The organism is Nonomuraea sp. NPDC050556, from assembly GCF_044457355.1.
Classification (GTDB): domain Bacteria; phylum Actinomycetota; class Actinomycetes; order Streptosporangiales; family Streptosporangiaceae; genus Nonomuraea.
Genome location: NZ_JBITGU010000001.1, coordinates 1,855,892 through 2,082,984, shown reverse-complemented (window position 1 = coordinate 2,082,984; position 227,093 = coordinate 1,855,892). Strand labels below are relative to the sequence as shown.

Here is a 227,093-nt window from a genome sequence, read left to right as displayed (position 1 = left end):
CGCGACTGGTTCACCGCCGACCCGCCGCCGGCCGAGGAGGTGCGCAAGCTGCGCAAGCACGTGCGGGCGGAGATCGCCCGCACGGTCGGCGACGTCGTCAGGTACGGCGAGGCCAACAGGGCGGTGGCGACCTCCAAGACCTTCAGGCAGCTCGCCAGGATCGCGGGGGCGGCGCCGTCCAGCGAGGGTCCCTACGTTCCCCGCTCGCTGACCAGGGAGCGGGTCGCCGAGTGGGCGGTCAGGCTGACCACGATGGGCTCGGCCGAGCGCGCGGAACTGTCCGGGGTGTCGCCGGGCCGGGCTGCGCAGCTCGCGGCCGGGGCGATCGTGGCGGACGCGACGATGGACCTGTTCGAGGTGGACCGGCTCGATCTGTGCCCGTGGGCGCTGCGCGAAGGGGTCATACTGCGGCGGCTCGACCTGCTGCCCAGCCGGTTCGACCAGCTCTAGTTCGCGACGAACGGCGCGCCGGCGACGAACTCCAGCCGCTTCTCCAGGCAGACCATGACGCCCGCCTCGCGGCGGTTGGTGAAGCGCACGTCGTCGGCCAGCGCCCGCATGATCTGCAGGCCCCTGCCGTACTCCATCGAGGAGGTGGGCGCGGCGACCTTGTGCGGGTCGAAGCCGCCGCCGGTGTCCACGACCTTGATCACGCACAGGCCGTCGTGCACGCCCGCGCTCACGGTGTACTCGTCGCTCGGGTCGGCGTGCTTGATCACGTTCGAGCACGCCTCGGAGAGAAGCAGTTCGACGTCGTCGCGGACGGCGGGCACCACGCCCAGCGCGGCCAGCGTGGCGTCGAGCAGTTGCCTGATGAGAGGGACGCTCGCCGCGTCCCTGGGAAGTCGCAACGCGATCGTGGCGTCCACGGGGCGTCTCCTTTCGTCGGCAGTTTGCTCCTGCCCGGAAACGCCCGCCCCAATCGCCCCTTTAGCGCTCCAGCAGGTCGAGGGCGACCTCCATCGCCGCCTCCCGGCGCTCATCTTCGGTGTGTTCGGTGTCGTTCTGGGACAACCACACCCCGGCGTGCATCGTGAACAGCGCCATCGAGCGCCGGATGCGCGTCGTCAGCGGGTCGCCGGGCTCGGCCAGCTCGTCCACCAGCGCGAACATCACCTCGCGCATCCTCAGCACGGTCGGGTGGTGGCGCATCGAGGTCTGGTTGCGCTCCATGAAGCGCATGAAGTCCTTCTGGTCGCCGCGCAGGAGCAGCTCGCCGTACCGCCTGATCAGCTCCGCCCGCGTCTCCGGCGTCTTGGGCTGCTCCTTCAACCAGGTCAGCAGGGCCTCGTTCTCGCTCAGGCGGCGCTCGGCCAGGCTGAGGACGATGTCGTCCTTGGTCTTGAAGTGGTAGTAGAGCGCGGCCTTGGTCACGCCGAGCCGCTCCGCGATCTCCCGCAGGGACGTGGCCTCGTACCCCTGCTCGATGAACAGCTCGAGGGCGACGTCCTGGATCTTGGTCCGGGTGTCTTCGCGCAAAGTGGAGTCCAATTCGACTTGACGGTCGGCAAGTAAGAATCTAGCTTAGCTTAAGCTTGCCGGTCGGCAAGTAAGTACGAGCGCAACTTGGGGGTGTGTCGCGTGGCTGAGAAGGTCGCGAGGCGGCGGGAGGTCATGGTCGTCCTGCCCGGCCTGATGCTGGCGATGATGCTGGCGATGCTGGACAACATGATCGTCGGTACGGCGATGCCGCGCATCGTCGGCGAGCTCGGCGGCCTGAGCCATTTCACCTGGGTGACCGTGGCATACGTGCTGGGCACGACCGTCTCGACCCCGATCTGGGGCAAGATCGGCGACCTGTTCGGGCGCAAGACCATCTTCCTGGTCTCCATCGTCATCTTCATGATCGGCTCGGCGCTGTGCGGCATGGCGGGCTCCGACCTGCTCGGCGGCGTCGACGGCGGCATGGGTGAACTCATCGCCTTCCGCGCGTTGCAGGGTCTGGGCGCCGGTGGCCTCATGGTCAACGTCATGGCCATCATCGGTGACCTCGTGCCTCCGCGCGAGCGCGGGCAGTACCAGGGCATGATGGCGGGCGTCATGTCGCTCGCCATGATCGCCGGTCCGCTCGTCGGCGGCTTCATCACCGACCACCTCAACTGGCGCTGGGCGTTCTACGTGAACCTGCCCGTCGGCGCGATCGCGCTGGCCCTGCTGGTGGTCAAGCTGCACCTGCCGAAGGTGGAGAACAAGAAGGTCCGCATCGACTGGCTGGGCGCGATCCTGCTGTCGGTCGGCATCACCGCGCTCGTGCTCATCACGACGTGGGGCGGCAACCAGTACGCGTGGGGGTCCTGGCAGATCCTCTCGCTGGTCGCCGTGGCGGTGGTCTCGCTGGGGATCTTCATTCCGGTCGAGATGCGGGTGGCTGAGCCGATCATGCCGCTGCAGCTGTTCAAGAACCGCAACTTCGCGCTGATCTCGGGGATCGGGTTCCTGCTCGGGTTCGCGATGTTCGGTGCGATCAACTTCCTGCCGCTGTTCCAGCAGACCGTCCAGGGGGCTACGGCTACCAACTCGGGGCTGCTGTTGCTGCCGATGATGGGCGCGGCGATGGTGATCTCGCTCTTCGTGGGGCAGGCGATCACGAAGACCGGCAAGTACAAGATCTACCCGGTTCTGGGTGGGGTCGGGATGGCTGTCGGCATGTGGTTGCTGTCCACCATGGGGGTGGGCACGGCCAGCTGGGTGACCGGCGTGTACATCGCGGTGCTCGGCGTCGGGATGGGCTTCCTGATGCAGACGACGATGCTCATCGCGCAGAACAGCGTGGAGCAGAAGGACCTGGGCGTCTCGAGTAGCGCGACCACGTTCTTCCGGTCGATCGGCGGTTCGTTCGGTGTGTCGTTGTTTGGCGCGATCTTCAACAACCGCTTCCAGGAGGGGCTGACCGGTCAGTTCGGCGCTGAGGCGGCTGAGAAGATCGCCAAGGGTGGCGGGCGGATGGACCCGGCGACGATGACCCAGATGGACCCGGCCATGCGCCACGGCCTGCTGGAGTCGTTGTCCTCGGCCATTTCGGGCGTCTTCTGGTGGGCGATCCTCTTCGCGGTGCTGGTCCCGGTCCTGGCGGCCTTCATCAAGGAGATCCCGTTGCGCGGCGGCAACGAGCCCGCCGCCGAAAAGGTCGCCGTCCTCGACTAACCCACCCCTCTCTGCCCCACCCCTCGCCTCCCACCCCCTGCCCCGCCTCTTGTCCCCGCCCCTGGCGACACGCCTGGCCCTCAACGGGCCAGGCCCCCACCCCAACCCGGCCCTCAACTCCGCACCCCTAACCTCCCACACCCGGCCCCACACCCGGCCCCACGCCCGGCCCACGCCCGGCCCACGCCCGGCCCCGCGCCGGGTCCTCAACCCCTCGTCCGCACGCCAGGCCCCTACACAAAGGGATCGCAGCGCGCGAGGGGTGGGTGGGGAGAAAACCAGAGGCGGGCAGGTACGGCGAGGCTGCACAATCGGCGCATGCACCTCCACACCATCAGACGCCCGCGAGTCGACGACGCGGCCGACATCCACGCGCTCATCTCCGCCAACGACATCGCCGTCATCGGCGCGCCGGACTCCACCCTCGACGACATCGCCGACGAACTCGTCGAACCCGGCTTCGACCGCGACAAAGACGGCTGGCTGGCCCACGACGCCGACGGCAGGCTCGACGGCTGGGCCTGGGCCGTACGCAAGGGAGACAGCGACCACGTAGACGTGGAAGTCGTCATCCGCCCCGGCGTCACCGGACTCACCGACGAGCTCTGGAAGCTGGTCGTGGACCGTGCCAAGGAGCTCACCCGCGAGGCCGGTCACGACGGGAGCACGCTCGACATCGGCATCTACCGCCAGGACGTCGGCAAGGCAGCCGTGGTCTCCGCGCGAGGGTTCGAGCCTGCGACGAGCTTCCACCGGATGCGGATCGACCACGAGGGCCCGGTGGACCCGCCGGCGCCGCTGCCCGGGGTGACGCTGAGGACCGGTGACAACGACGAGGTCCGGAAGCACGCCCACCAGATGCACCAGCAGGGTTTCGCCGACCACTTCGGCTTCGTGAAGGCCGAGTACGACGACTGGTTCAACCGGCGGGACTCGGCGAGCACCAACGACTGGTCGCAGGTGACCGTGGCGTACGTCGACGGGTCTCCGGCCGGGATGCTGCAAGGCAGCAACATGTTCGTGCCCGACGAGGACTGCGGCTACGTCGCCACGCTGGCCGTCATTCCGGCGTTTCGTGGTCGGGGGCTGGGCAGGTTCTTGCTGCGAACGGCTTTCGCCGCGGACGCCTCGCGTGGCAGGAAGGGCACGATCCTCCACGTCGACTCCAACAACACGACCCCGGCGTTGGGTCTGTACACGTCAGCAGGCATGCGCCAGGTCCTCGCCATCGACGTCTGGAGAGCCACCCTCTAACCCCAACCCCCAACCCCCAACCCCCAACCCCCAACCCCCAACCCCCAACCCCCAACCCCCAACCCCCAACCCCCAACCCCCAACCCCCAACCCCCAACCCCTGAGGGCGTGACCAGCGTGAGGTCGCGAACCCCCGGAGGGTGTGACCCGCGTCAGGACGCGAACCCGTGAGGGCGTAAAACCCCTGAGGGCGTAAAACCCCGCGGGCCCCTGAGGTCGCGAGCCCTCCATGGAGCGTCGCATTGCCTGTGGGCGCCAGACCCTCGGCGGTGCGAGTGGGTTGTCCGGATGGTGGGGTCGGCCGGGACCAGGGGTCGGGATGGTGAAGGGTGTGGAGGCCTCGGGCTGAGGCCAGGCGGTTGAGATGAGGTCAGGTAGTTGAGGTGAGGCCAGGCGGTTGAGGTGCGGTCGGGTGGTTGCCAGGCGGCCCGCTGGCAGTCAGCTACCCAGGCGACCCGGCGGCAGTCAAGCGGCTACCCAGGTGGCCCGCTGGCGGTGGCCGTTGCCCAGGCAGTGGGCCCGCGCCACTCGCCCAGGCAGTACGCCGTAGCGTCCGCGTACCCCAACCCAGCCCCCTCCCCACACAACCTGTCGTACTCAGCGTCGCCCAGCCCCTCACGGGCGGCGCGTTCACAAGCCGCATGCTCCGCCCCGTAAAACGGCGACCCGAACAACGGCAGCCCGAACGTCCGCCAGATCCCCTGCGCCGCCCCCAGCAGCCGCGCCGCCTGCGCCAGATCCCCCCGCCCAGCGGCGATCCAAGCCAGGAGCTCCAAACACAGCACCCCACCCGTCACGTCGTCGAACAGCCGCTTGATCCGCAAAGCCACCCGAGCCTGCGACCAAGCCACATCCAAGCTCCCAGACGCCCACTCCAGCACCCCGAGCACATAACACGCATAAGACCGCGCCCAGAGCTCGCCGGCCTCGTCACACACCCCCAGGCACTCCTCCAGCACCATGCGCGCCCGAGGCAGGTCCCCGGTGAGGATCAGCGCCATCCCCAACTGCGGCAACCCCAGCAGCAGCCCGGGATTCAGCTCCCCGTTGGCCCGGTGATAGGCCGTCGAATCGGAGAACTGGGTGATCGCCGTCTCGATGTCCCCGGAGAAGAACGCCGCCGCCCCCGCCACCTGCAGCGCGTAGGCCCCCGCGGACTCGTCGAGCTGCTCCTCGGCCGCCGTACGGCACACGGACGCCATCGCCACCGCATGCGGCAGGTCCCCCTGCATCGCCGCGATCCACCCGCACACCCACAACGCCTTGGTCCGCGCCGACCCGGGAGTGGGTACGGCCTCCAGCGCCCGGTCGAGGTAGTGCCGCCCCTCGCGCATGTGCCCGCAGGCCGCCCAGAAGTACCACAACGTCGCCGCCAGCGTCAGCCCCGCAGCCTGCTCGCCCTCGGTGTCGAGGCTGTAGTCGAGCGCCGCCCTGAGGTTGGCCAGGTCGCGGGTGAGCCTGCCGTGCCACTCCGGCTGCGCCCTGCCCGACCAGGCGTCCTCGCCCCGCCGTGCCCGCCGCAGGTAGAAGTCGCGGTGCCGCCGCCTGATGCCCTGCTCCTCGCCCAGCGCGAGCAGCCACTCCATGCCGAACTCGGCGATCGTGCCGAGCATGCGGAACCGTTCGCCCTCGGAGATGAGCAGCGAACGCGACACCAGCCTGGACAGCAGCACGTCGATCTCGCCCGCGGCGAGGTGCTCGTCTGCGCAGACGTACTCGGCGGCCGCCTGGTCGAAACCTCCGGCGAACACCGACAGCCGCGCCCACAGCAGCCGCTCGGAAGGGTCGCACAGCTCGTGGCTCCAGCCGATGGCCGTGCGCAGGGTCCTGTGCCTGGGCAGCCCCGTGCGCGCGTGCCCGCGCAGCAGCTGGAACCGGTCGTCGAGCGCGCTCAGCAGCCGCTCTGGCGACATGGTGGCGAGCTGGATGGCGGCCAGTTCGAGGGCCAGCGGGATGCCGTCGAGCCGGTGGCAGATCTGCGCGATCGCGGGCGCGGACGCCTCGCTCGCCTTGAGTCCGGGCGCCCGGTCAAGCAGGAGCGCCGTGGCGTCCGAGCTGCCCGCCGCCGGGCCGGGCAGGGGGAGCGGCGGCACCTGGTAGACCCGCTCGCCCGGCGTGTCGAGCGCCTGCCTGCCGGTCGCCAGGATGCGCAGCCTGGGGCAGGCGGACAGCAGCACCTCGGCCAGCATCGCGCACTGGTCGGTCAGGTGCTCGCAGGAGTCGAGCACGAGCAGCGCCCGCCGTTCGCCCAGCGCCTGGGTCAGCGCGTCGAGCTGCGGCCTGGCGCTCTGGTCGTGCAGGTCGAGCGCGGCGGCCACGTGGCCGGGCAGCAGCACGGGGTCGCGCAGCGCCGACAGGTCGGCCAGCGCGCTGTGCCCGCCGCGCAGCTCCGCCACCCGCAGCGCCAGCCTGGTCTTGCCGACCCCGCCCACCCCGGTGAGGGTGACCAGCCTGGACTCGTCGAGCAGCCGCCGCACGTCGGCGACCTCTCTGTCGCGCCCTATGAAAGTTGTCATGTCGTATGCCTGAACGATCGGAGGGGATCCGTAGCCGAATCCTAACGCTCAGTCGTGACGACCGTCAGAGATCCGATGCGCAGCCAGGTGCTCCAGGACGGACTGGTTGGCCTCCCACCCGTCGGGGAACTTGACCGGCACGCCGAGCTGCACCGGCTCGGCCGACGGGTGCGCGTCGAGGAGCTCGGCGATGCCCGCCCTGGCGACCACCACGCACGCGTGCCTGTGCCGGGAGGTCAGCACGCACAGCCGCCCGGACTCCAGGTGGAACGCGGTCGCGTCGCGCCGCCCCGACAGGGGGTGCAGCACGATCGTCACGTCGTACTCGCGGCCCTGCAGCCGGTTGGCGGTGTCGACGGTGACCCCTTCTGGCAGGCCCGCCTGCTTGATCGCGGCCACCTGGTCGCGGTGCGCCGCCCCGACCGCGATGCGCTCGGCGGTGACCGGCTGCTCGCCCTGCTCGGAGCGGGCCGTGCCGCCCCGCCGTACGAGCTGGGTGGCCAGGTCGGCGACAGCCTGTACGGCTTGCGCGTCGGTGCGCACGGTGTGCTTGCTCGGTAGTTCGAGCAGCCCCCACCCCGACCTGGCCGCCTCGTCGAGCACGAGGTCGAGCGGCCCTTCACCACCGGGACCGAGGACCAGGGAACGCTGATCGGAGGTGGTGCCCGAGGTGAAGCCGGTGAACGGGTAGAAGGCGCGCGAGACTACGGGCGCGGCCGAGGCGGGCAGCCGCCAGGAGACGGGCAGCCGGTGCACGGGCAGGTCGGGGTTGTGCCGCAGCAGCACGGAGACCGCGCTCTGCAGCGGGTCCCACGACAGCCCCGACCAGCGGTCGCCGTCCACGACGGAGAACGGGTCGAGCTGGCCGGGATCGCCCACGAACAGCGCCCGCTCGAACAGCCCGGCGATCCGCAGCAGCTTGTCCGAACGCATCTGGTAGGCCTCGTCCACGATCGCCCACGGCCACACCCGGTCGGCGATCCACGCCCATTTGTCCGACGTGGCGATCACGATGGCCGGATCGCCCAGATCCTGCACCCTCGTGCCGACCGTGACGCTGGGCAGCTCCAGCAGGCGCAGCGGCGGCACGTACCCGCCCGCTGACAGCCGCCCGACGGTCAGGTCGGGGTGCCTGTCGGCCAGCCGTACCACCAGGTCGTCGACCTGCTCGTTGGTCTGCGCCACGATCATCAGCGGCTCGCCGGTCGCCGCCAGGTGGGCGGCGGCCCGCACGACCAGCGTGGACTTGCCCGCGCCCGGCGGCGAGTCGACCACGACGCCGCGGTTGCGCGGCAGGTCGGCCAGCACGTTCTGGATGACCTCTTCCGGCGTCACGACCACTCCTCCACGGCGTCCTCGTCACGCGGCACGTATTCCTCCGGCGGCCCGCCGTGCGTCCACGGGGTGGCCTCGCGCTCGGGCAGCGCGGGCGCGCCCTGGAAGTCGTCGGTGAGCGAGGTGTAGCAGACCCGCTCGCCCACCTCGGGCACCGCGCCCTCGACCGGGGTCTTCCCGCGCCCCATGCCCTTGGTGATCTTCAAGGTGATCAGCCCGTCTTCTGCCGAGACCAGCTCAGCGCCCTGACCGCGCCGCTGCGGCGTGCCGAGCGACGTGCCCGGCGCCAGCCGTACCGGATCGTCGGACTTGACCACCACCAGCGGGCGCAGCTTGCGCGAGCGGCCCTCGCCCTCGGCGTGCTCGGGGTCGGTCTCCACGACGGTCCCGGCGAAGGCTTCGCCGGTCAGCCGGTATTCGGCCATGACGAGCGGGTCGTCGTAGGCGCGCTGCACGTCGTAGGAGGCCTGCGCGCGCTCCATGCGGGTCAGCCTGGACGCCGCGCCCACCGCGCCGTCGCGCCGGGGCTGCGGCGGCCCGTCCTCGGTCATCGCGCTGTAGGAGGCCCGGTCGTGCTCCCACCGCCGCTCCACGCTCGCCCCTGCGGGCAGGGCGCGCAGCAGGTCGGCCGCGCGCCACATCAGCTCCCAGGTCGGTTCGAGCTGGGTACGGAGCACCGCGGCGAGCCGCTCAGGGTCGCCGCGGTCGATCGCGGGCGCCAGCACGTCGGCGTCGAACCCCGGATCGGTGACCGGCCCGGCGGGCGGCCACACCGACGGGTCCTCGGCCTCCGGAGTGGGCCCGCTGGTGATCCAGCCGACCAGCGCGGCCAGGTTGGCGTCCTCCAGGCTCGACTGCCCGCTCGCCCAGTGCGCGGCGAGCTCGGCCGTCGCCGCGAGCATCAGCGAGGAGCCCGGATAGGCGGCCTTGTCGGCGAAGTAGGTGAGCCACCGCCCCAGCACCGGCACCGACGGATCGACCGGGTAGGGGCCGTCGGCGCGCCGGAACCTGGTCGAACGGCCGAGCAGTTGGGTGAAGGCCACCCCCGTGCGGTTGGGCACCAGCAGCTGCGGCGCGTCGAGCGCCCGCTCGTAGGGGTCGGCGTTCTTGCGCTCGACCGTCTCGGTGTCGCCGATGAAGCTCTGGACGTAGGGGAGCAGCACGCCCGCCAGCTCGGCGGTGAAGGCGAAACGCAGGTCGCGGTTGCGCGGCTGCGCCACGACCAGCAGGTGCGGGTGGTCGCGGTCGTCGCCCAGCATCGCGGCCAGCGGCGCAGCCGCCTCGCCTGACAGCTTGAGCGGGATGAACACCATCGGCCGCTCGGCCACGTGGCAGTGCCTGACCGTCGTGACGGGCTGGGCGATCCCCTCCTGTACGGCACGCAACCGGGCGAGGGAGGTCAGCACGCTCATGCCAGGCACTCCGCCCGCAAGCGGGCCGCGTCGCGCAGCAGGCGGGCGATCTCCTCCTGGCCGGGCGCGGGATCGGCCGCCCCGTCGGCCAGCGCGAGCGCCTCGGCGACCGAGGCCACCCCGCCCAGCTCGTCACGCACCTGCCGCCCGAGCTGGTCGCAGGCGCCCTGCCCGCGCGCCTCGTCGCGGCAGAAGAAGCACAGGTCGCACGTCGACAGGCAGTCGGGCGCGTAACGCGCCTCCACCTGCCCGAGCGCCTCGGCGAGCTCGCCCGGCGGCCTGGTCGGCGCGCCGTCCTCACCCGGCACCAGGTCGAACGACAGCCCTTCCGGCAGCGCGGCCAGCAGCCTGTCCAGTGACGTCATCCTGGTGAGCTGCCGTTTCAGCACCGCGAGCTGGCGACGCACGTCGACCAGCGTCGCCACCGGCCGGTTCGCGAAGTTCTCCGGGCACACCAGCACCACGTCGTGCGCCACCGTGAGCGGGTCGTGCCCCAGCTCCTCCAGCAGCGTGCGCAGCGCCAGCACGTACACCGCCGCCTGCCGGGCGGCGGCCGCCACCGCCGTGGGGTCGGCCTGACCGTCGATGACCGCGAACGACTTGATCTCCACGATGTGGAACCGCCCGTCGAGCCGCAGCGCCACCACGTCAGGCTCCAGGTAGGCGGTGTGCCCCGCGATGCGCAGGCTCAGCAGCGGATGGTCGTAGAGCGCGTCCCCACCCCCGCGCGCAGCCAGGTCGAAGAGCTCCCGCGTGCGCGAGTGCCGCAGATGCGCCCCGGTGTCGGCCACATCCTCCCGCTCGACCCCGTCGGCCGCCACGTCGAGCAGCCGCAGCAGCTCGGCGTAGCCGTCCGCCTTGACCAGCGCCTCGAACAGGTTGCCGCGCGTGATCGCGAACGGCGACTGCCCGAACGGCGCGGGAAACCCCAGGTGGCGGGCGGCGGCCTCCTTGTCCACTCCGGCCCCGTCCATGAGCGCCCGCCGAGCGCAGCCGGGATTGGCGGCCAGCGCGGCGATGGCCCTGGCATCGTGCGGTTTCTGCGGTGTCGTGCCACGCAACCGATCGAGCGCTTTCACAGTCGCACAGCGTAGCGGCGACCACCCTCTTTTTTGAGTACGGCCTACTCATGTGAGTGCGTCCGGTGGAACGCAGAGTCGGAGCATGAGAGCTTTCCTGGTCGCGGCGCTGCTCGCCGCAGGGCTGAGCGCCACCGCCGTACCCGCCCACGCGCAACGGGCCGACTGCGCCTTCGCCGACGATCCCGTACGCACGGAACCCTGGTTCAAGAAGCACAAACCCGAGCTCACCGAGGGCCAGCGCAAGGCCGCGATCACCCTCATGGAGGCCTTCGCGTCCAACGCCATCCGCTGCCTGGTCAACGCCGAGCGGGCCAGGGCGGGCTTCGCGCCCCTGGAGGACAGCTTCCGGCTCTACAAGGCCGCAGACGAGCACGTGCAGGCGGCCAGGCGGATCAAGTGGTGGATCGACCGCCCGGAGGACCCGAAGAACAAGCAGTGGCACATCAACCCGGTCACCCACTCCGACGTCGGCGTCCGCGTCAGGTCCGCGGGCTACTGCCCGTCCGGAACGTGGCAGGTCAAGGAGAACGTCTACTCGGGCTGGGACGGCACCGCCACGCCGCGCGCAGCCGTCCGCTGGTGGATGAACAGCCCCGAGCACAAGGCCGCCATCCTCGACCCGGACATGAAGCAGACCGGCATCTCGGTCAGGTACGGCAAGGCCCGCCCCGGACTGCTCACCGACGTGGCCATGCTCACGACAGAGGTGTTCGGCTCCTGCCGTTGAGGTTGGGCGCCAGGCTGGCGTTCGCCTGCGCGCACAGCCGGCCCTCCTCGTCGGTGACCGTGGCGTGCGCGAGGATGCGCGACCTGCCGCGATGGGTGACCGTACCGGCGACGGTGTAGCGGCGCCCGGCCTGCACGGGCCGCAGGTAGTCGACGTTGAGGTTGGTCGTCAGGTGCAGCGTGGGCTCCTCGGCTGCGCTGCCGCAGGTCATCCCGCACGCGTCGTCGAGCGCGGTGGCGATGTAGCCGCCGTGCACGACGCCGGAGCGGTTGGTGAGCGCCTCGCCGGGCTCCCAGTCCAGCTCCACCCGGCCGGGCTCGACCGCGGTGATGCGCAGCCCGAGGTGGGCCAGGTGCGGGGAGGGCGACACGGCGATGGTTCGCAGGAAGTCTGCGCCTGTCATGCTCACCGCGTCAGCGTACTGGAACATTGTTCTTGCCAAGCTCGGCCGGGATGGCTTATACGTATAAGCATGATGCAGCAGCGTGTTGAAGAGCTCCTCGGCAGGATGACGCTCGAGGAGAAGGCCGGACTGATGTTCCAGACCATGGTCATGGTCGGCGATCCGGTGGACATGATCGACGAGCGGTCGATGAACCACTTCAACGTGCTGGGCAGCGCGAGCCCCCGGGAGATGGCCGAGTGGCACAACCGGCTGCAGGAGCGGGCGGCCGCCACGCGGCTCGGCATCCCCGTCACCCTGTCGACCGACCCGCGCAACTCCTTCTCCAACAATCCGGGCGCCGCCATCATGGCCGGGTCGTTCTCCCAGTGGCCGGAGTCCACCGGGCTGGCCGCGATCGGCGACGAGGCGCTCGTCGAGGCGTTCGCCGACGTCGCGCGGCAGGAGTACCTCGCCGTCGGCATCAGGGTGGCCCTGCACCCGCAGATCGACCTGGCCACCGAGCCGCGCTGGGCGCGCGTCAACGCCACCTTCGGCGAGGACGCGGAGCTGACCTCGCGCCTGGTGAAGGCCTACATCAGGGGGTTCCAGGGCGGGGAGCTCGGCAAGGACAGCGTCGCCTGCATGACCAAGCACTTCCCCGGCGGCGGGCCGCAGAAGGACGGCGAGGACCCGCACTTCGCCTACGGGCGCGAGCAGGTCTACCCGGGCGACAACTTCGACTACCACCTGCGGCCGTTCGAGGCCGCCTTCGAGGCCGGTACGTCGCAGATCATGCCTTATTACGGCATGCCGGTCGGGACGCAGTACGAGGAGGTCGGGTTCGGGTTCAACAAGGGCGTCATCACCGGGTTGCTGCGCGAGAGGTACGGCTTCGACGGCATCGTCTGCACCGACTGGGGGCTGCTCACCGACGCCGAGATCATGGGCCAGCCGATGCCCGCCCGCGCCTGGGGCGTGGAGCACCTGACGCCCGTCGAGCGGGCGCTGAAGGCGCTGGAGGCGGGGGTGGACCAGTTCGGCGGCGAGGCGTGCCCGTCGCTGATCGTGGAGCTGGTGCGCAGCGGCCGGGTGGCCGAGTCGCGCATCGACGAGTCCGTACGGCGGTTGCTGCGCGAGAAGTTCACGCTCGGGCTCTTCGACGACCCGTTCGTGGACCCCGCGCGGGCCGAGGAGGTCGTCGGGCGGGCCGCGTTCGTGCGGGCGGGGCTGGAGGCGCAGCGGGCGTCGGTGACGCTGCTCAAGAACGGGCCGCTGCCGCTGGTGGAGGGGCTCAGCCTTTACGTGGAGGGCGTGGACCCCGCGGTGGCTGGTGCGTACGGGAAGGTCGTGGGGACGCCGGAGGAGGCGGACTTCTCGATCGTCCGGCTGTCGGCCCCTTATGAGCCCCGCGAGGGGGGTTTCGAGGCGTTCTTCCACTCGGGCAGCCTGGCGTTCCCCGATGAGGAGATCGCCAGGCTCACCCGGCTGCCGTCCGCGATCCTCGACGTGTACCTGGAGCGCCCCGCGGTGTTCCCGGAGCTCGCCGAGCACGCCGTCGCGGTCCTGGCCAACTACGGCGCCTCCGACACGGCGTTTCTCGACGTCGTCTTCGGCCGCGCCGAGCCCAGGGGGCGGCTGCCCTTCGAGCTGCCCCGCTCGATGGCGGCCGTGGAAGCCTCGCGCTCCGACGTGCCGCGCGACTCGGAGAACCCGCTCTACCCCTTCGGCCACGGGCTGAGTTACTGAGGGACCGCCAGGACCCAGGTGTGGTCGGCGGTCAGGAACCGGTCGAAGGAGAGCCCGGCCTGCGCCAGCTCGTCCTCCAGCACGTCGTCGGTCATCCGGCGCGACCGGAACGACTGCGTCCACACCCGGCCCTCGTGCTCGTAGCGCATGGTGGCCGCGAAGAGCCCGGGTGAGACCTCCTCGACCGCCGCCATCGTGATCCCGGCCCGCCCGCTGAGCCCCGGCGCCCAGGCGTCGTGGGCCTCGGCGGGCTGCCACTGGATGAGCACGCTCCCGTCCGCCTTGACGTGCCGGGCGCAGGCCTGAAGGAAGTCCTGACGCAGCGTGTCGTCCGGCGTGTTGACCAGGTAGGAGGCGAGCAGGACAGCGTCGAACCGCCGTCCGAGGGACAGCTCCTGCACCGACGCGCACACCGTCTCCGCGCCGCTCACGTGCGCGAGCATCGCGGCGGACTCGTCCACCGCGACCACCTCGAACCCCAGCTCGACGAGGGGATGGGTGACCCGCCCCGTCCCGGATCCGAGCTCCAGGATCGAACCGGCCACCGGCACGACCTCGCTGATGATCTCCGGTTCCCGATCGGGCCCCAGGACGGCGTAGTACTCCACCGGCGACCCGTCCGGCGCGATGTCGCCGGGACCCGTTCCGCTGCTGCCTGTGATCGTCATGGCTTGACGCTAACCCCTGCGTGGCAGGGGCGCGCGGGGGATCATGGGGCGGTGAGACATCTCGTCGCGGCGGCGGTCGGCCTGGTCGCCCTGCCGCTGCTCTACTACCTCACCGACCTCGGCGCCAGGCAGTTGCGCGTGGCCTACAGCACGTTCGGGTCCAGCGTGGCCGGGCTGGCATGCCTGGCCGCCGTCGCCGCCGTCGCGGCAGCCCTGGTGGCCTGGCCGGGGTTGTCGCCGCTGGCGGCTCTGGTCTGCGGGCTTCCGCTGGCCATCGCGGGCGTGCTGTTCCCGGCGGAGCTGGAGTCCGTGCTGCGCTTCGCCGTACGGCTGCCGCCCATCGAGCAGGAGACGCTGGCCGGTGAGCCCCCGGGCACGCTGGCCGGCGTGACGGGGCTCTACGTGCTGGTCGGCGGCGTCCTGGTGCTGTCGGCCCTGTTCCCGCACCGATGGCTATCCTTGCGTGGTGAGCGGACGGGATCCTGATCGGCGCAGGGCGTTGCTGGACGCGGCCGACCGCGTGATCCTGCGCGAGGGCCCCGAGGTGTCGATGGCGGTGATCGCCGCCGAGGCGGGCATCACCAAGCCCATCCTCTACCGCCACTTCGGCGACAAGAGCGGCCTCTACCAGGCGCTGGCCGACCGACACGTGCGCACGGTGATCGCGCAGCTCCGGCCGCAGTTCGCCGGGGTGCGGGGCGACCTGCGCGGGCGCGCCGCCATGACGATCGCGGTCTACCTCGACCTGATCACCGCCAACCGCAACCTGTACCGGTTCCTGTTCCACCGGGCCAGCGGCGAGGACACCAGGACCCGCTCCCACATGACGGCCCTGGTGCGCGGCCTGGGCGAGGAGCTGGGCGCGGTGCTGGCCGCGGAGGGCGTGGTGGCGGAGCCGGTGCGCGCCCAGGTGCTCGGGCACGCCTTCGTCGGCATGGTGCAGGCCACCGGCGACTGGTGGCTGGAGCACCCGGAGGTGGACCGGGCCGAGGTCGTGGAGGGGCTGGTCGACGTGATCGTGGCGGCGTTCGCCATGACACCTGTCATGCGGCACCGGTGACTGCGGCATCTACGCCCGTACCCGCGCCGGACGACACACTCGTGGCATGACGAACACGCGGCAGCAGCTGGTTTACACCGTCCTCTTCACGGCGGTCTTCGGGGTGGTCTTCTCCCAGACGATGGGGGCGGCGGGGGTCGCGATCGGCGTGTGCATCGGCGTCGCCGTGGGCAGCGCTATGGGGAAGCGGAAGAAGGAGCGCTGAGCAGCTCCAGGAGGTCCCACTCCGTCTCGCAGACGCGGCGGCCGATGGCGGCCAGTTCCACGGACCTGGCGCCGCCGCGCAGGTGGCGCAGGGTCTGCATGACGCAGATGATCCCCCACTTGAGCACGCCGAACGTCTCCCACCAGCGCAGCGCCCCCCGGTCCACCGGGTGGCCGCTCGCCTTCTCGTAGGCCTCGACGAGGTCGTCGTACCCGCCGAACCCGCCCACCGGGGGAGCGGCGCCGAACCGCCACGCCTTGACGCACAGCCAGCCCAGGTCCTCGATCGGGTCGCCCAGGTGGGTGAGCTCCCAGTCGAGCACCGCCCTGATGCCCTCAGGCCCGACGATGAGGTTGCCGTTGCGGAAGTCGCCGTGCACCACGGTGGTCCTGGCGCTGTCCGGCCTGGTGGCTTCGAGCCGCCTGAAGGCCAGCTCGAAGACGGGGTGCGGCTGCTCGGTGAGGTCGAGCACGTCGCGCCACTGGAGCAGCGGGTCCTCCCTGACGCCGTCGACGGACTCCAGCGGCATGCGGTGGACGGCGGCCAGCGCCTCCCCGCACTGCCCGGCCAGCAGCGGCCTGGCCTGGGCGTAGGCGTCGTCGCGCAGGATCCTGCGCGGGATCGTCTCCCCGCCGACTCGCTCCATGAGGATGTACGGCTGAGCCGACGCGACGATGCGCGGCACCGGTACCCCCGCCTCGGCGGCGGCCCGCATGAGCCGGGCCTCGGCCGCCAGCGAGCCCCCGGCGTCGAGGTTCGCACCCGGGGTGTCGAGGCGCAGGATCAGCTCGTGCTTGACCCCTTCGACGGCGACGTCCAGCGCCCACGTCTCCCGCGACGCCCCGCCGGGCAGCTTCGCCGAGAAGGTCACCTCGGCTCCAGGGCCGAAAGCGGCAAAGATCGCCTCGCCGAGTGCGGACCCGGCCGCGTCCAAGGGTCCGCTCACCCTGCGAAGTCCCAGGTGCCGCCCGACGCGTAGGCGCCGAGCACGCGGCGGCCCACGGAGTCGATGTGCACCTCGTCCGGCCCGTCGTAGATGCGCCCCGTCCTGGCGTGCCGGTACATCCGCTCCAGCGGCGTGTCCGGCGTCAGCCCGGCCGCGCCGTACACCTGGATGGCCCGGTCGATCACGTTGTGCAGCATGCGCGCCCCCACGACCTTGATCGCGCCGATCTCCACCCGCGCGTCCGACCCCGCGTCGACCGCGTGCGCCGCCTGCAGGGTCAGCAGGCGGGCCGCCTGGATCTCGGCGTAGGAGTCGAAGACGTGCTGCCGCATGAGCTGCTTCTTGGCGAGCGGCTCGCCGAAGGCGGTGCGGGTGTGCAGGCGGGCGCACATCAGGTCGAAGGCGCGCTGCGCCTGGCCGAGCCAGCGCATGCAGTGGAAGATCCGGCCGGGCCCGAGGCGTTTCTGGGCGATGACGAAACCCTGGCCGCGCGGGCCGAGCAGGTTGGATGCGGGCACCCGCACGTCCTCGTAACGCACCTCGCAGTGCGCGCCGGACAGGCCGAGCACCGGGGTCTCGCGGACGATCCGGTACCCGGGGGTGTCCGTGGGCACGAGGATCATGGAGAAGGCCAGGTGCGGAGGGGTGCTGGAGTCCTCCGTCCGGCACATCACGGTGGTGTAGGCGGCGTGGGAGGCACCGGTGGTGAACCACTTGTGGCCGTTGATGACCCATTCGTCGCCGTCGAGGACGGCCGCGGTGCGCAGCTGGGTGGGGTCGCTGCTGGACACCGTGGGCTCGGTCATGGCGAAGCTGGGCCAGATGTCGCCGCGCACCAGCGGCTCCAGGTACCGCTCGCGCTGCTCCTGGCTGGCGTGCTCGTGCAGCATGAGCGAGTCCTGCAGGGTGAACGTGCCGAGGGCGAGCTGGCCGTACTCGCTGCGACCCTGCACCTCGTTCACGTAGACGTAGTCGAGGAAGCCGAGCCCGCCGCCGCCCAGCTCGCGCGGGTGGCCGAGCGCCCACAGGCCTTCCTTCTTCGCCTGCTCCTGCAGCTCGCGCAGCGCTTCCGGCCGTTCGTGGAGCATCGGCTCCAGGGGTTCGACGCGCTCGGTGAGGAAGGCGTGGACGGCGTCGCGGACGGGCCGGACGCTGTCGGGGACGGCGAAGGTCATGACAGGATCTCAACCGAAAATCGTTGCCGGGTCAACGGGTAAGGGGTTCCTTATGACGCTTCACGACGTGCCGTCCGCCGCCGAACTGGTCACGGCGGTCAGGGACTTTCTGGAGTCGGACGTCATGCCCGCGGTCGAGGGCAGGGTCCGCTTCCACACCCGCGTGGCGGTCAACGTGCTCGGCATGGTCGCCAGGGAGATCGAGCTCGGCCCCGCTCAGGAGGCGGCGCACGCGGAACGGCTGGCCGAGCTGGGCGTGACCGACGACGCCGAGCTGGCGGCCGCGATCAGGGACGGCCTGGACGACTCGCGGCTGATGGAGCTGCTGCGCGCCTCGGTGCGGGCCAAGCTCGACGTGGCCCACCCCGGATACGAATGAAAGGGGGTACGGCGAGAGCCGTACCCCCTTATGGCTGGCTAGTGAACGGCCAGCTCCTTGACCTTCGGGTCGCCCTCGTCGGCGAAGTACTCGTCGCGCCTGGTGGCGTCGACGCCGTCGGCCACCTTCAGCGCCTTGAACAGGAAGGTGCCGAGCACGGCCACCACCAGGTTGACCGCGATCGCCAGGATGCCCGCGTAGATGGTCATCTTGGTGTCGAAGCCCAGGTTCTTCAGCGCGAACGCCGAGCCGCCGAAGTGCAGCTTGCCGGTGGCCGGGTTCGGGATCAGGTAGAGCATCCACAGGCCCGAGCCCAGACCGGCCACCCAGCCCGCGATGAGGCCGTTCTTGTGGAACCACCGGGTGTACAGGCCCAGCGCCACCGCCGGGAGCGTCTGCAGGATGATGACGCCGCCGATGAGCTGCAGGTCGATGGAGAACTGCGGGTCGAGCAGCAGGATGCAGAGCACGGCGCCGACCTTGACCACCAGCGAGGTCAGCTTGGAGACCGTGGCCTCCTGCTTGTCGGTGGCGTTCTTGTTGATGTACTCCTTGTAGACGTTGCGCGTGAACAGGTTCGCCGCGGCGATCGACATGATCGCGGCGGGCACCAGCGCGCCGATCCCGATGGCGGCGAACGCCACCCCGGCGAACCAGTCGGGGAAGAGCTGGTCGAACAGGTTCGGGATGATCGTGTTGCCGATCGGCTTGCCGTTCGCACCCATCGTGGGCTTGGTGCCGGCGGCGATGGCCATGTAGCCGAGCAGCGCGATCAGGCCCAGGACCAGGCTGTAGGCGGGCAGCGCCGACATATTGCGCTTGATCACGTTGCGGTTCTTCGAGGCCAGCACGCCGGTCAGGGAGTGCGGGTAGAGGAACAGCGCCAGCGCAGAGCCGAAGGCCAGCGAGATGTACTGGAGCTGGTTGTTCGGGTTGAGCAGCACGCCGCCCGCGCCCGCCTTGGTGAACTTCTCCTGCGCGGCGTCGAAGATGTGGCCCCAGCCGCCGAGCTTGATCGGGATGTAGATCACCGCGACGAGGATCACGATGTAGATCAGCGCGTCCTTGACGAACGCGATCAGCGCCGGAGCGCGCAGGCCCGACTGGTAGGTGTAGGCCGCCAGGATGGCGAACGCCACGATGATCGGCCAGTGCCCGGTCACGCCCATCGACTGCAGGACGGCCTCGATGCCGACGAGCTGCAGTGCGATGTACGGCATCGTGGCGATCAGCCCGGTGATGGCGATGAGCAGCGCCAGCGTCGGCGAGCCGAAGCGGGCGCGGACGAAGTCGGCAGGGGTGACGAACCCGTGCACGTGGGAGATCGACCACATCCTGGTCAGGATGAGGAAGACCATCGGGTAGATGACCACGGTGTACGGCACGGCGTAGAAGCCCATGGCGCCCTGCGCGAAGACCAGGGCGGGCACGGCCACGAAGGTGTAGGCGGTGTACAGGTCGCCGCCGACCAGGAACCAGGTGATCCAGGAGCCGAAGTTGCGTCCGCCCAGACCCCACTCGTTGAGGGACTCGATGTTGTCGGGGCGACGCCACCTGGCGGCGACAAAGCCCATGCCGCTCACGATCGCGAACAGCAGCACGAAGACGATCAGCTCAGTGCTCATTTGGTCATCCTGTAAACGATCGTCGTGCAGGCCACACCGACGAGGATGAAGGCGAGCTGGAGCCAGTAGAACAGCGGGAACCCGAACAGCCGCGGCCCGTCGGCGTTGAACAGGAACGTGCACAGGGGCAGGACGATCGGAACGATCAGCAGCCAGTTCCAGGGGCTGCGATCGCTCCTCTTTTCGCCGGCGGTCATTGACCCTCCGAAAGATGGAAAGGGGCCGGTCGGCGACCGGCCCCTCGGTGTGTCACCAGTGGAGGGAGACTATTGTTCTAGGGGTTTTAATCCATAGACCTATGGGATTACGGTTTGGCCTAAATGCAGACCAATGTCTCATTATGTGGAACCCGACAGGTCGAGGTCCTTGATCCTGGGGTCGCCCTCGTCGGCCGTGTACTGGTCGGGCTGGGTGCCGTCGACCCCGTCAGGAGCCTTGAGCGCCCTGGCGATCCACGTGCCGAGCACGGCGACCACGAGGTTGGCGAGCAGCGCGAGGAACCCCGCGTAGATCGTCATCTTGGTGTCGAAACCCAGCTTGGAGAGCTGGAAGGCCGAGCCGCCGAAGTGGGCGTGCTTGGTGGCCACGTTCTCAACGTTGTAGAGCAGGACCAGGCCCGCGCCCATGCCCGCGACCCACCCGGCGATGAGCCCGCCCCGGTGGAACCAGCGGGTGTAGAGCCCGATGGCCACCGACGGCAGCGTCTGCAGGATGATGACGCCGCCGATGAGCTGCAGGTCGATGGAGAACTGCGGGTCGATGACCAGGATGAAGAGCACCGCGCCGACCTTGACGACCAGCGAGGTGATCTTGCTGACGCTCGCCTCCTGGGCGTCGGTCGCGTTCGGCCTGAAGTACTCGCGGTAGATGTTCCTGGTGAACAGGTTCGCCGCCGCGATCGACATGATCGCCGCCGGCACCAGCGCGCCGATGCCGACCGCGGCGAACGCCACGCCCGCGAACCAGTCGGGGAACATCGCGTCGAACAGGTTCGGCACGACCGTGTTGTTGTCGGTGCCGATCGGCTTGACCCCGGCGGCGATCGCCATGTACCCGAGCAGCGCGATCAGGCCGAGCAGCAGGCTGTAGGCGGGCAGCGCCGACATGTTCCGCTTGATCACGTTGCGGTTCTTGGAGGCCAGGACGCCGGTGATGCTGTGCGGGTAGAGGAACAGCGCCAGCGCCGAGCCGAAGGCCAGCGTGATGTACTGCAGCTGGTTGTTGGCGTTCAGCGTGATGCCGTCGGCCGGGTTGGGGCTGGCCGCGAACTTCTTTTCGGCCGCCCCGAAGATCGCCTCCCACCCGCCCAGCTTGGCCGGGATGTAGATGATCGCGACGACGATCACCACGTAGATGAGGATGTCCTTGACGAACGCGATCAGCGCCGGAGCCCGCAGCCCCGACTGGTAGGTGTAGGCCGCCAGGATCACGAAGGCGATGATGAGCGGCAGGTCGCTGAGGAACCCGCTGCCCGCGATGCCCATCGTCTTCAGCACGGCCTCGATGCCGACGAGCTGCAGCGCGATGTACGGCATGGTCGCCACGATCCCGGTGATCGCCACCAGCAGCGCCAGCGTCGGCGAGCCGAACCGCACCCGGACGAAGTCGGCCGGGGTGACCAGGCTGTGCACGTGCGAGACCGACCAGAGCCTGATCAGCACGAGGAAGACCATCGGATAGATGATCACGGTGTACGGCACGGCGAAGAAGCCCATGGCCCCGGCGCCGAACAGGAGGGCGGGCACCGCGACGAAGGTGTAGGCGGTGTAGAGGTCGCCGCCCACCAGGAACCAGGTGACCCACGAGCCGAAGTTGCGCCCGCCGAGCCCCCACTCGTTCAGCGAGGCGAGGTTCTCCGGACGGCGCCAGCGGGCGGCGACGAAGCCCATGCCGCTGACCACGAGGAACAGTACGGTGAAGACCGTGATCTCGACGATGTGCTCGCTCATCGCGTCATCCTGTACACGATGGTCGTGCAGACCACGCCCAGCAGGATGAAGGCGAGCTGGAGCCAGTAGAACAGCGGGAAGCCGAACAGGCGGGGCTCGACGGCGTTGAACAGGAACGGCAGCAGGGGGATGACGATCGGCAGGAGCAGCAGCCAGTTCCACGGGCTGCGGTCGCTCCTGGCGGGTGGCTTGTCGACGGGCACCACGGCCTCCTTCGCGTGATTGCCCGCACTGTAATGACGCCAGAGTTTCGGTCAGGTCACCGATCGCCGAACGGTCTGGTTATCTCGTTGAACGGTGTCAGACCGTCCGGTCAGCCGCGGTTTTCGGCTCGTGCCGCACGTCCTCAGGGCGGTCCAGTTCGCGCAGCCAGCAGGCGAACTCGATGAGCACCCCGTCGGGGTCCTTGAAGTAGATGGAGCGCACGAACACCCCGTCGTGCACCTCGGGCGCCACGCCGAACTCGCTGTCGTCGTGGTTGAGCAGCACGCCGACGTCGACGCCCTTGGCGACGAGCTTCTCGCGGTACTCCTCGATCTTCTCCGGCGGCACGTCGAAGGCCAGGTGGTTCATCGACCCCACGGCCGACAGCAGCTCGCCGCGGTCGGGCAGGTTCTTCGGCGCGGACACCCCGGGCACGCCCTCGGGCGCGTCGGGGAACCAGAAGAAGGCCAGCGCGTTGCCGCCGCCGCAGTCGAAGAAGAAGTGCTGTCCCCAGCCCAGGGGCAGCTCGATGGTCTTGATCAGCGGCATGCCCAGCACGCCGGAGTAGAAGTCGACCGTGCGCCGCATGTCGGAGCAGACCAGCGCGACGTGGTTGACCCCGCGGAGCTCGAACTCGCTGTTCATGACGGTCTCCTGGGCAGGACGATGGCCGACGGATGTTCCCCAGTGTGGAACACCTCGACGTCGGCGGGAACCATGTCCGAGGCCAGTAGAGAACCGGTCCCGAAATTTCGGGCGATGGTGGGGTAGGCGCCGCCCGCCAGCTGCACCCTGATCCGGTGCCCCCGCCTGAACCGGTGCCCGACCGGCCACAGCTCCACCTCGACCTTGCGCACCCCGTCGCCATCCGAAGGCGTGACCCGGCGAACGCCCTCGGCGAGGTTCATCGACCTCCCGTCCGGATGCACGTCGCACAGCCGTACCACCAGATCGATGTACGGCGTGCTGGACCTGACGAACACCTCCGCCCGCACAGGACCGATCACCTCGGTGTCCTCGCGGAGCGTGGCCGAGCTGTAGACCAGCACGTCGCGCCGCGCCTCCAGCCTGCGCTGGTCGCGCGGCAGCGAGTTGGCCAGCAGCACGGGCCCGCCCAGCACCGGTGTCGGGTGAGCCGGGTGGTAGCGGTAGGTGTCCGGCGCGCCCTCGCCCGGCCGCTCGGTGCCGAGCCCGAGCCCGTCCTGCAGGAACCAGCGCTGCTCGCCCGTCCCGGGCACGGGCCAGTCGGGGTAGTCGCGCCACTCGTCTGCGCCGGTCACGAACAGGCGTACCGGCTCGGCGCGCAGCCCCGACGGATCGCCCATGAGGTGGGCGCGGAACCAGGCCAGGGCGTCCGCGGTGGAGTAGCGCCCGTGCCGCACGTCGACGTGGTACCACGGCCCGATCGTGAGCTGCGGCCTGCGCCCGGCGGCGCGCAGCGCCAGATAGTCCTTGACCTGCCACGGCAGGAACACGTCGTACCAGCCGCCGACCATGCTGACCGGCGCCTCGACCTCACCGACGACCGCCGAGTGGTCCCTCCTGTTCCAGTACGGCGCGGCCGGGTCGGCGTGGTGGTTCAGCAGGTCGCGGAAGAACGGCAGCGGCCGCCCGGCGGAGACCACGTCGAGCTCGCCCAGCGGGCGCGAGGTCAGCACGGCGCGCCTGGTGTGCCGGGGCGCGGTGAACACCGCCGCCGCGCCGAACCTGCCGGTCATCGCCGCCGTGAGCGTGGTCCAGCTCAGGCTCGACTCCAGCGCGAACGCCCCGCCCACGTAGGCGGCGTCGCGGAACTGGGAGGCACTGATCTGCACCGCCATCGCCTTGAGGTCGGGGCCCGCGTAGGGGGCGATCGCCCACTGGGTGTAGCCGAGGTAGGAGGGGCCGTGCATGGCGAAGGCTCCGCCGTACCAGGACTGGTCCTTCAGCCAGGTGACGGTGGCCAGGCCGTCGTCGTGCTCGTCGCCGAGCGGGTCGAGCAGGCCGCCGGAGCCGAAGCCGCCCCGGCAGCTCTGGATCACCACCTGGAAGCCCTGGCGGGCGAAGGAACGGCCGAACGCGAAGCCGAACGCCCCTCGCCTGCCGTACGGGGACCTGATGAGGACGACGGGGGGACGCGTGGCGCCCACGGGGTACCACCGGTCGGCGAGCAGGGTCACGCCGTCCGGCATGGGGACCGGCAGATCACGTTGGACGCGCACGCGGTAGGCCACTACCAATGAGTAACATGGGCGGTTGCCGGGGCGGAAGTCAGCCGAGCGTGACGGCTATGTCCGTCACCGGGACGCGGAACGTTCCAATGAGGGAAGCCTGGCCGGTCAGGACGTCGACCGAGTAGAACCGGCCGTTCAGTGCGGCGTAGGCGGTGTTGGCGACGGTGACGCCGCCGCGGACCTTGCTGGAGATGTCGAAACCGGCCACCGGGCCCGCGTCGATGCCCAGCTTGCCGGTGGGGGCCAGGGTGCCCGCGTTGGCGGGGGACTGGACGGAGACCTGGTCGGCGGTGGTGTCGACGTCGAACAGGGTGGTCGCCGTCGCCGGGCTCAGGTCGTTGTTGGTGTAGGCGGCGCCGGTGACGCCGAGCGCGGTCAGCCCGGTCGTGGCCGGGGGGACGGGCGGGTTGGTGAGCGTGCCGTCGGTGGCCGTCGTGCCCGCGGCGGGCGCGCCCATGGCGTCGTCCAGGTTGTGGCGCAGGTTCTGGCCGGTGTCGCTGATGACGCGCAGCCGGTTGGCCGCCGGGTTGAAGTCGACGCCGAAGCTCGTGCCCTGGAGGGCGACGGTGAGCTGGGAGACCTTGGTGGCCTTGGCCCGGCCGCTCAGGGTGTAGACGCCGCCCTTGTCGCCCACGGCGTACAGCGAGCGGTCCTGGACGCGGAAGTCGATGCCGACGACCTTGGTGTCGCCCTTGAGCCCGGTGATCCTGCCGATCCTGGCGGTGGAGCCTGGGGAGGCGGCGGAGAAGGTGACCAGGGTGTTGTCGGCGGTGAGGCCGACGACGCGGGGGCCGTCGTCCCTGTGGGCGCTCGCTGGGGTGGCGACCAGGCTCGTGGCGACCAGGCCTGTGGCGCAGGCGGCCAGGAAGCCGACGGCGAGGGTCTTTCGCATGATTACTCCTCGGGTGAGTGCTGCATCCCCCCTACTTCGTGGGCTCCGCTGGAACGGATTGGTTATGGCAAACTATCCGGTCATGGGACGAATCACCTCGTACATCGCCCTGGGGGACAGTTTTACCGAGGGACTCGAAGACCCCGCGGCCGTGGGCTTCCGCGGCTGGGCCGACCGCCTCGCCGAGCACATCGAGGCTGACCAGCCGGGACTGCGGTACGCCAACCTCGCGGTCCGCGGCAAGCTCATCGCCGAGATCGTGGCCGAGCAGGTGCCGGTGGCGGCCGCTGCGGGGGCCGACCTGGTGTCGCTGTGCGCCGGGGGCAACGACATCCTGCGGCCCAGCGCCGGGCCGGAGATCGTGGCCGGGAAGCTGGAGGAGGGGGTGGCGGCGCTGGCGGAGAGTGGGGCCCGGGTGATGTTGTTCACCGGGTTCGACCTGCGCAGGGTGCCGGTCATGCGGCTCGCGCACAGCAAGATCGAGGTCTACAACCTGCTGATCCACGACATCGCGCGGCGGCACTCGTGCGTGCTGGTGGACCTGTGGCCGATGCGGGTGCTGCGGGACCGGCGCGCGTGGGATGAGGACCGGCTGCACCTGAACTCCGACGGGCACCGGCGGGTGGCGCTGGCGGCGGCGGAGACCCTGGGGGTGCCGGTCGCCGAGGACTGGCGCTCGCCGTACCCGCCCATGCGGCCACAGCCGTGGACGGACGCGCGGCGCGAGGACCTGCGGTGGGCGCGCACGTATTTGCGGCCGTGGATCGCGCGGCGGATCAACGGCACGTCGTCGGGGGATGGCGTGGTGGCCAAGCGCCCCGACCTCAGCCCGCTGGACGGCTCAAAAACCAGCCCTTAAGGGACACCCCTCTGAAGGGTCACCCCCTCAAGGGAGGGTCACCCTTCGGAGGGGTGGCTCCCAGGGTGGTCAGGCCCTGGGAGCCACTTGGGTGTCAGGGTTTGTCGGGGCGTTCCGAGATGCGGATGGCGTTGACGATCGTGTCGCCCTTACGCTCGGCGAACCGTACGTTGAGCTGCCCGTCGGTGACCTTCACCGTGTACTGCCGGGAAACCGCCGTGTAAAGCCCCGCCTCCAACGCCAGGTCCAGCGCAGGAATGGCGAGCTGACCCTCGACGAGCACGTCGAAGACCCTGCGCCCCATCTGCGTCTTCCTGGTCTCGGCGAACCCGAGCTCCACCGTGTACGTCCCGTTCGGCACCGCGTCGAACCGGTACTCCAGCATGTTCTCCCGAGCCGTCCTGAACAGCGCCGGATCCGGCGTGCCCGTGATCGGCTTGGTGGCGGTGTGCGTGTTCGTGGACGTCGCCACGTACCCGTACCCACCCGCCGTGTACTTCTTGTCCGTCGTCCAAGCGTCGCCGTCGGTGTCGACCAGCGTCTTGGTGGCGCCCACGTCGATGGCGACCTGGTGCCTGGGCACCACGACGCTGACCTTCACCTCCAGCACCGGCTGCCGCCCGCTGTTCGACTTGATGACGAGCTTGCCGTTCTGCACGCTGCCCGGCTGCAGCCCCGCGCTGGACACGGTGACCTTCAGCGTCGCCTTGGCGCCCTTGGCCAGCTCGCCGCTGGTCGGGGCGACCGTGATCCAGGCGGAGTCCGGCGTCGCGGTGTAGGTGGCGGTCGAGCCGAGGTTCGTCAGCTCCACCGTCCGCGACCTGCTGGCCCCCGCGGGCATGACCACGACCAACTCGCCCACCGACGCGCTCACCGCGCCGGTGATCAGCGCGGTGTCGATCCTGGTCACCGAGCCGGGCGCGATGGTCACGTCCTTGCTGAAGGTGCCGTAGTGCTCCTTCGACACCGTCACCGTGTAGTCGCCTGCCAGCACCTGCCCGTAGAACGTGCCGTCCTCGGCGGTGGTGAGGGTGGCCGCGTCGCCCACCTTCACGCTCGCCCCGGCCAGCGGCTTGCCGTCGTTGGCGTCGGTGACCGTACCGGTCACCAGGCCGTGGCGGCTGGCCGTGATGGTCAGGCTCTGGCCGTTGGAGATGGCCGCCTCGTTGGCCGAGTACTGCAGGGCGTCGGTGCCGTTGGCGTTCTCGACGCCGATCGTGGCGCTGGAGCCCTGGTCGCGCTCGCTCTCGATGTCCTTGTAGCGGTAGCCGATCGAGCCGTCCTCGCCCAGCAGCGCGGAGAAGGAGACCCGCTGCGTGGCGTCGGAGTAGAAGGTGACGTTGCGCCACTCCACCACGTACTGGCGGTGCGGAGAGGTGCCGGTCACGGCGGTGTAGACGCCGGAGTCGGCGTCCACCTTGAGGTCGTCCCAGTAGGGGTAGACCGCATTGTTGGGCGTGCCCGAGGTGGGCAGGGTGCCGTTGCTGCCGGTGACGACCCGCTCGGTGGCGAAGGTCACGAACCCGTTGGTGCTGATCCACGCCTTGTTCTGGCCCGTGCCGTAGAACGGGATCTGGAACGGCAGCGTGACCTGCAGGGCCTCGTCGTCGCCGGTCAGCGCCAGCTTCTCGGTGCCTGCTGCGTACGGCTCTGCCCCGCTCTTGCAGGTGTAGCCGAAGTTGTCGCCGCGCAGCGGCAGCTCCACGTCCTTGGTCAGGTCGCCGGACACCGTGATCGGCACGGTGGTGCCGGACGAGCAGCGCGAGCGCGGGGTGACCTTGAGCTGGTAGTCGCCGTTGGGCAGGGTCAGCTGGTAGCGGCCGGAGGCGTCGGTGACCGCGCTGACCTGCGTGCCCACCGCCTCGACCGTGGCGCCAGGCTCCGGGGTTCCCGCTGTGGTGACCGTACCGGAGACCACGCCGGAGGGGAGCTTGGTCATGGTGACGTCGGCGGTCGCGCTCTGGTCGGCCACGACCGTCGCGGTGGCCGTGCCCTGCTCGTAGCCGAACTTGGCCGCGGTGACCTGGTAGTCGCCGGGCAGCAGGCGGGGCAGGGTGTAGGTGCCGTCCTGGGCCGTGGTCACGCTGCGGCTGAGCGGGCCGGTGACCGCGATCCTGGCGCCGCCCACCGGCGCTCCGCCAGCGGTGACCGTACCCCTGAGCTCGCCGAGGCCCTCGCGCGGCGAGGCCGTGACGGCGGCGAAGGCGTCGAGCCTGCCCTCGCCCCACACGTTGTTGTCAGTCGCCGTGCCGCCGCAACTGGTGTCGTTGACGTCGATCGCGGTGGTGTCGAGCAGCGGCCTGGTGGCGTCGATGTTGCCCTGCAGGCGCGGCGAGGCCGACCAGATGAGCGCCACGGTCGCCGCCACGTGCGGGGTGGCCATCGAGGTGCCGGTGTAGCTGTCGTAGCCGCCGCCGGGCACGCTGGAGCGAACGTTCACAGCCGGGGCCGCGATGTTCGGCTTGATCTCGCCGCCCTCGCCCGCGCCCTTGCTGGAGCGGTTGTACAGGACGTTGTTGACGTCGAAGCCGCCCACGCTGTAGCTCATCGTGTACTGGCCGGGGGAGCTGCTGGTGTTGCAGGCCGGGCCCTCGTTGCCGTTGGCGAAGACCGGGAAGATGCCCGCCGCGATCCACGCCGTGACCGTCGGCTTGTACCAGTCGTCGTATCCGGCGCCGCCCCAGGAGTTGCTCACGATGTCGGGGGCGAGGTCGGGGCGCGGGTTGGCGCCGTTCAGGTCGGTGGGCGCCACCACCCACTGGCCCGCGGCCAGCAGCGAGGCGTCGGTGCAGGTGTTGACCTCGCAGCCCTTGGCGGCGATCCACTTGGCGCCGGGGGCGACGCCGATGCCGTTGGCGCCCACCATCGTGCCCATGGTGTGGGTGCCGTGCCCGTTGTTGTCACACGGCACCGGACTCGGGCAGACGTGGGCGGGGTCGAACCAGTTGTAGTTGTGGTCCACGCTGCCGTCGGCGTTCTTGCCGCGGTAGGCGGCCGCCAGCTCGGGGTGGTCGAATTGGGCGCCGGTGTCGATGTGCGCGACGACGATGCCCTCGCCGCGGGTGCCGAGCTCGCTCCACACGCGCGGCGCGCCGACCCGGTCGATGTTCCACTCGACCGCGTTGACCTGCGCCTCGACCTTGCCCTTGACCGGGTCGGGCACCTTGACGGTGCGGACCGGGTCGATGGCCTCGACCTCCGGCAACTGGGCGATCTCGGCGGCCAGCTTGGCGTCCGCCGTCACCTTGACGGCGTTGACCAGCCAGAACGGGGTGAACTCGGCGTTCTGCGAGGTGAGCAGCTTGCGGAGGTTGGCCTGCGAGGTGGCGGCGAACTCGGTCTTGGCCTTGTAGACCTGCCTGGACTTCTCCGTCTTCGTCGTGGCGCTGCGCGCGGCGGCGAGGCTGGCCTGGCCCTTCAGCTTGACCCAGAAGGTGGCTTTGTCCTGGGTGTCGAGGCTGGACTGCACGGCCTTGTCAATCTTGCCGGGTTCGGGGGCCGCCAGGGCGACCCCCGAGGGGGCTAAGAGGCTTAAGACGGCAACGAGACAGATGAGGGGGGTGATCTTTACTGACATGAGTCGAACTGTGAATCGACAAAGGTAAGTTGGCAAGAGTCAATCGGGAAATCAGTCGTAGTGCTGGAAGTGCGGCCACATCTGCCGCCACGACCCCTTGAGCCCGGTGCAGACGAAGATGGGCAGGTCCTGGAACTCGTTGTCGACGTCGAGCCCGTTGTCGGTCCTCGCCATCTCGGTGCAGGAGGTGAAAAATCTCTCCAGTCCGGCCTTGGGAAGTTTGACAGCGACGGCGCTCGTGGCGGTCTCGGGCGGCGGGCCGTACTCGAAGAGCTGGTTCTGGCCGCTGTAGACGCCGGGCAGCCCGGCCAGGTCGAGCGCGCCGGCCTCGCCGTAACTGCCGGTGAGCACGATCGAGCCCTGCGGAGCCTTCTTCAGCACGGCCGAGACGCGCTCGGCGAAGCTCGGCCAGCCGATCGACTCGCGCACCACCTCGTTCATCTGCGGGATCGGCGTCGCGGCCACGGCCTGGACCGGGAGCAGGGGGAGCGCGACCAGCGCGCCGATCACCCCGTTGATCCCCAGCGCCACGGCGGCCGTGCGCGGCTGCCACGACTCGGCCACGCTCACGCACCCCGCCGCGAACAACATCGCCAGCAGCCCGGCCGTGTAGTCGAAGCGCCCGCCGCTGATCAGCGTGAGCGCCGCGGCCACCGGATAGGCGACGGCCAGCGCCCGCACCCGCCGGTCACGCCACATCCGCAGGAACCCGAACCACGCGATCACCGCCACCACCGGCCCGAACAACACCAGCTGCATCGGGACGAACAGGATGCGGAACTCGCCGCCCTTGTTCTCGCTGAGCGCCGCCGCCATCTTCAGCTGCGGCCAGTCGTGGGTGACCTGATAGACCAGGTTGGGTACGGCGAGCGCCACCGCGAGCGCCGCTCCCGCCCACAGCCACGGGCTGCGCAGCACCGCCCGCGGCCCGGCCGCGAGCAGCCCCGCAGCCAGCCCGATGACCAGCAGCGCGATCAGGTGCTTGTTGTAGGTGGCCAGCCCGATCACCGCGCCGGCCGCCAGCCACCACCGGCCGTCGCCGCGCAGCAGCGCGCGCAGGACGAACAGGATCGCCGCCGCCCACAACGGCAGGTCGGCGCTGAGCGTCAGCAGCACGTGCCCGGCGATCAGCGTGAACACGCCCGTGGCCGTCCCGGCAGCGGCCAGGATCTGCGCGTACCTGCCGCCGCCCAGCTCCCTGCAGATCATCGTGACCAGCACCGTGAACGCCGCCGCCATCAGCGCGGCGGGCACCCGGATCGCGGTCAGCGTGTCGCCGAACAGCGCGATCGCGGCCCTGGCCACCATGGGGGTGAGCGGGGGCTGGTCGACGTACCCCCAGGCGGGATGGTCGGCCAGCAGCCGGAAGTACAGCTCGTCGCGGTGGTAGCCGTACATGGGGCTGACCACCAGCAGGACGAGCACGAGCACGACGACGATCACGGAGAGGGGACGCCAGGCCATGATCAGGAAAGCTACGGGCTTTGTCCCGACCGTGCTAGTCTGAGCGCCATGCGAATCCGCTTGCAGCTTCAGTGGTGGCGCCGCTTCTAGGCGGCGCGTTATTCGCATTCCTCAGACGGAAGGCCGCCCCGGAAGGCGGCCATTCCTGTTTCCGCCCCGGGGTCATCAGGTGACAAGGGGCAGCATCAGTGGAGACGAGCGGATATACCACCGCCGGGGGCGTTGGCGTCGAGCGAGAAGTGCGCGAGGTGCCGGAGGCGGCGCTCGAGGAGATCGTGACCGCGCTCGGTGAACGGCGCGGCGGCGCGTTCTCGTCGGGCATGGACTACCCGGGCCGCTACAGCCGATGGGCGTTCGGCTACGTCGACCCCTGCATCGAACTGGTCGCCAGGGGGCGCAAGATCTCGGCGACCGCGCTCAACGACCGCGGCCGCGTCGTGCTGCCCGCCATCGCCTCCTGCCTGCTGGCGGCGGGCAAGCCGGTCTCCGAGCCGACCGACACCTTCGTCGAGGTGTACGTCGCGGCGTCGGAGGAGCTCGTCCCCGAGGAGATGCGCAGCCGCCGTCCCACGGTGTTCACCGCGATCCGCGAGGTCATCGCCGCGTTCAAGGGCGACGACCCGAACCTGGGGCTGTACGGGTCGTTCGGCTACGACCTGGCCTTCCAGTTCGAGCCGATCCGGCAGGAGCTCGTGCGCCCGGACGACCAGCGCGACCTGGTGCTGCACCTGCCCGACCGGCTCGTGGTGATCGACCGGCAGCGTGAGACGAGCGTGGAGATCCGCTACGAGTTCACCGTGGACGGCGCTTCGACCCGCGGTCTGCCGCGCGTCGGCTCGTCGACCCCGCAGGTCATACCTGGAAATATCCCCGCAAATCCCGAAAAGGGGACCTACGCGACCGTCGTCGCGGCCGCCAAGGAGAAGTTCAAGCGCGGCGACCTGTTCGAGGTCGTCCCCGGCCAGGTCTTCCACGCCGCCTGCACCGACCCGTCCGGGTTCTACCGCAGCCTGCGCCTGACCAACCCGGCGCCCTACGAGTTCATCATCAGCCTCGGCGACGGCGAGCACCTCGTCGGCGCCTCGCCCGAGATGTACGTCAGGGTCACCGGCGACCGCGTCGAGACCTGCCCTATCTCCGGCACCATCGCCCGCGGCAACAACCCCGTCGAGGACGCCGAGGCCATCCGCACGCTGCTCTCCTCCACCAAGGAGGAGTCCGAGCTGACCATGTGCACCGACGTCGACCGCAACGACAAGTCGCGCGTCTGCGTCCCCGGCTCGGTCAAGGTCATCGGCCGCCGCCAGATCGAGCTCTACTCGCGCCTGATCCACACCGTCGACCACATCGAGGGACGGCTGCTCCCCGGGTTCGACGCGCTCGACGCCTTCCTCACCCACATGTGGGCCGTCACCGTCACGGGCGCGCCCAAGACGTGGGCGATGCAGTTCATCGAGGACCACGAGGCGACCACCCGTCGCTGGTACGGCGGAGCCATCGGGTTCATCGGCTTCGACGGGTCCATGAACACCGGGCTCACCCTGCGTACGGCGCAGATCAAGGACGGCGTGGCCACGGTGCGGGCCGGGGCGACGCTGCTGTACGACTCCGACCCGGTCTCCGAGGAGCTGGAGACCGAGCTCAAGGCCAGCGCCCTGCTGGGCGCGCTGGCCGCGGTCAACACGCCTTCCGCCGTGGCGGCTCCCGCCGAGAAGGAGCAGCCGGGGCTCGGCATGACCGTGCTGCTCGTCGACCACGAGGACTCCTTCGTCAACACCCTCGCCGACTACTTCCGCCAGCAGGGCGCCACCGTCACGACGCTCAGGCACGGTTTTCCGTACACGATGATCGACTCCATCGCGCCGGATCTGGTCGTGCTGTCGCCGGGGCCGGGCTGGCCGTCCGACTTCGGGATGGCGGCGCTCATCGACGAGATCTACGCGCGGAACCTGCCGGTGTTCGGGGTGTGCCTTGGGCTGCAGGCGCTGGTCGAGCACGGGGGTGGCACCCTGGAGCTGGGACACCCCGAGCACGGCAAGCGCGGGCAGGTGGCGCAGCGGCTCGACAGCGCGCTGCTGGAGGGGCTGCCCGCCGAGTTCACCGCGGCGCGCTACCACTCGGTGCACGCCAAGGAGGCGGGGGTCGTCGGGTTCACTCCGGTGGCCTTCACGCCGGACGGGAACGTCATGGCGATCGAGGACGTCGCCAACCGGCGCTACGCCGTGCAGTTTCACCCCGAGTCGATCCTGACGGCCGAGGGCGACGCCGGCGCGAAGATCATCGCCAACGTGCTGAGGCTGACCCGACCAGCCTAAAGGTGCCAAAGGGCGGGCATCGCGGGGAGCGAGCGCTTAGAGTCGGCGCATGCTCCCCGTAGACCTTCCCGATGCGCTGCGTGACGCCCTGCTCGCGCCTCTCGTCGACCACCACTGCCACGGGGTGCGCCGAGACGACCTGTCCAGGGCCCAGTTCGAGCTGGCCATCACCGAGGGCACCGCGCCGGCGCCGCCCGGCACCACGCACTTCGACACCCCGATCGGCGCCGCCATCCGCCGGTGGTGCGCGCCGGTCCTCGACCTCGAACCGCACGTCGCGCCCGCCGTCTACCTGGCGCGGCGCGAGGAGCTCGGGGCGGGGGAGGTGAACAGGCGGTTGCTGGAGGCGGCGGGCGTCGTGGCGTTCCTCGTCGACACCGGCTTGGAGGAGCCTTCGCTGCTGACTGCCGCCGAGATGGGGCGGCACGGCGGGGCGGCGGCCGACGAGATCGTCCGCATCGAGCAGATCGAGCAGGACGTGGCCGAGCTGGCCTCGGTCGCCGTCGACTACATGGACAGCCTGGGGGAGGAGCTCTCCTCGCGGGCGTCCCGCGCGGTGGGCCTCAAGTCGATCATCGCGTACCGGTGCGGGCTGGACTTCGACCCTGCCAGACCGAGCCGGGGTTCAGTGATCGCAGCCGCCAACCGCCGCCTGTCGGACCCCAAGGGGCGTCTTACGGACTCGATCCTGCTGCGCCACCTGCTGTGGACGGCGGTGGACGTGGCCCGGGAGCGGGGGCTGCCGGTGCAGTTCCACTGCGGGTACGGTGACCCGGACCTGGACCTGCACCGCGCCGATCCCACCCAGATGACGTCGTTCATCCGCGCGCTGCAGCCCATGGGCGTGCCGGTGATCCTCCTGCATTGCTACCCGTTCCACCGCCAGGCCGCGTATCTGGCGAACGTCTTCCCCCACGTCTACGTGGACGTGGGCCTGGCCATGACTTATACAGCAGCCGGATCCGCAACGGTGATGAGCGAACTTCTGGAACTGGTCCCATTCCACAAACAGATGTTCAGCTCAGACTGCTACGCCGTAGCGGAGACCTGCCACCTGGGCGCCTTGTATTACCGCCGAGGCCTGGCGAAGGCGTTGATGGACCGTGTGACCGAGGGCGAGTGGAGCGTGACCGACGCCGCCCGCATCGCCCACATGGTCGGCTCCGGCAACGCCCGCCGCGTCTACCGCCTCTAACCCCACCCGCCCGCCCACCGACCCGCCCTTGGTCCTGCTGGGGCTGGCGACCTCCGGCAGTTTCCGTCCGTGCGGATGAGGTTCGCCATGCCGCTACGGCCCGACGAGGAAGAGGCCCGCGGCGACGGACGCCGTCGCCCGGCAACTCGCCCTCGTGGCCGCTCAGTACGCTTGCGGTGATCTTCCGAGCGGCGAGGGGTGGGATTTGTGATGTTGCCCGGGGACAGTCACGTGCACAGCGAGTGGTCCTGGGATGCGCCGCTGGGCTCCATGGAGCGCACCTGCGAGAAGGCGGTGGAACTCGGCCTGCCTGCGATCGCCTTCACGGAGCATGTCGATCACACCGTGTGGACGGTCGATCCTGATGCGCTGCAACCGGATGAGCATCTGGCGACCTTGTGCTCGCCGGATGGCGAGCTGACGCCGCCGCGGTTCGACGTGGCCGGTTACCTGGAGGCGGTCGAGAAGTGCCGGGAGCGCTTCCCGGAGTTGCGGATTCTCAGCGGTATGGAGCTGGGGGAGCCGCACTGGCACGCCGAGGAGATCGCGAAGCTGCTCCGGGCCGGGTCGTTCGATCGGCTGATCGGGTCGCTGCACTGCCTTCCGATCGGGGGTGGCGGGTTCGCCGAGCCTCCGGAGCAGTTCGCGCGGCGGCCCGCGGCGGAGGTCATGCGTGACTACCTGGCGGAGATTCCCCGGCTGGTGGAGCGGAGCGGGGTGTTCACCGTACTCGCGCACATCGACTATCCGATCCGGTACTGGCCGACCGACCAGGCCGGGCCGTTCGATCTGCTGGAGTTCGAGGAGGAGTTCCGGCACGCGCTCCAGGTGACGGCGGAGTCCGGCAGGGCTCTGGAGATCAACACGCGCCTGCCGCTGCACTCGACCATCCTGCGCTGGTGGCGGGAGGAGGGCGGGCAGGCGGTGACGTTCGGGAGCGACGCGCACACGCCGTCGGCCGTGGCCCGAGGGTTCAAGGAGGCGGCGCACATGGCGGAGGCGTACGGCTTCCGCCCGGGCAAGGACATGCTGGGCATCTGGGGGCGGGCGGACTGACGTCAGCGGAGCTGGTACAGCCGCCTCGCCCGGGCGAAGGCGAGCACGCTGACGACGGCGGTCGCCGCCAGCAGGACGATCCCCCAGGTCATCCCGCCTGGGTAGCCGGACGACGCGACCTTCTGGGTGAGGTCGCCGTCGAACATCCCGAACAGCAGGCTGATCAGGCAGAACACGCCGAGGACGACGGCCGCGGCCAGGCTGATGCGGGGCCGTACATCACGGGCGGCCAGCCAGGCCAGGCCGAGCTGCACCGCCGCGACCGGCAGCGGCACGGTGAACCTGGTGTCGAAGCCCCACGCCACACCCCACGTGGCAACGCCCGAGACGACGGCGAGCAGGCCGCCGATCACGTCGAACACGAACAGCACCAGCATCGCGACGAGGAGACGCCGTCCGGAGTCCATGGCCCACATGGTAGTCACACCAACATCGTCGAAAGGATGCTTCAACCCCGAAACGCCAAGCGCTGAAGGCCAGTGCGCTACTCCGAAGACAAGTGCCGATAAATCGGTGCATAATCGCCGCACGATGAGTGCGATCGAGATTCGTGGCCTCTTCAAGTCGTTCGGTCCCGTCCGGGCCGTCGACGACGTGTCGTTCACCGTGGAAGCCGGCACCATCACCGGCTACCTGGGCCCCAACGGCGCAGGCAAGACCACCACCCTGCGCTGCCTGCTCGGCCTCGTGCGGGCCGATCACGGCACCGCGCTGGTCAACGGCAAACGCTACGCCGACCTCGTCCACCCCCTGTCCGAAGTGGGCGCCGTCCTGGAAGCCACCAACTTCCACCCGGGACGCACCGCGCTCAACCACCTCAAGGTCCTCTGCACCGCCGCAGGACTCCCGCCGGAGCGCGCCGCCGAGGCGCTGGAGCAGGTCGGCCTCAACGACGTCATGGACAAGCGGGTCCTCGGCTTCTCCCTCGGCATGCGCCAGCGCCTCGCCCTGGCCACCGCACTGATCGGCCACCCCAAGGTCTTCATCCTCGACGAACCCGCCAACGGCCTCGACCCCGCCGGCATCCAGTGGCTGCGCGGCTTCCTGCGCCACCTCGCCCACGAGATGGGCGCGGCCGTACTGGTCTCCAGCCACGTCTTGTCCGAGGTCGAGCAGACCGTCGACAACGTAGTGATCATCGCCAGGGGCCGCATGATCCGCCAGGGCAGCCTGCGCGAGCTGACCGACGGCGACGGCGACGCTCCCATACGGGTCCGTACGGCGACGCCGGACGTGCTCGCCCCCGCCCTGGAAGCCGCGGGAGGCGTCCTGCTGCCCACCCAGGACGGCCTGCTGCGCGTCAGCGGCCTGCCGGCCGAGCGGATCGGCGAGATCGTCCTGGAGGAGCGCGTCGTGCTCACCGAGCTCGTCCAGGAGCGCTCCGACCTGCAACGCGTCTTCCTGGAGCTCACGGGGGAGGGGTCGTGATGCGGCTCGTGCGCGCGGAACTGCAGAAGCTGTTCACCACCCGCCTGTGGTGGGTCATGATGCTGTCCATGCTCGCCTACGCGGGCCTGTCGCTGGGCGTCTTCATCGCCTTCGCGGGGCAGGCCGGCCAGGGCGGCGGCCCGGCGCTGCCCAGCCGCGACAGCCTCGACTTCCAGCGCGTCATCTGGGGCTCGGGGCTGAGCGGCGCGATCTTCCCGATGATCCTCGGCATCGTCATGATGACCTCGGAGTACCGCTACCAGACGATCACCACGACGTTCCTCACCACGCCCAGGCGCGAGCGGGTGGTCGCGGCCAAGCTCGGCGCAGGGGTGCTGGTCGGGCTGCTGTTCGGGATCGCGGTCATGCTGCTCACGGCGCTCGCGGTGATCCCGGCGGTGCAGCTGTCCGGCGGCTCGTTCGCCTTCACCGACCCCTACGTGCTGCGCGCCACCGGCGCCGTCCCCGCCGCGCTGGCTCTCTACACGCTGTTCGGCATCGGGCTCGGCGCGCTCATCCGCAACCAGATCGGCGCGATCCTGGCCGCCGTCGGCTGGGTGTTCATCGTGGAGGCGCTGCTCACCGCGATCCCGCCGCTGCAGCCGGTCGGCAAGTGGACGCCGGGCGGCGCGGCCAACTCCCTGCTGGCCACGATCGACGTCGGGTTCGGCGCGTCGCGGCTGCTGCCCGCGTGGGCGGGGGCGCTGGTGCTGGCCGGGTACGCGCTGGTGTTCGCCGCCGTCGCGTCAATGACGACGATCAGGCGCGACGTCACCTGAGCGGCCGTCGTCCATGCAGGCGCCCAGCTTCTCGCCGACGGCCTGCATGCTGTCGGCGAGCGCGGCGACCTGCTCGGGCGTGAGGTGGTCGAAGAGGATCTCGCGCAGCGCCCTGGCGTGGTCGGGGGCGATCGCGTCGACCACCTCGCGGCCCGCCTCGGTGATCTCGGCGAAGGTGACCCGGCCGTCGCACTCGTCGGGGCGCAGCCGTACATAACCTCGGTCGACGAGCTTGCTCATGCGGTGGCTCAGCCTGCTGATGGAGACGTTGGACGCCGAGGCCAGCTCGCTGAGCCTCCGTGGCGCCTGGCACAGCGCGTTCAGCAGGCCGTACTCGATGTGGACCAGTCCGTGCGCCTTGAAGGTGCGCTCGAGCCGAGGAATGCCGACCAGCATGAGTGCCAGCAGGCCCTGCCACGCGCGCTGTTCCTCGCAGTCGAGCAAGCGGACCTCCGCCGTCAGAAGCGTCCCACCGCGACGATGACCGTCATCGCCAGCAGTACCAGATTAACCGTCATGGGCTCTTTGCGCCTGCGGTGCACCGCGGCGGCGAGCACCATGGTCACGGCCAGGCCCGCGGCGGCCAGCGGGGTGAGCACCGGCGCGATGCCGGTGGCCCAGGGGAGCACGAGGCCGATCGCGGCGAGCAGCTCGACCACGCCGATGGCGCGCATCTGCCCCTGGCTGAAGTCCTCGACGTACGGCAGGCGCGGCTGCAGCCGGTCCTTGGGCATCGTGGACTTGGCGACGCCCGCGGCAAGGAAGAGGAGGGCGAGCAGGATCTGCAGGACCCAGAGGACGACGTTCATTGCTTGACCCTTCAAGTTGTTGTGGGCCGGAGCGTACCCGCAAAAAGTTGAAGCATCAAGTGATGGCAAGCCAGGTCGCATACGGCTCCGCTACCTGGTTTGCTTGACCCCATCACATCGCCTAGTCGGGGGTCAGCCATGCGCGCAGTCGAACCGGAAGTCTTCCTTGTCGCCCGTCCCGAGCTCGACTACGACGAGCTCGCCGCCTATCTGGGCGAGGTCGGCGGCGAGAGCTGGCTGGAGCGGCTCGATCGCGGCGACCTGGACGCCCAGAACCTCGCCGAGTTCGCCGGACGCCTGTGCTACCGCTCCTTCGAACCCGGGCTCAACCCCAACGTCACCCGCATCCGCGAGGACCAGACCGACTACCTGCGCAACATCCTGTCCAGCGCGCACGGATCCGTCCTGGAGCACCTCAACTTCAGCTTCGTCCTGCACAACGTGAGCCGCGTGCTCACCCACGAGCTGGTACGGCACCGCCCGGGCGTGGCCATCTCCCAGGAGTCGCTGCGCTTCGTACGGCTGGCCGAACTGCCGTTCTGGTTCCCCGACTGGGCGCAGGAGGACGCCGAGCTGATGAAGCGGGCCACCGCCGTGCTGACCCAGCTGGAGGAGTTCCAGGGCTGGATGGCCGGCCACTTCGGGCTGGACGAGGACGGCGTGCCGTTCGCCGAGAAGAAGCACCGCACGTCCTTCATGCGGCGCTTCGCCCCCGAGGGCGTGGCCACCGGCCTGGTGTGGACCGCCAACGTCCGCACCCTCAGGCACACCATCGAGGCGCGCACGGCCGTCGGCGCGGAGGAGGAGATCAGGATGCTCTTCCAGCGCATCGGCGAGCTCATGCGCGCCGAGGCCCCGGCGCTGTTCGGCGACTACGAGGTCGTCGACGGCGCGTGGGTGCCCGGGTGGAGGAAGGTCTGACCATGGACTTTCGCGGTGAGGTCACGGTCGAGTTGGTCAAGCACAGCGCCTCAGACACGGACGTGCTGTGGGCGGCGCGCGTGTCGACGGCGGGCGAGCAGTCGCTGGAGGAGGTCGGCAAGGACCCGGGCCGCTCCCAGGGGCTGATCAACTACCTGATGCGCGACCGGCACGGCAGCCCGTTCGAGCACAACTCAATGACCTTCTTCGTCAGCGCCCCCATCTTCGTCTTCCGCGAATTCCACCGCCATAGAGCCGGATGGTCTTATAACGAGGAAAGCGGGCGATATAGGGAGCTTCAGCCGGTTTTCTACGTTCCGGCCGAGGATCGGAAGCTGGTGCAGGAGGGCAAGCCAGGGCGCTACGTCTTCGTGGACGGGAGTCCCGAGCAGCACAAGCTGGTCGGCGAGGCGATGACGGAGTCCTACCGACAGTCCTACGGCGCCTACCAGGCGATGCTGGAGGCGGGGATCGCGCGTGAGGTGGCGCGGGCCGTACTCCCCGTGGGGTTGTTCTCCTCGATGTACGCCACCTGCAACGCCAGGGCGCTCATGCACTTCCTGTCCCTGCGGACCAAGAACGAGGAGGCCAAGGTGCCCTCGTTCCCGCAGCGGGAGATCGAGATGGTCGCCGAGCGCATGGAGGCGGCCTGGGCGGAGCTCATGCCGCTCACCCACGCGGCGTTCGTCGCCAATGGACGGGTGGCGCCCTGAGACGTACAGTTCGTTAAGTACGTACTTAACGAACTGGGCATCGTATGGATGACAGAGAGCGCGAGTTCGTCGACCGCATGGGCCTGCTCATGGAGCGGCTCGGCGGTCCGCGGACGATGGGACGGTTGTACGGCTGGCTGATGATCTGCGACCCGCCGCACCAGTCGATCACCGGCCTGGCGGCCGCGCTGGAGGTCAGCAAGGCCTCCATCAGCACGACCGCCAGGCTGCTCCAGCAGGCCGAGATGATCGAGCGGGTCCCGTCGGGCAACCGCGAGCACCGCTACCGGATCACCCCGGGCGGCTGGGCGCAGGTGCTGCGCGCCCAGACCTCCGGCGTACGGCTGGGCCTGGAAACGATCGAGCTCGGGCTGTCGGCCGTCGGGGAGGACCGGGCGGAGCAGCGGGCCAGGCTCGAAGAAACCCACGCGTTCTTCGCCTTCGTCGCCTCCGACGCGGAAGCGCTCATCCAGCGATGGGAGGACTACCGCAGGAGCGGCTCATGAAGATCGTCGTGACCGGTCTCACCGACGACGTCTCCTGGACGTTGTTCGGCACCCTCTACCTGCGCGCCTGGGAGAGCCGCTCCGAGCGGTCCATCCTGCGCGACCACTACGCCGCCGAGGCGGTCGAGAAGCTCGACTACGACTTCGCCGCGGTGCACAGGAGGGTCCGGCCGTCCAGCAACCAGTACCTGGTGGCGCTGCGTGCCACCCGGTTCGACGAGTGGGCGCGCGCCTTCCTCGAGGGCCATCCCGCCGCGACCGTGCTGCACCTGGGGTGCGGGCTCGACAGCCGGGCGCTGCGGCTGGAGCCGCCGCCCGGAGTGCGGTGGTACGACGTGGACATGCCCGAGGTCATCGCGCTGCGCGCCCAGCTCTACCCGGCTTCTGGCGACTACCACCTCATCGGTACGTCGGTGACGGATCAGGACTGGCTCGATCAGATCCCCGCAGACCGTCCCGTGCTCGTGGTCGCCGAGGGGCTGCTGCCGTACCTGCCGGAAGCAGAGGTCATGGCGCTGCTGCGGCGGCTGACCGAGCGCTTCCCGTCCGGAGAGATGATCTTCGACGTCTCCGCCCCCTGGCTGGCCCGGCTGATCAAGGTGTTCCGGTGGGGCGTGCGGGACGGGCGCGTGTTCGAACAGTGGAACCCGCGGCTGACCTGCGTGGACCAGGTGTCGTTCGGCGCCGGGTACGCCAAGCTGCCCGCCGGGTTCTACCGGCGGCTCTACCAGCTCGGCGACGCGATCCCCGTCTGGCGGAACATGTTCAGGATCTACCGCCTGCGCTGGTAGGTCAGGCGAGCGCGGGCAGGACGTAGACCTCGGCGCCCGGGGGGAGGGCGCAGTCGAGGCCGCCGATGCCGCGCGCGTTCTCCCCGCAGACGAACATGCTGATGTGCCGCCGGATCCGGCCGTAGTCGTCGCGCAACCGCCCCTCCAGCGACGGGTGCGTACGCCGGAGCGTGTCGAGCGCCGAGCCCAGGGTGGGCGGGGTGTCCTGGTCCGCGCCGACGGCGAAGACCTTGACCTCCGTCTGCCCGCTCACCCAGTGGCGCAAGGTGCTCGGCAGGACGAACACGACCATCGTGACGGACTTCGCCATGGGTCAGCTGTCCATCGTGGCCGCGCGCACGGTCAGCACGTCCGGGAGGTGCCGCGCCACCTCCACCCACGTCTCGCCGTCGTCCTGCGAGCCGTACACAGAACCGTCTCTCGTGCCGAAGAACAGGCCCGCCTCCGAGGCGGTCATCGCGTCGCGCAGGACGCTGCCGTGGACGGGCGGCTCGGGCAGGCCGTCGCCGAGCGGCTGCCACGTCGCCCCGGCGTCGGTGCTGCGGAAGACGCGGTAGCGGTGCTCGACCGGAGTGCGGTCTATGTCGGCGTTGAGCGGCAGCACGTAGATCGTGTTCGGCTGGCGGGGGTGCACGACGATCGCGAAGCCGAAGTCGGACGGCAGCGAGGAGCCGATGTCGGTCCAGGTGCCGCCGAAGTCGTCGCTCCGGTAGACGCCGAAGTGGTGCTGCAGGAACAGGCGGGACGGCGCGGACGGGTGCAGGCCCACCTTGTGCACACACTGCCCGAACTCGGGGTATTGCTGCCCCTCCGGCATGAACGGCACACGGATGCCCTGGTTGGCGGCCTGCCAGGTGGCGCCGCCGTCGGTGGTGCGGTAGAAGCCGCCGCTGGAGACGGCCACGCCCATGATCTTGGGGTCGGTGGGGTGCGGCAGGATCGTGTGCAGGCACAGCCCGCCGCCGCCCGGCTGCCACTGCGCCCGGTGCGGATGCTCCCAGAGCCCTTCGACCAGCGCGTAGGTGACGCCGCCGTCTTCTGAGCGGAACAGCGCGCCGGGCTCGACGCCGGCCCAGACCACGCCGGGCTCGGAGGGCGAGGGCGTCAGCTGCCAGACCCGCTCCAGGGTGGCGCCGGTGCCCTCGGGGAAGGCGATGGGCGCTTTGTCGGCTTCCTGCCAGGATGCGCCGAGGTCGTCGGAGTACATGACCGAGGGGCCGAAGTGCCCGTACTCGATCCCGGCGAGGAGGCGGGGCGTGGCGCCGCGGGTGTCGATGGCGACCGAGGGGACGCCGACGGTGGAGAACTGGATCGGCTCGACCGTGAAGGGGCCGCCTCCGCTCGAGCGGGCGAGGAACAGGCCCTTGCGGGTGCCGATCGCGAGCAACGCGTCACTCATGTCTAGCTCCCTTCCTTGCGGGTCATGGTGTCACGCCGTACCGACAATCTCTGGGGAGTGCTGGATTTGGGCTGGACGTTGTCCCACTACCTGTCAGGTAATCGTGAGCCTTCCCTTTTGTCGGTAACGTGCCGGTTATGGGAGCGCTAGCCGTACAAGAAGAGACCTTCGGTGACCTGCTGCGATCGTGGCGGCAACGGCGCCGGGTCAGCCAGCTCGACCTGGCGATCGAGGCCGACGTGTCATCCCGTCATATCAGTTTTCTGGAGACGGGGCGGGCGCGGCCGAGCCGGGAGATGGTCATGAAACTGGCCGAGGAGCTGGAGATCCCGTTGCGGCATCAGAACCGGCTGCTGGTGGCCGCTGGGTTCGCGCCGGTGTTCCGCGAGCGTGAGGTGCGGGCGCCGGAGATGGAGGTGGTACGGCAGGCGCTCGACAAGATCCTCGCCGGGCATGAGCCGTATCCGGCACTGGTCGTCGACCGGACGTGGAACCTGGTGGCGGCGAACTCGGCTGCGGCGATGTTCATGGAGGGGGTTCCGGCCGAGCTGCTGAAGGAGCCTGTCAACGTGATGCGGCTGTCGTTGCATCCGCAGGCCATGGGTGGGCGGCTGGTGAACCTGGCTGAGGTGCGGGCGCATCTGCTGCACCGGTTGCGGCGGCAGGCGGAGATGTCGGGGGACGGGGAGCTCACGGAGTTGCACGATGAGCTGGCGTCCTATGTGTACGAGGGCGTGGAGCTGAACGTCGCGCACGTGCCTGGGCCCGCGGACATCTTGCTGCCTTTGCGGATCCGGGCCGGGGATCGGGTGCTGTCGATGTTCACGACGATCGCCACGTTCGGGACGCCGGTGGATGTGACGGTGTCGGAGCTCGCCATCGAGACCTTCTGGCCCAACGACGACGAAACCGCCGCGGCCTTTCACTAGCGGTCCTGGTCCCCCTGTGGCTTCTTGGGGCGCCGCGCGGTGAGAAGGGTGTTGGGGTCGTTCGATCCTCGACACCCTTCGTCGACTTGGTGCTTACCCGTCTAGAGCTTGCACTGGGCGGAGGCCGGACGTGGCTTGAAGGTCGGCCTGGTGTACTCGATGCACGCGTCCCGCCTGTGGTTGACGTCGTAGACCAGCACCATGATGTGGCGGACGCCGCCGACGATCGAGCTGGCGTTCAGGCTGATGTCCGACTGCTGGAACCAGTTGGAGGTGTACTGGTTGCAGTCGTCACGGCCGCCCGAGGTGATCCGTGAGCCGTCCGCCTTCAGCGCCACGAACGACACGCTGGCGCATTCGCCGTTCTTGAGATACATGTACCAGTCCACCAGGACGGAGCGGTTGTACCAGGTGAACGCCCCCTGGGCGCCGGAGTGCCATTCGTCCGCGCCGTCGCTGATGGTGACCCGGAAGTGGGTGGTCGGATAGTCGGCCGCCTGGCTGGGCGTCGCGGCGCCGGTCAGGGCCATGGTGAGGGCGCCCAGCACCGCGGCCGTGCGGGAACGAAGGTTCATCGCGGATCCTCTCGCGTGGTGAAGGTCGGGGAGAGGATCGTGCGCCACGGTTGCGCGGCGGTTGCGAGGTGGGCGGTGCCACCGCCCACCTCGCCGGGCGAGCCGTCCGATGACCCCGCCGTCCTGATCGATGCCCGATGCGGGTATGACGGGCCGCTCACCGCTGGCGAGTGGTTTGCAGGGCTCCGCAGACGCCGTAGGTCCTGATGCCGCGAGCCTGTGTGGACGGTCACTGCCAGAGGTGGCCGGCCTCAGCGGGACCAAGGGCGAGGAGTGTTGAGGGGGTCAGCGTTCTATGTCGCGGTGGATGCGGGACAGCGGGACTCCGCTGATCTGCAGGCGGCGGACCGTCTCGTTGACCATCGACGGAGGCCCGCACACGTAGACCTCGTGTTCGGCCCACGAGTGGAACCGTTCCACCACCTCCGGCAGATATCCTCGCATCCCGTCATACGACGGTTGCTCGGATACCACCGGCAGCACGCGCAACCACGGGAACGACGACTCCATCCTGATCAGGTCGGGTAAGTCGTACAGTTCGGCCGCGGTTCGTGCGCCGTACAAGAGGTGGATGTTCGGGCGCCTGCCCGAGTCGATGATGTGCTGCACGATCGCCTTCAGGGGCGCCAGCCCGGTTCCTCCGGCGACGCACAGCACGTCCCTGCTGCTGCGGTCCTCCGGCACCATCGTCCCCACCGGTGGTCCCAGCATGATCGTGTCGCCTATGCGGGTGTGGCGGAGGAGAGTCGTGGAGACCCAACCCCCGGGGACCCCGCGGACGTGCAGGCGGAGGGTGTTGTCCGGGCGCGGGGCGTTGGCGATCGAGAAGGTGCGCCACACCCGAGGCCACCGCGCGGTCTGCACGTTGATGTACTGGCCTGCGGTGTACGGCAGGCGCTGGGTTGGTTTGAGGGTGATGACGGCGATGTCCTCGGTGCGCCGCTCATGGTCGATGATCTCCGCCAGCCACCACGCGGGCGAGACCCCCGCGTCGGACTCGGCCGCCTCGATCATGAGGTTGGCGGCAGCGGTGTAGGCGGCCACCCACGCCGCCTCGATCTCGTTGTTCCAGATGTCGTGCGCGAAACGTTTGATGGTGGCCAGCAGGGCGTTCCCCACCGCGGTGTAGTGCTCGGCGACGACGCCGTACTTGCGGTGGTCCCGGCCCAGCTGGCCCAGATAGGAGGCCAGGCTGTCCGGGCTGTCCAGGCTCCAGACGATGCGGGTCAGCGCGCTGAACAAGCGGTCGCGCTGCACGTCCATGGATGGCGGGAACATCCCCCTCAGATGCGGACTCTCGGCGAACAGCCTGCCGTAGAAGTACGCGGCGGCCTTGTCGGCCACCGGTTCCACGACGGAGAAGCTCTCCTTGACCAGGCGCGGATTCAACGACATATACCTTTAACCCCACCTATTGACCGGAATGTAATTCCGGTCGTGTCGCTCCACCTCCCTGACGGCTCCGGGTGATGAACGGTCGGCGGGCCCCGGCACATCCGATCGCTCGAAATTGAGTGTTACACCACCACTCGGGTGTCACAACCGTTTCACCCCAATACGGTGCGAACCACAACTATCCGTAACGGTAACGTTATTTTCCGCATTCGGCGGGAGGCAATTACGGACAGTAAAAGTGAATATGAATCGCATTTGGATTAGCGGCGAAACTGGCGCTGTTATGGCCGGGTCACAGTGGGCCTGGAGTGGCGCGATGGGCGAGCGGGCCTCGTGTGGCCCATGCTCCGCCGTACCTCTCAAAACGTGCCAAACGGGGCAGAGGGGGGTGGTGGGAAATCAGTGAAGTGACAACACTGATACGCCGGATGGGCGGCATAACCGAAAAGCTCTGCGCCATGATGGGGGTGGCTGCCGCCAGCGAGTCGCATTCCCCTGGAGACCGCATGTCCCGACCCTTGATCGGCATCACCGCCTACTTCGAAGCCGCCCGATGGGGCGCCTGGGTGCGGGAGGCCGTGCTGTCACCCCCGTCATACGCCAAGGCGGTGGAACGGGCGGGCGGCGCCCCCGTGGTGCTGCCGCCGCTGTCCCTGCACGGCGTCGACGACTACGTGCGCGGGCTCGGCGGCCTGGTGCTGGCCGGTGGCGTGGAGCTCGACCCGGCCACCTACGGCGGCGACCCGGACGACCGCGTGGAGGAGCCCCAGCCCTACCGCGACCGCTTCGAACTGGCCCTGGCCCGCGCGGCCGTTCAGGCCGACGTGCCGATCCTGGCCGTCGACCGCGGCATGCACGTGCTCAACGTCGCCCAGGGCGGCACGCTGATCCCGTGGCTGCCCGAGGTCGTCGACCACGACAGGCACCACGAGGCCGGCCGTCCGCACAAGATCCAGGTGAGCGTGTCCAGCAAGCTCGGCAAGGCCGTCGGCGACACCCTCGAGGTCACCTGCCCGCACCACCAGTCGGTCAAGCGCCTGGGCAGCGGGCTGCTGGCGGTCGCCTGGGCCGACGACCAGATCGTCGAGGGCATCGAGCTGCAGGGCCACCGGTTCGGCGTCGGCGTGCAGTGGCACCCCGAGCGCGGCGACGACCTCACGTTGGTTGAGGCGCTCGTCGAGGCCGCACGATAGATTCCGGATCATGCCGTTGCACCCGCAGGCCGAGGCCTACGTCGCCCAGTATCCGTCGGATCTGGGCGTCGACCCGGCCACCCTCGACCTCGCCGCCATCCAGGAGATGCGCGCCCAGGACGGCTTCGCCACCCAGCGCGGGCCGCTGACCCGCCTGCCGTTCGTCCGTGACGAGAGCGCGGACGGCGTGCCGATCCGCATCTACCGCGCCGACCGCGGCGACGACCCCCTGCCCGTCCTGGTCTACTTCCACGGCGGCGGCTTCGTCTTCGGCAGCGTCAGGCGCAACGACGCCTTCGGCCGCGACCTGGCCCTGCGCACCGGCGCCGTCGTGGTGTCGGCCGAGTACCGGCTCGCTCCCGAGCACGCCTTCCCAGCGGCGGCCGAGGACGCCTGGTCGGTGGTGCGCGACGTGTTCGCCAGGCCCGCCTTCTACCAGAGCAACGGCCGCGTGGCCGTCATGGGCGACAGCGCGGGCGGCAACCTGGCCGCCGTGGCCGCCTGGCAGGCCCGCGACGCCGGGCTCACGCTGGCCCACCAGGTGCTGCTCTACCCGGTGCTCGACGCGGCCATGGACACGCCCAGCTACAGGACGTACGCCAAGGGCTTCGGGCTGGACGCCGCCGAGATGGCCTGGTTCCTGCGTCAGTACGGCGGCGACCCGCTCGACCCGCGCCTGTCGCCGCTGCGGCTGGCCTCCTGCTCGGGGCTGGCGCCCGCGACCGTGGTGACGGCCGAGTGCGACGTCCTGTGCGACGAGGGCGAGCGGTACGGCTCCCGCCTGGCGGCTGCGGGTGTGCCGGTGGTCACCCGCAGGTTCGGCGGTGCCGTACACGGGTTCGCCGGGCTGCCCGGCCTCTTCGACCAGGCCGCCGAGGCGCGCGAGCTGGTCGCGGCCAGGCTGCGGGAGGCGTGGTGAAGCACTACGAGAAGCTCAGGACCGACTGGGCGGCCGACGGCGTGCTGCGCGTCACCATCAGCGAGCCGCGCAGGCTGAACGCCGTCGACATGACGGGGCACCGGGAGCTCTCGGAGATCTGGCGGGACGTGGACGCCGACGACGACGTGCGCGCGGTGGTGATCAGGGGTGAGGGCGAGGCGTTCTCGGCGGGCGGCGACCTGTCGATGATCGAGGAGATGATGCGCGACCACGCCACCAGGCTGCGCGTCTTCACCGAGGCCCGCGACATCGTCTACAACGTGCTCAACTGCTCCAAACCCATCGTCTCGGCGATCCAGGGGCCCGCGGTCGGGGCCGGGCTGGCCGTGGCGCTCCTGGCTGACATTTCCGTCGCCGGTCGTACGGCCCGCATCATCGACGGTCACACGCGCCTGGGAGTGGCGGCGGGCGATCACGCGGCGATCGTGTGGCCGCTGCTGTGCGGGCTGGCCAAGGCGAAGTACCACCTGCTGCTGTGCGAGCCGGTCTCCGGCGAGGAGGCCGAGCGCATGGGCCTGGTGAGCCTCTGCGTGGACGACGACCAGGTGCACAATAAAGCCCTAGAAATCGCCATAAAGCTGGCGGCGGGGTCGCAGGAGGCGATCCGGCTCACCAAGTACTCGCTGAACAACTGGCTGCGGATGGCGGGCCCGACGTTCGACGCCTCCCTGGCCATGGAGTTCCTCAGCTTCAGCGGCCCCGACGTCCAGGAAGGCGTGCGGGCGCTCCGCGAGAAGCGCCCGCCGTCGTTCTAGCCCGGTTGAATGCTCCAGGCGCAGCCGTGCGGGGCCAGGGAGTTCAGGAACGCGGCCGGATCAACGGCCTGCGCGGGCGTCAGCACACCGGCTGGAGAGGCTCCGGCGGCCAGGTGGAGCGCACCCGCGACGGCGATCACGGCGGTCGTGCCATAGGTGTCCTGCCCTTCGGCGATGCCCCTGGCTGCGCGCCCGTCCCGCGCGACGGCGTCGATCAGGACGGTCCAGCGCTGGGCGGCGCGCGTCTCGTCGTCCGGGCCCTCGGGCAGCGTGTCGACGACCTCGGCGGGGATCGGCGTGGCGAACACCGCGGCCAGCTCCGCCTCCGCGACGCCGTACACGCTGGCGACCCGCACGTGCCGGGGGGCGAAGACGACCTCCTGCAGCGGGAATCTGATCACCTCGGTAGGCGTGGACCGGCCCGGCAGGGTCAGGGGCGCGGCAGCGGTCATGGGACCGTCGTGCCAGCGGCCGCCGTCGTATCCCAGCCCGCCCCCCTCGACCGTGCCCTGCACGGAGGCCAGGGTGCGAAGGGAGCCGCGCGACATCGCGAAGCCGGCGAACCGGTGCAGCGCGGTGAGGCTCTCCAGCGGTCCGAGCCGCTCGGCCAGGAGCGCGGCCAGCAGGTCGCCAGGCACGCCGCTGTCGGTCATCGCGGGCACGACGCTCACTCCCACGCGTTCCGCTCGCGCGCCGAAGGTCTGGTGAACCTCGTGCAGGTAGGCCTGCTCACCGGACGTGTCGACGTAGTGGCATCCGGCCGCGAGCGCGGCCGCGATGACCTTGCCGCCCGACGGCGTGAACGGTCCAGCGCAGTTGACGACGACCTGCGCGCCGTGGAAAGCGGCGACCAGGGCCCGGTGGTCGTCGACGTCGGCCACCACGGTTTCCGCCCCGGCCGCGGCGTGCTTGAGCCGCTCACTGTCCCGCCCCGCCAGCACTGGCTCGACTCCTCGACGCACCAGCTCGGCCAGCATCAACCTGCCTTGGAAGCCATTGGCTCCGTACACCACGATTCTCATGAGTTCACGGTAAAAGGCGGCAATGAACGGGCCAATGATTCAGAAACGCGCTTTCATACGTGAAACTGACTCCATGGACGTGCTCAGCGACGTGATCGCCGCCATGCGGATCGGGCGCCCCCACTCCTCGCTCACCCACCGGGAGGGGCCCTGGCGTCAGGAATTCCCCGAGACGCAGGCCAGCGGGTTCCACATCGTGCTGTCCGGTACCTGCCAGGTCATCCCGGCGGGGCAGGAGCCGATCACCATGAGCGTCGGCGACGTGGCCTTCCTGCCCCGCGGTCTCGCGCACGAGATCGCCGCGGACGGTGTGCTGCTGTGCGGCGCCTACCAGCTGGACCGCAGCAGGTCGCATCCGCTGCTGGAGGAGTTGCCCGAGGTCATCCGGCTGCCCGCCCGCCTGGGGCAGCACCCGTCGCTGCGGGCGACCGTCGACCTGCTGGCAGCCGAACTCCACGAGGCGCTGCCCGGAAGCAGCAGCACCGTCCCCGCCCTGCTCGACGTCCTCCTGCTGCTCATCCTGCGTACCTGGCTGGACGACCACGCCCGCCACCGTCCCGCCACCGGATGGGCGGCCGCGCTGGCCGACCCGGCCCTCGCCCGCGCGCTGAGCGCCATGCACGGAGATCCGGCCAGGGCCTGGACGATCCACGACCTGGCCGCCGAGGCGAACCTGTCCAAGGCGACCCTCGCCCGCCGCTTCACCGCCCTCGTCGGCCGCCCGCCGCTGGCCTACCTGACCTGGTGGCGGCTGACGGTCGCGACCAGGGTGCTGCGCGACTCGGACGCCCCGCTGAGCACGGTGGCCGGGCAGGTCGGCTACAGCTCCGAGTACGCGTTCGCCAATGCCTTCAAACGCCAGCACGGCATCGCCCCCGGCCGCTACCGCAAGGCGTCGAACGTGTCCTGGGACTCCAGGACCGCGTAACCATGCTCCTCGGCCCAGGCGGTGAGGGACGTGATCGGGCCGATCAGGCCTTCCCCCAGCGGCGTCAGCGCGTAGAGCCGCGGCTCGCGCACGATGAGGCCGTGCCGTTCCAGCCTGCGCAGCGTCTGGGTCAGGACCTTGCGTGAGATCCCACCGATGAGGTCGACCAGCTCGCCATGGCGTCTCGGGCCCCGGCTGAGCGCGTAGACGACGACCACGGCCCATTTGTCGGCGATGACCTCCACGGCAAGGCGTGCCGGGCAGTCGGCGAGCAGGACGTCGCCAGGCTTCGAGAAGTCGCTCACGGCTCCCAAGGTACCCGGCGGTACCTCGGCGCTTCCTAGCCTCATTTCCGGGAGGTTGTCTACCGCGAGGAGAGAGCAATGCGCGTCATCGTCCAGAAGGATTTCGGCGGGCCGGCCGTACTCGAGCTGACCGACGGGCCCGTGCCGAGCCCACTGCCGTCCGAGGTGCTGGTCAGGGTGCGCGCCACCGGCGTCCACTCCTTCGAGTCCGCCGTGCGGTCGGGGGCGTTCCCCCTGCTCGGCGACCCCCCGTTCACCCTCGGCTGGGACTTCTCCGGTGTGGTGGAGCACGTCGTGCCCGGGGTGACGCGGTTCAAGGAGGGGGACGAGGTGTACGGCATGCCGTTCTTTCCCCGGCAGGCAGCCGCCTACGCCGAGTACCTCGTGGCGCCGTCGCGGCAGATCGCGCTCAAACCGCGGTCGCTGTCGCATCTGCAGGCTGCGGCCATGCCGCTGGCGGCGCTGACCGCGTGGCAGGGGCTCGTGGACGGCGCGGGAGTCACGGCGGGGCAGCGGGTGCTCGTGCACGCCGCGGGCGGAGGGGTCGGGCACTTCGCCGTCCAGATCGCCAAGGCGCTGGGTGCCCATGTGGTGGCCACGTGCGGGACGGACAAGCAGGAGTTCGTCAGAGGGCTCGGGGCCGACGAGGTCATCGACTACTCGAAGACCGACTTCGCGCGGAGCGTCCGGGAGATCGACGTGGTCTTCGAGGCCGTCGGCGGCGACTACGCCGACCGGTCGCTGCGCACGCTGCGCGACGGCGGGCTGCTGGTCACCATCGTGGAGCGGGCGGACGCGGCCCTCGCCGCGCGCGCCGAGGCCGCCGGACGTCGCTTCATGGGCGTCACGGTGGAGCCCGATCACGTGGCCCTCGAGCGCCTCGCCGAGCTGGCCGACTCCGGCCTGCTGCGTCCGCACGTCGAGCACGTCTTCCCCTTGGAGAAGGCCGCCGAAGCCCAGGCACTGGCCTCGCTCGGCCACACCAAGGGCCGCATCGTCCTGTCCCTCTGAGCTCAGAAGCTCCTGGGCAGGCCGAGTACCTGCGTGGCCAGGTAGTTGAGCAGCAGCTCCTCGGTCACCGGCGCCACCCGGCCGATGCGGGCGTCGGCCAGCAGCCTGGCCACCGGGTACTCCAGCGAGTACGCCATCCCGCCATGCGTCTGGAACGCCGCGTCGGCCGCCTCCCACGCCGCCTGGGAGGCGGTCAGCTTGGCGATGTTGGCCTCCGTGCCGCACGGCAACTGCCGGTCGAACGACCACGCCGCCTTGAACAACATCAGCCTGGCCAGCTCGATCTTGGCCTTGACCTGTGCCAGCGGGAACGCGATGGCCTGGTTGGCGCCGATCGCCCGGCCGAACACCTCGCGTTCCTTGGCGTAGTCGACCGCCACCTTCAGCGCCACCTCGGCCCCGCCCAGCGCGCTGGCCGCCAGCAGGATGCGCTCGGGGTTGAGGATGTCCCACAACACGACCGCGCCCTGGTCGACCTCGCCGACGACGCTCGTGGCCGGAAGGCGCAGGTCGTCGATGAAGACCATGTTCGACGGCGTGGTGTTGGCGCCCATCTTCGGGATCGGGCGGAACGACAGCGCCCCGGACGCGATCGCCTCGGGCACGTTGACCAGGAACACGGTCATGCCGTTGGTGCGCGGTTTGGCCTCGGCCGCCGGGATCGTCCTGGTGACCAGCAACATCCAGGTGGCGCGCTGCACGCCGGTGATCCAGATCTTCTGCCCGTTGACCACGTAGTCGGAGCCGTCCTTGCGCGCGCTCGTGGTGATGGCCAGCGAGTTCGACCCGGCGTCCGGCTCGGTCAGCGCGAAACACGTCTCCGCCTCGCCCGTGGCCAGCTTCGGCAGCAGCTCCGCCTTCTGCTCCGCCGTACCATGCCTGGCCAGGGTCAAGGCGCCGAACCCGGGGGTCAGGACGTAGGTGAAGGCCGACCCTCCCGCCGCGCCGGAGGCCGACAGCGTCAGCGTCGCCACGGCCAGCTCCAGCAACCCCTGACCGCCGCCCCCGTACTCCTCGGGTACGGCAAGGCCGAGCCAGCCGCCCTTGGCCAGCTCCGCCCAGACCTCCTCCGGCCAGCGTTTGTCGGCCTCGCAACGCTGCCAGTAGTCCATGTCGTAGCGGGCACAGATGTCGCCGACGCCGTTCTGCACGGCCAGGGCGCTCTCAGGAAGGGTGAAGTCCACCCGCCAGACACTAACTTCTGGGCCGCCGCGCGTGGAAGACGAAGGCGGGGGGAGGGTTGCGCCACACCGTCCTCCCGGGCACGACCTCCTCGAACCGCGACGCCAGCAGCTCCCTGAACCGCCGCGCGGGCGGCAGCGGGATCGCGTGGATGTAGGAGAACGTGGTGAACGCCCCCACCGGGCTCAGCACCGACGTCACCGCGTCCATCAGCCGCAACTGCAGCTCCCGCGGGAAGGCCGCCCACGGCAACCCGCTCACCACCGCGTCAGCGTGGCTCAACCCCCGCTCGGCCAGCAGCTCGGGCAACCTGGCCGCGTCGTCGCACACCACATCAGCACTGGGAAACCGGTCGGACAGCAACGTGGCCAGCCGTTCGTTCAACTCCACGGCCAGGTGGTGACCGCGCCCGCCCAGCCTGCGCTGGATCTCGGCCGTGAACGGGCCGGTCCCCGGGCCCAGCTCCACGATCACCGGGTCGCCGCGCTCGGGCACCGGCGCGCACACCACCTCGGCCAGCCGTTGCGAGCTGGGGGCAAGCGCGCCGATCGTGGCGGGAGAGCGCACGAACTGGCCGAAGAACAAGGCTGAGTCACTCGTCATGGCACGAGCGTATGGCGATCATGAAGTGCTCCATCTCCGCCTCAGGGACGGAGTTGCGGCCACTAGGAGGAGGCGCCTTCCTCCTTGCGGAGGATCGATCCCCGCGGCGGTCTGGATACCTTTGACCCATGCGATGGCGTGGTCAGGCTGTGGACGTCCTGCTGGTGGTGGCTGCCATCGGCCTGGACGTCATGACCACGTGGCACACCTGGGGCACCGTCTCGGCGCCGGTCGTGGTCTGCGCCGGGTTCTCCGTGCTGGCCGGGACGCCCATGGGGTTCGTACGGCAGTGGCCGGTGCCCGTGGCGGTCTACCTGGCCGGGCTGCTCGTCGTGACCGACCAGCTCAGCGCCTTCACCGCCAACACCGTGCAGATCCTGCTCATGGTCGCGCTCGGCGTGGTCGCCTACAAGGCCCGCCCGCTGGCCGTACTCGGCGCGGCGGCACTCGGCGCGGTGGCCACCGGGTTCAACCTGGCCGATCCGGGGATCGCGTTCACCTCCAACGGGTGGTGGTACTCCGTCGGCGCCGCCGTACTGCCCGTCCTCGTCGGCGGCTACCTGCGCGGCCCTGCGGGACGCATCACCGAGCGGGACATCACCCCCGACGTGCTGCTGGCCGGGGGCGGCGTCGCCCTGACCGTCCTGGACACCTGGACGGACTGGCACAACTCGGGCCTGCCGGTGTGGGTCATCGGGTCGCTGGTCGTCACCGCCGGCCTCGCGCTCGGCGTCGCCAGGCGCTTCCCCGGGCTGGTGTTCGTGCTGCAGGCGGCGTTCATGCTGCTGGCCAACCAGTACTTCGAGGACGCCACCTCCACCTGCGTGATGCTGATGCTCATCGCCACCGGCGTGTTCGCCCTGCGCGTCGCGTCCTGGCTCTGGACGGTCGCCGTCTACTTCGTCGCCGTCCTCGTCGTCGCGATCGGCATCGTCGGGCCGGGCACCGAGGTGCAGCCGATGCGCGTCGTCGTGCTCATGACGCTCGTCGTCGCCCCCGTCGCCATCGGCCGCTACCTCCAGGCGCGGCAGGCGGCAGGCGAGGCTGAACGGCTGCGCGTACGCGAGTCGCAGCGCCTCGCCCTCGCCCAGGTGCGCGCCGACCAGCTCGCCGAGCGCGAACGCATCGCCCGCGAGGTGCACGACATCGTCGCCCACCACGTCGGCGCCATGGTCCTGCGCGCCTCCGCCGCGCGCTACGCCGAACCCGACGGGCCGTCGGCGCAGGCGCTCACCGACATCCGCGACACCGGCCACCAGGCGCTGGAGGACCTGCGTGGCCTGCTCGACCTGCTCCGCGACCCCGACAAGCGGCCCGACCTGCTCGCCGACCCGGCCGACGTGGTGCGCGAGTCCGCCGAACGCATGAGCGCGGCGGGGCTGCTCGTCGAGCTCGACGTCGACCCCCAGGTGGACCAGGCCCCGCTCGTGGCCCGCGCGTCCGCCACCAGGATCATCCAGGAAGGTCTCACCAACGTGCTCAAACACGCGGGCCCCGGCACCCAGGTGCGGGTCAGCCTCACCACCGCCCCCGACGGGCTGGCCGTCGAGGTGCGCAACGGGCGTCCGCCCACGGCGTGGCGCAGCCTGCCGTCCTCAGGGCAGGGGCTGCGCGGGATGCGCGAACGCACCCGCGCCCTCGGCGGCACCCTCACCTGCGGGCCGTCGGAGGACGGCGGGTGGCTGCTCAGCGTCCTGCTGCCCATCAGGGGGACGGCGTGATCCGCGTCGTGGTGGCCGACGACCAGGCCCTGGTGCGGGCTGGGGTCCGCATGCTGCTGCAGGCCAGCGGGGACATGGAGGTCGTGGGGGAGGCCGAGGACGGGGCCGAGGCGGTACGGCTGGCCGAGCTGCACGTGCCGGACGTCATCCTCATGGACCTGCGGATGCCGCGGGTGGACGGGGTGGAGGCGATCCGGCGGGTGCTGTCGTCGCGGCCGGGGGCGCGGATCGTGGTGCTGACGACCTTTGCCGAGGACGCGGACGTGTATGCGGCGTTGCGGGCTGGGGCGATCGGGTTCCTGGTGAAGGACGACGAGCCTGAGCGGATGGTGGAGGCGGTACGGCGGGCGGCTGCGGGGGAGCAGCTGCTGGCGCCATCCGTGTTGCGGCGGGTGGTGGAGCGTGCGCTGGACGCCCAGGCTCATGCGGACCTGCCTACTCCGGCGGGGTTGACGGAGCGGGAGCTGGACGTGCTGGCGTTGCTGGGGACGGGGTTGTCGAACGCGGAGATCGCCGACGAGCTGCACATCGGGGTGACGACGGTGAAGACGCACGTGGCGGGGGTGATGGACAAGCTGGGTCTGCGCAACCGCATCCAGGCGGCGGTGGTGGCCCACCGGGTGGGCTTGGTGGACGCCGCCTTCAAAACCGTCCGCAGAGACTAACCCCCAACCCCCAACCCCCAACCCCCAACCCCCAACCCCCAACCCCCAACCCCCAACCCCCAACCCCCAACCCCGCTTCCCCTCATCCGCCGTCGTCGCCCGCCTGCCCACCCTCCGCCCGCCCACCCTCCCGCCCCCGGTCCTGCTGTGGCGGGCGACCTCTGGCAGTGCCCGTCCGTGCGTGGCGAGGCGGCGGCGCCGAGCGCTTCGCCCTGACAGGAAGGGGGTCAGTCCGCCGATCGGTGCGTCTTCGGGGTGGTATGTGCGGCGGATGGCGGGTGATCGGTGGGGCGCTGGTCGTGAGGATCGGGGGCATGAATCCTGAACTCGAAGCGTTCATCCCGTTCTTCCCCAAGGCCGACCTCTCCGACCCGGTCGTCGCGCGTAAGAACCTCGCCGCGCTCGCCGCCGCGATTCCTCCCCCCGACACCACCGGCCTCCAGATCGAAGATCGTATGGTGGCCCCCAACGTGCCGGTGCGGCTTTGTCGGCCGCGGCAGGCGCAGGGGGCCATTGTCTGGCTGCACGGTGGCGGTTACGTCATGGGTGATCTGGACACCGAGCATCCCTGGGCCACCCGCCTCGCCGATGCCGCCGGGGCGCTGGTCGTCTCCGTGGGTTACCGGCTGGCGCCTGAGGAGCGGTTTCCGGCCGCGCTCGACGACGGCTACGCCGCCCTCGCCTGGACGGCGGAGCACGCGGCCGAGCTCGGCGTCGACCCCGCGCGGATCGCGGTCGGCGGCCACGGCGCCGGAGCGGGGCTCGCCGCCGCCGTCGCGCTCAAGGCGCGCGACGAGCACGGCCCGCGGATCCGGTTCCAGCTGCTCAACCAGCCCGGCCTCGACGACCGGCAGGACACCTGGTCGGCGCGCGCCTTCACGGAAACGCCGTTCATGACCCGCGACAAGGTCACCGACCTGTGGCGGCACTACCTGGGCGACACCCCGGCCGAGCCGTACGCGGCCCCCATGAGGGCGGACGACCTGTCCGGCCTGCCGCCCGCCTACATCGCCACCGCCGAGTTCGACCCGAACCGCGACGAGGCCCTCGCCTACGGCCTGCGCCTCCTGCAGGCCGGCGTGCCGGTCGAGCTGCACCAGTGGGCGGGCACCTTCCACGGGTCGCAGGCGATCCTGTCCGCCGGGGTGTCGCAGCGGCAGAACGCCGAAGCCGCAGCCGCCCTGCGCCGCGCCCTGGCCCTGTGATGGAGGCGCTTCGCCCCTACCGCTGGAGCCTGGCCGCCGTCGTCCTCCTCCAGGTCGTCGGCGGGGTCGCGGGCCTGGCGCCGCTGCTGGCGGTCGTGGAGCTGGGCCGTACGCTGCTGTCTCCAGGACCGGTCGACCACGGCCACGTCTGGGCGGTCGTGCTCGCGGGTGCGGGCGGGCTGGCCGTACGGCTCGTCTTCACCGCCACCTCTTCGGGCATCGGGCACATCGTCGACGACCGGGTGCAGCTCGCCTTCCGCAGGCAGCTCGCCGAGCAGCTGGGGAAGGTGCCGATCGGCTGGTTCTCCCGGCGCAGGACCGGCGAGCTGGCGAGCGTGCTGGGCCAGGACGTGAGCGCGGTGCACCCGCTCATCGCGCACACGCCGGGCGAGTTCGTGTCCGCCGTCGTGGTGCCGGTGGTGTCGCTGGTCTACCTGTTCTCCGTCGACTGGCGGCTCACGCTGATCACGGCGATTCCGGTGGTGCTGGGCCTGGCGCTCGTCCCGCTCATGATGACCCCGGCCAGGCAGCAGAACCAGGTGGAGCTGGACGCGTCCATGGGGCGGATCTCGAGCTCGGTGGTCGAGTTCGTGCAGGGGATCGCGGTGGTCAAGGCGTTCGGCGGGGGCGAGCGGGCGCACGCCAGGTTCCTGACCGCAGCCGACGAGTTCGTCGACTTCTTCCGCCGATGGGTGCTCGGCGTCGCGGGCATCGCCGCCGCGCTCGGGCTGGTGTTGTCGCCGCCGTTCGTGCTGCTGGCCGTACTCGCCGGAGGGACCGCGCTGATCACGTCCGGGTCGCTGGCCCCGGCGGACCTGCTGCCGTTCCTGCTGCTCGGGCTGGCGCTGACCGCCCCGATGGAGGTGCTCGGCCACGGCCTGGACGACCTGCAGGCGGCCGGGCGCGCGGTCGGGCGGATCAGGGAGCTGCTGCGGGTGCGGCCGCTGCCCGAGCCCGAGCGGCCGGTCGCGCCGCAGGGGCACCGGGTGGAGCTGCGCGGCGTGCGCTTCGGGTACGAGGACGACCACGAGGTGCTGCGCGGGATCGACCTCGTCCTCGTGCCCGGTACGGTCACCGCCGTCGTGGGGCCGTCGGGCAGCGGGAAGTCCACCCTCGCGCAACTGCTGCCGCGCTTCTTCGACCCGACCGGAGGCTCCGTCCTGCTCGGCGGCGTCGACCTGCGCGAGCTCGGCAGCCGCGAGCTCTACCGCACGGTGTCCTTCGTCTTCCAGGACGTTCGCCTGCTGCGTACATCGATCGCGGACAACATCGCGCTGGCCGTACCCCACGCCGACCTCGACGACGTGATCCGCGCCGCCCGGCTGGCCAACATCCACGAGCGCATCCTCGAACTGCCGCGCGGCTACGACTCAGTCATCGGGGAGGACGCCGGGCTGTCGGGCGGCGAGGCGCAGCGCATCTCGCTGGCCCGCGCGCTGCTCGCCGACGCGCCCATCCTCGTGCTCGACGAGGCGACGGCGTTCGCCGACCCGCACACCGAACAAGCGGTGCGCCGGGCGCTCGCCACGCTGCCCGGCGATCGCACCCTGCTGGTCATCGCCCACCGCCTGGAGACGGTCGCCGAAGCCGACACCGTCGTGGTCCTGGACGACGGGACGATCGCCGAGCGCGGCAAGCCTGCCGACCTTCTCGCACAGAACGGGCAGTTCGCCGCGTTCTGGCGATCGCACTTCGGAGAGGACCCCCGATGATCCGGATGCTGCTCCACGTTCTGGGGCCCGAGTACGGCAGGCCGATGCGGCGCACCGTGGCCCTGATGACGATCACCGCCGTGGCCGAGGGGCTGTCCTACGCGCTGCTGGTCCCCGTCCTGCGCGCTCTTTTCGGGAACGCGCCGTCCGACGCCTGGCCCTGGCTGGCCGGATTCGGCGCAGCCGTCGCGGTCTACGCCGCTCTGCGCTATGCCAGCGATCTGACCGGGTTCCGGGTCGGGGCGGCGCTGCTCAAGGGGGTGTATCACCGGTTCGGTGACCATCTGGCCCGGTTGCCGCTCGGCTGGTTCACCGCCGGGCGCGTCGGCGAGGTGTCCGTCCTGGCCAGCCGTGGCGTCCTGATGGCGATGAGCGTGTCGGCGCACTTCCTGGCGCCCTTCATCTCCGCCAGCGTGACGCCCGTGACGATCGTGGCCGTGATGCTCGCCTACAACTGGCAGCTCGGGCTGGCCGCCCTGGTCGCCGCGCCGGTCGTGGCCTGGATCCAGGTCTGGACGGCGCGCTCGATGGCCGCCACCGACGCCGACCGCACGCTGCGCGGCGACGAGGCGGCCGGGAGGGTGATCGAGTACCTGCAGGCCCAGCCGGTGTTGCGGGTCGGCGGGCGTACGGCGGAGCGGTTCCGGCTGCTCGACGACTCGCTGGCCGAGCTCCAGCGTGCCTCCCGGCGGTCCCTGGTGACCGCTCTGCCAGGGATGCTGGGGTTGACGCTGACCGTGCAGGCGATGTTCACCGGGTTGCTCGTGCTGGGGTCGTACCTGGCGCTCGGCGGGGACGTCGGCGCGGCCGAGGTGCTGGCGATCCTGGTGCTGGCCGCGCGGTGCGCCGATCCGCTGCTGTCGCTGTCGGAGGTGGGCGGGAAGCTGCGGGCGGCGCGCTTCGAGCTGGGGCGGCTCGACGCGGTGCTGCGGACGCCGCCGCTGCCCGAGGCCGTCTCTCCGGTGGCGCCGGTCGGGCGTGACCTGTCGTTCGAGGGCGTCTCGTTCCGCCACGGGGACCGTACGGTGCTGGACGGGGTGTCGCTGGCGGTGCCCTCGGGGCAGCGGCTGGCGGTCGTGGGGCCGTCGGGGGCGGGCAAGAGCACGTTGCTGCAGCTGGTGGCGCGGTTCTACGACGCCTCCGCCGGGGTGGTGCGGGTGGGGGGCGTGGACGTGCGTTCCGTGCGCACGGAGGTGCTGATGGACCACCTCGCCATCGTCTTCCAGGACGTTTACCTCTTCGACGGGACGATCGAGGACAACGTACGGCTCGGCCGTCCCGATGCGACCTCGGCCGAGGTGCGGGCGGCGGCTGCGGCGGCGCGGCTGGACGAGGTGGTCGAACGCCTGCCCGGCGGGTGGGTCACGCCGGTCGGGGAGGGCGGCACGTTGCTCTCTGGCGGGGAGCGGCAGCGCGTGTCCATCGCGCGGGCGTTGCTGAAGGACGCGCCGATCGTGTTGCTGGACGAGGTGACGTCGGCGCTGGACCCGATCAACGAGGCGGCGGTGCAGGAGGGGGTGGACCGGTTGATGGCGGGGCGGACGGTGGTGATCGTCGCCCACCGCCTGCGCACCGTGCAGCGGGCCGACCGCGTGGTCTTCCTGGACGGCGGCCGGGTGGTGGAGGAGGGGACGCACGACGCCCTCGTGAACAGCGGCGGCCGCTACGCCGACTACTGGACCACCACCATGACCCCGGCCACCACCGACTGACCCACCCCAGCCTCACGCCGTGCGAGGCAGCTCTCCTGAGCTTTCCCAACCTGATGAAGGCGGCAGTGGAGCATGCTCCACGCCCTCACCGCTGGTCGCTGGCTTCCGTCGCACGATGGGCAGATCTCGATCTGTCCTTCGGGCAGCCTGGTGGTTGTCGTGCTCGGACTCCAGGCCGATGGCGACGTCATGGCTCGAGGGAAAGGGGCGCTTCTGGGGTCGGTCGGCGATCGTGCAGGTTGTCACAGGTCGGCGCGGGAGCGGGCTGGCATGAGAAGGGGCCTGTCTTGATCAGCAACTGTCACCGCAGGACCCGCACGGACGGAACTGCCAGAGGTCGCTCGCCACAGCGGGAGCAGGGGCGGCGGGGGTGTGGGGTGGTCCGCCGGGAGGGGGATCGGGGGTCGTTCGGGAGGTGGACGACCGGGAAGGGCGGGCGCGGAGACGATGTGATCCTCATCAAACGAGGAAGGACACATCGAATGAACGTCATGGCCGAGGCCGCGCCTGTTCGTTCCGGCCGGGTGGCTGCCGGGCTGGTCTACACCCTGCGGATCCTGGTCACCGCGCACGCCGTGGCCATCATCGTCGCCGCCTCCTTCGCCGGACAGGCGCTGGTCTACGACGACAACTTCACCATCGTCCCCGACGGCGCCCGGGCCGAGACCCACGTCATGATCGGCCTGGTGGCCCACGTGATCGGCCTGCTCCAGCTCCTCGCCGCCATCCTCCTCTGGCGGCCAGGACGCGGCGCGGGGTGGCCCGCCCTGGCCAGCCTCGGGCTGCTGCTGCTCGGGATCGCCCAGCACTTCCTGCTCATGATCGGGCTCGGCGCGCACGTCCCGAACGGCGTCGCCCTCTTCGGGCTTACCGTGATCATGCTGGTGTGGGTGTGGTCGCCGCGGGCGGCCATGCGCAGATAATCTGGGCCCGTGTACGTCAAGATCTGCGGTCTCAGCGAGGAACAGCACGTCGAAGCGGCAGTCGAAGGGGGCGCCGACGCCATCGGGTTCGTCATGACGGCCAGCCCGCGCTGGGTCTCGCCCGCGCGGGCCGCCGAGCTGGCCGCCCTGGTGCCGCCGCACGTGCTGACGGTCGGCGTCTTCAAGGGCGAGACCCCTGAGGAGGTACGGCAGGCGACGCTGGAGTCGGGGATGCGCGGCATCCAGCTGCACGGCGCCTACCCGGCCGAGGCGTTCGCGGCGCTCAGGGACCTGGTGGGGACGCTGGTGCGCGCCGGGGGGTCGGACGTCGACCTGCGTGCCGGGGCGCTGGGGGAGGACCTGCTCATCATCGACGCGCCGCGGCCCGGGTCGGGGGAGGCGTGGGACTGGTCGGCGGTGCGGGGCCGGGCCAGTGGGTCCTGGTTGCTGGCGGGGGGGTTGACACCGGGCAACGTGCGCGACGCGATCGCGGCGGCTCGGCCGTGGGGGGTGGATGTGTCCAGCGGGGTGGAGACGGCTCCGGGCAAGAAGGACTCGGCGCTCATCCAGGCCTTTCTCAGGAACGCCAAGGCCTGACCTCCGACCCACCACTTCAGGGGCTTTCGCCATCTTGGGGTGCACGACTCTTTGGGGTGAACGTCCCTTTAGGGGGCCGCCCCTTAGGGGCACCTCCCTATGGGGGCCTACACCCTCCTTTGGGGATTTGCCCCCATCGAGGGGCATGGAGGGCGCGGGTGTGAGGGGGTGCGGGCCGTACAGGCAGAGGGTTGCCTGCCGTGCAAGCGGCCCGGGGTGGAAGGACGGTGCGAGCCGTACGGGAGGTTGAACAGAACCGGGCAGTAGGGTCAAGGCGTGAGCGAAACTTCCGCCGAGGACCGGATCTGGACGGTTCCGAACCTGCTGAGCTTCCTGCGCCTCCTAGGCGTTCCTGTGTTCCTCTGGCTGGTTCTGGGCCCCAAGGCCGATGGATGGGCGATCGCTCTGCTGTTCGTCGCGGGCTTCACCGACTGGCTCGACGGCAAGATCGCCCGCGCCTGGAACCAGACCTCCAAGCTCGGCCGCATCATCGACCCCGCCGCCGACAAGCTGTACGTCGCCGCCACCATCGTCGGCCTCCTGCTGCGCGACGTCATCCCCTGGTGGCTCGTGGCGATCATCGCCGCACGCGAACTCTTCGTCGTGAGTTTCTTCCCCGTCCTCCGCAAATACGGCTATAAGGCATTGCCCGTGCATTTCCTGGGCAAGGCGGCCATGGCCAACCTCATGTACGCCTTCCCGCTGCTGTTCCTCGCCTCCCACCCCGGCGCCTGGTACACCGATATCTCGCTCATCGTCGGCTGGGCGTTCGCCATCTGGGGAACGGGGCTGTACTGGTGGGCAGGGTTGCTGTATGTGGTACAGGTGCGCCAGCTCGTCACCGCGGCCAAGAAGGGGTGATCCGTTGAAGGCGGTCGTCATGGCGGGCGGGGAGGGTACTCGGCTGCGTCCGATGACCGCCAACCAGCCCAAACCCCTCCTGCCCGTGGTCAACCGCCCCATCATGGAACACGTCCTGAGGCTGCTGAAGAAGCACGGCCTCACCGAGACCGTGGTCACCGTGCAGTTCCTGGCGGCCCTGGTGCGCAACTACTTCGGCGACGGCGACGAGCTCGGCATGCGCCTGCACTACGCCACCGAGGACCTTCCCCTGGGTACGGCCGGCAGCGTCAAGAACGCCGCGGACAAACTGCGCGACGACCGCTTCCTGGTCATCTCCGGCGACGCCCTCACCGACATCGACTTATCGGCGATGATCCGCTTCCACCGGGAGAACTCCGCCCTCGTCACCGTCGGGCTGAAACGCGTCCCCAACCCGCTCGAGTTCGGCATCGTCATCGTCGACGACGAGGGACGCATCCAGCGCTTCCTGGAGAAACCCACCTGGGGCCAGGTCTTCTCCGACACCGTCAACACCGGCATCTACGTCATGGAGCCCGAGGTCCTCGACGAGGTCCCGGCGGGCGAGGCGGTCGACTGGTCGGCCGACGTCTTCCCCCGCCTCCTGGAGCGCGGCGCCCCCCTCTACGGCTACGTCGCCGACGGCTACTGGGAGGACGTCGGCACCCACGAGAGCTACCTCAAGGCCCAGGCCGACGCCCTGTCCGGCCGCGTCCAGGTGGACATCGGCGGCTTCGAGCTCTCCCCGGGCGTCTGGGTCGCCGAGACCGCCACCGTCGACCCCGACGCGGTGCTCAAGGGCCCCCTGCTCATCGGCGACTACGCCAAGGTCGAGGCGGGCGCCGAATTGCGCGAGTTCACCGTGCTCGGCGCCAACGCCGTCGTCCGCGAGGGCGCTTTCCTGCACCGCGCCGTCGTCCACGACAACGTCTACCTCGGACCAGGCACGCACCTGCGCGGCTGCGTCATCGGCAAGAGCACCGACGTGATGACCGGCGCCCGCATCGAGGAGAACGCCGTCATCGGCGACGAGTGCATCATCGAGTCCGAGGCCTACGTCTCCAGCGGCGTCAAGATCTACCCCTTCAAGACCATCGAGGCCGGGGCGGTCGTCAACACCAGCGTCATCTGGGAGTCGCGCGGCCAGCGCAGCCTGTTCGGCCCGCGCGGGGTCAGCGGCCTGGTCAACGTCGAGATCACGCCAGAGCTGTGCGTACGGCTGGCCAGCGCGTACGCCACCACCCTGAAGAAGGGCGCCTCCGTCGTCACCTCGCGCGACTCCTCGCGCGCCGCCAGCGCGCTCAAGCGAGCCGTGATCAGCGCCCTGACGGCCAGCGCCATCAACGTCATCGACCTGGAGGCCACGCCGCTGCCCGTGGCCCGCTTCCACACCTCGCGCAAACCCGCCTCGGGCGGCATCTCCCTGCGCACGGCCGCGGGCGACCCGCAGAGCGTCGACATCGTCTTCATGGGCGAGCAGGGCGCCGAGCTGGCCCCCGCCGCCCGGCGCAAGCTTGAGCGCGTCTTCTCCCGCCAGGAGTTCCGCCGCGCCTTCCCCGGCGAGATTGCCGAGCTCAGCTACCCGGCCAGAGCCGTTGAGGACTACGCCAACGAGCTGCTGCGCCGCGTCGACGTGAGCGGGGCGGGCGAGCTCAAGGTCGTCGTCGACTGCGCGGGAGGCACTTCCTCGCTGGTCCTGCCGATCCTGCTGGGCCGGGTCGGCGTGGAGGTGCTGACCGTCAACGCCCGTGTGGACGAGGCCTCGCCCACCGAGACCTTCGCCGAGCGCAGGCGCGACCTGCAGCGCCTGTCCGAGCTCGTCAGCACCTCCAGGGCGCACTTCGGAGTGCGGTTCGACCCGGTCGGCGAGCGGCTCGCCCTGGTGGACGAGATGGGCCAGCTGATCAGCGAGGAACGCGCCCTGCTCGTCGTCCTCGACCTCGTCGCGGCTGAACGGCGGGGCGGACGGGTGGCGCTGCCCGTCACCACCACCCGGGTCGCCGAGCAGGTGTGCCGCTTCCACGGTGTGCAGGTGCAGTGGACCTCCACCGCGCTCGACGCCCTCACCTCCGCCGCGACCGGCCGCGACATGATCTTCGCTGCGGACGGCAGGGGCGGCTTCATCGTGCCGGAGTTCGCCTCCACGATCGACGGGCTGGCCGCGTTCATGCGCCTGCTCGGGCTGGTGTCACGCACCCGGCTGTCGCTGAGCCAGATCGACGCGAGGATCCCCGAGGCCAAACTGCTGAAGCGGGCCGTACCCACTCCTTGGGCGGCCAAGGGCGCGGTCATGCGGTCGGTCATCGAGGCGGCCGAGGGGTCGCGGGTGGAGACGACCGACGGGGTACGGGTGATCACGGACGAGGGCTGGGTGCTGATCATACCGGCGGCGTCCGAGCCCGTGACCGATCTGTGGGCCGAGGGGCAGGACGTCGACGCCGCCCAGACGTTGCTGGAAAGGTGGGCCCGCGTCGTGGAGCAAGCGGCTGGAACGCCGTGACAGAACACCGGTAGGATCAACAAGCGCGGCGGCGTAGACCCGGGGTGCGGGCAGCGGTAACTTTGTCACCGTCCGAACACTGTCGTCCAGCGCCCCGCCTTGACCTTCGCTGCTCATCCGCGTATGTTGCGACATTCGCAACTTGAGAAGCACAAGAAGCGAGACGCCGTTGCCGCGTCCTCGCGGTAGGAGGCCGAGCCGATCGATGCCGAGCGTCTACTGCACGCAGTGCGGGCATGCCAATCCCGAGGATGCCCGTTTCTGTTCCCGTTGCGGGTCACCACTGACCAGGGGCGAGGTCGCGGGGGACACCACCTCGACGATCTCCGTCGCGGGAATCGAGGCGTACGAAGCGGAGACGGGTGAGACGCTGCTCGCCGAGCGGGCGGCCGTCGAGAACCTGCCCCCTGGCACGGCTCTGCTCATCGTCATGCGCGGTCCCAACGCGGGCAGCAGGTTCCTGCTCGACAAGGACCTGACGACCACGGGCCGCCACCCGGAGAGCGACATCTTCCTCGACGACATCACCGTCTCGCGGCGGCACGTCGAGTTCTACCGGCACCCGGGCGGCCTGTTCTCCGTACGCGACGTGGGCAGCCTCAACGGCACCTACGTCAACAGGGAGCGCATCGAAGAGGTCCCGCTGCACGCGGGCGACGAGGTCCAGATCGGGAAGTTCCGCCTCGTCTTCCTCATGCGGGGCGCTTGACCGGTATGGGTGCTCAGGTAGCACGCTCGCACATGAGCATCGGGGAGGTGCTCGCCCTGCTCCAGGGCGAGTTCCCCGACGTCACCATCTCCAAGATCCGCTTCTTGGAGGGCGAGGGCCTCATCGAGCCGGAGCGCAGCCCCTCCGGCTACCGCAAGTTCACCCACATGCACGTGGAGCAACTGCGCTTCATCCTCACCGAGCAACGCGACCACTACCTGCCGCTCCGGGTCATCAAGGACAAGATGACCGAGGCGCTGGGGCGGCCGCGCGCCCTCCAGGAGCCCCATGAGGTACGGCTGAGCCGTGCCGAGCTGCTGGAGGCGGCGGGGCTGGAGGAGGAGACGCTCAGCGAGCTCGAGGACTACGGCCTGCTGCCGTCGGGGGCCCGGCGCTATGACGCCGAGGCGCTGGCGGTGGCGCGCAGCGTGGGGGCGCTTGCCAAGTTCGGGCTGCACGCCCGGCATCTGCGCGCGGTCAAGGCGGCGGCGGAGCGGGAGTGCGGGCTGGTGGAGCAGACGGTGGCGCCGATCCTCAAGCGCCGGGCCCCTGGGGCGATCGGGGAGGCGGACGAGGTCGCCAGGGAGCTGTCGGGGCTGCTGCTGGAGCTGCATGCTTCTCTCGTGCGTACGGGCGTCAGAAACGTCCTGGGCGGCTGACCACCCACCCTCAGGCGTCCTTGGGGCGTTGACCACCGCTCGCAGGCGCGCCTGACGATTGCCCTGGTGGCGTGGTGCCGCCCTATGTGGTCACCTGGCCTCCCAACGCGGGCAAGGACCGCTCGGTGCGCTGACCGCATGAGGACGTGTGCCTGTGGCCCGCAGAAGGCGGTGGGGCGCATCCGTCGGCATCCCACACGCGGGCGCGGCCCGTGGATACGGCGGGCGGCCAAGGGGTTCGTGCCCGTGAGAGGGCGGCGGCCAAGGGTGTGAGCGGGAGGTCCACGGGGCTGGGCGGGAGCTGGCGAAGCGGGGGTTCCGGGCGGATGACCGTCCGGCGGGACATTCCAGGCCCCCCGGGTGTTACGTTGAATTGCGTAAGACCGGTCACCAGCGAATTCGGAGCAGCCCGTGTTGCAGATGGAGGTTGTGGGCGTTCGGGTGGAAATGCCCACAAATCAGCCGATCGTCTTGCTCAAGGAGGCGCAGGGGGAGCGGTTTCTTCCCATCTGGATTGGCATGACCGAAGCGACCGCCATCGCGCTCGCCCAAGCGGAGGAGCCGCCCCCGAGGCCGCTCACCCACGATCTTTTCCGCGACGTCCTCAGCGCCCTCGGCGTAGGACTCAGAGCCGTCAACATCGTGGCTCTGCGTGACGGCATCTTCTTCGCCGATCTCGTCTTCTCCAACGGCGTGGAGGTGTCCGCAAGGCCCTCCGATTCCATCGCTCTGGCTCTCCGCACCGGCGCGCGGATCTACGCCAGCGAGGAGGTCGTCCAGGAGGCCGGGGTCATCATCCCCGATGACCAGGAAGACGAGGTGGAGAAGTTCAGGGAGTTCCTTGACAACATCACGCCAGAGGACTTCGGGCGGGCGGGGTAAGGGTCTGGATAGGGGTTCCCCGGACGGGGTATCTATTTCGGAGCATTTACGCTTCACGACGCGCCGGGCGGGATCGTTGACTGCGGATGGTCACGGTCCTACGGTGCAAGTGAAACTCGTGGTCGCGCTTTTACGAACCCCCAGATCAGGCCACGGGATGAGAGAAAGCCGGAGGTCCGCGTGGCGGTCAGCAGCGGCGAGGGAAAGACGGCCGGCCAGGAAGACCCGGTACGGCGCGAGAGTGCGCGCCAGCGTGCCGGTGAGCAGGGCCTGCTCTTCGACCAGCAGCCTTCGACTCTTCCAGGCGACATCGGCTATCGCGGCCCGACGGCCTGTGCGGCGGCGGGCATCACCTACAGGCAGCTCGACTACTGGGCGCGCACCGGCCTGGTGGAGCCCACGATAAGAGCAGCGCAAGGCTCAGGTTCGCAGCGGCTCTACAGCTTCCGCGACATCCTGGTGCTCAAGGTCGTCAAGCGGCTCCTCGATACCGGGGTGTCGCTGCAACAGATACGCGCGGCCGTACAACATCTGCGTGATCGCGGGGTGGCCGACCTCGCGCAGATCACGCTCATGAGCGACGGTGTCAGCGTCTACGAGTGCACCTCGGCCGACGAGGTCATCGACCTGCTGCAGGGCGGGCAGGGCGTGTTCGGGATCGCGCTGGGCAGGGTCTGGCGCGAGGTCGAGGGATCGCTCGCGGAGCTGCCGGGGGAACCGGTGGCGGTCGAGGACGAGGTCCCGGCCGACCACCCCGCTGACGAGCTGGCCCAGCGCCGCCGCGCGCGCCGGATCGGCTAGGCTTAGTACGCTGACGACCCCGTGCGGGAGAGTCTCCGGTCCAGGCCGGAGCGCCGAAGGAGCAACCCTCCCCGGAATCTCTCAGGCAACCGGTACCGCTCGGACGAGGCAACTCTGGAAAGCAGGCGCACCAGCCAGGCGCGCCTCACCGAAGGTGCAAGCCCCCGCGTGCGGGGGTGAAGCTCTCAGGTCCAGATGACAGAGGGGGAGACCTTGGCATACGCCTACGCCTCGGCGTCGGTCTCCACAGCCTCAGGAGGCTTCCCTTATGAGCGACCTGTCATCCCCGTCTTTCGCGACGCGTCATATCGGCCCTTCCGATGACGAGCAGCAGCGCATGCTGGAGGCGGTGGGTTTCGAGTCCGTCGCCGATCTGGTGGCCGTGGCCGTCCCGGAGGCGATCAGAGCCAAGGACCAGCTGAAGCTGCCGCCGGCGGCCAGCGAGGTCGAGGCGATCGCCGAGCTGCGCGCCCTGGCCGACCGCAACAAGGTCATGACCTCGATGATCGGCCTGGGCTACTACGACACGATCACCCCCGCGGTGATCAGGCGCAACCTGCTGGAGAACCCGGGCTGGTACACCGCCTACACGCCCTACCAGCCGGAGATCTCGCAGGGCCGCCTCGAGGCGCTGCTCAACTTCCAGACCGTGATCTCCGACCTGACGGGTCTCGACGTCGCCGGGGCCTCCCTGCTGGACGAGAGTACGGCCGCGGCCGAGGCGATGACGCTGGCGCGCCGCTCCTCCAAGGTGAAGTCCGACGTCTTCGTCGTCGACAACGACGCGCTGCCGCAGACCAAGGCCGTGCTGGCCACCCGGGCCAAGCCGCTGGGCATCTCGCTGGTCTTCGCCGACCTGGCCAAGGACCTGCCCGAGTGTTTCGGTGTGCTGGTGCAGTACCCCGGCGCCTCCGGCCGCGTCTTCGACTTCTCGCCGCTGGCCGCCCGCGCCCACGAGGCGGGCGCCGTGGTCGTGGCGGCCGCCGACCTCCTGGCGCTGACCGTCATCGCCTCGCCGGGTTCGCTCGGCGCCGACATCGCGATCGGCACCTCGCAGCGGTTCGGCGTGCCGTTCGGGTTCGGCGGCCCGCACGCCGCCTTCATGGCGGTCAAGGAGGGCCTGCAGCGGCAGATGCCCGGCCGCCTGGTCGGCGTGTCCGTCGACGCCGACGGCGACCCGGCCTACCGGCTGGCCCTGCAGACGCGCGAGCAGCACATCCGCCGCGAGAAGGCCACGAGCAACATCTGCACCGCGCAGGTGCTGCTGGCCGTCATCGCCGGCATGTACGCCGTCTACCACGGGCCCGAGGGGCTGCGCCGCATCGCCCAGCGCACCCACGCACGCGCGGCCGTCCTGGCCCTCGGCCTGTCCTCCAGCGGCATCCCGGTCACCGAGCACTTCTTCGACACGGTGACCGCCTCCGTGCCAGGCAAGGCCGCCCAGGTCGTCGCCGAGGCAGCGGCGCTCGGGATCAACCTGTGGCAGGTCGACGACGACCGGGTCACCGTCGCCTGCGACGAGAAGACGACCACGGGCGACGTGGCGCGCGTTCTCGGCGCGTTCGGCTCGGCGCTGGGGCGCGAGGTCGTCGGCCGCGACGAGCTCGACACGTTCGTGACCCGCGAGGACGTGACGGCGCTGCCGTCCGGGCTGGAGCGCGAGACCGACTACCTGACCCACCCCGTCTTCCACACCCACCGCTCCGAGACCTCCATGCTGCGCTACCTGCGCAGGCTGCAGGACAAGGACATCGCGCTCGACCGCTCGATGATCCCGCTCGGCTCGTGCACGATGAAGCTCAACGCGACCACGGAGATGGAGCCCATCACCTGGCCCGAGTTCGCCGCGATCCACCCCTTCGCGCCGATCGAGCAGGCCGCCGGATACGTGGAGCTCGTCGAGACGCTGGAGGGCTGGCTGGCCGAGGTGACCGGCTACGACGCGGTCTCCATCCAGCCGAACGCCGGCTCGCAGGGCGAGTTCGCCGGGCTGCTGGCCATCGCCGCCTACCACGAGGCCAACGGCCACGCCGAGCGCACCGTCTGCCTGATCCCGTCCTCGGCGCACGGCACCAACGCCGCCAGCGCCGTCATGGCCGGGATGCGCGTGGTCGTGGTGGCCTGCGACGACGACGGCAACGTCGACCTCGCCGACCTCGACGCCAAGATCGACAAGCACCGCGACTCGCTGGCCGCGATCATGGTGACCTACCCGTCGACGCACGGCGTCTACGAGGAGACCATCACCGAGATCTGCGCCAAGGTGCACGAGGCGGGCGGCCAGGTCTACGTCGACGGCGCCAACCTCAACGCCCTGGTCGGGCTCGCGAAGCCGGGCGAGTTCGGTGCCGACGTGTCGCACCTCAACCTGCACAAGACGTTCTGCATCCCGCACGGCGGCGGCGGTCCCGGCGTCGGCCCGGTGGCCGTCCGCGCGCACCTGGCGGAGTTCCTGCCCGGCCACCCGCTGCACAACGGCTCTCCGGTGGGTCCCGTCTCGGCAGCGCCGTACGGCTCGGCCGGGATCCTCCCGATCTCCTGGGCGTACGTCAGGATGATGGGCGGCGACGGGCTCAAGGCGGCCACCGAGCAGGCGATCCTGTCGGCCAACTACCTGGCGCGCAGGCTCGCCCCGCACTACCCGGTGCTCTACACCGGGCGCGGCGGGCTGGTGGCGCACGAGTGCATCGTCGACCTGCGCCAGATCACCAAGGAGACCGGCGTGACCGTGGACGACGTGGCCAAGCGCCTCATCGACTACGGCTTCCACGCGCCGACCATGTCCTTCCCCGTCGCGGGGACGCTCATGATCGAGCCGACCGAGAGCGAGGACCTCGCCGAGCTCGACCGCTTCGTCGAGGCCATGGTGGCCATCCGCGCGGAGATCACCAAGGTCGGCGACGGGTCCTACGACAAGGTGGACAACCCGCTGCGCAACGCCCCGCACACGGCCGAGTCGCTGGTGGCCGACGAGTGGACGCACCCCTACTCGCGCACCGAGGCCGCCTACCCGGTGCACGGGCTGCGCGACGGCAAGTACTTCTCGCCGGTGCGCCGCATCGACCAGGCGTACGGCGACCGCAACCTGGTGTGCTCCTGCCCGCCGCTGGAGGCCTACGAGGACTGACCGCTCGATGCGGTTACCGGCATGTTGGGAGACGTGATCGCCCCGAGTCGTTAGGCTCGGGGCGATCGCCTTTGAAGGAGCCTTCTTGTCGCCCTCAGACCTCGACACCTCCCCGCTCGACACCGCCAGGCGCCTGGCGGAGAGTGGCGACCTCGGCGCAGCGGCCGCGATCCTGGCCGAGCTGGCCGCCGATCCGGACGCCCCTGACCGGGCGCAGGCGGCCGTGGGGCTGGCGGTGGTGCTGGAGGAGAGCGGCGACGTCGACGGCGCCCGCGCCGCGGCGCGCACCGCGCTGGCCACCGGGCACCCGGAGTTCGCAGCCCAGGCGGCGTGCCACCTGGCGCAGGGGTTCGAGCGCGAGGACAAGGACGAGCAGGCGCGCGGCGCTTGGCAGGCCGTCATCGGGCTCGGCACCGACGCCTACCAGCCGCTGGCGCACCTGGCGCTGGCGCGGCTGGCGCTGCGCGTGGACGAGCTGGAGGAGGCGGCGCAGGAGCTGCGCGCGGTCATCGACACGGGCGATCCGGCGCTGGCGCCTGAGGCGGCGCAGCAGCTCGCGGAGCTGCTGCTGGAGCTCGGGCACCCGGGGGAGGCGGCCGACGCTCTGGTCGTGGCGCTGGAGGTCGCTGAGGGGGTTTCTGCCGCGCGTCTGCGGGTGCAGCTGGGGATCGCGCATCTGGAGCTGGCGTGCGCGGAGTTCGCCGGGGCGGTGGAGGAGGGGCAGGACGCTGAGACGGTGGCGCTGGCCATCGAGCTGCTGGCCCGTACGCTGCCGTTGAGGGGGCGGCCCGAGGACGCCGAGCACGTGTGGGCGTACGGGCTCGACCACGCGGACGAGACCCTCGCGGCCCACGTCCGCAATCGCTACGCCCGCGAGACCTGACCCCTGGCGGGCCACCGTACAGCAGGCACTGTCGGCTGTGGCTCAGGTCCTTTTGAGGCTGCCCCGCGAGGCGGGTCTCGACGTGAGTGGCGGCCCTCGACCCCCAGGCGCGACGGCCGCGCCGCGCTCTTGTCGCCCTGCCGATTCGGCGTCGCCCGAATCGTTGATCTTCAGGCTGGGCTTGGAGAGTGTGGCGGGCGTGAAACTACGCGATCTTGCGAGGTATGCGGTTTCGGCTACTGCGCTCATGGCCAGTGCCCCGATCGCCCTGGCGGTTACCGCCGCGCCCGCGCATGCCGACAACCCGTGCGCCGTGGCCGGCACGGCCTCCTACTACTACCACCCCATCCCCAACTCCGATCGGGTCACCGTCTACGCCCAGGCGCACATCGACAGGAACCCCTGCGGCCGCGACTACCGGGCCTACATCGTCTGTGACAACGGGAGGGGCACCAATTGGCGGTACGGCCCGGAGGGCAGGGTCTCCGGCGACCATCCGAACGCCTGGAGCACCACCCAGGACTGCCCCGACGGCTACTGGGGGCGGCAGAAGGGCTACCAGGTGTACGCCGCCGGCCAGTGGGTCACCTTCCCCCAATAACCGAACGAGGATGGGCATGAAGCTTCGTACGATCACCGGCGGTCTCGTGGCCGCCGTCGCACTCGCCGCGGGCTCGTCAGCCGGGATGGTGATGACCACGACCGCCGCGCGTGCCGACAACCCCTGCGCGGTGTCCGGTACGGCCTCCTACTACTGGCATGGAGACCCGAGCAACCCCTTCAACCGCCAGCGCTACGCGCAGGCCCACATGGACAGGAACCCGTGCCGCCTGCCGTTCCGCGCCTACATCGTGTGCGACGGGGGAGGGGGGACGAACTGGAGGTACGGCGGGGAGGAGAACGGCTCGGGCGACTACCGCGCCTGGAGCACCACCAGCGACTGCGACTACTTCTTCGACGGGCGGCAGAAGGGCTACCAGGTCTTCGTGAACGGCCAGTGGGTCACCTTCCCCCGCTGACGTAAGCAGGACGCCTCGGCACCATACACATCATCATTTGAAGAATTATGCAATTTGCAACATGATGAGGTGCAGAGGTGTAGGCCGGGACGCGGGGAGTGCGAGTGAGTAAGGCGTTGACGCGGCTGCCGCAGTTGTTGCCGCGCACGTCGGACTGGGCGCCCGCGTCCCGCCGCGACCTGCTGGCCGGGGTGACTGTGGCCATCGTGGCGCTGCCCCTGGCGCTTGCCTTCGGGGCGAGTTCCGGCTTGGGCGCCCAGGCCGGGCTGGTCACCGCGGTCGTGGCCGGGGTGCTGGCCGCGGTGTTCGGCGGCAGCAACCTGCAGGTGTCCGGGCCGACCGGGGCGATGACCGTGGTCCTGGTGCCGATCATGCACCAGTACGGCGTGCGCGGCGTGCTGATGGTCGGGCTGCTCGCCGGGTTCGTGCTCATCGTGCTGGCCGTGGCCAGGGTCGGGCGGTTCGCCACGTTCATGCCCACCCCGGTCATCGAGGGGTTCACCGCGGGCATCGCCGTGGTGATCGCCCTGCAGCAGTTTCCCGCGGCGCTCGGCGTCACCGGCGCCGGCGGCGAGCGGGTGTGGCAGGTCGCCCTGAACGCGCTGGCCGCCTACGCGCGGGATCCCGACCCCGTGCCGGTGCTGATGGCGCTGGGTGTGGCGGCGCTGATGCTGGCCGGCGCCCGGTGGCGGCCCGGCGTGCCGTTCTCGCTGATCGGTGTGGTCGTGGCGACGGCGGTCGCCGAGCTTGCCGCCCTGGACACCGCGCGCATCGGGACGCTGCCGTCCACCCTGCCCGCCCCCTCGCTGGGCTTCCTGGAGGTCGGGGCGCTGGCGGGGCTGCTGCCGTCGGCTCTGGCGGTGGCGGCGCTGGCCGCGCTGGAGAGCCTGCTGTGCGCCTCGGTCGCCGACGCGATGAGCGTGAGCGAGAAGCACGACCCCGACCGGGAGCTGTTCGGGCAGGGCGTGGCCAACCTCGTGGTGCCGCTGTTCGGCGGCGTGCCCGCCACCGCCGCGATCGCCAGGACCGCGGTCAACGTGCGCTCCGGCGCCCGCTCCCGGCTGGCGGCCCTCACCCACGCCGTGGTGCTCGCCGGGATCGTGCTGGCCGCCTCCGGGCTGGTCGGGCGGATCCCGCTGGCTGCCCTGGCCGGGGTGCTGCTGGCCACCACGGTCCGCATGGTCGAGGTCGGCTCGCTGCTCGCGATCGCCCGCTCCACCCGCTCCGACGCGCTGGTGATGGCGCTGACGTTCGCCGTCACGGTCGCCCTGGACCTGGTCACCGCTGTCGCGGTCGGCATCGGCGTGGCCGTCGTGCTGGCGCTGCGTACGGTGGCCCGCACGGTCCGCCTCGAACAGGTCCCGCTGGAGACCGACGACCACAGCCAGGAGGAGCGGCTGCTGCTGGCCGAGCACATCGTGGCCTTCCGCTTCGACGGGCCGCTGTTCTTCGCCGCGGCGCACCGGTTCCTGCTGGAGCTGTCCGAGGTCGCCGACGTGCGCGTGGTGATCCTGCGCATGTCGCGGGTCACCACCATCGACGCCACCGGCGCGCAGGTGCTCGGGGACGCCATCACCAGGCTGGAGCGGCGCGGCATCACCGTGCTGCTGTCGGGCATCAAGCCCACGCACGACCAGGTGCTGGGCGCTCTGGGCGTCGCCGAGCACCTGCGCCGCGACGGCCTGATCTTCCCCGACACCCCCGCCGCCATCGCCCACGCCCGCGGCCTGCTCACCGTGAGCTGAGACCCGGCGGCGCGGTCACAGCCGTCGACGGGCCGGGATGACGAAGCGCCGGTAGACCAGCTCCCGGAGCACGTCGTCGCCGCCCTCGAGGATCGAGACGAAACGCATGTCGCGGAGCAGCCGCCCGATCGGCGACCGGTCGGTGTAGCCGAGGCCACCGAACATCTCCGACCCGATCGTGGCGATCCGCCAGCCCAGCCTCCCGCAGCACACCTTCGCGGTGACCGCAGAGCGCAGCGCGCCGCGGCTCAGCAGCTCGGCCGCCCCGTCGGGATCCGCCGCCAGCGCGTCGAACTCGGCGCCCGCTGCCAGGCACTGGTTGCGCATCACCTCGATGTCCATCTCCATCTGGCCGAGCTTCGCCGCGAAGACGGCGTTGGCCAGCAGGCTCTCGCCGTACACCCGCTTGTCCCTGGCGTAGGCCAGGGACAGGTCGCGGATGCGGCGCGCGATCCCCACGCCGCAGGCCGCGATCAGGGTCCTGGTCGTGTTGAGCCCCACCTCCAGCAGGACGAGGCCCGGCCCCCTGAGCGCGTTGGCCTCCGGCACCCGGCATCCTTCGAAGGTGACCTGGTAGGTGCCCGCGGCCGGCATCCCGAGGGTCTGCCAGCGCCGCACGATCCGTACTCCGGGCGTGCCCCTGGGGACGACGATCGCCAGATGTTCGAGGGGGTTGTCCGCCGAGACGGCGATGACCACGAGGAACTCGGCGAAACCGGCGTTGGTCGCGAACGACTTCTCCCCGTCGATCACGAGCCCGCCCGTCCCGCGCGCCGCGGTGGTGGTCATGGACGTCAGGTCGCTGCCGGCCGCGAGTTCGCTGCCGAGCGTCGCGGAGAAGCCGCCGGACGCCCCGACCTTGCGCAGCGTCCGATCCTTGAGCTCGTCGCTTCCGTACAGCGAGACCAGGGTGCTGCCCAGGATCGAGACGAAGAGGGTGAAGGCCGATCCCGCGTCGGCGTAGGCCAGCTCGGAGACGGCGTCGACGCTGTCGCGCAGCCCGACGCCGAGCCCGCCGTACTCCTCGGGCAGCCACCAGTTGGCGAGCCCGCGTTCGTGGAAGGCCAGCTGGGACCTCGTCGGCGGCTCAGCGGCCTCGTGTTCCGTCATCAGTTCGTGCGCGGCGTACTCGCGCACACCGCGCAGGAGCCGCTCCGCGTTCACCCCCATCGCACGCCCAGCGCTTCAGCCGCGACGGTCCCCGAGGGGCAGGGTCCGTTGAGCCGCCACGGACCGGCCACCGGGTGGATGAAGTCATCGGAGTGGCCGCGCTCCGTGAACAGGCGCTCGAAGACCCTGAAGCAGACGGCGCCGCCGGGGTGACCGGCGTCGGTCACCATCGGGCCGAGCCGCCCGAGGATCTCCATCACTCCTCCCGGCGGGCGGATGCGAAGGCGTCGGAGGGCATGGTCTCGTTCCCTTCCGCCCAGGCGCGGGAGATGTCGGTTCCCATGGCCGTGAGCCCCGAGAGGACCTCCTGCTGCCAGGGGGCGGGCTCGATCTCGCCCTCCCCGCCTGGGGTGCAGTTCGCCCAGGTCTGCCAGCCCTTGGCGACGAGCTGCTCGCCGCCGGGGGTGTGCCGGTGGATGGTGAACGTCCCGTACATGTGGTGCATGCGCACCCACGGGACCCTCATGCGGATCGTGATCCGGTCGTTGGCCCACATCTCCCCGAGGTACTTGAGGCTGATCTCGTCGGTGACCATGAGCGCCCGTCCGGTCATCAGCCCGCGCATGTACACGGGGAAGGTCTCGAAGGCCCATTGCTCCCTGCAGTGCCCGATCCAGTTCAGGAGCTCGGCGTAGTAGACGATGCCGACCGCGCTGGTCTCGCCGAACATCACCGCGTGATGCCACTCGTAACAGGGCAGGTCGCGGGGCTTCAGCGGGCGGCCGTAGCCGGCGGTCTCCAGCCCTTCCACGGTGAGCAGCACGCGCCCGCCCGGCTCGGCGGCCGTGTAGACGTTCCCGGCGAAGTCGCGGCGCAGCACCGCTCCGGACGGGCAGCGGGCGGCCACCTCGCCGTCCGAGCCGGGGTCGTACAGCCGGATCCGGCTGATCCGTACCGGCGCCTTGAGCTCGATGACGTCGGGCAGGACGCTCAGCCGGAACAGGGCGTCGAGCAGGAAGGCAGGCACCCGCGTGCGGCCGTCGGCGGGTATCGGACGCCACCGCGCCTGGGCGGCCTCCCTTCCCCAGGCGATGTCGAAGACGTTCCTGAAGGCTCCGGTCAGCTGGATGTCCGCGCCGGGCCGGCAGTACGGGTCGTCCACCGTGTAGGGCATCGAGCCTGTTCCAGCGGCGAACGCGGGCGGCGGCCCGGGATCGCCGAGCTTCACGACCATCCGCGCGTGCCTCCGGTCGTGGCGCACCACCTCGCCCGTCCGCTCGTTGACGACGTCGGACAGGAACTCGACCGCCACCTCGGAAGCGGCGACGGACTCCGCCCTGATCCGGTACTTCCCGTGGCCGATCCAGACGAACTCCTCGAAGGAGACGTCACACACCTCCTTCACGCGGGCATCCGGGCTCACACGCAGCGCGGCCTCAGCCGCGAGCGCGACCATGACGGCGCCGGGCAGCGCGGGCCGCCCGTCCACCAGGTGCTCGGCCAGGTAGCGGTCACGGGAGGGGTCCAGGACCAGCCGCCACTGCCCGTCCGGCTCCGGCTCCCCGAGGGGGCCGGGTCCGTCCGACCGGCTCCCGGCCTGGGCCGAGGTGACGAACACCGGTGCCGGTTCCGCTGTACGGCCCGCCGCCAGGTCGGCGAGGAAGAGCGCCACGCCTTCGGAGTCCGAGACCCCGCCGGCGAAGCCCTGCGCGGTCAGCATCTCCCTGATCTGGTCGCCGGACGCCGAACCGCTCTCCTCCCACAACCCCCAGCCGAGGGTGAGCTCGCGGTGGCCGGACAGGCGGCTCTCGTGCCGGGCCGCCGCCGCGAGGAACTCGTTGGCGGCCGTGTAGTCGGTCTCGCCGGGCAGCCCCAGAGCCGAGACGGCGGAGCCGAAGTTGATCCAGATCCTGGGCCGGCGGCCGGCGAAGGCCGCGCGCAGGTTGCGGTACGCCTTGACCTTCGTGTCCAGGCAGGTGCGGAAGCCCGCCAGGGTCTTGCCGGCCGCCGTCGCGGTCTCCTGGAAGCGCGCCGCGTGGATGAGCAGGTCCACCGGACGGCCGACCGCGTCGACCGCGGCGTTGACCGCGGACCTGTCTGTGACGTCGCAGGCCAGGTATTCGACGTGTGCGCAGTGTTCACGCAAGTCGTCGAGGTCGCGGATGAGCTGTCTCGCCTGCCAGTGCCGTTCGAAGGCCCTGGCCAGATCGGCCGGGCGTCCACTGGTACGGCGGGCCAGGAGGAAGTCCCTGCGCGCCGCGTCGTGGTCGGCGTCGGGAGCGCCCAGGATCTCCGGCGGCACGTCGGCCGGGTTGGTCCTGCCCAGCACCCAGATCGAAGGCCTGACCTGCCGGGCGAGGGCGCGCAGCACGGTGTTCGTGATCCCTCGGCCGCCGCCGACCGCCACGATCACCGGATTCTCGCCCAGTTCGACGGACTCCGCAGCGGGCAGCGGCATGGGGCAGAGCTCCTCGGTGTAGCGCGCGCCCTGCCGAAAGTAGACGACCGGCGGCCGGTCCACGACCGTTCCAAGCTGCTCCAGCCCCTCGATCGGGCCGGCGTCGGTCACCAGCGCGAAGACGTCCCCGCCCGGCTGCTCGAGCGCCAGGCTCCGGAAGAAGCCGGTGAACAGCGCCGACTCGGGATGGGGCAGGCACGCCTCCTGAGGGTCGAGGACCAGGGCGACCGCGCTCTCCAGCCTGCCGTCCATGCGCTGCACGCACTGCAGGGCGAGCTCGAGCAGGCGGCTGTGCTCGGGCGCCTCCTCGGGCCAGAGCGCGCCCGCCGTCCGGGTCACGACGCGCAGGTGCGTGCGGTCGCCGCCGATCAGGTCCAGGCCGTCCGGCCCGGTCAGCAGCAGCGCCCCTGCCGCGCGCGACGCCGCGGCCAGCTCCTGTGCCAGGCTCGCCGACCCGGCGAGGACCACGCAGCCTCGCGGCAGCGCCACCGGCCCGGTGCCCGCTGGGGGCTCGGTGCGCCGCAGCGCCGTCGCCCAGCGCTGGACCCCGTCCGTCACGGCCCCGCCGTTCAGCGTCGCGCGCAACAGGTCGACGACGCCTTGGGCGCCGTAGTAGTCGTGACCGGCGGTGGCGGGCGCCGGGTCCTCTGGCAGTTCCGTGTACGGCCAGCCGCGCCCCTCCGCGAAGGATCTGCGGGTCAGGGCCAGAAGGAAGGCGCCCTCGGCCAGGCCCTCGCGGCCGGTGCACCAGGAGGCCTCCTGCTCGGCGTTCGCGTTGAGGGCCAGCACGAGGGCCAGGTCCAGGCGCCGGTCCGCGAGGTAGCGCCGGGCGGTGCGCAGGGCCATCCCCGCCGAGTCCGCGCCCTTGTCGATGGTCAGCGCCGTGCCGTGCAGGTCCCAGCGGTTGGTGATCCAGTTCACCGCGAGGCTGGGGGCGGTGCCGACGAAGCTGACGTCGGTGACCTTCTGCCGGGCCCTGACCCGGTCCAGGTAGTCCGACAGGGCGCGCCGGTCACCGCCCTCGGGGAAGAGGGCCTCCAGTTCCGCCGCGGCCGACCGGACGATCGTGTCGTGGAGCGCCCTCGGCACGCCGGACTGCGCGCCGATCACCCCGGTCGTGTCGCGCAGGTCGGCCCACAGCTCTCCGTGCCTGGCGACGAGGCGCCCGGTCACGTCAAGGGCGAGCTGCTGGCCCCGGTCCAGCACGTCGGTGACGGTCGGGGAGATCCGCGACACCTGGATCGGCGGCCCCTGGTAGTGCTCGCCGAAGCGGGCGGGCGGCGGGCCGTCGCCGGTGCGCAGCCACCGCGCCACGGCTTCCTCGTCACCCTCGCCAGGCACTCTGGCGCTCCAGCCCACGAGGACCATCGGATCGTCGTCGGCGGCCGGTGGCTCAGCGTCGTCCGTGAGAACGTCGTGGACGACGACGTGCCCGTTGACCCCGCCGAGGCCGAGGCTGGAGACGCCCGCCGTACGCGGCCCCTGGCCGGACGGCCACGGCACGTCACGCGGCGGAAGGACCAGCCGGGTCTCGGCGAGAGCGGGCGCCGGGACGGCGAACCGGCGCGCGGCGGGGATCGTCTCGTGCTCCAGGGCGAGCAGGGCGTGGATCACCGAGACCGTTCCCGAGACCCAGCCGGTGTGGCCGACGATCGGCTTGTTGCTGGTGCAGACCAGGTCGCTGCTCCCGGCCGCCTCGGCGAGCACCTCGATCTCGGCCGCGTCGCCCGCAGCCGTGCCGGTACCGTGCGCGATCACCCAGTCGACCCGGCCGACGCCCCCGTCCCGCCAGCCCCGGCGCAGCGCCATCCGGTGGCCGCCCGGGTTGGGGGCGGCGATCGAGCGGCCCTTGCCGTCCACGGAAAGGCCGGGCCGGGTGAGCAGGCCAAGCACCCGGTCGCCGTCGGTGGCCGCCCGCTCGGGCAGCTTGAGCGCGAGCACCGCCGCGCCGTCGGAGAACACGGTCCCGTCGGCCGCCGCGTCGAACGCCCGCACGTCCGCCGACGGTGACACGCCGTGGAACTTGTCGGCGGTCAGCGTCATCGACCGGCCGACCGCGTTGACGCCGCCGCAGAACGCGACCTCGCACGTCCCCTCGTACAGGGACTGGATCCCGAGGTCGATGGCCGACAGCGACGACGCGCAGGCCGCGCCCAGCGTCAGCCAGTCGGCGCCGGCGGGAAGGAGGCCGGCGAACGCGCGGCGCACGATCTCGTGCGGCAGGACGTGCCGCAGGTCGGCGGGAGCGCACCGGAAGCGCTCCTCGAGCAGGGTGCGCAGGCGTTTCTCCTGGGTCCTGGCGGACTGCTCGTCGGCGGACAGGAGCGCGGCGAGCTCGCGCGCCACGGACGCGCAGAGGAGGCCGTCGTCGATGGCCATCGACCCGCCCGTCCACGCGCCCACGTAGCACGCCGGACGCCGCGGTGGAGCGCAGCCCTCCATCGCCTGGAGCAGGCTGTGGCGCAGCCACGTCGTCTCGGTGTCGCTCGGCTGCCACCGGCCGGCGGCGAGCTCGGCGGCCACCCGCGGGTGCGGGCGGAAGCCCCGGATGAAGCCGCCCTCGCGCGAGCGCACCCGGTCCGGGACGTCCTCGCCGGGGACGTGCATCACCTCGATGTCGAACCGCTCGGGGAGCGCGAATCGCGGGACGTCCTCCTGCAGGACCGACCACAGCTCGGCGGGGGAGGAGGCTCCCGGTACGGCCAGGCCGTACCCGACCACCGCGACGGGCGCCACCGGCTGGTTCACCGCGCTGCCGCCAGCTCGCGCAGGAGCCCGGCCATGTCGGCCACCGTCCTGACCCGCCCCGCCGGTATGCGCTCGCGCGGCGTCGGCAGGTCGAACAGGTCGAGGAGCTGGACGAACACGTTGGTCCGCTGCAGCGAGCTGACCCCCAGGTCGGCTTCGAGCTCGGTGTCGTCCTCGACCATCTCGGCGGGAAAGCGCAGCGCCTCGGCGTACGCCAGCCGGACGCGGTCGCGCAGCTCGGCCTCCGGCGGCAGCCCGTCGGCGACCGGAGGAGCCTGGACGGTCGTGACCCCGGGGAGCGCCGCGGCGAGCATCCGGGCCTGCACCTTGCCGGTCAGCATCGGCACGGTGACCGCGCGCGAGGGCAGGCACTCGGGAACCAGGCCGCTCAGCACCTGCTTGCCGCCGCACTCGACGAAGGTGCGCACGCCCTCGTCGTAGAGCCTTCGCAGGGACTCGCGGAACCGTACCGGCAGGACCAGCGTTCCGGCGAGCAGCTCCCGCGCGTCGTCGGCTGAGGCGATGTCGCGTCCCAGCTGCGGCGAGTGGACCCGGGCCAGCGGCGCCCTGACGGGAACGTGCTCGATCCGCTGGACGAGCCTGAGCGCCGCGCCCCCGAGTATCGGGTTGTGGTACGCCGCCTCGAAACGCAGACGGGTGGTCTTGATCTCCAGGACCGAGGCGATGTCCTCGAGCTTCCCGATGCCGTCCGTCAGGCCCGAGACCACGACCTGCGCCGGGCCGTTGTCCACGGCGATCGCGAGGCTGGGGTCGCCGACGGCCGCGCACAACCCGGCCACCCGGGCCGCTGGCGCCTCGATCGCGACCATGCCGCACGGCGGCAGCCCGCTGCCGTCCACCGCCTTGGTCCGCTCGCACAGCACATGCGCCGCGTCCCCGGCCGTCAGCGATCCGGCGACCACCAGCGCGCTGACCTCGCCGCCGCTGTGGCCGACCAGCACGTCCCTGGAGGTGCCGCGCTCGGCGAGCACGTCGGCGAGGATCAGGGAGGTGGCGAAGAACCCCAGCCACAGGTGGCCCGCGTGCTGCTCGGCGCCGTCGGCGTCCTCCATGAGCAGGGGGGACACCGGGCCCCAGCCGTGCCGCTCGGAGACCTCGTCGACCTCTTCGAGCAGCGCCATCCGCGCCGAACCCGGCCGGACGAAGGCGCTGAGCGACCCGGCGACGTGCCCGCTGGGTCCCGGGAACATCCACGCTGTCGTGTCCATGCCTCCCAGTAGCGGTGAGCGCGCGGGACGGGCCAAGAGCGGGGAGCGGCGGGCCTGTCGCGCTTTTGGAGATGTCGCTCCCTTGACAGCACTTGACCGATCTGTCAGAAAGAAGCTTCTGACCACGTCACCTGAGCGGGCCCTTTCCATGACCCGACCGCGGACACCGAACAGGGCGCTGCGCCTGCTGCTGACCGAGGTGCAGTGGACCGAGGACCAGCTGGCCAAGCGGGTCAATCGCGTGGCCGGGGAGTCGGGCCGCACCCTGGCCCTCGACCGGAGATCGGTCTGGCACTGGCTGGCGGGACGCCGGCCGCGATCGCCCGTCCCCGAGCTCATCGCCGAGGTCCTGTCCCGCGAGCTCGGCAGGCCGATCAGCCTCGACGACCTCGGGCTGGCGGACCGGAGGCCCGAGCCCGAGGACGGGGCGGGGCGCCGCCAGGTGCTGACCAGCGCGGTGTACAGCCTTTCCCTGCTCGCGGTGCCGAGCTGGAACCAGGCCGTCGCCCATGAACCGGATTCCGAGCTCGTTCCCGATTCCCCGGGCCGGTTGAGCCGCGACCACCTGACAGCGGCGGAGCGCATGGCCGAGGTGTTCTCGGCCGCCGACCTGGCCTTCGGCGGCGGGCACGCCCGGCATGCCCTGGCGGCCTACCTCTCCCAGGACCTCCTGCCACGCCTGCGCCTGCGCGCCCCCTTCGCGCTGCGGCGGCGCGGGCAGTCGGCGGCCGCCCAGCTGATGTACCTCTGCGGCTTCATGTGCTTCGACGACGAGCAGCACGGCCAGGCCCAGGCGTACTACCGGGCGGCCCTGGAACTCACGGCAGAAGCGGGTGACCGCCGCGCGTACGCCGTCGTCCTGCGCGCCATGTCGGTCCAGGCGAGGGCGCTCGGGCACCACCGCCAGGCGGTGCACCTGGCCGAGGCCGCGATCAGCACCGACCAGAAGCGGGCGGAACCGGTCCGCCAGGCCTTCCTGCTGGGCCAGATGGCGGTCGCGTCGGCAGCCGACGGTTCGAAGGACCAGGCCCTGTCGACGCTCAGGCAGGCGGAACGCCTCCTCGACCAGGCCGGTTCCGGAACCGACCTGCTGATCGGCGGTTACCACCCCGCGGCCCTGGCACACCAGCAGGCGGCCGTGCGCGCCCTGCTCGGCGACCGCCGCGGGGCGATCACCGATCTCACCGCGTCCGTACGGCACCGCCCGGTCACCGAGCGGCGGCCGCGCGCGATCACGCTGGCCCGCCTGGCCGAGCTCCACCTCGGCCAGGGGCACCTCGAACGGGCCGTGACGACCTGGGACGCGTTCATCGACGACTACCCCCACCTGCGGTCGGGCCGCGCGACCTCGGCCCTGCGGACCATGCGCCAGAGCCTGAAGCCCTACTCGCGCAACCCGGCCGTCAAGCACCTGCTCACCAGGGCCGCGCGGGAGGTAGGATCGCTGGCGAGTGTCTAGGGTTCCGCCGCCTGGCCGGTTCATCGGCTCAGGCGGGCTGGTCCGAGCGACACCGCCCCCGGCTCCGGCGGTCGCGGGTCAACTGAAGGGACAAAAGCCTGGAGGTCACGGCTCCCGCGAGCGCGGGAACCGGAGAGGCCTCTTCGTGTCCATCGTCGCGACGCTGCTGACCGCGTCCGTCCTTGCCTTCGGGCTCGCCTGGCTGTCGTCCGTGGGCGGCATGGGTGGCGGGGTGCTGATGCTGCTGGTGTTCACCGCCCTGTTCGGCCTCCAGGTGGCCGTGCCCACCCTCACCCTGACGCAACTGGCCAGCAACGGCGGCCGCGCCTGGTTCAACCGGCGCGACGTCCAGTGGCGGGTCATCGCCTGGTACGCCGCGGGCGCCGTCCCCTTCGCCCTGGCCGGTGGGCTTCTCCTGCCCTACCTGCCGGTCGAACCCCTCAAGCGGGTCCTGGGCGCGTTCCTCATCGCCGTCGTCGTCTGGCGCAGGGTCCGGCCGAAGCCCCACGCACCGGCCGACGCGGCGTTCGCCGCCATCGGCGCGGGCGCCGGGCTCGGCTCGTCCCTGCTCGGCGCGGCCGGACCGCTCGCCGCGCCGTTCTTCCTCGCCAAGGGCCTGGTCGCCGGCGCCTATATCGGCACGGAGGCCACCGCCTCGCTGCTCATCCACCTGACCAAGGTCGCCGCCTATGGCGCGGGCAGCCTGCTGTCCGCGCACGTGCTCCAGCTCGGCCTGGTCCTCACCCCGGCCATCGTCGCCGGGGCGTGGCTGGGCAAGAGGACCGTCACGCGGATGAGCCCCCGCGCCTTCGTCCTGGTCATCGAGGCCGGAATGCTCCTCGCCGCGATCCTCTTCCTCGCCGGGATGTGACGGGAACCGCTCACACGGTGGCCCGGACAACCTCCTTCACGGCGCTGGTGTGAACGCTGCGATGGCCCACGGTCACCGGCCCCAGCCCGGCGAGCGCCTGCACTATCCGCTCACGCAGCCCTCGCGCGGCGTCAGGACCGCAGACCATCCCGACCGTGACGGCCTCCCGGAGCAGGTCCGCGTTCAGGTCCGCCAGCCCTGCCACCACCCGCGCGGGCCGCCCGGCCGCCGCCTGGGGGTCGGCCCCGTCCATGAAGAGCACGAGGTCGCTGTCCTCCACGACGAGCCGCACGGCTTGCGCCTGATGCGAGGCGTGCTCGCACAGCAGGTCGAAGTGGTGCCCGGCCAGCGCGGGAAACCTCTGCCGCAACGCCGCGACGATCGGCATCGCCTCCTCGACAGGCATGGCCGAATCGACGACGAACGACACCCGGGAGCCGTCCGGCACCACGAGCCCGTCCGCCTCGGCCGCACTGCCGACGACGTGCGCGCCTTCACCGGCCGCGGCGGCCAGGACGGGCAGTACGGCGTGCGACGGGTCCCCGATCACCACGACGGTGTCGCCGCGGGCCGCGTACGCCGCGGCGTTCGCCTGCGCGCCGGCCGCCAGCGGGCAGGTGCCGTCCACCACCTCCAGCCCGCGCGCCGCCGCCTGCGCGTGCTCCGCCAGCTCCGCCCCGTGCGCCGGCCACACCACGACGGCGCCGTCGGGCACCTCGGCCACGCTGCCCGCGAACGCCACCCCCGACCGCTCCAGGTGAGCGATCTCGTCCTCGCCCGCAACCGGTCTTCCCACCGAGAAGACCCGCTCGGGCCGGACGGTCGCCGCCTCGGCCATTTCCAGCGCACGCCGTCCGCCCCGGCACAGGGTCTCGGCCGCCACCAGGACCCGGCGGCTGCGCAACACGGTCACCCACGTCGCCATCGTCTCCTCGGCCAGGGCCAGCATCGCCGGGTCGTCCCGGCAGGCCGCCACGCCCAGGCCACGCACCCGCCCGGCCCGGTCGAGGAACGAGGCGGCGAACAGCACCCCCTCGCCCGCGACGGCGTCCTCGGCCAGGCGCCCGATGCTCACCGGGACACCGGCCAGGCTCTCCGCGAGCAGTGGCGCCGCCGTACAGGTCGCCACACCGCGGTCCGGGTCGGTGAACTCGGCGGCCACGACCAGCGTTCCAGGCTGGATCGAGGCGACCGGCAGCTCGCCCACGTTCAACGTCCTTTTCATGCCTCTCCCGCGTTGATCTTGATCTTGCGGCACCCAGCATCAACCGATCATGGAAACGGGACCTGCAAGGCGGGTGAGAGGCGAGGCAAAACCTTCTAGCCGGCGCCCAGTTCGGCGTCGAGCTTCTCCTGGAGGCGCATCGAGGCGAGCAGCGCCGGGGTGCGGAAGTCCTTGCCGCAATCCAGGTCGTCCATCGCGATCTTGATCTCCTTGTCCAGGTACGGCTTGGCCTGGACGGGAGTCATCGGCTGGGTGACCTTGCCGTTCTTCTCGATCATCATGCCCTTGTTCTTGGTGGCCTTCTCGTAGTCCTTCCAGACGGTCTCCTGCATGTAGTACTGCAGCTTCGACGGCTTGGTCTCGGTGACCTGGTAGCCCTTGCCCTTGAGGCAGGTGGAGTAGGCCTGGCCCAGCTGGATGAGCTCGGGATTGCCGTCGATCTCCCGGCTCGTCCTGGCGTCACGCACCTTCTGGGTGGACTTCCAGTACTCCTCCATGCTCTTGATCTTCTTGCCGGTCTTCTTCTGCAGGGCCTCCAGCTCACACCTCTCGCGCGCCTTGTAGAAGGCCATCCGCTGCTTCTCCGGCAACCCCTTGAGGTACTTCTCGTTGGGGTCCGTGAAGCTGTTGGTCATCTTGAACTCGGGGTCGTCGGGGAAGACCATCCGGGCGAAGGTGCCGAAGCCGAACTTCGTCCTGAACCGCTTCTCCGCCTCGTAGTCGCCGTTGCGCCTGGCCTTCTGCTCGGGCGTCTCGGTCCGCCCGCTGTCCCAGGTGTACGGGCTGTAGGTGAACCCCTTGCCCTTCATGCACACGACGAGGGCCGCCTCGGTCTCCTGCGACTGCTTCTTCCACCTGGCCTCGGCCTTGTCCATCGCCGCCGCCAGCCCCGTCGGCTCGGCGCCAGGCTCCTGGTCGCCGCCCGTGGCCGGGCCGCCCCCGCTGCACCCCGTCAGGAGTACGGCTCCCGCCGCCAGCAACGCCATCGTCCGCATCTTCATCCGGTGCCCCCTCATCGCAACGCGTCCACTGGTTCCATGCGGGCCGCACGCAGGGCCGGATAGAGCCCGGCGGCCAGTCCCACCAACGCGCCAGCCACCGGAGCGGCCAGCGCGATCCGTACATCGAGCAGGGGCGTCCACTGCTTGGCCGCGGAGATCCCCACGATGGCCAGCACGCCCAGGCTGGCCCCGATCACCCCGCCGACCAGCCCGATCAGCGTGGACTCCGCCAGGAACTGGGCGGCGATGTGGCGGCGGGCCGCGCCCAGCGCCCGGCGCAGGCCGATCTCGGCGACCCGCTCCATCACCGTCACCAGCGTCACGTTGGCGATGCCGACAGCGCCGACCACCAGCGAGACGAGTCCGAGGATGAGGAAGAGCGCGTTGACGTCGCTCTGCACGGCGTCGCGCGCCCGCTTGGGCTGGGCGGGCGCGATCGCCTGGAGCGCGGCCTCGTTGCCCGGCGCCAGCGCGGTCGGCGCCTGCTTGGCGATCAGGTCGGTCGCGCCGAGCGTGGTGTTGATCAGCACGCGGGTGACCGTGGTGGCGCCGACCGGCTTGCCCGCGGTCGGCGGGATCATGACGGCGGCCGACAGGTTCTGCTCACGCTTGAACCCGCCCAGGATGCCGACCACGGTGTAGGAGTATTTGCCGAGGAAGACCGCGGGCGAGCGTTCCAGGTGGGTGATGCCCAGCAGCTTGGCCGCTTCCTCGCCGAGCACGGCGACCCGGTCGCCGCGCCTGAGGTGCCCTGCGTCGAAGAAGCGTCCCGCCTTCATCGTCCCCTGGACCGCGGCGGGCAGGCCGGGAGTGGCGGCGACCACGGCGAGCTGCTGCTGGGTCACCCTGGTCGGGTCGACGATCTGGTTGGAGCGGACCATCAGGCCCGAGGCGCCGTCGCCCACCGCGGCTGCGGAGACGACGCCGTTCAGCCGGGTCAGCCGGTCCACGGCGTTCCAGTTGACGACCTTCGGCGCCGCCTTGGCCGCCTGGCCCCAGCCGCCGTCGTTGTTGAGCACGTCGACGGTGATCGAGGTGGCCAGGAGCGCGTCGAAGCGGCCGACGATCTGGTTGCCCGCCGTGGCGGCCACGCCGAGCGTGATGACCAGCGTCCCGATGCCCAGGACCGTGCCGAGCGTGGTCAGCGCGGCGCGCATCGGCCTGGCCAGCGCGCCGGCCAGCGCCTCGTCGATGAGATCGCGGTAGTGCATCTCAGGCCGACTCGGTGAGGGTGCCGTCGGCGATGCGCACCCGGCGCGCCGCCCGTTCGCTCACCTCGTGCTCGTGAGTGATCACCACGATGGTCAGGCCCTGGGTGGCCCGCAGGTCGTCGAGCAGGTCGAGCACCGCCTCGGTGTTGCGTGAGTCGAGGTTGCCGGTCGGCTCGTCGCAGAGCAGCAGGCCGGGCGAACCCATCAGGGCACGGGCGATCGCCACCCGCTGGCGCTCGCCGCCCGACAGCTGCGGCGGGGCGAACTCCACCCGGTGGCCGAGCGAGACCCGCTCCAGGGCGGCCAGCGCGCGGACCCTGCGGCCCTTGCGGTCGCCGGTCCGCGCGTAGGTCTCACCCAGCATCACGTTGTCCAGCACGCTGCGGTGGGGCAGCAGATGGAAGGACTGGAACACGAAGCCGATCGCGCTGCCGCGCAGCCTGGTGCGTTCCCGCTCGCGCATGGTCGTGGTCTGGCGTCCCATGAGCCGGTACTCGCCGCTGGTGGGGCGGTCGAGCAGGCCGAGCACGTTCATGAGCGTGGACTTGCCCGAGCCTGACGGGCCGACGATGGCCACGTAGTCGCCCTGCTCGGCGCGCAGGCTCACCTCGTTCAGCGCGACCACGGGCGGGCTGGTGGGGAAGCTGCGGGTGACCCGGTCCAGCTCCAGCACCGGTGGCGCGCCGTCTTGTACCTGGCCGGTCTCCAGGAGGGCCTCGATCTCAGACACTCGGCACCACCACCAGGTCGCCCTCCTTGAGGTCGCCGCCCGAGACCTCGACCAGGCCGTCGGCCGACAACCCGGTGGTGACCTCGACCTCGCGGGTCTTGCCCGGCGCCGTCTGCAGCTGCACCCTTGCCTTGCCGTCCGCTCCGGTCACCACGGCGGCGATCGGTACGGCCAGCACCGCGCCGTCGGTGGCGCCCACGTGCAGCTTGACCGTGACGCTGCCGCCCGCGAACCGCTTGAGCCCCTTCAGCGAGTCGGGTGTCACCAGGATCGGCACCGTGGTGGCCTCCTGCTGCTCCTGCCCCTGCTGCTCCTGGTTCTGGCCGTCCTGCTGGCCGGAGCCGGGCAGCTTGGCCTTGTCGCCGAACGCCGTCAGCATGGCCTTCACCGTCGTGCCGCCCTCGGTCTCGATGGACGCCTTCAGCCCCACCTTCAGCAGGTCGGCCTCGGCGATGTCGACGAACCCGTAGGCCACCACCTGCGAGCTGGTCACCAGCGCGACGTCCTTCTCCACGGTGGCGCCCGCCTTGATCTCGGACTTGCTCACCCGCGCGGGCAGCGACGGCAGGAACACGACCTCGCCCGGCGGGACGGAGGTGCCGTAGGACTTCAGGAAGTCGGCCAGCGCCTCGCGGGAGGAGGCGAGCGAGGTGTTGGCGTTCTCCAGCTTGATCTTCCCCGCTGCCTGGTCGAGCTCCTTGCGCAGCGCCTCCTTGGCCTCCAGCAAGGCGTTCTTCGCGGTTCTGACGGCCTTCTCCTTCTCGCCGACCAGCTTCTCGCGCTCGTCCATCAGCTTTTGGCGGGCCCGCTCGTAGGCGCGCTCCGCCGCCCCGAGGTCCTCCCTGGCGCGGGCCACCGCGCGCTCCAGCGGCGCCAGGTTCTGGGTGGGCGTCGGCTGCGGCTGCGTGCTCGGCGTGGCGCTGGGGTCAGGAGTGGGTACGGAGGACGCGGCCTTCTTGGCGGCGTCCAGGTCCTCCTGGGCCTTGGTCACCGCCTCCCGCGCGTCGCGGACCGCCTTCTCCGCCGACTCGATGGCCGCTTCCTCGTCGGGCGTCAGCTCCGGCGAGCGCAGCTTGGCCAGATCCTCCTCGGCCTTGGCCAGCTCGATCCTGGCGTCGGCGACCTTGGCCTTGGCCAGCCGTACGACCGCGCTCTTGGCCAGCTCCTTCTTTTGCTCCACGACCGCCAGCCGGGCGTTGTTGACCGCCTCGCGCAGGCCCTTCAGCTCCGTCTTGACCGCGCGTGAGGGAAGCTGGGCCTGGTAGCCGCGCTTCTTGTAGAACGCGGTCACGGCGGAGGCGGTGGCCGCGTCGAACGTGCCGCTGACCTTCACCTTGTTGCCGAGCCTGTTCAGCGCCCGCTGCAGCTGCTTGACGTCGTCCCCCTCGACGCCCGGCAGCAGGGTGCGGTGCATCGGCACCTTGCCCCGCAGCACGAACACCGGCCGGCCGTTGACCTCCAGCAGGACGCCGCCCTCGCGGATCCTGCCGACCTTCGGCGCCCGGGTGACCCGCTGGGAGCTGCCGCCGTCGCCGATCGACGTGCTGGCCAGGCCGTTGTCGCCGACGACACCGGCCAGCGCGACGGGGACGGGCGAGCCGTACTCGATGGAGGCGTTCGCCGTGACCGTGGAGACCAGTTCGGCCTTCTCCACGGCCACGGTGATGCTCGACGGCTTGGGCGGGCGGCGCGAGGCCGCCTCGTCGGCGGGGGAGCGTAACCTTCCCGCGACGAGCCATCCGACGACGGCCACCACGAGCACGCCGGCGAGGACGACGAGGAGCAGCTTGCGAGGCGAGCGCTTCATGATTTCCCCCGGAACGCCAGGCGACCTTCCCAATTGCGGGCATTTGTGTCATTTCTGGCCACGACCGTGGAACGTAGCATGCGGACGCTGCCCCGCACCGGAAGAACGTTGATCTTCCGTGAAGTTTTCTGAACGTTACCTGTGAGTGAGATGTCTCAGTCTGTGACATTCGCCCCCGGCGATGGTCACGTCCGGTAGCGGAAGAGGATCCGGCCCCGGTTGAGGTCGTACGGGCTCAGCTCCACGAGCACCTTGTCGTACGGCAGGATCTTGATGTAGTTCCTGCGGATCTTCCCGCTGATGTGGGCCAGCACCTTGTGGCCGTTCTCGAGCTCCACCCTGAAGGTGGCGTTGCGCAGGCACTCCACGACGGTGCCCATGACTTCGATGCTTCCTGTCGCCTTCGTCATGGTCGTGTCCTCATCAGCTCCACGTTGCTGTTCGCCCGCCGGGCGCCGATGCCCTCGAACAGCGCCACGGCCGCGCCGTTGGACTCGTTCACGTCGGCGGACGCCGTCTCGATCCCGCAGCGGTGCAGCGACCCCAGCACGTGCGCGAGCAGCGTTCTGGCGATGCCGCGGCGGTGCCGGTCGGAGCGGACCGCGACCAGCCCGATCCGCCTGCACCTGGGCTGCCGGGCGACCGTCGTCACCCTGATCAGCCCCACGTACTCACCGGCGTGTACGGCTGCCGCGTACATCGACGGGTCCACCACCACGGGGAGGTCGGGGCGGGGGAGCACCTCGGCGGGCATCTCCCGCCAGCCGACGGTGGCCTCGACCTCGTCGTGGATCGTGCGGTGCAACGCGCGCAGGGGACCCTCCTCCGCCTGCCCGACGGGCACGATCGTCACGCCCTGCGGGGGAGCCGAGCCGAGGCCGGTGACCTGCGGGTCGGTGGGGACGAGGTACTCCCACTCGCGGCGCAGGACGGTGAAACCGGCCCGCGCCCAGCCGGAGGTCATGTCGAGGTCCGCCTCGTCGGCGACCGTGTAGAGCGGCGTCGGCAGGTCCGCCAGCATGGCGTCGGCGAGCCGGTCGAAGGCCGCGTCGTGCCAGGCGTCGATGCTGAGGAACGTCCGCCCGTCGGGTCTGCGCGAGGTGTAGCCGCGGCCGACCGTCAGGTCGTCCTCGACGGCGTGCCACTGCGTTTCCGCGACCCGGTTGACCGCCACGGCATGTTTGCTCATGCCGGAAATGAAGTTCATGGTTGTCGCCTTTCGGGAGAGCCTGGTCGGGGCGCTCCCGGCGACGCCTAGCGCTGTCGCTCGACCGTGAAAGCGTGGGGGAGCACCCACTTCGCTACTGCGTTCATGGGTCTCACCTCCTCGCGTCCTGTCACGGCCTCCGGCACGTTATCGCCGCCCCTCTCGTGCTGTCCAACCATTTATCGGCCGGTTTCGCGGGTCTCCGGCATGGCGCGGAAGCAGAGCAGGCTGACGCAGCCCAGGGCCACCAGGTAACCGGCCACCGCCCACGGCGGGCCCTGGTCGGTGGCGAGGGCGGTGGCGATCAATGGAGTGAGGGCGCCGCCCAGGACCGCGGCCAGGCCGTACGAGACCGACGCGCCCGTGGCGCGGACCTTCACGTGGAAGAGTTCGGACAGGTACGCGCCCTGGACGGCCAGCATCGCGATCAGGCAGAGGATGGCCACGACGAACCCGAGGGTCATCAGGACCGGCTTTCCCGTCTGGATCAGGATGATCAGCGGGAACGACCAGGCCAGCATGGCGAAGGTGCCGATCATGCTCATCGTCCTGCGCCCGTACCGGTCGCCGAGCATCGCCATCAGCGGCATGCCCGCGCCCTTGACGGCGATGGCCACCATGACGCAGGCCAGCACGGTCGAACGGCTGAGCCCCAGGTTGTGGGTGCCGTGGCTGATCGACCAGGTGGCGACGGCGTAGTTGACCGCGAAGCCCGAGGTCAGGGCGCCCGCGATCAGCAGGACGGTGCGCCAGTGGCCGCGGAAGAGCTCCACCAGCGGGACGCGGACGGTCTCCTTGCGCCGGACCATCGCCTCGAAGGCCGGGGTCTCCTCCAGCGAGAGCCGCAGCAGCAGACCCACCACCACCAGCACGGACGTCGCCCAGAACGGGATGCGCCACCCCCACGAGGTGAACTGGGCGTCGGTCAGGGTCGCCGACAGCGCCAGCATGGCCCCGTTGGCCAGCAGGAACCCCAGCGACGGGCCCGCCTGCGCCATGCTCGCCCACAACGCGCGCCGCCTGGCCGGCGCGTGCTCGGCGGTCAGCATGATCGCGCCACCCCACTCGCCGCCCAGGCCGAACCCCTGCAAGAACTGCAGGCAGACGAGCAGCAGCGGAGCCGCGACCCCGATCTGGGCGAAGGTCGGGAGGAAGCCGACGAAGGTCGTGGCCAGCCCGGTCATCAGCAGGGAGGACAGCAGGACGCGCCGCCTGCCGTACCGGTCGCCGATGTGGCCGAAGGCCGTGGCGCCCAGCGGGCGGGCGACGAAGCCGACCGCGTACGTGGCGAAGGCGGCCACCGTGCCCGCGACCGGCGAGAGCGAGGGGAAGAACAGCGGGCCGAAGACCAGCGCGGCGGCCGTGCCGTACAGGTAGAACTCGTAGAAGTCGATCACGTTGCCGGTGAACGTGATCGAGGCGACCCGGCCAATGCTCACGGGAGTTGTGTCAGGAAGCACCGGATCTCCTCGGCCTCTGGGACGTCAAGGTGGGTGTAGAGGTCGAGCGCCAGCTCGGCCTGGGCGCGGGCCGCGTCGAGGCGGCCGAGCGCGCGGTGGGCGTGCGCCAGGCCCTCGTGCGCGCGGGCCTGCTCCGGCTGGTTGCCGACCTCGCGGGCGAGCGTCAGGGCCGCCTCGTGCTCCTCGATGGCGAGCTCGGGGTCGCCCACGGCCCGTGCGACCGCGCCGAGCCCGTTGCGCGCCCTGGCCTCGTCGCTGCGGTAGCCGAGCTCGTGGTAGAGGTCCAGCGCGCGGCTGTGGTGCTCGCGGGCCAGGTCGTACTGGCCGAGCCGCCGGTAGACGAGCGCGAGGTTGTCGCGCGCGTCGCTCTCGCCGTGCACGCTGCCGATCCCGCGGTAGAGGTTCATGGCCTGCTGGTGGTGCTCGACGGCCTGCTCGTAGGCGCCCTGCCGCTCGCACACCGTGCCGAGGTTGTCCAGGCCCGCCGCCTCGCCGACCGGGTCGCCGATCTCGCGGCACAGCTCCAGCGCCCGCGCGTAGCGCTCGTGCGCCTGGGCGTAGTCGTGCCTGCGCCAGCTCACGTGGCCGAGCCGGTTGAGCGCCAGCGCCTCGCCGAGGCGGTCCCCGATCTCCCGGCAGATCTCCAGCGCCTGCCTGGCCTCCGAGGTCGCCTCCTCGGGACGGCCCTGGCGCAGGCTCACCTCGCTCAGGTCGATCAGCGCGTGCCCCTCTGCCTGCCGGTCGCCGGTACGGCGGGCCGCGCGCAACGCCAGGTCGTGCAGGGTGCGGGCGTCAGTGTGATAGCCGCGCCGGTCGAGGTAGTGGTAGAGGATGGCGGCGAGCTGGGAGGCGTGCGCCGGCCAGTCGTTGTCGGCCGCGTGGGCAGCGGCCGCGATGAGGTTCGCGCGCTCCGCCTCCAGCCAGTCCGTCGCGCCGAGGAGCGGATCCACGTGCGGCACGGCGGGCATCCGGTGCGCGATGTACGGGTACAGCTCGGTGACGGCGGCGACCGCCGTGTCGCGGTAGTGGTCGAGCAACCGCGCCACCGCCTCGGTCCCCTGGTCGGCCGCCGCCAGGTCGCGGGCGTGCTCGCGCAGCAGGTCGTGGAAGGTGTAGCGGCCCGGTTCGAGCTGCAGCAGCATGTGGGTGTCGAGGAGGTCCTCCAGCAGCGCCTCCGCGTCGTCCATCGGCACGTCGGCCAGCGCGGCCGCGGCGGCGATGTCGATGTCGCGGCCCGGGTGCAGGCCGAGCAGCCGGAACATGCGCTGCTGGTCCGGGTCGAGCTGCTGGTACGACAGGGTGAACGCGGCCGCCACGCCCCGGTCGGCGGTGGACAGCTCGGTGAGCCTGCGGCGCTGGCCCATGAGGCGGTGGGCGAGGTAGGAGACCGTCCACTGCCCGCGATGGTGCAGGCGAGCCGCCGCGATCCGTACGGCCAGCGGCAGGAAGCCGCAGAGCTGCAGGACGTCGAGCACGGCGATGGGCTCGGCCCGCGCCCGTTCCCCCACGATCCGGTTGAACAGCTCGACCGCGTCACCGGCGGGCAGCGCCTCCATCGACAGGGTGTGCGCCCCGTCGAGGCCGAGCAGCCGCCTCCTGCTGGTGATCAGGAACATGCCGGAAGTGGCACCGGGGAGCAGCGGCCGCACGTGCTCGGTGTCTGCCGCGTTGTCCAGGACGACCAGGACGCGGCGGTCGGCGAGCTCGGCCCGCCACAGCGCCGCCCGGTCGGTGACCGAGGCGGGGATGCGCTCGGCGGGCACGGCGAGCTGGCGCAGCAGGATCTCCAGCGCGGCGCCCGGGTCGACGGGCACCTGGCCCGCGGTGTGCGCCTGAAGGTCGACGAAGAGCTGCCCGTCGGGGAAGCGGCCGGCGAGCCGGTGGGCGGTGTGGACGGCGAACGCCGTCTTCCCGATGCCCGCCATCCCGTCGATCGCCGCGATCGTCACCACTCCTGCGCTGCCGGCGTGCCGCTCGGCCAGCCGGTCGAGCTCCGCCGTACGTCCGGCGAAGTCGGGGGTGTCGTAGGGCAGGTAGTTGGCGCGGATCGCAGCGGGTGCGGGGGGTTTCGGCGGGGGGCTGTGGGACGCGGCGATGGCCGGGTCGTCGCGCAGGATGGCCTGTTCGAGATCGGTGAAGGCGCGGCCGGGGTCGAGTCCTTGCTGGTCGGCGAGCGTCTCCCTGAGCGTGCGTGCCACGGCGAGCGCGTCGGCCTGCCGTCCCGCGCGGTGCAGGGCGAGCATCAGACGTCCGGCCAGCCGTTCACGCACCGGATGGGCGGCGACCTCGGCGGCGAGCTCGTCGATGAGGTCGTTGTGGCGGCCCAGCTCCAGCTCCAGCTCGGCGAGCTGCTCGACGGCGGCCAGCCGCCGGTCGGTCAGCCTCGCCCTGGCGCCCGGCACGAAGTCGGCGTTCAGGTCGGCGAGGGGCTCGCCGCGCCAGAGCGTGAGCGCCTGCCTGATCGCCGCGGCGGCCTCGGCGGGATCCTTGAGCTGGGCGGCGCTCACCCGCTCGTTGAACTCGTCCAGGTCGAGGTTGGCCGAGGTGATCAGGTAGCCGCCCGGCCTGGTCGAGAGCACCTCTTCAGCGTCCGCCTCGCGGAGCATCTTGCGGATCGCGGTGATCGCGGCGTGGATCTGGGCCCTGGAGGTGTCCGGCGGGGTCTGGCCCCACATGGCGTCGGCGAGCCGGTCGGCGCTGACCACGATCCTGGCGTTCAGCAGGAGGTAGGCGAGCACGGCGCGATGCCGGGGGGCCAGCGGCCGCCCGGCCGACACCTCCACCGGCCCCAGGATCGCGAATCGCAGCCGTTCAACCTTCACGGAGAGCTATTTCAGCACACTCGCCCCAACACGTCCTATCCCACGTGATCGGACATCCATCGTGAAAACATCGCAAATGTATTAGTCGGACCGGCAAGCCTTGTCAGATGACAGTGTTTCCCCTGGTCGAGCCGGAGACCGCGACCGGAGTCACCGAAGGATTGCTCGCCAAGGCCCACCGCGTCCTCGGCCTCACGCCGAACGTGGTCAAGGCGATAGCGAACAGTCCCGCGGCGCTCCGCGGCTACCTCGAGCTCTCCCGCGCGCTCCGCGACAGCAGCCTTCCCCCTGCCACGCGGTCGCGGGTCGCGTTGCTGGCCGCCGAGCGGAACGGGTGTGACTACTGCCTGTCCATGCACACCTACACCGGCACCAGGACGGACGGCCTCACCCCCGAGGCGGCCGCACTCGCCCGCGCCGGTGCCGCCGAGGACCCGAAGGACGCGGCGGCACTGGCCTTCGCCGACGCCTTGATCCGCTCCCGGGGGGCGGTCGCGGACGCCGAGCTGGCGGCCGCCGCGGCGGAGCTGTCGTCGGGTGAGCTCGTGGAGGTCATCGCGCATGTGGCTCTGAACATCTTCGGGGCCTATGTGGCTCTGGCCGGACGCCTGGAGATCGACTGGCCCCTGGTGGAACACGGAGGCGCCCGCCCGCTAGGTCGTTCCTCCGTGCAGGTCGCGGATCAGGCCGCCCAGGTCGAGGAAATGAGCCAGGGCGAGCAGGACGGCGATGACCAGGATGGCCAGAAGTATCTTGCGCATGAAGGTGCTCCTCAGACGTAGGCGAGGGCTTCGCGGACGGTCAGGCGGGCAGCCCGGGTGGCGGGAGCCGTACCGGCAAGGGCGGATCCCGCCACGGCGGCCAGCGCCCAGAGGCCCAGGGCGAGCGGGGAGATCGTGAGGGGGAGCGGGGTCCTGAAGGCCAGGTCGCCCAGGACGCGGCCGACGGCCAGGCTGAGGGGTACGGCGAGCAGGGCCGACAGGACCCAGCTGAGCAGCCCGATGAAGACGGTCTCGCCGAGCACCACGTTGATCACCGTGCGCGGGGTCGCGCCGATGGCCCGCATGACGGCGAACTCACGGGTGCGTTCGACGACGCCGGTGCCGGTGGCCGCTGCCAGGCCGAGCAGCCCGACGAGGGCCATCAGCACAGCCAGCGCGATGAGCGCGGTGATCAGCACGTAGATGTGCCCGTCGACGGCGGCGCGCAGCTCGGCCGTCGACACGGTGGCGGCCTCCACCGGGGAGTCGGCGAGGGCCCGCTGTACGGCCGGCGCGTCGTTGGTGGCGATGCGCAGGTCGCGCGCCGGGCCGACGCGCTGCTCGAAGGCTGACCTGGTGACGTAGGCGGCGGCGGGCGAGCCGACCTCGCGGACGGTGCCGACGACGCGCCAGGTGGTGGCGCGGCCGTCGACCTTGAGGGTCAGGGCGTCGCCGACCTCGGTGTCCGGCAGCGGGTTCCGCGCCAGGGAGTTGATCACGACGGCGTCGGTGTCGCCGGGACGCAGCCAGCGGCCAGACTCGACGGCGAAGTCGACCATGGTGGTGGCCTCGGGCACCCCGCGCAGGGCGAAGCTGCCGTGCCCGCCGTCGGGGTAGGTGGTGACCACGTCGCTCGCGCTGGTCGGGGCGTAACCCCATTCCTCGATCCGCCGCACGCCGGGGACCCGCCTGAGCCGTTCTGCCAGCGCCGGGTCGGCGGTGACCAGGCGGACGTCGAGGTCGTAGTGGCGGGCGGCGAGCCCTTCGTCGATGTTGCGCTGCCACCCGGCGGCCACGTTGAGGCCGGTGAGGAACAGCGCGCCGCCCGCAGCGAGCAGGCCGAGGGTGAGCACGAGGCGGCCCGGCCGCCGGAACGCGTTGCGCAGGGCCATCAGCAGGGTGCGGTTGAGCCCTTTCAGCCGGGCGGAGACCGTTTCCTGGCGTACGCCGTAGTCGCCGATCGCCTCGCGCACGGTGATGCGCGCCGCCCGGCGGATCGGGACGGCGGCCACCAGCAGCGGGACCAGCACGCCCGCCGCGATCTGGATGAGCGGCACCCGCAGCGGGATCGCGGCACTGGCCAGGTCCAGGTTGAGCAGCTCGGCCACGACTCCGGCGTACGCCCGGCCCGCCCAGGCGCTCAGCGGGACGGCGGCCACCGTGGCGGCCACGCCCAGGAGCAGCACCTGCGCGGCGTACATCCCGGCCACCTGGCGGGTGCGGGCGCCGATCGCCTTCATCACGCCGATCTGGCGCACCTGCTGCGCGAGCAGCCCGCCGATCACGGTCGCGACCAGGACGGCGGCGAGGACCAGGCCGAGTCCGGCGAAGATGAGCAGCATCAGCATCACCGACTCCATCTGGGTCTGGTGCGGGTGCCTGCCCGTCGGCGGCACCTGGACCTCGTGCACCTGCCGCCCCTGGGCGGCGAGCCAGGAGGCCACCTCGCGGGCGGTGACGGCCGGCGTCGCCGTACGGATCTTGAGCTGGTCCAGGACGGCGGAGCCGCTGAGCCAGGCGTAGGTCTGCCGGGTGATGTAGCCGTATCCGGCGCGCTCTTGCCACGCGGGCGCCAGCGCTGGATCGTGCACGGTGCCGGAGACCGTCAGGGTCCGGGCCGCGCGGCCGGGGACGACGACCTGCACCGGGCCCCGTGGGACCATCTCGCGGGCGGCGCGCTCGATCAGCATCGTGCCCTGCGGCGGCGGCCATGCGCCTGACTCCCTGGTGAAGGTGGCCATGCGCATGGCGTCGAAGTCGGGGACGACGAACAGCAGGAGCGGGCGGAACCGGTCGGGCCCGATGCGCATGCGCACCGAGATGCTCGCCCTGGCCTCGGCGTCGAGCACGCCGGGGCGCCGCCGTACCTGCTCCAGCAGGGCGTCGTCGACCCGGTCCAGCTCCAGCGTGGCAGAAGCGGGGGTGGTGGACAGGTAGTTGCGGCTGATCTCGCGCGACAGGATGCCGTCGGCGGCCAGCACCGCGCCGACGCCGGTCACCCCCGCGGCGATGGCGGCGACCATCATGGTCATCCGCCCGGCGGCGAGCACGACGTCGCGCCGCACCTTCGTCCACCTAGACACGGGCGCCGTCCGTGAGCTCGACCGTGGAGGTGATGTACGGCCGCGCCTCGCTGCCGTGCGTGACCATGACGACGGTCGTGCCGCCGGCGGCGATGGCGGCGAACAGCTCCAGCACCTCGACCGCGGTGTGGGAGTCGAGGTTGCCGGTGGGCTCGTCTGCGACCAGCAGGGGTGGGTCGTTGGCCAGCGCGCGGGCGATCGCGGCGCGCTGCTGCTGACCGCCGGACAGCGCGGCGGGCAGCTTGCCGGCCTGCTCGGCGATGCCCATGCGTTCCAGCAGGGCCAGCGCCCGGGGTCTGCGTTCGGCGCGCGGGTAGGTGTCGCAGAAGTCCATGGGCAGCATGACGTTCTCCGCGACCGTCAGCGTGGGCAGGAGCTGGAAGAACTGGAAGACGACCCCGACGTTGCGGCCGCGCCAGATCGACAGCGCCTGCTGGCCGAGCTCGTGCACGGCGGCCCCGGCCACGCGCACCTCGCCGGTCGACGGGCGGTCGATGCCGGTGATCATGTTGATCAGCGTGGACTTGCCGCTGCCTGACCGGCCGACGACGGCCAGGAACTCGCCCTTCTCGGTGCTGAGGCTCACCTTCCGCAGCGCGGTGAACGGACCTGAAGGGGTGTCGTAGGTCTTGGTGACCTCATGGAGATCGATGACGGGCACAGGGCCTCCTGTCGAAACAACGAATCAGTTACTGAACACGTTGTTCCGTTGGGAGATCCGGGGTCAATCGACAGAATCGGCCGTCCGTGCGTTACCGAACAGATCCGGTGAATCAGCCAGATACACGCTCTGGATGCCAGGTACGGCCAGCCGCATGTACATGTCCGCCATCCGCTCGGGCGAGTGCGGCAGGTCGTTGTCCAGCCACCAGGTCAGCAACCCGAACATCGAGCTGAGCAGGAACTCCAGCACCACCGGGGTGGGGACCGACCCGCCGTCCTCGGGCAGGAAGTGGTGCACCCTCCGCGCGGTGACCTCGCCGACCCTGCGGCGCAGCCCCGCCCGCATCACCTCGGCGCCCCGCTTGCCCGCCAGCGCTTTGTACAGGTCGCGTTGCTGCTCGGCGTGCTGGAAGATCGCCAGCACCGGGTTGGGCTCGCCGCGGCTGGCGAAGTGGCGGTCCATGTGGTCCTCGAACGCCGACGCGAGCTCCTCCAGGCCGCTCAGCAGGAGGTCGTCCTTGTCGGTGTAGTGCGCGTAGAACGTCGAGCGGCCGACGTCGGCGCGGTCGATGATGTCCTGGACGGTGAGCCGCTCGTAGCCCCGCTCCAGGATCAGGCTGACGAGGGAGGAGCGGAGCAGTTGCCGGGTCCTGCGCACCCGCCTGTCGGACACCATGTTCAGAACCATACGCCGCGTCCGCCACCGGTTACCAGAGAACGGGCGCTCAGGGTCAGAGGCCGGTCATCACGAGGCTGAGGTAGTACCAGTAGCCGGTGCCGAAGATGTGCTTGGAGATGGTGGCGGTCTGGCCGGTGGCCAGCGTGGCGCACGTGGAGCCGCGCGCCGTGACCGAGCCGAGCACGTCGCCCTGGCCGGTGACGGGCGGGGTGACTTCGCGCAGGCTGAACAGGGCCGATCCTGTGGTGCCGATCGTGGTGGTCGGGTTGCCGAAGTTACCGGAGTAGGCGGTGCTGCCGTTGCTCATGGCGACGTACTGGTTGCCGCTCGGGTACATGTACCCGGCGAGGTTGAGCTTGACCTCGTCGCCGCCGTTCTCCTCCGTGTCGTAGGCGTCGACGTAGTTCACCTCCACGCGGCACGTGGTGGCGGTGCTGCTCGCGACGGCGGGCGCTGCCGTGGTCATGGCCGCGGCGGCGGTCAGGGCCAGCGTGCATATGAGCTTGTTCCGCATGATGTTTCTCCTCTTGGGTGAATCTTTGTGTGAAGCGCAGGGACCTCAGGGTGCGGCAGTCGGCAGGTTTCGTCAGTGACCAAATGCACGCGCGATCCCTGTACTCTCCTCTTGGCAAACTAGCCAAATTTGGTTAGCTGGAGGTGTGATGAAGCCGGTACGACTGCTGGTGCTGGGCGCGCTGCGCAGGCGCGGGAGGACGCACGGCTACCAGGTCCGCGCCGACCTGGAGTCGTGGGGCGCGCACGAGTGGTCCACGGCCACGTCGGGCTCGGTGTACCACGCGCTGAAGAGCATGGCCCGTCAAGGACTGCTGGTGGCGCACGAGACCGTCCCGTCAGAGGCCGGGGGCCCGCCGCGGATCGAGTACGAGCTGACCGCCGAGGGGGAGCGGGAGTACTTCACACTTCTTCACAGCGCCCTCACCGACCGTGAACCCGCCCTGGACGTGCTCGCCGCCGCCGTCGGCCTGATCGAGGACCTGCCGCGGGAGCAGGCGCTGCGGCTGCTGCGCGAGCGGGCCGGTGCGATGCGCCAGTGGACCGCGAGCATCACCGCGCACGTGCCCCAGGACACCGACCTGGACGCCTGGGGGCCGGTCGGGGAGGTCCTGTCGCTGTGGCTGACCACGGCGGAGAACGGCGCGCTATGGACCCAGCGACTGATCCGGCGCCTGGAAGAGGGCGCCTTCACCATGGCAGGAGAGGACTGAGGAACCATGGCCAACGAGATCACCGTCCCGCTGTTGCCCTGCAGGTCCATCGACGAGATCGTCGAGTTCTACACCATGCTGGGCTTCACCCAGACCTACTACCAGGTGCGGCCCAACCCGTACGTGGCGCTCGAACGCGAAGACGTGCGGCTGGGCTTCTTCGGCATGCCGGACGGCTTCAAGCCTGAGGACTCCTACGGGACCTGCCTGGTCGTCGTGCCCGACACCGGGGAACTGTTCGACGCGTTCGCGGCGGGCATGCGGCGGGTGTACGGCAAGCTGCTGGTCTCGGGCATTCCCCGGATGACGCGGCCACGCAGGCGGAAGAACGCCGACAACCATTCCGGCTTCGCCGTCATCGACCCGGGCGGGAACTGGATCAGGATCATGGCCGCCAAACCCTCTCCCCGGGAGGATCAGGCGGCCGGGGGCAAGCTCACGAAGACCCTGAACGCGGCGGTGGTGATGGCCGACTCCAAGGGCGACCACCTGCGCGCGGCCCAGATCCTGGACGCGGCGCTGGAGCGCGACAGGGACACCGCGACGGCGCCGGAGAAGCTCCAGGCGCTGGCCTTCCGCGCCGAACTCGCCCTCCGCGCCGAGGACCCCGTCGCGGCCAGACAGGCCCTCGCCCAGGCGCGTGCCCTGGTGCTGCCGGAAACCGAACTGGCCCACCTAGCCGACGCGCAGGCCTCCCTCGATGACATCGAGGCGATTCTCGGCTAGCGCGCACCGCAAACCAATCCGATTCTGGTGTGGAGCGTTGCCCGCATGTCGTTCCTGCTGGTCTTCGCACCTGTTTTCACCGTCTAGGTCGCCTTTTGCCAGGCTGGAGGGGTAACCGTGATGCGGTGCCGGTGATAGGCACACCATGACGGTGACGAGGATCGAGCGTGGCCCCGCGCCCGCGAAGCTGACCCTGTCGGTCAACGAAACCGAGCTGACGCTCGAGATCGAGCCGCGGGTCAGCCTGCTGGACGCCCTGCGCGAGCATCTCGACCTGACAGGCACGAAGAAGGGCTGCAACCAGGGCGCCTGCGGCGCGTGCACCGTCTGGGTGGACGGCCGGCGGGTGCTGTCCTGCCTGACGCTGGCGGTCGCCTGCGAGGGCCGTACGGTCACCACGATCGAGGGCCTGCACGACCACCCGATGCAGGACGCCTTCCTGGCCTGCGACGCGCTGCAGTGCGGATACTGCACGCCGGGCCAGATCATGTCCGCGGTCAAGCTGCTGGAGGAGGGGCACGCGGGCGACGACACCGAGATCGCCGAGTGGATGAGCGGCAACATCTGCCGCTGCGCCGCCTACCCGCACATCCGCCAGGCCATCAAGGAGGTGCGCGACGGTGCACGCCATTAGTTACGTACGAGTCGCCGACGTGGACGCGGCGCTCGCCGAAGGCATCGACCCGGACAGCCGGTTCCTGGCGGGCGGCACGACCGAGGTCGACATGCTCCGCATCGGCGTGGCTCAGGAGCGGCGGCTGGTCGACATCAACGAACTGCCCCTGAACACCATCGAGGACCAGCCGGACGGCGGCCTGCTGCTGGGGGCGCTGGCCAGGATGAGCACCGTGGCCTCCGCGCCGGGAGTGCGCCAGCGCTTCCCGATGATCGCGCAGGCGCTGGAGCTGGGCGCCTCGGCGCAGCTGCGGAACATGGCCTCGATGGGCGGCAACATGATACAACGGGTGCGCTGCGCCTACTTCCGCGAGACCGACATGCCGTGCAACAAGCGCGAGCCCGGGTCGGGCTGCGCCGCAGAGGGCGGTTTCCACCGCGGCCACGCCGTACTCGGGACGAGCGAGCACTGCTTCGCCGCCCACCCCTCCGACGTCGCGGTGCCGCTGGTGGCGCTGGACGCCGTCATCCACCTGCGGGGGCGGGAGGGCGAGCGGACGATGCCCCTGGAGGACTTCTTCCTGCCGCCGGGTGACACGCCGGAGCGGGAACATCCGATCGAGCACGGCGAGCTCATCACCGCGATCGAGGTGCCCGCCGCTCCGGTGGCTCGCCGTTCGCTCTATCTGAAGGTGCGCGACCGCCAGTCGTACGAGTTCGCGCTGGTCTCGGTCGCGGCTGCGGCCACCGTCGCCGACGGGGTGATCTCCGAGGTACGGCTGGCGCTGGGCGGCGTCGCCACCAGGCCGTGGCGGGCGAGGACCGCTGAGGGGCTGCTGAACGGCGGGCCCGCGATCCGGGACGCCTTCGAGGCAGCGGCGGCGGCCGAGCTGGCGCAGGCGGTTGCCAGGCCCCAGAACGCCTTCAAGATCGAACTGGCCAGACGCGCGATCGTACGCGCCCTGGAGCGGGTGACGGCGTCATGACCGCCTCGCTGATCGGAGCGCCCGTCACCCGGGTGGACGGCAGGGCCAAGGTCACCGGCGCCGCCACGTACACGGCGGAGATCACGCTGCCCGGCATGCGGCACGCGGTCATCGTGGGCTCGGAGATCGCCGCCGGCCGGGTCGTGTCGGTGGACGACTCCCAGGCCATGGGCGAGCCCGGGGTGCTGGCCGTACTCACGCACGAAGACCTCCCGGAGGTCGCCAACCAGCCGGTGCTGGTGTTGTCGCTGGCAGGGACGTTCGCGCACGGGCAGAGCTTCTTCCCGATGCAGGATCCGATCGTCCACTACGCCGGGCAGCCGGTGGCGATCGTGATCGGTGAGACGCTGGACGCCGCCACGCGCGGGGCCGAGCTGGTACAGGTCACTTATGCGGAATCGCCGTCCCTCACGACGCTTGACCAGGGCCGCGACCAGGCCTACATCCCCGAGCGCATCCTGGCCGGGCTCGCGCCGGGACAGATGGGACGCGGCGCCGTCGACGCCGGGCTGGCCCAGGCGGAGATCACCGTGGAGGGCACCTTCACCTTCGCCGCCAACCACCACAACCCCATCGAGCCTTCGGCCTCTGTGGCCTCCTGGGAAGGCGACCAGCTCACGCTGTGGGACGCCACCCAGGGGCCGACCGCCACCCAGCTGACGCTCGCGCACCTGCTCGGCATCCCCGCCTCCAGGATCAGGGTGATCACCCACTTCGTGGGCGGCAGCTTCGGCGCCAAGGCCATGATCTGGGCGCACCCGACGCTGGCCGCGATGGCGGCCAGGATCGTGGGCAGGCCGGTCAAGCTGGTGCTCACTCGCGAGCAGATGTTCAGCTCCTGCGGGCTGCGTGAGGACAACGAGCAGACGATCACGCTCGGCGCCGGGGCCGACGGCAGGCTGACCGCGATCCGCCACCACAAACTTTCCATCACCTCGGCCTACGACGACTGGGCCGAGCCCGCGCTCGGCAGCTCAGGTGAGGTGTACGCCTGCGACAATTTCGAGGCCGTCTACCACCTGATCAAGGGCAACACCATGACGCCCACGTTCATGCGCGGGCCGGGCGAGACGGCGGGGCTGGCCGTACTCGAATCCGCCATGGACGAGCTGGCGGAGAAGGCCGGGCTCGACCCGATCGAGCTACGGCTGCGCAACCACGCCGACGTGGACCCGGTCAGCGGGCGGCCGTGGTCGAGCAAGGGGCTGAAGGAGTGTTACCTGCGCGGCGCGGAGCTGTTCGGCTGGGCAGGGCGCGATCCGCGGCCGGGCGTGCGGCGCGACGGTGACTGGCTGGTCGGCACCGGCATGGCCACCGCGGTCTACCCGGTCTACCCGGTCATGAACCCGCAGCGAGCCCGCGCCCGCTTCTACGCCGACGGGACCGCGGTCGTCCAGACCGCAGCCTCCGACATCGGCACCGGAGCCGCCACCGTCCTCACCCAGATCGCCGCCGAGGGGCTCGGGCTGCCGCTGAACCGGGTCAGGGTGGAGTACGGCGACACCGACCTGCCCTTCCTGACCGCCTCGGTCGGCTCGGCCGGGGCCACCGCGGGAGGCAACGCCGTCCATGTCGCCGTCAGCGGGCTGCGCGAGCAGCTCATCGCCCAGGCGGTCGCGGACGAGGCCTCGCCACTGCACGGCGCCGACCCAGCGGCGGTGACCGTGGCCGACGGCGTCATGACCGGTCCGAACGGCGCGGAGAGCTACGGTCAGCTCCTGAGCCGCAACTACATCCCGGAGACCGAGTACCTCGGCACCTACCACCACGCGGTGGACGAGCGTTACGCCACGCACAGCTTCGGCGCCCAGTTCGCCGAGGTGGCCGTCGACGCCGCCCTGGGCGTTGTCCGCGTGCGCCGGATGGCGGGCGTCTTCGCGCCCGGCCGGGTGCTCAACGAGCGGACGGCGCGCAGCCAGCTCATGGGCGGCATGCTCTGGGGGCTGTCGCAGGCGCTGCTGGAGGCCAGCCACATGGACCCGCGGTACGGGCGCTGGGCCAACGCCAGCCTCGGCGACTACCTGCTGCCGGTCAACGCCGACGTCCCCGACGTGATCGTGGAGACCGTGGAGGTGGACGACCCGGTCGTCAACCCGCTGGGCATCAAGGGGGTGGGGGAGATCGGCATGGTCGGCATGGCCGCCGCGATCGCCAACGCCGTCCACCACGCCACCGGCAGACGGGTCAGATCCTTCCCGATCACCATCGAGTCGCTCCTGTGACGTCGGTCGCCTCGAGGAATGCTCTCAGGAGCTCGTTGATCGTGCCGGGTGCGTCCTCGAGGCTGTAGTGCCCGACTCCCGGCAGCTCGGTGACGGTCCCGTGCGGGAAGGCCGAGGTGAAGAGGGGAAGGAAGTGCCTGCTGTTCAGGGTCCGGTCGGCACCACCCCAGATCGCCAGGGCGGGAACGCCGGCCAGCTTGGCGCGGGCCACATCGGTCGGTGCTTCGAAGACGTGTGCGCCGGTCGCGAACCCCTTCGCCCACCCGATCGCTCCCCGGCTCTCCGCGGAGGTCGGGAACGGCGCGCCGTACGCCTCGATCCAGGTATCGGAGATGATCTGGTTGTTGGCGAACCCGTTCAGCTTGAGAGTGCTGAGGATGTTGTACTTCAGCTCACCCAGCACCTTCTCCAGCGTGCCGTCCCGGTCGGCCTGGGCGATCCAGCGGAACCATGGCGATTCGTGGCCGTTGTCCTCCAGCGCCTTGCCCAGCCCGGGTTGGCCGAGCGGCGTGGGGCCGTTGACGGCGACGACCCTGGCGATGCGATCCGGATGACGGGCGGCCAGCCCCATGCCGACGGGGCCGCCGAAATCGTGCAGGACAAGCGTGATGTCGTGGAGATCGAGATCGAGGATCAGCGCCTCGAGGTTGCCGATGTGGTCCTGCAGCCAGTAGGTCCGGTCCGCCGGCGTCTCGCTCTTCCCGAAGCCCATGTGGTCGGGAACCACGACCCGATGGGTGGCGGAGAAACTACTGACGAGATGGCGGAACAGGTATCCCCAGGTGGGCTCGCCGTGCAGGCACAGAAGGACGGGGCCGGAGCCCTCGTCGACGTAGTGCATCCGGAAGCCGGGCGCCGAGCTGTAGTGCGGCGCGAACGGGAAGGTTCCCTCGAAGGTCTCGGTAGCGGCGATCATCCGGGCTGCTCCCCAAAGTGGTAGTAAATTGAAACCATCGCGAGCATAGGTCGGGCGGTTTTTATTTGCAACCAGTTGTGGGCTGGGGGAAGGCGAGCACATGGAAGCGACGACCACCGGATGCCCGGTGGCCCGGACGGTCGACGTCCTGGGCGACAAGTGGTCACTGCTGATCATCCGGGACGCGTTCGACGGAGCGCGGCGGTTCGGGCAGTTCCAGCGGAACCTCGGCGTGGCCAAGAACATCCTGAGCTCCCGGTTGCGCACGCTCGTCGGCGCCGGCGTACTGCGCATTGAACCGGCCTCGGACGGCAGCAGTTACCACGAATACGTGCTCACCGACGCGGGCAGGGAGCTGTTCGATCTGATCGTCACCCTTCGCCAGTGGGGGGAGGCCCACGCCTTCGAACCTGGCGAGGAGTACGTACCGCTGATCGACAGGACGACCGGGGAACCGCTGGCGAAGCTCACCTATGTGCGGCCGGACGGCAGTCCGGTCCGAGCCGACGCCACCCACCTCGGCGAGCGGCGGCGGATGTCCTGAGCGACAATCCTCCCCGTGGTGGTGCTCCAGGCGGAGGTGGAGAACCCGGCGCGCGTGAGGTTGCCGCAAGGTTCGCCGTCAACCACCACATCCACTACCGCCTCCTGCAAGGGCGGCTGGCCGGGCAAACCCCGCCAGGGCGGGATCCTTGACGCACTGCCGCCGACGGGGCCCTCGCCCAGGCGCCGGGCGCGAGGGCGATCACCTGGGCGGGGTTTGACGATCTCTCATAACGGGCATTTCCGGCGCGGATGATTCCACCGCGCTCGAATCTCATCCGCGGGAGCTGATCAGCGTGGGCGCAGACGGCGGGTGGCCCGCGCGACTCGATGTCCAGAGGCTTCTGGAGTCAGGCTGGCGCCCCACCCCATTCAGGCAGTTCATCCTCAAGCTCCACAGCCGCTGCAACCTGGCCTGCGACTACTGCTACATGTACGAGATGGCCGACCAGGGTTGGCGCCGCCAGCCGCGCCGCATGGCCAAGCCGACCATCGACCGGGTGGCCGCGCGCATAGCCGAGCACGCCGCCACCCACGGGCTGAAGAGCGTCGAGGTCATCCTGCACGGTGGGGAGCCCTTGCTCGCCGGGCTCGAACACACCCGCTACGCCGTCACCGCCCTGCGCTCCGCCCTCGGCGACGTCGATCTGGTGATCAGGGTCCAGACGAACGGGGTCCTGCTCGACGGCCCGTTCCTGGAGCTGTTCGCCGAGCTGGAGGTCTACGTCGGCGTCAGCCTGGACGGCGACGCGGAAGGCCATGATCGCCACCGCCGTCGCGCCTCCGGCCACGGCACCTACGCGGAGGTGCGCAAGGGGCTGGAGCTCCTGCGAGCCCCTGAATACCGCCACCTGTTCAGCGGCCTGCTGTGCACGCTCGACCTGGCCAACGACCCGGTCACCACCTACGAGGCGCTGCTGGAGTTCGAGCCGCCGATGCTCGACTTCCTGCTGCCGCACGGCAACTGGGACACGCCGCCACCCGGCTGGTCGCGCTGGGGAGCGTTGTACGGTGACTACCTGGTGGCCGTCTTCGACCGGTGGTACTCGGCGCCGCGCCGGGAGACGCAGATCCGCCTGTTCAGCGAGATCATCCGTACGCTCTGCGGCCGGCCGTCGCGCAGCGAGTCGATCGGCCTGTCCCCGGTCGCCGTCGTGGTCATCGAGACGAACGGCGCCGTCGAGCAGGTCGACACGCTCAAGTCCGCCTTCGAGGGCGCGGCCGGGACGCTGCTGCACGTGTTCCGCGACTCGTTCGACGGCGCGCTGATGCTGCCGTCGATCGCCGCCCGGCAGATCGGGACGAGGGCCCTGGCCGTCGGGTGCATCTCCTGCGAGATCGCCAGCGTGTGCGGAGGCGGCCTGTACCCGCACCGCTACAGCACAGGCAGCGGATTCCGTAACCCGTCGGTCTACTGCCGTGACCTGTACCGGCTCATCACCCACATCCGGCAGGTGGTCCTCGAGGACGTGGAACTGCTGACGAAGTGACCGGCTCAGACGGGCGGCGGGTCGAAGTCGCAGTCGAGGTGGCGCCCTTCCGCTGCCACCTTGGCGTCGTTGTGGTCGAGCCCCAGCGTCGCCCGGTAGCGGTCGATCGTGTCGTCGAAGAGCGCACGCGCCTCCTCCGCCTGCCCCACCGCCTTCAGGTCCGCCGCGAGGTTCGCGGCCGCAGCCAGGGCCGTGGGGTGCATCTGCCCGAGCAACCTGCGCAGGTGGCTGAGCGACTCCTGTCCGATCGTGCAGGCGGCCTTGAGGTCGCCGAGCGCGGCCAGGTCGCTCGCCAGGTTCACGGCGACGGTGAGGGTGTAGTGGTGGTCGGGGCCAAGACGCCGTTCGAGACCTTCGTACGCCTGCTCGTTCATGTCGCGAGCCATCTGGGGATCGCCCGTGACCCGGTGCATGAGCGCCACGTTGCTCGCGCAGCCGTAGCTGTACGGGTGGTCGGGACCGTACACGTGCGAGTAGCGCCGCAGGGTGTCGCGGGCCAGCTCGAACGACTCCTCCAGCCGGTCGTTGACGCGCATCGCGTTGGACAGGCACACGGCGGCCGCCAGCGTGTCAGGGTGGTCGAGGCCGTGCAGCCGCACATACCGCGCGTGCGTGTCCTCGGCCAGGTCGAGGGAATCCTGGGTCTCGCCGTAGCGGTGCAGGGCGATGGCGAGGTCCTTCTGCGCGAGCAGGCTTCTGGGATGGTCGACGGGCAGGTACTCGCGGCCGTACGCCAGGGCTTCCTCGCCGATGTCGCAGGCCTCGCCGAAGAAGCCGCACAGCCGGATCGCCCGGCCCAGGCCGGTCCACAGGTTGAGCACCGTGGTCGGGCTCGCCTTCGACTGCCCGATCCGGAGCGCCTCTTCGAGCAGGGCGCGAGCGCCCTGGTAGTCGCTGGTGAGGCCGCAGTCGAGCGCCAGACTGTTGACCGCGCGCAGCGTGATCACGTCGTCGGTGCCGAGCACCTGCCGGTGCAGGCGCACGGACTCGGTGTCGTGCTCGCGCGCCTCCCGGAAGAGTCCCCTGGCGCGGAGGTCGGCGCCGATGCCGTTGCGCAGGACCAGGCTGTCCGGGTGCTCCACGCCCACGGTCTCGCGCAGGGTTTCGAGGGTCGCCGTGTTCAGCTCGTACGCCTCGTTGTACTGGCCCATGCCGCGCAGCAGGTCGCCCTGCACCCGCCGGGCCCTCAGCACGCGCAAGTCGGACTCGCCGAAGCGCTCGGACCAGATCCTCAGGAAGACGTCCAGGTGGATGCGCAACGCCTCGTAGTTGCCCGACGCGTTGAGGTAGATCAGCACCTCGTGCGCGAAGTCGCGCACGTCGTCACGGCGGCTCTGGGCCACCTCCGACGGCCCGATGTGCGCGAGCAGGGCGGCGTAGCGAGGCCAGGTGGCCGGGTCCGTCGGCTCGTGCGGCGAAGCGCCGACCAGCAGGGAGTGAACCTCGGACCGGATCTCCTCCTGCGTCGCCGCGTCCAGCTCCTCGCGCAGCAGCGCCTGGATCAGCCGGTGGACCTGGAGGGTGGTCGGCTTGCCCGCCTCGGACTCGATGCGGACGAGCGCGTACTTGCCCAGGCGGCGGATGACGGTGCTCACCCGGATGGGGTCGGCCAGCAGTTCGGCCATGACCGGGCGCACCGGCCCCTCGACCGGAGCGAAGACGCTGCGCGGGATGGGCTCGGGGCCGAAGAAGGCGCAGCAGCGCAGCAGTTCCATGGCCTCGGCGAGGTTGTCCTTGAGCTCGCTCACCGACAGGCCCCACGCGGCCGTCATGGGAAGCGGGTACTCGCTCGGCTTCCCCTCGCTCAGCAGCTGGGCGGTGCGTTCGCTCAGCAGGTGCAGGTATTCCTCGGCCGACATGCCGGTCTCGGACTGCAGGGCGGCCGCCTGTTCCAGCGCCAGGGGGAGGTCGCCGAGCGCCTCGGCCAGCCGGTCGGCGTCTTCCGGGCTGATCGCCCGGCGTGTCCGCTTCTCGAAGAACTCCACGCTCTCGCTGCGCGGGAAGACATCGACGGCCACGGTGTCGACGACGCTGGCCCAGCGGTGGTTGCGCGAGGTGATGAGGACGCTTCCCGCCCCCTCTGGCAGGATGTCGGCGAGGTCCTCCGGCTCGTCGGCGTTGTCGAAGATCAACAGCCAGCGAGAGTACGGTTCCCCCTGGCGTAGCGCGTCGAGCACGGAGTTGGCGGCGTCCTCGATGCCCGTGGTGGTCGGGTCGGGCAGCCCGAGCTTCGGCGCGAGCTGCGCCAGCGTCGACCGGACCAGGCCGGGCTGGTCGGCCGGGATCCACCAGACGACGTCGTAGTCGTCGCGGAAACGGTAGGCGTATTCGATGGCCACCTGTGTTTTGCCCACGCCGCCGAGCCCGTGCAGGGCGTGCGGCACCACGGCGGTCACCGACCGCACAATGCCGCCGCGCAGGCTCTCGATGAGTTTCTCGCGCCCGGTGAAGTTCTTGTTCCGCGGTGGAACCTTCCACACCTCGGGAAAGCTGCCCGTCGATCGCCGCATGGGGGGCCGCTCTGACTCCATCACGCGCTCCATCTCCCGTCGGCGGTAATCCGTAGGTGCAGCCATGGTTTGGCAGGGGTAAGAAAAAAGACGATAGTCGTCGTACGGCCCCGCGGATAGGCCTTCAATTCCGGTCAGTCGGCCCTTTGTATTTAGTGGCGAAGAAAAAGACGGGCGTGATCAGTAAGGGTAGGCCGCCGCAGATGAATGTGATACATGGCTAGTGAACGGTTTACCGGGGCCGTCGAGTCCGGGAGCTCACGAGGGGAGCGCACATGCGAACGCACGTTGCCCGCCATCGGCAGGACCTTGTCGATCTGTCCCCACTCTCATCCGTTGACCTGGAGCGACTCGGCGACAACGCCGTCGCGCACGCGCTGCGCGAGCTGCTGGGGCCCGAGCGCGAAGAGGAGGCCGTTTTCGCGCGGTTCGACAACAGCACCGCATAGACAACGAGCACCATCCATCTATTTCGGCGACCCAAAAATCGGGGGCCATGCGGAACAAGAGATGTCGTATCATTGCGGAATCCCGTTGAGGGACGTGACGCGGCGGGCATGCTGTATTTCGGTCCCAGCCGGGCGCCCGGGCCGCCGCGCCGTTGATCGATAGAGCGAGGTCCGGCGCATGGCAGCATTCTCGGCGGCACCCCGACGCGGGCCCTTTGTGGGAGGCCGGCCTTTTGAAGCCCGCGATGAAATGGTGTTTTTCGGACGGGATGACGAGATCCGAAACCTCACGCAGATGTGGCGGCAGAGCAGGCTGACGATCCTGCATTCCCACGCGGGCGCCGGGAAGACCTCTCTCCTGCGCGCCGGGGTCGTGCCCAGGTTGAAGCGGGGAAATGCGCGCGTGCTGCCGATCGGCCACACCACTCCCACCAGGGTCTGGCCGGTCGCCGCCCTGCCGGAACGTAATCCGTACGCGCTGGCACTGCTCTCCTCCTGGCAGGAGGACGACTCCGCCACCCGGGCAGCTGGGCTCTCCATCGACGACTTCCTGCGCCGTCAGGAGGGCCCGGACCGCCAGGGGCGACCGGCGCCGACGCTGGCGGCGATCGACCATGCGGAGGCGTTCCTGCGGCAGGCGGGCTCGCACGAGCACGACAGATGCTTCTTCCTCGACGAGCTGTTCGCGGCCGCTGCCAAACGGCCCCGCCTGCGGCTGCTGCTGTCGGTACGCACTGACTGCCTCGACGAACTGCTCCGCGTCGTGAAGAGCTTCGGGGACCTGCAGTACGAGGAGCTCACGCTCAGCCCCTTCACGCCGGAGGAGGCCGCCGAGGTCGTTCGGCTGTCGATCGAGGCGACGGGGTTCCGCCCGGCGCCCGCCGAGGTCAAGGGGATGCTGGACGAGATCCGTACGCCCAGGGACCGTTCCGGGCTGCCGGGCACGCCCGCACCTGCCGTCGATCCGGAGCTCATGCAGGTGGTCGGCGCGCGGTTGTGGGGGGAGCCGCCGGATCGTGAGCGGTTCGTCGGCGCGCCGATGGAGACCGGCGTCGAACGCGCGCTCGTTCACTACTGCGCGGGCATCCTGGCCTCGGTCGCCGCCGAGTACGAGCTGCCGCCCGGCCAGATCCACGCATGGCTGCGGCACGCGGTCCTGGCCGAGCGCTCACCCGAGCTGTCCTCCGCGGCTCGGGCCACCGCCGCCACGGTGCAGGCACTGGAGGACCGTCACCTGATCAAGGCCGACCGGCAGTACGGGCTGCGCAGGCACGTGCTCCGCGTGCCACGGCTGGCCGGTCCGATCCGCCGGATCGACCCCGCGACGTGGCGGCAAACCCCGGCCGACGCGTCAGCACTCCTGCAAGGCGCCTTACAGGCGGACTTCGCCGGTGAGCTGGACCGGGCGGGCAGATTGGCGCTACAGGCGGCCGACGTGAGCCCGCCGAACGACCTGCGCAGTCGCGCCGCCATCGAGTCGCTGCTGGGCAACATCGCCTACGAGCAGCGCCGCCTCGCCGAGGCCGCCGAGCACTACGGTCGCGCCGCCGAGATGTTCGAGGCCGTACGCGACAGCACAGCGGTCGGCTGGCTGCTGGCCGCGGCGGGCCGGGTCGCGCTCGAGCAGGGCAACCAGAACGAAGCGATCGACAGGCTGCGCGCCGCCGTGGCGCGCAGCCCGCACGACCTCACCCTGCAAACCGGTCTCGGCCAGGCGCTGTGGGACGTGGGGGAGCCGCACCTCGCCCTCTCCGTGCTCAACGACGTCCTGGCACGGGAGAGCGACGTGCCGGAGGCCCGGCGCACGCGAGGCGAGATCCTCGCCGATCTCGGCTTCGCGGAGTCGGCGCTGCGCGACATCGGCCAGGCGCGCAGCCGCTGGCCGCAGCCGTCCGCGCGCGTGGCCCGCGCACTGGCGCTGGCCACACTGTCGCGCATGACGGAAGCCTGCACCGAGGTCGACGGCGTGGTGCTCGACGCCGCGGACAGCGGCCCGGTTCTGTTGCGCGCCGCCCGCGTGCTCGAGATCACCGGAGACGTCGCCGACGCGGCCAGGCTCGCCGTACGCGCGATCTCTGCCCAGAACCCGCCGCTGCACCCTCATCAGGTCGAGGCCGCCAAGCACCTTTCCGGGGAGTCCTGATCGACGCCACCGCCCTGGTGGCACTCATCAGCGGGGGGTGCGCCGTCCTCGCCGCGCTGTCCGGCGCGGCTTGGAGCGTCGTCACCGAACGGCTCAGGGCCAGGCACAGCCGGCTGGCGGCGGCGGAACAGCGTGCGGAAGAGAGAAAGGACGCCCGCGAGCGAGAGCTTCGACTTGCGTACGAGAGCGCGGCGTCGGCCGTGGTGAAGCTCAGCCTGACGGTGCGCTTCGTCCTCAAGGTGAGTCAGGAAGGTGCGGCCCGCCTCGACGGCGCGGGACTTTCGAGCCAGATCAGCCAGGTGTTCGTAGACCTGGGGGAGGCGAAAAGCGCGCTGGAACGGCTGCGCCCATGGTGTCCGCGCACGTGTCACGAGCGATTGGAGGCCCTGAGCAATTCGGTGACGTGGGCCGCCGATCGCGGAGTGCTGGCGAGCGCGCGGGAAAAGCCAGAAGCGGTACAGGAGCGCCTCGAGCGGGGACTGCGGGAGCTGAGCGACGAGATATTCCCGGCTGTCGGAACGGTCGGGCTGCCCACCGAAGTCGATTAGCGGAAGCCTCTCCAAGGCGATCGTGGACGAGATGATCAGGGTGAGAACCCCGATGACGAGCGCCACGCCAATGACGGCGAATTTCGCGCCGAGCTCGGCGACGACGTAACCGGAGGCGAGAGCCCCCAGGGGTACGGCTCCGCCGGAGACGAAGCGGCTGACGCTGACGACGCGGCCGAGCATGTTCTGCGGCACGCGCACCGCCTGGTAGAGGGCGAGCGCGACGTTGATGTACGCGCCGACGAATCCGATCCCGCCCCAGGCCAGGGGGAGCACGACGGCGACGTGCGCCAGGGAGGTCTGGTCACCGGCGGCGAGGATCACGCACAGGGCCAGCCAGGACCACACGCAGCGGACGATCACCCGGTTCGGGTTCATGTTCCTGAGGCGCGAGGTCGTCAGGGAACCGAGCACGCCGCCGAGCCCCGTGGCCGCGAGCAGGCATCCCGTCACCCAGGTCGGCAGCCCTTTCTCGTGGGTCAGCAGCACGAGGACGAGTCCGATGGTCTGGAAGAAGAAATTGGCCAGCGCGCAGACGAACAGGACGCACACCAGAAAGACGTCGCGACGCAGAAAGGCGATCCCGACGCGGAGCTGGCGCACCATGGTCCGCATGCGCAGGGCGTGTTTCCTGGCGGGTGGTTTGAAAGCGTCCTTGCGGATTCTGAGCAGGAGGATCGCGGAAAGGGTCGAGGAAACCGCGTCTATGAGGAACGGCAGTCCGTGATGCAGGCCGAACAGGAGCCCGCCGAAAGGGCGCCCGAGCAGCGCCGCGCCATGATTGCGCGCCTCGTTCCTGGACATGGCGTGCGGCAGGCTGTCGCGCGGGACGAGCCTCGGGACGACGGTCGTCTCGGCCGTGTTGTAGAACACGACGCACACACCCTGTGCTGCGGCGGTGAGGACCAGCAGGATGGTCGAGCCGCCGGAGAAGAGCACCCCGGTGACCATCAGTATGGCGAGCGCGGCCTGGCCCGCCACGCTCGTGATCATCACCTTGCGGCGGTCGACACGGTCGACGATCACGCCGACGGGCAGGTAGAGGAGGATCCGGGGGAGCGTGCCCGCGGCCGCCACCCAACCGGCGACGACCGGGGACTGGGTCAGCGACAGCGCCAGGAGGGAGGCGCTGAGCATGGCGTTGCTGGTGCCGAACTGCGAGAGCGCCGATCCGCTCCACAGGAGCCGGAAATCCTTCTTCCAGGCGGAGCTGGAACCAGCCTCGCCCACGGTGTGGTCGGTCACCTCAATCCCCAGGCCCTCCGGAAATCCTCAGAACCGAGGGAAATCAGCCGTGCCTCATCGTGAAGGCGTTCGCAATGTACTGCATGCCCAGAGGAGGGGAAGCGGACTCTGATGCAATCGTTAACTTTCCTGCAAGGACAATTAATCAGATAGAGGACGACAACCTCATATTTTCGTCGGACGCCTAGATATGAGGACAAAGCAGGACCGACTGTCATGTGCTCCCATCGGGAAACTCTGGGCCGGTGACCATCCCTGCGCTGCTTCATGCGCGGAAGGTTCCCGCTCGACTCCCACGTACGCCTCCGGCGCCGGAAGGCTCAGGGCGCCGCCTGACGACTTCGCCTCGGCCACGCAGTCGTCCAGGGCGCGGAGGCCGGACGCGTCGCAGAAGGTCACGCCGGACAGGTCGAGCGTCAGGCGCGGGCCGTACCGGATCAGCGTCGCGAACACCAGGTCGCGCAGGCGGGTCACGGCCGTGATGTCCAGCTCGCCGCTGACCGACAGGGCGGCTGCGCCGTTCGGCTGGGGCGCCACGGCCGCGTGCATTCCGAAGCGCCGGGTGGTGTGGGAGCGGGCATCCATGGTGGCTCTCCTTCGAAAGATCGTGGAAGTCCAGGTTCGTGAACGCGGGTGTACGGGTCAGGGCCGTTCCCCTCGGCGTTCGATCCGGAGCCCGGCCGTACGTCAGGAAGCGCCGACGGCGGCGGGGTGCCGGGTGGTGCGGTGGAGGGTGCGCCAGAGCGGGTAGCCGAGGATGCCCAGGACGGTGAAGATCGGTGCGGGGTGGCCGAAGACGAAGGTGGCCAGCACGTAGTCGGCGACCGGTACGGCGATCGCGGTGGCGAGCATCCAGCCTGGGACCTCGGGCTTGGCGGTGGTCGTCGTCCAGGGGGTTCGCTTCCAGGGCTTGGCCACGGACAGCCAGGTCTGGGCGGCCAGCGCCGAGGCCATGAGGGCGGTGGCGACCATGAGGGCGGTGGAGGGTTCCGCTCCTGTGGCGAGGCCCTGCAGTTTGGGGTTGAGCAGGAAGATCCCGACGTAGAGCTGGGACAGCGTGACGACCAGCTTGACCAGGACCCACCAGTGCCGGGCGTAGCCCCATCGCGTCATGCCCGCGAGCATGACGCCGGTGAAGACGGAGGCGTTGGCCAGGTGCAGGAGCGCCTCGTCGTCGATCACGTTGGCCATGACGTAGGCGTGGGTGTCTCCGGTGCGCATGCCGTAGCTCAACAGGACGGTCAGGGCCAGGGCGAGGGCCATCCAGCCCACGGAGGTGACCACGTGCAGGCCGACGAGGAGGTTGCGCCAGTGGGTGGTGCCGGACCGGGCCATCTCGAGCTCCTACAGGTAGATGATCTATATGTAGGAAGGCTACGGTCGGGGTGTCGCCCTTCCTCAGGGCCGAAAGTCCTGCGACGCGACGCCGAACGGCTCAACCCTTCATGGGGGCCCAGCTCTCTTGACCACGGACGCACTGGTCGTTTATGAGCGGTGGCGGACGGGCTTCGCGAATGGCTCAGCACGGGTCGCCGCTCCCCGGCGACCAGCTTTCTTCTCGGGTGATGAGCGGCTCTTCGCCCCTAGGACGGACTGACCAGCGCGCGAGGAGGCCCTCCTGGCGCTCCGCTACGCCGGGCAGCGCCGATGCGCTTCACGGGGCCAGAGGCTCCTTGTCCCGTTCGACCTGGATGGACCACTCGGACGCGAGCGCCGCGGCAGCGGCCACCGCCGTCACGACGGGCGCCGCGATGAAGGCGACCACACCCACCGTGACCGGGATCTCCATCACGGTATGCCCCTTGGCGTCTTTGACGATGACCCGGCGGACGTTGCCCTCCTGGATGATCTCCTTGATGCGGTCGGCGAGCTCGGCGCCGCGTACCCGGATCTCTTCCTTGGTGGTCGTCATGGGAGGGCTCCTTCGCTTGTGGCTCTGCCTTGGACAGTAGTTCGACGAGGCGGGCCGCGCACGACCCGGGAACGTAAGCGGCGGCTGACCGAGTTTCGAGGCGTGAACGCCCACGGTCACAGCACCACCCCCTGCGGACGAAGGCCCAAGGTCTGCCGTCAAGAGGTCCAAAGGCACCTGACTCCCGCCGGTGGCGTCCGCAGGCTGGGAGGTGAGTAAGGAGGCGGGAATGACAGGTCAGATCATCGTCGGCGTTGACGGCTCCGCGCCCGCGGACGCTGCCGTGGAATGGGCGGCGGACGACGCCCGCCGGAGGGGGATGTCCCTGCGGCTGGTGCAGGTGTGCGATCAGCGGGCCGCTCGTTTCGCCGCAGACGCGGCGGACCGGGCCAGGGAGCGCGCGCCCGGCGGGGAACATGATCGAGACGCTGAACCAGGAGCCGGCGGGCGCCGACAGCGTCGTGGTCGGCAGCAGGGGGCTCGGCGGGTTCACCGGGCTGGTGCCGGGTTCCGTGAGCCTGGGTGTCGCAGGCCACGCGTCCGGCCCCGTGGTCGTCGTCGGTTTCGACGGTTCTCCTGGCTCGGAGCCGGCCATGGCGTACGGGATCGAGCAGGCCCGCGCGTGCGGCGCGCGCCTCCACGTGGTCTACGCCTGGCGGGCGCCGATCTCGTCGGCCGTGTCCGAGCACCCCGTGTTCGCCCTGGCCAACGCCTCGCGTACGGCGGAGCTGGCCGTGGTGGGCTCGCGTGGTCTGGGTGGGTTCGCCGCAGCCGTGCTGGGCTCGGTCGGCCATGGCGTGCTGCACCACGCGCACTGCCCCGTCGCCGTCGTCCGGCCGCGGGGGGAGGTCCGGTGACTGTCGAGAGGCTGACGGCCAGGAAGGTCATGAGCCGCGTCCTGGTGGCGGTCGCGCCGGAGGAGTCGGTGCTGATGGCCTGGGAGATCATGCGCCGCGCCGACGTGCACCACCTGCCGGTCGTGCGCGGCGCCCGCCTGCTCGGAGTGCTCACCCGCGAGGACGTGACCGCAGCCTGGTACGGCGGGCCCGAGGCCCAATCGTCCCAGCAGGTACAGGAACTGGTCGTGCGCAGGCGCACCCCGCGCGTGCACGCCGACGAGCCATTGGAGCGTGTCTGCTCCACCATGCTCGACGCCGGTCACGACTCCGTGCCGGTCCTGGCCGAGGACGGCGCGCTCGTCGGCCTGATCACGGCCAGGGACGTGCTCGCCGCCGTCGCCGGCCGTACACCCCCGGAAGGAGAGGGCGGGCAGCTGGTGACCGGGATGTTCAGGCTGGAGCCCGTGCTGCCCGCGATGACCAAGGAGGGGAGTACCGATGCGCTGACATGAGATGCCCCGCGAGCAGCGGAGCGCCGTCCTGACGATGGCCTCGATCGAGTCCGCCCTCATCACGGCGGCGGCCGTCGACCTGCGGTTCCGGCCGCGGCAGGACGTGCGCGGGCGCATCTTCGTCCATCCCTTCGGCCCGCTCGGGTTCCGCCCATCCGTGCCTGATGGCCTTTTCCGCCTCGGCCCTCGTCGGGCGTCGCGCCGCGGTGCTATCCCCGGGCGTGGTCTTCCGCAGGCCGAGTTCCTCTTCCCCGCTCAGGCAGGCATCCCGGACGCGGTGGTAGTCGTTCCACGCCTTCGGCTTCCCGCCGTCCTGGCCTGTGGTTGTCTGCATGCCGTACGGCAAGCCAGCGCACTGCCCGGGCTTCCCGCTTGTCAGGTGCCAGCCCGGTGTGGTGCATCACCTGGCGGGCGATCTTCCCCCACCGCTCATCGCCGAGATCGGGGTCCTGAGGTGCCGCGCGAACGACACAACGCCAGACCGGTCTGTCGTAGCCCTCCTCTCCAAGTGCCTGGATCGGCTGGTTGAGCAGGTCAGTCCCCCTACCAGCGGTGAGGGCTGGAAGACCGGACCGAGGAACGCGACCGGTTCCCGGCAAAGGGCTCAGGGCTCGACTCGATCGCGCGGCGAAGAGGACTGAGGCACGCCGTTCGCGAATCGCCACCGGCTTCACCAGTCCACGTTCGGGATCAGTAATCGTGATCTTCGCAACGCCAAGCGGCCTATCTCATCTGACGCGACAGCAGGAACTCGGAACTGAGCCCGAGTCCTGTCGGAACCAAGATCTAAAAGCGCGACGCCGTGCCTTCAAGGTCACAGGTCATCCGCAACCGCCTACCGGGCCCGTTCTCACAGCTCAGCAGTGGCCAGTGTGGCCCGATGCGGCCAAGGGGGTTGCCGCCCCGATGGCTGCATGTTCAACTCAGGGCCACACGTCGTCTCGACGATCGGATGCCGGATGGCGCGATCAGAGACGGGCGGGTGCCAGCGCCGGTCTGCTGCGCCCGAGCACACCGGCAGGGGCCGCGAGATGAGTGCTGGCCGTGGGGCAGCACCCCGGCCGGAGCGGGCAGCCGAAGAGACCGCAAGGGCCAGAGGCCCACCCGGTCCTGTCTGCATCGGTAAGTGGTACATGTCAACGGCCACGACGCATAGGGCGGCCCCGCCTCGCTGCCTGGCTTTGGGCCGGTTCTGGCGCGGGCGAGGGTGTCAGAACGTCCCCTGTCGGGTGAGGACGCCATCCCGCGCTGCGCTCTGTTCGTCTCTGTCTCGACATGGGAGAACCCGTGCACTTATCCCTGCACATCGGACTGCCGCGTACCCGGTGGAGTCAGCGCCTGACCGCTCTGACCGCCACCGCCGCTCTGGCCCTGACCGGCCTGGTGGCCCTGTCCGCTCCGGCCGCCTACGCGCTGCCGACCGGGATCACCACCGCCTACGTCTCCAACACCTTCGCAGGCACGGTGTCGGTGATCGACACCGCTACCAACACCACCACCGCCACCATCCCCGTCGGCTCCAACCCCTTCGACGTCGAGCCCACCCCCGACGGCACCCACCTGTACGTCCCCAACTTCACCAGCGGCAACGTGTCGGTGATCGGCACCGCCACCAACACCGTCACCGCCACCATCGCGGTCGGAACGCTCCCGTCCTCGGCGGTGGTCAGCCCGGACGGCACCCGCGTCTACGTCCCCAACGCCGTCTCCGGCACCGTGTCGGTGATCGACACCGCCACCAACACCGTCACCGCCACCGTCACCGGCCTGGGCTTCGGTTCTGATGTGGCCATCAGCCCCGACGGGGCGACCGTGTACGTCTGCGGTGACAACCAGGTGTGGGTGATCGACACCACCACCAACACCGTCACCTCCACCATCACCGGTCTGACCGGCGCCGACCACCTGGCACTCAGCCCGGACGCCGCGACGCTCTACGTCTCCACCAGCGGCCAGAACAAGCTGCTGGTGGTCGACGTCGCCACTGCCAGCGTCACCACCGCGATCACCACCCCGAGTTCGGCGACCGTCGTGCTCCTCAACCCCGCAGGCACGATCGCCTACGTCTCCAGCCAGTCCGGCGACGACGTGATCGTGATCGACCTGCTCACGGCCACCGTCGCCGCCACCGTGGCCACCGGTGACTTCCCTTCGGGACTGGCCCTGGCCCCGGACGGGAAGCTGTATGCGGGCAACCAGAGCTCCGACAGCGTGTCGGTGATCGACACCGCCACCAACACCGTCACCGCCACCCTCACCACCGGTGACGGACCGGTCGGGATCGCGGTGCTCTTCCAGCCCGCACCCGTCGTGACCGCCATCAGCCCCACCAGCGGGACCACAGCCGGCGGCACCGTTGTGAGCATCACCGGTACGGACCTGGCCGACGTCACCGCCGTCACCTTCGGACCGGGCAACAACGCCACCGGGGTGTCGTGCACGGCCACCTCCTGCACCGCCACCTCACCCGCGCACGCCGCCGGAACGGTGCACGTGCAGGTCACCGGCCCGGCGGGGACCAGCGCCACCTCCAGCGCCGACGAGTACACCTACGTAGCCCCGGGCGCCGATCTGGCCACGGCCGTGGCCGATTCCACTGACCCGGTAGCGCTCGGCGACACCTACACCTACACCGCGACCGTGACCAACAACGGCCCGGCCAACGCCACCGGCGTCACCACCGCCACCACCTTGTCCGGTGCGGCCCGCACCATCGTCTCCGCGACCTCCAGCCAAGGCTCGTGCACCATCAGCGCCCCGACCGTCAACTGCACCCTCGGCGGCCTGGCCAACAGTGCCAGCGCAACGATCACGATCACGATCGAACCCACCGCGACCGGCACGATCACCGCGACCGCCGCCACCACGGCGACCGGGACCGACCCGACCCCCGCCAACAACAGCGACGCCGAGAACACCACCGTCAACAACGCCAACGGCTGCACCATCACCGGCACCGCAGGAAACGACACCCTGAACGGCACCAGCGGAAACGACGTGATCTGTGGCCTCGGCGGTAACGACACCATCGACGGCGGCAACGGCAACGACACCCTGTACGGCGGGACCGGTAACGACGGCCTGGGCGGTGGCAACGGCGACGACTACCTGTACGGCCAGGCCGGTGACGACACCAACTACGGCGAGACCCTGCTCGGCGGCCTGCTGTACCTGTTCGACAACGGCGCCGACCACATCTACGGCGGCCCGGGCAACGACGACCTCGACGGCCAGAAGGGCAACGACACCCTGTCCGACACCTCAGGCACCGACACCATGAGCGGCAACGTCGGCAACGACACCATCAACGTCCAGGACGGCGCGGGCGGCGACACCGCCAACGGCGGCCTCGGAACCGACACCTGCACCGCCGACGCAGGAGACACCACCAGCAGCTGCTGACCCCGACCATCGACCCATCGAGATCCCACAGACGCGATCTCGATGGGTCGATCGGGCCGTTGCCAGAGGTGGCAGCGGTGGGTAATCGGGAGCTCGACGTAGGGACTGTTCTCAAGCAGTCCGCCCTGGCAAACGCACGTTCCGCGCGATATCGCCAAGGATCGGGACCGAAACCGGCTCTCGAAGCTGACCCATCTCACGATCAGGGACCTGCAGCGGGCGACCAGATAGCGCCGAGTAACCACACCAACCACCGATCAAGGTCACATACTCACCAAGCACGCCCGCGGGTTCGACATCGCCGAGCCGAGCACCTGACCCTGCTCCCGTACGCGTAATCCCCTCGGCAACGCACGGCGAAGCCCTGGCCCCCGGCAGGGGGCCAGGTTTCACTGGTGGTCAGCAGTCGATGATGAGGCCGGTCAGGACAGTGCAGCCGGCTGTCGCGGAGTCGTTGGCGGGATCGGGGTCGCTGGGGGTGCTGGCGGTCCGGGTGGCGGTCGCGTTCAGCGGCAGGCCGATGGTGAGAAGGCCGAGATGCGCGCGGAAGGTCTTCGGAACGGCGGAGCCGTTGGGGATCGCACCGGTGGCGCAGGTGACCTGCCGGTTGGCCGAGTTGTAGGAGCATCCTGCGGCCAGGTTGGTCACCGAGGTGGTGGGTGCCGGTAGCTGGGTGACGATGGTGCCGGTCGACACGGCGCCGGGGCCTTGGGCGGTGGCGGTTGCGGTGTAGTCGATGTAGCTGGCCAGCAGGGGTGGTGCGCCGGCGGTCAGGCCGACCGCGATGTCGGCGGCGGGCGGGGTGACGGTGAAGTCGAGCGTGGAGGGGCTGTAGGTCTCGAATTCCGGGGGAGCGCCCGCGCTGACCGAGCTGTTGGGGCTGGCCTGCAGGTGGTAGGTGCCGGTGGCCGTGGTGGCTGAGACGGTGGTGTTGATGGTCACCGTCGTCGGCCCGGGCTGCAGGGGTTCGTTGCTGGCGTAGGAGACGACGACGGCGGTGCCGAAGAAGGCGGCCGTGCAGGTAGTGGGGGACGCGCCTGAGGAAGTGCAGGTGCCGGCGTTGAACGCGCCGCCTTCTGAGGCGGAGAAGACCAGGTTGACCGAGCTGGCTGGTGCGGGCTTGTCGATGGCGACGGTGATGGTGACCGGATCGCCTGCCCCACCTGAGGTTGGGGAGATCGAGACGGTGGTGTGCTGGCTGACGAAGGACGCAGAATCCGCGTGCGCGGCCGGGGCGACACAGACGAGCGTGACGGGAATCGTCACAGCGGCCAGCAGTCGACCCAGGCGGTCGTTCAGGAGCATGGGCATGACACGTGCCTCCCGGGACTCGGCGCCGGCCGTGACAGGTGTCGGATCTCCGCGGCCAGCCTCAGGAGAATCCGCGCTTCGGCCCCCACCGTCAACGAGCCACGAGGTGATGAGTCAATAAGCACGAATGTCAGGCCTCCCCGAGAGCTCGCCAGATCGATCAGTGCAGAGGGGTTCAGGAAACCGACACGCGAGGGTATGGCGCTGAACAACCTCGGCAACGCGCTGCGGCAGGTGCGGCGCTTCGAGGAAGCGATCACCCGCCTACCGAGAGCTGGGAGATGACCATGCGGAGGTTGTGGTTCGCGGCAGTCCAGAAAGCCAAGACCAAAGATCGCTAGCCGATCGCCTTGAGCGCCTTGGCCAGTTCACGGGCGATCGCCTCCGCGACGGGCCTGGTCGCGGGCTCGGGAACTGGGTCTGGGACGATCTCGTCATTGATGGTCCCTCCGACATCGACGTTCACGACCACGTTCCGATAGCGGAAGGCGACGATGCGTCGTGCCCTGTTCAGCGCGCCGATCGTGTAGCGGGAGAAGCCCTCTTCGCCCAGCTCTTTGAGCGCGTGGAACTTGCCGAGCTTGGCCGACTGGCTGGCGAGGAAACCGTCGTCGGACCTGGACTCCTTGAGTGTGAAGGTGGAGTCTTCGCGCGCCCTGGCTGGATCTTCCAGATAGAGGCTGATGTCGACCTCGATGCTGCGATCTCCTGTCCCCTTCTCCGCAGCCGTCCAGTTGCATTCCATTACCCGCTTGTCGTCACCGTGATCGTCCAGGAACTGCTTGACAGTCCCTGGCCCTGTGAAGGCCGCGACCGTTGCGCGGTCGATCTTTCCGCAGAGCGCCGGAAGTTTCTTCAGGACAGGCTCGGCGGTGGGCGATGGGAGGGGACCCGGCGCTTTCAGGCTGGCGATAGCCTCCTCGATCACGGTGTGGGCTGCCTCCCGCGCGGTCTGCGCGGTGAGTGGGACGGTGTTGTCGGCTCTCACCGCCGAGTCTGCCCCGCAGTCGCAGTCGAATCCGCCCATATTCACCTCGATCAGCGCGTTCGCCAGCCGGACGATCAGGTCCGCCTGGCCGGTCGTGCCGTTCCCCGAGTCCCCGGGCACCACTTGGTAGGTGCCGTAACCTTCCTCGCCCAGGCCGGTCACCGACTCGGGCTGCCCACCCTTGCCGTCCTGCGCGGCTCGCGCCGCCTTTGCTCTCCGCTCGGCCAGCGTGGTGACGGCCCCTTGGACCTGGTCGGGCCCAAGCCACTGCGTGGACACCGCCAGGTAGAGCTTCCTGACCCGTAACCCGCCGGAGCCGGACTCCGCCCCCCAACGACAATCGATCATGCCGTGGTCCGCCTCGGGCGCCGCACCGAGAACCTTCTTCAGGGTCTTCGCCGAGAGCAACGCGCACACCTTCGGCGGTTGCGCCACCTGAAACCCCGCGTTTGACACCGGAGTGTGCGTGCCGGAATCGGTGGCCGCACAGCCGGTCAGGATGAGGAGAACCAGGGTGGTGGCGATCAATGATCGTGTCACAGAGGTCATTATCATGAATAATCGCGACATGATCCCTGGGTTAGTCGTCGGCAGATTTCGTCTGCTCGACAAGCTCGGCGCTGGCGGCATGGGCGTGGTCCACCGAGCCGTGGACCACGCGGGCACGTGGGCCGCCGTCAAGCTGATCCACCCGAGTCTCCTGCACGACCCTGAGTTCCGCGTGCGTTTCGCCCGCGAGGTGGACGTCCTGCGCCGCGTCGGCGGGCTCTGCACCGCCCGGGTCCTGGACGCCGACCCGGAAGCGGAGACGCCGTGGCTGGCGACCGAGTTCGTGCCGGGCCCCACCTTGGAGGCGCAGGTCCTGGCCGAGGGCCCGTTGCGTGATGAGAGTCTGTACGGCCTGGCCGCCGGCTTGGCCGAATCGCTGAGCGCGATGCATGCCGCAGGGGTGATCCATCGGGATCTCAAACCGACCAACGTCATCCTGTCTCCGACCGGGCCGAAAGTGATCGACTTCGGCATCGCCCGGATACTCGAACAGACCGCGATCACCAGGACCGGGCACGTCATCGGCTCACCGGGTTGGGTCAGTCCCGAGGAATACCGGGGCGAGGAGGCGAGCAGTGCCGCGGACGTGCACGGCTGGGGCCTGGTCGTGGCCTATGCCGCGCTCGGTGAGCCGGTCTTCGGCCGGGGGAGGCCGGAGGTGCTGGCGATGCGCCTGCTCGCCGACGTGCCCGATCTCTCCGGGCTCCCTGACGACCTGCGGGACCTCGTCTCCCGGTGCCTGGACAAGCAGCCGCAGGACCGGCCGAGCGCGCCGGGACTTTTGGACGAGGTGGCCAAGTTGTGGTGCGGGCGGCACGAGGCCGACGTGTCCTCGCCCGTGGAGGACGTGACACGGCTGCTGCGGGCCACGTGGCAGCCGCCCCTCGTCTCTGCCGCCCCTGAAGTGGCTCCCCTCCGCGTCCGGAGACGGCACTGGCCGTGGGTGGTGGCGTGCGCCGTCCTGGTCGTCGGCCTGGTCGCCGCCATGCTGATGGTCAGGCCGTGGCAGCTCACCAGGACAGAGATCATGCGGGCGGCGGCCAGGTGGCTGGCTGAGGTTCCGGCGCTGGTGCTGACCGGCCCCGGCGTCGAGATGACGGTGACCGCGAGCCGGTTCCGCGTGGGGCGTTACCAGCAGTCCGACGGCTGGGTACAGTTCCTTGAGCTTCCGGCCAACGTCGAAGGAATCCCGTCGGGACTGTTGTTCAAGGCCGGTAAGAGCTTCTACGAGTCCCGCCGCTTCCTGATCGTCAGAGGAGAGGGCTCGCTGGAGGATCCCGCCTTCGCCTCGCTCGTCAAGGACTTCGCGGGGCGCTGGGTGGCGGTGTCGCAACCTCCCCGCGACCTGCCCGAGACCGTGAGGTACACCGCCTTCACGCCCCGCCTGCTCGCCGACGAGTTGTTCCGCGGGGCCTGGACGACCTCGACGTGGGAAGGGAAACCGGTCATCAGGTCCGTGGTGAAGCCGGCTCAGCGGTTCGATCCTGAGATGACCTATTACGTCAGTGCGGCCTCGCCGTACCGGCTGGTCGCGGTCGGAGTGGGGCCGCTGACGCTCCCGGTCACCGAGACCCAGACGCACGCGCGGACGCTGACCGAGGCGGGCGCCTCGCTGTCCGAGGCGCGTGCGGCCAACCTGGCCCTGCCCAAGACCACGGTGAACGCGGGCTGCGACGTGACCGGTTGCGGAGCTGACGTCAGGGTCAGGGGAAACCTCGGCGCGAGCGGCACCGAGGTCAAGATGGTGACCCGGCTGGTGAACAAGGATGATCACAGCGAGGTGTTGAAGATCTGCACCCGATGGAACTGGGCCAAGGGGCCCGGCTCGGAGATGCACGACTACTGCTTCTCCGATGGCGCGAAGTATCGATCGCTGATGGCCAGGCACGGGCGGGTGACCGCGGTGACGTGGACGGTTCCACTGCTCCTCAGCGCTGACCAGGTCCAGACCTTGCTCCGCCGCATGGTCTGAGCGGCTCACTGTTCGACATCGAGGCAGCCTGGTCCTGCGGCCGCAACGTCGTCGTCCGGTGGGTGGGGCAGCCCTGGCAACCCCACAACACTAGAGGTTGCCTGCCGCCGGTAGCGCGGGCCGATGGATCCAGGCGGCAAGGTCCGCGGGCGCGCATTCGGCGACTCGGGCGGCGTACCGGGGAAGCTCCTCCTCGCTGAGGACCTGCCGCCACTGGCCTGTCGATCCGCTGTGGAAGAACTGGCTGGGGTCGTGATAGAAGCCGTCGTGGCTGGCTTCTGGCGCGAGCTCGCCGGCCCGGCCCTTCATGGCCGCGAACGTCGCGGCCTGGACCAGGTCCGGCCAGGCTGTCTCGGTGATGGCGATCCCGAGCCGGGCCGCTAGGTAGCGCATCTGCCCTTCGAGGTCGTCAAGGAGGTCCTCGTATCGCAGCAGCACGATGTTCGGCCGGTCGCGGACCTGCCAGAACGTGTCCAGATGGTGAAGCACGATCTCCAGGTCGGACACGGCCTTCCCAGGCGCGGCCGGATCGACCCAGGACCAGAAGCGCTCGCGCGCGGTCCCGCTCGGCAGGGACGGCGCGGTGGCCAGCAACTCGTCAAGGACCACGGCGCCCACGACATCCTTCCGCAATGCGAGGGACACGGCCCGGTCGGTGTTGCCGGCATGGCTGTCCAAGGACACGGCCACATCCCGGGGATCCCGGCTTACGCAGAGGTAGGTGACCCGCTCGTCGAAGGGCAATCCGTCGAGGGGCGTATGGGTCTTGATGAACCGGCGGTGCTCCTGTGCCTCGAGGTCGGCCAGCACTCCGCTGAGCGGGCGCAGCAGGACGTCCAGCCACGGCGAGATCTGGTCGAGCGGCCGGTCGAATGTCGCGCTCTTGAAGATCTCCAGGGCGCAGATCATCTGCAGCCAGGTCGTGCCGCACTTCGCCGGGGCGCTGATCACGATGTCGCCGGGACGGAACACGAACCCATCCCAGCGGGCCGAGTCCGTAAAGGAGGTCTGGTAGCGAACGCGTCCCCCCGAGCCCATGCGGGGAGAGTGGCAGCAACCAGATCGGGCCGTCAACCGCCAGATCAAGCGCGACGGCCGAGCAAGGTCCGGACGTTCCCGCTCTCTCAGGCCCATACGGCGAGCCAGCAAAACTTTCTGATTGAGAAATCTTTCTCGATCAGAAAGTTTTGCTAGTGTGGTGACGTGACCACCGAACGCCCCCCGGCAGGCTCCCGGAGCCCTGGGCTCCGGGAGCAGAAGAAGCGAGCGACCCGCGAGGCGCTGACCCTCGCGGCCCTGCGGCTGGCGCTGGAACGCGGGCTGGACAACGTGCGCGTCGAGGACATCGCCGCCGAGGTGCAGGTGACGACGCGGACGTTCAACAACTACTTCGCCACCAAGTACGAAGCCCTGGTGGCACGCCACGTCGACCGGAGCCGCCAGGCCGCCGAGGCGCTGCGCGCGCGCCCGGCCGGCGAGCCGCTGTGGGAGGCGATCAACCACGCGGTGCTTTCGCCGCTGACCGGGTCCGGGCGGGCCAGCGAGAGCCCGGACCCGGAACTGCTCGACGGCATCCGGTTGATCGCCGCCGAGCCCGCGCTGCAGGCCGAGGCTCTCAAGGCCACGCTGGCGGCCGACGGTGAGTTCGCCGCGGCGGTCGCCGAGCGGACCGGCACCGACGCCGACCGCGACATGTTCGCGCGCCTGGTCGCAGGGTCGGTGGCGACCGCCGTACACGTCGCCACCGACCAGTGGCTGCGCGCGGATCCGCCCGTCCCACTGATCCCGCTGCTGCGGCAGGCGCTCCGGCAGGTCGCCGCCGGGCTCCCGGCCCCGCCGGCCGACGCGGCGCGCTAGCACGCCAGACCCGCCCCACCGCCAGCCGGTCCGAGTGTCCGGTGATCCTCGCCGCCATCTTCATCGCACGCGCCATACCGGGCCGCCGGCCCGGCCGGCGCCGTACCCGGAAACCGGCAACCGCCACCAAGGAGACGACCAGATGACCATGACCCAGAGCGTCCGCACCGAAGGCGCGGACATCGTCTACGACTACGAGGGCAACGGCCCGCTGCTGCTTATGATCTCCGGTGGCGGCGGGGCGGCCGAGCACTACGCGCGCATCTCCGGCTTCCTCTCCGGCCACTACACCGTCGTACGCTACGACCGCCGAGGTAACTCCCGCAGCACCGGCGACACCACCGCCGACCTGGACATGGCGCAGCAGGCACGCGACGCGGCCGCCGTGATCGGGGCCATGGGCGGTGGGAAGGCCCGCGTCTTCGGCAGCAGCGGCGGCGCCAACATCGCTCTCCAGCTCGCCGCCGACCACCCGGACGTCATCGTCGCGCTCGTCGCCCACGAGGGCCCTACCTCGCCGCTCCTGCCCGACGCCGACGCCTGGCTGGCCTTCGCCGATCGCGTGTACGCCACGTTCACCGGCGAAGGGGCCGGGGCCGCGTCCAGGATGTTCGCCTCCGAGCTCGTCGGCTTCGACGGCGCCGACCCCCAGCAGGCCCGTGTGGCCGCGGGTGAGCTGACGACCAACGCCGAGTTCTTCATGGCCCGCGAATACCTCCCGCTCGCCACGTTCAGTCCCGATCTCGACACCATCCGCCGCAACAAGGTCCCCATGGTCACCGCCGCAGGACGCCAGAGCGCCGGCGCCTACTACGCCCGCACCGCCCGCATCCAGGCCGAACGCCTGGGCTGCCCGATCCTCGAGTTCCCCGGCAACCATCTGGGCTTCATCTTCGAGGCCCCGGGCTTCGCCACCACACTGCGCGGAGCCCTGGACGACCTCACGGCCGGCAGGACCTGACGCCTGGTGGCGACCGTACGAATAACGCGGAAAATGAGTAGATTTCCTGAGGTGCCCATGAGTCTGGTGCCGTTACCGCCCGGCGACCTGCCCGAGGACCGTCGTGCCGTCTTGGGGATGTACCGGGATGTACGCCGCTACGCCGTACCTGCCTGGATGATCGAGGCAGCTACCGAGCGGCGGCTGGACGCCGACGCGGCAGGCGCCTGCGCCGCGGCGGGCATCGACCTGGACGTCGACTTCGCCCAGGTGGAGCGGACCTGCGGCAGGGAGACCACCGACCAGATCGTCGACGACGTCCTGCACCTGGCCCCCGACCTGCTGCGCTGGCACCTGCCCCGGGTGATGCACCCGCCAGGTGCGATCTGGAGCTGGACGGGGGTGCTGCGCCGCTACGAGGGCGCGCTGCTGGTCGTGAACAACGTGGACCACCATCCGGTACGGCTGGCGCTGACGGTCCGCACCAGACGCGGCGACCAGGACCCGCTGCCCGACCGCGGCACGTGGATCTACCACCTGCACCGCTCCTACTGGGACGCCCGCCACACCGCCGAGCTGCGGGAACGCTGCGGAGGCACGGACCGGATCCCGTTCTTCCACCCCGACGGCCGCCCGCTGGAGCCGCGGGAGCTGCCGGCGGAGCCGTACCCGGAGGATCCCGTCGCCTGGGTGGAGTGGCTGACCATGCTGTGGGATCACGGCAGGGCGGAGGAGGCGCTGCTGGCGGCCGGCGTCACTCTCACGACCACCAAGCAGCGGAGGTGGCCGCAGCTGGCGATCGAGCGGCTGGTCGCCGACGCCCGCCACGTCCTGGAGCACGGCGTTCCCGAGCCTCCGACGAGCGGCGGTGCCAAGCGCGGCCGGACGGTCTGGGTCGACGGCAACGACGAGACGCAGCCCCTCATGGACCTGGAGCTGAGCTTCGAGAAGGGCAGGAAGGTCATCGCACGCCGCCGTCGCCGCCCGCTCGACGACAGCCGGATCCTGACGCTCGCCGAATACCGCCGCCCCGTCGACTTCGACCTGCTGCGCTTCGGCTACCTGGACCCCGGCCACCTGCACCCGCTGGTCGCCCAGGCGCTGTTCCCCGCCCGCGAGCCGTCGGCGGGCGACGGTCCGCCCGCGCCGCGCACCGGGGAGCTTTTACAGCGGGCTTTCTACGGCGACACCCCCGGCGTGCTGGCACTGCTGGACGCGGGCGACGACCCGTCGGTGAGGGGCCCGGGCGGCCAGACGCTGCTGCACCTGCTGGCCCACGTCGACCACGAGGTGGTGCTGCCCCGCCTGCTCGCCGCCGGGCTCGACGTCAACGTCCGCGACGCCGCGGGTTTCACGCCCCTGCACGCCGCGGTCGAGGAGCTCCATCCCACGCGCAGCCGCGACGACCTGATCGACCGGCTCCTGGACGCCGGAGCCCACGACGCCTGCCGTACCCGCGGTGTGTCCTGCACAGGCGCCTCGGTCACCCACACCCCGCCGCCGACCGAGGACGAGGTGTGGCACCTGCAGCCGCCGCCGACGCCCGCCCAGCTCACGCAGCTGCGCCAGAAGGCCCGCCGCGGCAACTACCTCTCCCTGGTACGGCTGGCGCGCGGCCTCTACCTCACCGGGCACGGCCCGCGCGAGGTGCTGGCCGAATGCTACGGAAAGGCTTTCCCCGAGGAGTTCTTCGCCCTGTCCGAGCACATGCCGCTGCCCCGCCAGTTCCCGCGTGACTTCGTCCACCACGCGTGGCGGCTGGCCCTGCCGCCTGACCGAGGTGGTCCGCTGCCTCCGGCCTCCGGCGACGCGGCCGACTTCGACGACAACTACATCGTGCGGCAGATCCTTGCGCACGACCGGGACCTGGTCCCGCTGATGGCGCTGAACGACTACCACACCGAGTACGGCGGCCTCACCCTGTGCTACCGCCTCAGCGAGCTGCCCGCCGTCTTCGGCATCAACGCCTACGACCTCACGCAGCCGGAGCGGCGATGCGGCCCTTCCCTGCTCGCGGTGCTGTACGATTACCACGCGAGCGGGGTCGCGAGGCTGGAGAGCAGCGGCCCGCCCAGACCGGATCAGCTGGCAGAACGCCGCGCGGCGCTGGCCGGGATCGAGGCGCTGTTCCCGCCCTCGGCCCGGCCCGCGCCCGCCCCCTCACCCTCGCTCGCCGCGCTGCGGGAGTCGGCCTCGCGCGGCGACTACCCGTCGATGGCCCGGCTGGCGCACGCGCTGTACGCCGCCGGGCTGGGTCCGCGCGAGGTGCTGACCGAAGGCTACGGGCTGGACTTTCCCGAGGAGCTCTTCGTGATCGACGCGGCGGGGCCGGACGAGGTGCTGCCAGGCGACACCACCAACCTGCCATGGGAGCTGCTCAGGCCGCCGGGGCGGGGCGGCCCGGCGCTCCAGGCGCTGCCCATGCTGGCGCGGGCCGAACAGCGGATCTTCGCCTTCGATCCTGACCTGGTCCCGCTGCTGCGGCTGTACGGTGACAACCGGTTCGGCCTCGGCGCGACCTCGCCGCCCCCTCAAGGCAGGCACGGCGAGCTGATTCACTGCTACCGGCTCAGCGACCTGGCCGAGGGGCGGAGCACCGTGTACGGCGTGCCGCGCAAACCCGCCGAGGAAGGCGGTGGCAGGTTGTCGGCCAGGGTCACCGGCGATTCCTTGCTGGCCGTGTGCCACGACTACTTCTCCGACCAGCTCCGGCTGGACGAGTGGCAGCTGAACCAGCCGTTCAACCGGGAGACCGGCTCGATCAGCGGGGAGGAGGTGGAGCAGACCCGCAAAAACGTCGAGTGCATCGAGGCCCTGCGACGCCGCCTGTCAGACTAGGCCGCTCGTCAGCGTGAGCCCGCCTGTCGGGGTGGACCGGATGTCAGGGTGGGCCTGCGGGCGGCCAGGGCGGCGGCGCGCTGGCCCAGCGAGTCGCACAGCGACTGCGGGGCCAGGCTTCGGCGTCCGGCTCCACGGCCCCCACATGCACGAACCTCGGCTCGCCGACCCACAGCACGATTCTCACGCGCTGTCATCGGTCGCCAGAACCTACCTACTTGAGAAAACAGGCACTTATGAGGCCGAGAACGGACACCGCACCTCCCTGGGCGTCAGGTCTGGCTGTCCGCCAGTTTTCCAAGCTCCTCCACTCGATGCTGTTGACCGGTTGAGTCGCCTGCCGATCCTGGTGATCTGCGAACTGCTCGGCGTGCCGTACGAAGACCGGCCACAGTTTCGCACCTGGAGCCAGCAGACCGCCGACGTGACCAACCGCGAGCTGTCGGAGCAGGGCCTGTTGGCTCTGTACGGCTACGGCCAGGACCTCGTCCGGCGCAAGCGCAAGGAGCCCGGTGAGGACTTCATCAGCCAGATGATCGACCGGATTCCCGACGACGAGATCGCCATGCTCTCCATGGCGATGTTGTTCGCCGGACACGAGACCACGGTCGTCGCCATCGAACTCGGCGCCGTCTGCCTGCTGACCAACCCCGAGCAGTGGCAGCTCCTCCTCCAGCGGCCCGAGCTGATCCCCGGCGCGGTGGATGAAATGCTGCGCCTCAGCAAGCTCCTCGCGCGCTTCCCGGTTCTACGGCTTGCCGTACCCGCCGAGCAGTTACGGAAGCACGCGAGAGCCAGCGTTACGCGCGCTGCTTCGCGATCGCGACAGCCGCCCGTGACGGTGGCCGCGAGGGTCTCGGCGACCGGGACGCCGTGGCGGCGGGCGAGGTAGATCAGGTACCGGTTGGGGCAGTCGGGTGGGCTGCCGAGTACGGCGCGGCCGGTGCCGACGACAGGGCAGGCGGCTGGCGCTCGTCGCGGCGCAGCCGAGCGCGAATCATGGTCATCTCCTGGAACGTCCTTTACCCGTCAGGACGCGCTCCCCGCCCGGTCTCCGCTGACCATGGCGACGTGTTGAGAATCAGGAAGTGGCTGGTGGCGGTCGGTGTGCTCGTCTTGTCCCTGCCCGGCGCGCCTTCTGTCGCCGCCGAGCCGACCGGTTGTGGCTTCGGCCAGGGCGGCCAGAACGCCGCGACCATCTGCTGGCTCGATATGGCGCAGTTCGACCAGGCGCTGGCCGCCACACCGGCGGGTCAGCCGATCACGATCCGCCTGAGCCCGCTCTACCAGATCTCCTTCGTGATCCGTGTCGTCCCGGGCGCGGGTGGTGTCCGCACCATGACACCCGTCCGGTTCCCCACCTACAGCGGGACTCCCATCGGCAACAGCGTCTACCTGAACACCCCGGGAAAGCCCGCGTTGTACCAGGAGATCGGCGCGGCAGGCGGCGACCAGGGCACCGTCGTCCTGGAGGACATCACGGTCACCGCAGATGCGGGCGACGCGATCGACGGATACGGCTTCGTGATGGCCGACGCGGAGACGACCAACCGCGACGAGGCGCTGGTCTTCTCCTCCGACCAGGCGCTGAAAGAACTGGATCAGGTGGCGCCGCCGGGATACGACCCGCCCTGCGGGGCGGAGCTGTCCGGCCTGGGAACCTCATCTGTGACCTGCAAGGGGGTGGTGGCGCCGAAGGTGGGCGACCTGCTCGTCTACGCGCTCGCCCCCAAGCAGGTGTCCATCTCGATCACCACGCGCAACGCGCGCACCCGGCAGGGGATCGCCTTCGGCGTGCTCGTGGCCAACGTCCGGATGACCAAGAAGATCGGCTCCCGGAACGGGGACGACTCCTTCGGCCTGCGGGTGACCGACAGCGGCGGACACGTCGTCGCCTCGGCGGACACCGGGACGGCAGATGCGGCCGACACCGGTGTCACCCGGGTGCTGACCGGCGTCCCCTCCTCGGAGTTCTCCTTCGCGGAAGTGCCTGGACCCGGCACCGACCTGGCGGACTACATCGCGGCCTGGACGTGCGAGGACAACGGCGTCGCCGTCGCGACCGGCGGCTCGCGAAGCCGGCGGACGGTCGCGGTGAAGGTCGGCTCCGACATCGTGTGCGCGGTGACCAACCGCGCGCGGCCCAGGCCCGAGCTCGTGGTGGCCAAGACGGCCCAGCCGCGAAGCGTGCGGCCCGGCGGGCGCATCGCCTACACCTTCCGCGTGAGCAACATCGGCGGCGCCGCGGCCAAGGGGGTGGAGGCGACCGACGACCTCAGCAAGGCGCTCGCCGGAGCCCGCTACAACGGTGACGCCACAGCGTCCAGGGGCGCGGTGTCGGCAGCCCTGCCCGAGCTCGTCTGGTCGGGCGACCTGGCGGCCGGGCAGAGCGCGACCGTGCACTACTCGATGACCGTCCGCAAGCCTTACCCCCGGCAGGCGCCGCGGGTCCTGCGCAACGTGGTGGTGGTGGAGGCGGCGCGGACCAACTGCGCCGCCGGCTCCCATGATGCGCGGTGTCGTGCGAAAACCAGCACTCCGCTACGGCGGGGTGCCGAAAAGGGACTCGTGTCCAGGACGCGCCCCCCGACCCGCTGAAGGGCGCCCTGCACCGCCTGCGCAGGGTCGACGGCGAGCTGGGTTAAGAAGCCGGGGTCCGTCTCTGGCCGCTCCGCCGCCGGGTCAAGGCAGCCGCGGCGGTGAAGGCCAGGGCCGCGCACCCGAGCTGAGCAAGAGCCGTGAACGTGGACATCGACGGCAGGTACCCGAGGTCGCCTAGGGCCGCCGCCGTCAGGAACAGCAGCAGCGCCGCCCGCCGCCCCACGACCGACCGGCATGCGTATCCGGCCGCCAGCGCCACCACGACGAGCCACGGCGCGGGCTTCCAGGTCACGATGTCGTGGTGGACCATCACATTGAGCCAGCGCACGATGGCCTTGCCGGCGGCCAGTCCGATCAGCGCGAGCGGCCCCCATAGCAGGAAGGCGCGCCGAGGGATGAGCGAGATCGCACGGTGCGCCGCGGGGATGAAGGCGATGACGACCGCGGACAGCTCGGCCAGCAGGACAGGGCCGGGGTTCAGGTACATCAGCGCGTCCAGCTCCAGCAGGTACGGGTGACCGGCCTGATACAGATAGAACGCGAAGGCGACCGCGCCCAGCACTGCGATCCACCGGCGGGCGAGGAAGACGGCCAGCATGGGAAGGGCCGCAACGACGACCGTCTCCGGCACGAACGGAATCCAGGTCGGCCGTTGCAGCACGACGGCGACGCCGCGGTTGTACAGGGACTCGGCGGCTAACACCACCTCGGTCGCCAAAGCACTGGCCAGCATCAGGAATGGCCACAGCGCGACGGCGAGGACCAGTCCGTCCCGCCAGGCGGGCGCGGAGCGCGGCCCGAAGGCCCGCCGGCCGTGCACGCGCAGCGCGCCCCACACCAAATCGGCCGCCTCCGCCGGGCGCGGGCGGGTCCGGCCGGGACGCGCCCCCGCCAGCAAAACACCGATCATTTCCTCCTCGTGCCGCGCCCGATGGTCGCGCGGATAGCAGGCCAGGAGGCGCCGATAGCGGGCTTCGAGCGGATTCATACCGCGCCTCCCGAGCCGGCGACGCGCAGGCGTACGGTGGCCGCGCGCGCATGCCGACGCATCCGCTCGGCCTCTGCCGCCAGCCTGGTCGCGCCATCGCCGGTCAACCTGTAGTAGCGCCGCACCCTGCCGTCCACGATCTCCTCCCGGTCCCCGGAGATGAGGCCCTCCTCCTGAAGGCGGTCAAAAGCGGCGTACAGAGTGCCGGCGCGGAGGCGGACCTGCCCGCCGGAGATGCGTTCCACGTCGGTGATGACGCCGTACCCGTGCTGTGGACCGGCAGCGAGTGCGGTCAGGATCAGAAAGGTGGGCTCCTGCATCTGCCTCATGTGATCAATATATACCGGTCATCTATCTATGAGGCGGGCGACCGTCACATTCGTCAGAGGCCAAGACGGATCGCATGACGACATCCCCACGAGAGGCCTGGCCGGGCTGCTGGCCGTACTGGCGTCGGCGACTCGCCGCCGCCACAGACCGAGCAAGCCCGGAGTGGCACCAGAACCTATTGGTGATCAAACTGCTCGGGGATCGCCCAGCGGTGCCAACCGTCGCTGAACCTGGTCCCGAATGTCACGCGTAAACCCAGCCTGCGGCCACTCGGCGCTGCCCAAGGACGCTTCTTCCGCAATCACGGTGACGGCCGAGCCCGCTCCCCGGCCCGCCGTGGTGAACCCCGCCGGGCCAGACGGCGTTGAGGTGTCTACCGCCCCCGTCGCATGGAAGACGGACACCTTGCCCGTCTCCAGCATTAACACCCGTGCGCTGAGCGGCGCGGGAGATCGGGCCCAGGCCAACGCAAATCTGCTGGCCCCACCGTACTTCGACCCGGACGGCGGCCAGGTCGTCGTCCCGGCCACCGCAGCCGGCAGGGACCTCGCGGGCCAGGCGCTGTCGGGCATCGCCCGGTGGTGGGTCCTGGTCCTGGTTTTGCTCACCGCCGCCTGTGCGCAGGATCCGGGTGAGCCCTTCGACGAGCCGGTCCGCGTCGTCGAGGGGTCGCCCGGCCAGCTCTCCCTCACTCTGCACGCCACTGGCTCCAGCTGGGGAAACAGCGCCTGCACCCCGGTCGAGCGGGGCGAGGTGGTCGAATCGGCCGCCGCCATCACGGTGAAGGTGACCCTTCGCCCGACCTGTCAGAAAACAGATGAAGTCGGCATTGGAACCGGTATCGATCATGCCGTCCCCATCACGCTGAAAACGCCGCTGGGCCGCCGGGAGGTCCTGGGCTCGGCGGGCCGAGAGGTGCTGGTGTGTCGACCTACCGGAAGGTCCTGGGTGGAGACCTATCGGCAGTGCCTCGAAGGGGAGTAAGGCAGGACGACACGTCGGCGGCCGGCAGCCCGTGCCAGGTCAGCTCCGCCGAGAGTACATGGGCGTCTCGATCTGGGTCGGGAACCCTATGTGCCGTTCGGTTCGTCGCTGGAGCTTGTGGCGGGTGCGAGAGCGGGTAGGGCAATGATGCGGTCGTGGAGCTCACGTACAGGCGTGCTGTCGATGGCATTGAGATCCGATCGAGTGCGGCCAGGCGACGGCGGGAGGTATCGCGCAGCCCTGCGGATGGGACGGTATCAAGGACCCCGTACGCCGGCCCGACTGCTTCGTCGGGCTGGCCGCGTCCGGCTTCGGGTCGCGCGAGCACCAGCGTCGCCGCTGCCCATGATGGCCGCCCGATCGTGGTTTCGGCCCGTGAGGCGGTGGCGTGACGGCGGCTAGCCGCGGATCAACAGCGCGCCTGCCGGGGTGGGCTTCTGGGTGAAGCGGGTGCGGTAGGCGGTGGGAGTCAGGCCCGTCGCGGTGTGGAGGTGGGTACGGAGGTTGGTCGCCGTGCCCAGGCCGGACAGACGTGCGACCGCGTCGATGGGGCGGTCGGTGGTCTCCAGGAGGCGGCGGGCGTGGGTGACGCGCTCGGACGTCAGCCACGCCAGCGGGGTGACGCCAAGCTGGGAGAGGAAGCGCCGGTGCAGGGTGGCGGAGCTGACGCCCGCGCGCGCCGCCAGCGACGGCACCGTCAGGCGGGACGACAGGTGTTCGCGCGCGAACTCCAGGATCGGGGCGAGCGAGGCGTCCGGGGTCGGGGGCACGGGGTGCTCGACGAACTGGCGCTGCCCGCCGTCGCGGTGGGTGGCGAAGACCAGGCGGCGGCCGACGGCGGACGCGATCTCGGCGCCGTGGTCGGTGCGGATGAGGTGCAGGCCGAGGTCGAGGGCGGCGGCGCTGCCCGCGGCGGTGAGGACGTCGCCGTCGTCCACGAACAGGACGTCCGGCCGCAGGTCCACCCGCGGGTAGCGGGCGGTGAAGGCATCCGCCCAGCGCCAGTGGGTGGCGGCGGGACGGCCGTCGAGCAGGCCTGCCTCGGCCAGCACGAACGTTCCGGTGCAGAAGCTCACCAGCCGCGCGCCGCGCTCGTGCGCGGCCCGGACAGCCGCCAGGACGCCGGGGTGTGGCGGCTCGTATGGATCTGGCCGGTTGGGCACGATCAGCGTGTCGGCCTCGGCGGCGGCGTCCAGGTCGGCGACGCCCGACAGCGTGAACAGGCCGCGGTGCATCGCGGCCTGCCCGCCCGGCGCGCACAGCCGGAAGTCGTACCAGTCGCGTCCCAGTTCGGGACGGCGCAGCCCGAACAGCTCGGTGGCGACGCCCAGCTCGAACGGGTTGGAGCCCGCGTCGACGATGACCACGACCCGGTGCGAGGATTCTTGCGACATACGCTATTCCTAGCACTCACTGGGCCGTCCCGGTACCTCGCAGGATGGTGGGCATGAACACACCGATCGCCCTCGCGCAGGCCCTGAGCACCTTCGATGCCTTTTGGAGCCCCCGCATCGTGGGGCACGTCAACGACTACGACGTGCGCGTCGCGAAGGTCGCGGGCGAGTACGTCTGGCACTCGCACCCGGACACCGACGAATTCTTCCTCGTCCTCGATGGCCGGCTGGAGATCGCGCTGCGCGAGGACGGCCGCGAGCGGACCGTCGTCCTGGAGACAGGGTCGGTGTTCGTCGTGCCTCGCGGGACCGAGCACAAGCCGAGCGCCGTCCCGGGCGCGTCGATCCTGCTCTTCGAGCCGACCGGCACCGAGAACACCGGTACCCATGAGGGCGAGCTGCCCGGCCACCTGACCACGTCCGCGGGCGTCCCGCTCTAGCTCTGTCTCAATGTGAGGTCAAGGAGCCAGCCGTTGATGATGGCGATGTGGAGGCTGGCCTCGTAGCGGAGGGCGAGTTTGTCGTACCGGCGGCGCGGTGGCGTTTGAGGCGGTTGATGCCGCATTCGACGGCGTGCCGGTTTCGGTAGTCCTCGCAGCTGAAGCTGGGTGGACGTCCACCGGTTCGGCCGCGACGCTTGCGGTGGCCGATCTGGTCGGCGGGTACGGGGATCGTCGCTGCGATACGGCGTCTGCGCAGGTAGGCGCGGTTAGCGCGGGAACTGTAGGTCTTGTCGGCCCGGACCCGGTCGGGGCGGGTCCGTAGACGGCCGGCGCCCAGGCGCGGGACGTTGATCTTCTCCAGGACGTTGCGGAACTGTGGCGAGTCGCCGCGCTGGCCTGCCGTCAGTAGCAGCGACATCACGTTCTGGCGCTGCTCGCACGCCAGATGAATCTTCGTGGTGAACCCGCCGCGTGACCGTCCCCGCGCGTGATCTTCGGGTTCATCGGTGACGCCGCCCGCAGGCTCATTCTGCGGGATCGTGCGTGCCCCGGGCCGTCATCCCGCCGTGGTGTCGGTGGTTACCTCCTTCTCCTCGCCTGAGGGCAGTTTGATGAAGGCTCGGGCAGTGACCGGGGTGTTCATGCCGAAGATCATGTCGGTGTACAGGGGCGGCATGGTGGTGTTGTAGCCGGCGCAGTCGGCCGGATGGCAGAGCTTGGCTTCCCTGGAGAGGACCTCGAGCCTGGCCGACCAGGAGTCGGGCATCTTCAACCTGGCCCAGTTCGTGCCGCACGTCTTGGAGTACCAGTTCTCCAGGTAGGCCGTGCCGTACTTGGTGGTGATCTCTTTGAGGCTGCCGATGACGGCGTTGGCGGGATCCCAGCAGCCCCACATGCGTGGCGATTTGCCATGGCAGTCGTAGCCCAAGCTGGCACCGCCGCAGGCCTGCGTCGGCACCGGGTCTCGGCCCAGCGGGTAGCTCGCGGCGGGAGTGGCCACTGCGCTGGGGACGGTCACCGTACGGGGCGGCAGCACCTGCAGCGCCACCGCCCATGTCAAAGCGGATGACGCGACTGCCGCGATCGCCGGCACTCCCCATGTCGCCAGCCACCTCCGGCGTAAGGCCTCCTGTGGAGCATCCGCGCTCCCTGGAGCAACCTCGGCCGCCTCCTGGGTGGCCTCCCACGCATGCCGCCACTCGGTGAGGTCGGCGACGCCGCAGGCTTTGACCATGGTCTGTACGACCTCCCACGAGGGAACCTTCTTGCCGCCCTCGGCCGTGGAGATCGTACTGGGCGCGTAGTGGCACTTGGCGGCCAGCGTGCGCTGCGTCAACTCCGCCTGTGTGCGTAAGCGCCGCAGCCGGTCGGCGAACTCGACGACGGGTCCCTCGCCCTCCAACGGATTGGGGTTGCGCGCCACCATTCCCCCTGGCTCACTGGTGATCATCTTCGCTTGCCATTGTTCGGCAACATCGATGAACATCCGGTCTACCTGGGATAACGAACTTCGATCTTCACGAAGCCCGCCGAACATGGACACGAGTCGCGCTCGCTCCGCAGACTCGCTGTCGTCGCAGCACACCTTCACCAGGAGCAGTTCATGCGCACTCACTCAACAGCCGTCTCTCTCACACTGGCGGCTGCGATCGTCACCCCGCTCGCTGCGGTGTCCCCGGCTCAGGCCACATCGGCGCTGAACCTCATCGGGACTACCCGGGCTGCGGCCTCGTCGGCCTCAGCCAGTGCGCTGGACGCCGAAGGCCGCGTGATCAACCAAGCAGGGCTGGCCGTGTTCAAGGTGAAGGTCAACCAGATCTACTCCTCAGACTCGGCCCGGTTCGAGTTCAACTACAAGAAGCCGGAGGGCTGGATCGAGTACGACTACAACGTGTCGTTCATGTGCTGGGTACCCGGCAAGCCGATCAAGGGTCCGTACGGGACGACCGAGGCCTACGGCGCGCTTGGCGCACTCAAATACAACGGTCCGGGCGCTGCCAACGAGTGGCTGGTCATCACCGACGCTTGGGTGTACACCGGCCGTGACATCAAGAAGCAGGTGCCCAGATGCGACCAGCGCCTGTCCTGACCGTGAGCTTCGCGTAGTCGGGCGGCCCCTGTACCGCCCGAGGGTCGATGCTCGACGGCGGGGCGGTGCAAGGCTCGGCTGAAGGCTGCCGAGCTGGGCCGCTCCCGGACGGACTGCCCAGCAGGGTGCACCCCGATCGCCAACCGGCGCTACCGTTCCTGCTCACTCCCGGCCAGCCCCCGACAGGCCCGCTTTATCCCTGTGCTGCCCGCATCAAAGGTCCGCGGCCCCTTTGGCCGTGCCCATAACCGTCCACCACTCAGAATGGAGAATTTGATCATGTTCAAGCGCGTCCTGCCCTTGCTCGTCGGCGCCTTCGCCGCCGCAATGATCGCTAGCCCGGCCCACGCTGACGAGGACCTGCCCGTCCCGGATGGCCCTTGGCCAGCCTGGACCTACTACGGCCCATACGAGTCCGAGCCAGCCTGTGAGGCGATGAGGACGTACTACAACCACTACTACGGGTACCGCACCGAATGCGTCGATCTCAGCGCGCTCATCGGAGAGCCTGAGGAGTGGTACGTCAAGAAGTGGAACTTCTAGGCAGTGACCAGGATGGGGATTTCGAGGAGACCACCTTCGACAAGCGGCGAGGTTCCCCGCCGGGCCGAGCGCGTCCAGCCTGTCAGGTGCGCCGGGTGATGGGACTGGACTCGGTGTAGCTCCTACGCTCGTTGGCGTAGCGGTCGCGGTCATCGCTGAACTCTGCGAGCGGCCGGGCGCCGAGGATCGATCCCAGCCCGACATCCCAGAAGCGATCAACCCTCCCGGCCAACCAGCGGGGGCGCGTTCTTTCAGTAGGACTTGAAGGCCAAGACCTACAAGCGCTCACCCACCAGATGGCTGCCAACCAGCGAGTCTTCCTCACCGGGCTACCGGCTACGACTGATTAGGACTTGGCCATGACAAGCACTGTGGACTACCTGACGACCGTGCGTGTGAAAGCCTCTCCTGACGCCCTCTTCGACGCGCTCACCACTGTCACGGGGCTCGCGGCATGGTGGAACCCGGTGACCGGGTCCGGTGCGACCGGCGGCGAGCTGCGGTTCCTCATGAACACCCCCGAGCCACTCGTGATCCGCGTCGAGGAGGCGGCCCGGCCGACGTCGGTGCGATGGACCGTCGTCGACTGCCCCTTCCTGCCCGACTGGATCGGCACCAGGCCCACGTTCACCATTACCCCGGTCGACGGCGACACCTCCGAGCTCGTCTTCCACCACCAGGGCCTGAGCGAGGCGCTGGAGTGCTTCGGCATGTGCAGCCGCAGCTGGCAGCACTACATGACGAGCCTGCGCGACTACCTGGAGGCTGGCGACGGAAGCCCGTTCGGCAGCCCCGCACCGCGCCCGCCGACAAGCACAAGCGGCCGGGACATCCCTCCATGAGGAGGCTCCGCTCGGTGGCTCCCTTCGCCTTGGGGGACGTCGAACAGTTTCGGAAGCTGCCCCACCGGGATCGTCAATGCTGTCGCCGACATCGGCCCGACGATCAAATGCCGGGAACGCCGAACAGCGCGTACATCGCCAATGCCACCGGCGCCGCGTACGGACCGACCACCGGCGGCTCCCCCTCCTCACCCGCTGGTCCCTGGCGAACTGCCCCTCAGCTCAGCGGCTCGAAGTGACGCTATTAGCCGTCGAAGTCGGCTGCTGGGGGCCGTAGATGCGGAAGTAGGTGAACCATCCTCGCCCTGGAACGGTCTGGATCCAGCGGTCGCCTGCGCGACCTGGGAGCGGAGGGTGGCAGGTGCGCGATGGGCATGGGGCAATGAGACAAGTGTGTCAGGCCTGGTCAGTGAGGTCCTCGTCGGCTTCGTGTGAATCCTTCGCGGAATCCGGGACGTGACCTTGATGAGCAAGGGCGCTTGTTGGTCGTCCGCGACGGTGACTCCTCCGAGCAACTGGAGCAGGTGGCGAACGGGATGCTGGAGGAACTGCCGTTCATCTTGCGAGAGTGGCACGGAGGTTATGTACTTGGCGGAGAGTCATGCGGGCCTTCAGGGTCCGTGCTTCCCCCATGCCAGGCCGCGTCCACCGCAACGGCCGCCTCATCCTCCCCATCACCGGTGAAGACCAGCACGTCGATGGCGGTTCGGCGGAGGATCGCTCCGACCGTGTGCATGAACTCCTGGCTGTCGCGGGCGTCTTCGCCGATCACGTGAACAAGGTCGAGCATCTGCCCGGCAGCTTGCCGTTCGGCGTGCCCGTCGAGGATGGCGAGGCTGTCCAGCACTCTCTCGAGGCCACGCGTCAGGGTGAGCTTCATCGATCTGTTTGCCGTCGTCGGTCCCAACAGCGCCCGCATCAGAGACAGGCAGCTCAGGCTGAGCAGCTGAAGGTGGTGGGCGCGTTTGGTTTCCTGCCGCACGGCGTTCAGACGGCTGCGGTGCAGGGGAGCGCGCTGCGCCGAGCGGGTGCTTCTGCCGCGTACGTGGGTGATGTCTGCCAAATGGGCGACCGCATCCTCCATCTGGTCCATGGCTTGTTCGGCGAGCTTCGCGTCGTGCCCGTCCAGGGCGCGGGCGACAAGGCCTACCGTCTCCGACAGGTGCCCCAGCGCTCGGCGTTCCGCGCTGCGCAGCGTGGACAGCGGTTGGGCCGGAAGCAGGAGTTGGCTGAACAGCAGCGCGACGCCCACACCGATGAGTGCGTCGATGAGCCGGTAGGTAGTGGCATGAGGTTCTCCGGTGAGGACGGCGATCACGGCGCTGGCGGCCGCCTGGGCCATGACGATCCGCTCGGACGTCAACGCCAGGGCGATCATCAAGGAGACGAAGACAGCCGTGGACAGGGCGGCCAACAGGTGCTGCGGGGTATTCCAGACCCACTGGCTGCCCTCGGCAGCCAGGACGCCCACGATGACGCCGACCAGCAGCCGGACGGCGTTGCTCCCCCGCTCACCCAGCTGAGCGTTGAGCCCCACCGCGGTGGCGATCGGGGCGAACACCGGTTCTGGGTGGCCGGCCCATCTGGCGGCGATCAACCAGGATAGCGAGACCGCTGCCGTCTGCTGCAGCACTGGCCACACTCCTTGGGCCACGTCCGGCAGCCGCGTCGCAACCGTTTCGCGCAGGCGGAGCCTCCACCCGCGAATACGGCAGTGGTTTCCACCCACGAGCCCTCAATCCGTTCGCGTCTGCGCGCCTCGGCCATGACGCGGCCCCGGTCCGCACCGACCTCATGTGACCGTGGCGAGGTCTGGTGTCACCACCGATACCCGGGGCCGGCATGACGAGCGAGACGGCCCGCCTATGCGGGGTTGTGGCCGGTGTGGTGGAGGCTGTCGCTGATCTGGGCGAGCGTGCGGTTCTTGGTCTCGGGCACCCGGCGGATGATGAACAGCAGCGTGAGTGCGCACACCGCGCCGAACAGCCAGAACGTGGCGCCCTGGCCGATGCTTTCTGACAGCGGCAGGAACGACTGGCTGACGATGAAGTTGGAAAGCCAGTTGACCATGGTCGCGATGCTGGCCGCCTGCGCTCGCGCCTGGGGCGGGTAGATCTCGGAGTTGAGCAGCCAGAACACCGGTCCGAGCCCGACCGCGAAGGCCATGATGTAGGCGCCGGTCGAGGCCAGCGCGGTCAGGCTGGAGGCGCTGCCCGTCAAGGTGATGAAGGCCAGGCCGAGCGGGATGGTGGCGAGCATCATCAGCGCTGCGGAGACGATCAGCAGCGGGCGGCGTCCGGCGCTGTCGGTGAGGCGCAGCGCGACGAGCGTCATCACCAGGTTGATCACGCCGATGACGATCGAGTAGACCAGCGCGTTCGACGCGTTCAGCCCGGTCTTCTCCATGATCGTGGGCGCGTAGTACATGATCGTGTTGATGCCCGAGAACTGCTGCAGCGCGGCCAGGCCGACGCCGACGATCAGGGCGGGCCGTACGGCGGGCGAGGTCAGCACCTCCCGCCACGACATGCGCCGACCGGCGCCCTTGCCGCCGGCGCCGTAGGCGGCCATGACCTGATCCACCTGCCCGGCCGGATAGATCTCCTTCAGTACGGCTCGCGCCTGGTCGGGTCGCTCGTTCTGGAGGAGCCACGCCGGAGTCTCCGGCGACCTGCGCATACCGACGATCATCAGCACCGAGACGACCAGCCCGGCGCCGAACATGGCGCGCCAGTTCTCCGACCCGGAGAAGGCCAGGTCGACGAGGTAGGAGGTGAGCAGGCCGATGGTGACCATCAGCTGGTGCATGGACACCACCCGGCCGCGCATCTTGGTCGGCGCCATCTCCGACAGGTAGACCGGCACGATCGCCGAGGCCGCGCCGACACCCGCCCCCAGAATCAGCCGGGCGAGCAGCAGGAACCACACGTTGGGCGCCAGAGCGGCGACAAGCAGGCCGACGGTGAAGATCACCGCGACAACGATCAGGGTGAAGCGGCGTCCGTGCCGGTCGGCGAACCGCCCGGCGAACGGCGCGGTGGCGGCGGCGCTGAGCAGCAGGACGCTGACCACAGCTCCCTGCATGAAAGAACTGAGGTGGAACTGGTCGCGGATGTAGAGCATGGCTCCTGACACGACGCCGGTGTCGTATCCGAACAGGAAGCTGCCCAAGGTGGCAAACAGCGCCCACTTGATGAGGCTGCTCTTGCCGGGCCCCGAGTCCGTGCGGGCGACCGGGCGATCGCTCGCCTCGCCGCTTTCCGTGACAGCCATGCGCTACCCCCGTAGCGTCCGACAATCTCCGACGGTTCGATCCGCCAGGGGATTTACCCCCTCCGCTATAGATGGATATGTGCAATTAGTCGTTATTGCCACGTTGTTTACCGGCCGTCGATATCCGCGAGCGAGTCGTACGGGTAGGTAGCCGGATATGGGAAATGCGCTCAGTGGTGAGCAATACTCCATAACCGCAGGCGCCTACGCGGCCGTGGTGACCGAGCAGGGTGCCGGGCTACGGGAGCTGACCCGCCGGGGGGAGGCGCTCATCCTGACCTACGGTGTGGAGGAGCCCGCGCCCGCCGCCTTCGGGCAGCTGCTCATCCCCTGGCCGAACCGCATCGACCGCGGCCGCTACACCTGGGAGGGGCGACCGTACCAGCTGGACGTGAACGAGCCGCGGTACGACTGCGCGATCCACGGCCTGGTCCGCTGGCTGTCCTGGGGGCTGGTCGAGCGTCAGGCTGACCGGGTACGGCTGGCCTGCCGCCTGCTGGGCACGCCCGGCTACCCGTTCCGCCTCGCGCTGGAGGCCGAGTACGCCCTGCACGCCGAGGACGGCCTGACGATCAGGGTCACGGCCAGGAACGAGGGCGAGGCGCCCGCCCCTTACGCGCACGGCGCCCACCCGTACCTGACGGCGGGCGAGCCGATCGACTCCTGCACCGTCCAGGCGCCCGGCCGCCGTCACCTGCCGGTCGACGACCGGATGATCCCGCGCGGGCCCGCTGAACCCGTCGACGGCACGCCGTACGACCTGCGACAGGGCCGCGTCCTGGGCGGCCTGCGGATCGACCGCGCCTTCACCGACCTGGACCGCGACGAGGACGGGCGCGGCTGGGTGCACCTCACGGGTGCCGCGCGCACCACGTCGTTCTGGCTGGACGGCGCGCATCCGTGGCTGGAGCTCTACACAGCTGACAACGTGCCATCGGCGCAACGCAGACACGGGCTAGGCGTGGAGCCGATGACCAGCCCGCCCAACGCGTTCGGCAGCGGGACCGACGTCATCACCCTCAAGCAGGGCGAGGACTTCACCGGCTCCTGGGGGATCAAATGAGCACGGCCGACGTCTTCGTCCTGTTCGGCATCACCGGCGACCTCGTCAAGAAGATGATCTTTCCTGCGTTGTACCGGCTGACCGAGCAGGGCAAGGTCACCATCCCCGTCGTGGGCGTCGCGGCCGGCGACTGGGACGACCAGGCGCTGCGCGAGCACGCCCGCCAGTCGATCATGGCCGATGTCCAGGACTTCGACGAGAAGGTCTTCGCCGACCTGGCCGCCAGGCTCAGCATCGTCACCGGCGACTTCGCCGACGGCGCCACCTTCCACCGGCTCGCGGACGCCTTGAAGGGGTACGGCTTCGCCGCCCACTACCTGGCCATCCCGCCGTCCCTGTTCACCACGGTCGCCGCGGCGCTGGCCGGGGCGGGGCTGAACCGGGACTCCAGGCTCGTGGTGGAGAAGCCGTTCGGCCACGACCTGGACTCGGCCAGGCGCCTGGACAGGGAGCTGAGCCAGTATTTCGACGACCAGCACCTGCTGCGCGTGGACCACTTCCTGGGGTCGGTGCCGATTGCCGGGCTGAAGGCCACCCGTTTCGCCAACGCCCTGCTGGAACCGCTGTGGAACCGGTCCTACATCGCCAACATGCAGATCAACCTGCTGGAGGACTTCGACGTCGCCGACCGCGGCTCGTTCTACGACTCGGTCGGCTGCGTCAAGGACGTGCTGCAGAACCACCTGCTGCAGGTGTTCACGCTACTGGCCATGGAGCCGCCGAGCACCAGGGACGCCTACTCCGAGCAGATCGAGAGGTGGCGCGTGCTGCGGGCCACCCGGCCGATCGCGCGAACCGACACCGTGTTCGGCCAGTACGACGGCTACCAGGACGTCCCGGGCGTCAAGCCGGGATCCACCACCGAGACCTACGTCGCCACCCACCTGGAGGTGGACAACTGGCGCTGGTCCGGCGTCCCGTTCTACCTGCGCAGCGGCAAGTCGCTGAAGACCACCTCCACCGACGTGGTGGTGGAGCTGCGCAGGCCGCCGCTCGACCTGTTCGGCTCGCTGAGCGGGGCGACGCCGCCCGACCTGCTGCGCTTCCGCTTCGAGCCGACCGCTGGCATGTCGTTCGACCTGCTGCTCCGCGAGCCGGAGGAGGGCCAGGCGGCGACCATGATCCCGCTGGAGGTGGACTACGAGAAGGTGCTCGGCAGGCAGGAGAAGCCGTACGAGACCATCGTCGACGGCGCCGTCACCGGGGACACTCGCTGCTTCGCCTCCTTCCACGCCATCCAGGAGTGCTGGCGCATCGTGGAGAACATCATCGACGTCCCTGAGATGCCCGCGACGTACCAGCAGGGATCGTGGGGGCCCGGCGCGGCAGCCAAACTACCGGGCGCGAACGGCTGGCACGACCCTCTGGCCACGTGACGACGCCGACACTCCTCGCCATCGCGCCGGCCTCCACCCCTGGAGGGAGTCGACCACGCCCGTTGCTGGGGTGTGCCCAGCTCGACCTCGATGCCATCCCGCCAAGCCCGCGCCGGGCCCAGCACCGCCACCCGCACTCCGGAAGAACTCACGCAGCGAGAATAGTGCCGCAGTTACACGAGAAAGGGCTCGCCCACGCCACCGGCGACCTTGGACGGTGGCGCCGACCAGCCCGGCGCCCTCGTCCTGCTGTCCGCCTGGCCATTCACGCGCCGACAGGCGAGCCGCTCACTGGCGTGCAGCGCGGGACTCGGCTCGTTCAGGAGGTGTCGCTCGATGTCCATCGACTACCTGCGGGCAGTCGCAGTGCTCATGATCTGCGGTCGGCTGCGCCATTCCTCGCGCGACGGACACCGTCGTGTCGCGGTCGGGTGAGTAGGTACAGACCAGGACGCGTTCTAGCGGCTGTGGTGGCCGCGCGGTCGTCTTCCCCTTCCGCAACGCAGAGCGTGAGGTCACAGCCGGTGTCCTACCTCTCCTTGCGCGCATGGTCCGCGCCGAGGCGGAGCGCCTGGAGCGCGGTGGCGAGTTCGGCGACGTGGAAAGGCAGCGAGAGTGATCGGCCGGTGAGCTCGTGGATGCGGCGCAGCCGGTACCTGACGGTGTTGGGGTGGCAGTAGAGCTGTTGCGCCGCGTGCTCGGCGGACCCGGCGTGGTCGAACCAGGCGTTCAACGTCTCCAGCAGGCTTGCTCTGTCCTCGGCTGGAAGCTCGAGTACGGCACCGAGCACCTGGTAGGCGACGCGTTGGCTCTCCTCGGAGTCGCAGGCGATGAGCGCGGCGAGCGGGCTGGTGCTGAACGCGCGCACCTCGCAGCGGCCCGACGGTATGCCCGCCAGGGCGACCCCGGCCAGATGCAGGGCCCGGGGGGTGTCACGCAAGGCCTGGTACGGCGGGCTGACACCTGTGCGGGACGTCACGATGTCACGGAGCAGGGCGAGCAGTTCGTCGCGCTGGCCGTGCCGGAGCGAGGCGACACCGGTCTGGAGGGTGGGGGTGAGGCGCCACGCGGAAACGACGCCACGCTCGGCGAGGCGTTGTTCCACCCGGGGCAGCCCTGCCTCTGCCAGCCCGGTGTTCTCCGCCGCGACGACTACGAGGTCGGAGTCGGGCCGGAAGTCGAGGAGCTTGGCGATCTCCCACGGGCTGACCTCGACCCCTGCCTGACCGTCGAACAGGGCCTCGACCAGGGCGGCGCGGCGCTGGCGTTGCTCGGACAGCAGCTCTGCGGTGGTGGCCCGGTAGGCCTCGGTGACCGCGATCGCGTGCTCGTCGGCCAGCCGCCACAGCGCCGTCGAAGCGGCGATGAGGGTGTCGAGGCTGCCGTGGCGTGCGTGCTGGGTGAGGGCATCCCAGACCGCGGCGAACGCCAGGCGGTACACCCGCAACACCTCGGGGAGCGGCACGTCCTGGTACGCGCGGCGGCGACCGGTCTCCTGAGGCGCGGTGAGGTCGTGCGGGCTGCCGGGGGCGCGCAGGCCGGCGACGACGAAGCGGAGGTTGTGCTCAACAGCGCGGCGCAGCTCCTCGTGTGGGACGGCGGTCCTGTACACCTCCATCGTGTCCACGGTCTTGGCGACGACGTCGTCAGTCAGCCGGCTCACCTGCGAATCCACCCAGTCCGCCAGCTGGGCGAAGGGGGAGCCGACCTGGTGCGGCTCCGAATGATCGTCGATAGCTCGCCCGCCCATCCCTACCCCCGCTCCGAACGCAGGTCGTGGTGCCGTGATTATCGCACCGGCCGGGCAGCGGGGACGCTGTCGCGCACACCAACAAGCGTTGTCCTCGCCGACAACCACCTCAGCCGTACCCTCATCACACACTTGCAGGACACCATGCCCAGAACCTTGTGGCCGGCCGGACGCGAGCCGGCCGGGGCCGCCCCATGAGGAGATGCAATCGACGTGCAGGACTTCCGGCCGGAGTACACGCTGAAGGTTCAGCTCGCCGGATGCGACGGCCGCGCCGTCCTTCGGATTGCCGGTGCTCTGGACCGCGTCAGCGTGCCGGTCTTGACCGCGCATCTGGACGTCGCCTGGGGCTGGAACGACGAGCCCGACCTCGTGATCGACGCCAGCGGGGTGACCGGCTGCGACCGTGCGGGCGTCGCCGCGTTCGCTGTCTTGGCTCAGCGTCTGCTCGACGGGGGCCGGGGGCGGGTTGCCCTGGTGGCCGTCGCCGGACAGCTGAAGCGCGCACTACGCCGTGCTCGGTTGCTCGAGCGCTTCGAGCTCTACGACAGCCTGCCGAGGCCGGTACAAATCGCCGGTAATGGCGTTCGGCGCGGAATCGATATATCCGGCGGAGTGTAATAACTGGGAAATGATACTGGCCATTGCTGCGGATAAGGGGATACCTGGAGAAAGAGGCCGAGTCTTTGTGGCCGACGGCCATGGTGAAGGGTGATGCCTGGTGAGTGATTCCGGACACGAGAAGGAACCGGGCGAGCGCGAACACCTGGAGCCCAGCGTGGGCGCGGTGCCGGACAAGGCTCCGGAGTCCAGCCCCTACCGGCATCCGGCAGCGGGATGGGGTGCGGCCAAGGCGGTCACCGAGTTCATCCTGCGCGAGCACGAGGTGGTGGAGGGGTCGCGGGCGCTGCTGCGGATGAACCACGAGGATGGCGGGTTCGACTGTCCCGGGTGCGCCTGGCCGGATACCAAGGGCCTGCACCTGGACATCTGCGAGAACGGCATCAAGCACGTCACCTGGGAGATGACCGGTAAGCGGGTGGGGCGGGACTTCTTCGCCGCGCACACGGTGAGCGAGCTGTCCGGGTGGAGCGACTTCGCGCTGGAGGATCAGGGGCGGCTGACCGAGCCGATGGTGTACGACGAGGTCAGCGACCGCTACGTGCCGATCAGCTGGGGGGAGGCGTTCGAGGTGTTCGGCCGGGCCGTGCGGGGGCTGGACGACCCGAACCAGGCCGCCTTTTACACCTCGGGGCGGCTCGGTAACGAGGCGACCTTCCTGTACCAGCTGATGGCCCGCGAGCTGGGTACGAATAATCTGCCTGACTGCTCGAACATGTGTCATGAGGCCAGCGGGCGCGCGCTGACGGCGTCGCTGGGCACCGGGAAGGGCACGGCCGACCTCAGGGACTGGGAGAGCGCGGATGCGTTGTTCGTCATGGGCGTCAACGCGGCCTCCAACGCGCCCAGGATGCTGACCACGCTCGCGCAGGCCTACCGGCGGGGCGCGCAGGTGGTGCACGTCAATCCGATGATCGAGGCGGCGGCGACGCGGACGATCATCCCGCACGAGTTCACGCAGATGGCGCTGAACCGGGCCACCCGCACCGGGACGATGAACCTTCAGGTGCGCAGTGGCGGCGACATGGCGCTGATGCGCGGGATCGCCAAGGCCACGCTGGAGCTGGCCGCGACCGACCCCCAGGCGGTGGACCGGGAGTTCATCAAGGCCCACACGACGGGCTTCGAGGCGTACCAGGCGCTGTGCGCGGCCACCGCCTGGGAGGAGATCGAGCGCCAGTCGGGGCTCGGCCGCGAGGACATCCTCCGAGCGGCGCGGGTGTACCGCGACGCCGATCGCAGCATCATCAGCTGGTGTCTGGGCGTCACCCAGCACGAGCACGGCGTCGACACCATCCGTGAGATCGTCAACGTGCTGTTGCTGCGCGGCAACCTGGGGCGGGAGGGGGCGGGGCCGTCGCCGGTGCGTGGGCACAGCAACGTGCAGGGCAACCGTACCTGCGGGATCGATCACCGGCCCGCTCCGGCGTTCCTGGACCGGTTGGCGGAGGTGTGCGGGATCGAGCCGCCGCGCGCGGACGGGCTGGACGTGGTGGGCACGGTGGAGGCGATGGTCCGCGGCGAGGTGAAGGTGTTCGTGGGCATGGGCGGCAATTTCGCGCTCGCCGCACCGGACACTCCGTACACGCACGCGGGGTTGCGTTCGTGCGAGCTGACTGTGCATGTGAGCACGAAGCTGAACCGCAGCCATCTCGTGCACGGGCGGCAGGCGCTGATCCTGCCGTGCCTGGGCCGCACCGAGAAGGACGAGCAGCGCGGTGGCCTGCAGCGGACGTCGGTGGAGGACTCGATGAGCATGGTCCACCTGTCGGTTGGGATGAAGCGGCCGGCCTCGCCGCACCTGCTGTCGGAGCCGGCCATCATCGCCGGGCTGGCCAAGGCGGCCCTGCCCGGCAGCCCGACCCGGTGGGAGTGGTACGTGGAGGACTACGACCGCATCCGCGACACGATGGCCAGGGTGCTGGACGGGTTGGAGGACTTCAACCGGCGGGTGCGGATGCCGATGGGGTTCCGGATCAAGCAGCCCGCCCGGGAGCTGGTGTTCCTCACCCCGTCGGGACGCGCGGAGTTCTCCAGCGCGGCCCTGCCTGACGTGGTGCCCGAGCCGGGGACGCTGGTGCTGGGGACGATGCGGTCACACGACCAGTGGAACACCACCATCTACTCCGACAACGACCGCTACCGGGGCATCAAGAACCTGCGCACGCTCATCTTCATGAACGCCGAGGACATGCGGGAGCGGGGGGTCGCGGAGTTCGACCCCGTCGACATCACCAGCACCGCCAGGGACGGCAGCACCCGCTCCCTGCACGGCTACCTCGCGGTCACCCACGACCTGCCCAGGGGGTGCGCCGCGGGCTACATGCCGGAGATGAACGTGTTGTGCTCGATCACCGACTACAGCACCCAGAGCGACCAGCCCCTGATGAAACACCTCCGCGTCACCGTCAACCCGGCAAGTGGCCCTTCGTGAACCTCCGGTCGTCGCAGTCCGCTGTCGCCCGGCTCGCAGGCGCAGCGGTCATCGGTACGGCGATGGGAGCGGTCATCGGCGCGATGACCGACCTGCCCTTGGGCACCCTCAGCGGTATCGCCACGTCAGCGACGCTCTTCGTCGCGGCCGGCTGGATCGTCCTGTGGCCGATGGACGCTGACGCCACGCACAGGAACGCCAGGCGCGAGGACTTCCGCCCGGTCACCGAGGAGTTCGTGGTCGTCGCCGCGGCCCTGTGCGGGCTGGTGGCCATCGTGGCGCTCCTCATGATCGGCAGCTCGGACACCAGCCACGCGGCCGCCGCTACCGCGCTCGGCGGCGTGTTCATGGCGTGGGCGGCACTGCACCTGATGTACGCCACCCGGTACGCGTACCTCTACTACGAGGCGCCGGTGGGCGGGATCGACTTCAACTCCGAGGCCCCTCCGGCGTACAGCGACTTCCTGTACTTCAGTTACAACCTAGGGATGACCTACCAGGTCTCCGACACCGATGTCTCGAGCTCGAAGATCCGCGCGATCGTACTGCGGCACTGCCTGCTGTCCTACGTCTTCGGCACCGGCATCCTGGCCACCACGATCAACCTCGTCGTCGGCATGGTCACCGGCTGACCACGATCACGAGGATCAGGCCCAGCAACGCGCCACACGCGGCGCCGAGCCGGACGCTCTCGCCGTGCAGGAAGCAGGCGGCCGCGCCGCACGCCGCACAGAAGGCGATGACCGCCAAGGCGGCTCCCACATGTGCCATGGACCGACGATCGCGCCACGACATTGACGAACGGTCATCACCTGATGCAGGCCATCCTTGCCAGGATGAAGCACAAGAGAGCAGCGACTGTGAGCTCGGGTGGGAGTATCCCGGTGAGCCTGTGGGGCTCGAGAACACGAATCGTCGATGGCGCTGGAGTCCTTCATCTCGTGGGACCGGGTGCTCCCCAAGGGGTGCGCTACGAACCAGCCGACCGCTTGTGGCTGGCGGCGCTCTCGCATCTGATACCCAGCCATCGCTGGGCGAAGATCTTCCCAGTCACTCCGGCCACCCTGCTGACCCAGCCCGCGCCGCAGCGGACCAACGTGGAAGCAGTTCCTGACCGCCCAGGCCGAACACATCGTCGCCGTCGACATCCTGCACGCCGACACCATCAACCTCAAACGCATCTACGCCCTGATCCTGCTCGAACACCGCAGCCGCCGCGCCCACCTGCTCGGCGTCACCGCCACCCCACAGGCGAATGGACCACTCAGGCCGCCGCAACTTCCTCATGGACACCGACACGACGAAACATCAAGTTCCTGATCCGCATACTCAGCGGCGCGGAGTATTGGCAAGGCCGGCAGTCCCTTCCCCTGCCGGTGCACGCGGCAGAGCGCCGTGGCCGCGTCGCCGGAGCGGACGGTGGCCTCGATCGGTTCGGGAGCACCCACGCGGTGCACAGCCTCGATCGTCGCTGTCCCCAGCCTCGCCACCGCTCGACGGCTCAGCGCACCGCTTTATGAGACGACGAGGATGGGGGCCGCTGGGTCGCCTGCGTAGGTTTGCATGGCTCGCAGAAGTCGTTCCAGATCGGAGGAGGTGAGGACGACGTCGACGTGGCCGTGGCGGGCGATCATCGGCAGGCAGGTGGTGCTCTGGGCGCACTGGCCCAGGTTGCCGCCGGCGATGGTCAGACCGCTGCGCTGGCAGGCTTCGATCGCGGGGGCCAGGTCGGCGCCGAAGGGGAAGATGAGCAGGGCTCGGCCGCCGGCGTAATGGGACAGGTCGACGGTGGTGGTCATACGGTCTCCTTGGTGAGGCGGACGGCCAGCGGTGCCAGCGCGCCGGCGAGGGTGAAGATCAGTCCGATGGTGAGCCAGCCCGCGATCCCGCCCGTGTCGATCAGGGGGACGGCGATGCCGGGCGTGATGGCGACGGCCAGGGATTGGGCCACCGAGAGCACGCTCTGGTACTCGGCCTGCGCGTGGGCGGGCGCCAGGCCGTAGGAGAGGGCGAATTCCCCGGCCATCACCCAGAGTTCCGCCAGCGCGATGAGCGCGACCCCCATGAGGAGCAGGCAGAAGGCGATGGGAGCGGGCATTCCCGAGGACAGGCCGATGAGGGCGAACGCGGCAAGGGCCGTGGCGCCGCCGCGCACCAGCGCGCGGCCGCCCTGGGTGAGCGAAGTGACACGGGCGGTGAACGGCACGGTCAGGACCGCGAGGGCGACCGAGGCGACGACGAGCACCACCGAGAGAGTCCACGGCGGCGCCGATGTCTGCCGGACGATCCACAGGGGCAGGACGACCTCGCTGATCGCCACCGTGGTGTAGAGAACCCCGCAGATCACGCAGACGGCCAGGTAGGGGAGGTCGCGCAGAGCTGCGCGTGCGCCCCGCGACGGCGCCGCGACCGGGGGCAGGTGCGGGAGCCTGGCGATGAGCAGCGGGCTGGCCGCCAGGAAGAGCGCGCACAGGGCGATCATCGTGCGGTACGCCCCAGGTGTGTCGAGATGCAGGGCGATCGCCGGGACCGCCATACCCGCGCACCCGGTGACCTGGGAGATCGTCTGGTTCTGCGCCCGCAGCGTGGTCGCCTGGTCGCCCGCCAGGTAGCCGACCAAGCCGCGAGACAGGCCTTGTGACACCGCAAGCGAGGCGCTGACCAGGACGGCGACGCCCACAAACGTCACAAAGTCGCTCACGAACAGCGCGAGGAGCGGGCCCGCCACCTGCAGGGTGTAGACGACGAGCGTGATCTCACGGATGCCGCGGCGATCGGCCAGCCGTCCGACCAGCGGGCCAGCGGCGAGGCCGGCAAGCCCGGCGAGGGTCAGCCCTGCGGCGACCTCGCCGGGCGATAGGCCCACCACGCGGGTGTAGTAGAGGACCGAGATCGTGGTCCACAACGCGAATCCCAGTCCGCGCGTCGCCACCGACAGATACAGCAGGCGGCGCGGGCCGGGCGGGGGTATGAAGGCAGTCACAGAGGGAGGATCCGCCCGCGACATATACGCGTTCATTGCGTGAGATCATCGCGCCCCGTCAAGGCCGGATCGACGGCGTAGGTGAAGTGCGGTACGGCAGGCCGTTCTCGCGGGAAACAGCCGCCCATGACGGCCGCCTCTCCGGACGATGAGCGAGTCATCACTTTGCAGGACGCGGCCTGATGATTCGCCTGCTTTTCGTTGACGTGAATGGCCGTCAAGCGGGCGTCAAGATTTTGATGATATGCGCCCGACAGGGTCCTGGCACATACGGATCCCACATCAGAAGAAGGGGAGGGGATTCCCATGCAGTTCAGGAGAAAGGCGGCCGCGGCCATCGTCTCCGCGGCGCTCGTCGCCCCGGTATTCGGTACGTCGGTGATACCGGTGCATGCGGCGGCTCGGGTGGGCGAGGTCGGCTGCGGGGGATCGGACGGCGCCTTCCCGGTGTATTCAACGCCTTCGGCATCGCCAAGGACATCGCCAAGGCCACCGAGGCGATCACCGAGATCCGCGAGACCATCCGCCAGGACACCAACGGCAAGGGGAACATCGTCGATCACCGAGGGCGGGGATGCGCGCGGGTGTGGGTGACCACGTCGGCGTTCGCCCCGCACGACCCCTATGGTTGGGCCGGTAAGGATCGGGCGCTGTCCTTTCACAGCTACTACGGGCTGAGCGTCTGGCGCCCCAACGGCTCGGGCGCGCAGCAGTGGCAGGTCTGGGACGAAGGCGGAGGGCGGTGGGCGCGGTCGGCGATCGGCAATCACCCGGTCCTGATCGTGCTTCCCACCAACAACTGGGATCTGCAGATGTTGACGGATAATTCCGGCGGCTCACGCCAGTGGAGAAGTTCGACCGTCAGCCTGACAGGAGCTGGCGTATCCGTAGCAAGTACAACATCGAGTACGGGTATCCGGACGTGGGCTGCATCGTCGCCACGAAGGGAACCGAGGATGACAATGCTCGCGCCCCGAACTGCGACGCCTGGTAACCGTTGGTCGTTCTGAAATTGTAGGTTTTATGGCCCTTGACGGCTTTCTGCTATTTTCATGGGTCACATATCCGTATTGAGTTGGTGTGGTCGGGGGATCCATGAGCCTGCGCTTTGCCGTTCTCGGCACGCCCGCGGCCTGGCGCGGGGACAGGCCCGTCGAGCTGGGGCCGCCGCAGCGGCAGGCGCTGCTGCTCGGCCTGCTGCTGCGGCAGGGGCGCAGCGCCTCGATGAGTGAGCTGATCGACGGCACGTGGGGGGAGGCGCCGCCGCCCTCCAGCGTGGGCGCCGTCCGCACGGCCGTTTCCCACCTGCGTAAGGTTCTCGAACCTGCGCGCGATGCCAAGCCGGCCGTCTTGGTGTCGCAGGGCGGCGGGTACGCGTTGCGCCTGCCAGACGACGCCGTCGACGCGGCCGTGTTCGAGGAGCTGCTCGACCGGGCGGGCCGCGAGGGGCCGCAGGACGCTCGCCGTACACTCGGCCGGGCACTGAAGCTGTGGACCGGCGAGGCGCTGTCCGGGGTTCCAGGGCCGTTCGCCGAGATGCACCGGAACCGGCTGGCCGAGCGCCGGCTGATGGCCGTCGAGTGGCGGCTGCGGCTCGACCTCGACACGGGCGAGCACGCCCCGGCGGTCGGCGAGCTGACCGCGCTCGTGGCCCAGCATCCGCTGCGCGAGCGGCTGCGGGCGCTGCTGATGGAGGCGTTGTACGGCACGGGCCGCCAGGCGGAGGCGCTGGCCGTCTACGCCGAGGTACGGCGGCTGCTTGATGAGGAGATGGGCGTGGAGCCCTCTCCCGAACTGTCCGACCTGCACCTGCGCATCCTGCGCGCCGATCCCGCGCTGGCCGCGCGCCGGCCCGCAGCCGTCGTGGTGACAAGCCCCGCGCCGACCTGGCTGCCTGCCGTACCCGCCGCGTTCACCGGACGTGAGCCGGCGGCCGCGACGCTACGCGCGGCGTTGTCGGTGCCCAAGCACGCCACCGCGCTGGTGATCCTTTCCGGGGCCAGCGGCGTCGGCAAGACCAGTCTGGCGGTGTCGGTGGCGCACGAGCTGGCCCCGCAGTTCGAGGACGGCCGGCTTTTCGCCGAGCTATCCGACATGACCGACGTCGCAGGGGTGCTCGGGTCCTTCCTCGATGCGCTGGGTGTCGAGGCAGGCAGGCAGCCGGACGGCGAGCCCGAGCGGATGGCGATGCTGCGGTCGCTGCTGTCCGGTCGCCGCGTCCTGATTGTGCTCGACAACGCCAGGGACGCCGCCCAGGTCATGGCGCTGCTGCCGGCCACGGCCGGCAGCGCGGTGCTGGCGACGAGCCGGGCCACGCTGGTCGGGCTGCCGTCGGCGCGCCATGTGAGCCTGGACGTCATGACGCAGGGCGAGGCGGTCGACCTGCTGTCTGCGGTACTGGGTGCCGGCCGGGTGCTGGCTGAGCGGCAGGCCGCCGAGCAACTGGCCGGTCTGTGCGGCCACCTTCCGCTCGCGCTGCGCATCGTCGCCTCGAGACTGGCCGTACGGCCAGCGTGGACGATCGGGGCGATGGTGGACAGGCTCGCCGACGAGCGCAGGCGGCTGACCGAGCTTCGAGCGGGATCCGACACCGTGGAAGCCTCCTTCGACCTGGCCTACCGGCAGCTCGACGGCGCGCAGGCCCGCGCGTTCCGGCTGCTCGCGCTGCCTGACGGTCCCGACCTGTCGCTCGCGGCCGCAGCTGCCGTGCTCGACGTGGGCGAGCAGGAGGCGGAGGGGCTGGCCGAGGGGTTGGTGGACCTCAACATGGTGGAATCGCCCGCGCCTGGCCGCTACCGCTTTCACGACCTGCTACGCCTGTACGCCAGGGGCCTGGCAGGCGAGCCGGAGCCGTGGCTGGCCCGGCTGCTCGGCTTCTACCTGGCCACAGGACAGGCAGGATACGCGACGGTCAATCCGCTCCAGGCGCTGACCACGCTGTTGCAACGGCCCACGCGTGGCGGCCTCGCCTTCGACGGCAAGCAGGCGGCCAGGGAGTGGTTCACCACCGAGCAGCCCGCCGTACTGGCCGCGGCGATGCAGGCGACGGGGGACCTCGTCGCGACGGCAGCCGATGTGCTGCTGACGTTCCCGGAGAGCGGCAGCACACCCGCGGCCCGCGTGTTCACCGCCGGGGAACGGATCGCGGCGGCGGCACCCGACGCCCGGGTCGAGAGCAGAGCCCGCTTCTTCCTCGGCCTGGCCTACTGGGACGCGGGCCGTCCAGCCGAGGGATACGCGCAGCTCGGGCGGGCGGTCGCGCTGGCCGACAGCGTGCAGGATCCGGTGGCCGCCTACAGCAAGCACATGCTCGGCCTTGACCGCATCAGGTTCGGCGACATGGACGAGGCGGAACATGTGCTGACCGAGGCGATCGAGGGGCTGCGGCAAGTCGGCGAGCGGCACTGGCTGGTATACGCGGGATCCAGCCTCGCCAGAGTCTGGTCCAGCCAGGATATGGCGGCCGAGGTGCTGGCCTGGGTGAACGCCAACCGCGACATGGAGCTGACCCGTCTGGACCCCGATCTTGCAGTGGAGATGGCCTTCTCCCGCGGTGACCGGCTCCTGGACCTGGGCCGGCACGTGCAGGCGATGGCCGAGCTCGAGGCGGCATTCACCGGGTTCCGCCAGGCGGGCAATCACCGCTTGGCGTGCAGCACGCGTCAGCGGCTCGCCGAGGTCCTGCTCGCCCTCGGGCGGCCTGCCGAGGCCGTGCGCCACGCCGAACTCGCCTACGCCCAGGTACGGGAGATGGACCTCAGCCTGCACAGCGGCAGGCTGGCGACGGTCCTCGGGCAGGCGCTCGCGGCACTCGGCCAGCACGACCGCGCCAGGACCTGCTGGCAGGAGGCCCTGGACACGCTCACCCCGCTGGGCGAACAACACTGGGCCGCCAGAGCCCGGTCTCTGCTCGACGGCATCGATCGAGAACACCTTCAGGCTGCGACGGCCACCCTTCCCGGCCAGGAAGGAGAGCGGCCCCACACGGCGATGATCGACACTGAGTGATGCGCGGGTGAGATGGCTTGTGCGGTTACTTGGTGTGGTCGCCGGGGACGTAGCGGTTCCAGGTTGCGCCGGCTTCGGCCGCGATGCGGGGGCTTGAAGGACGAGCTGGCGAAGGGCGGCCTGGGGATCATCAGCTCGCCGCTGTCGTGCGGTGGCATCGCCTGGGGCCATAGCGGCGTCATCCCGGGCTTACAGGACCTGGACCGCGGCCACCGACGACGGGCGCGCCGCCAGCGTCACGATGCCCCTCGAACCGAAACCGGTCAAGCCGTCCAGCACCTGAAAAGGCCGTGGGGCTTGTGCCGCTGAACCACACCTCCTGACCCGCGGTCTTGCGCCAAGTGGGCGCTGAGGCGTGGTGTAGCCAGCACCACCTCAAGCGGCCAGTGCGCGGGATCGAGGCGCGGCACGCCGAACCCTACGTTGGTCATCAACACCCAAACACCAACAAAGGGGATACGCGTGAACATGCGCACCACCACTGCCGCCTCTCTCGCGCTGGCCGCGCTCGCCATCGGACTCGCATCCGCACCGGCGCAAGCCGTACAGGCACCCGGCGCAGACCACGCCGCCTCACTACGGGAAGCCATGAACGAGGTCGTGCGCTCGGGCGGCGTCCTCGGAGTCCAGGCCAGGCTCACCGAGGTAGGCAAACCCACCGTACTCCACGCCGGGAAGGCCATGATCAACAGCGGTCGGCCGGTGCCGGCGGGCGGGTACTTCCGCATGGGCAGCGCCACCAAGACCTTCACCGCCGCCACCGTCCTGCACCTCGCCGGAGAGGGACGCATCAGGCTGGATGAGCCCATCGGCACCTACCTGCCCGGCCTGCTGCCTCGCCAGGACGACATCACGGTGCGGATGATCCTCCAGCACACCTCCGGAGTGCCCAACTACACCGACTCCCAGCCGATCCCCACCGTGGGCGAGCCGTACCTGAAGTACCGCTGGACCAAATTCACCGACGAGAAACTCGTCGCCGCCGCCCTCAAGCGGCCGCTGGACTTCGAGCCCGGCACCCGCTTCGCCTACTCCAACACCGGCTACGTGGTGCTGGGCATGCTGGTCAAGGCCGTGACCGGCAACACGTGGCAGAGCGAGGTGACCAAGCGCATCATCAAGCCGCTGGGGCTCAAGCACACCTCCGCCCCCGTCTACTCCACCCGGCTACCCGGCCCGCACGCACACGGATATATCAAAACAACCAAGGGCTACGCCGACGTCACCCGGCTCAACCCGAGCATCGCCAGCGCCGGCGGCGCGATGATCTCCACCACGGCCGACCTGACCACCTTCATCACCGCGTTGCAGTCCGGCAAGCTGCTCAAGCCCGCCCAACTCGCCGAGATGACCAGAACCGTCCCGATCGGTGCCCAGCTCGGCGCCTACGGCCTTGGCATACGGGAGATGACCACGACCTGCAACCGGAAGATCATCGGCCACACCGGAGGAATCCCCGGCTACCTCACGGCCATGTTCACCTCCACCGACGGCAAGACCCAGCTGGCCCTGTCCGCCAACGAGTCGACCCCGCCCGACATGGCCGCCTTCGGGAAAATGATCGACTCGGCCTTCTGCCATTAGACAATCGGGCGCGCGAGTGCGGCCTATCTCCTTGCTGGATGGTCACGACTCGGCTGGCGCGGGCGGTAGGCGAACCGTTAGCGGTAGGCCGCATGCCCAGCGCAGACCTGTTGCATGGAGCAGCCCTCGTTGTCGGCCACCACAAGGGTGACGCGCATGGGCCCGGCCGCGGTCCCGGGGCGGGGGAGGGCGGCGCCGTCGCCGAAATCCCATCTGGTATGCCCGACCCACGTCCCGGAGAATACGCCCGGCAGTCCCTCTGATCCCATCCCCAACAGGTCAGGCACTCACCACAGGCAAGGGCACCTACCTGTGGGAAGGTTGGTGGGCTCAGTTTTACCGGCAGGCCAGCTCGCTGGACGCTGCTGCGTGGCCGCGTCCCCGGCCGAGACGACGTCAGGGTGCGCGGCCGCTGCGCCCGTACACCGAGACCCAGCTCGCCGCCGCGGTGATCGACCCGCCGTCACTGCCCGGCGGCGGCTATGCCGTTACCGTCGACGACTACGGCGACTCCGTCCTGCTTGCCTGGGTCGTCCGTACCGGCCCGCCCCGCAATGTCAGGAACAGTCCGCTGCCGCACGCCCGGCTAAGGATTGATTTTCAGGTCAGATCAGACACCCTTCCTCGCAGGCGTCATGGCCTGCGAGGAAGCATGACCCCGGGATCGGGGCCTGTCCGCGTCTACTGGCCTACCGGCGGAGGCGGACTACTTGACGCAGTCTTCCTTCCTCCACTCGATCCGGATGACCGTCGCGGGGAGCCGGAGATCAGTCAACTCATGTCCCTGCGCGAGGTCGCCGTCCACAGCGCGGTGAACGCATCGAGCTGCACCTGTGCCGTCCCCATAGACGTAGGTCACCCAGACATGGTCATAGGTCTCGCGCTTGCCGTTGTTGAAGAAGGACCGGACGTTCTTGTACGGGCTGCCGGCCACGCTGGAGTACTTGCCGTCCGCTGGCCAGTTCTCCCCCCGACCGATACTGATCTTCGTCCCTGGGGAGATGACCTCTGTCGAATACACACAGAAGTCTCCGGCCGCGCAACCGTACGCGGGGGACGAGGAAAGGCTGCCTGCACTCGCAGGCGACGCGAACCCCAGCCCTACCAGGGAGACGGCAGCAGCAGCCACGATGAACCTTCTCAACATAAGATCTCCTTCGTTGGTTGCCTGAGCAAGCCCAGGCCCGTGAACCGCCACTCGCCAAGCAGGTGACGGCAGACAGCCCCCAGCGTTTGGCCGCTGGACAATCCGGAACCCGGATCCGCCACAGACGAACGTGATCGCGGTACCCGGGGGAGGAACGTCTGGACAACCATCAGCGATACGAGCTGTTCAATCAGGGCATCGGCCGTCGCAGTTCCACGCCATCAAGGTAGAAGAGACCCGTTGGGTCCAGGTTGGCTGCCTGTTGGGCTGTTGGGATCATCCGGCCGGACATGAACGCTGGCGAGCATTTCCCTAGCTCAGGCCCTTGATCACTCTCAGGTCCGGCCCCCCGCAGTGAGTACCGAAGTTACTGCGGCGGTGAACGCGATCACCTGCGGGAACGCGGGCTACCTGCAAGATCAGGTCTACGCTTTTACTGCGGCAGAGGTCCTGGCGTTCGATTCCGGCCGGATGGCCCCAGAACCCGCAGCCACTCGACCTTCTCCGACGGCAAGATCTGGTTCGGCGCAGAGTTCTCCGGCGGCGAAGTCAGGTTCGATGGCGCACAGTTCAGCGGCGGCACGATTGACTTCTCAAACGCGGCGAACTGGCATCCTGCGATCGAGGATCCGGAACCCGTTGAGCTGCTGCGCCGACCCAGGCGTGAAGGCGAGCAGTGCCACCGAGTCGTCGAAGACGGCCATGTTGATGGCATCCACGCCCAGCGACCAATCCACGACGCGGATCTCATGGAGTGGGCCCAGCGGTTCGTGCGGGAAACGTCAGCCTATCTACGACAGCCGACCTGCGTGGTTTCCTCATGGGTGAACCCAAGGAAATACTCCGGCGGTCGATGCCGGATAAAGGTTGTCATAATCCGGAACCTGGCCCGGCTCACCTCGGCGAGCATGGCTCGATAGAGCTCCCGGCCAGACAGATGCCAGGGTGCTCCTGGCGTGTCAACGCCGGTTGGACGCTCAGTGACGGGTCCCGCGCCGAGCGCCCGGTCGGTTACGGCTCAGCGGTGCTTCCACGCCCTCACGTCACCTTCGCAGGTGAGCACGAGTGCCTCCGTCTGTTCCCGGGAGGGAAAGCGATGGCCGTTGAGGATCCCCGACACCGTCGCGTGACTGCAGTGCATCGCGCTTGCGAGCGTTTGCTGCTTCGGTCGCCCCGCTTGCCGATGAAGGTCCCTCAGTTCCAGGGCGAAGCGTTCCCGCGGGAGATCAGGATCGAGGCTGCGCGAACGCGATGTCATGTCAGCCATTGTCCGTCGATGTCCGTGACGTCAGCCACTGTTCTTCCACGAACGACGACAACGGACGAGCGAACGATGAAGGCGACTACATCTCCATCCAGGAGGCAGAGCTTCACGAAGGGGAACCGGCATGAGGAACACGCGAGACGGCATCGCTCCGTGGGTTGATCACCGTCCTGTCATACCGCGCGGACCTGGAGATTTGTCGTGATCGTTCTCACGGTCGCCGGCTCGACCTTCGTGGCCTGCGTACTTGCCATGACCGCCTTACTTTCTTCCTACGTCCTTAGAACTCTGGGTATGAGGTTTCCAGCGAGGCGTGGGGGAGAGTCCGCAGGAACGATCTGCTGCGTACTGAGGAGCCGGACGACCCCGATCGCAACGAGGCCTGGCCGACCCGATCCCCGACCCCCAGAAGCGCGAGTGACCACGCCCTGTTACTGGCACCGAGTGTCGCGGCTTGCTCAAAGTTATCCACTCGGATAAAGTTATCCGGGTGGATTACTTTGCTTGCCGCAGAGCGGCGCCACGACCATGATCACTCGCCAGGCCGCCACAGCGGCCCGCAGGGAGCAGATCGCCCGTACCGCGATCGCCGTGCTGGCCGCGCGCGGCTCCCAGGCCACCACCTTCGAGGCCATCTGCCAGGAGGCGGGGCTCAGCAGCAAACGGCTGATCACCTACCACTTCTCCAGCAAGGACGAGCTGTTCACGGCCGTGGCCGACCAGGTCGTCGCCGACAGCGAGACCTACATGCAGGCCGCCCTCGAAGGTCTGACGGACGCGCGCGAGCTGCTCGCCGCGGTCATCCGGGCGAACGTGGCGTTCATCGCGGAGCACGCGCAGGAGGTGGAGGCGCTCCGGCAGATCCTCCTCAACGGCGGCCTGAGCGACTGGGAGCGCTACCACGTCGAATCGCAGAACCGCCTGGCAGGCCTGTTCGAGGACGGGCAGCGCGCCGGTGTCTTCCGGCCGTTCGATCCGCGGGTCATGGCGGCGGCGCTACGGGCCTCGATCGACAGCATGGCCCCGCTCATCGCCACCGGCCTCGACCCCGCCAGCTGCGCGGAGGAACTCGTCCAGCTCTTCGAGCGCAGCACCCGCACAGGAAAGGAAGGGCAATGACCTCCAACGGAGTCGCCGGACGGACATACGTCGTGACCGGCTCGGCATCGGGCATCGGCGCCGCGACGGCGGCGCTGCTCCGCGAGCGTGGCGCCAAGGTCATCGGTTGCGACCTCAACGCGGAGAACGACACCGACATCCAGGCCGACCTGTCCACACCTGACGGCCGTCAGGCCCTGGTCGACCAGGTGACAGGACGCGGACCCGTCGACGCCGTGCTCGCCGTCGCCGGAGGCGGCAAGACCGGCCTGCTCGAAACGAACTACTTCGGCACAGTCGCGACCCTCGAAGGGCTCCGGCCCCTGCTCGCCCGGAGCGAAGCGCCCAGAGCCGTGGTGGTGTCCTCGACCTCATCGCTGGCGCCAGCCGACGAGCGCGTCGTGCAGGCATGTCTCGACGGGGACGAAGCCGCCGCCGTCTCGTACGTGCTGGCTGAGCCGTCCATCGGAGGCCCAACCGGTGCGTACGGCATAGCCAAGCGCGCCCTGAACCGCTGGGTGCGCAGGGTTGCCCCGACTCCGGAGTGGGCGGGAGCCGGAATCGCGCTCAACGCCGTCGCACCCGGCGTCGTCGACACCCCGGCAGCCTCGTGGATCTTCGCGAGCGAGGAGATCCGTACGGCTGTGGAGGCCTCGTCGCCGCAACCGTTCGGCGGCTTCCCCGGGCGGCCGGAGTGGGTCGGCGAGCTCATCTGCTGGCTCGCCTGCGCCGACAACCGTTTCGTCACCGGCCAGGTCATCTTCGCCGACGGCGGCGCGGAGACGGCGCTGGTCGGAGACCTCCACTGGCGATGAGAGCCGTGTCCGGGCTCTGACCTGTGCAAGAGGCCAACCCGATGAGGTCAGATCTGGAGCTGTGCCGCCGCACCTCGGGGGAGCCACTGGAACAGGGCGCTGATCTCGTTCGGTGCCCGCGACAGGTCGCGTTCCACGCCGTCGCGGTCCTGCCGGAAATGCTCCCAGCCCTCGTAATGGACCGGCAGCACCGTGCGCGGGGTGAAGGCCTGGCACAGCCGTACGGCATGCCGCGCGGTCATCGTGTAACGCAGCGGCCCGGTCAGGGGGAAGCCGACGCCGCCCAGATGGAGCAGGACGGTGCCGGGCCGGATCGCGGCGGCGGCCCGGCGCAGCGCACGGTGGTAGACGGTGTCGCCGGTGATCCAGAGCGGGCCGTACGTCTGGCCTGGCCAGGTCAGGGCGAATCCGATCACCTCGCCGGTGATCGGGCGGCTCAGCGGCGGGCCGTGTCTGCAGGGGGTGGCCAGGATGTCGATGGGCGGGCGGCCGGGCGCCTCCAGGCGGGTCGACTGGCCGGCTCGTAAGCCGCGAGCCGCCACCGGCAGGGCACGGGCTCCCGGCCGGGTGGTCACCACGGTCCCCGCGCCCGGCAGCATGGACCGGCCGCTGAGGTCGAGGTTGTCGCCGTGGTGGACGTGGGTGAGCAGGATGGCGTCGATGGGTGGCAGATCGGTGGCGGCCATGGCTGGTCCGGTGAGTTTGCGTGAGGAGGTGCCCCACCCGAAGGAGTAGGTCTGCCCGGGAGCGTCGAAGGTGGGATCTGTGAGCAGGTGCCAGCCGCCGAACTCGATGAGCACGGTCGGTCCGCCGATATGGGTGAAGTGGACGTTCGTCACGTGACCGTTTCCTTTGCGTGGTGAGGGCCCGGGTCGGTCGTGCTGAAGTGCAGGTCCGGCGTGGCGGTGTCGTCACGCCGGACCTGCTCGCCTCAGCCGGCGTGCCTGAGCGCCCAGTCCAGGGCGTGATCGGCGACCTCGTCCCAGCCCTGCTGGGCGGGGATCAGGTGGGAGCGGCCCGGGAACTCGACCACGTCGGTGATCGTGTCCTGCGCCTTGTAGTGCTTGGCGTTGGACCGCTGGATCTTCGGCGGCATGAGGTTGTCGTGCTCGCCGGAGATGAACAGCAGCGGCTTGCGCGCGTTGTTGTGGTAGTCGACGTAGGTGTCGTCCTTGCCTGGGTGGATGTTGGCCAGCGCGCTGCCCCAGAAGATCGAGCCGGATGCCGGGACGTGGTAGCGCTCGTAGGTGGCCCGCGCCTCGTCCTCGGGGAAGGTGTTGGTGAAGGCGTAGCGCCAGTGCTCGAAGTCGAGGCCGACCGCCTTGTGCCGGTTGGCCGGATTCCTGAGCATCGGGAAGGAGGCCTTGACCTGCGACAGCGGGATGACCTTCACCCCCTCGGTCGGGGCCGAGTTGACTGCCACACCGGCCGCGCCGTACCCGTGGTCGAGCAAGATCTGGGTGAACACCCCGCCCGCGGAGTGGCCCATCAGGATCGGCGGCTTGTCCAGGCTGCCGACCAGCTTCTCGAGGGAGTCGATGATCTCGGGTACGGTGACCCGCTCGATGGGCGCGGGGTCGGCGTTGAGCGCTTCGACCTCGACCTCGAAGCCGGGGTAGGCGGGGGCGAGCACCCGGAACCCCTTGGCCTCGTAGTGGGCGATCCAGTTCTCCCAGCTGCGCGGGGTGACCCAGAAGCCGTGGATCAGGACGATCGTGTCGGGTTTCATCGGCATCTCCTAGCGGGTGGCGGCGTAGGCGGCGAGGATGACGGCCGTGGCCGCGGCGGGGTGGGAGATCATGACGACGTGCGAGGAGTTGATCTCGGTGACCTTGCTGCCTGCGCGCTTGGCCATGAAGCGCTGGGCGGCGGCCGGGATGACCTTGTCCTGGGCCGGGATGAGGTACCAGGACGGGACGGTCTTCCAGGCGGGCGCGCCGCTGGGTCCCGACAGTCCCTCGACGCTGCCCGGCCGCTGGGTGGCGGCCATCAGCCGGGTGGTGGACTCGGGCAGGTCGGCGGCGAACACCGCGCGGAACCTGGCGGGGTCGATGTAGCCGTCGGTCCCGGGCTCGGTACGGCCGGGCACCGGGTACTGCCGCGCGATCAGGGCCGCGCCGAGTTCGCTGCCGGGGAACTGCTGGGCGAGTTGCAGCGCGCTCTCGCCCTCGTCGGGGGCGAAGGCGCCGAGGTAGACCAGGGCCTTGACGTTGCCGTGCCCGCGTGCGGCGTTGGTGATGACGATGCCGCCGTAGGAGTGGGCGGCCAGGATGACCGGTCCGGCGATGGTGTCGAGGACGCTGGAGATGTAGGCGGCGTCTCCGGCGGTGTCCCTCAGCGGGTTGGCCGGGGCGATGACGGGGAAGCCCGCACGTTGCAGCAGGCCGATGACCTGGTTGAAGCCGGAGGCGTCGGCGAAGGCGCCGTGCACCAGGACCACGGTCGGCTTGGCGGCGGCCGCGGAGGCGGAGCCGGTTGCTCCGCTCAGGCCGAGGATCAGGGCACAGCTCGTGACGAGGGCGCCCAGCAGGCGGCCGGCTCGGCGTAGGAGGGTCACGTCATGCTCCTCAGGAGTTCACGAAGGCGAGAAGGTCGGCGTGCAGGCGGTCGCGGTCGGTGTCGGGCAGGGCGTGCCCGCTGCCCTCGTACACCTTGAGGACAGCGCCGTTGATCATTTCGGCCGACCGCTTGCCCCCGACCTCGAACGGCACGATCTGGTCGTCGTCACCGTGGATGACCAGCGTGGGAACGTCGATCTTGGCGAGGTCCGGCCGGAAGTCGGTGGCGGAGAAGGCCGCGATGCACTCGTAGGCGCCGCGGTGCCCGCAGGCCATGCTCTGCAGCCAGAACGCGTCCCTGAAGCCCTGGTCGACGTCCTGCTTGCGGTTGTGCCCGAAGAACGGGCCGTCGGCCAGGTCGCGGTAGAGCTGGGACCGGTTCGCGACCTCGCCCGCGCGAATGGCGTCGAAGACCTCGATCGGCAGGCCCTCGGGGTTGTCCTCGCCGCGCAGCATGAGGGGTGGTACGGCCGACACCAGGACCAGCTTCGAGACGCGGTCGCTGCCGTGCCGGCCGAGGTAGTGGGCGACCTCCCCGCCGCCGGTCGAGTGCCCGACCAGGGTGAGGTCGCGCAGGTCGAGTTGCTCGATCAGGCAGGCCAGGTCGTCGGCGTAGGTGTCCATCTCGTTGCCGTGCCAGGTCTGCGACGAGCGGCCGTGACCGCGCCGGTCGTGGGCGATGGCGCGGTGCCCGTGCGCGGCGAGGAAGAGGGCGGCGGCTTCCCAGGCGTCGGAGTTGAGCGGCCAGCCGTGGCTGAGCAGAACCGGCGAACCCCCGGTTCCCCAGTCCTTGTAGAAGATCGCGGTCCCGTCGGCGGTGGTCACGTAAGGCATGTCGGATTCCCTTGCTTGACGTGGGCTTTCTGGTCTTCATCCAAGTCGCGGGGCCCCTGGTACGACCATGAAGAACCGCACGCAGAAGTAGCGCCGATCCACGATCCGGACACGTTGATCCACAACCGGCGCGACCCGGTAGATTCGGTAGATTCGGTTCATGGTCAGCCAGTTCGGTCTGCTCTTACGGCGTCTGCGGCAAGACGCCAAGCTGACGCTCGAGGAGCTTTCCGCCGCGTCGGGGGTGAGCGCGCGAGCCATCAGCGACATGGAACGTGGCCGTAGCCGCGGGCCGCAACGCCGTACGGTGGACGCCCTGGCCGACGCCCTCAAGCTCGACGACGACCGGCGGACGGCGCTGACCGACGCCGCGCAGGCGGGCCGTCCGAGGCCGACCGGCCCCGCGCCGGGTTCGTGCGAACTGCCACGCGGCGTGGGCGACTTCACCGGGCGAGCCGCGGAACTGTCCCTGTTGCGCCGGCTGGCCGAGCAGGCAGGCGCGCCGGCCGCGAACGTCGCCACTGTCTCCGGCACCGGCGGGCTCGGCAAAACCGCCTTGGCCGTGCATGCCGCCGAGCACCTGGCGGACCTGTTCCCCGACGGCCGCTACTACCTCGACCTGCGCGGCATGGACGCCACGCCCCTGCATCCAATGGTGGCGCTGTCGCGCCTGCTCAAGGCGCTCGGCGTCCCGGAGAACAGGATCCCGGGCGACGAGGAGGAGCGGGCGGGACACTACCGCGCGCTGCTGCGCCGGCGCAGGTGCCTGATCGTCCTGGACAACGTCGCCCACGAGAGCCAGGCCCGCCCGCTGCTGCCACCGGAAGGCGCCGGGATGGCCATCGTCACCAGCCGCAGGACCCTCGCCGGGCTGGAGGGCGTGCGGCAGATCCCGCTGGCTCCACTGTCCGGCGAGGAGACGGTCGGCCTGCTGCGCACGATCGTGGGCGAGGAACGTTCCGGGTCGGACGCGGCAGGCCTGACCAGACTGGCCGAACTCTCCGGCTACCTGCCGCTGGCCGTACGCATCGTCGGCAACCGGCTGCAGAGCCGTCCGGGATGGACGCCCAGCCAGCTGGCCGGACGGCTGGACGACGAGGAACGCCGGCTGGAGGCCCTGGCGGTCGGCGACCTGGCCGTCGCCGCCGCCTTCGCGCTCTCCTACGAGCAGCTGTCCGGTAGGGCACGCCTGGTCTTCCGGCGCCTGGCCCTGGCCGCGGCACCTGACTTCGGGGTGGCGCTGACCGCGATCCTGAGCGAGACGGAGCCGGACGAGGCAGATGACGCGCTGGAGGAACTGGTCGAGCTGGGCCTGCTGCAGTCGCCGTACGTCGCCCGCTACCGCTTCCACGACCTGGTCCGCCTGTTCGCCCGCGCACAGCTGGCCAAGGAGGAATCGATCGAGGCGCAGCACGCCGCGCGACGGCGGATGGAGAGCTGGCTGCTGGAGGTGGCGGTCCTGGCCGGGCGGTGGTTCGAGCCGGGGTACGGCGAGCCGCCGCCGGGCTGGCGCTCCCTGGTCACGCTCGACAGCCGGGAGGAGGCCAGCGACTGGCTGCAGACGGAGGGTACGGCCTGGCTGGAGGCGCTGCGCTCGGCGGCGAGGCAGGGCGAGCACGCGACGGTCGTCGAGGTGGCCGAGTCCATGCACTGGTTCTCCGACCAGTGGATGTACTGGGGCCACTGGCGCGAGATCTTCGAGCTGTCTTCCGGCGCGGCGCGAGCCATGGGCGACCAGCTCCAGGAGTCAATTCATCTCGGCTACCTGTCCTGGGCCCTGGTCTACTGTGAAGGCCGCGTCGCCGAGGGCGAGGCGGCCGCGTTGCGGGCGGTGGACCTGGCGCAGGCGGCCGGCGACGTACGGCACCAGGGCTGGGCACTGCTCTACGCCGCGTGGGCCATTCAGGATGATCGGGCCAGGCAGGAAAGCGCATTGGACCATCTCAGGCGGAGTGCCGAGCTCCTGCGCCTGGCCGGAGATCTGGAGGGGTACCCGCAGGCCATGACCACCATCATGGTGGCGCTGGGCCGACTGGGGCGGCTGGAGGAGATGGTGGAGCACAGCCTGGCCTACCTGGCCGTGCTTCGGGATCCCGCCTACGGTGGCGATCCGGCCATCACCTCCTACAGCATCGGCGTGACCCTGCACAACCTGGGAGCCGCCTACCTCAAACTCGAACGGTGGGATGAGGCGATCGACGTCATCCACGAGGCACTGCCCGAACTGAGCGCGCACCCGATCGCCCTGGTCCTGGGTCATGCTCACCACAACCTGGGAGTCGCGTTGACGAAGACGTCCCGCGTCGAGGAGGCACGCGAGACGTTGGAGGAGGCGCGCCGAATCCTCGAGGCGGCCGGCGAGACCGAGGTTGTGGCCCAGGTGATCCAGGAGCTGGCCGACCTGCCCGAGCGGGTCGGCCGCCTGCCTGGTTCTTGTTGATCTGCCGGCACGATGCCCGCGGTAGTGACTTGCGGGAACGCGACGGGGACTGCGGTGGCTGAACTGCACGTCTTGAATCTGACGCGAAGTCCACTGGATGATCACACCCATGCCGACAACCACGAGGATCTGGGCCGCCGCAGCGGCTGCGGTGGGAGTGCTCGTCCCCCTGGCCACCTCCATGAGGCTGGGCTGGGCGGAGGCGACCCTCATCCCGAGCCGCATCGAGTGGGGCCCCTACGCCCTGGTGCCCACCCTGGTTCCCGTGATGGCCGTCATCGCCGGGCTCGTCCTGATCCGCTGGTGGTCCTGGTTGCTGGCTGCGGGAACGCTGTTGTGCGTCCCGATGGCGGCCGCCCTGTACCTTCCCTCGCTGGGCGGGCACACCAGTGTCAACTACTTCGCTCAGGCCGGTGGGGCGCTGACCCTGGTTGCGGTATTGGGCGCGGCGCAGGAGCTCATGGCGCAGGGGAAACGTGCCTGGGCCGCCACGATCGCGGGCAGCGCGGTGGGGGCCGGGGTCGTGGCAGCCGCCCTGCTCGGCGCGACCTGGTTGCGCGCCGATTCCGCGCTGGCGTACGTGGCGGCCGTGCCGACCCTGCTCGCGGTCATGGCGGCGGTCCTCGCCCTGGTCCTGCACCCCGGCGCCGCCGCGTTCCGCCCGTCGGCCAGGGTGACCGTACTCGGCTCGCTGGCCGCGCTCCTGGCCTTCGTCCCCGCGTTCGCCACGCCGGAGCGGATCAGCTCGGTGCTGGAGGTCTCGCTGGCTTCCCTGGGTCGCCGGCCGTACATCCTGGTTGCCGTCATCGGTCTGGCGATCCTTGCGGCCGCCGCGCTGCTCGCGGCGATCACCGGCCCCTGGGCGGGGCCGAGTGCGGCCGGTGCGGCCCTGGTGCAGGTGGGCGTCGTCGTCCCGCTCCTGCTGACCTCCGCTTCCGTGGCCCACCATCCCGGGTACGGCACGCTGACCGGGCTGGCGGGGTTCGCCGCGGGTTGTGCCGCGGGTGCTTCACGGTGGCGGACGCAGCTCGCGGTCACCGGCGGCGTCCTGTCTGCGCTGCTCCTGCTGCTTGCCCTGGCCGCGACGGGCGGCGAACCCGAGAAGATCGTCTCAGCGGCCTGGATCCCCGGCGGCCTGCTGCTCGCCGTGCTGGTGGCCACCGTGACCTGCACGGTAGCCTCCTGCGCCGAACCGGCCGCGTTGCGCGGCGGCCTCCCCGCGGTCCTCGGTCCTATCGCAGGTGCGCTGGTGATCGGCGGTAGGTACGTGTCCCCTCTGACCCAGCTCAATGACGGCGAACCAGCCTCCGGCTACCTCGGCGGCAGCCGCCACCTGGAGATCTCGGCCGGTCTGTTGCTCGCCGCCGCCCTGGTGGTCGCGGCCCTCGCGCTCGCCTCGGCCCTGCGGCGCAACAGATCCCGGGTACGGCAAGGCGGAATCGCTCCCTCGGATTGAGCGCGGTTCCGGCCGCCTGCTGATGCCCTGCGACATCCGGGAAACTGCGAGGTCGTCATCGCCCCAAACGTGGGGCACTTTCCATGGCTGGAAGCACCTGGCGCTCCGCGCTGCAGTGGCCGGGTGACGGGTCAACGATCCCGTACGCCGGAGGTGCACAGCCGAGGAGTTCGGTCTAGGGGATCGGCGTCGTGGGTCAGGGTCTCTTCGAGCAGAAGGTTTCCCTGCGGAGCTGGTCACGCTAGATCAACCACGCAGAAGCGATTCTGTTTTCCTGCCAACCTTTTCCGGCGCCTTCGCGTTGATGCCATGTGAGTGATCCAAAGGAAGACGCCGCCTACGCCGCCTTCGTCGAGGCGGCCTGGAACAGGCACATGGCGGTCGCCATCCTCCTCGCCGGCGACCGTCACCGAGCTGAGGAACTGCTCCAGGACTGCCTGGTGCGGCTGTACGTGCGATGGCGGCGAGTAGGCTCCACCGACCCGCACGCCTACCTGCGACGCATGCTGGTCAACGGGAACGTCAGCTGGTGGCGGCGGCGTCAGCGGGAACAACCCACTGCCAGCCCGCCTGAGCACGCCGATCCACGGTCCGGGCCGTACGAGCCACACGAGGATCTACGGCGCGCGCTGCTCTCCCTGCCGCGCAGGCAGCGCGCCATCGTCGTGCTCCGGCACTACGAGGACATGACGGAGAAAGCGGTCGCGGAGGCCCTCGGCTGCACGGTCGGCACCGTCAAGAATCAGCACTTCAGAGCGATGGCGCGGCTGCGCACGGCTCTTCGGGAAAGCCAGGAGACAGCACGATGAACGACGATCAGGACCAGCTCGCACAGGCATTGCGGACCCTCGCTCATCGGGAACCAGTCACACCCGCACCGGTGCCGGAACTGGTGCGCCGAGGACGCCGGGCCAGGCGGACCCGCGCCATGGCGGGTTCCATCGCCGCGACAGCCCTCGCCTCGGCAGCAGTCGTCGTAGTTCTGGGCACTGGCGGAGTCAGCCCCGCCGGCACGCCCATGAGTACGGCACCGACCGCGAGCGCACCGCTCACCGCAGACGGTTCTCTGGACGCCCGCTCCGTCCTGCTGGCCGCGGCCGAGACCGCCGCCCGCGAACCGGTCACGTCGGGCTCCTACTGGTACACCCGTGAACGCACCTCCCAGCCGGTGCACTACCTGCCAAGGCGGGAGAAGATCCCGTTCTCGGCGACCGTGGCGAGCACCCAGGAGAGCTGGTACGCCAGCGACAAGGGAGCGCCCAGCCGAACCGTGACCGGCCAGAATGCGAAGGTGATCTTCGCCTCCCCGGCTGACGAGACGAAGTGGAAGCACCTGGGCTCGCCCCCCTTGGCCCAGGAGAAGTCGTCGACCAACGACTACGACGTGCAACTCTTCCATCTGATCGGCAATCACCGCTTCACGGCCCAGCGCCTGCTCGAGCTGCCGACCAACAAGGACAGGCTGGAGAGCCGGCTGCGGCGGCTGTTCGACGAGGAGTCCCGAAGCGACTGGTGGCCGGCCAAGCCAGAGTTCACCGAGTACGTGTGGTCGGCGGCGCAGGACTTGCTGGCCGGTCCGATCAGCCCTGGGACCCGCGCCGCCCTCTACCGGGTGCTTGCCGAACTGCCCGCGATCAAGTCGCTGGGAGAGGTCACCGATCCGCTGGGCCGTACCGGGATCGCCCTGTCACTGACCACGGCAGACAAGGGGGACGGTGCGGGCGAGTCACGACTGATCGTGGACGACGACACGGCGGAGCTACTCTGCCGCGAGATCCGCCTCCAAGGGCAGTCGGCGCCGTCCTCGCAGGTCACCTACGAGGACATGGGCTGGGTCAGCGGCCTGGGCGAGCGTCCTGGCACCAATTGACGCTTGCAACGGATCGGAGATCGGATGCCTTTCTCGCTGCGGCGCGGGCGCGTTCCCGGAGTTGGGCGGCCAGCACGTCGGATGGCGCGACGGAGGTTTCGTCGTCAGGACTCAGTAGGCGGACGGCCCCCGCCCACTGAGGGTCCAGGCAGCCCGCCGATAACGCACCGTACGCTTCGTGCCTCGCCGCACGATGCGCTGCAGCTTCTGGCCTTCTTCGTCCGTGAGCCTGCGGACCTTGACGGGTTGTGTCACCGGGCCTCCCAAGCGCTCAGCACCATCCAACTGGCAGGAGCGTCCTACGTGCCAACCTGGTGATCGTTTCCGGTCACAGCAGTAGCCCTTATGGTCGCTGGGGAGTGGAAGGGGCCGCGCCGCTGAACCTGCCTGAGAGCAACGGTCACTCGAGTGGCGGCCCGCTAGGAGGTGGGTTCCGGACCGGCCGTTAATGTGGCCGGTCCGGGGGGTGGGGTCAGCTCGTAACGGTGATTTTGTCGAGGTCGGGGCCGTAGCCGGTGCCGCTGTCGAGTGTGATGGTGTTGTTGCCGGTTTGGAGGTTGGCGGTGATGGTTTTGGTGCCGGGGGTGTTCCAGCCGCCGGTGGAGGTGAACTGGAGGGTCTGGGTTCCGGTGCCGTTGATGGTTATGGTCGCTGTTCGGGAGTTGTCGCCTGCGGTGTAGGCGAGGGTGAGGTTGTAGGTGCCGGCGGTGGGGGCGTTGATGGTGCTCTGGATGGTGCTGTTGGCGTAGAAGTTGCCGACTTTCGCGCCGCCGGAGCAGGCCGGGCAGCCGACGACGACGGCGTTGCCGGTGCGGGTGGCGTTCTCGGCCTCGAAGGACGTGCCGGTCGGCGGGGTGCCGCCGGGGGTGACCCTGATCAGGCGGGAACCGTGGGCGGGCAGGGTGGCGGTGAAGCCGGTGGCCTGGGTGCCGAGGTCGGTGCGGGTCCACATGTCGCGGACGTTGGAGGCGTTCCCAAAGCCGAGGTCGCCCCAGGTGACGGTGACGTTCGTGGTGGAGCCGCCGAGGTTGAACAGGCCGATGGTGTAGGTGCCGTCGGCGTTCTTCGCGACCCAGGTCTGCTGCGAGGCGCCGGGCTGGCGGGGCCTGGCCGGGATGCCTGCCTGGTTCTGGGCGATGACCTCGGTGTTGGTGAGCAGCGACAGCCCGTACGCGTCGAGCTTGGTGAGGTCGTCACCGATGTACAGGGGAGCGGCGGCGATGGCCCACAGGGTCATGTAGGTCTGGCGTTCGGTCTGGTTGATGCCGTCCATCTGGCCGTTGCCGACGTTGATGGAGTCGAAGTCGACCCAGCCGCCCGGCTTGACGTGGTTCAGCCACTGGGCGGTGCCGGCGTCGAATCTGGCCTTGACGGAGTTGTCCCAGGTGACGAGGGTGCTGCAGTAGCACTCGACGTCGGTGTGGGCGCGCCAGGCGTTGGCGTACTTCTCCCAGGTGGCGATGCCGGAGTAGTCCAGCGGCCATGCGGAGATCTCGAAGACGATGTCGCGGCCGGAGGAGATGAGAGCCTGGGACATGGCCTGGACGTCGGGCCGGTTGTCGTGGTTGGAGTCGTTCTTTCCCGAGCCGGGGCCGACGCCGTCGAACTTGAGGAAGTCGGCGCCGAGGTCGGCGAGCATCCTGCCGAGGGAGTCGACGTACTTCTGCGCGCACGGCTTGGAGTAGTCGATCTTGTAGGAGGAGTCCCAGCCGTTGGTGCTCCGCAGGTCGGAGTAGACGATCTGGTGGGTGGTGCAGCCGGGGGCGCCGGCGATGGGCAGGTCGCCCTTGTCGTAGGAGGCCTTCTCCAGGCCGACGGGCAGGTAGAGGCCCGCTTTGAGGCCCTTGCCGTGGATGTAGTCGATCATCCACTTCATGCCGCGGGGGAAGCGGGTGAGGTTGGCGGTCTGACGGCCGTTGCCGTCGTAGCCAGGCGTCCAGTCCCACGCCGACCACCAGCCGGCGTCCATGTTGATGCGGTCGTAGCCGTACTGCTTGAGGTTCGCGGCCATGTAGTCGGCCTGCTTGATGACGTTGGCCTCGTTGAGGTAGCTGTAGTCGCCGTTGGGGTTGAGGCCGGGGTACTTGCTGGACTGCTGGCTCCAGCTGCTCCACCCCATGTAGGGCTTGGGCGCCAGGCCGTTGTCGGCGGCCTGGGCGGGTGTGGCGGCGACGGTGAGGCTGAGCGCCACGGCGCCGGTCGCCGCCGTGATGGCGGCCAGAGGTACGGCGAGCGTTCTGCGGATGCGCAGGAATCGTTGCACGGGGGTCTCCTCGAAACGGGGGGTGGGCCGTGGAGAAGGGTGGGGGTGGCTGCGGCCCATGACGCCACCCCCACGTTCAACTGGTCGTGTTCCTTGCACGAGGTGACGTGGGCCGCACCGTCATGGGGAACCGGAGTGGGGGAGCAGGACTTCGGAGCAGGGGTCAGTCTTTGAGGCCGCTGGCGGTGATGCCCTGGACGATGAACCGCTGTGCGACCAGGAACATCAGGGCGAGCGGGACGATGGTGACGACGCCGCCGGCGAACAGGCCGGGCAGGTTGATGGTCTGGGAGGTGAGGAACGTCGACAGGGCGATCTGCGCGGTCCAGGAGGAGGGGTCCTGGCCGACGACCAGGGGCCACAGGAAGGCGTTCCAGCTCTCGATGAACGACAGGGCGCCGAGCGAGGCGATCATCGTGATCGAGTTGGGCAGCACGATGCGGAGGTAGACGCCGAGGTGACCGAGGCCGTCAATGCGTCCCGCCTCTTCCAGGTCGGGCGGGAACCGCAGGTAGAAGCTGCGGAACAGCACGACGGAGAAGGCGTTGAACAGGCCGGGCGCGATGATGCCCCACTGGGTGTCGACGCCGCCTAGCGCGTCGATGACCAGGAACGTGGGAACGAAGGTGACCGAGGCGGGGATCATGAGGGTGCCGACGACGAACACGGTGACGGCGCGGCGGAAGGGGACGTCGAGGCGGGCGAGGGCGTACCCGGCCATCGATCCCGTCATCGTCGACAGCGGCGCGGTGATCACCGCGATGAGCAGGGAGTTCCGCAGGGCGTGCGCGAACGGCAGGGACGGGTCGGTGAAGAGGTCCGTGTAGTTCCCGAGGGTGAGCGGGTCGGGCCACCAGGACCAGTCGAGGCTGGTGACCTGGTCCTCGGTCATCAGGCTGTTGCGGACGATGACGTAGAACGGGGCCAGGAACACCACCGACAGCAGCCCCAGCAGCGTGTACTTCGCCACCGACGCGACGAGGCCCGCGTCGGGGCGGTGGCGCGCGTGAGTCGCCATATCAGTTTCTCCGTCCGAAGCCGACGACCCTGCCCTGAAGGAGCGTGACGGCGACGATGATCGCGGTCAGGATGAACGCGCCAGCGGAGCCGACCCCGTAGTTCTGGTCGCCGAGCGCGGAGTCGTAGAGGTAGACGAGCGGCGGCCGGACGGGGGCGGAGGCGTTGCCGGCCTGCCCGGTGTTGAAGAGGTTGAAGAACTCGTCGAACGCCTGGAAGGCGTTGATGAGGATCAGCATCAGGATGGCGGCGCTGGTGGGCCGCAGCAGCGGGAAGGTGATGTGCCGGAAGGTCTGCCGGCGGCCGGCGCCGTCCAGGGCGGCGGCCTCGTACAGGTGCGGCGGGATCGACTGCAGTCCGGCCAGGAACAGCACCATGTACAGGCCGAGCTGGAGCCACAGCCGCAGGGTGACGATGACGATCCAGTACAGCGGCGGGTCCGTGCCGGACAGCCACGGCTGCACCTCCATGCCCAGCAGGGCGCCGATCGCATTCGCGACGCCGGAGGGCAGCCCGTTGAACAGGCACATCTTCCAGATCAGCGCGGCGGCTACATAGGAGACGGCCGCAGGGAGGAGGAACGCGGTCCGGAAGTAGGCCTTGCCGCGCATCACCGAGTTGACGCCGACCGCCAGCGCGAGGGCCAGGACGAAGGTGACCGGGACGATGAACAGGGTGAACCCGGCGATGGTCGTCAGCGAGGACCTGAACGCCTCGTCCTGCAGCAGGAAGGTGTAGTTGTCGAACCCGACCCAGTGTCCGGGGGTGAGGGTGCCGCGCGCCTTGTTGAAGCTGAGCAGGAAGCTCCACCCGATCGCGAGGTACTTGAAGATCCCCAGCCCGATCACCATCGGGCCGGTCAGCAGAACGAACGCCCCGACCTTCCGCCAGTCGGTCCGTCGCCGGCGTGGGCGGGTGCCGCGAGCGGCCGGACGCGGAAGCGCCCGGCGGTCGCGGGTGAGCGCGGGGACCGACATCAGGCGTTCTGCTTGTCGAGCTCGGCCTGGCAGGCCTTGGCGGCGTCCGCCAGCTCGGCCGCGACGTCCGCCTTACCCTTGGCGATCTTCGCGCAGGACTGGATGAACGCGGTCGTGGTCGCCTTGTTCCACACCGGCGGGAAGGAGTGGCCGTACTGCTGGGACAGGGCGACGGTCTCCTGGGCGGGGCCGGAGGAGAACGGGGTGGTCTGCGCGGCGACGCTCTTACGGGAGGGGACGTGGAAGCCGTAGCTGACGCACCAGTCCTTCTGCAGGTCGGCCTGCTGGATCCACAGCCAGTTCGCGTATTTCTTGGCCGCGTCCACGTGCGGGCCCTTGCCGTTGACGAGGTGGTACCAGCCGCCCACCCGCACCGCAGGGGAGCCGGAGCCGCCGAACGCCGGCCAGGGGACGACGCCGAAGTCGTCGCCGAGCTTCTTCTTGATGTCGGGCATCGCCCACAGCCCGCACCAGTGCATCGCGGCGGCGCCCTGGACGAGCGCGCCCGGGTCGAACCAGTCGGTGGTGAAGCCCTGGAGCAGCGTGCCGGAGGAGTTGAGGTCCTTCAAGGCCCCGATCGCGGCGGCCGCCTCGGGGGTGTTGAAGGTGACGGTCCTGCCGGACGGGTCGACGAGGTCGCCGCCGGAGGACCACAGCAGCAGGTACGGGACGTCGCCGACGCCGTCGCTGCCGATGAACAGGCCCTTCTGCTTGCCCGAGGTCAGGGATTTCGCTGCGGCCAGCAGCTCGGTGAAGGTCCGCGGCGGGACGATGCCGGCCTTGTCCAGGACGCTCTTGCGGTAGTAGAGCATCATGACGTCGTCCATCATCTTGACGCCGTAGACCTTGCCGTCGACGGTCGCGGTGTCCAGCGCCGACCTGGCGTAGTCGGAACGGACCGGGCCGATGATGTCGTCCAGCGGCGCCAGCAGCCCGCTCTTGACGTTGGAGGCGCGGAAGTCGCCGATCTCGAACAGGTCAGGGGCGCTCGAGGACAGGAGCGCGGAGTTCAGCCGGGTCTCGTAGTCACCAGCGATCCAGCTGATCTTGATGGCGACGTCCGGGTTGGCCTTGGTGTAGGCGGCAGCGTACCTCTGGACGGCCTGCTGGGTGCCCGCTTCTCCGTAGGCGTGGTACCACTGGCTGAGGGTGATCTTGGTTCCGCGGGCGGCGGAATCCTTGCCGTCGTCGCTGGAGCCGCAGGCGGTGGCGGCTCCCGCGACGAACAGCACCGAGGTGCCGGCCAGGAAGTTTCTCCGGCTGATGGCGTTTGCCATGTCGAGTCCTTCGGGGGGTGGGGTGGAGGTCAGGGGGTGAACAGGCTTTGGACGGCGACCGCGGCGGCTCCGCGCGCCCATTCCTCGAACGGCAGCGGGCGCAGGAGGATGTCGCAGTGGGCGGCGCTGCCGAAGGCCTGGGCGGCGAAAGCGGCGCGGAGCCGTGTTTCCAGCAGGTCGAAGGAGGCCACGCCCTCACCGGACACGACGACCTTCTGCGGGCCGAACAGGTTCACCAGCGCCGCCAGGCCCAGGCCGATCGCGTGCCCGGCGCGGCCGAAGATCTCCCCGATCCGCTCGTCCCCGGCTCGGGCGGTCTCGACGGCCTGCTCGATGGTCAGGTCCGGGTTCCCGGTGGTGGTCCGGGCAGCGTCGACGATCGCCTGCGTGGAGGCGATCGCCTCCACGCAACCGGTCCCGCCGCAATGGCACAGCGGGCCGGCCTGGGAGACCGGGACGTGCCCGATCTCCCCGGCCACACCGTGCGCCCCCGAGACGAGGCCGCCGTTGACGACGAGCCCGGAGCCGATTCCCGCCCCGACCGTGACCACGGCGAAGGTGGACGCGCCGACGCCGTCACCGAACCACTGCTCGGCCATCGTGAGGGCCTTGACGTCGTTCTCCAAGGTCACGGTCAGGCCGGTCGCGTCCTCCAGCAGATCGGCGAGCGGAACATCCCGCCAGCCCAGGAACGGCGAGTAGCGCACCGTCCCCGACTCGCGGTCGACGTCACCGGACAGGGCCACGCCCAGGCAGTGGCTGCGCTCCCGGTAGTCGCCTGAGTTCAGCAGCTCGGCGACGAGTTCGGCGACCGCGGCCACGACGTGCTCGACGCCGTGACCGGCGAGCGCGTGGTGGCGGGAGCTGCGGACTTCGGTCCGCAGATCGGTCATGACGCCGATGAGGTCATCGCCGGTGATCTTGACGCCGACGAAGAACTCCCGGTCGGGGCAGATCGCCAGCGGGCTCGCCGGACGGCCCGCACCGGGACCGGTTCGCTCACCCGAGGCCAGCTCCTCCAGGTAGCCCGCCTCGATAAAGGGCCGGAAGGCCTTGGTCACGGCGGCCGAGGACAGGCCGGTACGGCGGGTCGCCTCCACCCGGGACAGCGGGCCCTGGGTGAGCACCAGCTCGAACAGCGTCGCCGCGGCGGGGCTGGTGATGGGAGCCCTGGCAGGTGTGATGCGTGGCATGCCCGGTACGGTACGACCAATAAATTAACTTCGTCAATAATGTATTTCTGGCGGGTTTCGTTCTACGCTTCGCAGACCACCGCTGCTCTCGTTGGAGCGCCCTTGTCTCCTACGCCTTCTGTCGGTTGTGGCTGCTCAGCACGCCGGGCAGCTGTTACGTGATCCGGCTGGATTCCGACGACGCCCCACGCAACGTGTATTGGGGGACACCGGCGACCTCCACCACGGCCTCACCCCCCACCTCCCCCGCGCCCTCGAGGTCTGACCGACGCCATGCCGTCGTCGCCTGGAGGTTGGAGTCACTGACCGCGCTGATAGGGCGAGGGCATTCCCAGATCCGCCAGCTGGCCAGTGGGCGACGGCGTCGGAAGAGGAGGTTGTGCATGGGCAGGGGATGCAGGCGTGCTCGTGGCCGCAAGGCGTTCCGTAGGGCCGATCACAGGTGCCGGGTTCGCCCTCTCGTTTGTCGAGGTTTCTCTGCGCTATGGCTGGGGGGTGATCGTGCGGAGGCTCTGGTTCGCGGCAATCCAGAGGTGGGCCATGCGGCAGGGGCATGGACTCCTCACCGTGAACCTCGGGCAGGATTCCGGATGGTGAGCTGAGCCCAGGGCTGTGGCCTGCTTGAAGTTGTCACTGTGGGGCCTTGACCAGCCCGCTCTGGGAGGCAACCGCGGCTACGCAGGGCGCGGATCTGGCTTCCCCTGCTGGTGAGGCGGTGAAGCGCCTCACCTACCGGGTGCCATCACGTAGCGGGAGCGGGTAGGTCGCACTGCCGTCGTACAGTGCGTCGTAGATCGATAGGTGAGGGTTATGCGTGTCGCGGTCGGGGTGGGGTGGGCGCACGGACCCGTCGGTGTAGTGGGTGGATTCCCAGGGCTGCGACCATGCCTCGCGCGTGGTGCGCTTGGCCCCTGTCCTTGACGTTGCCGCCGATCTCGACGGGGTGATGGTGACGCGCCGGAGGGGCCGTTTCCCAAGGTTCAACGCGTGCCGGGCGTCCTGCCAGTCTTGCAGGTAGAGACCACGCTCGGCGGCGGTCATTCTGCCGTCTGCCAGGCAGCACGCTTCGACGAAGTCGGCAATCAGGTCCTCGCGTGGCAGCTGGTTACTACGCAGCATCTCCGACACGGTGCTTCGAGGGAGCGCGTAGAGGCGGCCTGGCTCGCCGGTCCTGTCAGCCAGGATGCGGGGCAGAGCGCGTAGGGAGGCCCCTGCCCACGATCGGAGCGCGTTCAGCGCCCGGACGAACTCGCCTGCGGTGGTGGTGGCGAGCGGATCAGGTCGGGTGGTGCGTGACTCAGTCGAAGTGCGCTTCGCCACGACCGAGGGCGGCTGGAAGCTGGACAGGCCTTTCATACGCATGGGCGGCCGTTTGCGTGCGCCCTTGGCGCGAACCAAGAGGTTGCGAAACTGCGACACCTCGCCGTTGCAGGCCTCGACATAGGCATAGGTGACCTGCCACGTGGGCAGCTTCCGGCCGGAGGCTGCCTCTGACAGGACCGACTGGCTGTAGCCCGTCCGTTCCGACAACTGCCGATAGGTGAGCCCCGCGCGGAGGCGGAGCTCACGCAGTTTCGCAGCGAACTGGCCCGTGAGCCCTCGATCGGAGATGACGGTCTCAGGGCGCCCCATCGCGTGCGCGCAAGGGGCCTAAGCGCCGACAGACCGGGTGACGAACGCGCGCGCCACCTCGCCGGCCGTTAGCCCTGCTCCCAGGGCGGTGCCGAGTGCCACCGGCACGGGCATTCCATGGCTGATCAGGATGACCACGAAGGTCAAGACGAGAATCAGGATGACGATTTTCGAGACCTCGCCTGGCAGGCAGGCGTGGGATACGGACGAATCCACCGAAGAGCTCCTTCCAGTTATGGCCCGGACTCACAGAGACCGCCACGACGCGCTCCGCTTGATCACCTTCTTGCGGGTCTTCGTCCGGGTTGCCGCCCTCGAAGGCCCAGGTGTCTGGCGGGGAATTGCACGTCAGCGCGACCTCTATGGGAGTGATTGTGCCTCTCGGTGACGGCATGGTCAGGAGGGGAAACTCGATCCGGACAAAGAACGATTCCGAACAACTCGTCTCGGAGGAGGTGCGCCTATCATGCTGGCAGAAGGGGTTGTTCGGTTGTTCGGGCTGTCCGGCCTGGGCAAATACTTCCGGACAATCCTTCTAAGTTGGGCCTCAAAGGTGCAGTAATAGGGCGCAAGCCGAACGTCGGCAACGACCTTCGGTACTTCGCTTCGTCCACTGTTGGCCCGGACGTCTCGGAGCAGCAAGAGGCCCTCTGTTGCCGCAGAGGGCCTTCGTGTTTCTTCCAGCTGATCTGACGCTATGGTCGCACAGCTGATAGGCGAGGTCGCGAATACCGCCCGCTTCGACCTGCCGCGCGAGGCTGGGCTGAGCGTCCGCCGCCAGCGCACTCGATGGGCTCGGCGTCCGGCCAGGGCGCCACCACCCTGCTTCTGGCCACATTCGAGGACCCCGAACCGAATAGTGCCATAGAGGTCGAGGGTCTATCCTGGGCAAATGCGGCTTTGGAGGCGCCAGGCAACGCAGAATCCGGTCCTAGCTGGGCATATGCAGCAATTCTTTCGCAACGTTCATCAAAGCGACGATCCTGAACAGGTGGCGAAGAAGTATGCGGCATACTTCTGGGACCAGAACGCGGCAACGTTACGGGACGCACGCTCGCTCGACGAACAACAGTTCGACGTCAGCCTTAGCTTCGGGGCGCGGGACCTTGCCTCCATCACCAAACGCGTCTCGCTCGTCTGCGACACTCTTCTTTTTTCAGACATTAGGGGCGGAAAATACCACGAGATCGGGCGATCTGGACCCCGCTACGACCCCAAGGTGAAGCACTGGGTTAAGTCGGATCATCCGGGGGTTAATCCGGCCGATTTGCCGGCGCAGCTCCATTGGACCCTGATGGAGCAAGAAGAACGTAAGCGAGAGTGGCGCGAAGACTACTTCGGGATCAGGACGCTCGATCTGGCGCAGCTCGGGAGCTGGATTCTCGAGGCAGAACCCCTCCTGCGAGCGGGTCTGGCTTGGTATCTACCCAACTACTGCCTGCGCACTCAGTGGGTGAAGAACGGGCGCCCAGCCGGGAAGCCCAGGTCGATCCACCAGGCTCAGGCGGTTGACTTTCTCCTCCAAGGGCGGCGCGCGGTTGAGGCGTCCGGCCAGGTCCCGGTCAAGAGCCGGATTGTCCGACCGATCCTGGAGATCAAGCTGCCGTTCATCGAGGGAGTAGGACTTCGGGACTTCAGCAAGATTACGGTCGACGAGTTCGGGTCCTACGACCGGTTTCGCAATTACCTGCGCACGAAATTCCTTGAGCTCGACCAGGCTCATGACGCCGTTCAATCCGAACTAGCCCTAACCCGGATTGGCGAGGAGATCCGGGCGCAGATCCACGAATGCCAGGCCGAGATGGCCAAGATCCATAGAACCCGATCGGTCGCCGCAACAGGCGCCTTTCTGGGGGCGGCGGCGGCAACACTCACTGCTGTGTACGGTCCAGCTCTTGCCGCAGCACTCGGGGTCGTAGGTGCGACCGGTGGACTCTGGGGCGTGGTTCAAGCGGTCAGCCAAAACAGCGTTCGGACAATTCGCGACGGCAAGTGGTACTACATCTGGACCGTGGACCAGGCGTACGAACAAGGGCGGGCGAAGAGCTACGCCCGTAACCAACCCAAGCGCTCAAGGACCCGATATTAGGACCGTCCCGATCCGCGCAACGGAAGCGGGTTGTACACGATTTCGTTGCGCACATAAGGACGGTCAATCCACAGCAGAGATGATCACTCTGCCCAGCTGAGCAGCTCGGCTAGCCGTCCATCGGGAACCGCGATGGCGCGGACTCTCTACGACTGGGTGTGGCGGCGGAGGGTGAACCAGGTCAGGGCGCGGTCGAGGGTTTTGGTGATCGTGGTCGGGTGTGAGTGGGACCAGGCCGCTTGGGCTTTGGGGGGATGAGCCTGCAGGTTCTCACGCACCCCGTGCGCCTGCCACCGAGCGGTCCGCCCCGAATATGGTTCGTCCCGCCCGTTGGCCGACAACTAGGGTGTCCGCCATGCAGGACGAGGTCTACCACTACAACGAGGAACGCTGGGAAGCCCTTGTGGAGGCGGAGGCGTTGTTCACCCGCCCCATGCTCGACCTGGACGCGGAGAAGGCTCGGGCCTACCTGGGCCTGGAGAGGCTGGCCATCCCCGGCGACCTGGCGGGTCGGAGGGTGCTCTGCCTGGCGGGAGGAGGCGGGCAGCAGTCAGCCGCCTTCGCTCTGCTCGGAGCCGACGTGACGGTTCTCGACATCTCATCCGGGCAGCTGGAGCGGGACCGCTTGGCCGCCGAGCACTACGGCGTCGGCGTCCGCACGATCCAGGGTGACATGCGGGATCTGTCGGCCCTCGACGACTCCTCGTTCGACCTGGTCTGGCATCCGTACTCGCTGACCTTCGTCCCGGACTCCCGGATCGTCTTCCGCGAGGTCGCGAGAGTCGTCGACGAAGGCGGCTCCTACTACCTGATGTGTGCCAACCCGTTCTTCTCCGGGCTTACCCACCACTCGTGGAACGGGGAGGGCTACACGCTGAAGCACCCCTACACCGACGAGGCCGCGACCTCCTATCCCGACCAGGACTGGGTCTACGCCGGCCGCCACATCCGCGAACCCGTGGAGTACCGGCAGACACTGAGCCGGATCGTCAACACCCTGATAGGGGAGGGCTTCGTGCTGATGCTCCTTTCCGAGGTCCGAGGCGACTACCCGGGTGCGGAGCCGGGCAGCTGGGCGCACTTCACGGGGGTGGCCCCGCCATGGCTGGAATTCGTCTGGCGGTACGGCCCGGCATCCTCAGAAGGTGGGGGCGTCCGAGGGTAGGGGCGCCGTTAACGCGCTTCTCGGCCAGGTTCCGCTGGATCCTGGCCGAAACCCACCCCGAACTCAGCTGGGGATCGCGCTGCCGGGGCACCCCTTGCCGATCCCGCCCGTTTCGAAGTACCGCACAACCTCAGCCGCGCACTCGGGCACCCGCGTGGTCGACACATGTACGTCGTCGGCCACCGTAAAGACAGCACCGCCGATGGCCCGGCGCGTCTGCAGCGTCCACTCGTAGACGGACATGAACTCATAAAGGTGTCCGGCCAGCACCAGCGACCCGCTGCCCCGATGCAACGTGACCTCCTGCGCCGGCAGCGGCCAGCCGGGGCACTTGACCCCACCCAGCCCCCAGGACCGTCCGGTCACCGGATGGCGTTGGACGAGCTGCCGGTAGGCGCGCCAGGCAGTGTCGAAGTCGGCCCGGCTGCTGTCCTCGTTGCACGTGACCGCCCAGTTCATGGTCATGTTCAGCATTTCAGGGGCGCCGGGCACGGGCGCCCCCATCCCAGCGCCGAAGATCTCCTTGACGGTGGGAACGTCCTCCGCGGCCTTGAGCTCGGCCAGCGCCTTGCCCGCACGTGCCCAGTCGGTCGTGGTGAGCTTGGCCAGATCGGCGACGGCCGACCCGTCGATGGGCCGTTGCAGGCCTGGGAAGGTCTTGGGGTTCCTGTCGTAGTCGCGGACCAGCTCGGCCACCTCCTCGCGAACCTGCCGGGCGGTGGCGCCCAGGCCGTAGGTCTCATCGCGGCGGGCCAGCCAGGCGGCCATCCGGCCGAAGTTGCGTTCCGCCGCCGCCGCGCTGTCCTGGATGTGCTCGTCGAACCGGGTCCACGGCGGCGCGACGCTGTCCAGGAAGACCCGCCTGGCGCGCCCGGGGAACTGGCTGCGGTACACCATGCCCAGGTAGGTGCCCCAGGAGAAGCCGAGCAGGTTGAACGTGCGCTCGCCCAGAGCGGACCGCACCAGGTCGAGGTCCTTGGCCACGGTGGCGGTGGTGAGCTGGCCGAGGAAGGCGGGGTCGGAGTCCCCGCACTGCCGGTTGGCTGCGACCTGAGCGTCGTAGATCTGCCTGGCCGACTCCTGCGTCAGCGCTCCTGGCTCCCGCGGGCCGAGCGGAGACATGGGGCAGGCCACCTTGGTGCTGTAGCCGACCCCGCGCGGGTCGAAGCCGATGATGTCGTACCGCTCGTTGAGCTTGGCCATCTCCTTGTTCCTGAGCGCCACCCGCAGGATCGGGTCCAGGTAGCCGCTGTTACCCGGTCCTCCGGGCAGGATCGCGGTGGCACCGATCCTGTGGGCCTTGTCCGTGGCGGCCAGCCGGGTCACCGCGATGTCGATCTTCCGCCCGGTGGGGTCGTCATGATCGAGCGGTACGGTGACCGTCCCGCACTCCATGCGCTTCATCAGGGTACGGAAGGCCGGAATCTGCCCCTCTTGCAGGCGCAGGCTCCTGATCACCTCGTCGGAGTACGTCGGACACGGTTTCCACCGTACGGCGGGGCCCTCCGACGTGGGATGCGCCACCTGTCCCGCGATCGCCAAGGCCACGAGTGCTGCTCGGAATGTCATGGGCACCAGTAACGGGTACGCGGTGCTAGATCACGATAAGCGGTCAACGGACTCTTCCTGACCCTGCTCTACCCCACCCATGCCAGAGACGCCGAGCGCATGCAGCGCGGACTCGACAGAGCCCCTCCCCGGGCGCCACCGGCGTCACCACCGCACGGGCCGCCGTCGCAGCGGCCCGTGGCGGACCTGGCCGGCTTGCTTTCAGAGGAGGGCCAGCCGTCGCGCCGCCAGCTCCGCGTACACCGCCGCGCCGTCGGAGAGCACCGCGTCGTCGAAGACGGCCTCGGGAGAATGGTTGATCGGCGCGTCCGTGGGGTCGCCGGGCGCGGCTCCCAGTGCCAGGAAGGCTCCCGGCACCTCGTTGAGGACGAGCGAGAAGTCCTCCGAGCCGGTTGCCGGCTGCGGCATGGGGAGGAAGCGGTGCTCTCCGAGCGCCTCCTGGACGGTTCGCGCGGCGAAGTCCGCCTCGGTCTGGTCGTTGACGGTCACTGGGTAGCCCACGCCGAACTCGCAGTCGGCGGTCAGCCCGTGGGCTTCGGCAACCCCGCGCACCAGTCGCACAGCGCCATCCTTGACACGGGTGCGGGCCTGCTCGGAGAACGAGCGGATGGTCACCTGCAGGCGAGCCTCGTCGGGGATGATGTTGCCCGCGGTGCCGCCGTGGAAGGCGCCTACCGTGATCACGACGGGGTCGAAGACGTCGAAGGCCCGGGTGACGTACGTCTGGAGTTGGGAGACGATCTCGCAGCCTGCCTGGATCGGGTCGAGTGACCGGTGCGGTGTGGAGCCGTGCCCGCCCCGTCCCCTGACGGTCACGGTGAGGTCTTCGGAGGCCGCCAGCATGGGGCCGCCCTTGGTGAGGAACAGGCCCTGCGGGATCATCGTGGAGAACACGTGCATGCCGTACGCGGCCGCCGGCCTGGATCCCGACGCGTCCAGGACGCCTTCCTCGATCATCAGCCGGGCGCCGTCGTGGCCCTCCTCTCCCGGCTGGAACATGAACACCACGTTCCCGGCCAGACCGTCCCGGCGCGCCGCGAGCAGGTGCGCGGCGCCGACCAGCATCGAGGTGTGCAGATCGTGGCCGCAGGCATGCATGCGGCCGTCGAACCTCGACCGGTACGGCACCGCCGCCCGCTCCTGCACCGGCAGCGCATCCATGTCGGCCCGCAGCAGCACCGTCGGCCCCGGCGTCTCGCCGCGCAGCACCGCGGTGACCGAGGACAACGCCTTGCCGGTGGTCACCTCCAGCGGTAGCCCGTCGAGCGCTGCCAGCACCTTCTCCTGGGTGCGCGGCAGGTCGAGGCCCACTTCGGGCTCCCGGTGGAGCGCGTGCCGGAGCCGCACCAGTTCCTCGTGCAAACTCATGTCTCCTCCTCGTAGAGATCGGACTTCTTGATCAAGAAGACGGCGAACGCGGACAGGACGGCCGCCGCGCCCGCGTAGATCGGGATCAGGGTCAGGTGGCCGTTCTGGTTCAGCCACTCGGCGACCAGCAGGAAAGTGCCGCCGAACAGCGCGATCGCCAGCGTCCCCGGCACACCGCCGGCGAGCGCGCGGATGGCGGGCGGGAAGAGCTTGCTGCCCATGACGGGCCCCAAGGCCAGGGCGGGGGCCGCGCCGATCGTGTAGAGCGTGGCCGCCACGATGAAGGGGATCTTCCCGTGCTGCAGGCCGAGCATCAGTGGCACGGTCACCACGGCTACGTAGACGAAACCCCAGCGGACCATGGTGATCGGCCCGAACCTGTCGCCCAGCCTGCCGCACACCAGCATGAGCACCAGCAGCACGATCATCGGCACGCCGAGCTGGCCGGCCGCGGCCTCCTTGGTGATCACCCCGGCGGCGGCAGCGTATTCCGGCAGGTAGATCTGACCGAAGTACACGCTGATGGTGGAGCCGATCACCACGAAGAAGACGACCACCATCTGCCGGAGGTGGGCGCGCATGAGCGGCAGGGCCGGCGGGCCCCCGGTCATGCCGAGGAAGACCGGACTCTCCGCGGCCGACCTGCGGATCCACAGCGTGACCAGGCCCATGACCGCGCCCAGTGCGAAGGCGTAGCGCCAGGCCCCCTCCCGCACTCCGTCCGCGCCGAACACGCCCAGCAGGACGGCCAGTGTCACCAGGCCCACGACGTTGCCCAGGATGTCGGTGCTGTAGGAGATCGAGCCGAACCAGTAACGGCGGCCGCGTGGCGCGGTCTCGGCGATGTAGGCCGACTGGGCCGCCCCCTCGCCGCCCATCGACAGACCCTGCACCAACCTGGCCAGCACCAGCAGCAGCGCGGCGCCCAGGCCGATCTGCTCGTGGGCGGGAATGAGCGCGATGGCCAGCGAACCGGCCGCGATCATGCCAACGGTGAGGGTCAGGCCGAAGCGACGGCCCCTGGTGTCGGTGATCCGGCCGATGAGAACGGCGCCGAGCGGGCGGATGAGGAACCCGACAGCGAAGGTCAGATAGCCGAGGAGTACGCCATTGCCGCCGGCGAACATCTGCGCGGCGAAGTAGGGGGTGAGGAGGCCGAATATCGTCCAGTCGTAGGACTCGACGAGGCGGCCGAGCGTGGCCGCGGTCAGCTCTCGGCGGCCGGTGGGGGCAAGGGTCATCGTCACGGCGTTCACATCCTGGATGCGGGGTGTTCCGTGAATGGTCGCTATGCTGAGGCATATGCGTGTAAAACCGCAGGATTTCATCGTCTGAGGTGGCAATCGTGCAGGAATCGCTCAAGGAGCTTGATCTTGCCCTGCTGAACGCCCTGCAGGTGCGGCCTCGTGCCTCCTGGATCGACCTGGCCCAGGTGCTGGGCGCGGACGCTGTCACGCTGGCCCGTCGATGGGAGCGACTGACCGCCGCAGGCCATGCCTGGATGACCTGCTACCCGGGCTCGACGGTCGACGGGACGCTCGCCTACGTGGAGATCGACGCCAGCAGCCAGGCGCTGCCCGAACTCGCCCTGGAAATGGCCGCCGACCCGCACACGCTGGTGATCGAGCACCTCACCGGCGCCCGCGGCCTGCTGCTCACCGTCGGCTGTCGCGACCTCACCGCGCTGTCCGACTACGTGCTCGGGCGCCTCTCCCGCCTGCCTGGCGTCCTGACCACCAGGACCTTCCCGGTCACCCGGATGTACGGCGAGGGCAGCAGGTGGCGGCTGCGCGCTCTGGAGCCCCGGCAGCGAGAGGCCCTGGCCGTCCCCGAGGAGGAGCGGTGGACGGGAGAGCCCGACGCCACCGACCAGGCGCTGATCATCGCGCTCGGCGAGGACGGGCGCATGCCGTACGCGGACCTGGCCGCGCGCACCGGGCTGGCTCCGGCCACCGTACGGCGGCGCGTGCAGCGGCTGCTGGCAGGGGGGCGCGCGGTGCTGCGGTGCGAGATCGCGCACTCCCTGTCGGGCTGGCCGGTCACCGCCGCGCTCTGGGCCCGGGTCCCGCCGGGCACGTTGGAGGAGACGGCGCGGGCCGTCGCGGCGCTGCCCGAGGTGCGATCCTGCTCGGCGGTCACCGGCCCGGCGAACCTGGTGACGTTCCTGTGGCTACGGTCCGCAGGGGAGATCCCCCGGGTGGAGGAGCTCCTGGTCAGGCGCTTTCCGGGAACCGAGATCGTGGACCGGGCGCTGACCCTGCGGATGGTCAAGCGGATGGGCCGGATTCTCGATCCGCTGGGGCGCAGTGTGGGGATCGTGCCGATGGATCTATGGCGGGAAACAAATCCGTGATCAGCCGGATTGGACGAGCAGGTCACGGGTCAGGACGTCGGTGAATGCCCGCATCGCCGCCAACATGTCGAAGGACTCGTCGAGCAGCCACTGCTCTTCCAGTCCGGTGATCATGCCGATGATGAGCGACGCGGTCGCCTCTGGGTGCGCGTCGGCGCGTACGTGTCCGGCCTCAATGCCCTCCCTGACCACGCCGGCCAGGTTGGTGCGGAAGGTGCGCACCCGTGCTCTGGCCCACTCCAGAGCGGACTCCGGGATGTCGTTGGAGCCGAAGATGCCCAGGTGCGCCAGGCGGGTGAGCTCCCGGTTCTCGCGGGCGATCGCCACCATGTCGTACACGATCTCGAGGGCTCGCAGTATGGGCGGCCCGTCGTAGTCGCGGTCGATCTCGACCGTGACGAAGGCCTGCCGGTCGCGTTCGGCGAGTACCTCGGTGAGCAGGGATTCCTTGCTGGGGAAATGATGAAGCAGTCCGGGCTGCGTGATCCCGGCCGCCTCGGCGACGGCGGCGATCGAGGTGCCTCTGTAGCCCCGCTCGGCGAACATCGTGAGGGCTGCGCTCACGATCCTGGCGCGCCGGGCCACCCCTGCTCGTTCGGCGTCCCGTGTCCTCGCCATGCATGGATCCTAGCGCCGGGCCGCGTCAGCGAACTCCCTTGATCGGGAGAACGGCCAGCGCGCCAGCGGCGGCGACGAGGGCCACCGTGGCGTACAGCGGGCCGTACCCTCCGAAGAGGGTGACGATGCCCGCGGCGGCGGCCGGCGCGATGGTGTTCGGCAGCGTGGCGGCGATGTTGATCACGCCGAGGTCTTTGGCGAAGTCATCCTTGTCGGGCAGGACCTCCGAGACGAGCGCCTGGTCGACCGAGATGAAGATCCCGAAGCCGATGGTCAGGACGATCGCCGAGACGATCAGGCCCGTGACGGTCGGCCAGATCAGCGGGAACACCGCCGACACGGCGATGACGAGACCGCCCGCCAGGACGAGCGGCTTGCGTCTGCCGAGCTGGTCGGACAGCGGTCCGGACACCGCGATGGCCAGCAGGAAGCCGGGCAGGCCCATGGCTCCGATCAGGGGGATCAGCCTGGCGGCCGCGCCCGCGCTCAGGCCGATGTAGTCCTGCGCGATGTAGATGTTGAACGTGAGCACCATGTAGTAGCCGCCGAAGATGAGGATGCGGCCGAGGAAAGCCCAGAAGAAGTCGGGATGGCGTACCGGGTTGACCCAGAACGCCTTGACGAACGCCAGCGCCGAGAACGCGGCTCGGGGGATGCCGCGGTTGTCGGCGTCCGGGTTGAGCAGGATGAACGTCACGATGGTCAGCAGGATGACCACCGCGAGGATGAGGTAGCCGACCGGGATCCTGGTGACGAACTGGGAAGCGGCGACGGGCCCGAGGATGGCGCCGACGATCAGGCCCAGACCGGCGAGGGTGGAGAAGCGTCCGCGCAGCCGGAAGGGGACCCGATCGGGCAGGATCGCGGCCAGCGGGCCTTGGAAGGCGTTGAAGCCGAACTGCACGGCCATCATGGCGAGGATCAGCAGGGGGACGGTCGTCGACCATCCTGCCGCGGCCAGCGCGACGGTGCCGACGAGCGCCCCGGCCAGCATCCATGGTGTGCGCGCGCCGAAGCGGGTGCGGGTGCGGTCGGACAGCACCCCCACCAGGGGCTGGGCGAGCATCGCCGCGAGCGCGCTCGCGGTGTGGATGACGCCCAGGTTCTCCACCTTGGCCGCGTCGTCGATGATTTGGACCTGCAGCGCGACGAAGTAGCCCGACACGGCGTACGCCAGGGGTGCGGTGGCGGCCACGAAGGGAACGGTGACGAACAGGCGCCGTAACCTGTTGCCGGTCGACGGCAGGGCGTCCATCGTGGTGCTCCTCAGGCCTCGACGTGGTCGCCGAGAGCGGTGCCCGTGAGGCGCCACAGCTCCTCGACCTGGGCTCGGAACTCCTCGCGTCCGTGCTCGGGCAGGGAGAAGACGATCGGCGCATCGCGCAGGACGCCCTCGACCGCATCGCGGGCGACTTGGCCGGGTTCGATGGCCATCGGGACCACGCCGGTGCCGAACGGCTCGCTCGCCCGCTCGCCGAACGCCTCGGACCGGTTGCGCTGGGAGTCCAGGATGCGGGTCGCGACCTGGCCGGGGCACAGCACGGTGACACCGATGCCCTCCGGGGCGAGCTCCGCCCGCAGCCCGAGTGACAGGCCGACGATGGCGTGCTTGGTGGCGCTGTACAGGGCCGTGTGTCGCGGATCGGGCAGGAAGGCGTGGGTGGAGGCGGTGTTCATCACGTGGCGCCACCCTTGCTGGGCGCGCATCCTCTGCAGGAAGGCGTGCAGGCAGTTGAGCATGCCTTCGACGTTCACCGAGGAGAGCCAGCGCCAGTCGCCGAGCGAGGATTCGGCGATCGCGCCGAAGAGCAGGACGCCCGCGTTGTTGCAGAGCAGCTCGACGGATCCGAACTCGTCATAGCTCCTGCGCGCGAGGTCCTGCACCGATTCGGGGTCGGAGACGTCGACGCGAGCGCCTATCGCGGGCAGGCCTCTGGCGCGCAGTTCGCCGGCCACGTGATGCGCGCCGTCGGCGTCGATGTCGGCCACCACGACCGACATGCCATGGGACGCCAGCTCGGCTGCGAGTGCGGCGCCTATGCCGCTGGCCGCGCCGGTGATGACCGCGGTCCGGCCGTTGAGGTGATCCATGGGTGCCCCTCTCGGTATGGTGAAGAGGAGCATACTTACCGAGCACTCGGTTGGCTACGGTGACCGAGCCGGAGATCGAGGGAGACAACGTCAACGGCGACTGGTGGGCGCTCGAACACAGCGGCCTGAGCGATCACATCAGGGAATCCAGCGGAGACGTGTGCGACAGCTACCACCGCTGGCGCGAGGACATGGACCTGCTCGCCGGAATGGGATTCACCGACTACCGCTTCAGCGTGGAGTGGGCCAGGATCGAGCCGGCCCCCGGCGAGTTCTCCCGAGCTGCTCGCCGGATACGTCGAAGCAGCGGCGGCGGTCTACGCCGAAGGCGTGGAGCACGTCTGCACCATCAACAAGCCCAAGACGAGGCCACGGCCGAGGCCATGATCCGCGTGCACCGCCGGGCCGTGCAGACCGTCAAGCTCCACGCCCCTCGCGTGAAGACCGGCTGGTCCGTGGCCAACCAGGCCTACCAGCCCATGCCGGGTGCGGAGGCGGTCGCGGCCGACTGCCGCCGCCCCCGTGAGGACGTGTTCCTCGAAGCCGCACGAGGAGACGACTGGCTCGGCGTGCAGTCCTACACCCGCACCCGCATCGGCCCGGACGGCCCGCTCCCCGTCCCGCAGGACGCGGAACCCACGCTGACCGGCTGGGAGTTCTACCCGGCCGCTGTCATACCGGGAACACCGCTGATCGTGACCGAGAACGGCGTCGCCACCGACGACGACGCCCGCCGGATCGCCTACACCACCGGAGCGCTCGCCGCAGCGATGGCGGACGGCGTCGATGCGCGGGGCTACTTTCACTGGAGCGTCAAGCCCACCTTCGGGCTTGTCCACGTCGACAGGAAGACCTTCGCGCGCACGCCGAAGCCGTCCTCCGCATGGCGCGGCCAGATCGGCCGCACCCGCAGGCTTCCGGTGGACACATCCTGAACGAGGACAGCCCGTCCCGGCTCAGCGGCGGCCGGCCTGCGCCGGCCGCTGATCCTTTACGGCAGGGCGGTCGAGGGCCGCTCCCTCGGCGTCCACCACGGGCAACCAGCGCAACCAACGTGGCAACCACCAGGCCGCCTCACCCAGCAGGGACAGCGCGGCGGGCATGGCGATCATGCGGACGATCACCGCGTCCACGAGGATTCCCAGAGCGAGCGCGAAGGCGATGGGTTTGATCGTCGCGTCACCTTCTGGGACGAATCCAGCGAAGACCGCGAACATGATCGACGCGGCCGCGATCACGACCGGAGCCGCCTGCCGGAAACCCGTGACGATCGCGTCGCGGGGATTCTGCCCGTGACTGTGCGCCTCGTGCATCCGCGAGACCAGGAACACCTGGTAGTCCATGGCCAGGCCGAACAGGATGCCGATGATGATGATCGGCGCCAGGCTGAGAAGCGGTCCCGTGGACTCGACCTGCACGACGTCCTTCAACCAGCCCCACTGGAAGACCGCGGTGGTCGCGCCGAGGGAGGCGCCGACGGTCAGCAGGAAGCCGAGCACGCCGATCAGGGGCACCAGGAGCGAGCGGAAGACCAGCACCAGCAACACCAGCGCCAGGCCGACCACGAGTGCCAGGTAGATCGGCAGCGCCGAGTCGAGGGTCCGCGAGACGTCAACGTTGATCGCGGTGGTTCCCGTCACGTAGAAGCGCGTGCCACCGGAGTCGAGCTCGGCCAGCTTCTGGCGCAGGTCGCGCACCAGATCGGCGGTCGCCTTGCTTTCCGGGCTGGAGGCCGGGATGAACGTGATCAACGCCGCCGACCCGTCAGAGCTGGGCCGGGCCGGAGTGGCGAAGCCGGGCAACCGCGCGATCAGCGGGCCCGCGCTCTCGGCCTGCCGTACGGCCTCGTCCCCTTCGGCCAGGATGAGCAGCGGCCCGGTGAACCCGGGGCCGAAGTTGTCGGCCAGCATTCGCGTCGCGTTGGCCTGGGTGCTGCCAGGAGTCGGCGAGGCGATGAGCGAGGTGCGCATGGACAGCACGGGAACGGACACAGCCGCGAGCGCCGCGACTGCCGCGGCCAGGGTGAGCCACCGATGGCGGGTGACCAGACGTGCCCAGCCCTGGTAGAAACCGCGCTCGCCCCTGGGAGTACGGCCGGGCCGTACTCGGCTGCCGAGCAGGCCCAGGGTCGCGGGGACCAGCGTGATCGCGATCAGGGCGGCGATGACGACGGTCGCCGCGGCGGCCAACCCCATCTCCGTGAGGAACGGGATGCCGGCGACGGCCAGCCCGGCCAGCGCGATGACCACGGTGATGCCGGCGGTGACGACGGCCGACCCGGCGGTCCCCACGGCCATGGCCGCAGCGTCCGCGTGGCTGCGGCCCTGGAGGAGCTCCTGGCGGTAGCGAGTGACGATGAACAGCGTGTAGTCGATGCCGACGGCCAGGCCGAGCATGACCGCCAGGATGGGGGTGGTGGACTGCAGGTCGGTCAGGCCGGTGAGGGTCACGATGCCCAGCGCGCCGATGGCGACGCCGACGATGGCGGTGAGCAGGTTCATGCCCGCCACGACGAGCGAACCGTAGGTGATGGCGAGCACGATCAGGGCCACCACGACGCCGATCGCCTCGGCGGGGCCGCCCAGCTGCGGTCCGGCCTGGATCGCCTTTCCTGTGACCTCGGCGGTCAGCCCGCTCGCCCGAGCCTGGCCGAGCACGTCGAGCAGCGCCTGCCGCTGGGCGGCGGTGATGTCGGCCGGCTGGGTGGCGTACGTGACGGTCGTGTAGGCGACCTGCCCGTTCGGGGACACGCCGGGCGCGACCCGGTCGAACGGATCGCTCGCCCCCACCACACCGGGAAGCCGGCCGAGCTGCTGGACCACCTTCGAGATCTGGGCGGTCTGCGAGGCCGGCTTCAGCACCACCTGGGCGGTGGCATTGTCGCCCGTCTTGCCGTAGTGCTTGCCCATGAGCTCAAGGGCTGTGGACGACTCCTGCCCGGGGATGTTGAAGGAATCGACGGTCTTGCCCGCCAGGGTGGCGGCTCCCACGCCGGAGGCGAGGAGGACAAGAACCCAGATCGTCAGGACCGCGAACCGGTGGCGGAACGATCCGAGACCGATGCGGTAGAGGAGACTTGCGATGGGTGGGATTCCTCTCAAGAGACGTGCGGGTGTCCCAGCGCGTTGTAGGTGATGGCGACCAGTACGGGGCGTAGGTCGCCTGGCGGGCGAACCTGGTAGGCCAGCGTGGTGACGGCAAGCGCGCCCAGCGCGCCGAACACCCTGGCTTCCCGCTCGAGATCGCCGCCGGGGGTAATGCGGAAGAGCCCGAACAAGCCCTCCGCGATGGCCACGACGTGTGCGGAGATGTCCTCGTTGTCCGCCGCGGTGGCGACGCTCAGCAGCAGGGCGACCAGTCCGGGACGGCGCAGCGCCAGATCGGTCAGGGCCTCCACCACCTTCAGGTCGCGCTGTGCGCCTGCGGGCTCTTCCCCCACGACGTCCCCGATGGCGCGGACCTCGTCGAGACACCGATCCAGGACGGCGTCCTTGATGGCGGCCTTGGTGGGGAAGCGGTGGAGCAGCCCGGTCTTGGAGTAGCCGGAGGCGTCGGCGATGCTCTGCACGGAAGCCTGCTTGAAGCCGTTCCGTGCGAAGACTCCGGCGGCGCGATCCAGGATCTCGTCATCGATCTGCTGTCGTGTCGGGCGCGGCATAAGGACCAAGATAGTCCATAGTGGACCAATTCGGTCCCATCGGGTTACGCTCCGCTTCCATGCGCTTCACCTACGCGGAGACCATGACCGACCCGTCGTACTACCTCCCGCTGGCCCGGGCCGCGGAGGCTGCTGGGTACGCGAGCTTCAGCGTTCCCGACTCGCTCATCTACCCGAAGGAGTCCGACACGAGCTATCCGTACACCCCCGAGGGGGATCGGGAGTTCCTGGAGGACAAGAGCTTCATCGAGACGTTCGTCCTGATCGCGGCCATGGGGGCGGTGACCTCGACGATCCGCTTCACGCCGTTCGTGCTCAAACTGCCGGTCCGCCCGCCGGTGCTGGTCGCCAAGCAGGCGAGCTCGATCGCCTGCTTGACCGGCAACCGGCTGAGCCTCGGCGTCGGACTCAGCCCGTGGCCCGAGGACTTCGCGGCGATGGGCGTGCCGTGGTCGCGGCGTGGCAGGAGGATGGACGAGGCGATCGCGGTGCTGCGCGGCCTGACCGGCGGCGGCTACTTCGAGCACCACGGGGACTTCTACGACCTGCCGCCGGTGAAGATGGCGCCCATTCCGACAGAGCCGATCCCGATTCTGGTCGGCGGGCACAGCGAAGCCGCACTTCGCCGTGCCGCCCGCCTCGGCGACGGCTGGATGCACGGCGGCGGCGGCCCGGAGGAGTTGGACGCGCTGCTCGGCAGGCTGGCCACCGTACGAACAGAAGAGGGTACGGCCGGCCGTCCGTTCGAGGTCCACGCGATCTCGCTCGACGCCTACAGCGTGGATGGGGTGAAACGGCTGGCCGACAAGGGGGTCACGGATCTGATCGTCGGTTTTCGCTGGCCGTACGTCAAAGGCCCGGACCTCGAACCCCTCGCCACCAAGATCGAGCACCTCGAGCGTTTCGCCGAGTCCGTGATCGCCAGGGTCAACCCGTAGCCAGCGCGCCTGTGCGCAATGGCGCCTGCCTTCGGCGGTACGGCCGGCCTGGCGGCGGCACCGGTGATCACCCAGCCGCAACCCTGGCAGGTGTTCAAGGGGCGCCCCGTCACCCTGAAGGGGGATGTGCCCGCGTACCCACACCTTCACCAGGGCGGGCATGTTCTCGATCAGGACGAAGGTGACCGACGACGACAGCGGCTCAGGGGAGGCCAAGGTCATGGTCGTCGTCTACGACCCGGCGGCCGGGCAGGCCAGCGGCAACGGCTGGCTGACGGGGGTCGAGGGGTTCACTTTCCACGGCGGCGATCCGGGCGGGCGCGACACCGTCCAGGGGGGCGGCGACGGTCCGGTTGGCCGACGCGCATCATCACATCGACTGGACGGTGATCACGCCGGACCGGAAGGTGGCGATCAAGGGGACGGGGGAGCTCACGCCGGGCGGGCGGGAGGTCGGGTTCGTCTTCTACGCCCACCTGGAGAACGGGCAGAACCGGTTCCGCGCGGTGATCTGGCCCAAGGCGGCTGGGGACATCCCGGCGGGTGAGCTGGTCCACGACAACGTGCGGGGCGCCGACTATGACCTCGACCTGGCCCAGCCCGCGATCACCACGCGAAGCACGATGGTGATCCTCAAATAGGACCGCCGACGAGAAGGTCAGATCCTCCTGTTCCTGACAGCCCGGCTGTCCGTGGGATCCATGTCCTGTCAAGGTCTCATCTAGGTCCGGGTGCTCTCCTTGCCACGTACCCCCCGTGACAAGGAGAGTCATGAGAACAGCTTTCCGGTCGTTAGCCACCCTGACCGCCTGTGTCGCCGTGCTGGCCGCGACGCTGGCCGCACCGGCGCAGGCGGCCGCACGTGGCCGCCATTGCGTGGTCGAGGCCCAGCCGCTGAGCGTCAAGGCCACCAGCAAGCGCGTCCCGCCCGCCATGGAGTGCTTCGCCACCTTCGGCGAGGCCATCTCCAACGCCACCGGCGGCAAGGTGACCACCACGGCCGACGTCGGCACGGCCATGAGCGACGAGCACTTCGCCGAGCAGGTGGTCTCCGCCGCCAACGTGCTCAGCGTCGAATACACCGACATCGACTTCGGCGGCGCCTCCTTCACCATCAGTGGCGACTGCGCCAACGGCGTCGGCGTCAACTGGGTCGGCGACGCCTGGAACGACACGTTCTCCTCGGCCAGGTCGTTCAACTGCTACGTGGTCCACTGGGAGGACTGGAACTACGGCGGCATCCGCTCGACCGGCACGAACGGCGACGCCGGACGCCTGTACGACCTGGACGGCCGCAGCTTCAACGACGCCACCTCCTCCATCTCCTACCAGCCCGTCGAGCAGGGCACGCCGACCAGGCGGCAACTGCTCCAGGACTGCAACGCGATGGCCAGGAGCGGTGGGTGCGTCTTCCAGCCGACGAGCAAGACCGAGATCTACCGGGGCTGGGCCCACGTCGGCTCGGCCGTCAACTGCACCAGCGTCACCCAGCAGCGCAGCGTGGCCTGGACCGCCACGGACTCCACCGTGGACAAGGCCTCACTCGAGGTGGGCGTCACGGTCGGCACGGACTTCCTGGCCAAGGCCGAGGTGTCGATCAAGACCACGTTCGGCACGGAGTGGACGGTGACCCGCACGCTCACCGACACCGCCGTGACCAACGTCCCGCCGGGCAAGCAGGAGAACCTGTGGCGCTCGGCCAAGGCGGCCAGCGTCTCCGGCCGCTGGCAGGTGCGCTACAGCAGCCCGGTCGGCGGGCACTACCTGTGGTACTTCGACGACGTGGTGGAGATGCCGTCCACGGCGACGGCGGGGAACATGGCCTGGACCGAGCAGGGCGCCTCCTGCCTGACCGGCGCCCAGCAGGCTGATGCGGCGACCCCCACGAAGACGGGCCTGCCCCCGATAACCACCGCTCAGGCGCCCCTCCGCAACACGGTGAGCGCCGGCTGACCCGGTCTGGCCCGCTCGCGCTCACGAGCGGGCCACTTCATCATGAGCTCACATGCGCCCTGAACCGCTCGTGAGCGCTCTGCTTGGAGATTCCCATCGCCTCACCTATCTGCGCCCAGGAGACGCTGGCCTCCCGTGCCGCGGCGACGGCCTGGTCGAACAGGGTTCGCTGCCAGCTCTCCACCTGAGACAGCAGGGTGAGGGCGGCCAGGGGACGTTCGGCGGCGAGCGTGACGATGCGCTCGCACAGAAGGTTCGACTTGATCACCAGCTCGCTGGGCGGTGCCGCGGCGATCAGTGAGGCGGCGTGTCGGCTCCACCACCGGTACTCCGTCTCCTTGGCCCCGTCCGGCGTGGCCGGGTACCGGCGCTGGTCGGCCCACCCGCAGGAACATGCGGCCTGGTAGCCGACGAAGTTCTTGGTGAAGGCGCTGGCCGACGAGGCCAGCTCGCCGGTGGGGAGCACCGGAGCGGCGAAGCCCTCGTGGCCAGGAATGTCCGAGGATGTGAACGTCATGAGGGTCAGGATACCCTGACGATTTCCCGCGCATGCGATTCCCGTCGGACCGGTGGGCGGGGGCGTGCTGTTCCTTGTCAATCGCATATCCGGCGCAGTCGCCGGTTGAGGTAGCGCTGCTCCGGCAGGCTCGTCGTCAGCTGCGCGGCCAACCGGTAGTGCTCGGCGGCGGCCTCTACATCGCCGTTCAACTCCAGCAGATGGGCGCGTACGGCGTGCAGCCGGTGGTGCCGCCGCATCGCGGGATCGTTCAGCAGCGGAGCGAGCATGGCCAAGCCGGCCGTCGGATCGTGGGCCATCGCAACGGCGACGGCATGGTTGAGCGTCACGGTGGGGGCGGGCGCGATCCGGCTGAGCATGCCGTACAGCACGCTGATCTGCATCCAGTCGGTGTCCTGGTACGTCGATGCCTCCGCGTGGACCGCGGCGATCGCGGCCTGGATCTGGTAACGGCCGACATGTCCTCGCGGCAACGTCTGCTCCAGCAGCGTGACACCCTCGGTGATCAGGTCGCGCCGCCAGCGAGAACGGTCCTGCTCGGCCAGCGGCACCAGATCACCGGCAGCGTCGGTCCGCGCCGGCAGGCGCGCGTGCGTCAGGAGCATCAGCGCCAGCGCGCCGCTCACCTCCTCGTGGTCGGGCAGTGCCCCGTGCATCTGGCGGGTGAGCCGGATCGCCTCTTCGGCAAGCTCGACATCGGCAAGGGTCTGGCCGGATGTGCGCGTATAGCCTTCGGTGAAAACCAGGTGGCAGACGTCGAGCACGGCGGCGACCCGGGGCGGCAGTTCCTCGTCCGACGGCATCGCCAGCCGCGCGCCTGCCTCGCGCAGGGTGGCGCGGGCACGGCTGAGGCGCTGGGTCATGGTGCGGACGGGCACCAGGTAGGCGGCCGCGATCTGTTCCACGGTCAGCCCGGCCACTGCGCGCAGGCTGAGCGCCACCTGCGACGGCCTGCTCAGCGCGGGATGGCAACAGAGGAAGAGCAGGCGGAGCGTGTCGTCGACCTCGGTCGCGGGAACCTCGTCGGCTCCCGGCGCCACGCCGGCGTCGGCCGGTTGGCGTGCCGCCTCCAGTGTCTCGCGGCGGGCGCGGGCCGAGTCGGCGCGCGCCCGGTCGATCAAGCGCCGCGACGCGACCCGGATCAGCCAGGCCCGCGGGTCGTCGGGAACTCCGCGGATGGGCCACTGACCGGCGGCGTCCTCCGCTGCCTCCTGGGCGGCGTCCTCGCAGTCCCCGAGGTCACCGTACCTGCGCACCAGCGCGCCGAGGACGTGTGGCGCCTCTCGGCGCCACACGTCCGCGAGTATGTGCTGCACGATGTGATCTTTCCTGCGGTCGCTACTGGTCGTCGCCGCCGGGCCACATGGCCGGCCGCAGCTCCACCGTCTCTCCGGGGCCGGAGAACTTCGCGGCGACCTCTTCTGCGCGGGCCTGGTTCTCGACGTCGATGAGGAAGAACCCGGCCAGATGCTCCTTGGCTTCGGAGTACGGGCCGTCGCTCGCCAGCGGTGAGCCGTCCTGCCACCGGTACAGGCGGGCGGCTGCGGGATCACCGAGCGCCTCTCCGCCGACCAGCTCGCCGTTGGCCTGCAACTCCGACAGCGTTTGCTCGAACTCGGTGTCCAGCCGCTTGCGCACCTGGTCGGGCAGTTCCTGGTAGGCGGCAAGGTAGTCGCCGGTGGGGTGCCCCCACGGCTGCGGATTGGAGTGGATCAGGATCACGTACTTCATGGCGGTCAGCTCTCGTGTCGCGCGACGGCCGCTCCGTCGCTCTACCGGGAACGTCGGAGCGGACTGGCCGATGTCGACATGATGCAGGACTTCGATCCCGCGCCGGACATCGCCCCGCATTCCGGGGCCCGCAGCGCATGGTTGCTGCGCGGCGAGGACCGGTTCGATCAACGCCCACTGGGCGTCGGGCAAGTCGCTCGGGTACGGCTCGCGCTCAGGCGCCGCACCATCCCAGCGCGATGGCAGTAACACTACAAATCGACACGATCACATCAGCGATGGAGGATCACGTAGGCGTTCTCAGGGGTTCGAGCGCGGCTAGGACGAGGTCGAGGCCGAAGGTGAACTCCTCCGCCGGGTCGTAGCCGGCGGCTGCGAGCACCGCGGCGGATTCGTTGAGGTAGGGGAACTCGTCAGGTGGAAGCTGGGGCAGGTAGACGTCCTCGGCCATGTCCGCGAACTCGTCGGCGCTGTCGAACGGCAGGCTGGCTTCCTGCAGGGCGAAGCCGTAGACGTAGCTGTCGAGCAACCAGTTGGCGTGCGTCGCCATCAAGACCGTGAAGCCGGCCCTCCGCAGGCAGGCGGTGACCGCTTCGCGGTGGCGGAGGTTGGCGGGCCCCGGCGATGTCCGCGACTCCATCAGACCGATCGCCCACGGGTGGCGTGCGAGAACCTGTCGGGCGGATACCGCCCGCCGTCGCATCGCTGACTGCCAGTCGGTCTCTTCGGCCGGGAGCTCGATCTCCTCGAACACGACGTCGATCATGGCGTCCAGCAGCTCTTCCTTGCTCGCCACGTAGTAGTAGAGCGACATCGCGCCCGCGCCGAGCGCGCCGGCCAGCCGGCGCATGCTCAGCCCGTCGACCCCCTCGCGGTCGGCGAGCCGTACCGCCTCGGCCACCACCCGTTGCTTGCTCAGCGCCGCGTCTGACGCCACCTGGCGCTGTTCCCTCGCGGACACGGGTCTCCTCTCGCTCGCTCGAGCGGCTTGACAATCGTTCAACGCACGGCCATGGTACAGCGTACGATCGTGGTACAGCGTACGAAGTACGATGTACGAAACCAGTCAGAGTCGCAGCTCGGACGTGAGGAGGCTTCTGTGGGAATCGAACAGCGATCGAAGGCCGGAGCACGCCCGGCGCGGGCCGCCGACCGGCACCGCTACGGCCTGCCCTCGGTGCCCGAGTCGCCCGAGGTCCGGGCTACCGCTGCCCAGTCGAGGCGATGTGCTCATCCAGGTGGGCGCAGCCTCGGCACATCCCCGCCGCCAGTCCGGCGCAGGGACCGCTCCTCTCGAAGGAAGAACCGATGACCACCCGAACGAACGCCCAGAACCGGCTCGACAACGCGCCGGTCTCCGTGCGGGCCAAGCTCGCCGCCGCGTGGACCAGCTTCATGTTCCTCTACATCTACGTCGACTACTTCCACCTCCACAAGCCCGGCGTCATCGACAACCTCCGTGCCGGTCTCGTCTTCAAGTTCGATGTCAGCCCGACGTTGTTGACCATGATGCTCGCGTCCGTGGCGATCCCGGCCGTGATGGTGATGCTCTCCATGACGCTGCCCGCCCGGGTGAACCGCGCCACGAACCTCGTCGTCGCAGCGCTCTACATCCCCTACTCGCTGGTCAACGCGACGGGGGAGTCCTGGGACTGGGCCCCCTTCTACGGCCTCTCGATCGGAGTCGAGGTGCTGCTCCTGGCCTTCGTCCTGCGCTCCGCCTGGGCATGGCCTCGCACCGCGGCCGTCCTGGCCGATCCCGCGACGACCGGCCTTCGACAGGACGTCCGACAGTAGGTATCCGAGCAGAGCCCTACGGCGTGCAGTCCGCCGCCGCGGACACCGGTATACGCAGAAGAACCTGCTCACGACCGCTCCGGTGTCCGCGCCAGCCGCGCCCGTAGACCGACCAGCGGACCTCATCCGACCAACCGCAACGACGAAAGGGGAGTCGCTTCCGCAAGGCCACGCAAGCAGGCTTCAAGCCCCGTGCAATCACCCACACATAGAAACGCTCCTGGCAAGTAACGAAATCACCCCCAGGAGCACCAATGTTGGGCCTCATCATCAGCGTCACCGTCACCGCCGTCGTCTTAGGGGTGATGGCGGTCGTCTTCCTGCCTGTCCTCAAGAACATGCAGGCGGGCAAGCGCATCCTGCAGACCGGAGTGCCCGCGCAGGCGATGATCGAGCACCTCGGCGAGACCGGCATCACGGTGAACGGCCAGCCCATGGTCGAGTTCGGCCTTCGTGTACGGCACGCGGACGGCCGCGAGTACCGCGTCACCCACCGGCAGATCCTGCCGCGCCTGATGATGGGCATGGTCGCCCTCGGCGCCGTGGTCCCCGTCAAGGTGGACGCGACCGAGCCGGAGAAGGTCGTCATCGACTGGTCGGCCACCCGCCCCGCCCACGCCCCAGTCTGGCCGAAGGGCTGATCGGTCTACCAGCGCGGTGACGGTGCCGAGTTGGCGCCGTAGCAGCAAACCCCTGAAGCAACTGAGTGACGCCGACCCACTTCCCCCTCGGGCCCCTGTCAAGGATCGCCGGAGGTCAGTGTTCTGCGGCGTTGCCCCGAGTCGACGTCCTCTTCGTCGTCTGCGCTGGGCCAAGGAAGGCTGGTCAGGGGTTTCGCGGGCGGGCTGGGGCTGCGGGTTGGGCGAACAACCCGGGCCGAGCCGTACGCCGTAGGCCAGGCAGATGCCGGGGTGGCGAGCAGATCCACCCCGGCTGCGGGGTCACTTGGCGGCGAAGGCCAGCAGTGCCTCGTTGACCTCATCGGCGTGCGTCCACAGCAGGCCGTGCGGGGCGCCCTCGACCTCGACGTAGTGCGCCTCAGGGAACGCCTCGTGGAAACGACGCCCGGTGGCGTCGATCGGGAGGATGTTGTCCCCCGTGCCGTGCAGGATGAGTGACGGCTTTCCGGCCGCGCGCACCGCCGCGACGTCCTGGCGGAAGTCCTCGATCCACGCCGCCACCACCGCGTACGCGGCGACCGGGGCGGAGGTCGTGGCGGTGTTCCAGTTGGCGGAGACGACCTCCTGGCTGATCCTCGTGCCGAGGTTCTCGTCCAGGTTGTAGAAGTCCTTGTAGAACTGCGTGAACCAGGCGTACCGGTCGGCGCGGGCAGTGGCGACGATGCCGTCGAACACCGACTGCGGTACGCCGGCGGGGTTGTCGTCCGCCTGCACCAGGTACGGCTCCAGCGACGCCAGGAAGGCCAGCTTGGCGACGCGCTCGTGGCCGTGGTTCTTGACGTAGCGGGCGAGTTCACCGGTGCCCATGGAGAACCCGACGAGGATGACGTCGCGCAGGTCGAGCGTCTCCAGCAGCGTGTTCAGGTCGGCTGCGAAGGTGTCGTAGTCGTACCCGCTCCCGACCTTGCTCGACTGGCCGAAGCCGCGGCGGTCGTAGGTGATCACCCGGTAGCCGGCGGCGAGCAGCTCCCGCGTCTGACGCTCCCAGCTGTGCCCGTTCAGGGGGTAGCCGTGGATGAGGACGACCGGCTGACCGGATCCCTGGTCCTCGTAGTAGAGCTCGACGTCGGTGCTGTTCTCGGTGCCTACCTTGATGTGGCCCATGAGAAAACTCCCTCCCATCCGCTGGAGAACGGTCGTTCTCCACGTGTGTGCACTACAGTAGAGAACGCTGGTTCTCTGCGCAACTGGAGCTCTCGTGATCGATGAGGAAACAGCACGTGACCAGGTCGTCTCCACTGCCGACCGGCTGTTCTACGCCCACGGCGTCCAGGCCGTCGGCATGGACGCCGTGCGCACCGAGGCGGGTGTCTCGCTGAAGCGCATCTACGCCCTGTTTCCCTCCAAGGACGACCTCGTCCTGGCGGTGCTCCGCCACCGGACCGAGCAGTGGGACACCGGCGTGGCCCGCGCCCTGGCCGCCGCCCGCACGCCGCGCGACCGGATGCTGGCCGTCTTCGACTTTCTGGCGGAATGGTTCCGGGAGGACGACTTCCGGGGCTGCGCCTTCATCAACTTCTTCGGTGAGCTGGGTGGCGGCAGCGGCCGGGTCGCCGAGGCGGTCAGGGAGCAGAAGACCTCTTTCCAGCGCCACGTGGCCGACCTGGTCCGCGAGGCGGGGGGTCCGGGCTACCTCGCCCCGCAGCTGGCCCTGCTCGCCGAAGGCGCCCAGACCACGGCCGCCATCACCGGCGACCCCGCCACGGCCGCCCACGCCCGCGCCGCCGCCGAGACCCTCATCGGGGCCGCCTTCAGTCCGACCGGCAGCTCCTGACCAGCCTTCCCTGCCCTAGCGCCAACGGCGAACGCACATCAACTCGCACAACGCCCGCTCAAGCCCCGCCTGGTTCGTTGGCCGGTGAAGGAGCGCTGGGCTCGGCGGTACTGACGGGTGAGTCGAGCTCGCGATGTCATTCTGGTGCGCCGCCGGGCGCCTCATGCCTCATTCCGGTTTCGGGCTCAGGCCGGTGAAGGCGGCGTGCAGGATGGCGTCGACGAACGCGGCGTCGTAGTCGCCGGGTATCAGCAGGAAGCGGTAGTAAAGCGGGCCGTACAGCAGGGCGACGATCGTGTCCAGGTCGTGCTCGGCGGAGAGCTGTCCCTGCTCGCGGGCCTTGCGGAGGCGCTCGCGGGTGCCGTCGCTCAGTGGTTTGATCCAGCGTTCGTAGACGGCCTGGGTGATGGCGGGGTCATGCTGCGCCTCGCCGACGAGGGCCGCGTAGAGCGGGCCGTAGGAGTCCGAGCCGAGGAGCGTGCGGGCCGCGTTCATCTGCGTGCGCAGGTCGGCCACGATGTCGCCGGTGTCGGGGTAGCTGAGGTCCGCCTTCAGGGTTGAGAGCAGGGCGTCCAGGAAGACCGCGCCCTTGGACGGCCAGCGGCGGTAGACGGTGTGCTTGCCGACGCCGGCGCGTGCGGCGATGCCCTCGATGCTGAGCCGCGCGTACCCCACCTCGCGGGCCAGCTCGAGCGTCGCCCTGAGGACGGCGTCGGTGCGGTCGGGCATTCCTCTGGACGGATCCGCGGCACTCATGGCCGCCATCGTAGCGGCACGGCACGTGCCGTATTGACAACCCAGCGGCCACGGCATCACGATTGTGGCGGCACGGCACGTGCCGTTCTATCCTTTGGGAGAGGCTCTATGAATGTCGTTCTGCTGGCCGCTTCGTTAATCATCGGGGGGCTCCTGGCGCTGCAGGCGTCGGTGAACCTGCAGCTCACCCGGGCTGTCGGCACGCCGTACGGTGCATCCACCCTGCAGCTGGCGATCGCCGCCGCGGCCCTGGCGATCGTGACCTGGGCGGCCGGAGGGTGGGGAGCGCTCGCCCTGGTGGGCGAGGCCGAACCGTGGAAGCTCCTGGGCGGGCTGGCCAGCCCGATCTACATCACCAGCGCGATCCTGCTCTTCCCCCGGCTGGGGGCGCTGACCTCCGTCGGCCTGTTCGTCACGGGGCAGGTGACCGCCTCGCTCGTCCTGGATCTGGGCGGGTTGCTCGGGGTGCCGCGCAGTCCGGTGAGCGCGGGCGTGATGCTGGGGGCGCTGGCCGTACTGGCCGGAATCATCATGGTGATCCGCGGTCAGCGCGGCGACGCGCAGCCAGGTGCGCCGGCGCCTTCCGCGCGGGCGGGCTGGATGGCGCTCGGCGTCCTGGCCGGTGCCGTGCTCCCCGTGCAGGGAGCCGTCAACGCCGCGCTGCGCGCCGACCTGGGCGACCCGTTCGCCACCGCTCTGGTGAGCTTCGTCGTCGCCACGCTCGCCATCGCCCTGGCCACCGCTCTTCTCCTGGTCGCGCGCCGTACTCCGCGGCCGCGCGTGCGTCCGCTGGCCGTCATGCCGTGGTGGGGGTGGCTGGGCGGCATCGCGGCCGCCAACTACGTCACCGTGACGTTCCTCGCCATGCCCGCGATCGGTGGGGCGGCCACCATCGCGCTGACCGTCACCGGCCAGCAGCTCACCTCCGCGCTGATCGACCACTTCGGCTGGTTCCGCCTGCCCCGGCGTCCCGTCAACCGCGCACGCTTGTACGGCCTGGCCGCCCTCATCGCAGGCTCGGCCCTCGTCCAGATCGCCTGAATCGGGGCGCAAGCGAATACGGAAAACGTGCATGCTGCGGCGACATGCTGATCGGAACCGCCGTTGGCGACCGCGGTTACTTGTCGGCGAGTCGGGCCTTCTTGACCCTGTTGCCGCACGTGTTCATCGAGCACCAGCGGCGGTTCGCGCCGCGACTGGTGTCGAGGAACAGGCCCGCGCAGCCGGGGCCTTCGCACGCCTTGACCCGGGCGCGGTCAGGGCCTCCGAGTACGTGGATGGCGTCGGCGGCGAGCACTCCGAGCGCGTCCGCTACCGGTGCTTTCTCGCTGAGGTGCCAGACGGCGAGGCCGTTCTCGAGCGCGGGCCTCGGCTGACCTGTGGCCGCGGCCGCGCTCAGGATCGCCGCGCCATCGGGATCGGGTTGCCGGCCGACGGCGACGGCCAGCCCGGCACGGTAGATCGCTTCCCTCAGATCGAGCGCATCCTGGAGCTCGGCGGGTGAGACGTCGGACACGCCGAGCCCGGCGGCATGCAGCCACAGCTTGAGCCGGCCGGGGTCGGAGAGCCGCTCCCGGGGCGCTTCGCTGGCCCGGTCACTCATCGTGGCGGTGAAGCGGAACGCCAGCACCTCGTTGTCCAGCCGGAACAGTTGACGGGCCTCCACGGTCACCACCTTGGATCGCTGTTTGAACCATCTTAGCCGGTTCGACATCGGCATCGGCTCGCGCCACAATGGAACCGTTTCAGGCGGTTCACGTTTGGAGGTTGTGCGATGAGCGAGGTCGCGGTCATCGGCCTGGGCGGGATGGGACGGGCCATCGCCCGCAATCTGGTGCGGGCAGGCCATGAGGTCGTGGTGTGGAACCGTTCAGCTGGGCCTGCGGAAGAGCTCGCAGAGGCTGGCGCACTCCGCGTCGCCTCCGTCGCGGAGGCTCTGCAGTGCCCGGTGGTGTTCTCGGTCCTGTCCGACGACGCGGCCTTCGCGGAGGTGTTCCTCGACTCCGGGGTCCTCGGCAAGGCCAGGCGTGAGGCGGTCCACGTCAACGTGGCCACGGTGAGCGTCGGGCTGGCCCGCCGTACCGCAGAGGCGCACGCCGCTCACGGGATCGGCTATGTCGCGGCCCCGGTGTTCGGCCGGGTCAGCGTCGCGGAGGTCGGTGCGCTGAACATCCTCGCCGCAGGAGAGCCCGGACACATCGACCGCGTCCAGCCGTTCTTCGACGCGATCGGATCGCGCACCTGGCGCCTGGGCGAGCGGCCCGAGCAGGCCAACACCGCCAAGGTCCTGGGCAACTACCTGATCGCCTGCGCGATCCAGTCCCTCGGGGAGGCGGTCAGCGTCGCCGACGCGGCGGGCGCCGACCCGGATCAGTTCGTCGAACTGCTGACCTCGACGCTCTTTCCCGGGCCCGTCTACTCCGGATATGGGTCGATGATCGCTCAGCGGAGATACCAGCCGGCCGGGTTCACCACCGCACTCGGACGCAAGGACCTCCACCTCGCCCTTGAGGCAGCTGCGGGACAGGCGGTCTCCCTGCCGTTCGGCGAACTCCTCAGAGGCGTGTTCGACCAGGCGATCGCCGACGGCCGCGCGGGGGAGGACTGGGCCGTGATCGCCGAGCAGCAACCGCGATGAGTTCGTGGCTGCGCATCGTGGCAAGCTTCTCGACCGCCCATGTCCGGTCTCGTCGGTTGTGCAGCGACTGATGCCTCGCGTGCTTGAGCTCGCGCTAAATCATTGGACGCGTCAGGTGCGACCGTGTTTCATCGCGGGATGACTATCTTGTTGAGCACGCCGGGCGCCGGTGACCTGGACGAAGTGGTGCGCACGCTGGCGGAGTGGCGGCGCGAAGGGGCCTCGATGCAACTGCATCCGGGGGATGTCGGGTTCTACTGGCAGATCGGCCCGGAGAGGACCGCCGCGGCGTTGCGCATGTGGAGTCGTGAGGGCAGGATCCTCGGGGTCGGCCTGCTCGACGGGTCAGAGCTGGTGCGGCTGGCGGTCGACCCGGAAGCGCGCATGGATGAAGACCTCGCGCGGCAGATGGTCGATGACGTGTCGCGACGCGAACGCGGCGTCCTGGCGGCGGGCAAGGCCTATGTCGAAGCGCTCTGGGACGGCCGATTCCGGGAGTTGCTGCAGGAGAGCGGCTGGGAACTTGACGAGCCGTGGATCCCGATGGTGCGTGACCTGAGCGAATCCGTGGAGGACTGCGGCCTGCGAATCGAGGTGGTCGGCCCCGAACGGGTCGACGACCGGGTCGCGGTTCACCGCGCGGCGTTCCCAGGGTCGAAGTTCAGCGCGGAACGATGGCACGCCATGGCGGCCGGGACACCGTACGCCAACGCTCGATGCCTCGTGGGGTACAACGACCAGGGCGTCGCGGTCGCGGCGACGACCGTCTGGTCTGCGGGTCCGGGGAAGCCGGGCCTGCTTGAACCCCTTGGAGTGCACGCTGATCATCAGGGACACGGGTACGGCAAGGCGATGGCGGTCGGGGCCGCGGCGACCCTGCGGGACATGGGGGCGTCCAGCGCGACCGTGTGCGCCGAAGCCTCCAACGCCGGGGCCGTCTCTACCTACCGCTCCGCCGGGTACCAGCCGCAAGCCGAGGTACGGGACCTGAGACGGGTCGAGTAAGGCGCGCTTGCGAGGGCGACGTGGCGCGCGAACGCCTGCCCGCCCTTGTCGGGGCCGGTCGTGCACGACAACGCGCAGCTCCCGGAGTATGTGGCGCTCGGTGAGGCCGTCGCCCCGGTGCCCCGGTCGCTGGCCCGGCATCATCCGCGAAAGGACATCACCTACCTGCCTGTTGCCGACGCCACGCCGTACACCACGGCCATCGCCTGGCGCGCGGGCTCCCGCGATCCGTGGGTCGCGCGCTTCGTGCACGCGACCACCGAACTCGCCGCCGAGGTGGGCGGCAGGTCACTCATCGGGCAGCCAGGTGCCGTGGAATCCGGCGGGGACGCGGCGCGGTAGCCGTACCGCGGCCACCTGGCGCAGGTCCCGGGCGTCGTGCACCAGCAGCGACTCGGCGTTGATCGACAGCAGCCAGCCGTCGTCCTCCTCATCGCCACGAGGCACGTAGACCGCCTCCCCGGCTCGGCCGCCCACCGCGGCCGCGAGGCTCCCCCCGGTGTCCAGGTCGTACTTGACGACCGCGTCGCCGGTCACCGTATAGCGGTAGCGGGCTTCGCGGCCGGTGAGCAGATCGTTGATGGTGGGGAACTCGACGATCCGGTCGTCGAGTTGTTCCTCCTTCACCGCGTCGCCCAGCGTCCAGCGGTGCAGCGTGCCACCGGTGATGCGCTCGGCCACGCCGGAGTCCCCGCCGATGGTCCGCCACAGCCCGGCGACGTCGGCATCACGGTAGCGGACGGCGTCGAGCACGACGTCACCGTCGGCGTCCTCGTGGGCGTTGCCGACGTGGAAGACGTAGCACGGGTCGATCCCGTGCCAGCGGGACGAACACCCGCTGCTGCAGACCCTGCACACCGCCGTTCACCACCAGGCCGGCCCCCGATCTCGCCGACGAGTCCGCCTTCGCCACATCCCGCTGAGGGCTCAGGGACGGCTGCTCAGCCCGTGTTCGTAGGCCCAGATGACCGCCTGGACCCGGTCGCGCAGCCCGAGTTTGGCCAGGATGCGGCCGACATGGGTCTTGACGGTGCCCTCGGACAGGAACAGGGCTCCCGCTATCTCGGCGTTCGTCTGGCCCCAGGCGATGTGCCGCAACACCTCGCGTTCGCGCACGGTCAGCGGATCCGGCGCGATGTCCGGCAGGCGCGCCGCGACCTGGTCGAGCAGGCGGCGCGTGGTGGACGGCGCGATCACCGCGTCCCCGCGGTGAACGGTACGCACCGCCGACAGCAACTCCTCGGCTGGAGCATCCTTGAGCAGGAATCCCGACGCCCCGGCCCGCAACGCGGCGAAGGCGTACTCGTCCAGGTCGAAAGTGGTCAGGACGATCACCTTGGGACCGGTCCCCGCCGCCGACAGCCGCCTGGTCGCCTCGACTCCGTCCATGCGCGGCATCCGCACGTCCATGAGCACCACGTCGGCCGCCACCGTACCCAGCTCGGCCAGCGCGTGCGCCCCGTCGCCCGCCTGCCCCACCACGCGCATGTCGTCCTGGGCGTCGATCACCATCACCGTGCCGGTACGCACCAGATCCTGGTCGTCGACGACGTAGACCCGGATCGTCATCTCCGGTACGGCAGGCGGGCCTCGACGACGAACCCGCCCGCCTCCTCCACCCGGATGTCCACGACCCCTCCCACGGCGTTCACCCTCTCCCGCATCCCCGCAAGCCCGTTTCCCGGCTCGCCCGAGCCCGCCGCGACGGCGGCCGACCCGCCGGCATCGCTCGCGGCGATGTGCAGGGCATCGTCGGTCCACTCCAGCAAGACCATACTGCTGGCGCCGGGGCCCGCGTGTTTGAGGGTGTTGGTGAGCGCCTCCTGGACCACGCGATAGGCGACGAGGTCCGTGCCCGGCCCGAGGGGGCGTGCCGTACCCCGCACGATCTGCCGCACGGGCAGCCCCGCGCCCCGGGTCCGCTCCACCAGCTCCGGCAGGTCGGCCAGACCCGGGGTGCGCAGCACGCTGAGGGCGGCGCGCATCTCCGCCAGAGCGCTGCGTCCTGCCTCCTCGACGGTCGCCAGGATCTCCACGGCGCGGGCGGGCGCGAAACGGCCGCCCCTGGCCTGGGCGACGATGACGGTCAGCGCGTGGGCGACCACGTCGTGCATCTCCCGGGCGATCCTGGCCCGCTCCGCCGCGGTCGCCTGTGCCGCCGCCTCGCGAGCGCGCTCGCGCAGTAGCTCGATGTAGGCGAGCTGGGTGCGCCGATACAGGCCCAACCCCCACGCGGCGACCATCACCGCGGCCAGCAGCCCGAACAGCAGCCACGGGTCCGGCCCCAGACCGGCGGCCGAGACGCTGGAGTCGGTCGCGAACCTGGCCGCCGCCACCCCCGCCCCCACCATGCCGACGACCAGCGCTGGATACCGGCGCCCGTAGGCGGCGCAGGAGTAGAGCGCCAGCGGGAACACCGCCGCCGACGGCAGCACGAGAAACAGCCCGGTCACGGCGACCTGGACGGCGAAGGCGGCGGCGACCACGAAGAACGCCCAGAACTCCCGCCGGTAGACGACGGCCACGTGCGCCACCAGGCAGGCGCCCACGAGCAGCGCCGCGCGCACACCAGGCACGGACAGCACCGCCACCACCACTGACAGCGAGAACAGCGGCACCCCGACGACGAACGCCAGGACCAGGTCCGCGCGCCGCGACGTCACGGCCGCGTCGCCCGCTGGTACGACAGCGTGGCCCCACCCACCGCCAGCCCGAACAACAGCCAGCTCCCGTAGACGAGCCCAACCGTCACCACTGCCGCCGGATCGGACAGCGGTACGGGTCCTCGGGTGAGGCCCAGCATCTGCGACAACGTACCGAAAACGGACATGGCCCCCATGGTGGTCAACATAGCGGTGCCCGTCCAACCGCCCGCCAGTACCAGCCGCCGCGGCAGCCACCGCCCCCACCTCTGGACCAGCGCCAGCGACCCCACCGCCCCGATGACCAGCATGATCAGCTCGCCGTACGGGAAGCCCTCGGCATACCCCAGGGGACGCAGAAGCGTGCCGCCGAAGGACCAGTACAGCTTGGACATGGGATAGACGAACCCGATCGCGAACGCGCTGTATCCCAGCCACGCCCCGCCCGGGAGCCTGAGCCGGGGCAGCAGCAGCGCACCCAGCAGAGCGCAGCCGGCCAGGCTGAGCCCACGCAGCGCCATCCCCGGCCAGTCGACGCGGGCGAAGTCGCCCGCCGGGATGCCCGTGACGGCGAAGAACGCGCGAAAGGCGTCGAGCACCAAGCCGCCTGCCGACCACAGCAGCAGTACGGCCGGCAGCAGGCCTGCCGCGTGCGGCCGGATCACGAAGAACGCGCCCAGCGCGGCGGCCAGAGCGGTAACCCAGTGCGGCGCGAAGCCCGTCGTGTAGGAGAGCGTGGGAAGTGGCACGAGCGCGAGCGCCGCGGTGAGCCCGAGAACGATCAGGGCCGAGATCTGCATTCGTTGAAGTCGCATGACCCCAACGATTCCGGCCACTGCCTGCGGACCGCGTCTCCGCCAGGTCCAGACGGGATCCGACCTGCGAGGTATTGACAGGCAGAGCTCCTCGCACCCCTCAACGAAGCGAGGCGGCCTTGTCCGTCATTGTTGGGGTGCGTCATCTGTCTGGCGTAGCTCGGCGAGGAGTTGGTGCTGCCCGTCGAGCATGTGGGCCAGCAGCGCGCGGGCCGCGCGCAGAAGTTCGGCCACCTCGGCGCCGTTGAGGCGGTAGATCATGGTGGTTCCGCTGCGCTGGGAGTTCACGACGCCGGAGCGGCGGAGCACGGCCAGGTGCTGCGAGAGCCCCGTGGGCTCCACCTCGATCTCAGCCAGCAGTTCGTGTACCGGTTTCGGGCCGCTTTGCAGGAGTTCCAGCACGCGGATCCGCACCGGGTGGCCCAGCAGCCGAAACAGCTCCGCCTTGGCCTCATACAGCGGCAGCGACATCATCGACTCCTGAGCTGGGGTCGATCTACGCTCCGACGGCGTCCGCGGTCCGGAGCGCGACCGTGTGGAGGGGGGTTGGTTCGATTGAAACAGCTGAGACGTTGGCAACTTCCCGAGTCAAGAATAGGTCGAGTGCCGGGTGGGCGACATGCTTCCTGCGCTTTGTCCAGCCTCTCGTTCCAGAGCGCGCGGTCGTGATGTCCATTGCCACGGCCTACGATCAACGCCTGGTCGTGACCGGGTAGGAAGGCCGCAGTTTCCGGCCTTGTCGGCCGCGGATCGCTCGTGGTCGGAATCCGCCTCATGGTGGCCGGGCATGTGGGCGTTGGGTCACTGGCGATGGCATCTTCACCAGGACAATTGCGGAGATGCGCAATTCTCCTGCGTCGCAGATGAGCTATATGTAAGTTAATCGCTGCAGGCGCGGTTGCGCCCTGGAGGGGGAGAACCTCTACGGGTGGGTGTGCATGCTCGCCCCCTCTCACCTTTCGCGCTCTGGGGGCGTGCGCGGGGTCTGGCAGGGCCCGTGCCTGCGGTTGGGTCTCGAGCCAAGCACACGAGACTCGACCGGCTCTGCCCCACCACGCCGCGTCTGGTGGGGCACGGCCTGGAGGACCGATCACATTGGCCAAGAGAACTGGGGGCACGTACCGATGTTGAAGCAACCCTAGAGCGGACACACCGCGTCGGCTTCATCGTCCTGGCGCTCAGCCGTACCTGCCCCTGTGCGGGCCCCTTTCTGCGAGCACTCCTACCTGTCCCTTCCCAGGTATCCATGCGGTCCGCCATGGGCCGGGAAGGAACAAGATCCTTGCGTAATCGATCTGCCGCGCTCGCGGCAGCCTGCATGCTGACGCCCCTCGGGGGATGCGCCGCGACGGCGGCGTCCGCGCCAATGCCGAAGGTCGGCTACCAGCCGCCGGTCGTCGCGATGCCGTCGCCGGTCCACGGATGCCAGGCGGCTGCTGACCTGGTCGAGCCCTTCCGCACCCGGGCCATCCTGGCCGGAGTCGCCGGCGACACCGGGAGGATCCGCCGGGAGCTGTATGCCCTGGCCAAGGACGCTGACGCCGCCTACAGATCGCCTGCCTGGCGGCGGGCGATGGGCGCCTGCCGACGGCACAAGCCGACCGACCCGCGCTGCAGAAGAGACGTCGTGGAGCTTCGCCGGTGGGGCCGGGAAGTCTCCTCCGCCATGCGCGGCCTGTCCCTCGGAGATGACCCCGAGCGGGTCATCGATGCGCTGGCGTTCAAGCTCGGCCGGGCGATCACCCTCACCTACTGATCACGAAGGAGGTGGCCATGTCCATCCCCATGCGCGCCGCTGCCGTCCTCATCCCGGCGGGCCTGGCGCCGCAGCGGCGTCTCGCCCGCACGGCTGAGCTGGCCGCCCACCTCGAGGCCATGATCCCAATCATCGCGGCCTGCGACCAAGCCGGAGAGGCCTTCGTCCTGGAGGCCGAGCATCCCGAACTCCATGGAGTCGGCGGCCGGGCAGGCGCCGTCTTCGGGGACGGCCGATGACCGGCCGCCCGGCCGGTCGTCGGCAGATGACGGGTGAGCAGCAGCGGCTCGCTCGGGGCATGGTCACCGAATGGCTCGACGTCGAGGTGCGCAAGGCCGCCGCAGCGTTCCACCGGCCTGAGGTGGCCATGCACAACGCCCACGCGGCGCGCGCCGCGTGGGCGCGAGGTGAGTCCCTGATCTGGATCCTGGCCACCTTCATCGCGGCATCGGCCAGCGGGGCCTATGTGAGCGCGGCCGAGAGGGCTCTCACGGAGGAAGGTGGCAGACCTGACCTCGTGGACGGCCTGCGCGCGGCCCGCGACCTCCTCGTGTGGTTCCTGCGCGAGGAATGCGAACATGCTGGCGATCGTGAGTGACATCTCGACACGGCGACGCCGAGCGCGTGGGCGCTCGGTCGACTGACCCTGGCTGCGTCGATCGTCGCCCGGCCGGATGAGACCGCAGGCTCGCCGAGGACTCCAACTGCCCCTCGGCGACGGAGACGAACCCGTTGGGCGTACCGCTTAAGGAGAGGATCACGATGCATACCCTGATGACGCCCCAGCAGCATGTGGAGCGGGGGTGCGTGCTGCTCGCCGAGGCGGCCGGCGACGGGATCGCCCACGCCGCGTCTGCCGCCCTCGCCCAGCGGGCCGCGGCGCACTTCCATGCCGCGCAGGCCCTCAACGGCTTACCTCGTACGGCCAGCCCGGCCGCGTCCGCGCCAACCTACGATGACCGCATTTACCGCCCTGCCGCCCAGCCTCCTGTAGGTGGTGGCGGGGATGGCATTGTGCTGATGCGGCTGGACGGCAGCCTGGCCGACATCGCCGACACGATCGCGCTGCTCGAAGGCTTGCACATACACCTGGACAACACGACCACCCCGCAGCCCAAGGCCAGCGGGGAAAGCTACCTCATGTACGCCACCCTCGACATCGGCGCCTACCGCGTCCTGGCCGATGGCGCCCGCGAGGTCATCGACGCCTACCCTGCCGCCAAGACGACCACCGTCCATGCAACCGCTGAGCGACTGGGCCGGGAGGCGCTGGGCGACCAGACACCTGGCGGGGTCTTCATCACCGAGGCCGAAGGTGACGACATCGCGGAGGGTGATCGATAGATTACTCGGATGATGCGGGTGGTTGAAGCGGTGCAGCGGCGTCTGCTGGTCTTGATGATCGTCTGCTATGTCCTGGCCGCTGTCGCACCGCGACCGGGCCAGTTCGTGCGGACAGTCGCCCTGGGACCGATCACGCTGCCCATGGTGCTGCTGGCCGTGATGGTGGCGAGCGCGGGTCTCGGCGTGCGGCTGCGGGATCTGCGCGCCGTGGCGGGCAAGCCGCTGCGGCTGGTTTCGGGCGTGGCGGCCAACGCGCTCCTGCCGGTGGCGCTTCTGCCCGCAGCCGGGCTGCTCCTGCGAGCCTGGCCGGACGCGGGCGAGGTGGAGTGCCTCGCGGTCGGGCTGCTGCTGGTCCTCGCGATGCCGATCGCCGGAGGTGCGGCGTCGTGGGGGCAGAACGCCGGTGGCAACGTCTCGCTGGTGGTCGCCATGGTCGTGGGCTCGACCTTGCTCAGTCCCGCCACGGTCCTGTGGGGGTTGACCGTGTCCGCAGCGCTGGTCGGTCCCGGGGGTGCGGGCAGTCTCGACGACACCGCGCGGCTCGACGGCCTGGCCGGGTCGGCGGGCGCGGGCGTTTTCGCACTCGCGTTGATCGTGGCGCCGTGCGTGGCCGGGATCATCGCGCGCGCCCTGCTCGGAGATCGGCGGGTGGCGCGCGTCATGCCGGTGGTCAAGCTGGTCAATCTGGTGAACATCCTGCTGCTGTGCTATCTCAACGCCTCCGGGGCGCTCGGGCAGGCGCTGTCGCACCCGGACCCCGACTTCCTGGTTGTGGCCGTCGTCGCCGCCGGGGTGCTCTGCTGCGTTTCCTTCCTCGCCGGGAGGTGGATCTCGCGCTGGACCCGGTGTGACACGCCTGACGGGATCTCCCTCACCTTCGCCACCGGCATGAACAACACCAGCGCGGCCGCGGTCCTGGCGGCGAGCTGGTTCGCCCACCGCCCGCAGGTCCTGCTGCCGATCCTGGCCTACAGTCTGCTGCAGAAGCTCGCCGCGAGCCTCTTCTGCACCCCGTCGGCGCGGTCGCTCACGTGAAACTGCCGCGCGCCACCAGCTCCGTCGTCACCACGATCGCGACCGCCTCCGCGGCCAGCAACGCGACCAGAACGACGAGCTGCACCACGCCCGCCTGCACCGGGCTCGCCCCGCCGAGCAGCATCCCGACGAACGCGCCGGGCAGTGTGACCAGCCCGACCGTCCGGGTCTGATCGAGCGCGGGCACCAGGGCCTGCGCCGCGGCTGGGCGGCAGATCTCCAAGGCCGCCTCCCGGTACGGCAGGCCAAGCGCCAGAGCCGCCTCCACTTCTCCCTTGCGCTGGGCCAGTTCCTCCACGGCGCGCCGCCCGGCCAGCGAGGTGGCGGTCAGGCAGCCACCCAGCAAGATCCCCGCGATCGGGATCACCACGAGCCCGTCGAGCGAGATCGTCCCGCTCACGACCAGCACCGCCAGCACCGGCCCGGCGCCGAGTGCGATCGGCACGGCCGCCCACCACGCCTGGCGGCCTCGCGCGATACGCCGGCCCGCGGTGAGGGCGGCCACGACGTACATGACCAGAACGAACCCCGCCGTGGCGGCACCACGGACGACCACCCAGCCGATCAGCACCGAGACCGCGCCGAGCTGGACGGCCGCCCGCAGGCAGGCGGTCAGGACCGCCCGCCCATGCCCGAGCCGGCCGAGCCAGGCCACCACCGCGCCCATGGCGACGAGGGCGATCAAGACCACCGGCAGCAGAACGGTCATGGAGATCAACGAAGAGGAATGCACACCAGCAGGATCTCGCCATAGGCGCTTACCGGGGGTCAGGACGCAAAGCAGCGCAGGAAGCGCCTCAGGGTGGATGCGTCGCCGGTGATGGCGGCCTCCGCGGCGTGCACGGCGTCATCGAGGTCCCGCCCGCCGAACACCAGGTCCTGCAGGACGCGCACGGCGCAGGTGATCGTGGCCGCCGCGTCGGAGATCTCGCCTCGGGCGATGTGCAGGCGCCCTTCGGCGACGTCGGCGTGGAAGGCGTCGGGTCCGAGACGCAGCTGGAAGCGGCCACGTAGATCGCCCGCAGCGGCGGGGACGAACGTGGTCTTGAGGGCGAAGGCCAGAGCGTCCGTGCCCAGCTCGGTCGCCGATGTGCTCGCCGGGGTGATGGAGCTGCCCCACTGGCCGAGTGCCAGCAGAACCGGCTCGATGCAGATCCACGAAGCGTTTGGGACCGAACACCAGCTCGCGCACCATCAGCAGGGCCCAGCGCTCACCCACGACATCCAAAGCGCGGGCGATGCCACACAGATCTCCATAACTACGCGAACCTGACACGCTGCTTCTCTCCTTCTATAAAAGGAGAGAAGCCATGCCGCAGGTCATTTCCCGGGACGGTACGTCGATCGCCTACGAACAGGTCGGCAGCGGTCCGGTCGTCGTCCTGGTGGGCGGCGGGCTGGACGACGGGGCAGAGAACCGGCCGCTGGCCCAGGAACTGGCCGAAGACTTCACCGCCGTCAACTACGCCCGCCGTGGCCGCGCCGGAAGTAGCGACGTGCAGCCGTACGCGCTGGAACGCGAGATCGAGGATCTGGCGGCGTTGATCGGCGCGACGGGCGGATCGGCGCATCTGTTCGGCGCCTCCTCTGGCGGTGCGCTCGCGCTGGAGGAGGCGGCGGCCGGACTTCCCATTGGCAAGATCGCCGTGTTCGACGTGCCCTATGCGATCGGCGACACCGCCGTCCAGACCTGGCAGGCGTACGGCAGGCAGCTGCGCGCCGCCCTCGCCAGGGGGGAGCGCGGCGAGGCGCTGAAGCTGTTCATGCGGCTGGCCGGCGCCTCTGAGCAGGACATCGCCGGGGCGGAAGGCTCGCCGATGTGGCCGCAGTTGCTGAAGCTCGCACACACGCTGGCCTACGACGCCGCATGCCTGGGAGAAGGGCCTCCACCCGCCACTCGACTGTCCACGATCGAACAGCCGGTGCTGGTGGCCACCGGAGTGGGCGTCGACCCGCACATGGCAGGTCTTCCTGGCGGTTTCTTCGGCCCGGCCGCCGACGCGATCGCCGGATGCCTGCCGTACGCCGAGCGCCGGACTCTCGACGTGCGCGAGCACACGGTCAACGCCAAGGTCCTGGCCCCCGTGCTCACCGAGTTCTTTCGCGCTTGACCACCTGAGCCGAGGCGGCGGCCATGCGCCTTTCGAGGTTCTTCGTGGACGGGTCTCTCTCCGTGGTCCATGGCTGATCCCCTAAGAAGTCCAATTGGTCGGCGCTGGCTGTACGTGGTCGTAGCGGGCGGCGGGGGCTCCTGAGGAGAAAGCCCAGTACCGGTCGCCGAAGGACCAGTGCCACCACTGGGTGGGGTAGTTCACCATCCCCACCGCCTCCAGCGCCGCCACCAGGACGGCCCGGTTCCGCCCGGCCTCGACGCCGACGGCGGCGGAGGCGGTGTGGCAGGACGGAGAGCAGGCCTCGGGGGCGATCCCTACCTCGGTCCCCATCGTCAGCTCGACGCCCTCGTCGGTGCAGAGCGTCACGTCGACCGCCGCCCCGGCCAGGTGCGGGGCGACGGGAGGTGGGGCGACGTAACGGGCAGCGCTCCGGTGCAGGCGGTCGGCCGGCCAGTCCGGGTGGGCGGCATGCAGACCGGCCACGTGAGCGGAGAAGGCGGCCTCCTGCCGCTCGATGGTGCGGTATCCCTCGACGACCAGCAGCCGCAGGCCGCGGGGGAGCAGCGTCTGCGCGGTCACCAGCCGGTCCGCGACGCTCTGCCGTACCTGGACATACGGGCCGTCGGGCGCGCTCGGGCGCAACCGCAGAGGGTCGACCGTACGCAGGTCCACCAGGCGTTCGCCGCACTCCCTGACGGGGATGGCGCTGATCCGATGGTCGGACAGCAGGACAGGTTCCGGCATGACACCTCCTTCGAAGCGGAAAGGGGAAAACTCCTGGCCGGAGCGTGGTCGCCCCGGCCAGGAGGTGTGGCAGGTCAGCCGCCGAGGACGTGGACCTCCACCTTCCCCGTGTCGGTGGCGTAGGTCTTCACGAGGTAGAGGTCGGGGGCCGCGTCACCGATCGCGTAGCTGAACTTGAACGTCTCGCCCTGGCCCACCGGGGTCCCGGCGTGGAGCGCGAAGTCCTGGTAGTTGGACGCGCCGTTGACGATGTGCACCTCGGTCGACCCGGTGCCGGTGCTGCCGCCCTGGAAGGTGAACAGGTCGGGCGAGCCGTCGCGGTTGAAGTCGCCGACGGGGATCGTCTGCACGGCCTGGCCGGACAGGCCGGCGGTGAGCGGGGCGCTGGCGATGTGCAAGGCGAAGGTGGTGAAGCTGGACGCGCCGTTCAGCACGTGGATCTCCGCGTTGCCGGTGCCGGTGTTCGCGGTCTTGTACGTGTACAGGTCGGGCACGCCGTCCCCGTTGTAGTCGCCGGCTCCGACGCTGGTCTTGAAGTTGGGGCCGAAGTCGCCGAGCGTCAGCGGCGTGATCGCGTGGAGCAGGAAGTCCTGGTAGTTGGTCGCGCCGTTGAGGACGTGCACCTCGACGCGCCCGCTGTCGGCGTTCCGCTCCTTGACGAGGTAGAGGTCGGGCACGCCGTCGCGGTTGTGGTCGCCCACCGCGAACCCGAAGTTGGCGGCATCGGCGAGCGTGACGGGCAGTCCGGCGTTGAGCACGTAGTTCGAGTAGTTCGCCGCGCCGTTCAGTATGTGCAGCTCGAGCCTGCCCGTGCCGGTGTTCCGCAGCTTGAACGTGTAGACGTCCCGGGCGCCGTCCCTGTTGAAGTCTCCGACGGCCACCGTGTGCGAGAAGTCCGCGTTGAACTCCTCGGCCCCGATGGGGGTCACCCCGTGGCTGAGGAAGTCCTGGTACGGCGGCGCGGCGCCCACCGGCGCGCTGTAGCCGACGATGTGGGCGTCCGACCGTGCGTAGGACTTGGCCTGGACCTTGTCGCCGGAATTGCCCTCGATCGTGTAGACCGAGCCGCTGTCGGAGGAGCGGACGATGCCGACGTGATCGATGGAGCCGTCCTGGTTCCCGTCGAAGACGAGGGCGTCGCCGGGCTGCGGCGTGTAGCCGCTGGAGCGGGTGTGCCAGGTGCCGTACTCGACGCCGTAGTCCTGGAAGGAGGCGGCCCAGCCGGTCAGGATGCCCTTGCTCCCCTCAGCCACATCGGCGTACGGCACGCCCGCGTTCTTCCAGACGTACTTGGCGAAGTCCGCGCACCAATCGCTGCTGCGCCACTGGACGCCGCCGCTCGCGGGGCATCCAGAAGGGGAAATCCAGGTGCGGAAGACGCCGGTGTAGTAATTGCAGCCGGTGCCCATCGGCGACTCGTGGTTCCTGGCCGAGTTGCCGAGCTCGCCGCTGGCGACGGACACGATGGAGTCGCGGGAGACCGCGAACGCGGGAAGGGCCGAGATCGCGACCGTGCCCAAGGCGACGGCGGCGACGGCGGAAACCTGGCGGAGCGTGCGAGAGTACATGGAAGCCTCCTGGAAGCGAGGGGGATCTCGCTGACAGGTGAAGACTCCATCCACGTGCTCCAGCCACGCTTCAGAGATCTGTAGGCCGAGCTACAGCCCCGGTAGTTCCGCGCACTCGCGCGAGCCGTACCTGCAGAAGATCTCCCGCGCCTCGGCCAGCAGGTCCCGCGCGCCCGCCTCGTCGCCGTCGGCCCGATGGACGCCCGCCAGGTCCCTGAGGGTCCTGGCCCGGTGGAGTGGAAGGTCGAGCGCGGTCCACCGGCCGAGGGACTCGGCCAGGTGGCGCCGGGCGTCGTCCAGGCGTCCTGCGGCCAGGTGCAGTTCGCCCAGGGTGCGCAGGGTCAGGGCCTCACCCCAGCGATCGCCGAGCTCCCGCGACACGACGAGCACCTCGTCGAGAGCCCGCTCCGCCTCGGCGTGCCGCCCGAGCCGGAGCAGAGCCTTGGCCCAGGTACGGCAGGCGTACGACTCCAGCAGCCGGTCACCGACGTGCCGGAACCCTTCCAGCGCCAGCCGTCCCGTCTCCTCGGCCAGGACCGCTTCGCCACGGGCGCGGTGGAAGAGCGAGGCGGTGCGCTGTGCCAGCGCCTCGCCGCGGGCGCTGCCGATCTTGCGGTAGATCGCCAGCGCGTCGGTGATGCTCGCCCACGCCGCGTCGTAGTCGCCCCTCTCCAGGTGCACGTACCCGATCAGCCGTTTCGCGTTCCCGAGCAGCATGTCGTCGCCCGACAGCAGCTCCGCCCGCGCCAGGAAGTGCAGGGCCTCGGGGAGGTAGCCCTGCTCCCGGCACGCCGTACCCAACATGACCAGAGCCGCCGACTCGCCGTCCGGGTCGCCGGCCTCGCGGAACATGGTCAGGGCCTGGCTGAAGTACTCGCGCGACTCCGCATAGCGGTCCTGCTCGTATCTGAGCTGCCCCCACTCGGCGAGCAGCCGTGCCTCCGCTCGGGAGTCGCTCGCACGGCGGGCCGCAGCGAGCGCGGCGGTGTGGGTCCGCGTCCACGCCTCGAACAGGTTGTTCGCAGCGAAGGCCGATCCGCACAGGGCCGAGGCGAGCTCGCCCGCGAGCTCGTGCAGGTTCATGGCAGCGGCGCGCTCGACCCCCACGACCAGCGCGGTCTGCTCGGCTTCGAACCAGGCCCGCGGATTGGCCAGGATGGCCGCGGCCGCCTCCGCGTCCAGCGGCGGCGCCCCGGGGCGGCGCTCCCGCGAGGCGGCCCAGGACGAGGAGGAGCGGCCACTCCGCTCGATCAGCCACAGCCACTGTTCCAGCACCCGGGTCAGCACGGCGACCCGATCGTCGGGCGTCTCCTCGGCCTCGGCGCGCTCGGCCGCGAACAACCGGATGAGGTCGTGCAGCCGGTAGCGGATGTCGCCCAGCCCGTCGACGCCGGAGAAGTCGACGAGCTGGGCGTCGACGAGCCCCTCCAGGATCTCCTCCGCCTCGTCGAGGGTGG

At 69.8% G+C, this 227,093-nt stretch carries 210 protein-coding genes, 3 pseudogenes and 1 riboswitch (2 of these 214 running past the window's edge); of the genes and pseudogenes, 104 read left to right on the top strand and 109 right to left on the bottom strand.

What is annotated here, in order from left to right:
• On the top strand, positions 1–450 hold the end of the coding sequence (locus tag ACIBG8_RS10425) for a Ppx/GppA family phosphatase (RefSeq protein WP_397342357.1). The gene continues 495 nt to the left of window position 1, outside the view; 450 of the gene's 945 nt are visible here — the last part of the coding sequence; the start codon falls outside the window, past its left edge; it ends in the stop codon at positions 448–450.
• Here the strand turns inward: ACIBG8_RS10425 and ACIBG8_RS10420 are convergent.
• Complete coding sequence (locus ACIBG8_RS10420) at positions 447–869, bottom strand: ATP-binding protein (RefSeq protein WP_397342356.1); 423 nt, start codon at positions 867–869, stop codon at positions 447–449. The genes ACIBG8_RS10425 and ACIBG8_RS10420 overlap by 4 nt on opposite strands.
• Positions 870–930: 61 nt before the next feature.
• Positions 931–1,479 carry a TetR/AcrR family transcriptional regulator gene (locus ACIBG8_RS10415; protein ID WP_397342355.1) on the bottom strand — a complete coding sequence of 183 codons (549 nt, stop codon included), beginning with the start codon at positions 1,477–1,479 and terminating at the stop codon, positions 931–933.
• Positions 1,480–1,581: 102 nt separating this feature from the next.
• Between ACIBG8_RS10415 and ACIBG8_RS10410 the strand changes: the two genes are divergently transcribed.
• Positions 1,582–3,144, top strand: coding sequence for an MDR family MFS transporter (locus ACIBG8_RS10410; protein ID WP_397342354.1), 1,563 nt, complete (start codon positions 1,582–1,584; stop codon positions 3,142–3,144).
• A 318-nt stretch (positions 3,145–3,462) separates the two neighbouring features.
• Positions 3,463–4,398, top strand: coding sequence for a GNAT family N-acetyltransferase (locus ACIBG8_RS10405; protein WP_397342353.1), 936 nt, complete (start codon positions 3,463–3,465; stop codon positions 4,396–4,398).
• Between the two features lie 473 nt (positions 4,399–4,871).
• Here ACIBG8_RS10405 and ACIBG8_RS10400 read toward each other — a convergent pair whose 3' ends face one another.
• The 4 genes from ACIBG8_RS10400 to ACIBG8_RS10385 are packed head-to-tail and all read right to left on the bottom strand — an operon-like array spanning position 4,872 to position 10,740.
• Positions 4,872–6,914 carry an ATP-binding protein gene (locus ACIBG8_RS10400; RefSeq protein ID WP_397342352.1) on the bottom strand — a complete coding sequence of 681 codons (2,043 nt, stop codon included), beginning with the start codon at positions 6,912–6,914 and terminating at the stop codon, positions 4,872–4,874.
• A 48-nt stretch (positions 6,915–6,962) separates the two neighbouring features.
• A complete protein-coding gene (locus ACIBG8_RS10395) occupies positions 6,963–8,249 on the bottom strand; it encodes an AAA family ATPase (RefSeq protein ID WP_397342351.1) in 1,287 nt (428 codons plus the stop codon).
• On the bottom strand, positions 8,246–9,661 hold the full coding sequence (locus tag ACIBG8_RS10390; protein ID WP_397342350.1) for a hypothetical protein: 1,416 nt from the start codon (positions 9,659–9,661) through the stop codon (positions 8,246–8,248). The genes ACIBG8_RS10395 and ACIBG8_RS10390 overlap by 4 nt, the downstream gene beginning before the upstream one ends.
• A complete protein-coding gene (locus tag ACIBG8_RS10385) occupies positions 9,658–10,740 on the bottom strand; it encodes a hypothetical protein (protein WP_397342349.1) in 1,083 nt (360 codons plus the stop codon). The genes ACIBG8_RS10390 and ACIBG8_RS10385 overlap by 4 nt, the downstream gene beginning before the upstream one ends.
• A gap of 85 nt (positions 10,741–10,825) precedes the next feature.
• On the opposite strand from ACIBG8_RS10385, the gene ACIBG8_RS10380 reads away from it, so the two are divergent.
• On the top strand, positions 10,826–11,470 hold the full coding sequence (locus tag ACIBG8_RS10380) for a CAP domain-containing protein (RefSeq protein WP_397342348.1): 645 nt from the start codon (positions 10,826–10,828) through the stop codon (positions 11,468–11,470).
• Here ACIBG8_RS10380 and ACIBG8_RS10375 read toward each other — a convergent pair.
• Positions 11,439–11,873 carry a PaaI family thioesterase gene (locus ACIBG8_RS10375; RefSeq protein ID WP_397343922.1) on the bottom strand — a complete coding sequence of 145 codons (435 nt, stop codon included), beginning with the start codon at positions 11,871–11,873 and terminating at the stop codon, positions 11,439–11,441. The genes ACIBG8_RS10380 and ACIBG8_RS10375 overlap by 32 nt on opposite strands.
• A gap of 69 nt (positions 11,874–11,942) precedes the next feature.
• Between ACIBG8_RS10375 and ACIBG8_RS10370 the strand changes: the two genes are divergently transcribed.
• On the top strand, positions 11,943–13,601 hold the full coding sequence (locus tag ACIBG8_RS10370; protein ID WP_397342347.1) for a glycoside hydrolase family 3 N-terminal domain-containing protein: 1,659 nt from the start codon (positions 11,943–11,945) through the stop codon (positions 13,599–13,601).
• On the opposite strand, the gene ACIBG8_RS10365 is transcribed toward ACIBG8_RS10370, so the two are convergent.
• A complete protein-coding gene (locus ACIBG8_RS10365; RefSeq protein WP_397342346.1) occupies positions 13,595–14,269 on the bottom strand; it encodes a class I SAM-dependent methyltransferase in 675 nt (224 codons plus the stop codon). The genes ACIBG8_RS10370 and ACIBG8_RS10365 overlap by 7 nt on opposite strands.
• 51 nt (positions 14,270–14,320) lie before the next feature.
• On the opposite strand from ACIBG8_RS10365, the gene ACIBG8_RS10360 reads away from it, so the two are divergent.
• The 3 genes from ACIBG8_RS10360 to ACIBG8_RS10350 are packed head-to-tail and all read left to right on the top strand — an operon-like array spanning position 14,321 to position 15,534.
• The gene (locus tag ACIBG8_RS10360) at positions 14,321–14,755 is read left to right on the top strand and encodes a hypothetical protein (protein ID WP_397342345.1); all 435 of its coding nucleotides are present in this window, start codon (positions 14,321–14,323) and stop codon (positions 14,753–14,755) included.
• On the top strand, positions 14,736–15,329 hold the full coding sequence (locus ACIBG8_RS10355) for a TetR/AcrR family transcriptional regulator (protein ID WP_397342344.1): 594 nt from the start codon (positions 14,736–14,738) through the stop codon (positions 15,327–15,329). Before ACIBG8_RS10360 ends, ACIBG8_RS10355 begins: the two co-directional genes overlap by 20 nt.
• Before the next feature lie 46 nt (positions 15,330–15,375).
• On the top strand, positions 15,376–15,534 hold the full coding sequence (locus ACIBG8_RS10350) for a hypothetical protein (protein ID WP_397342342.1): 159 nt from the start codon (positions 15,376–15,378) through the stop codon (positions 15,532–15,534).
• Here ACIBG8_RS10350 and ACIBG8_RS10345 read toward each other — a convergent pair.
• Positions 15,506–16,480: a phosphotransferase family protein gene (locus tag ACIBG8_RS10345; RefSeq protein ID WP_397342341.1), complete on the bottom strand. Its 975-nt coding sequence runs from the start codon at positions 16,478–16,480 to the stop codon at positions 15,506–15,508. The genes ACIBG8_RS10350 and ACIBG8_RS10345 overlap by 29 nt on opposite strands.
• Positions 16,477–17,655, bottom strand: coding sequence for an acyl-CoA dehydrogenase family protein (locus ACIBG8_RS10340; protein WP_397342340.1), 1,179 nt, complete (start codon positions 17,653–17,655; stop codon positions 16,477–16,479). Before ACIBG8_RS10340 ends, ACIBG8_RS10345 begins: the two co-directional genes overlap by 4 nt.
• Positions 17,656–17,707: 52 nt before the next feature.
• Between ACIBG8_RS10340 and ACIBG8_RS10335 the strand changes: the two genes are divergently transcribed.
• Positions 17,708–18,034: a DUF6285 domain-containing protein gene (locus tag ACIBG8_RS10335; protein WP_397342339.1), complete on the top strand. Its 327-nt coding sequence runs from the start codon at positions 17,708–17,710 to the stop codon at positions 18,032–18,034.
• Between the two features lie 38 nt (positions 18,035–18,072).
• Here the strand turns inward: ACIBG8_RS10335 and mctP (ACIBG8_RS10330) are convergent, their stop codons facing one another.
• From mctP (ACIBG8_RS10330) to ACIBG8_RS10300, 7 genes are all read right to left on the bottom strand, one after another.
• Positions 18,073–19,659, bottom strand: coding sequence for a monocarboxylate uptake permease MctP (gene mctP / locus ACIBG8_RS10330; RefSeq protein ID WP_397342338.1), 1,587 nt, complete (start codon positions 19,657–19,659; stop codon positions 18,073–18,075).
• A complete protein-coding gene (locus tag ACIBG8_RS10325) occupies positions 19,656–19,856 on the bottom strand; it encodes a DUF3311 domain-containing protein (protein ID WP_397342337.1) in 201 nt (66 codons plus the stop codon). The genes mctP (ACIBG8_RS10330) and ACIBG8_RS10325 overlap by 4 nt, the downstream gene beginning before the upstream one ends.
• A gap of 141 nt (positions 19,857–19,997) precedes the next feature.
• Positions 19,998–21,608, bottom strand: coding sequence for a monocarboxylate uptake permease MctP (gene mctP / locus ACIBG8_RS10320; RefSeq protein ID WP_397342336.1), 1,611 nt, complete (start codon positions 21,606–21,608; stop codon positions 19,998–20,000).
• Positions 21,605–21,811: a DUF3311 domain-containing protein gene (locus tag ACIBG8_RS10315; protein WP_397342335.1), complete on the bottom strand. Its 207-nt coding sequence runs from the start codon at positions 21,809–21,811 to the stop codon at positions 21,605–21,607. The genes mctP (ACIBG8_RS10320) and ACIBG8_RS10315 overlap by 4 nt, the downstream gene beginning before the upstream one ends.
• 97 nt (positions 21,812–21,908) lie before the next feature.
• Positions 21,909–22,457, bottom strand: a complete 549-nt coding sequence (locus ACIBG8_RS10310; RefSeq protein WP_397342334.1) for a VOC family protein — start codon at positions 22,455–22,457, stop codon at positions 21,909–21,911.
• Positions 22,454–24,013 carry a CocE/NonD family hydrolase gene (locus ACIBG8_RS10305; protein WP_397342333.1) on the bottom strand — a complete coding sequence of 520 codons (1,560 nt, stop codon included), beginning with the start codon at positions 24,011–24,013 and terminating at the stop codon, positions 22,454–22,456. Before ACIBG8_RS10305 ends, ACIBG8_RS10310 begins: the two co-directional genes overlap by 4 nt.
• A 49-nt stretch (positions 24,014–24,062) precedes the next feature.
• Positions 24,063–24,917: a DUF4394 domain-containing protein gene (locus ACIBG8_RS10300; protein ID WP_397342332.1), complete on the bottom strand. Its 855-nt coding sequence runs from the start codon at positions 24,915–24,917 to the stop codon at positions 24,063–24,065.
• 82 nt (positions 24,918–24,999) lie between these two features.
• Here ACIBG8_RS10300 and ACIBG8_RS10295 point away from each other — a divergent pair, with 82 nt between their 5' ends.
• Positions 25,000–25,776: an SGNH/GDSL hydrolase family protein gene (locus tag ACIBG8_RS10295; RefSeq protein WP_397342331.1), complete on the top strand. Its 777-nt coding sequence runs from the start codon at positions 25,000–25,002 to the stop codon at positions 25,774–25,776.
• 94 nt (positions 25,777–25,870) lie between these two features.
• Here ACIBG8_RS10295 and ACIBG8_RS10290 read toward each other — a convergent pair whose 3' ends face one another.
• A complete protein-coding gene (locus ACIBG8_RS10290) occupies positions 25,871–29,245 on the bottom strand; it encodes a S8 family serine peptidase (RefSeq protein WP_397342330.1) in 3,375 nt (1,124 codons plus the stop codon).
• A 159-nt stretch (positions 29,246–29,404) separates the two neighbouring features.
• Entirely contained in the window at positions 29,405–30,817 is a 1,413-nt protein-coding gene (locus ACIBG8_RS10285; RefSeq protein WP_397342329.1) for a glycosyltransferase family 39 protein, read from the bottom strand.
• Positions 30,818–31,005: 188 nt separating this feature from the next.
• On the opposite strand from ACIBG8_RS10285, the gene ACIBG8_RS10280 reads away from it, so the two are divergent.
• The 3 genes from ACIBG8_RS10280 to ACIBG8_RS10270 all read left to right on the top strand — a co-directional run bounded on the left by ACIBG8_RS10280 (position 31,006) and on the right by ACIBG8_RS10270 (position 35,383).
• Positions 31,006–33,132 (top strand): anthranilate synthase component I, encoded by a 2,127-nt coding sequence (locus tag ACIBG8_RS10280; RefSeq protein WP_397342328.1) that lies wholly within the window; start codon positions 31,006–31,008, stop codon positions 33,130–33,132.
• A gap of 49 nt (positions 33,133–33,181) precedes the next feature.
• A complete protein-coding gene (locus ACIBG8_RS10275) occupies positions 33,182–34,327 on the top strand; it encodes an amidohydrolase family protein (RefSeq protein WP_397342327.1) in 1,146 nt (381 codons plus the stop codon).
• Between the two features lie 231 nt (positions 34,328–34,558).
• Entirely contained in the window at positions 34,559–35,383 is an 825-nt protein-coding gene (locus tag ACIBG8_RS10270; RefSeq protein ID WP_397342326.1) for a PHP domain-containing protein, read from the top strand.
• Between the two features lie 2 nt (positions 35,384–35,385).
• On the opposite strand, the gene ACIBG8_RS10265 is transcribed toward ACIBG8_RS10270, so the two are convergent.
• Complete coding sequence (locus ACIBG8_RS10265; protein ID WP_397342325.1) at positions 35,386–35,790, bottom strand: hypothetical protein; 405 nt, start codon at positions 35,788–35,790, stop codon at positions 35,386–35,388.
• A 124-nt stretch (positions 35,791–35,914) separates the two neighbouring features.
• On the opposite strand from ACIBG8_RS10265, the gene ACIBG8_RS10260 reads away from it, so the two are divergent.
• Positions 35,915–36,811 carry an ABC transporter ATP-binding protein gene (locus ACIBG8_RS10260; protein WP_397342324.1) on the top strand — a complete coding sequence of 299 codons (897 nt, stop codon included), beginning with the start codon at positions 35,915–35,917 and terminating at the stop codon, positions 36,809–36,811.
• A complete protein-coding gene (locus ACIBG8_RS10255; RefSeq protein ID WP_397343921.1) occupies positions 36,811–37,590 on the top strand; it encodes an ABC transporter permease in 780 nt (259 codons plus the stop codon). The genes ACIBG8_RS10260 and ACIBG8_RS10255 overlap by 1 nt, the downstream gene beginning before the upstream one ends.
• On the opposite strand, the gene ACIBG8_RS10250 is transcribed toward ACIBG8_RS10255, so the two are convergent.
• Both ACIBG8_RS10250 and ACIBG8_RS10245 read right to left on the bottom strand, forming a co-directional pair.
• A complete protein-coding gene (locus tag ACIBG8_RS10250; RefSeq protein WP_397342323.1) occupies positions 37,558–38,034 on the bottom strand; it encodes a MarR family winged helix-turn-helix transcriptional regulator in 477 nt (158 codons plus the stop codon). The two genes, ACIBG8_RS10255 and ACIBG8_RS10250, sit on opposite strands and share 33 nt — an antisense overlap.
• Positions 38,035–38,048: 14 nt before the next feature.
• Positions 38,049–38,399 carry a DoxX family protein gene (locus ACIBG8_RS10245; RefSeq protein WP_397342322.1) on the bottom strand — a complete coding sequence of 117 codons (351 nt, stop codon included), beginning with the start codon at positions 38,397–38,399 and terminating at the stop codon, positions 38,049–38,051.
• 138 nt (positions 38,400–38,537) lie between these two features.
• Here ACIBG8_RS10245 and thyX (ACIBG8_RS10240) point away from each other — a divergent pair, with 138 nt between their 5' ends.
• Genes thyX (ACIBG8_RS10240) through ACIBG8_RS10225 form a run of 4 tightly spaced genes read left to right on the top strand, consistent with a single transcriptional unit; the run spans position 38,538 to position 41,330 of the window.
• Positions 38,538–39,320 (top strand): FAD-dependent thymidylate synthase, encoded by a 783-nt coding sequence (thyX, locus tag ACIBG8_RS10240; protein ID WP_397342321.1) that lies wholly within the window; start codon positions 38,538–38,540, stop codon positions 39,318–39,320.
• A 2-nt stretch (positions 39,321–39,322) separates the two neighbouring features.
• On the top strand, positions 39,323–40,033 hold the full coding sequence (gene thyX, locus ACIBG8_RS10235; RefSeq protein ID WP_397342319.1) for an FAD-dependent thymidylate synthase: 711 nt from the start codon (positions 39,323–39,325) through the stop codon (positions 40,031–40,033).
• 44 nt (positions 40,034–40,077) lie between these two features.
• Positions 40,078–40,539, top strand: coding sequence for a GbsR/MarR family transcriptional regulator (locus ACIBG8_RS10230; protein ID WP_397342318.1), 462 nt, complete (start codon positions 40,078–40,080; stop codon positions 40,537–40,539).
• On the top strand, positions 40,536–41,330 hold the full coding sequence (locus ACIBG8_RS10225) for a class I SAM-dependent methyltransferase (RefSeq protein ID WP_397342317.1): 795 nt from the start codon (positions 40,536–40,538) through the stop codon (positions 41,328–41,330). Before ACIBG8_RS10230 ends, ACIBG8_RS10225 begins: the two co-directional genes overlap by 4 nt.
• 1 nt (position 41,331) lies before the next feature.
• Here ACIBG8_RS10225 and ACIBG8_RS10220 read toward each other — a convergent pair whose 3' ends face one another.
• Positions 41,332–41,640 carry a hypothetical protein gene (locus ACIBG8_RS10220; protein WP_397342316.1) on the bottom strand — a complete coding sequence of 103 codons (309 nt, stop codon included), beginning with the start codon at positions 41,638–41,640 and terminating at the stop codon, positions 41,332–41,334.
• Between the two features lie 3 nt (positions 41,641–41,643).
• Complete coding sequence (locus ACIBG8_RS10215; RefSeq protein ID WP_397342314.1) at positions 41,644–42,729, bottom strand: WD40/YVTN/BNR-like repeat-containing protein; 1,086 nt, start codon at positions 42,727–42,729, stop codon at positions 41,644–41,646.
• Between the two features lie 137 nt (positions 42,730–42,866).
• Here ACIBG8_RS10215 and ACIBG8_RS10210 point away from each other — a divergent pair, with 137 nt between their 5' ends.
• The gene (locus ACIBG8_RS10210) at positions 42,867–43,658 is read left to right on the top strand and encodes a helix-turn-helix domain-containing protein (RefSeq protein WP_397342313.1); all 792 of its coding nucleotides are present in this window, start codon (positions 42,867–42,869) and stop codon (positions 43,656–43,658) included.
• A 101-nt stretch (positions 43,659–43,759) separates the two neighbouring features.
• Here the strand turns inward: ACIBG8_RS10210 and ACIBG8_RS10205 are convergent, their stop codons facing one another.
• Together ACIBG8_RS10205 and ACIBG8_RS10200 are read right to left on the bottom strand one after the other, a co-directional pair.
• A complete protein-coding gene (locus tag ACIBG8_RS10205) occupies positions 43,760–44,233 on the bottom strand; it encodes a hypothetical protein (RefSeq protein WP_397342312.1) in 474 nt (157 codons plus the stop codon).
• A gap of 285 nt (positions 44,234–44,518) precedes the next feature.
• On the bottom strand, positions 44,519–45,628 hold the full coding sequence (locus ACIBG8_RS10200; protein ID WP_397342311.1) for a globin domain-containing protein: 1,110 nt from the start codon (positions 45,626–45,628) through the stop codon (positions 44,519–44,521).
• 506 nt (positions 45,629–46,134) lie between these two features.
• On the opposite strand from ACIBG8_RS10200, the gene ACIBG8_RS10195 reads away from it, so the two are divergent.
• The 3 genes from ACIBG8_RS10195 to ACIBG8_RS10185 are packed head-to-tail and all read left to right on the top strand — an operon-like array spanning position 46,135 to position 48,516.
• Entirely contained in the window at positions 46,135–46,821 is a 687-nt protein-coding gene (locus ACIBG8_RS10195; protein ID WP_397342310.1) for a gamma-glutamyl-gamma-aminobutyrate hydrolase family protein, read from the top strand.
• Positions 46,822–46,831: 10 nt separating this feature from the next.
• The gene (locus ACIBG8_RS10190; protein ID WP_397342309.1) at positions 46,832–47,740 is read left to right on the top strand and encodes an alpha/beta hydrolase; all 909 of its coding nucleotides are present in this window, start codon (positions 46,832–46,834) and stop codon (positions 47,738–47,740) included.
• Positions 47,737–48,516 carry an enoyl-CoA hydratase/isomerase family protein gene (locus tag ACIBG8_RS10185; protein WP_397342308.1) on the top strand — a complete coding sequence of 260 codons (780 nt, stop codon included), beginning with the start codon at positions 47,737–47,739 and terminating at the stop codon, positions 48,514–48,516. The genes ACIBG8_RS10190 and ACIBG8_RS10185 overlap by 4 nt, the downstream gene beginning before the upstream one ends.
• Here ACIBG8_RS10185 and ACIBG8_RS10180 read toward each other — a convergent pair.
• A complete protein-coding gene (locus ACIBG8_RS10180; protein WP_397342307.1) occupies positions 48,513–49,538 on the bottom strand; it encodes a saccharopine dehydrogenase NADP-binding domain-containing protein in 1,026 nt (341 codons plus the stop codon). The genes ACIBG8_RS10185 and ACIBG8_RS10180 overlap by 4 nt on opposite strands.
• A gap of 73 nt (positions 49,539–49,611) precedes the next feature.
• On the opposite strand from ACIBG8_RS10180, the gene ACIBG8_RS10175 reads away from it, so the two are divergent.
• Complete coding sequence (locus ACIBG8_RS10175; RefSeq protein ID WP_397342306.1) at positions 49,612–50,466, top strand: AraC family transcriptional regulator; 855 nt, start codon at positions 49,612–49,614, stop codon at positions 50,464–50,466.
• Here the strand turns inward: ACIBG8_RS10175 and ACIBG8_RS10170 are convergent.
• Entirely contained in the window at positions 50,421–50,771 is a 351-nt protein-coding gene (locus ACIBG8_RS10170) for a winged helix-turn-helix transcriptional regulator (RefSeq protein ID WP_397342305.1), read from the bottom strand. The genes ACIBG8_RS10175 and ACIBG8_RS10170 overlap by 46 nt on opposite strands.
• Before the next feature lie 78 nt (positions 50,772–50,849).
• Here ACIBG8_RS10170 and ACIBG8_RS10165 point away from each other — a divergent pair, with 78 nt between their 5' ends.
• Positions 50,850–51,782: an NADP-dependent oxidoreductase gene (locus tag ACIBG8_RS10165; RefSeq protein WP_397342304.1), complete on the top strand. Its 933-nt coding sequence runs from the start codon at positions 50,850–50,852 to the stop codon at positions 51,780–51,782.
• Positions 51,783–51,784: 2 nt separating this feature from the next.
• Here ACIBG8_RS10165 and ACIBG8_RS10160 read toward each other — a convergent pair whose 3' ends face one another.
• Together ACIBG8_RS10160 and ACIBG8_RS10155 are read right to left on the bottom strand one after the other, a co-directional pair.
• Entirely contained in the window at positions 51,785–52,966 is a 1,182-nt protein-coding gene (locus tag ACIBG8_RS10160; protein ID WP_397342303.1) for an acyl-CoA dehydrogenase family protein, read from the bottom strand.
• A 10-nt stretch (positions 52,967–52,976) separates the two neighbouring features.
• Complete coding sequence (locus ACIBG8_RS10155) at positions 52,977–53,567, bottom strand: class I SAM-dependent methyltransferase (protein WP_397342302.1); 591 nt, start codon at positions 53,565–53,567, stop codon at positions 52,977–52,979.
• 128 nt (positions 53,568–53,695) lie between these two features.
• On the opposite strand from ACIBG8_RS10155, the gene ACIBG8_RS10150 reads away from it, so the two are divergent.
• The 18 genes from ACIBG8_RS10150 (at position 53,696) to ACIBG8_RS10065 (ending at position 75,288) form a co-directional block, all read left to right on the top strand.
• Positions 53,696–55,288 (top strand): sensor histidine kinase, encoded by a 1,593-nt coding sequence (locus ACIBG8_RS10150; RefSeq protein WP_397342301.1) that lies wholly within the window; start codon positions 53,696–53,698, stop codon positions 55,286–55,288.
• Positions 55,285–55,953, top strand: a complete 669-nt coding sequence (locus tag ACIBG8_RS10145) for a response regulator (protein ID WP_397342300.1) — start codon at positions 55,285–55,287, stop codon at positions 55,951–55,953. The genes ACIBG8_RS10150 and ACIBG8_RS10145 overlap by 4 nt, the downstream gene beginning before the upstream one ends.
• A 314-nt stretch (positions 55,954–56,267) precedes the next feature.
• Positions 56,268–57,158, top strand: coding sequence for an alpha/beta hydrolase (locus tag ACIBG8_RS10140; RefSeq protein WP_397342299.1), 891 nt, complete (start codon positions 56,268–56,270; stop codon positions 57,156–57,158).
• A complete protein-coding gene (locus tag ACIBG8_RS10135; RefSeq protein ID WP_397343920.1) occupies positions 57,158–58,870 on the top strand; it encodes an ABC transporter ATP-binding protein in 1,713 nt (570 codons plus the stop codon). Before ACIBG8_RS10140 ends, ACIBG8_RS10135 begins: the two co-directional genes overlap by 1 nt.
• The gene (locus ACIBG8_RS10130; protein ID WP_397342298.1) at positions 58,867–60,582 is read left to right on the top strand and encodes an ABC transporter ATP-binding protein; all 1,716 of its coding nucleotides are present in this window, start codon (positions 58,867–58,869) and stop codon (positions 60,580–60,582) included. The genes ACIBG8_RS10135 and ACIBG8_RS10130 overlap by 4 nt, the downstream gene beginning before the upstream one ends.
• A gap of 482 nt (positions 60,583–61,064) precedes the next feature.
• Positions 61,065–61,505, top strand: a complete 441-nt coding sequence (locus ACIBG8_RS10125) for a hypothetical protein (RefSeq protein ID WP_397342297.1) — start codon at positions 61,065–61,067, stop codon at positions 61,503–61,505.
• A 9-nt stretch (positions 61,506–61,514) separates the two neighbouring features.
• Positions 61,515–62,102, top strand: coding sequence for a phosphoribosylanthranilate isomerase (locus ACIBG8_RS10120; protein WP_397342296.1), 588 nt, complete (start codon positions 61,515–61,517; stop codon positions 62,100–62,102).
• Between the two features lie 276 nt (positions 62,103–62,378).
• Entirely contained in the window at positions 62,379–62,963 is a 585-nt protein-coding gene (locus ACIBG8_RS10115) for a CDP-alcohol phosphatidyltransferase family protein (protein WP_397342294.1), read from the top strand.
• Positions 62,964–62,967: 4 nt separating this feature from the next.
• On the top strand, positions 62,968–65,463 hold the full coding sequence (locus tag ACIBG8_RS10110) for a sugar phosphate nucleotidyltransferase (RefSeq protein WP_397342293.1): 2,496 nt from the start codon (positions 62,968–62,970) through the stop codon (positions 65,461–65,463).
• Positions 65,464–65,668: 205 nt separating this feature from the next.
• Positions 65,669–66,172, top strand: a complete 504-nt coding sequence (locus tag ACIBG8_RS10105) for an FHA domain-containing protein (RefSeq protein ID WP_397342292.1) — start codon at positions 65,669–65,671, stop codon at positions 66,170–66,172.
• A 32-nt stretch (positions 66,173–66,204) separates the two neighbouring features.
• The gene (locus ACIBG8_RS10100) at positions 66,205–66,831 is read left to right on the top strand and encodes a MerR family transcriptional regulator (protein ID WP_397342291.1); all 627 of its coding nucleotides are present in this window, start codon (positions 66,205–66,207) and stop codon (positions 66,829–66,831) included.
• 411 nt (positions 66,832–67,242) lie between these two features.
• Complete coding sequence (locus tag ACIBG8_RS10095; protein ID WP_397342290.1) at positions 67,243–67,713, top strand: bifunctional nuclease family protein; 471 nt, start codon at positions 67,243–67,245, stop codon at positions 67,711–67,713.
• Between the two features lie 180 nt (positions 67,714–67,893).
• Positions 67,894–68,514, top strand: coding sequence for a MerR family transcriptional regulator (locus ACIBG8_RS10090; RefSeq protein ID WP_397342289.1), 621 nt, complete (start codon positions 67,894–67,896; stop codon positions 68,512–68,514).
• A gap of 14 nt (positions 68,515–68,528) precedes the next feature.
• Positions 68,529–68,622: riboswitch (glycine riboswitch) on the top strand.
• A gap of 160 nt (positions 68,623–68,782) precedes the next feature.
• Positions 68,783–71,641 (top strand): aminomethyl-transferring glycine dehydrogenase, encoded by a 2,859-nt coding sequence (gene gcvP / locus ACIBG8_RS10085; protein ID WP_397342288.1) that lies wholly within the window; start codon positions 68,783–68,785, stop codon positions 71,639–71,641.
• Between the two features lie 85 nt (positions 71,642–71,726).
• Positions 71,727–72,524 (top strand): tetratricopeptide repeat protein, encoded by a 798-nt coding sequence (locus ACIBG8_RS10080; RefSeq protein WP_397342287.1) that lies wholly within the window; start codon positions 71,727–71,729, stop codon positions 72,522–72,524.
• Positions 72,525–72,771: 247 nt separating this feature from the next.
• Positions 72,772–73,125 (top strand): hypothetical protein, encoded by a 354-nt coding sequence (locus ACIBG8_RS10075; RefSeq protein ID WP_397342286.1) that lies wholly within the window; start codon positions 72,772–72,774, stop codon positions 73,123–73,125.
• Positions 73,126–73,141: 16 nt separating this feature from the next.
• A complete protein-coding gene (locus ACIBG8_RS10070) occupies positions 73,142–73,543 on the top strand; it encodes a hypothetical protein (RefSeq protein WP_397342285.1) in 402 nt (133 codons plus the stop codon).
• 104 nt (positions 73,544–73,647) lie between these two features.
• Positions 73,648–75,288: a SulP family inorganic anion transporter gene (locus tag ACIBG8_RS10065; RefSeq protein WP_397342284.1), complete on the top strand. Its 1,641-nt coding sequence runs from the start codon at positions 73,648–73,650 to the stop codon at positions 75,286–75,288.
• 15 nt (positions 75,289–75,303) lie between these two features.
• Here the strand turns inward: ACIBG8_RS10065 and ACIBG8_RS10060 are convergent, their stop codons facing one another.
• From ACIBG8_RS10060 to ACIBG8_RS10045, 4 genes are read right to left on the bottom strand one after another with little or no spacing between them, the layout of a single operon-like run.
• Positions 75,304–76,458, bottom strand: a complete 1,155-nt coding sequence (locus ACIBG8_RS10060) for an acyl-CoA dehydrogenase family protein (protein WP_397342283.1) — start codon at positions 76,456–76,458, stop codon at positions 75,304–75,306.
• Complete coding sequence (locus tag ACIBG8_RS10055; protein WP_397342282.1) at positions 76,449–76,655, bottom strand: hypothetical protein; 207 nt, start codon at positions 76,653–76,655, stop codon at positions 76,449–76,451. Before ACIBG8_RS10055 ends, ACIBG8_RS10060 begins: the two co-directional genes overlap by 10 nt.
• Positions 76,655–81,604, bottom strand: coding sequence for a beta-ketoacyl synthase N-terminal-like domain-containing protein (locus tag ACIBG8_RS10050; RefSeq protein ID WP_397342281.1), 4,950 nt, complete (start codon positions 81,602–81,604; stop codon positions 76,655–76,657). Before ACIBG8_RS10050 ends, ACIBG8_RS10055 begins: the two co-directional genes overlap by 1 nt.
• Positions 81,601–82,833, bottom strand: coding sequence for an acyltransferase domain-containing protein (locus ACIBG8_RS10045; RefSeq protein WP_397342280.1), 1,233 nt, complete (start codon positions 82,831–82,833; stop codon positions 81,601–81,603). The genes ACIBG8_RS10050 and ACIBG8_RS10045 overlap by 4 nt, the downstream gene beginning before the upstream one ends.
• 148 nt (positions 82,834–82,981) lie before the next feature.
• On the opposite strand from ACIBG8_RS10045, the gene ACIBG8_RS10040 reads away from it, so the two are divergent.
• Positions 82,982–84,292, top strand: a complete 1,311-nt coding sequence (locus tag ACIBG8_RS10040) for a hypothetical protein (protein ID WP_397342279.1) — start codon at positions 82,982–82,984, stop codon at positions 84,290–84,292.
• Positions 84,293–84,437: 145 nt separating this feature from the next.
• Positions 84,438–85,163, top strand: coding sequence for a TSUP family transporter (locus ACIBG8_RS10035; RefSeq protein ID WP_397342278.1), 726 nt, complete (start codon positions 84,438–84,440; stop codon positions 85,161–85,163).
• A gap of 10 nt (positions 85,164–85,173) precedes the next feature.
• Here the strand turns inward: ACIBG8_RS10035 and ACIBG8_RS10030 are convergent, their stop codons facing one another.
• The 9 genes from ACIBG8_RS10030 to ACIBG8_RS09990 form a co-directional block, all read right to left on the bottom strand.
• A complete protein-coding gene (locus tag ACIBG8_RS10030) occupies positions 85,174–86,388 on the bottom strand; it encodes a hypothetical protein (RefSeq protein ID WP_397342277.1) in 1,215 nt (404 codons plus the stop codon).
• 95 nt (positions 86,389–86,483) lie between these two features.
• Positions 86,484–87,389 carry a hypothetical protein gene (locus tag ACIBG8_RS10025; RefSeq protein WP_397342276.1) on the bottom strand — a complete coding sequence of 302 codons (906 nt, stop codon included), beginning with the start codon at positions 87,387–87,389 and terminating at the stop codon, positions 86,484–86,486.
• Between the two features lie 11 nt (positions 87,390–87,400).
• Positions 87,401–88,600, bottom strand: coding sequence for an ABC transporter permease (locus tag ACIBG8_RS10020; RefSeq protein ID WP_397342275.1), 1,200 nt, complete (start codon positions 88,598–88,600; stop codon positions 87,401–87,403).
• Between the two features lies 1 nt (position 88,601).
• Positions 88,602–89,330 (bottom strand): ABC transporter ATP-binding protein, encoded by a 729-nt coding sequence (locus ACIBG8_RS10015; protein WP_397342274.1) that lies wholly within the window; start codon positions 89,328–89,330, stop codon positions 88,602–88,604.
• Positions 89,323–91,137, bottom strand: a complete 1,815-nt coding sequence (locus tag ACIBG8_RS10010) for a peptidoglycan-binding protein (protein ID WP_397342273.1) — start codon at positions 91,135–91,137, stop codon at positions 89,323–89,325. The genes ACIBG8_RS10015 and ACIBG8_RS10010 overlap by 8 nt, the downstream gene beginning before the upstream one ends.
• 185 nt (positions 91,138–91,322) lie before the next feature.
• On the bottom strand, positions 91,323–91,547 hold the full coding sequence (infA, locus tag ACIBG8_RS10005) for a translation initiation factor IF-1 (RefSeq protein WP_397342272.1): 225 nt from the start codon (positions 91,545–91,547) through the stop codon (positions 91,323–91,325).
• Positions 91,544–92,326: a GNAT family N-acetyltransferase gene (locus tag ACIBG8_RS10000; protein WP_397342271.1), complete on the bottom strand. Its 783-nt coding sequence runs from the start codon at positions 92,324–92,326 to the stop codon at positions 91,544–91,546. Before ACIBG8_RS10000 ends, infA begins: the two co-directional genes overlap by 4 nt.
• 197 nt (positions 92,327–92,523) lie before the next feature.
• Positions 92,524–93,783 carry an MFS transporter gene (locus ACIBG8_RS09995; RefSeq protein WP_397342270.1) on the bottom strand — a complete coding sequence of 420 codons (1,260 nt, stop codon included), beginning with the start codon at positions 93,781–93,783 and terminating at the stop codon, positions 92,524–92,526.
• The gene (locus ACIBG8_RS09990; RefSeq protein ID WP_397342269.1) at positions 93,780–96,626 is read right to left on the bottom strand and encodes a tetratricopeptide repeat protein; all 2,847 of its coding nucleotides are present in this window, start codon (positions 96,624–96,626) and stop codon (positions 93,780–93,782) included. Before ACIBG8_RS09990 ends, ACIBG8_RS09995 begins: the two co-directional genes overlap by 4 nt.
• Before the next feature lie 107 nt (positions 96,627–96,733).
• Here ACIBG8_RS09990 and ACIBG8_RS09985 point away from each other — a divergent pair, with 107 nt between their 5' ends.
• Positions 96,734–97,408: a carboxymuconolactone decarboxylase family protein gene (locus tag ACIBG8_RS09985; RefSeq protein WP_397342268.1), complete on the top strand. Its 675-nt coding sequence runs from the start codon at positions 96,734–96,736 to the stop codon at positions 97,406–97,408.
• Here the strand turns inward: ACIBG8_RS09985 and ACIBG8_RS09980 are convergent.
• The 4 genes from ACIBG8_RS09980 to ACIBG8_RS09965 form a co-directional block, all read right to left on the bottom strand.
• Positions 97,399–99,690, bottom strand: coding sequence for an FtsX-like permease family protein (locus tag ACIBG8_RS09980; protein ID WP_397342267.1), 2,292 nt, complete (start codon positions 99,688–99,690; stop codon positions 97,399–97,401). The genes ACIBG8_RS09985 and ACIBG8_RS09980 overlap by 10 nt on opposite strands.
• Complete coding sequence (locus ACIBG8_RS09975) at positions 99,683–100,351, bottom strand: ABC transporter ATP-binding protein (protein ID WP_397342266.1); 669 nt, start codon at positions 100,349–100,351, stop codon at positions 99,683–99,685. Before ACIBG8_RS09975 ends, ACIBG8_RS09980 begins: the two co-directional genes overlap by 8 nt.
• 63 nt (positions 100,352–100,414) lie before the next feature.
• Positions 100,415–101,029: a TetR/AcrR family transcriptional regulator gene (locus ACIBG8_RS09970; protein ID WP_397342265.1), complete on the bottom strand. Its 615-nt coding sequence runs from the start codon at positions 101,027–101,029 to the stop codon at positions 100,415–100,417.
• A gap of 55 nt (positions 101,030–101,084) precedes the next feature.
• Complete coding sequence (locus tag ACIBG8_RS09965) at positions 101,085–101,546, bottom strand: hypothetical protein (RefSeq protein WP_397342264.1); 462 nt, start codon at positions 101,544–101,546, stop codon at positions 101,085–101,087.
• A 148-nt stretch (positions 101,547–101,694) separates the two neighbouring features.
• Between ACIBG8_RS09965 and ACIBG8_RS09960 the strand changes: the two genes are divergently transcribed.
• From ACIBG8_RS09960 to ACIBG8_RS09940, 5 genes are all read left to right on the top strand, one after another.
• Positions 101,695–102,258 carry a PadR family transcriptional regulator gene (locus ACIBG8_RS09960; RefSeq protein ID WP_397342263.1) on the top strand — a complete coding sequence of 188 codons (564 nt, stop codon included), beginning with the start codon at positions 101,695–101,697 and terminating at the stop codon, positions 102,256–102,258.
• 6 nt (positions 102,259–102,264) lie between these two features.
• Positions 102,265–102,984 carry a VOC family protein gene (locus ACIBG8_RS09955; protein ID WP_397342262.1) on the top strand — a complete coding sequence of 240 codons (720 nt, stop codon included), beginning with the start codon at positions 102,265–102,267 and terminating at the stop codon, positions 102,982–102,984.
• A 145-nt stretch (positions 102,985–103,129) separates the two neighbouring features.
• A complete protein-coding gene (locus ACIBG8_RS09950; protein WP_397342261.1) occupies positions 103,130–103,618 on the top strand; it encodes a (2Fe-2S)-binding protein in 489 nt (162 codons plus the stop codon).
• Positions 103,605–104,585, top strand: coding sequence for an FAD binding domain-containing protein (locus tag ACIBG8_RS09945; RefSeq protein ID WP_397342260.1), 981 nt, complete (start codon positions 103,605–103,607; stop codon positions 104,583–104,585). Before ACIBG8_RS09950 ends, ACIBG8_RS09945 begins: the two co-directional genes overlap by 14 nt.
• Positions 104,582–106,807 carry a xanthine dehydrogenase family protein molybdopterin-binding subunit gene (locus ACIBG8_RS09940; RefSeq protein WP_397342259.1) on the top strand — a complete coding sequence of 742 codons (2,226 nt, stop codon included), beginning with the start codon at positions 104,582–104,584 and terminating at the stop codon, positions 106,805–106,807. The genes ACIBG8_RS09945 and ACIBG8_RS09940 overlap by 4 nt, the downstream gene beginning before the upstream one ends.
• Here ACIBG8_RS09940 and ACIBG8_RS09935 read toward each other — a convergent pair.
• Positions 106,785–107,723, bottom strand: a complete 939-nt coding sequence (locus ACIBG8_RS09935; protein WP_397342258.1) for an alpha/beta fold hydrolase — start codon at positions 107,721–107,723, stop codon at positions 106,785–106,787. The genes ACIBG8_RS09940 and ACIBG8_RS09935 overlap by 23 nt on opposite strands.
• 100 nt (positions 107,724–107,823) lie before the next feature.
• Here ACIBG8_RS09935 and ACIBG8_RS09930 point away from each other — a divergent pair, with 100 nt between their 5' ends.
• Together ACIBG8_RS09930 and ACIBG8_RS09925 are read left to right on the top strand one after the other, a co-directional pair.
• Positions 107,824–108,267: a winged helix-turn-helix transcriptional regulator gene (locus ACIBG8_RS09930; RefSeq protein ID WP_397342257.1), complete on the top strand. Its 444-nt coding sequence runs from the start codon at positions 107,824–107,826 to the stop codon at positions 108,265–108,267.
• A gap of 295 nt (positions 108,268–108,562) precedes the next feature.
• Positions 108,563–109,756: an FxsB family cyclophane-forming radical SAM/SPASM peptide maturase gene (locus ACIBG8_RS09925; protein ID WP_397342256.1), complete on the top strand. Its 1,194-nt coding sequence runs from the start codon at positions 108,563–108,565 to the stop codon at positions 109,754–109,756.
• 5 nt (positions 109,757–109,761) lie between these two features.
• On the opposite strand, the gene fxsT is transcribed toward ACIBG8_RS09925, so the two are convergent.
• Positions 109,762–112,266 carry an FxSxx-COOH system tetratricopeptide repeat protein gene (fxsT, locus tag ACIBG8_RS09920; protein WP_397342255.1) on the bottom strand — a complete coding sequence of 835 codons (2,505 nt, stop codon included), beginning with the start codon at positions 112,264–112,266 and terminating at the stop codon, positions 109,762–109,764.
• A 275-nt stretch (positions 112,267–112,541) separates the two neighbouring features.
• Here fxsT and ACIBG8_RS09915 point away from each other — a divergent pair, with 275 nt between their 5' ends.
• Complete coding sequence (locus ACIBG8_RS09915) at positions 112,542–112,715, top strand: hypothetical protein (RefSeq protein ID WP_397342254.1); 174 nt, start codon at positions 112,542–112,544, stop codon at positions 112,713–112,715.
• Positions 112,716–112,893: 178 nt separating this feature from the next.
• The gene (locus ACIBG8_RS09910; RefSeq protein ID WP_397342253.1) at positions 112,894–114,858 is read left to right on the top strand and encodes a tetratricopeptide repeat protein; all 1,965 of its coding nucleotides are present in this window, start codon (positions 112,894–112,896) and stop codon (positions 114,856–114,858) included.
• Here the strand turns inward: ACIBG8_RS09910 and ACIBG8_RS09905 are convergent.
• The 4 genes from ACIBG8_RS09905 to ACIBG8_RS09890 form a co-directional block, all read right to left on the bottom strand.
• On the bottom strand, positions 114,819–116,651 hold the full coding sequence (locus ACIBG8_RS09905; RefSeq protein WP_397342252.1) for an MFS transporter: 1,833 nt from the start codon (positions 116,649–116,651) through the stop codon (positions 114,819–114,821). The two genes, ACIBG8_RS09910 and ACIBG8_RS09905, sit on opposite strands and share 40 nt — an antisense overlap.
• Positions 116,652–116,816: 165 nt before the next feature.
• Positions 116,817–117,236 carry an STAS domain-containing protein gene (locus ACIBG8_RS09900; RefSeq protein WP_397342250.1) on the bottom strand — a complete coding sequence of 140 codons (420 nt, stop codon included), beginning with the start codon at positions 117,234–117,236 and terminating at the stop codon, positions 116,817–116,819.
• 102 nt (positions 117,237–117,338) lie between these two features.
• Positions 117,339–117,986 (bottom strand): hypothetical protein, encoded by a 648-nt coding sequence (locus ACIBG8_RS09895; protein WP_397342249.1) that lies wholly within the window; start codon positions 117,984–117,986, stop codon positions 117,339–117,341.
• Positions 117,987–118,305: 319 nt separating this feature from the next.
• Entirely contained in the window at positions 118,306–118,563 is a 258-nt protein-coding gene (locus tag ACIBG8_RS09890; protein WP_397342248.1) for a DUF4342 domain-containing protein, read from the bottom strand.
• Between the two features lie 229 nt (positions 118,564–118,792).
• Between ACIBG8_RS09890 and ACIBG8_RS09885 the strand changes: the two are divergent.
• From ACIBG8_RS09885 to ACIBG8_RS09870, 4 genes and pseudogenes are all read left to right on the top strand, one after another.
• Positions 118,793–118,936, top strand: a pseudogene (locus tag ACIBG8_RS09885) (universal stress protein); the annotation flags it as partial.
• 43 nt (positions 118,937–118,979) lie between these two features.
• Complete coding sequence (locus ACIBG8_RS09880) at positions 118,980–119,420, top strand: universal stress protein (RefSeq protein ID WP_397342247.1); 441 nt, start codon at positions 118,980–118,982, stop codon at positions 119,418–119,420.
• Positions 119,417–119,914 (top strand): HPP family protein, encoded by a 498-nt coding sequence (locus ACIBG8_RS09875; RefSeq protein ID WP_397343919.1) that lies wholly within the window; start codon positions 119,417–119,419, stop codon positions 119,912–119,914. Before ACIBG8_RS09880 ends, ACIBG8_RS09875 begins: the two co-directional genes overlap by 4 nt.
• Before the next feature lie 1,287 nt (positions 119,915–121,201).
• A complete protein-coding gene (locus tag ACIBG8_RS09870) occupies positions 121,202–123,316 on the top strand; it encodes an IPT/TIG domain-containing protein (RefSeq protein WP_397342246.1) in 2,115 nt (704 codons plus the stop codon).
• 399 nt (positions 123,317–123,715) lie between these two features.
• Here ACIBG8_RS09870 and ACIBG8_RS09865 read toward each other — a convergent pair whose 3' ends face one another.
• Positions 123,716–124,627 carry a hypothetical protein gene (locus ACIBG8_RS09865; protein WP_397342245.1) on the bottom strand — a complete coding sequence of 304 codons (912 nt, stop codon included), beginning with the start codon at positions 124,625–124,627 and terminating at the stop codon, positions 123,716–123,718.
• 337 nt (positions 124,628–124,964) lie between these two features.
• Positions 124,965–126,185: a hypothetical protein gene (locus tag ACIBG8_RS09860; protein WP_397342244.1), complete on the bottom strand. Its 1,221-nt coding sequence runs from the start codon at positions 126,183–126,185 to the stop codon at positions 124,965–124,967.
• Between ACIBG8_RS09860 and ACIBG8_RS09855 the strand changes: the two genes are divergently transcribed.
• Positions 126,184–128,136 (top strand): serine/threonine protein kinase, encoded by a 1,953-nt coding sequence (locus ACIBG8_RS09855; RefSeq protein ID WP_397342243.1) that lies wholly within the window; start codon positions 126,184–126,186, stop codon positions 128,134–128,136. The genes ACIBG8_RS09860 and ACIBG8_RS09855 overlap by 2 nt on opposite strands.
• A 90-nt stretch (positions 128,137–128,226) precedes the next feature.
• Here the strand turns inward: ACIBG8_RS09855 and ACIBG8_RS09850 are convergent, their stop codons facing one another.
• Positions 128,227–129,108, bottom strand: coding sequence for a sulfotransferase domain-containing protein (locus ACIBG8_RS09850; RefSeq protein WP_397342242.1), 882 nt, complete (start codon positions 129,106–129,108; stop codon positions 128,227–128,229).
• 231 nt (positions 129,109–129,339) lie between these two features.
• On the opposite strand from ACIBG8_RS09850, the gene ACIBG8_RS09845 reads away from it, so the two are divergent.
• From ACIBG8_RS09845 to ACIBG8_RS09825, 5 genes are all read left to right on the top strand, one after another.
• Complete coding sequence (locus ACIBG8_RS09845; protein WP_397342241.1) at positions 129,340–129,993, top strand: TetR family transcriptional regulator; 654 nt, start codon at positions 129,340–129,342, stop codon at positions 129,991–129,993.
• Between the two features lie 34 nt (positions 129,994–130,027).
• On the top strand, positions 130,028–130,954 hold the full coding sequence (locus tag ACIBG8_RS09840; RefSeq protein WP_397342240.1) for an alpha/beta fold hydrolase: 927 nt from the start codon (positions 130,028–130,030) through the stop codon (positions 130,952–130,954).
• Between the two features lie 57 nt (positions 130,955–131,011).
• A complete protein-coding gene (locus tag ACIBG8_RS09835; RefSeq protein WP_397342239.1) occupies positions 131,012–133,771 on the top strand; it encodes an ankyrin repeat domain-containing protein in 2,760 nt (919 codons plus the stop codon).
• Positions 133,772–134,099: 328 nt separating this feature from the next.
• The gene (locus ACIBG8_RS09830) at positions 134,100–134,663 is read left to right on the top strand and encodes a hypothetical protein (RefSeq protein ID WP_397342238.1); all 564 of its coding nucleotides are present in this window, start codon (positions 134,100–134,102) and stop codon (positions 134,661–134,663) included.
• Between the two features lie 179 nt (positions 134,664–134,842).
• The gene (locus ACIBG8_RS09825) at positions 134,843–136,369 is read left to right on the top strand and encodes a CshA/CshB family fibrillar adhesin-related protein (RefSeq protein ID WP_397342237.1); all 1,527 of its coding nucleotides are present in this window, start codon (positions 134,843–134,845) and stop codon (positions 136,367–136,369) included.
• 43 nt (positions 136,370–136,412) lie between these two features.
• On the opposite strand, the gene ACIBG8_RS09820 is transcribed toward ACIBG8_RS09825, so the two are convergent.
• Complete coding sequence (locus ACIBG8_RS09820; RefSeq protein WP_397342236.1) at positions 136,413–137,360, bottom strand: hypothetical protein; 948 nt, start codon at positions 137,358–137,360, stop codon at positions 136,413–136,415.
• A complete protein-coding gene (locus ACIBG8_RS09815; protein WP_397342235.1) occupies positions 137,357–137,689 on the bottom strand; it encodes a PadR family transcriptional regulator in 333 nt (110 codons plus the stop codon). Before ACIBG8_RS09815 ends, ACIBG8_RS09820 begins: the two co-directional genes overlap by 4 nt.
• A 241-nt stretch (positions 137,690–137,930) precedes the next feature.
• On the opposite strand from ACIBG8_RS09815, the gene ACIBG8_RS09810 reads away from it, so the two are divergent.
• A complete protein-coding gene (locus ACIBG8_RS09810) occupies positions 137,931–138,674 on the top strand; it encodes a hypothetical protein (protein ID WP_397342234.1) in 744 nt (247 codons plus the stop codon).
• A gap of 398 nt (positions 138,675–139,072) precedes the next feature.
• On the opposite strand, the gene ACIBG8_RS09805 is transcribed toward ACIBG8_RS09810, so the two are convergent.
• Positions 139,073–140,068 carry a GlxA family transcriptional regulator gene (locus ACIBG8_RS09805; protein ID WP_397342233.1) on the bottom strand — a complete coding sequence of 332 codons (996 nt, stop codon included), beginning with the start codon at positions 140,066–140,068 and terminating at the stop codon, positions 139,073–139,075.
• 53 nt (positions 140,069–140,121) lie between these two features.
• Between ACIBG8_RS09805 and ACIBG8_RS09800 the strand changes: the two genes are divergently transcribed.
• Positions 140,122–140,508 (top strand): cupin domain-containing protein, encoded by a 387-nt coding sequence (locus ACIBG8_RS09800; protein WP_397342232.1) that lies wholly within the window; start codon positions 140,122–140,124, stop codon positions 140,506–140,508.
• A 7-nt stretch (positions 140,509–140,515) separates the two neighbouring features.
• On the opposite strand, the gene ACIBG8_RS09795 is transcribed toward ACIBG8_RS09800, so the two are convergent.
• Positions 140,516–141,049: a transposase gene (locus ACIBG8_RS09795; protein ID WP_397343917.1), complete on the bottom strand. Its 534-nt coding sequence runs from the start codon at positions 141,047–141,049 to the stop codon at positions 140,516–140,518.
• 18 nt (positions 141,050–141,067) lie between these two features.
• Positions 141,068–141,961 carry a helix-turn-helix domain-containing protein gene (locus ACIBG8_RS09790; RefSeq protein ID WP_397342231.1) on the bottom strand — a complete coding sequence of 298 codons (894 nt, stop codon included), beginning with the start codon at positions 141,959–141,961 and terminating at the stop codon, positions 141,068–141,070.
• A gap of 153 nt (positions 141,962–142,114) precedes the next feature.
• Between ACIBG8_RS09790 and ACIBG8_RS09785 the strand changes: the two genes are divergently transcribed.
• The 3 genes from ACIBG8_RS09785 to ACIBG8_RS09775 all read left to right on the top strand — a co-directional run bounded on the left by ACIBG8_RS09785 (position 142,115) and on the right by ACIBG8_RS09775 (position 143,985).
• A complete protein-coding gene (locus ACIBG8_RS09785; RefSeq protein WP_397342230.1) occupies positions 142,115–142,600 on the top strand; it encodes a hypothetical protein in 486 nt (161 codons plus the stop codon).
• Positions 142,601–142,879: 279 nt separating this feature from the next.
• Positions 142,880–143,143: a hypothetical protein gene (locus ACIBG8_RS09780; RefSeq protein ID WP_397342229.1), complete on the top strand. Its 264-nt coding sequence runs from the start codon at positions 142,880–142,882 to the stop codon at positions 143,141–143,143.
• Between the two features lie 359 nt (positions 143,144–143,502).
• Positions 143,503–143,985: an SRPBCC domain-containing protein gene (locus ACIBG8_RS09775; protein WP_397342228.1), complete on the top strand. Its 483-nt coding sequence runs from the start codon at positions 143,503–143,505 to the stop codon at positions 143,983–143,985.
• Positions 143,986–144,565: 580 nt separating this feature from the next.
• Here ACIBG8_RS09775 and ACIBG8_RS09770 read toward each other — a convergent pair.
• Positions 144,566–145,618, bottom strand: coding sequence for an aromatic acid exporter family protein (locus tag ACIBG8_RS09770; RefSeq protein ID WP_397342226.1), 1,053 nt, complete (start codon positions 145,616–145,618; stop codon positions 144,566–144,568).
• 230 nt (positions 145,619–145,848) lie between these two features.
• Positions 145,849–147,258 (bottom strand): sugar porter family MFS transporter, encoded by a 1,410-nt coding sequence (locus ACIBG8_RS09765; RefSeq protein ID WP_397342225.1) that lies wholly within the window; start codon positions 147,256–147,258, stop codon positions 145,849–145,851.
• Between the two features lie 157 nt (positions 147,259–147,415).
• Here ACIBG8_RS09765 and ACIBG8_RS09760 point away from each other — a divergent pair, with 157 nt between their 5' ends.
• Both ACIBG8_RS09760 and zwf read left to right on the top strand, forming a co-directional pair.
• Positions 147,416–148,321, top strand: coding sequence for an aldose 1-epimerase family protein (locus ACIBG8_RS09760; RefSeq protein ID WP_397342223.1), 906 nt, complete (start codon positions 147,416–147,418; stop codon positions 148,319–148,321).
• Positions 148,318–149,697: a glucose-6-phosphate dehydrogenase gene (zwf, locus tag ACIBG8_RS09755; RefSeq protein ID WP_397342222.1), complete on the top strand. Its 1,380-nt coding sequence runs from the start codon at positions 148,318–148,320 to the stop codon at positions 149,695–149,697. The genes ACIBG8_RS09760 and zwf overlap by 4 nt, the downstream gene beginning before the upstream one ends.
• Before the next feature lie 529 nt (positions 149,698–150,226).
• Here zwf and ACIBG8_RS09750 read toward each other — a convergent pair.
• Entirely contained in the window at positions 150,227–151,360 is a 1,134-nt protein-coding gene (locus ACIBG8_RS09750; RefSeq protein ID WP_397342221.1) for a PucR family transcriptional regulator, read from the bottom strand.
• A 300-nt stretch (positions 151,361–151,660) separates the two neighbouring features.
• On the opposite strand from ACIBG8_RS09750, the gene ACIBG8_RS09745 reads away from it, so the two are divergent.
• The 3 genes from ACIBG8_RS09745 to ACIBG8_RS09735 all read left to right on the top strand — a co-directional run bounded on the left by ACIBG8_RS09745 (position 151,661) and on the right by ACIBG8_RS09735 (position 155,134).
• A complete protein-coding gene (locus ACIBG8_RS09745) occupies positions 151,661–152,068 on the top strand; it encodes an STAS domain-containing protein (protein ID WP_397342220.1) in 408 nt (135 codons plus the stop codon).
• A gap of 100 nt (positions 152,069–152,168) precedes the next feature.
• On the top strand, positions 152,169–154,502 hold the full coding sequence (locus ACIBG8_RS09740; RefSeq protein ID WP_397342219.1) for an FdhF/YdeP family oxidoreductase: 2,334 nt from the start codon (positions 152,169–152,171) through the stop codon (positions 154,500–154,502).
• Positions 154,499–155,134 (top strand): DUF1345 domain-containing protein, encoded by a 636-nt coding sequence (locus tag ACIBG8_RS09735; RefSeq protein WP_397342218.1) that lies wholly within the window; start codon positions 154,499–154,501, stop codon positions 155,132–155,134. Before ACIBG8_RS09740 ends, ACIBG8_RS09735 begins: the two co-directional genes overlap by 4 nt.
• Here the strand turns inward: ACIBG8_RS09735 and ACIBG8_RS09730 are convergent.
• From ACIBG8_RS09730 to ACIBG8_RS09710, 5 genes are all read right to left on the bottom strand, one after another.
• Entirely contained in the window at positions 155,124–155,273 is a 150-nt protein-coding gene (locus ACIBG8_RS09730) for a hypothetical protein (RefSeq protein WP_397342217.1), read from the bottom strand. The genes ACIBG8_RS09735 and ACIBG8_RS09730 overlap by 11 nt on opposite strands.
• Positions 155,274–155,552: 279 nt before the next feature.
• Positions 155,553–155,789 (bottom strand): hypothetical protein, encoded by a 237-nt coding sequence (locus ACIBG8_RS09725; RefSeq protein WP_397342216.1) that lies wholly within the window; start codon positions 155,787–155,789, stop codon positions 155,553–155,555.
• A gap of 227 nt (positions 155,790–156,016) precedes the next feature.
• On the bottom strand, positions 156,017–156,301 hold the full coding sequence (locus ACIBG8_RS09720) for a hypothetical protein (RefSeq protein WP_397342215.1): 285 nt from the start codon (positions 156,299–156,301) through the stop codon (positions 156,017–156,019).
• Complete coding sequence (locus tag ACIBG8_RS09715; protein ID WP_397342214.1) at positions 156,298–157,485, bottom strand: MFS transporter; 1,188 nt, start codon at positions 157,483–157,485, stop codon at positions 156,298–156,300. Before ACIBG8_RS09715 ends, ACIBG8_RS09720 begins: the two co-directional genes overlap by 4 nt.
• A 32-nt stretch (positions 157,486–157,517) precedes the next feature.
• Positions 157,518–158,048 (bottom strand): hypothetical protein, encoded by a 531-nt coding sequence (locus tag ACIBG8_RS09710; RefSeq protein WP_397342213.1) that lies wholly within the window; start codon positions 158,046–158,048, stop codon positions 157,518–157,520.
• 532 nt (positions 158,049–158,580) lie between these two features.
• Between ACIBG8_RS09710 and ACIBG8_RS09705 the strand changes: the two genes are divergently transcribed.
• Both ACIBG8_RS09705 and ACIBG8_RS09700 read left to right on the top strand, forming a co-directional pair.
• Positions 158,581–161,493, top strand: coding sequence for a BTAD domain-containing putative transcriptional regulator (locus tag ACIBG8_RS09705; protein ID WP_397342212.1), 2,913 nt, complete (start codon positions 158,581–158,583; stop codon positions 161,491–161,493).
• Between the two features lie 468 nt (positions 161,494–161,961).
• Positions 161,962–163,077 (top strand): serine hydrolase domain-containing protein, encoded by a 1,116-nt coding sequence (locus tag ACIBG8_RS09700; RefSeq protein ID WP_397343916.1) that lies wholly within the window; start codon positions 161,962–161,964, stop codon positions 163,075–163,077.
• A gap of 706 nt (positions 163,078–163,783) precedes the next feature.
• On the opposite strand, the gene ACIBG8_RS09695 is transcribed toward ACIBG8_RS09700, so the two are convergent.
• The 3 genes from ACIBG8_RS09695 to ACIBG8_RS09685 all read right to left on the bottom strand — a co-directional run bounded on the left by ACIBG8_RS09695 (position 163,784) and on the right by ACIBG8_RS09685 (position 165,482).
• Positions 163,784–164,224 (bottom strand): hypothetical protein, encoded by a 441-nt coding sequence (locus ACIBG8_RS09695; protein ID WP_397342211.1) that lies wholly within the window; start codon positions 164,222–164,224, stop codon positions 163,784–163,786.
• A gap of 593 nt (positions 164,225–164,817) precedes the next feature.
• On the bottom strand, positions 164,818–164,961 hold the full coding sequence (locus tag ACIBG8_RS09690; RefSeq protein ID WP_397342210.1) for a hypothetical protein: 144 nt from the start codon (positions 164,959–164,961) through the stop codon (positions 164,818–164,820).
• Positions 164,962–165,242: 281 nt separating this feature from the next.
• A complete protein-coding gene (locus ACIBG8_RS09685) occupies positions 165,243–165,482 on the bottom strand; it encodes a helix-turn-helix domain-containing protein (RefSeq protein WP_397342209.1) in 240 nt (79 codons plus the stop codon).
• A 534-nt stretch (positions 165,483–166,016) separates the two neighbouring features.
• Between ACIBG8_RS09685 and ACIBG8_RS09680 the strand changes: the two genes are divergently transcribed.
• On the top strand, positions 166,017–166,607 hold the full coding sequence (locus ACIBG8_RS09680; RefSeq protein ID WP_397342208.1) for a TetR/AcrR family transcriptional regulator: 591 nt from the start codon (positions 166,017–166,019) through the stop codon (positions 166,605–166,607).
• Entirely contained in the window at positions 166,604–167,401 is a 798-nt protein-coding gene (locus tag ACIBG8_RS09675) for an SDR family oxidoreductase (protein ID WP_397342207.1), read from the top strand. The genes ACIBG8_RS09680 and ACIBG8_RS09675 overlap by 4 nt, the downstream gene beginning before the upstream one ends.
• A gap of 47 nt (positions 167,402–167,448) precedes the next feature.
• Here ACIBG8_RS09675 and ACIBG8_RS09670 read toward each other — a convergent pair whose 3' ends face one another.
• The 4 genes from ACIBG8_RS09670 to ACIBG8_RS09655 form a co-directional block, all read right to left on the bottom strand.
• Positions 167,449–168,240 (bottom strand): MBL fold metallo-hydrolase, encoded by a 792-nt coding sequence (locus ACIBG8_RS09670; protein WP_397342205.1) that lies wholly within the window; start codon positions 168,238–168,240, stop codon positions 167,449–167,451.
• 92 nt (positions 168,241–168,332) lie between these two features.
• On the bottom strand, positions 168,333–169,130 hold the full coding sequence (locus tag ACIBG8_RS09665) for an alpha/beta hydrolase (RefSeq protein WP_397342204.1): 798 nt from the start codon (positions 169,128–169,130) through the stop codon (positions 168,333–168,335).
• A gap of 9 nt (positions 169,131–169,139) precedes the next feature.
• A complete protein-coding gene (locus ACIBG8_RS09660) occupies positions 169,140–169,958 on the bottom strand; it encodes an alpha/beta fold hydrolase (protein WP_397342203.1) in 819 nt (272 codons plus the stop codon).
• A 10-nt stretch (positions 169,959–169,968) separates the two neighbouring features.
• Entirely contained in the window at positions 169,969–170,793 is an 825-nt protein-coding gene (locus tag ACIBG8_RS09655; protein ID WP_397342202.1) for an alpha/beta fold hydrolase, read from the bottom strand.
• Positions 170,794–170,953: 160 nt separating this feature from the next.
• On the opposite strand from ACIBG8_RS09655, the gene ACIBG8_RS09650 reads away from it, so the two are divergent.
• The 4 genes from ACIBG8_RS09650 (at position 170,954) to ACIBG8_RS09635 (ending at position 176,559) form a co-directional block, all read left to right on the top strand.
• Positions 170,954–173,233, top strand: a complete 2,280-nt coding sequence (locus ACIBG8_RS09650) for a helix-turn-helix domain-containing protein (RefSeq protein WP_397342201.1) — start codon at positions 170,954–170,956, stop codon at positions 173,231–173,233.
• A gap of 109 nt (positions 173,234–173,342) precedes the next feature.
• Entirely contained in the window at positions 173,343–174,689 is a 1,347-nt protein-coding gene (locus ACIBG8_RS09645; RefSeq protein ID WP_397342200.1) for a hypothetical protein, read from the top strand.
• 311 nt (positions 174,690–175,000) lie between these two features.
• Positions 175,001–175,498 carry a SigE family RNA polymerase sigma factor gene (locus ACIBG8_RS09640; RefSeq protein ID WP_397342199.1) on the top strand — a complete coding sequence of 166 codons (498 nt, stop codon included), beginning with the start codon at positions 175,001–175,003 and terminating at the stop codon, positions 175,496–175,498.
• Complete coding sequence (locus ACIBG8_RS09635; RefSeq protein ID WP_397342198.1) at positions 175,495–176,559, top strand: CU044_5270 family protein; 1,065 nt, start codon at positions 175,495–175,497, stop codon at positions 176,557–176,559. Before ACIBG8_RS09640 ends, ACIBG8_RS09635 begins: the two co-directional genes overlap by 4 nt.
• Before the next feature lie 111 nt (positions 176,560–176,670).
• On the opposite strand, the gene ACIBG8_RS09630 is transcribed toward ACIBG8_RS09635, so the two are convergent.
• The 8 genes from ACIBG8_RS09630 to ACIBG8_RS09595 all read right to left on the bottom strand — a co-directional run bounded on the left by ACIBG8_RS09630 (position 176,671) and on the right by ACIBG8_RS09595 (position 185,134).
• Positions 176,671–176,814, bottom strand: a complete 144-nt coding sequence (locus tag ACIBG8_RS09630; protein ID WP_397343957.1) for a hypothetical protein — start codon at positions 176,812–176,814, stop codon at positions 176,671–176,673.
• A gap of 217 nt (positions 176,815–177,031) precedes the next feature.
• Positions 177,032–178,822, bottom strand: a complete 1,791-nt coding sequence (locus ACIBG8_RS09625) for an alpha-galactosidase D (protein WP_397342197.1) — start codon at positions 178,820–178,822, stop codon at positions 177,032–177,034.
• Positions 178,823–178,985: 163 nt separating this feature from the next.
• Positions 178,986–179,840, bottom strand: coding sequence for a carbohydrate ABC transporter permease (locus ACIBG8_RS09620; protein WP_397342196.1), 855 nt, complete (start codon positions 179,838–179,840; stop codon positions 178,986–178,988).
• Between the two features lies 1 nt (position 179,841).
• Positions 179,842–180,816, bottom strand: a complete 975-nt coding sequence (locus ACIBG8_RS09615) for a carbohydrate ABC transporter permease (RefSeq protein ID WP_397342195.1) — start codon at positions 180,814–180,816, stop codon at positions 179,842–179,844.
• A complete protein-coding gene (locus ACIBG8_RS09610) occupies positions 180,816–182,093 on the bottom strand; it encodes an ABC transporter substrate-binding protein (protein ID WP_397342194.1) in 1,278 nt (425 codons plus the stop codon). The genes ACIBG8_RS09615 and ACIBG8_RS09610 overlap by 1 nt, the downstream gene beginning before the upstream one ends.
• A 29-nt stretch (positions 182,094–182,122) precedes the next feature.
• Entirely contained in the window at positions 182,123–183,286 is a 1,164-nt protein-coding gene (locus ACIBG8_RS09605) for an ROK family protein (RefSeq protein ID WP_397342192.1), read from the bottom strand.
• A 729-nt stretch (positions 183,287–184,015) separates the two neighbouring features.
• Positions 184,016–184,918 (bottom strand): helix-turn-helix domain-containing protein, encoded by a 903-nt coding sequence (locus ACIBG8_RS09600; protein ID WP_397342190.1) that lies wholly within the window; start codon positions 184,916–184,918, stop codon positions 184,016–184,018.
• A gap of 18 nt (positions 184,919–184,936) precedes the next feature.
• Complete coding sequence (locus ACIBG8_RS09595; RefSeq protein WP_397342189.1) at positions 184,937–185,134, bottom strand: hypothetical protein; 198 nt, start codon at positions 185,132–185,134, stop codon at positions 184,937–184,939.
• 727 nt (positions 185,135–185,861) lie between these two features.
• Between ACIBG8_RS09595 and ACIBG8_RS09590 the strand changes: the two genes are divergently transcribed.
• Complete coding sequence (locus ACIBG8_RS09590; RefSeq protein ID WP_397342188.1) at positions 185,862–187,007, top strand: hypothetical protein; 1,146 nt, start codon at positions 185,862–185,864, stop codon at positions 187,005–187,007.
• Positions 187,008–187,362: 355 nt separating this feature from the next.
• A complete protein-coding gene (locus ACIBG8_RS09585; protein ID WP_397342187.1) occupies positions 187,363–188,172 on the top strand; it encodes a class I SAM-dependent methyltransferase in 810 nt (269 codons plus the stop codon).
• Between the two features lie 63 nt (positions 188,173–188,235).
• Here ACIBG8_RS09585 and ACIBG8_RS09580 read toward each other — a convergent pair whose 3' ends face one another.
• The 3 genes from ACIBG8_RS09580 to ACIBG8_RS09570 all read right to left on the bottom strand — a co-directional run bounded on the left by ACIBG8_RS09580 (position 188,236) and on the right by ACIBG8_RS09570 (position 192,350).
• Positions 188,236–189,720, bottom strand: a complete 1,485-nt coding sequence (locus ACIBG8_RS09580; RefSeq protein ID WP_397342186.1) for an alpha/beta fold hydrolase — start codon at positions 189,718–189,720, stop codon at positions 188,236–188,238.
• Between the two features lie 222 nt (positions 189,721–189,942).
• Entirely contained in the window at positions 189,943–191,109 is a 1,167-nt protein-coding gene (locus tag ACIBG8_RS09575) for a M20 family metallopeptidase (protein WP_397342185.1), read from the bottom strand.
• Positions 191,106–192,350: an MFS transporter gene (locus ACIBG8_RS09570; RefSeq protein ID WP_397343915.1), complete on the bottom strand. Its 1,245-nt coding sequence runs from the start codon at positions 192,348–192,350 to the stop codon at positions 191,106–191,108. The genes ACIBG8_RS09575 and ACIBG8_RS09570 overlap by 4 nt, the downstream gene beginning before the upstream one ends.
• Positions 192,351–192,454: 104 nt before the next feature.
• Between ACIBG8_RS09570 and ACIBG8_RS09565 the strand changes: the two genes are divergently transcribed.
• Positions 192,455–193,462, top strand: coding sequence for an Lrp/AsnC family transcriptional regulator (locus ACIBG8_RS09565; RefSeq protein WP_397342184.1), 1,008 nt, complete (start codon positions 192,455–192,457; stop codon positions 193,460–193,462).
• Here the strand turns inward: ACIBG8_RS09565 and ACIBG8_RS09560 are convergent, their stop codons facing one another.
• The 3 genes from ACIBG8_RS09560 to ACIBG8_RS09550 are packed head-to-tail and all read right to left on the bottom strand — an operon-like array spanning position 193,463 to position 196,171.
• Positions 193,463–194,080 carry a TetR/AcrR family transcriptional regulator gene (locus ACIBG8_RS09560; protein WP_397342183.1) on the bottom strand — a complete coding sequence of 206 codons (618 nt, stop codon included), beginning with the start codon at positions 194,078–194,080 and terminating at the stop codon, positions 193,463–193,465.
• A 25-nt stretch (positions 194,081–194,105) separates the two neighbouring features.
• Positions 194,106–195,335: an MFS transporter gene (locus tag ACIBG8_RS09555; RefSeq protein WP_397342182.1), complete on the bottom strand. Its 1,230-nt coding sequence runs from the start codon at positions 195,333–195,335 to the stop codon at positions 194,106–194,108.
• A gap of 11 nt (positions 195,336–195,346) precedes the next feature.
• The gene (locus ACIBG8_RS09550) at positions 195,347–196,171 is read right to left on the bottom strand and encodes an SDR family NAD(P)-dependent oxidoreductase (protein ID WP_397342181.1); all 825 of its coding nucleotides are present in this window, start codon (positions 196,169–196,171) and stop codon (positions 195,347–195,349) included.
• Between the two features lie 59 nt (positions 196,172–196,230).
• Between ACIBG8_RS09550 and ACIBG8_RS09545 the strand changes: the two genes are divergently transcribed.
• Positions 196,231–197,106: a family 1 glycosylhydrolase gene (locus ACIBG8_RS09545; RefSeq protein WP_397342180.1), complete on the top strand. Its 876-nt coding sequence runs from the start codon at positions 196,231–196,233 to the stop codon at positions 197,104–197,106.
• Positions 197,107–197,127: 21 nt separating this feature from the next.
• On the opposite strand, the gene ACIBG8_RS09540 is transcribed toward ACIBG8_RS09545, so the two are convergent.
• Both ACIBG8_RS09540 and ACIBG8_RS09535 read right to left on the bottom strand, forming a co-directional pair.
• On the bottom strand, positions 197,128–199,272 hold the full coding sequence (locus ACIBG8_RS09540; RefSeq protein ID WP_397342179.1) for an MMPL family transporter: 2,145 nt from the start codon (positions 199,270–199,272) through the stop codon (positions 197,128–197,130).
• A complete protein-coding gene (locus ACIBG8_RS09535; protein WP_397342178.1) occupies positions 199,269–199,829 on the bottom strand; it encodes a TetR/AcrR family transcriptional regulator in 561 nt (186 codons plus the stop codon). The genes ACIBG8_RS09540 and ACIBG8_RS09535 overlap by 4 nt, the downstream gene beginning before the upstream one ends.
• 59 nt (positions 199,830–199,888) lie before the next feature.
• Here ACIBG8_RS09535 and ACIBG8_RS09530 point away from each other — a divergent pair, with 59 nt between their 5' ends.
• From ACIBG8_RS09530 to ACIBG8_RS09520, 3 genes are all read left to right on the top strand, one after another.
• Positions 199,889–200,767, top strand: coding sequence for a TIGR03619 family F420-dependent LLM class oxidoreductase (locus ACIBG8_RS09530; protein ID WP_397342177.1), 879 nt, complete (start codon positions 199,889–199,891; stop codon positions 200,765–200,767).
• Between the two features lie 353 nt (positions 200,768–201,120).
• On the top strand, positions 201,121–201,408 hold the full coding sequence (locus tag ACIBG8_RS09525) for a hypothetical protein (protein ID WP_397342176.1): 288 nt from the start codon (positions 201,121–201,123) through the stop codon (positions 201,406–201,408).
• A gap of 130 nt (positions 201,409–201,538) precedes the next feature.
• Positions 201,539–202,720, top strand: a complete 1,182-nt coding sequence (locus ACIBG8_RS09520) for a hypothetical protein (RefSeq protein ID WP_397342175.1) — start codon at positions 201,539–201,541, stop codon at positions 202,718–202,720.
• A 40-nt stretch (positions 202,721–202,760) separates the two neighbouring features.
• Here the strand turns inward: ACIBG8_RS09520 and ACIBG8_RS09515 are convergent, their stop codons facing one another.
• From ACIBG8_RS09515 to ACIBG8_RS09500, 4 genes are all read right to left on the bottom strand, one after another.
• Positions 202,761–203,237, bottom strand: coding sequence for a hypothetical protein (locus ACIBG8_RS09515; protein ID WP_397342174.1), 477 nt, complete (start codon positions 203,235–203,237; stop codon positions 202,761–202,763).
• Positions 203,238–203,314: 77 nt separating this feature from the next.
• Entirely contained in the window at positions 203,315–204,553 is a 1,239-nt protein-coding gene (locus tag ACIBG8_RS09510; protein WP_397342173.1) for an RNA polymerase sigma factor, read from the bottom strand.
• A 22-nt stretch (positions 204,554–204,575) separates the two neighbouring features.
• Complete coding sequence (locus ACIBG8_RS09505; RefSeq protein ID WP_397342172.1) at positions 204,576–204,968, bottom strand: YciI family protein; 393 nt, start codon at positions 204,966–204,968, stop codon at positions 204,576–204,578.
• A gap of 286 nt (positions 204,969–205,254) precedes the next feature.
• Complete coding sequence (locus tag ACIBG8_RS09500; protein WP_397342171.1) at positions 205,255–205,929, bottom strand: TetR/AcrR family transcriptional regulator C-terminal domain-containing protein; 675 nt, start codon at positions 205,927–205,929, stop codon at positions 205,255–205,257.
• Between the two features lie 347 nt (positions 205,930–206,276).
• On the opposite strand from ACIBG8_RS09500, the gene ACIBG8_RS09495 reads away from it, so the two are divergent.
• A complete protein-coding gene (locus tag ACIBG8_RS09495) occupies positions 206,277–206,765 on the top strand; it encodes a DUF6326 family protein (RefSeq protein ID WP_397342170.1) in 489 nt (162 codons plus the stop codon).
• Positions 206,766–207,019: 254 nt separating this feature from the next.
• Positions 207,020–207,406: a hypothetical protein gene (locus ACIBG8_RS09490; RefSeq protein WP_397342169.1), complete on the top strand. Its 387-nt coding sequence runs from the start codon at positions 207,020–207,022 to the stop codon at positions 207,404–207,406.
• A gap of 300 nt (positions 207,407–207,706) precedes the next feature.
• Here the strand turns inward: ACIBG8_RS09490 and ACIBG8_RS09485 are convergent, their stop codons facing one another.
• Complete coding sequence (locus ACIBG8_RS09485; protein ID WP_397342168.1) at positions 207,707–208,549, bottom strand: alpha/beta fold hydrolase; 843 nt, start codon at positions 208,547–208,549, stop codon at positions 207,707–207,709.
• A 94-nt stretch (positions 208,550–208,643) separates the two neighbouring features.
• Between ACIBG8_RS09485 and ACIBG8_RS09480 the strand changes: the two genes are divergently transcribed.
• The gene (locus ACIBG8_RS09480; RefSeq protein ID WP_397342167.1) at positions 208,644–209,219 is read left to right on the top strand and encodes a TetR/AcrR family transcriptional regulator; all 576 of its coding nucleotides are present in this window, start codon (positions 208,644–208,646) and stop codon (positions 209,217–209,219) included.
• 168 nt (positions 209,220–209,387) lie between these two features.
• On the opposite strand, the gene ACIBG8_RS09475 is transcribed toward ACIBG8_RS09480, so the two are convergent.
• Positions 209,388–209,975, bottom strand: a complete 588-nt coding sequence (locus tag ACIBG8_RS09475; protein WP_397342166.1) for a TetR/AcrR family transcriptional regulator — start codon at positions 209,973–209,975, stop codon at positions 209,388–209,390.
• Positions 209,976–210,083: 108 nt separating this feature from the next.
• On the opposite strand from ACIBG8_RS09475, the gene ACIBG8_RS09470 reads away from it, so the two are divergent.
• Positions 210,084–211,016, top strand: a complete 933-nt coding sequence (locus ACIBG8_RS09470; protein WP_397342165.1) for a DMT family transporter — start codon at positions 210,084–210,086, stop codon at positions 211,014–211,016.
• Positions 211,017–211,092: 76 nt separating this feature from the next.
• On the opposite strand, the gene ACIBG8_RS09465 is transcribed toward ACIBG8_RS09470, so the two are convergent.
• Positions 211,093–211,695, bottom strand: coding sequence for a CGNR zinc finger domain-containing protein (locus tag ACIBG8_RS09465; RefSeq protein ID WP_397342164.1), 603 nt, complete (start codon positions 211,693–211,695; stop codon positions 211,093–211,095).
• A gap of 24 nt (positions 211,696–211,719) precedes the next feature.
• Between ACIBG8_RS09465 and ACIBG8_RS09460 the strand changes: the two are divergent.
• The 4 genes and pseudogenes from ACIBG8_RS09460 to ACIBG8_RS09445 form a co-directional block, all read left to right on the top strand.
• A pseudogene (locus ACIBG8_RS09460) lies at positions 211,720–212,205 on the top strand (NAD(P)-dependent oxidoreductase); the annotation flags it as partial.
• Positions 212,203–212,613, top strand: coding sequence for an NAD-binding protein (locus tag ACIBG8_RS09455; RefSeq protein ID WP_397343914.1), 411 nt, complete (start codon positions 212,203–212,205; stop codon positions 212,611–212,613). The pseudogene ACIBG8_RS09460 and the gene ACIBG8_RS09455, both read left to right, overlap by 3 nt.
• Before the next feature lie 138 nt (positions 212,614–212,751).
• Positions 212,752–213,618 (top strand): GNAT family N-acetyltransferase, encoded by an 867-nt coding sequence (locus tag ACIBG8_RS09450; RefSeq protein ID WP_397342163.1) that lies wholly within the window; start codon positions 212,752–212,754, stop codon positions 213,616–213,618.
• Between the two features lie 30 nt (positions 213,619–213,648).
• Positions 213,649–213,960, top strand: a pseudogene (locus ACIBG8_RS09445) (hypothetical protein); the annotation flags it as partial.
• Here ACIBG8_RS09445 and ACIBG8_RS09440 read toward each other — a convergent pair.
• From ACIBG8_RS09440 to ACIBG8_RS09420, 5 genes are all read right to left on the bottom strand, one after another.
• Positions 213,907–214,476: a carotenoid oxygenase family protein gene (locus ACIBG8_RS09440; RefSeq protein ID WP_397342162.1), complete on the bottom strand. Its 570-nt coding sequence runs from the start codon at positions 214,474–214,476 to the stop codon at positions 213,907–213,909. The pseudogene ACIBG8_RS09445 and the gene ACIBG8_RS09440 overlap by 54 nt on opposite strands.
• A gap of 69 nt (positions 214,477–214,545) precedes the next feature.
• Positions 214,546–215,187 carry a response regulator gene (locus tag ACIBG8_RS09435; RefSeq protein WP_397342161.1) on the bottom strand — a complete coding sequence of 214 codons (642 nt, stop codon included), beginning with the start codon at positions 215,185–215,187 and terminating at the stop codon, positions 214,546–214,548.
• Positions 215,184–216,281, bottom strand: a complete 1,098-nt coding sequence (locus ACIBG8_RS09430; RefSeq protein ID WP_397342160.1) for a sensor histidine kinase — start codon at positions 216,279–216,281, stop codon at positions 215,184–215,186. The genes ACIBG8_RS09435 and ACIBG8_RS09430 overlap by 4 nt, the downstream gene beginning before the upstream one ends.
• Positions 216,278–217,075: a hypothetical protein gene (locus ACIBG8_RS09425; RefSeq protein ID WP_397342159.1), complete on the bottom strand. Its 798-nt coding sequence runs from the start codon at positions 217,073–217,075 to the stop codon at positions 216,278–216,280. Before ACIBG8_RS09425 ends, ACIBG8_RS09430 begins: the two co-directional genes overlap by 4 nt.
• Before the next feature lie 126 nt (positions 217,076–217,201).
• Positions 217,202–217,546 (bottom strand): ArsR/SmtB family transcription factor, encoded by a 345-nt coding sequence (locus ACIBG8_RS09420; RefSeq protein WP_397342158.1) that lies wholly within the window; start codon positions 217,544–217,546, stop codon positions 217,202–217,204.
• 811 nt (positions 217,547–218,357) lie between these two features.
• Here ACIBG8_RS09420 and ACIBG8_RS09415 point away from each other — a divergent pair.
• The 5 genes from ACIBG8_RS09415 (at position 218,358) to ACIBG8_RS09395 (ending at position 221,210) form a co-directional block, all read left to right on the top strand.
• Positions 218,358–218,831 carry a hypothetical protein gene (locus tag ACIBG8_RS09415; RefSeq protein ID WP_397342157.1) on the top strand — a complete coding sequence of 158 codons (474 nt, stop codon included), beginning with the start codon at positions 218,358–218,360 and terminating at the stop codon, positions 218,829–218,831.
• A 17-nt stretch (positions 218,832–218,848) separates the two neighbouring features.
• Positions 218,849–219,070: a hypothetical protein gene (locus ACIBG8_RS09410; RefSeq protein ID WP_397342156.1), complete on the top strand. Its 222-nt coding sequence runs from the start codon at positions 218,849–218,851 to the stop codon at positions 219,068–219,070.
• The gene (locus ACIBG8_RS09405; RefSeq protein ID WP_397342155.1) at positions 219,067–219,429 is read left to right on the top strand and encodes a hypothetical protein; all 363 of its coding nucleotides are present in this window, start codon (positions 219,067–219,069) and stop codon (positions 219,427–219,429) included. Before ACIBG8_RS09410 ends, ACIBG8_RS09405 begins: the two co-directional genes overlap by 4 nt.
• A gap of 164 nt (positions 219,430–219,593) precedes the next feature.
• Positions 219,594–220,175, top strand: coding sequence for a hypothetical protein (locus tag ACIBG8_RS09400; protein WP_397342154.1), 582 nt, complete (start codon positions 219,594–219,596; stop codon positions 220,173–220,175).
• Between the two features lie 9 nt (positions 220,176–220,184).
• A complete protein-coding gene (locus tag ACIBG8_RS09395; protein ID WP_397342152.1) occupies positions 220,185–221,210 on the top strand; it encodes a bile acid:sodium symporter in 1,026 nt (341 codons plus the stop codon).
• Here ACIBG8_RS09395 and ACIBG8_RS09390 read toward each other — a convergent pair.
• On the bottom strand, positions 221,203–221,919 hold the full coding sequence (locus ACIBG8_RS09390; RefSeq protein ID WP_397342151.1) for an ABC transporter permease: 717 nt from the start codon (positions 221,917–221,919) through the stop codon (positions 221,203–221,205). The two genes, ACIBG8_RS09395 and ACIBG8_RS09390, sit on opposite strands and share 8 nt — an antisense overlap.
• A gap of 59 nt (positions 221,920–221,978) precedes the next feature.
• The gene (locus tag ACIBG8_RS09385) at positions 221,979–222,206 is read right to left on the bottom strand and encodes an alkyl sulfatase C-terminal domain-containing protein (RefSeq protein WP_397343913.1); all 228 of its coding nucleotides are present in this window, start codon (positions 222,204–222,206) and stop codon (positions 221,979–221,981) included.
• A gap of 314 nt (positions 222,207–222,520) precedes the next feature.
• On the opposite strand from ACIBG8_RS09385, the gene ACIBG8_RS09380 reads away from it, so the two are divergent.
• Positions 222,521–223,321, top strand: a complete 801-nt coding sequence (locus tag ACIBG8_RS09380; protein WP_397342150.1) for an alpha/beta fold hydrolase — start codon at positions 222,521–222,523, stop codon at positions 223,319–223,321.
• A gap of 81 nt (positions 223,322–223,402) precedes the next feature.
• On the opposite strand, the gene ACIBG8_RS09375 is transcribed toward ACIBG8_RS09380, so the two are convergent.
• From ACIBG8_RS09375 to ACIBG8_RS09365, 3 genes are all read right to left on the bottom strand, one after another.
• A complete protein-coding gene (locus tag ACIBG8_RS09375) occupies positions 223,403–224,068 on the bottom strand; it encodes a M15 family metallopeptidase (protein ID WP_397342149.1) in 666 nt (221 codons plus the stop codon).
• Between the two features lie 74 nt (positions 224,069–224,142).
• Entirely contained in the window at positions 224,143–225,636 is a 1,494-nt protein-coding gene (locus ACIBG8_RS09370; protein ID WP_397342148.1) for an FG-GAP-like repeat-containing protein, read from the bottom strand.
• 90 nt (positions 225,637–225,726) lie between these two features.
• Positions 225,727–227,093, bottom strand: the final stretch of a protein-coding gene (locus ACIBG8_RS09365) for a BTAD domain-containing putative transcriptional regulator (RefSeq protein ID WP_397342147.1). 1,645 nt of this gene lie beyond the right edge of the window; only the last 1,367 of its 3,012 coding nucleotides appear in the window; the start codon falls outside the window, past its right edge; it ends in the stop codon at positions 225,727–225,729.

Coding starts and splice junctions, on each gene's coding strand:
- ACIBG8_RS09965 (WP_397342264.1), bottom strand. CDS start 101,546: ATGCGGAACAAGCTCATATGCACGCTGGCCCTGACCGCCGCCGCGGCC.
- ACIBG8_RS09395 (WP_397342152.1), top strand. CDS start 220,185: ATGATGCGGGTGGTTGAAGCGGTGCAGCGGCGTCTGCTGGTCTTGATG.
- ACIBG8_RS10195 (WP_397342310.1), top strand. CDS start 46,135: ATGTCCCGACCCTTGATCGGCATCACCGCCTACTTCGAAGCCGCCCGA.
- ACIBG8_RS09570 (WP_397343915.1), bottom strand. CDS start 192,350: ATGACCCTTGCCCCCACCGGCCGCCGAGAGCTGACCGCGGCCACGCTC.
- ACIBG8_RS10340 (WP_397342340.1), bottom strand. CDS start 17,655: ATGACCTTCGCCGTCCCCGACAGCGTCCGGCCCGTCCGCGACGCCGTC.
- ACIBG8_RS09555 (WP_397342182.1), bottom strand. CDS start 195,335: ATGGACGCCCTGCCGTCGACCGGCAACAGGTTACGGCGCCTGTTCGTC.
- ACIBG8_RS09420 (WP_397342158.1), bottom strand. CDS start 217,546: ATGTCGCTGCCGCTGTATGAGGCCAAGGCGGAGCTGTTTCGGCTGCTG.
- ACIBG8_RS09720 (WP_397342215.1), bottom strand. CDS start 156,301: ATGACCACCACCGTCGACCTGTCCCATTACGCCGGCGGCCGAGCCCTG.
- ACIBG8_RS09880 (WP_397342247.1), top strand. CDS start 118,980: ATGATCGAGACGCTGAACCAGGAGCCGGCGGGCGCCGACAGCGTCGTG.
- ACIBG8_RS10055 (WP_397342282.1), bottom strand. CDS start 76,655: ATGGAGATCCTCGGGCGGCTCGGCCCGATGGTGACCGACGCCGGTCAC.
- ACIBG8_RS10225 (WP_397342317.1), top strand. CDS start 40,536: ATGAAGATCGTCGTGACCGGTCTCACCGACGACGTCTCCTGGACGTTG.
- ACIBG8_RS10325 (WP_397342337.1), bottom strand. CDS start 19,856: ATGACCGCCGGCGAAAAGAGGAGCGATCGCAGCCCCTGGAACTGGCTG.
- ACIBG8_RS10075 (WP_397342286.1), top strand. CDS start 72,772: ATGGCCAGTGCCCCGATCGCCCTGGCGGTTACCGCCGCGCCCGCGCAT.
- ACIBG8_RS09865 (WP_397342245.1), bottom strand. CDS start 124,627: ATGCCCATGCTCCTGAACGACCGCCTGGGTCGACTGCTGGCCGCTGTG.
- ACIBG8_RS10210 (WP_397342313.1), top strand. CDS start 42,867: ATGGGAGCGCTAGCCGTACAAGAAGAGACCTTCGGTGACCTGCTGCGA.
- ACIBG8_RS09600 (WP_397342190.1), bottom strand. CDS start 184,918: ATGGGGCGCCCTGAGACCGTCATCTCCGATCGAGGGCTCACGGGCCAG.
- ACIBG8_RS10285 (WP_397342329.1), bottom strand. CDS start 30,817: ATGGCCTGGCGTCCCCTCTCCGTGATCGTCGTCGTGCTCGTGCTCGTC.
- ACIBG8_RS10045 (WP_397342280.1), bottom strand. CDS start 82,833: ATGGACACGACAGCGTGGATGTTCCCGGGACCCAGCGGGCACGTCGCC.
- ACIBG8_RS10335 (WP_397342339.1), top strand. CDS start 17,708: ATGACGCTTCACGACGTGCCGTCCGCCGCCGAACTGGTCACGGCGGTC.
- thyX (WP_397342321.1), top strand. CDS start 38,538: ATGCGCGCAGTCGAACCGGAAGTCTTCCTTGTCGCCCGTCCCGAGCTC.
- ACIBG8_RS09730 (WP_397342217.1), bottom strand. CDS start 155,273: ATGGCACATGTGGGAGCCGCCTTGGCGGTCATCGCCTTCTGTGCGGCG.
- ACIBG8_RS09575 (WP_397342185.1), bottom strand. CDS start 191,109: ATGAGTTTGCACGAGGAACTGGTGCGGCTCCGGCACGCGCTCCACCGG.
- ACIBG8_RS09955 (WP_397342262.1), top strand. CDS start 102,265: ATGGCCAACGAGATCACCGTCCCGCTGTTGCCCTGCAGGTCCATCGAC.
- ACIBG8_RS09485 (WP_397342168.1), bottom strand. CDS start 208,549: ATGGGCCACATCAAGGTAGGCACCGAGAACAGCACCGACGTCGAGCTC.
- ACIBG8_RS09635 (WP_397342198.1), top strand. CDS start 175,495: ATGAACGACGATCAGGACCAGCTCGCACAGGCATTGCGGACCCTCGCT.
- ACIBG8_RS10180 (WP_397342307.1), bottom strand. CDS start 49,538: ATGAGAATCGTGGTGTACGGAGCCAATGGCTTCCAAGGCAGGTTGATG.
- ACIBG8_RS09520 (WP_397342175.1), top strand. CDS start 201,539: ATGAGAACAGCTTTCCGGTCGTTAGCCACCCTGACCGCCTGTGTCGCC.
- ACIBG8_RS09370 (WP_397342148.1), bottom strand. CDS start 225,636: ATGTACTCTCGCACGCTCCGCCAGGTTTCCGCCGTCGCCGCCGTCGCC.
- ACIBG8_RS09775 (WP_397342228.1), top strand. CDS start 143,503: ATGACAAGCACTGTGGACTACCTGACGACCGTGCGTGTGAAAGCCTCT.
- ACIBG8_RS09700 (WP_397343916.1), top strand. CDS start 161,962: ATGCGCACCACCACTGCCGCCTCTCTCGCGCTGGCCGCGCTCGCCATC.
- ACIBG8_RS09940 (WP_397342259.1), top strand. CDS start 104,582: ATGACCGCCTCGCTGATCGGAGCGCCCGTCACCCGGGTGGACGGCAGG.
- ACIBG8_RS09605 (WP_397342192.1), bottom strand. CDS start 183,286: ATGCCACGCATCACACCTGCCAGGGCTCCCATCACCAGCCCCGCCGCG.
- ACIBG8_RS10100 (WP_397342291.1), top strand. CDS start 66,205: ATGAGCATCGGGGAGGTGCTCGCCCTGCTCCAGGGCGAGTTCCCCGAC.
- ACIBG8_RS09780 (WP_397342229.1), top strand. CDS start 142,880: ATGTTCAAGCGCGTCCTGCCCTTGCTCGTCGGCGCCTTCGCCGCCGCA.
- ACIBG8_RS09890 (WP_397342248.1), bottom strand. CDS start 118,563: ATGACGACCACCAAGGAAGAGATCCGGGTACGCGGCGCCGAGCTCGCC.
- ACIBG8_RS09900 (WP_397342250.1), bottom strand. CDS start 117,236: ATGGATGCCCGCTCCCACACCACCCGGCGCTTCGGAATGCACGCGGCC.
- ACIBG8_RS09760 (WP_397342223.1), top strand. CDS start 147,416: ATGGGAAATGCGCTCAGTGGTGAGCAATACTCCATAACCGCAGGCGCC.
- ACIBG8_RS09530 (WP_397342177.1), top strand. CDS start 199,889: ATGCGCTTCACCTACGCGGAGACCATGACCGACCCGTCGTACTACCTC.
- ACIBG8_RS10295 (WP_397342331.1), top strand. CDS start 25,000: ATGGGACGAATCACCTCGTACATCGCCCTGGGGGACAGTTTTACCGAG.
- ACIBG8_RS09765 (WP_397342225.1), bottom strand. CDS start 147,258: ATGGCTGTCACGGAAAGCGGCGAGGCGAGCGATCGCCCGGTCGCCCGC.
- ACIBG8_RS10200 (WP_397342311.1), bottom strand. CDS start 45,628: ATGTCGTTGAATCCGCGCCTGGTCAAGGAGAGCTTCTCCGTCGTGGAA.
- ACIBG8_RS10390 (WP_397342350.1), bottom strand. CDS start 9,661: ATGAGCGTGCTGACCTCCCTCGCCCGGTTGCGTGCCGTACAGGAGGGG.
- ACIBG8_RS10375 (WP_397343922.1), bottom strand. CDS start 11,873: ATGACAGGCGCAGACTTCCTGCGAACCATCGCCGTGTCGCCCTCCCCG.
- ACIBG8_RS09550 (WP_397342181.1), bottom strand. CDS start 196,171: ATGGATCACCTCAACGGCCGGACCGCGGTCATCACCGGCGCGGCCAGC.
- ACIBG8_RS09390 (WP_397342151.1), bottom strand. CDS start 221,919: ATGACCGTTCTGCTGCCGGTGGTCTTGATCGCCCTCGTCGCCATGGGC.
- zwf (WP_397342222.1), top strand. CDS start 148,318: ATGAGCACGGCCGACGTCTTCGTCCTGTTCGGCATCACCGGCGACCTC.
- ACIBG8_RS09380 (WP_397342150.1), top strand. CDS start 222,521: ATGCCGCAGGTCATTTCCCGGGACGGTACGTCGATCGCCTACGAACAG.
- ACIBG8_RS09680 (WP_397342208.1), top strand. CDS start 166,017: ATGATCACTCGCCAGGCCGCCACAGCGGCCCGCAGGGAGCAGATCGCC.
- ACIBG8_RS09675 (WP_397342207.1), top strand. CDS start 166,604: ATGACCTCCAACGGAGTCGCCGGACGGACATACGTCGTGACCGGCTCG.
- ACIBG8_RS09535 (WP_397342178.1), bottom strand. CDS start 199,829: ATGCCGCGCCCGACACGACAGCAGATCGATGACGAGATCCTGGATCGC.
- ACIBG8_RS10060 (WP_397342283.1), bottom strand. CDS start 76,458: ATGGGGGTGAACGCGGAGCGGCTCCTGCGCGGTGTGCGCGAGTACGCC.
- fxsT (WP_397342255.1), bottom strand. CDS start 112,266: ATGCGGCGATCGACGGGCAGCTTTCCCGAGGTGTGGAAGGTTCCACCG.
- ACIBG8_RS09915 (WP_397342254.1), top strand. CDS start 112,542: ATGCGAACGCACGTTGCCCGCCATCGGCAGGACCTTGTCGATCTGTCC.
- ACIBG8_RS10380 (WP_397342348.1), top strand. CDS start 10,826: ATGAGAGCTTTCCTGGTCGCGGCGCTGCTCGCCGCAGGGCTGAGCGCC.
- ACIBG8_RS09950 (WP_397342261.1), top strand. CDS start 103,130: ATGACGGTGACGAGGATCGAGCGTGGCCCCGCGCCCGCGAAGCTGACC.
- ACIBG8_RS10365 (WP_397342346.1), bottom strand. CDS start 14,269: ATGACGATCACAGGCAGCAGCGGAACGGGTCCCGGCGACATCGCGCCG.
- ACIBG8_RS10105 (WP_397342292.1), top strand. CDS start 65,669: ATGCCGAGCGTCTACTGCACGCAGTGCGGGCATGCCAATCCCGAGGAT.
- ACIBG8_RS09785 (WP_397342230.1), top strand. CDS start 142,115: ATGCGCACTCACTCAACAGCCGTCTCTCTCACACTGGCGGCTGCGATC.
- ACIBG8_RS10070 (WP_397342285.1), top strand. CDS start 73,142: ATGAAGCTTCGTACGATCACCGGCGGTCTCGTGGCCGCCGTCGCACTC.
- ACIBG8_RS10310 (WP_397342334.1), bottom strand. CDS start 22,457: ATGAACAGCGAGTTCGAGCTCCGCGGGGTCAACCACGTCGCGCTGGTC.
- ACIBG8_RS09505 (WP_397342172.1), bottom strand. CDS start 204,968: ATGAAGTACGTGATCCTGATCCACTCCAATCCGCAGCCGTGGGGGCAC.
- ACIBG8_RS09645 (WP_397342200.1), top strand. CDS start 173,343: ATGCCGACAACCACGAGGATCTGGGCCGCCGCAGCGGCTGCGGTGGGA.
- ACIBG8_RS09910 (WP_397342253.1), top strand. CDS start 112,894: ATGGCAGCATTCTCGGCGGCACCCCGACGCGGGCCCTTTGTGGGAGGC.
- ACIBG8_RS09405 (WP_397342155.1), top strand. CDS start 219,067: ATGACCGGCCGCCCGGCCGGTCGTCGGCAGATGACGGGTGAGCAGCAG.
- ACIBG8_RS09695 (WP_397342211.1), bottom strand. CDS start 164,224: ATGTTGAGAAGGTTCATCGTGGCTGCTGCTGCCGTCTCCCTGGTAGGG.
- ACIBG8_RS10275 (WP_397342327.1), top strand. CDS start 33,182: ATGCTCCCCGTAGACCTTCCCGATGCGCTGCGTGACGCCCTGCTCGCG.
- ACIBG8_RS09495 (WP_397342170.1), top strand. CDS start 206,277: ATGACCACCCGAACGAACGCCCAGAACCGGCTCGACAACGCGCCGGTC.
- gcvP (WP_397342288.1), top strand. CDS start 68,783: ATGAGCGACCTGTCATCCCCGTCTTTCGCGACGCGTCATATCGGCCCT.
- ACIBG8_RS09820 (WP_397342236.1), bottom strand. CDS start 137,360: ATGAATCCGCTCGAAGCCCGCTATCGGCGCCTCCTGGCCTGCTATCCG.
- ACIBG8_RS09810 (WP_397342234.1), top strand. CDS start 137,931: ATGTCACGCGTAAACCCAGCCTGCGGCCACTCGGCGCTGCCCAAGGAC.
- ACIBG8_RS10370 (WP_397342347.1), top strand. CDS start 11,943: ATGATGCAGCAGCGTGTTGAAGAGCTCCTCGGCAGGATGACGCTCGAG.
- ACIBG8_RS09470 (WP_397342165.1), top strand. CDS start 210,084: ATGAATGTCGTTCTGCTGGCCGCTTCGTTAATCATCGGGGGGCTCCTG.
- ACIBG8_RS10155 (WP_397342302.1), bottom strand. CDS start 53,567: ATGACGAGTGACTCAGCCTTGTTCTTCGGCCAGTTCGTGCGCTCTCCC.
- ACIBG8_RS09475 (WP_397342166.1), bottom strand. CDS start 209,975: ATGAGTGCCGCGGATCCGTCCAGAGGAATGCCCGACCGCACCGACGCC.
- ACIBG8_RS09620 (WP_397342196.1), bottom strand. CDS start 179,840: ATGGCGACTCACGCGCGCCACCGCCCCGACGCGGGCCTCGTCGCGTCG.
- ACIBG8_RS10000 (WP_397342271.1), bottom strand. CDS start 92,326: ATGAGCAAACATGCCGTGGCGGTCAACCGGGTCGCGGAAACGCAGTGG.
- ACIBG8_RS09515 (WP_397342174.1), bottom strand. CDS start 203,237: ATGACGTTCACATCCTCGGACATTCCTGGCCACGAGGGCTTCGCCGCT.
- ACIBG8_RS10040 (WP_397342279.1), top strand. CDS start 82,982: ATGACCCGACCGCGGACACCGAACAGGGCGCTGCGCCTGCTGCTGACC.
- ACIBG8_RS09970 (WP_397342265.1), bottom strand. CDS start 101,029: ATGGTGTCCGACAGGCGGGTGCGCAGGACCCGGCAACTGCTCCGCTCC.
- ACIBG8_RS09665 (WP_397342204.1), bottom strand. CDS start 169,130: ATGAAACCCGACACGATCGTCCTGATCCACGGCTTCTGGGTCACCCCG.
- ACIBG8_RS10125 (WP_397342297.1), top strand. CDS start 61,065: ATGAACGTCATGGCCGAGGCCGCGCCTGTTCGTTCCGGCCGGGTGGCT.
- ACIBG8_RS09835 (WP_397342239.1), top strand. CDS start 131,012: ATGAGTCTGGTGCCGTTACCGCCCGGCGACCTGCCCGAGGACCGTCGT.
- ACIBG8_RS09615 (WP_397342195.1), bottom strand. CDS start 180,816: ATGTCGGTCCCCGCGCTCACCCGCGACCGCCGGGCGCTTCCGCGTCCG.
- ACIBG8_RS10190 (WP_397342309.1), top strand. CDS start 46,832: ATGCCGTTGCACCCGCAGGCCGAGGCCTACGTCGCCCAGTATCCGTCG.
- infA (WP_397342272.1), bottom strand. CDS start 91,547: ATGACGAAGGCGACAGGAAGCATCGAAGTCATGGGCACCGTCGTGGAG.
- ACIBG8_RS10220 (WP_397342316.1), bottom strand. CDS start 41,640: ATGGCGAAGTCCGTCACGATGGTCGTGTTCGTCCTGCCGAGCACCTTG.
- ACIBG8_RS09725 (WP_397342216.1), bottom strand. CDS start 155,789: ATGAGGAAGTTGCGGCGGCCTGAGTGGTCCATTCGCCTGTGGGGTGGC.
- ACIBG8_RS10020 (WP_397342275.1), bottom strand. CDS start 88,600: ATGCACTACCGCGATCTCATCGACGAGGCGCTGGCCGGCGCGCTGGCC.
- ACIBG8_RS10175 (WP_397342306.1), top strand. CDS start 49,612: ATGGACGTGCTCAGCGACGTGATCGCCGCCATGCGGATCGGGCGCCCC.
- ACIBG8_RS09895 (WP_397342249.1), bottom strand. CDS start 117,986: ATGGCCCGGTCCGGCACCACCCACTGGCGCAACCTCCTCGTCGGCCTG.
- ACIBG8_RS10140 (WP_397342299.1), top strand. CDS start 56,268: ATGAATCCTGAACTCGAAGCGTTCATCCCGTTCTTCCCCAAGGCCGAC.
- thyX (WP_397342319.1), top strand. CDS start 39,323: ATGGACTTTCGCGGTGAGGTCACGGTCGAGTTGGTCAAGCACAGCGCC.
- ACIBG8_RS09800 (WP_397342232.1), top strand. CDS start 140,122: ATGAACACACCGATCGCCCTCGCGCAGGCCCTGAGCACCTTCGATGCC.
- ACIBG8_RS10260 (WP_397342324.1), top strand. CDS start 35,915: ATGAGTGCGATCGAGATTCGTGGCCTCTTCAAGTCGTTCGGTCCCGTC.
- ACIBG8_RS09435 (WP_397342161.1), bottom strand. CDS start 215,187: ATGACGATCCGGGTCTACGTCGTCGACGACCAGGATCTGGTGCGTACC.
- ACIBG8_RS10010 (WP_397342273.1), bottom strand. CDS start 91,137: ATGAAGCGCTCGCCTCGCAAGCTGCTCCTCGTCGTCCTCGCCGGCGTG.
- ACIBG8_RS09490 (WP_397342169.1), top strand. CDS start 207,020: ATGTTGGGCCTCATCATCAGCGTCACCGTCACCGCCGTCGTCTTAGGG.
- ACIBG8_RS09400 (WP_397342154.1), top strand. CDS start 219,594: ATGCATACCCTGATGACGCCCCAGCAGCATGTGGAGCGGGGGTGCGTG.
- ACIBG8_RS09930 (WP_397342257.1), top strand. CDS start 107,824: ATGGAAGCGACGACCACCGGATGCCCGGTGGCCCGGACGGTCGACGTC.
- mctP (WP_397342338.1), bottom strand. CDS start 19,659: ATGAGCACTGAGCTGATCGTCTTCGTGCTGCTGTTCGCGATCGTGAGC.
- ACIBG8_RS10025 (WP_397342276.1), bottom strand. CDS start 87,389: ATGAAGATGCGGACGATGGCGTTGCTGGCGGCGGGAGCCGTACTCCTG.
- ACIBG8_RS09815 (WP_397342235.1), bottom strand. CDS start 137,689: ATGAGGCAGATGCAGGAGCCCACCTTTCTGATCCTGACCGCACTCGCT.
- ACIBG8_RS09935 (WP_397342258.1), bottom strand. CDS start 107,723: ATGATCGCCGCTACCGAGACCTTCGAGGGAACCTTCCCGTTCGCGCCG.
- ACIBG8_RS09985 (WP_397342268.1), top strand. CDS start 96,734: ATGACAGTGTTTCCCCTGGTCGAGCCGGAGACCGCGACCGGAGTCACC.
- ACIBG8_RS09805 (WP_397342233.1), bottom strand. CDS start 140,068: ATGTCGCAAGAATCCTCGCACCGGGTCGTGGTCATCGTCGACGCGGGC.
- ACIBG8_RS10300 (WP_397342332.1), bottom strand. CDS start 24,917: ATGCGAAAGACCCTCGCCGTCGGCTTCCTGGCCGCCTGCGCCACAGGC.
- ACIBG8_RS10400 (WP_397342352.1), bottom strand. CDS start 6,914: ATGACAACTTTCATAGGGCGCGACAGAGAGGTCGCCGACGTGCGGCGG.
- ACIBG8_RS09425 (WP_397342159.1), bottom strand. CDS start 217,075: ATGCGACTTCAACGAATGCAGATCTCGGCCCTGATCGTTCTCGGGCTC.
- ACIBG8_RS10405 (WP_397342353.1), top strand. CDS start 3,463: ATGCACCTCCACACCATCAGACGCCCGCGAGTCGACGACGCGGCCGAC.
- ACIBG8_RS09610 (WP_397342194.1), bottom strand. CDS start 182,093: ATGGCAAACGCCATCAGCCGGAGAAACTTCCTGGCCGGCACCTCGGTG.
- mctP (WP_397342336.1), bottom strand. CDS start 21,608: ATGAGCGAGCACATCGTCGAGATCACGGTCTTCACCGTACTGTTCCTC.
- ACIBG8_RS10265 (WP_397342325.1), bottom strand. CDS start 35,790: ATGGACTCCGGACGGCGTCTCCTCGTCGCGATGCTGGTGCTGTTCGTG.
- ACIBG8_RS09855 (WP_397342243.1), top strand. CDS start 126,184: ATGATCCCTGGGTTAGTCGTCGGCAGATTTCGTCTGCTCGACAAGCTC.
- ACIBG8_RS09705 (WP_397342212.1), top strand. CDS start 158,581: ATGAGCCTGCGCTTTGCCGTTCTCGGCACGCCCGCGGCCTGGCGCGGG.
- ACIBG8_RS09560 (WP_397342183.1), bottom strand. CDS start 194,080: ATGGCGAGGACACGGGACGCCGAACGAGCAGGGGTGGCCCGGCGCGCC.
- ACIBG8_RS10245 (WP_397342322.1), bottom strand. CDS start 38,399: ATGAACGTCGTCCTCTGGGTCCTGCAGATCCTGCTCGCCCTCCTCTTC.
- ACIBG8_RS10135 (WP_397343920.1), top strand. CDS start 57,158: ATGGAGGCGCTTCGCCCCTACCGCTGGAGCCTGGCCGCCGTCGTCCTC.
- ACIBG8_RS10030 (WP_397342277.1), bottom strand. CDS start 86,388: ATGAAAAGGACGTTGAACGTGGGCGAGCTGCCGGTCGCCTCGATCCAG.
- ACIBG8_RS09790 (WP_397342231.1), bottom strand. CDS start 141,961: ATGATCACCAGTGAGCCAGGGGGAATGGTGGCGCGCAACCCCAATCCG.
- ACIBG8_RS09410 (WP_397342156.1), top strand. CDS start 218,849: ATGTCCATCCCCATGCGCGCCGCTGCCGTCCTCATCCCGGCGGGCCTG.
- ACIBG8_RS10165 (WP_397342304.1), top strand. CDS start 50,850: ATGCGCGTCATCGTCCAGAAGGATTTCGGCGGGCCGGCCGTACTCGAG.
- ACIBG8_RS09655 (WP_397342202.1), bottom strand. CDS start 170,793: ATGCCTTACGTGACCACCGCCGACGGGACCGCGATCTTCTACAAGGAC.
- ACIBG8_RS10255 (WP_397343921.1), top strand. CDS start 36,811: ATGCGGCTCGTGCGCGCGGAACTGCAGAAGCTGTTCACCACCCGCCTG.
- ACIBG8_RS09585 (WP_397342187.1), top strand. CDS start 187,363: ATGCAGGACGAGGTCTACCACTACAACGAGGAACGCTGGGAAGCCCTT.
- ACIBG8_RS09465 (WP_397342164.1), bottom strand. CDS start 211,695: ATGCCGATGTCGAACCGGCTAAGATGGTTCAAACAGCGATCCAAGGTG.
- ACIBG8_RS09450 (WP_397342163.1), top strand. CDS start 212,752: ATGACTATCTTGTTGAGCACGCCGGGCGCCGGTGACCTGGACGAAGTG.
- ACIBG8_RS10350 (WP_397342342.1), top strand. CDS start 15,376: ATGACGAACACGCGGCAGCAGCTGGTTTACACCGTCCTCTTCACGGCG.
- ACIBG8_RS09590 (WP_397342188.1), top strand. CDS start 185,862: ATGCAGCAATTCTTTCGCAACGTTCATCAAAGCGACGATCCTGAACAG.
- ACIBG8_RS09650 (WP_397342201.1), top strand. CDS start 170,954: ATGGTCAGCCAGTTCGGTCTGCTCTTACGGCGTCTGCGGCAAGACGCC.
- ACIBG8_RS10205 (WP_397342312.1), bottom strand. CDS start 44,233: ATGAACCTTCGTTCCCGCACGGCCGCGGTGCTGGGCGCCCTCACCATG.
- ACIBG8_RS09860 (WP_397342244.1), bottom strand. CDS start 126,185: ATGTCGCGATTATTCATGATAATGACCTCTGTGACACGATCATTGATC.
- ACIBG8_RS09685 (WP_397342209.1), bottom strand. CDS start 165,482: ATGACATCGCGTTCGCGCAGCCTCGATCCTGATCTCCCGCGGGAACGC.
- ACIBG8_RS10215 (WP_397342314.1), bottom strand. CDS start 42,729: ATGAGTGACGCGTTGCTCGCGATCGGCACCCGCAAGGGCCTGTTCCTC.
- ACIBG8_RS10230 (WP_397342318.1), top strand. CDS start 40,078: ATGGATGACAGAGAGCGCGAGTTCGTCGACCGCATGGGCCTGCTCATG.
- ACIBG8_RS10130 (WP_397342298.1), top strand. CDS start 58,867: ATGATCCGGATGCTGCTCCACGTTCTGGGGCCCGAGTACGGCAGGCCG.
- ACIBG8_RS09960 (WP_397342263.1), top strand. CDS start 101,695: ATGAAGCCGGTACGACTGCTGGTGCTGGGCGCGCTGCGCAGGCGCGGG.
- ACIBG8_RS09375 (WP_397342149.1), bottom strand. CDS start 224,068: ATGCCGGAACCTGTCCTGCTGTCCGACCATCGGATCAGCGCCATCCCC.
- ACIBG8_RS10150 (WP_397342301.1), top strand. CDS start 53,696: ATGCGATGGCGTGGTCAGGCTGTGGACGTCCTGCTGGTGGTGGCTGCC.